This window comes from Polymorphum gilvum SL003B-26A1 (genome assembly GCF_000192745.1).
Classification (GTDB): Bacteria; Pseudomonadota; Alphaproteobacteria; order Rhizobiales; family Stappiaceae; genus Polymorphum; species Polymorphum gilvum.
In genome coordinates this window covers 3571407-3800044 of the sequence record NC_015259.1, presented here as the reverse complement: position 1 = coordinate 3800044, position 228638 = coordinate 3571407, and the positions used below count along the sequence as shown (strand labels likewise).

Here is a 228638-nt window from a genome sequence, read left to right as displayed (position 1 = left end):
CGATCCGTTCTTCCGCCGCCTTCAGCGCCGCCTCGCGCTCGCCCAGTTCGCTCGTCGGCCGCGCCTCGGGTGGCGTTTGGCGTTCGGTGACCGAGATCATCAGTCCGCGGCCGCCGTTCCACGGCACGGCATGCATGCGCGCGTCGACGCGCCGCAGCCCGCCGCCGGCAACGCGTACCTTCAGCGTCTCGTCGAGCGTGTCGTCGCCATCGGTGTCCGGCCAATGGTCGTCGGGCTCGACGAACACCGCCTCCAGTCCGCCGGCTTCGCTCAGCGCCTCGATCGAGCCGTAGCCAAGGAGGGCCAGTAGGGTCTCGTTGGCATAGAGCACTTCGCGGTCGCGCACGATGGCGATGCCGATCGGCAGCCGGTCGAGCAGGCGCGGGTCGATCGGCGCCGCCGGGGCCGGCGCCGGCCGGACGGGGGCCGTTGGCGCCGCCTCGGCAGCGGGCTCCTCGTCGCCGAAGTCGCCCTCCAGCCGCGCGCCGAGCGCCTCGGCGATCTTGCGGAACGCCTCGCGCTCCGGCTTGCTCAGCCGCGACGTGTCGACCGGCACCGTCGTCGACGGCCGGCCGGAGAACGGGATCACGCGACCGCCTTCCGCGGCCGGCGCGCCGCGCGTCGGTCCGGGTTCGGCGGCGGCTTCCCCGGCCGCGCCCTCCTTGCCGGCATCGGCCCTTGCGGCTCCCTCTGCCTCGGCCTCGTTCGCCTCGTCGGAGGGGACGTCCGGCTGCGCCACGGCAGCCGGCGGTTCCAGATCCTCGACTGGGCGGAGCCCGGGTTGGGTCTCCGTGGGTTTGCCTTCCCGGGTTTTGGTCTCGTCGGCTTCGGCCGCGGCCTCAACATCCTCGCACGGCGCTTCGGCGCTCGACCCCTCCGCCTCCGCAGGCAACTCCGCTTCCCGAGGCAGCTCTGTCTCTGCAAGGGCCGACCTCTCCTCTTCGGCCTCCGCCGGAGCATGCGGCGTGGCGCCGGTCAGGACCCGTTGGCGCGCGGCGTCGAATTCGCGGGCCAGACTCTTCACCGCCACCTCGATCTCTGCCGGCCGCAGCGGCGCGTCGCCGGAAATGCCGATCCGCGCCGCCTCGCCCTGCCGTTCGGCGCGCGCGAACAGGTCCTCCGCCTCGTCCCCCGCCTCCTCGGCGGACGCCGGTACTTCGGCCAGGATCCCGGCCGGAGAGGCCGCTGCCGGCGGTACGACCGGGGTTTCGGCTGTGGTTTCGGCCCAAGTCTCGGCCCAAGTCTCGGCCCAAGTCTCGGCTGGAGTCTCGGCTAACGGTCCTGCCGGGATATCGGCCGGCGCCTCGATGGGCTTCTCGGCAGGGGACACGGCTAGTGGTTCGGCCAGTGGTTCGGCCAGTGGTTCCGCCAGAGCCTCGGCCTGTGCGGCCTCCTCTGCCTTCGCGTCCGCTGCCTGCACCGCACCGCGCGCGGCCACGGCGGCCTGCGCGTCCGCGAACGCCTCACCGACACGCACGACGCCGAAGCCGCGATAGCCCTCGAACACTCGGCGCCGGTCGAAGGCGGGCAGGGCGGCCATGTCGACCGGCACCCGCAGCGCGGCGTCCGTCACCGGCCAGTCGACCGTCTTGCCGCTCCAGGTGTCGCGGCGCTGCAGGGCGCGCGCTATGCTGCCGCGCGGGTCGAGGCCGAAGCGGTCGGCCACCTCGCTCCAGGTCCTGCCGACGATGTCGGCAGTGGCCGGGCCGAGCACGTCGGCGAATTCGGGCGACAGGAATGTGAAGCGCTGGTCGATGTCCATTTTCCAGGCGAAGCGCACCGGTCGCCCGCGCGCCTCGAACACGAAACGCGGAGTGCGCTCGTCCGCCGTACCGGCAGCGCCCCCCTCCGGTGCAACTCGCCGCTCCGCCAGGGGCTCCGCCGCTTCGGCTCGCTCCGGCTCTGCTCCGCCTCCCTGTTCCGCGACGACCGCCGGGATCTCCGCTTCGGGCGCGACCGCCTCGGGCAGGGTCTCGTTGTCCACCACCGCCAGCAACCGGCCGTCGGCGAGCCGCACGGCAAGGGCGCGATGGCGGCGTCCGCCGGCCCTCGCCTCTCCGGCGGCCGTTCTGCCGGCCGCCTCCGGCAACGCCTCGACGGGGTCGGGGAGCGTGCCGGCATGCGCAACGATCTCGCCGCGAGCGCAGGCAAGCAGCGCGCTGCGCGGCCCGTTGCCGAGCAGCGCCAGGAAATCCGCTTCCGGCGCCCCCCCCGGTACCGCCGTGTCGGCCGTCGCCATGATCAGTGCCGCGTCGCTACCGTCGGCGAGCGTCACCCGCCGGCACAGGCAGGTCAGCAACAGGGCCTTGAGTCCGCGGTAGAAGCGCAACCGGTCTATGCTGGCCCGCTCAAGCGGGCCGCTGGCAGCGATGCGAGCGATGTGCGGGCGTGCCGGCGCGCGGTCCAGCCCCCGGAGACGGCCGAGCGCCGCGGCGTCGCGAGCGCCGAAGAAGGCCGCGCCGGCGGCGTTCGCCCACAGGATCCGGCTGCCGTCCGCCGACCACAGCCAGGCCGCCTGCGCTTCGTGGATCACCGCCGCCGTCTGCGGCAGCGCGCTGAGATCCATGAAGGTCTTCAGATGGTCGTCCATGGCTCAACTCCAACGCGCCGAAGGCTGATACCGGATCGTCTGTGCGGTCGCCTCCCGGTAACTCCTCGTTAATACCGTCAAAGCCGGGAGGCGTCCACGTTCGCGCCCCCCAATGCCGGACGGGGACTTGCTGTGTGGTTAACTCCGCCGTAGCCTCCGGCCGCAGCCGTGGATTGGTGTGTTCGGCCGGGACTCATTGCGGTTGTGACCCCGCCATGGTACCAAGATTTCGCCCGGAACGTCTGCGAGACCGGCTGCGGCGATGTCCCGGGACATCGGTCATGCGGCAGACCGCGGGCAGGGCCGGCAGGCGACAAGGGAGTGCACTGGATGACGGCGGACAAGAAGGGGTTCGAGATCCCCGATCAGATGCGGGACTTCGCGGAAAAGAGCGTGGACCAGGCGCGTAAGGCCTTCGACGACTTCATCGTCATGACTCAGAAGGCCGTTTCCAACGTCGAGGAATCGACCTCCGCCGTGCAGAGCGGTGCGGCGGACATGAACCGCAAGGCACTCGGCTATGCCGAGGAGCACGTCGACGCTGCTTTCCGCTTCGCCCAACAGATGGTGCGGGCGAAGGACGTCGAGGAGATGATGAAGCTGCAGCAGGACTACCTGCGCCGCCAGATGGAGCAGCTCGGCGAACAGGCGCGCGAGTTCTCCGACACGGCGACCCGCACCGCCCAGGAGGCGACGAAGGCGGCCAGGGACTAAGCCTGCCGGCGGGATCGTGGCGGGCAGTTGCTCGCCCCCGCTTGTGCTGTCTGACGCCTTTGGCGGGCACCTGATGCCCGCCCGACGCCTGTCCGATGCCCGTCCGGCGCCATGTCCCCGCGGCCGGCGGATCCTCTTTCATTGCCGTCTATTGTGCAATGCAAAAAAATATTGCAATGCAATATAAGTGTCCCTATATTGGCAGTGCGGATGACGGTAGGGCCTGCGCTCATGGATGGCGCGGGCGGAAGATTTGATGTGATCGCATCCGATGAATCAGGAGATGAGATCATGACTGACACCATTGCGCCGGCTGCGGACAAGGCTGTGACCAAGACCCGCGCCACCAAGACCGCCAAGACCGCGGTCAAGTCCCCCTTTGCCGATTTCGAGGCTTTTGCCATGCCGAAGATGGAAGTTCCCGCGATGGTCCGCGAGATGACCGAGAAGGGCATCGAACAGGCCCGTGACGCCTATGCCAAGGTCAAGACCGCGGCCGAGGAAGCCACCGACCTGCTCGAGGACACCTTCGAGACCTCCCGCCAGGGCGTCGTCGAGTTCAACATGAAGGCCGTCGACGCGGCCAAGGCCAACACCGATGCCACCTTCGCCTTCGTGAAGGACCTGATGTCGGTCAAGACGGTTGCCGAGGCGATCGAGTTGCAGTCGACCTTCGCCCGCCAGCAGTTCGACGCGCTGAGCTCCCAGGCCAGGGACATGCAGGAATTCGCGACCAAGTTCTCCACCGACGTCACCGCGCCGGTCAAGGAAGCGGTCGAGAAGACCTTCAAGGACCTCAAGGCCGCCTGAGGCCTTTCGTCCGGATGAGAATGCGGGACGCCCCGGGGCTTCACGGCCCCGGGGCGTCCTTTTTTTAAAGATCTGGCGGCGGTTACGGCAAACGGGCGTCGGCGCGCTCGGCGCACGCCGATCGCGCCATCTCATCTCCCAACTCGCCCCCAAGTCGCCCCCAACTCGCCCCTTGTCGGGGCCGGCGCGAGGCGCTAGAAGACCTCTTGCAAACGCGGCCCGTTCTCACTATGGTCCGCGCCACTTCCGCAAGGCCCTTCCGCCTTGCCGCCCGTGCAGACGTAGCTCAGTTGGTTAGAGCGTCGGATTGTGGCTCCGAAGGTCGGTGGTTCGAATCCACCCGTCTGTACCATCCTCTCTTCCCTCTCCGATGTTGACACACCCGCAGGACCGGAAGCTGTGATGGCCGCCGCTGCGGATGCCTGTGCCTCGCAACGGATCGTTCCAGCGCCGGTACCGCTGTGCGGCCCATGAAGAATTGACCCGCCCTGCCGCTCAGGCCACTATGTCGATCGGTTTCGGTGGGCCTGGGCCGGGTTGGGACGAGTAATTTCCGCCACACGCCAGAAGACCGGTGTCGGATGAAAGTCATGCCACGGGCGGAACGGCCCGGAAGCCATCGGTTTTCGGCGCTCGCTGCCGGACAGGAACTGGAATTGATCGGAAAATGATTTCGGGAAGACGTTGTTAGGATGCCGTTTCTTGATGCGATTTGCAGATGGATATTGATCGCGGCGCTCGCTGGCGTTGCGGCACTCCACGCCGCCGGCACGGCCGCCGCTCAATCCGTCGACGTCGAGCGCAGCGGCACGCTCTCGAACGTCGTCGTGCGCAAGGGCGCTGCCGGCATCGTGACCGGCGCGCACCTGACCTTCGACCTTGACTGGCTCTATCGCGCCGGCGTCCTGGTCGGCGAACCCTTGGTCAACTGCGGCATCAGGCTGCGCAACCTGCGCGGCACAGTGCGCTTCACGGACGCCGGCAAACCGGCGGAAATCGTCGTCGGCGACAGCAACCGGCACCTTCTCTCCGTGATCGACGTCGGTCTCGTCATGCAGACCGGCTTGCTCGGCAGTTACACCGCCCTGTCCTGCCCCAACGGACTGGTGGGAACCGAGAGCCAGCCCGTTTGGGGCATCCCGTCCGCCTATTCCCTGACAAGGACCTTCTGCTGGCACGGCCACAATCCGGCGTCGCGGCCGACCCTGCCCGAGCGCCTCGGCGCGGACTGGTGTACCGAGGGGCTGGGCGGCCGCTTCATGCCCGAGGATCGTGCGCGCAGCACCTTCGCCGGCTCCGCGGTAGGGACGGCGTTCCACGACCAGGCCTATCCGGTGGTCATGTCGGCGAGCTTCGGCTTTCACGGCCTGATCGGGGAATGGCGACGGCAGCAGGCCGAAAAGGCGCGGGCGGAGCAGGCGTCGGAAGCCGCGGAGACCGCTGAGTCCGCGGAGACCCCTGAGTCCGCTGAGACTGCAGAGCCGGCCGCGGGGCCGGCAAGCGCCCGCCAGGCGCGGCTTCGGTCGCTGCTGGACAGGGTGGCCTCCGGCAATGGCGCCGCAGACCCTTCGCCCGCCGACGGGCGGACCGGGGCGCCAACGACCCTCTCCGACAGGCTCGCTGCATCGCTCCAGCGCGGCGAGAACGAGCGTCGGCGCGCGCAGGCGGAAGTCCGCCTCGCCGCGCTGGACGACGAGCGCGCGCAACTGGACGCTGCGCTCGAGGACGCCCGCGCCGCCTGTGAGGCCGGCCGACCCGTGCTCCGCCTGGAGCGCGACGATCGCTGCGTTCCCTTCTGCCTGCAGGCGGTGCCCCCGCCCTGCAAGAGCCAGGCGGAATGCGATGCGCGGGCCGCGCGGGCGCGCGAGAACGCCCGCCGCGAGAAGGAACGGGAACAGGAGCGCGCCCGCATCAACGCCGATCGCCGCGCCGAACATGCGCGCGCCATGTCCAGATGGGAAGCGCAGGACCATCCAGCCTGCCTCGCCCGCGCCGAAGCCGAGCACCGGCGCTCGCGGCAGGAACTGGACGCCGAGGAGGCCGAGGCACGACGCGTGCTGGCAGGCCGGACCCTGTCCGAAAACTAGGATGCCCGTCATGAAGCTCTTGCCGATCGCCGGTTTGGCGCTCTTTTCAGTCCTCCTTTCGCCGGTCCAGCCGATGCCGGCGGCGGCCCAGACAGCCATCTCGCAGGATGTCGAGATCGACCTCGAGATGGCCGGTCTGGAACGGGCGATCTCCCGCAACGATCACGCCGCCGTCCTGGGCCACATCGAGGCGCTGCGGCGCCTCGATCCCTCGCTCGACGCCGGCGAGCTTCGCTTTTTCGAGGCCCGGGCGGCCTGGAGCCTCGACCAGGTCGACCGTGCCCACGACGCGCTGACGCGGTTTCTTGCCGGTGCCGATCGCGAGTCGGCGCTCTATCAGGAGGCCCTGCACCTCATGCTCGACGTTCGCCCGGCAAAGGCGGCGGCCGACGAGGAGGCCCGGCGGCGCGAAGCGGCCGCAAGGGAAGAGGCCCGCCGACGCGAAGAAGAAGCCCGGCGGCGCGAAGAGGAAGCCCGCCGCCGCGAAGAAGCCCTCCGCCGCGAGCAGGCCGCCCGGGAGGAAGCCCTCCGCCGCGACCAGGCCGCCCGGGAGGAGGCCCGCCTGCGCGCCGAGGAGGCGGAGAGACAGCGGGCGCTTGCCGCACAAGCCGCAGCGGCCGCCCGGCCCGACGTCCCGGACTGGATCGGTCTGGGACGCGACCGCTGCGTGCTCATGGTGGCCTCGCGCCGCACGGTCGGCGAGGCCAGGACCTTCGTGCGCGGGATGGCCGGCGAACTTGCCGACGCGGCGCGGATCTTCGAAAGCGGCAACGGCTGGTTCGCCGTCGCGGTCGCCGCCGTCCGGCGCGACGACGCGCCCGCCGAACTCGCGCGGCTGGGCAGGCAATACGGAATTCCCTCCGACAGCTTCTGCAGCGCAACCGACCGCTTCGTGCGCGAGGTCTTTCCCGACGAAGCCGCGCCCGTGCCCGCCGACTACGTCGCCACGCACCGGGTGTACTCGCAGCAGTCGGGATACCTGAACCTGAGAAGCGGCCCCGGCAACGACAGACCGGTCATCATGCGCATGGACAACGGCACCGAGGTGGTGATGGTCTCCGACAGCGTGCGGGGCTGGGTGCGCATCCTGACCGCCGATGGCCAGCAGGGCTGGGCCTATTCCCGCTATCTGGAGGAACTGTAGGGTTCGTCCCCCACGGCCCTGGCGCCGGTCCGGCGCACGCCACCGCTGGCGCCGGCGGGGCGGCGCGCCTATAGTCGCGCCCCAACCTGTACCGCCCGCCCGGGCGACGAGTGTCGAAGGTCTTCCCGCCCATGGGTGATTTCAGCCTGCTGTCCCTGGCGCTGCTCGCCGCCGCGCTGCTCGCCACCGGCGTCGTCGCCGGCCTCACCGCCGGCCTGCTCGGCGTCGGCGGCGGCATCGTGATCGTGCCGGTGCTCTACTACATGTTCACCGCCCTCGGCATCGAACAGGCCGTGCTCATGCATCTGGCCGTCGGCACCTCGCTCGCCACCATCGTCGCCACCGGCACCTCCTCTGCGCTCGCCCACCATCGCCGCGGCAGCGTCGACATGGCGCTGCTCAAGCGCTGGTGGCTGCCGATCGCCGCCGGCGTGCTGGCCGGCGCGACGCTCGCCGGCAACCTCAGCGGCGGTGCGCTGACGCTGGTGTTCGGCGTCGTTGCGCTGGCCGTCGCCGCCAACATGCTCCTGCGCCGCGAGGGCAGTGCGCTGGCCGAGCGCCTGCCCGGCACGCCTCTGCGCGAGGCGCTCGGCTTTTTCATCGGCTCGGTCTCGGTCATGATGGGCATCGGCGGCGGCACCCTCGGCGTGCCGATCCTGACCCTGTTCTCCTATCCGATCCGCATGGCGGTCGGCACCGCGGCCGCCATCGGCCTGATCATCGCCGTGCCCGGCACGCTGATGTCGGTCTGGTACGGTCTCGATGTGCCGAACCGGCCGCCCTTGTCCCTCGGCTACGTCAACTTGGTCGGCTTTTTCCTGATCATCCCGGCCTCGGTCTATGCCGCCCCGCTCGGCGCCCGCATCGCCCATGCCATCCCGCCGGCGCGCCTGCGGCTGGTGTTCGCCCTGTTCCTCGGCTTCACCGGTGCGCGCATGATCTACGGCGTGCTGACCTGACCGCTTCCGGTGCGGCGCCGCGCGCCGTGAATGGGTGCATCACAAGAATCGATTGGTCTTTGCCGTCGCCGCCGGCCATGCTCCGCTCCCGTCCCCGCATCCGCCTCCGGGCTCAGCGCCCCTTTGCGTTTCCGTTCTCCTCTCGTCCCGTTCCGCTGCGACCGTCATGACCGAACCCACCCGCATCACCCTCGCCGGCACGCTGCTGGGCGCCCGCCTCACCCTGCCGGTCCTGCCCGGCACGGTCGTCTTTGCCGCCGTGTTCGGCACGGTCGCCGCGCAGAAGGGTCTGAGCTTCCTCGAGACGCTGCTGATCAACTCGGTCGTCTTCGCCGGCGCCTCCCAGTTCGTCGCCATGGAGGTCTATGCGGCGCCGCTGACCCTTGCCGGCCTGCTGGCCATGGTCGGCGTCACTGCAGCGGTCAACCTGCGCATGCTCCTGATCGGCGCCAGCCTGCGCCCCTGGCTCGGCACCGTGCCGGGGCTGCACACCTATCCCGCGCTGTTCCTGCTCACCGACATCAACTGGCTCATCGCGCTGCGCCACTACAACGAGGGCGGTCGCGACTGGGGCGTCTATCTCGGCAGCGGCCTCGCCATCTGGGTCGTCTGGTCGGCAAGCGTCGTGCCCGGCTATTTTCTCGGCGCCCTGCTCGCCGATCCTGGCCGCTACGGACTCGACCTCGTCATGCCGGCCTTCTTCACGGCGCTGCTCGTGCCCTTGTGGAAGGGCCGGCGCCAGACTGTCAGCTGGGGCCTTGCCGGTGTCGTCGCCTGGGGTACCTGGGCGACCTTCGGCGGCTACTGGGGCATCCTGACCGGCGCGCTTGCCGGCGCGCTCGCGGGGGCCTTCGTCGATGACTGAGGGGCTGTTTTCCGCCGACGCTCTGTTCGTCGCCGCTGTGCTTGCCATGGCGGCGGTCACCTATTCCCTGCGCGCCGGCGGCTATTTCGTCATGGGTCGGGTGCCGCTGACCGACCGCGTCCGCCGCGGGCTGGAATCGCTGCCGGGCGCGATCATCGTCTCCACCATCCTGCCGATCGCGCTGAAGGGCGGCCTGCCCGCCGCCCTGTGCCTGGCCGCCACCGCACTGGTCATGGGGCTGGTGCGCAAGGACGTGCTAGCCGTTGCCGTCGGCATCGCCGTTGCCGCGGCTGCCCGCGCCGGCGGGCTCTGACAGCGCCGCCAGCGCCCGCTCCAGGGTCTTTTCGGGGCCGTCCGACGCGTCGATGCGAACCCAGTCGATCGGCCCGGGATCATAGCCGAGCTGGATCTCGACCACGGCCGCATTCGCGTCCGAGGCATCGCCGCGGCGGGTCTCGACGCGCGCCTTCAGCGTCGCCGCGCCCGCCTCCAGCCACAGGCCGAGGAAATCCGCCTCGCTGCGCGCCGCGGTCGCCCGTGCCGCCGCCCGTTCGGCCTGCTTGGCGTGGACGGCGTCGAGCACGACGCTATGGCCGCCCGCCAGCGCCCGGTCGGCAAGCTCGTGCAACACCTGGTAGACCGCGTCGGACGCCGTCTGACTGTAGGCCTCGGGCGGCGCCTTGTCCGTCTCGGCGAGATCGAGCCGCGCCTTGCGTTCGATGTCGGAGCGCAGCACGCGCGCCCCCGGCACGCGGCCGAGCGTCGGCGCCAGGCCGTTGGCGAGCGTGGTCTTGCCCGTTCCCGACAGCCCGCCGATGGCGACGAGTTGCGGCGTGTCGGGCTCCAGCGCCGCCAGCGCCAGGTCGAAATAGGCGCGCGCCTGCGCCTGTTCGGCCTGCCGGTGCGCTTCGTCCTGCTGCTGCGCCGCGCTCGCGGCGGCGATCTTGGCGCGGATCGTGGCGCGCATCGACAGGTAGAACGGCAGCGCGGCCAGCGCGTCGCCGTCCGCCTCGCGCCGGGCGAAGTCGAAGTAGCGGTTGAACAGGCGGTTGGCGGCGCGCTGCTGGCCGCGCTCCCACAGGTCCATGATCGGGAAGGCGAGATCGTAGAGCACGTCGCCGGTGGCGATGGCGTCGTCGAACTCGATCGCGTCGAACAGCACCGGCCTGCCGTCGATCAGCGCCACGTTGCGCAGATGCGCGTCGCCGTGGCAAAGCCGCACGAGGCCGAGCCGTCCGCGCGCCTCGATCAGGTCCTTGATCCGCGCCAGCCAGGCGCGTGCCGCTGCCGTCAGCTGGCGCACGCGCGCCGGCGCGAACAACTCCGCCGCACCGTGGAGTGCGGCATCGTTCTGCTCGACATAGGCGGCAAGGTCGGCGATCCACGGCCCGGACTCGCGCCGCGGGGCGGCCTCGTGGGCGGCGACCATCATGCGCGCCAGTGCGTCGGTCAGCGTGTCGTCGAAGGGGCCGGCCTCGGCGATCCGGTCGAGCGTGCGGGTCTCGTCGAAGCGGCGCATGCGCACCGCATACTCGATGGCCGGCCCGTCGCCGTCGAGCGCCAGACGCCCGTTCGCCGTCTCGGTGATGCCCACGACACCGAGATAGAGCCCGGGCGCGAAGCGGGCGTTGCAGGCGATCTCCCGCTCGCAGGCGTCCCGGCGTTTCTCCAGGGTGGAATAGTCGAGGAACGGGAACTTCACCGCGCGCTTGACCTTCAGCGCCGTGTCGCCGCTCAGGAACACCGCGTTGGCGTGGGTGTCGATGCGCACCGCCTTGCCGTCCGCGCCGCCCTCCGGCGCCGGTGTCTCGAGGAACGAGAACACCCGCTCCTGACTGTCGTTCATCGGCCTCTCCCATCGGTCTGGCGCCGCCCGTACGGGTGCGGCCGCGCGCGGGCCGTTCGCAACTGTTCCCCAGTTTCGTACGCTCCGGATTGATCTTGCTCAATGTTTCGTTGCCAGCCGGTGACAGTTTTGCCAAACCGTATGGACGGACCGCGATCGGCGGTCCGCCTGCGCCGAACGACAAGCGAACGCGACCCCGAGGAGACGCCCCTGATGACCACCGCTCCGGCACTCAAGAAGATACGGCTCAATCTGGCCCGGACGAAGGAGTTCCCGAACGGCTCCGCTCGCCATGGCTATGAATTTGTCGCCCCGCTGGACGCCGATGGCCACATCGATGCCGGCCTGTGGAAGAAGGAGCGCGACCGCTGCCGGGTGCGCCGCTTCTGGGGCGACGAGGAGTGGGAGATCGGCCACCTGGTCCATCGCCCAGGCGGCTCCTGGGCCTTTCATTACGACATCGAGGGCGAGGACGACGACGAGGCCGGCTACCGCTTCGGTGCCCATGCCTTCGCGCCGGGCGAATACGTCTCGATCAAGGACGAGGACGGCGAGTTGCACACCTTCACGGTCGTCACGGTGCAGGATGTGTGACGCACACGCCTCGATTGATCGGGATCAATGAAAACGGAGGCCGTCGGCGGCACCGTCCCTCTGTCGTTACTGCCGGCCCTGGCGGGCCGGCCATACGCAAGAGGAGAGTGAACCATGGCTCTGTTGCCGACGCTTTGGGACGACAAGCGCGATCCGTTCGCGGTGATGCGCAAGGAGATGAACCGTCTGTTCGGCGAGGTGCAGAAGAAGCTGCCGGACGTCGAATGGTTCGGCGCGGGCTTCCCGGCCATCGACGTCACGGAGACCGAGGCGGGACTGGAACTGACCGCTGAACTGCCGGGTGTCGCCGAGAAGGACATCGACATTTCCGTCTCCGACCGCCTGTTGACCATCAAGGGCGAGAAGCGTGCCGAGAAGGAGATCAAGGAGGAGGACCGGCACGTCACCGAACGCAGCTACGGCTCGTTCCGCCGCGCCATGACGCTGCCCTTCGCGCCGGATCCCGACAAGGTCGAGGCCCATATGGACAACGGCGTGCTGACCGTGCACCTGCCCAAGCCCGTCGAGGCGCAGGAGCAGACCCGCAAGATCGAGGTCAAGCGCAAGGGCTGAGCGGCCCGGCCGCTCTTTCAGGGACCGGGCGGTCGTGTCTGCCGATGCGGTCGCCTGCGTTTCATTCACCCGTCAAGCCGATCTTCCGTAAGGGAAAATGCGCGTTGCGCGGACCGCTTCGGCGCGGCTATCAAGGGGTGACTTGTGCCGCATCTGTTTCTTTAGGAAGGTAGGGAAGGGGGACGTCATGGGATTTTTCGATTTCGTCAAGGACGCCGGCAAGAAGCTGTTCGGCGGCGAGGATGCCGGGGCTGCCGGCGCCGCGGCCATCGAGAAGGAGGTCGCCGACCTCGGCCTCGAGGGCGACATCAAGGTCGAGGTGTCCGGCGACACGGTGAAGATCGCCGGCGCCGCGCCCACCCAGGAGGCGCGCGAGAAGCTGATTCTCGCCGCCGGCAACGTGCTCGGCATCGCCCGGGTCGAGGAGGACATCGCCGTCGCCGCCAGCGAGCCGGAGGCGACCTTCCACACCGTGAAGAAGGGCGATACCCTGTGGAAGGTGGCCGAGGCGGCCTATGGCGACGGTTCCAAGTACCAGAAGATCTTCGAGGCCAACCGGCCGATGCTCAGCCATCCCGACAAGATCTATCCCGGCCAGGTCCTGCGTATCCCGCCGCTGGCCTGAGCGCCGCCGCCACCGTTGGCGACGGCCGCGCCACGCGCGGCCGTCAGACTGCTGATACGCCGCCAAACGCGTCATCGCTCGCAGCTCACGCTTGGCCGGAATGACAGCGGAGAGGCCGCGGGTGTGTCGACACGCTGCAAGGCGCCGCGCCACGCGCGGCCGTTTTTCCTTTTGGCCGGCCGCCGGCTTTCGTATAACCGCGGCGCGAGCGGGCAAGCGGAGGACGGCATGACGACAGCGGCGAGGACGGGCGGCAGGCTTCTGGTGGAGGCGCTCGAGCGGCACGGCGCTGAACGCGTGTTCTGCGTGCCCGGCGAAAGCTATCTCGCCGTCCTCGACGCTCTGTGCGACGCGGCCGTCCCGGTCACCGTGTGCCGCCAGGAGGGCGGGGCTGCCATGATGGCCGAGGCCTGGGGCAAGCTCACCGGCCGGCCCGGCATCTGCATGGTCACCCGCGGCCCCGGCGCCGCCAACGCCGCCGCCGGCGTCCATGTCGCCCAGCAGGATTCCACCCCGATGATCCTGTTCGTCGGCCAGATCGAGCGGTCGATGCGCGGCCGCGACGCTTTCCAGGAGGTCGACTACCGCCAGATGTTCGCCGGCATGGCCAAGTGGGTCGCCGAGATCGACAGCGCCGAGCGCGTGCCCGAGCTTGTCTCCCGCGCCTTCCACGTCGCCACCTCCGGCCGCCCCGGCCCGGTCGTGCTCGCCCTGCCCGAGGACATGCTGGTCGAGACGGCCTCCGTCGCCCAGCCCGCCCCCTGGCGTCAGGTCGAGACCCATCCGGGCCTGACCCTGATGGCGGAGTTGCAGAAGCGCCTGTGGGCGGCCGAGCGGCCGATCGCCATCCTCGGCGGCAGCCGCTGGACCGCCGGGGCGGTCGCCGCCTTCACCCGCTTTTCCGAGCGCTTCGACCTGCCGGTCGCCTGCTCCTTCCGCCGCCAGGCGCTGTTCGACAACCTGCATCGCAACTACGCCGGCGACGTCGGCATCGGTATCAACCCGAAGCTCGCCGCCCGCATCAAGGCCGCCGACCTGGTCCTGCTCGTCGGCGGCCGCCTGTCGGAGATTGCAAGCCAGTCCTACACCCTGCTCGCGGTTCCCGAACCCGAGCAGGCCCTCGTCCATGTCCATGCCGATGCCGAGGAACTCGGTCGCGTCTACCGTCCGACGCTCGCCGTCCATGCCAGCCCTGCCGCCTTCTGCAAGGCGGCCGAGGGCCTGCAGCCGCCGGCCGAGATCCGCTGGGCCGGGGCTGCGGCCGATGCCCACGCCGACTATCTGGACTGGTCGGGCGCCCGCCCGCAGACGCCAGGCGCCCTGCAGATGGCCGGCGTGATGGACTGGATCGAGGCCAACCTGCCCGAGGACGCGATCTTCACCAACGGCGCCGGCAACTACGCCACCTGGCTGCACCGCTTCCGCCGCTTCCGCCGCTTCGCCACCCAGCTTGCGCCGACCTCCGGTTCAATGGGCTACGGCCTGCCCGCCGCCGTCGCCGCCAGGCTCGCCCGCCCCGACAGCCTCGTCGTCTGCTTCGCCGGCGACGGCTGCCTGCAAATGACTCTGCAGGAATTCGGCACCGCCTGCCAGGAGGGCGCGGCGATCGTCGTCGTCGTCGTCGACAACGGCATGTACGGCACCATCCGCATGCACCAGGAACGCACCTACCCCGGCCGCCCCTCGGCGACGACGCTGGTCAATCCGGATTTCGCCGCGCTCGCGCGCGCCTACGGCGGCCATGGCGAGACGGTCGAGACAACCGCTGACTTCGGCCCGGCCTTCGAGCGCGCCCGCGCCAGCGGTCGGCCGGCCATGCTGCATCTGAAGCTCGACCCGGAGGCGCTGACGCCGACGGCCTCGCTCAGCCAGATCCGCGCCGCCGCCCAGGCGCGTGCGGGCGCTGGCTAGTCGATCCCCTCGGGCAGTTCGGTCACCGGCAGGGTGACGAGCGCGACCGCCGGGTCGTCGGGCGAGGTCGCGATGGTGAAGCCGAGCGCCTCGCACATGGCGAGCATGCCGGTGTTCTCCTTCAGCACCTCGCCCTTGATGGTGCCGATGCCGTCGGCCCTTGCGTAGCGGATGATCAGCTTCATCAGCGCCCAGCCCAGGCCCCGGCCCTTCAGGTCGGAGCGAACCATGACGGCATATTCGCCGGTCTTGTGGTCGGGGTCGGCGTGCAGGCGCACCGCGCCGAGCATGGCGCCGCTCGCTGGCTCGATCGCCGCGAAGGCCATCGCGCGGGCATAGTCGAGCTGAGTCAGCCGGCTCAGGAACTTGTGGCTGAAGTCCTTCACCGGCGCGAAGAACCTGAGCCTGAGGTCCTGCGGCGACACCGCCTCGAAGAACGTCTTGAACAGCGCCTCGTCCTCCGGCCGCACCGGCCGCACGAACACCTTCCAGCCGTCCTTCAGCGTCAGCGTCTGCTCCCATTCCTTCGGATAGGGCGCGATCGCCAGCCGCGAGGTGCCGCTGCGGCCCGGATGCAGCTTCGGCACGCCGAGAACCACGCGCGCGTCGAGCGCGACAAGGCCGCTGTCCGTCGCCACCAGCGGGTTGATGTCCAGTTCCAGGATCTCGGGAATGTCGATGGCGATCTGCGACAGCTTGACCAGCGCCAGCGCCACCCCGGCCCGGTCCTTGGCGGGCCTTCCGCGGAAGGCGCCGAGCAGCCGCGCGATCCGGGTGCGCTCGATCAGCGCCCCGGCCAGGTGGAGGTCGAGCGGCGGCAGTTCCAGCGCGATGTCGGCGGTCACCTCTACGGCCGTGCCACCGTGGCCGAACACCACGACCGGCCCGAACACCGGGTTGTCGGCGAGGCCGAGGTAGAGTTCGACGCCGTGTGGATCCTCCAGCATCGGCTGCACGGTCAGCCCGGCGAGCGGCCGGTCCGGATGCGTCGCGCCGATGCGCGCCGTCAGGTCCTCGGCCGCCGCGCGCACCTCCTGCGGGCTGGCGAGGCCGAGCCGCACGCCGTCGATGTCGGACTTGAACGGCAGCGCCGGCGAATAGGCCTTGACCACGCAGTGCCGGTGGTCGGCGAAGAACGCCGCCGACGCCGCTTCTGCCGCCGCCGCATCGGCGACCAGCCGTGTCGGCGTCACCGGGATGTCGTAGGCGGCGAGCACGCGCGCGGTTTCCTCCGGATCCAGCGTCGTGCGTCCGGCGCCGAGGGCAGCCTCGACGATCGCCCGTGCCGCGTCCGCGTCCGGGGTGAAGTCCTCCGGCAGGCTCGGCGGCGCCGCCATCAGCATCTCCTGCGCGCCGGCGCTGCGCACCAGGTGCATGAAGCTGCGCACAGCCTCCGCCGGGCTGGCATGGACCGGCACGCGCGCGGCGTCGAGCGCGGCGCGCGGCAGCGGGTCGAGGCCGACCAGTCCGGCAATGATCGCCTTGCGCCGGCCGGTGCGTTTGCGGTCGGCCTCGGCTGCCGCGGCGATGGTGCGCGCGATGTCCTCCGCCGGGGTGAAGGCGGTCGGCGCCGCCAGCACCAGCAGCCCGTCGGTGGCGCCATCGGCCAGAAGCGCCTCGATCGCCTGCGTCATCGTCTCAGGGCCGTCCGTCTCGCCGAGCGTCAGCGGATTGCCGGGCGCGGATTGGCTGCGCGCCAGCGGCGCCAGCCGCTCCACCGTTTCCTCCGACAGCCGCGCCAGTTCCCCGCCGAGGTCGGCCAGCCGGTCGGTCGCTAGCGTCGCAAGGCTGCGCCCGTTGGAGACCACCGCCAGCCGCCGGCAGTGCGGGATGCGCAGCCGCGTCAGCGTCTCGACCGCCTCGAACATCTCGTCGAGGTCCTCGACGCGCAGGATGCCGGCACGCCTGAGCGCCGCCTCGTAGACCGCGTCGGCGGTGGTCATGCGCCCGGCATGGGTGCGCGTCGTGCCGGTGCGGTCGCGGCTGCGGCCCGAGCGAATCAGCACCACCGGCTTGCTGCGTGCCGCCGCGCGGGCCGCCGACAGGAACTTGCGTGGGCTCGACACCCCTTCCAGATGCACCAGGATCGCGCGCGTGCGAAAGTCGCCGGCGAAATGGTCGATCAGGTCGCCGACGTCGACGTCGGTACGCTGGCCGAGCGACACGACGCCGGAAAAGCCGACGTTGTGCGACGCCGCCCAGGCGAGCGTCGCGTTGAGCACGGCGCTCGAACGGGCGATCAGCGCGAGGTCTCCGGCCGCCGGTGCGGCGGCCGAAAGCAGCGCGTCGACGCCGTTGCCCGGCGCCGCGACGCCGAGGCTGCCCGGCCCGATCAGCCGCACCGCCTGCGGTCGCGAGGCGATCAGGCAGTCGGTGACCAGCGCCGTCGGCCAGGCGTCGAAGCCCGGCGCCGCCAGGACGACGGCGCGCGTGCCGATCGCGCCGGCCGCGGCGATCAGCGCTGGCGCCTGCTCCGGCGCGCCGAGATGGACGACGAGGTCCGCCGTGCCCTCGGCGAGGTCGGAGAACCGCGCCGCGCGCCGGAACCGGTCCGACGCTGCCGCAGGCACAGCGGGATCGATGTCGACGAGATGGATGGGGGAGCCGCTGGTGGCCGCGAGCCGGGCCAGCAGCGTTTCGGCCACCGCCGGGTGATGCCGGTCGGACCCGACCACGGCGATCGAGCGGGGGGAGAAGAAGCCGTCGAGGTTGCGGATGGTCACCGGATCGCCTCCGTGCGCTGTGGGCCGGGCTTTCCGTAGAAATGCCCGGTCCCTGAGTGCAGGCCTCCCGGAGAGGGCCGGCTCCCCCCGAAGCCGGCAGCCGTCGTGTGTGGTGTCAGTGCGCCATCAGCACCGGCACGGTCATCGACGCTAGGATCTCGCGCGTCGCGCCGCCGAACAGGAACTCGCGCACCCGGCTGTGGCCGTAGCCGCCCATCACCACCAGGTCGTTGCCGTTGTCGGAGACGTAGTTGAGCAGCGTGTCGGCGATGCCGGTCTGCGGGTTGGTCACCACGTCGACGGTCACCTTCAGGCCGTGGCGGGCGAGGTAGGTCGCCATGTCGGCGCCGGGCTCGCCGGCCATCTTCTGGCCCTTGTTGACGATCAGCACGGTCACCTTGTCGGCCAGCGCCAGGACGGGGAGCGCCGCGTGCACGGCGCGCGTCGCCGTTGGGCTGCCGTCCCAGGCGATCAGCACGTTCTTCATGGAGAACTTGGCGACGCCGATATAGGGCACCAGCAGCACCGGCACGCCGCTTTCGAACAGCGCCGTCTCGATGATCAGCTCGCGCATCGGCTCCGGGCTGTCCGGGTTTTCCTGGCCGATGACGACCAGGTCGGTCAGCCGGCAGTGGCGCAGCACCGGTTCCATCGGTCCGCCGGTCAGGATCTCGGCCGTCCGCTCTTCCGCCTTGACGCCCTCCTTGCGGGCCAGTTCGGCGAAGGCCTTCAGCGAGGCCTCGGCGGCCTCCAGGGCCTGGCGCCGGCTGGTCTCGATGAAGTCGGCCGGCAGCGGCGCGGCGGCGAAGGCCGGCACCACCGGCTCGAAGGCGACCGCCAGTCCGGTCACGTGCGCGTCGCAGCGCGCCGCCAGCTCCACGGCGCACTTGACTGCCGGCTGGTCGCCGGTCAGGTCGGTGAGCGCGAGAATGTCTTTCAAAGCCATGAGTCGATCCTCCGTCCGAAGCGCCGCCCCTCGCGAGCGCCGCCAATGATATCCGTCTGTCGTATCTGACAATAGGCAGCGCGCAAAGCCCCGACTTTGACGCGCATCAACCCCGGCCGAAGAAACCCGCTCCCCTAACCCCTCCTTCCGCAAGGAGATTTTTGCCGCTGGCCGCAAGTCCTTCTCCCGGGGGAGAAGGAGGTCCGAAGGGCCGGAGGAGGGGGGCGGGGCCGTGCCCTGCGCCGCCCGGGCGGCGGGGGTGGCAGGGCCGTGCCTTTCGCTCCTTCGGTCACCCCGGACGCAGCGCAGCGGAGATCCGGGGCCCCTCGCGGGCCGGTCTGCCGCAGCGGCGCAGGGGGACGTCGGCGCGGACTGACGCCTGCCCCGGGCGGCGGCGGAGCGGGCGGGCATTGATCTGCCTGTGGAATCCGGCGCCCCGCTACGCCGGTCTTGCGGAACGGATGATGACATCCCGGTCAAAAAACTGTGTCCGGCGGTCGCCAATCCGGTTGCCGGCGGACGCGTAAACCCCGTGCAGATCGCGGCCCGACCGGGTGGTCGGGGCCGCTTCTCGTAACCACAGGGAGTAGACAATGCGACGTATTGCATTCGGGTTGATCGGTACCGCCATGTTTGCGACGGCGGGGTCCGCAATGGCCGCGAACATCGTGCAGACCGCCGAGCAGGCAGGCAGCTTCACGACTCTTCTGGCTGCCGCGCAGGCGGCGGGGCTGGCCGACGCCCTGTCCGGCCCCGGCCCGCTGACAGTGTTCGCTCCGACCGACGAAGCCTTCGCCGCTCTGCCTGAGGGCACGGTTGAAAACCTGCTCAAGCCGGAAAACAAGGACCAGCTGGTCGCCGTGCTCAGCTACCACGTGGTCGGCAGCCAGATCACCTCCGACATGATCGCCGAAGGCACCACCGAAGTGGAGACCCTGAAGGCTTCCGGTGACCGCGCCATCATGGTGACAAGGACGGCCGCCGGCGTGACCGTCGACGGCGCCACCGTCGTGTCTGCGGATATCCGCGCCGACAACGGTGTCATCCACGTCATCGACAAGGTGATCCTGCCGAGCGACTGAGTCCGGCGGCGACGTCCGGCAAGCCGAGGGCGCTGCCCGCGCGGCGCCCTCGGACTGCTGACAATCCTGCCAACGCGTCATCCCGCACGCAGCGAAGCGCAGATGCGGGACCGGTGAGCCGGGGCCTCGCTGTCCTTCATTGACACCATCGACACGCTGCAGGGCGCGGCCCGTGCGGCGCTCTGTCGTGTCCTCACCTCTGCCGCCCGGCCGCTCACACCGCCTTCAGCACCTCGCGGGCGATGATCAGGCGCTGGATCTCGCTGGTGCCCTCGTAGATGGTGGTGATGCGCGCGTCGCGGGCGAAGCGTTCGAGCGGATAGTCGCGGATGTAGCCGGCGCCGCCGTGGATCTGCAGCGCGGTGTAGGTCGCCCGCTGCGCGGCTTCCGAGGCATAGAGCTTGGCCATCGACGCCTCCTTGGCGAAGGACCGGCCCTGGTCCTTCAGCCAGGCGGCCTGCAGCACCAGCAGCCGGGCGGCCTCCAGTTCCGTCTCGCGGTCGGCGATCATCCACTGCAGGCCCTGCATGTCGGCGAGCGCCGTGCCGAACTGGCGCCGCTCCTTCGCATAGGCCTTGGCCGCTTCCATCGCCGCCCGGGCGATGCCGAGCGACAGCGCGGCGATGCCGATGCGCCCGCCGGCGAGTTCGCCGACCGCAACCTTGAAGCCGGCGTTTTCCGGCCCCATCAGTGCGGTCGCCGGCACGCGGCAGTCCTGGAACAGCACCTCGTTGGTGGCCGAGCCGGTCTGGCCCATCTTGGTCTCCGCCTTGCCGATGACGAGCCCCGGCGTGCCGGTCTCGACCAGGAAGCACGAGATGCCCTTGCCTTTCGCCGCGTCCGGGTCGGTCACCGCCCAGACGACGAAGATGCCGGCGTATTCGGCCGAGGTGATGTAGAGCTTGGCGCCGTTCAGCACGTAGTGGTCGCCGTCGCGCACCGCGCGCGTCTTCATGCCGGCCGGGTCCGAGCCGGCGCCGGTCTCAGTCAGGCAGAAGCCGCCGGCCGGGTAGCGGCCGTCGGCGAGCTTCGGCAGATAGGCCGCCTTCTGCTCCTCGGAGCCGACTGCCTGGATCACCTCGCCGACCATGTTGGTCACCGACACGGTGACGCCGGTCGCAGCACAGCCGCGCCCGAGCGCCTCGACGGCGAGCGCGAAGGCGACGCTGCCGGCCTCCGTGCCGCCGTAGGCGGCCGACACGTTGAGCGCCATGAAGCCGGCGTCGGCGAGCTCCTTCAGGTTGGCGAGGAACGCCTGCCGGCCCTCGCCGCGGTCGAGCGTCGCCGCCAGCGGCGCCAGCCGGTCCTCGGCGAGCCGGCGGGCGGTCTCTGCCATCAGGCGGTGTTCTTCGGACAGGTTGAAATCCATCGGTTCCTCGGCCTCGCTGCGGTCTTCCTCGGCGCGCAGGCTAGCCCCGCCCCGCCGCCGCTGTCCATATCGGCAAAGAGGGGAGGTGCGGGAGGGAGGTGCGGGAGGGAGGTGCGGGAGGGATGGGGAGGGAGGGGAGGGAGGTGCGTTCGGCGAGGAAAGGCACTCGCCGACGCACGACGCCTGCGCTCCCCACCCCCTGTGCCGAGGGGTCGGGGGTGGGGCATGCGGACGCCGCCCCGTTCCGTCAGGTTTTGGCAGGTTTTGGCAGGTCTCCGGCAGCGTTTCGGCGGGTCTTCGGCCGGTTTCCGGAGCCGTGCCGGACAGTCTTCGGACACAGGCAGGAGGCGGTCGCGGCGGCGCGCGAGGCCTAGAACAGGCTGCCCTGCGAGGTCCCTCCCGGCGCCGGATTGTCCTTTGGTTTCCGGGACTTGCGCAGCTCCTCCGCAGGCGTGGCGGCGATCGCCTCGAAGCGGCCGTCGGCGACCTCGACGCTCAGCCGGTCGCCCGCAGAGACGTGAGCGGCGGAGCGCACCGGCTCGCCCGCCGCGTCGCGCACCAGCGCGTAACCGCGCGCCAGGACATCCTTGTAGGAGAGGGTTTTCAGAAGCTTTTCAAGGCCTTGCAGGCGCGCGCGCTGCTCGGCGAGGCGGGCCTGCTGCGCCCGCTCAAGCCGCCGCAGCAGGCCGTCGAGCCGTTCGGTGCCGAGCCGCAGCTGCTGCTCCAGCCGCCCCGACGTCAGCCGCCCGGCGGCTGCCTCGAGCCGCTGCCGGTGGCGGAAAATCGTTGTTTCCCAAGCCCTTGCCTGGCGCTGGCGGTGGCCGTCCAGGCGCTCGCGGCCCTGTCGCATCGCCCGAACCAGCGTCATCGGTGTCAGCAGGGCGGCGGCATGCTGCAGCCGGGAGCGGTGCGCGCGGGTGTTGACTGTCAGTCCGCGTTCGAGATTTCCGCCTGAAAAATCAAGCCTTTGGCGCGGCAGGGCGAGCAGGTCGCGCGGTGCCGGCAGGGCTGCGGCGGCGGCCCTCAGCTCGGTCCGCCGGCTCGCTACCAGCCGGTTCAGCCCCGACGCCAGCCGCCTCGACAGGTCGTCGACGCCCGCCATCAACTCCGCCTTGACCGGCACCGCGATCTCCGCCGCCCCGGTCGGCGTCGGCGCGCGCACGTCGGCGGCCAGGTCGATCAGCGTCCAGTCGGTCTCGTGGCCGACGGCGGAGATCAGCGGGATGGCGCTTTCCGCCGCCGCCCGCACCACCTGCTCGTCGTTGAAGCCCCACAGGTCCTCCAGGCTGCCGCCGCCGCGCGCGACGATGATCAGGTCCGGCCGGGGGATCGCCCCGCCCGCCTCCAGCGCGTTGAAGCCCCTGATTCCGTTGGCGACTTCCGCGCCGCAGCTGTCGCCCTGGACGCGCACCGGCCAGACCAGCACATGCAGCGGGAAGCGGTCGGAGAGCCGGTGCAGGATGTCGCGGATGACCGCGCCGGTCGGCGAGGTTACGACGCCGATCACCCGCGGCAGGGTCGGCAGCGGCCGCTTGCGTTCGGCGGCAAACAGGCCCTCGGCGGCCAGCTTCCTCTTGCGGTCCTCCAGCAGCGCCATCAGCGCGCCGGCGCCCGCCGGCTCCAGCGCGTCGATCACCATCTGGTATTTCGACTGGCCCGGGAAGGTGGTGATCTTGCCGGTCGCGATCACTTCGAGGCCCTGTTCGGGCTGGATCTTCAGCTTCGCCGCTGCCCCTTTCCAGATCACGGCCGACAGCACCGAACGGTCGTCCTTGAGGTCGAGATAGACATGTCCCGAGCCGGGCCGCGAGATGCGCCCCAGTTCCCCGCGCACGCGCACGTAGCCGAACGTGTCCTCCAGCGTGCGCTTGATCGAGAAGGAGATGTCCGAGACCGAATATTCGGCGATGTTGGTGGGTGTGTCCGCCACGCTGTCCGATTCCCTGGCTGTGGTCCCGAAGGTGGACGCCGACGCAGGCGGGGTCAAGAGAGCGCCGGCTTGCGCGACGAGCCTGCACGCCGGCGCTCAAATGCGGTTGCAGACCGTCGTGCCGTAGCGTCTATAGTCCGCGCATGCGATCCGTTCTGCCGTTCGTCTGCCTCGCGATTCTTCTTCTTGCCGGATGCGCCGCGCCACGTTCCGATCGGCCGGTCGTGACCGCGCCGGACGGGGTCGACTGCTGCGCCGACCCGGAGCGCTATCCGCGCCTGCTCGTCGCAGGCCTCGATCCCCTCGCGCCGCTGTTCGGGCGGGGCGTCGCCCATGTCCACCTGCGCCGTGGCCATCTCGCCGACCGCGCGGAAGCCCGCGATTTCGTCGTGTCGCGGCTGCGCCCGCTCGACCTGATCGCCTTCAGTTCCAAGGGACGCCTGTCGGGCAACCTCATTCCCGGCCATTTCGGCCATTTCGGCCTTTACCTCGGCTCGGAGAAGGAGTTGCGCGCGCTCGGCATCTGGGACACCGATGCCGTCCGGCCGCATCAGGCCCGGGTACGCGAGGGCGCCACGCTGGTCGAATCGGACTACAAGGGCGTTCACCTCGCCACGCCGGAGGAGATCTTCAACACCGACGCGGTCGCGGTGCTCCGGCCGCGCCTCTACACCACGGCGCAGCGCCGGCGGATCGCGCTCGCGCTGTTCGGCCATCTCGGCACCCGCTTCGATTACCGCTTCGATCTGCGCGAGGACGCCTGCCTGTTCTGCGCCGAGCTCATCCACCATGTCATGCCGGAACTGAGGCTGCCGGTACGCGAGGTCTACGGCCGGCCGATGATCCTGCCCGACGAAGTCGTCGACGCGGTCCGCACCGGCGACAACCGGCGCCTCTCCCTGGTTCTCTACGTGAAATCGGCGGGCAACGGCTGGCAGCGCGCCGACGCGCGAGACCTTGGTACCGACCTTGTCGCCGCCTGGTCGCGCGGCAAGGCGCGCGGCAACTCGCCGGCCGGGTTGAGGCAGTGACTAGCTCGGCTGTTCTTCGTCGCGCCGTGCTGGCGGATTGGCTGGCGGATTGGCCAGCAACTCGGTCAGCGCGTCGAACTGGCGCTTGAGGGCCGCATCGTCGAAGGGGCTGATGTCGAACAGCCTCATGTGCCAGCTTCCCTCGACCGCCAGCAAGGCAACCTGGGCGAGGTCGGGCGTTTCGCTTGCCGCCCTCAGTTCCGCGACCAGCCGCGTGTTGTGCGCGCGGACCGGTGCAAGCAGTTCCGGCTCTTCGGCGATGGCGGCCAGAAGCCCGGTGTGCGGCTTCTTCTTGGTGCAGATCTCGACGAACACGGCCTGCAGATACGCACGGATCAGTGCGTTGGGCTTGTTGTCCTTGGCGATTTCGGCATGGGCTGCGGCGACGGCGTCCTCCAGGATCGCGATGTGGCGCGCCACCATGCCCTTGAGCAGGTCAGACTTGCTCTTGAAATGATAGAGCAGCCCGCCCTTCGAAACCCCGGCGCGCTCGGCGACGGCATCCAGGGACAGTTTCCTCGCTCCATCCTCGAAGACGATCGCCATGGCGGCATCGATGATGCGTTCGCGGGCGTTGGTTCTTTTGGCATCCTTGCTGGGCACGTGTTGTCAATTACCCTCGTTCGTTTCCCCCGGCCGAGCGTCCGCACCCTCCGGACCGGGCCGGATCGGAAACGAACGCGTCGTGTCGCTCTTGACTTTACCGTCTGGACGGTAAAGTTATCAAGCGCAGCCTTGCCGCACCCCTCGTCCAGGCCGCCGGCTATACGGATTTACCGGTCGGCAGGGTTCTGGAGGATAGGGTGCGCGCGGGACCGGCAACGGTTCCGGGCTCCATTGGAACGACAAGAGCGGCCGTGCGGCCGCATGGCCGGGATTCATGATCAAGCGTTTCTTCTTCGCCATTGTGCTCATTGCCCTCGTCAGTGGCGGCCTCGTCGGCTTCAACCTGTTCAAGGAACAGAAGATTGCCGAGTTCTTCGCGAACCGCCCTCGCCCGACCGTCACGGTGTCAACCGTCACGGTCGAGCCGGAGACCTGGAAGCCCGGCATCGAAGCGATCGGTACGGTCGTCGCCCGTCAGGGCGTCGACGTTGCCGCGCGCGCGGCCGGCATCGTCAAGGAGATCACCTTCGTCTCCAATGAGGAGGTCGAGACCGGCCAGTTGCTGGTCCAGCTCGACGACGAAATGGAGCAGGCGGATCTGATCGCGGCCAAGGCCAACGTCGCCCGCGACACCCAGGCGCTGGCGCGCGCCTCGACGCTGACCGACCGGGGCTTCAGCTCGACCTCGACCCTGGACAACGCCACGGCCGCTCTCGACGCGTCGCGGTCGCAGATGGAGCGTGTCCAGGCGTCGATCAACCAGAAACGGATCGTCGCGCCCTTCTCCGGCACCATCGGCATTCCCAAGATCGACGTCGGCCAGTACCTGCCTGTCGGCACCGTCATCGCCACGCTCCAGGACCTCAAGGTCATGAAGGTCGACTTTTCCGTGCCGGAGCAGCGTCTGAGCGACCTGCGGATCGACCAACCCCTGCGCATGGGACTGGAAGAGGACGCCATGAGCTACCAGGGCAGGATCACCGGCATCGATCCCAAGATCGATCCCGAGTCGCGCCTCGTTTCCGTTCAGGCCGAGGTCGAGAACACCGACGGGGCGCTGAGGCCCGGTCAGTTCGCCTTCGTTCGCCTGGAACTGCCCGAGGAGGCGGACGTCATCGCGCTGCCCCAGACCGCCGTGGTGCAGAGCCTCTACGGCGCCTATGTCTATGTCGTCGCGGAGGACACTTCCGGCCAGGGGGCGGGTGACGACAAGCGCCTCGTGGCGCGGCAGGTGTTCGTCACGCCGGGCCGTCGGTTCGAAGGCAAGATTGAGGTCGTCGACGGTCTTTCGGGCGGCGACGTCGTCGTGACTGCCGGCCAGAACAAGCTCACGGTCGGCAGCCCGGTTGTCATCGACAACACGATCAATCCGGTCCCGGCATCGGCGAAGACGGGAGAGTGACGTGAACTTCTCCGAAATCTTCATCCGCCGCCCGGTTCTTTCGACCGTCGTCAGCCTCCTGATCCTGCTGCTCGGCGCGCAGGGCGTCATGAACATGTCCGTCCGCCAGTATCCGAAGATCGACGAGACGGTGATCACCGTCAGCACGATCTTCGTCGGCGCCAGTTCCGACCTCGTTCAGGGCTTCATCACCACGCCGATCGCCAAGGCCGTCGCCTCGGCAGAGGGCGTCGACTACGTCACGTCGAAAAGCTCGCTCGGCCTGTCGACCGTCTCGGTCCACATGCGCCTGAACACCGATCCGGACAAGGCGCTGACCGAGGTCATCTCCAAGGTCCAGCAGGTGCGCGGCCAGTTGCCGACGGAAGCCGAGGACCCGGTCATCCAGAAGGGCACCGGCCAGTCCTTCGCCATCATGTACCTGTCGGTCCTGTCCGACCACATGTCGCCGCAGCAGATCACCGAATTCGTGTCACGCGTGATCCAGCCGCAGCTCGCCATCGTCGACGGCGTCGCCGACGCCCAGATCCTCGGCGAGCAGACCTTCGCCATGCGCATCTGGATCGATCCGGTGCGCCTTGCGTCGCGCTCGGTGACGGCCGCCGAGGTGCTCGCCGCGATCCAGAGCGCCAACTTCCTGTCCGCGCCCGGCAAGACCGAGAACGAATACGTCGCCTACCAGATCGAGACCCGGACCACCCTGCAGTCGCCGGAGGCGTTCGGCGCCCTGCCGGTGCGCTCCAGCGGCGCCGAAGTCGTCCGTCTGCACGATGTCGCCCGCGTCGAGCTCGGCTCCGAGAGCACCGACACCCGCGTCTCGTTCGGCGGCAGGCAGGGCGTCTTCCTCGGCATCATGCCGACGCCCTCGGCCAACCCGCTGGACACTGCGGCCGGCGTTCGCGCCGAACTGCCCCGCCTGCAGGCGAACCTGCCGCAGGGCATGGACATGCAGGTAGTCTACGATTCGACCAAGTTCATCAGTGCGTCGATCGAGGAGGTGTTCAAGACCATCGCCGAAGCCGTGGTCATCGTGATCCTGGTGATCCTGCTGTTCCTCGGCTCGTTCCGTGCCGTGCTGATCCCGATCGTGACCATTCCGCTGTCGCTGATCGGCGTCTGCTTCTTCCTATGGAGCCTCGACTATTCGCTCAACACGCTGACCCTTCTGGCGATGGTGCTCGCAATTGGCCTGGTGGTCGACGACGCGATCGTGGTGGTGGAGAACATCCACCGCCATCTGGAGGAAGGTCTCAAGCCCATGCAGGCGGCCATCGTCGGCATGCGCGAGATCTTCGGTCCCGTCATCGCGATGACCATCACGCTCGGCGCGGTCTATGCGCCGATCGGCTTTGCCCAGGGCCTGACCGGCGCCCTGTTCAGGGAATTCGCCTTCACGCTCGCCGGTGCGGTGTTCATCTCCGGCTTCGTCGCGATCACCCTGTCGCCGATGATGTCGGCGCGCCTGCTGTCGGCCCATGCCAGCCGATTCCAGGTCTTCGTCGACCGCACCTTCACGGGCCTGGCCAACTGGTACGGCCGCCGGCTGGACTCCTCGCTCGACTACAAGCCGGTGACGCTGCTGATCGTCGTCGCCCTGCTCGCGACTACCGGCTTCCTGTTCCTGAAGACGTCCTCGGAACTTGCGCCGGAGGAGGACCAGGGCGGCCTGTTCGCCATGGTCACGGCACCGCAATACGCGACCTCCGACTACACCCAGCTCTACACCGACCAGTTCTACGAGATGACCGACGACGTCCCCGGCGTCGAGGCGCGGTTCCAGATCGTCGGCACCGGCTCGACCAACTCCGCCTTCGCCATCTGGGCGCTCAAGCCCTGGGGCGAGCGCGAGCAGTCGCAGAAGCAGATCCAGCAGATGATCCAGAGCCGGATCGAGAAGTCGGCTGGCGTCCAGGCCTTCGTCTTCTCGCCGCCGTCCCTGCCGGGCGCTGGCGGCGGCCTGCCGATCCAGTTTGTGCTGCAGACCACCGGCTCGGCCGAGCAGGTCTACGAGGTCGCCGAACGCGTCCGCCAGAAGGCGATGGCGTCGGGCCGCTTCATCATCGTCCAGAACTCCATGTCCTTCGACAAGCCGCGCGCGACGGTGCTCATCGACCGCGACCGCGCGGCGGCGCTGGGCGTGCCGATCTCGACCATCGGCCAGACCCTCAACATCCTGGTCGGCAACGCGTCGGTGTCCAAGTTCGACCGTGAGGGCCGCGCCTACGACATCATCCCGCAGGTCGAGCAGGAATACCGGATGAACCCGGAGCTCCTCGGCAGCCTCTACGTCCGCGCGGCGGGCGGCCAGATGGTGCCGCTGTCGGCCGTGGTGCGCATCTCCACCGACGCGACCGCGGTTGCCGTGGAGCAGTTCAACCAGCTCAACGCCGCCACGCTGTCGGCGCTGCCCCTGCCGACGGTGACCACCGGCGACGGCCTCGCCACGCTGCAGCAGATCGCCGCCGAGGAGATGCAGGAGGGCTTCTTCGAGGACTACGCCGGCCAGTCGCGCCTCGAGGTCAAGGAAGGCAACACCATCGTCATCGCCTTCGCCCTCGCCATCGTGGTGATCTATCTGGTGCTGGCGGCCCAGTTCGAGAGCTTCCGCGATCCGTTCATCATCATGATGACCGTGCCGCTGTCGATCTTCGGCGCCATCGTGCCGCTCAACCTCGGCCTCGGGACGCTGAACATCTACACCCAGGTCGGCCTGATCACGCTTGTCGGCCTTATCACCAAGCACGGCATCCTGATGGTGGAATTCGCCAACATGCAGCGCGAGCTGCACGGCAAGTCCAAGCGCGCGGCCATCGTCGAGGCGGCGCGCGAGCGCCTGCGGCCGATCCTGATGACCACCGGCGCAATGGTGCTCGGCGTCCTGCCGCTGGTCATGGCCGAGGGGGCCGGCGCCTCCGCGCGCTATTCCATCGGCCTGGTGATCTCCACCGGCCTGTCGGTCGGCACGATCTTCACCCTGTTCGTCGTGCCGATGTTCTACATGTACGTCGGTCACGCCGACCGCGTCCTCGATGCCGAGGAGACGGCGGAGCAACCCGCGCCGCACCGTCACGCCTGAGGCGTGCCGATGCCTGCCCGGCGGCGACCGCCGCCGGGACGCCGCGCCTGAAGAAGGCGGCGTGCGGGTGTTGAACGGGCGGGGGCGACCGTCCTACCTTGAGGCCATGACCCGATACGATTTCCGCACCCAGCGCCTGTTCCTGCGCCACGGCCTCGCCGACGGCGGCCAGGTCGAGGCCGACCGCGCCCAGGCCAACTACCTGCTCAACGTGCTGCGGCTCGCCGACGACGACCGCGTGCTCGTCTTCAACGGCCGCGACGGCGAGTGGCTGGCCGAGATCGCCGCCGCCGGCCGCAAGGCCTGCACGCTGCGCCTCGTCGAGCGGACCCGGCCGCAGACGCCGCAGCCCGACCTGCACTACCTGTTCGCCCCGCTCAAGCACGCCCGCCTCGACTACATGGTGCAGAAGGCGGTCGAGATGGGCGCCGGCGCCCTGCGCCCGGTGATGACCCGCCACACCCACGCGAGCCGCATCAACCTCGAGCGCATGGAGGCCAACGTCGTCGAGGCGGCTGAGCAGTGCGGCGTCATCAGCCTGCCGGACGTGCGCGCACCGGCGGCGCTCGACGCCGTGCTCGCCGCCTGGCCGCAGGCCGATGCCGGCCGCCGGCTGCTGTTCTGCGACGAGGGCGAGGAGAGCCACAGCCCGCTGCCGGTGCTGGCGCGCCTCGCCGGCGAGGGGCCTTCGCCGCTGGCGCTGCTGGTCGGCCCGGAGGGCGGCTTCTCGAAGGAGGAGCGGGCGCTGCTGCGTGGCCTACCCTTCGTTGTGCCGATCCCGCTCGGACCGCGCATCCTGAGGGCCGACACCGCCGCCGTGGCCGCGCTCGCCGTCGTCCAGGCTGCCCTCGGCGACTGGCGCTGACCGGCGCCGCGGCCGGGCATCGAAGACCGCTTGCGGCCATGACCAAAAGGTGTCACTAGCGTCGTCGAACGCCCCCGCCCTAAGATCCGGCCGGCGCCCTCAAGCGACTGTGACAAATCGTGTTTGTGTGCGGCAGGTAGCCTTTGTAAGGTGCGCGCCGATCAGAACCTGGGAAGACATGCATGGCCCGCGACACCGTCGATTCGACCCCCATCGAGGGGGTCTCGGAACTGGCCGCCACGCTGGACTCCGGCTGCAAGCCGGACGACCGGTTCCGCATCGGCACCGAGCATGAGAAGTTCGGCTTCTTCCGCGACAGCCTGAAGCCGATTCCCTATGGCGGCCCGCGCGGCATAGAGGCCGTGCTGAAGGGCATGGAGGGACTGCTCGGCTGGGAGCGCATCTCCGACAACGGCAACATCATCGGCCTCGCCGACCCGGTCGGCGGCGGCGCCATCTCGATCGAGCCAGGCGGCCAGTTCGAGTTGTCCGGCGCGCCGCTGGAAAACCTGCATCAGACCTGTCGCGAGACCAACAGCCACCTCGCCCAGGTGCGCCAGATCGCCGAACCGCTCGGCATCGGCTTCCTCGGCCTCGGCATGACGCCGACCTGGACGCGTGACGAGGTGCCGGTCATGCCCAAGTCGCGCTACGAGATCATGACCCGCTACATGCCGAAGGTCGGCAGCCTCGGCCTCGACATGATGTACCGGACCTCGACCATCCAGGTGAATCTCGACTTCTCGTCGGAAGCCGACATGGTCACCAAGCTGCGCGTCGGCCTGGCGCTGCAGCCGATCGCCACCGCCATCTTCGCCAATTCGCCCTTCACCGACGGCCGGCCCAACGGCTTCAAGTCGTTCCGCGCCGAGATCTGGAAGGACACCGATGCGGACCGCACCGGCCCGATGCCCTTCGCCTTCGAGCCCGGCTTCGGCTTCGAGGCCTATGTCGATTGGGCGATCGACGTGCCGATGTATTTCGTCAAGCGCGGCGACACCTATTACGACGTCACCGGCACCACCTTCCGCGCCTTCATGAACGGTGCGCTGAAGGACACCGTCCCCGATGGCCTGCCGACCATCGGCGACTGGAACAACCACCTGTCCACCCTGTTCCCCGACGTGCGGCTGAAGAAGTATCTGGAGATGCGCGGCGCCGACGGCGGGCCATGGCGGCGCATCTGCGCGCTGCCGGCGCTGTGGGTCGGCCTGCTCTACGACCGCGGCGTGCTCGACCAGGCCTGGCAGCTGGTCCGCGACTGGACCGCCGAGGAACGCGAGGCCCTGCGCAACGAGGTGCCGCGGCTCGCGCTGCAGACGCCGTTCCGCTCCGGCACCGTGCTCGACATCGCCCGCGAGACCGTCGCCCTGTCGCGCGAGGGCCTGAAGCGCCGCGCCCGGCTTAACGACGGCGGCCAGGACGAGCGCGTCCATCTGGCCACCGTCGAGGAGGGCGTCGCCGCCGGCCTGTCGCCGGCCGACCAGATGCTCAAGCGCTACGAGGGCGCCTGGAACCGCGACCTGTCCAGGGCGTTCGAGGACTACGCCTACTGATCTGTCGTCCCCGCCGGTGCCCTCGGCAGAACAGGCGGTTTGACCCGGAGCGGGCTTCGGCAGATCATGACGGGGCAACGCCAAGGCGAGTCGGGACATGAATGACACATCCGGGTTTCCATTCGCGCTCGATCCTGCCGCCGTCCTGGAGACGATGCGCAGCCGCTACGGCTGGGGCGAGACCGAGGTCGGCCGTGCCATGGCGGCGCTCCTGCCCGCCGCCTTCGCCGGCCTGAAGCACAACACCGCCACGCCGGACGCCTTCCGCGACTTCATGGCCGCCGTCGGCGGACGGGCGGAGACGGCCGGGGGGGACCGCCAGCCGCCGCTCGCCTTCTTCTTCGGTCCGCAGAACGTCCAGCGCGCCGTTGCCGATCATGTCGCGGCGATGACCGGTTTGCAGCGCGACGCCATTGCAGCACTCATGCCGGTCGCCGCGACGCTCGCCATGGGCAATGTCGCCCGCTCCTTCGTCCATGGCCCGGCGCGTGATCTGCTCGACGCCTTCCTTGCCGGTTACGCCCGAGGCCGGCCGAAGCCGGTGCCCAATCCGGCCGCCATGATGGCGTCCTATTCCGAGGCGATCCAGTCGTTCTGGTCGGGCTTCCTCGGCGCGCCGCAGGGCCGCAAGGCGGAGGCGCCGACGCCCCGGACGCGGGAAGAGGGGAAGGACAGGACCGGCGAACCGGCGGCGGCGAAGGCTGCGACCGCCCGTCCGCCGGGGCGCGCGCGCGCCGACGAGGCGACCCCGCCCGCGGAGGCTGCGCCCGCCGTAGAGACGCCCCTGCCGTCCGAACGCGACTTCTCGACGCTTCTGGACGACTGGATGGCCGCCGGTCGCAGCCTGCAGACCAGTCAGTGGAAGACCTTCGAGGCCCTGTTCGACCGCGCCGGCGATCCGCCGAGGCCGACGGACGCGGACTAAAAAAAGGCCCGCCGGGGGAGGCGGGCCAGGTGATGTCGGCAAGGCTTCGCCGACGGGGCTGCAAAGGGGTGGGCGGACCCGGCCGGGCGGTCGAGCCGGCAAGGTCAGGTGGCCCGGATCAGGCGGCCAGTTGCGGTCCGCGCCGGGTCGCCGGCCGGTCCGCCGCAGCGGGCAGGACGACAACGTTGAGGGCGGGCTCGTCGCGGGCCAGCCGGCGCTCGCCGACCGAATTCCTCAGAACCCGGGATGGATCGGAAAACAGCGGTTCGCGCAGCGCGCGTCGTACGTCGGCCCTTGTCAGGCCGATGTCGTCGAGCTGACTGTCCGTCCAGGTGGCGAGTTCGGCGATTTCCCGCCGGAAGCTCATCGCGCGCCACGTACGCGCGACAAAACCGGCAATCCGACCGATCAGCGGCGGCGAAACGGGGGCGGACATGGCGCAAATCTCCTGTAAGCCGGAAAGAGTCTTTCCGGATTGTCGAGTGAAGGAACCGGCGGCTCGTTGGCTGCTGGGAACGATTGCAGGATGCTGCATCGCAATCGATATATCCAACGAATGTTTTTTATGGATTCAATCGAAGTTTGTGATGATATTCGGATGGTCTTGGAAAAATCATTCCCCTCGTGGCGGCAAACCGGACGAATTTAATACCTTTGCCCGGGCGCGTACCGCTTGCGCATCGGTGCGGGCCGCCGAGGCGGAAAAATGCCGACCAGTACCGCCTAGGCTGTCGCGCGGCGTCTACCTCGCCCGCAAAAAGATCTCTCCGGCGAATGTGTTTGATGCTATTTATCGATCTGATTGATGGATGGGAACTTGCCGGCATGCTCGACCTGGACCAGTTGCGAACGTTCGTCGCCATCGCCGAATACGGCAGCTTCACCCGTGCCGCCGAAATGGTGCACAAGACCCAGTCCGCCGTTTCCATGCAGATGCGCCGGCTCGAGGAACGCATCGGGCGCCAGATCTTCATGCGCGACGGGCGCCTGTCGCGCTTGACGGAGGATGGCGAGCGGCTGCTGCATTATGCGCGCCGCCTCGTCCAGCTCGGCGACGAGACGCTGGCCGCCTTCGACGATTCGGAAGTCGCCGGCTTCGTGCGGCTCGGCACGCCGGACGACTATGCCGACCGCTTCCTGCCGGAGATTTTGGCGCGCTTCTCGCGCTCCAACCCGAAGGCCGAGGTCAGCGTGGTCTGCGCTCCGACGCCGAACCTGGTCGATCTGGTTGCCGCCAACGAGCTCGACGTCGCCATCGTCACCCACGTGCTCAGGCCCGGACGCGAGCGCGACGAGGTCATCCGCCGCGAACCGTTGCTGTGGGTCGCCTCGGCGCGCCATGCGGTGGAGAACGAGGACGTCCTGCCGCTGGCGCTCGGCCGGGCGACCTGCGACTGGCGCAAGGCTGCGCTCGCCGCCCTCAACGGCATTAAGCGCGAACACCGGCTGCTCTATTCGTCCTGGAACTCGACCGCGGTCGGCGCCGCCGTGCTTGCCGGTCTCGCCATCTCCGTGCTGCCCGAGTCGGCCCTGCGTTCCGGCATGCGCGTGCTGTGCGAGGCCGACGGGTTTCCCAAGCTGCCCGATTGCGAGATTGCGGTCATGCGCTCCTGGCACCAGCATTCGCGGGTGACCGAGGCGCTGGTCGAGCACATCATGTCGTCGCTGGACAACCTGTCGGTGCCCCAGGCGGCGCAATAGGCGGCGGTCCAGCGGGCCGGGCGCGCGCCCGGCGGCTCAGCGGCCGCGCAGCATCATCACGTTGCCGGCCAGCACGAAGGCAAGGCCGGCGAGCGCGCCGGCGGTCCACTGGTAGCCCTCGAACAGCGTCGAGACGGTCAGCGCCAGCACCGGGAAGATCACCGTCACGTAGCCGGCCCGCCCCGAGCCGATGCGCCCGAGCAGCGTCAGGTAGGAGGCGAAGGCGAGCACCGAGGCGATCACCGCCAGATAGACCAGGCTGCCGACATAGACGAGCGTTGGCTCGAAGGCGAAGGACTGGCCGCGCACTCCGGCGAACATGCCGAGGAACAGCGCGCCATAGGCCATGCCCCAGGTCGTCGCCGGCGTCACCGCGAGGCCCTTGCGCTGGTTGGACGCCGACAGCATGTTGCCGAAGCAGAAGGACAGCGTGCCGAGCGCGCACAGGGCGAGGCCCCAGGCCGCGTCGAGGTTGATCTGCGCCCCCATGATCTGCGGCTGGAACATCAGCGCGATCCCGGCAAAGCCGATCAGCCCGGCGACCAGCGTCATCGGCCGCGGCCGCTGGCGGAACAGCAGGAAGGCCAGGAACAGGTTCAGCACCGAGGCGAGCGAGAACACCACCGCCAGTAGCCCGGACGGCAGCAGGCGCGCGCCGTAGTAGAAGAAGGTGAAGTTGGTCGAGAACAGCAGCGCCCCGAGCCCGGCGAAGCGCAGGTGGTCGCGCCAGCCGAAACGCAGCGACAGCCGCCGCACCCCGCTCCAACCGAACATCACCAGGGCTGCCAGCACAAAGCGCCAGAACACCGACACCTCCGGCGCGACGCCGTCGACCTGTCCTTTCATGGCGATCCAGCTGAAGCCCCAGGCGAACACCGTCAGGCCGTAGAGGCCGAGGTCGGTCGCCGACAGGGCAGGGTCGCGGGTGTCGTCCATCGTCTGGGAAACGGCCATGAGGGTCTCGTCGGGCAAGGAAGGCAAAGATACCATGCCGGCTTTGACTCTTCACTTCCAATGATTGTTGGTGATCGACTCATTCGTTTGTGTGAAGTATGGTGGTCGCGCTCGACTGCCGCCGCGGCCGGTCCCGTGCCGCGCGCTCGGCCCCCGGGATGGCGGGCGTCGGGACGGTGGCGATTTCGGCAGACGACCGGCAGCTCATCGGCAGCTTTCCGGCGGCTTTCCTGCAGGAGATCAGGAGGCATATCGACACGGGGCGCAGCACCGGCAGCGTTCGCCGCCAGAGGACCAATAAGGCGCCTGCGAAGGGAGCCCGCCCGGCGGGGATATCCTGTGCTGCTGCGGCATCGCCGAGCCCTTCGCTGGTGGACAACCATCTCGCCAGAGTGCGCGAAGCGCATCAAAATAACGGGCCGCGAATCGTCCCTCTCTCACGCCCGCAGGCCGATCCGAATGCAGGTCCTTGTCATCGAGAATTACCCCGAAACCCCGCTCGGCCAGGTTGGACGTGCCCTTGACGAGGCCGGCATCGCCGCCCGGGTTGTCTCCGCCCATGCCGGTGCGCCGGTACCGGAAAGTCCCGGCGAGCATGCCGGTCTCGTCGTCTTCGGCGGTGCCCAGGATGCCCTCGACGACGCCGGCTATCCCTTCCTGCCGAAGGTCTGCGATCTCATCCGCGCCTTTCATGCCGCCGACCGTCCGGTGCTCGGCATCTGCCTCGGCGCGCAGCTCATCGCCCGCGCCTTCGGTGGTACGAACATCCTCGGCCGGCCAGTCGAGTTCGGCTGGCGGCCGGTGACGCCGACGCCGGCGGCCGTCGACGATCCCCTGTTCTCCGTCCTGGGCGACGGCGCACCGCTGTTTCACTGGCATTCGGACACCTTCACCCTGCCCGAGGGCGCGCTCCATCTGGCCGCCAGCGCGATGACCGAGAACCAGGGCTTCCGCCTCGGCCGCGCGACGTATGCCACCCAGTTCCACTTCGAGACGGGGCTTGCCGAGGCACGCTTCTGGAGCGAGCGCTTCGCCGACCTGATTGCCGAGCACACACCCGCCTGGGCGGATCGCTTCGAAGGCGAGGCGCGCATCCATGCTCCGGCGTCGGACGTGGCCGGGGCGGCGCTGGCGAGGGCCTGGGTCGGCCTGCTACGCCCCTGATTGCGTCCCTGACACGGCCGGTCCTACGACGAGGATATGCAACGCTCGCGGTCCGTGGGCGCCGAGCAGCAGGGTCTGCTCGATATCCGCCGATCGCGACGGGCCGGTGATGAAGTTCACCGTCCGCGGCATCGTGCCCTTTCCGTAGATCGTCCTCAGCCGGTCCCAGACCGATTCCAGGTCGCCGAGGATGTTGGCGGCGGGGATAACCACGATATGGTGCTCGGGCAGGAAGTTGAGCGTTGTCGGATTGTCCGTTCCCGACACCAGCGCCAGTGTACCCGTTTCGGCGACGCCGGCCAGGGCATGGGAGACCGTGACCAGATCCGACGCCCGCGCATGGCCACGGGTCACCTCCAGCCCCGCCGCAGCCGTCCAGTCGAGTTCGGCAAGGCGCGGATCCGCTCCGATACGGATCTGGTGCGGAAGGTTTTTTTGCCGCAGATAGGCGGATATCGCGGCCGGCACGGCCTCCGCTGAGGCCAACCGTTCGGTGCTCGCCTGGACGCTCTCGGCCATCCGGACGAACAGCTCGACCCGATCCTCCGGCGGCAACTGCCCCCGCGCCGGAACGAGCCCGCGCGGCGCGTCGGCGAGCCGCGCGGCGACGGCTGCCCTGCGATCCGGATCGCTTCCCTTGCGTCCCAGAGAGGCGCGGATCTTGGCTAGGATCGCCGTGCGCGCGGTCGTGGTCATTGCGGCATCCTCCCGCCATCTCGTTGTTTTTGCTTCCAAAGATCCTGGAAAGTGCGGCCCTCCGGCGCCGGCAGGTCGCGATGCCGGGTCCAGCCTCCGGCCAGCGGCAGCGCGCGGAAGCCGCCCTTGCCGCCGCCAAGCCACCCGAGCCCGCCCGCCGCGATCCTGGCCGCCAGCCGATACAGGGCGGGCCGCTTGGCAAGGAACGCCCACAGCGACAGGCCGTAGCGCGTCGTCGCCGGCGTCAGGTTGCGCTCGAATTCCCGTTCCCGCCAGTGCCGCATCATCTTCGGCAGCGGAATGCGCATCGGGCACACCGCTTCGCAGCGCCCGCAGAAGGTCGAGGCATTCGGCAGGTGGCCGGCTTGCTCGACGCCGATCAGCGACGGCGTCAGCACTGCGCCCATCGGTCCCGGATAGACCCAGCCGTAGGCGTGGCCGCCGATCGAGTGGTAGACGGGGCAGTGGTTCATGCAGGCGCCGCAGCGGATGCAGCGCAGCATCTCCTGATACTCCGAGCCGAGCATGGCCGAACGGCCGTTGTCGAGCAGGATGACGTGGTATTCGTCAGGGCCGTCCGGGTCGGCGGCGCGGCGCGGACCAGTCGACAGCGTCGTGTAGACCGACATGTCCTGTCCGGTCGCCGAACGGGCAAGTAGCCTCAGGATTTGCGCCGCGTCCTCCAGCGTCGGCGTGACCTTTTCCAGCGAGGCAAGCACAATGTGGACCCGGGGCAGGATCTGGGTCAGGTCGCCGTTGCCCTCGTTGGTGACGATGACCGACGTGCCGGTTTCCGCGATCAGGAAATTGGCGCCGGTGATGCCGACGTCAGCCTGGAAATACCTGTCGCGCAGCACGGCCCTGGCCTCACCGAGCAGGGTCGTCGGCTCGTCGAGGTTGCGTGCCGGATCGAGATGAGTGTGCACGCGGCGGAAGTCGGCCTCGACCTGGCGCTGGGTGACATGGACGGCTGGAGCGATGATGTGGCTCGGATGCTCGCCGCGCAGCTGGATGATGTATTCGCCGAGATCGGTTTCGACCGGGACGATCGCGTGCTCCTCCAGGAAGGCGTTGAGGCCGATCTCCTCGGAGACCATCGACTTGCCCTTGGTCACCGTCCGCGCGTTCACGCGTCGGCAGATGTCGAGAACGATCTGGCATGCGTCGGCGCCCGTTTCGGCCCAGTGGACATGGCCTCCCGCCGCCGTGACCTTGGCCTCGTATTCCTCCAGGTAGAGGTCGAGATGGGCGAGGGTATGATCCTTGATCTGTCGGCCGACGTCGCGCAGGGCGTCGAATTCCGGCAGCGCCGCGACCGCCTTGGCGCGCTTTTCGATGAAGTTGCTGCGCACGTGGCGCAGCGCGCTCTGCAATTCGCTGTCGGCCAGGGCTTCGACGGCGTTTTTCCTGAACCGCGGTGATGTGCTCTGCATGGCCGTTCCTCTCCCTCGCCGGAGCGCGTCAGCGCCGCTTTTCGCCGATTGCCGGCGTGTCGGTCATCCCGGCGAGCACCTCGGCCACGTGCCGTGCCTTGATCGGCGATCCCTCCCGCTTCAGCTTGCCCGACATGTTCATCAGGCAGCCGAGGTCGCCGGCGAGCAGCGTTTCGGCCTGTGTGGCCGCGATGTCCGCCGTTTTGCGCGACACGATGGAATTCGAAATGTCCGGGTACTTGACGCAGAAGGTGCCGCCGAAGCCGCAGCAGACCTCCGACTCCTTCATCTCGCGCAACTCCAGGCCTTTGACCGTGGCGAGCAGGGCGCGCGGCTGGGCCTTGATTCCGAGTTCCCGCAAGCCCGAGCAACTGTCGTGATAGGTCACCGTGCCGTCATGGCTGGCCGACACGCCGGTGACTTTCAGGACATCCGTCAGAAAACTGACGAGTTCGAACACCTTGGCGGAAAAGGCTTCGGCACGGCCGGCCCAGGGGTCGTTCGCATCGAACAGTTCGACATAGTGCTTCTTGAGCATGCCGCCGCAGGAGCCTGACGGGGCGACGACATAGTCGTAGCCCTCGAACGCCCGGATCACGCCCTCGGCGATGGCACGTGCGTCCGCTCGGTCGCCGGAGTTGAAGGCAGGCTGGCCGCAGCATGTCTGCGCCGCCGGCACTTCGACGCTGCAGCCGGCGTCCTCCAGCAACTTTACCGCGGCGAAGCCGACGCTCGGGCGGAACAGGTCGACGAGACAGGTGACGAAAAGGCCGACCCGGAGGCCGTCCGCTGGGGAAGCTGTCATTGCGGTGTCTCTGCCTTGCTCTTGTGCTGGGCCTCGGCTTTTCGCCGTTTGCCCTGGGTATCCAGTCTTTGCTGCAGACGCAGCTCGGCCACCTCGTCCCGAAAACCGGAACGTTCGGAGGCCTTCAGTGCTTCGCGTACGAAGTCGATGTGCGCTTCCGCCGCGCGCCGGGCTCCTGCGCCGTCTCCGGCACAGAGATGATCCAGGATCTCACGATGCTGGTCGAGCAGGCACCGGCGTGCGTCCGGACGACTGTAGAGTTTCGTCCGGTTGAAGAAGACGCCGTTCTCCAGCAGGCGATAGCAGGCCCTCAAGGTATGCAGCAGCACGATATTATGTGCCGCCTCGCCGACGGCCTGGTGGAAGTCGACGTCGAGCCGGGCTTCGCTCGGATAGTCATCGTCCGAAAAAGCGCGGTCCATGTCGGCGACGATCTGTGTCAGGATCTCGCGGTCGGCCGCGGTCATGCGTGCGGCGGCATGCTCGGCGGCGATCCCTTCGATGTCGCGCCGGAAGTCCAGGTAGTCTTCGATCGCCGAGCCGTGGCGGCCGATTAGGTCGACGATCGGCTCGGAAAAGACGGTGCCGATCACGTCGGCGACGAAGGTTCCGCCCCCCTGCCGGCTAACCACGAGTCCCCTGTCTTCGAGCGTTTTCAAGGCAGCCCGCAGGATTGGACGCGACACGTCGACCAGCGTCACCAGCTCGCGTTCCGGCGGCAGCCGGTCGCCCGGACGCAGGATCCCGTGCAGGATCAGTTCCTCGATCTGCTGCACGACCGCGTCTGCAGTGCGCATATGCCGGATCTTCTCGAACATGAACCCGTTCGCTCACTCTCGTACCCCGATCGGCGCCGCGGACCATGGCACGCACGGACACATGAGGGCATGAAGATAAATGGTCAAGAAAATTGTCCAGTTGCAAGCGAAATGACGTGTCATGCGCGCTTCGCCGCGCAGGCACACCACGGCCGGGTGCCCCGGAAACCGGGCAAGCTTGCGACGTTGGTGCTTGCGGCCTTTTTGCATGATGACAAGTCCGGGGTCTCGGGCAATGGTGAAGCCATGGACGCGAACGACAGCATTTCTCCACCAGCTACCGACGCCCCGGCCTTGCCGGACGGGCGCCTGCCGGCCTTCGAGCCGCACACGTTGCGGCCCTTCGTGCTGGGCGAAATTCACGCGCGGCCGTTTCGGCCGGTCGCGACACCGCGCATCGTCCTGCACTATGCGTTCACCTGCGATGCCGAACAGGCGCGGGCGGATCGGCTTTGGCTGGCCGAACGCTGCGCCAGCCAGGGCGGACCGAGTCCGGACGAGGGCATGCGCTCGCATGCGTTTGCGTTCGGCGCCGGCCTCCTGCGCTGGGAACAGCATGCGGAATTCATCACCTACACATGGGATGGGCCGGCGGCAGCCATGGCGCCTTTCGGCGGCGTTCCGGGCTCGCATCCGTTCGGCTCGGGGTTCCGGGCGCCCGGTCCGCTGCTGTCGGCGGTGCGTCTCGATCTTCTGCCCTCGGGCGCCGACGATCTTCAGGTCGTGGAACGCCATTTCGACCCGGCCAGCCTGTCGGCCTTCCAGGCGGATGGGGAGGCCGCGATCGCGGCGACCGACTTCCGCCAGGACGGCGACGGCATGACCCGCATCCTGGTGCTCAACCGTTCGATGAACGAGAACCAGGCGGGTGCCTTCGTGCAGCGCCTGCTCGAAATCGAGACCTACCGAACGCTTGCCTTGCTCGGGCTTCCGGTCGCCATCCGTCTTGCACCGGAGATCGGCAGGATCGAACGCGACCTGGTCGAGATCACGGCCCATATCCAGGATACCTCCGGCCTGGAGCCGAACCGGGCGCTGCTTGAGAAGCTGTCCAGTCTGGCCGCCGATCTGGAGGCCGGCGCGGCTGCCAGCGCCTACAGGTTCGGGGCGAGTCGGGCGTACTACGAAATCGTCAAGGCGAGGCTCCAGGCGATTGCTGAAAGTCCGTTGCCCGGCCACATGGGCATGTCTGCTTTCCTGACGCGCCGCCTCGCTCCGGCCATGCGCACGTGTCAGGCGATGGAGGACCGGCAGGCCAACCTGTCGCGCAAGCTTGCACGCGCGACGACGCTGCTGCGCACCCGCGTCGACGTCGACCTCGAACAGCAGAACCGCAATCTGCTGGAATCCATGAACCGGCGGGCGCGCCTGCAACTGCGCCTGCAACAGACGGTCGAGGGCCTCTCGGTCGCCGCGATCAGCTACTACATCGTCGGTCTGATCGGCTATCTTGCCAAGGCGGCGAAGGATGCTGGCCTGCCGATGCTCGAGCCTGCCGTGGCTACAGGGGTGTCCGTGCCGGTAGTTCTGCTGGTGATCTGGCATACCATCCGGCGCATCCGGGCCCATCATGCGGAAGGCGACGACGGGCACTGAACGGCAAGCCGTCTCACGCCCGTGTCTGGCTGCCCCGAAACGCCCGATTCGAACTCCGAAACGGGAAAGGCCGGGCACCATGTCCCGGCCTTTCATACGTCATGAGTCCGAGCCTTACTTCGCCGAACCGTCTTCGTTGAACTGGCTCAGGTAGGCGATGACGTCCGACAGGTCGTCGTCCTTCTTCAGACCGACGAAGGCCATCTTGTTCTTCGGGATCGCTTCCTTCGGGTTGTGCAGGTAGGTGGTGAGCGTCGCTTCGTCCCAGACCTTGTCGCCCGCGCCGAACTCGATCATGGCCGGGGAATACTTGAAGCCTTCAATCGACGCGATCTTGCGGCCGACGATGCCGTTCAATTCCGGTCCGACCTTGTTCTTCGCGTTGGCGCCGACATCGTGGCAGGCCTGGCACTTCTTGAAGACCTTTTCGCCCTTTGCCGCGTCGCCGTCGGCGAAGGCCGTCGCGGTCAGCGCAAGAAACGCCACGCTGGCAAGGACCGTGACATTCTTCATTTCTCTCTCCCTCCAAAAAAACGCTATCCGGCTAGCATGGGCGCAAATTGGCCCGACAAGGCCGATCCGACAAGACCGAGATGCAGATCCTACGACCTTTTTGCTGTGTCCGGGCACTATGTCGCAGCGTCCGGATGCGAGCAACCTGCGAATTCAACCGATCTCGACCACGTTTGGTTCCGCAAGCCAGGCGTCCAGGCCGGCGTCCCAGTAGGGCGACGGACCGTAGAGTTGCGCGAGGAAGTCGATGAACACGCGGACCTTCGCCGGCAGGAAGCGGCGGCTGGGATACACTGCGTGCAGACCAACGTCCTTGGAGGCGCGGTATTGCGGCAAAACGATGCGCAGCTTGCCGTCGCGCAGTTCCGGTCCGATGTCCCAGGTCGAGCGCAGGGCGACGCCGACACCGGCCAGCAGGGCCTCGCGGACGACCTCGCTGGAGTTGGTGCGCACCGGCGCTCCTGTGCGCACGATCTCGATGCCGCGCGGTCCCATCAGCCGCCACGGATCCTGCGCGGCGGCCGCGATGCAGACATGGTTCTCCTGCAGGTCCTCGATGGAGCGCGGCTCGCCGTAGCGCGAAAGATAGGATGGCGCGGCGCACAGGATGCGGTGCACCGGCGCGAGGCGCCGGGCCACCAGGCTGGAATCCGACAGTTCGGCGATCCGGATGGCGAGATCGTAGCCTTCCCCGACGATGTCGACGAAATCGTCGGCAAGGTCGAGGTTGACCGCGAGATCGGGGTTGTCCTCCAGGAAGCGTCCGAGGTAGGGCGCGATGTGCAGGCGTCCGAACGACGTCGGCGCGGTGACCTTCAAGGTGCCGCGCGCCTGGGCCGAGCCGCGGGTGACGAAGGATTCGGCTTCTTCGACGGAAGCTAGGATGGCAACCACCCGTTCGTAGAAGCCCTGCCCGGCCTCTGTCATCGCGATCTGGCGGGTCGTACGTTGCAGCAGGCGTGTTCCGAGCCGATCCTCCAGTCGGCGGATCCGTTTCGACACGACGGCCGGCGACAGAGCCATCTCCCGTCCCGCCGCGGACATGCTGCCGGCGCTGACGACACGGGCGAAAATTTCCATATCCGTGAGATTGCTCATTTTGTCCCGATCGGAAACAGTTCTAGTAGCAGCCCCAATGTTCCGTTTTGGTCGGCTTCTTGGCAGAGTGCTTGAAACCGGTCGCAGGCAAATCGATCAGCACGCTCGATTTACGCGATCGACGGCAAGAGTGGATCACATTTCTTGCTGAAATGGAAAGGGAGAGATCATGGCTGGGATTGCGATGCCCGTTCCGGATGCGACCGTGATCGCCCGGCGCGACGAGATCGTCACCGCCTTGAAGGCCATTGTTCCCGGAGAGGGCGTGATCGCCGACGAGATCGAGATGCGTCCCTACGAAACCGACGGGCTCACCGCCTATCGCCAGATGCCGCTTATCGTCGTTCTGCCCGAGACGGTCGACCAGGTCGCCCGCATCCTGCGCTACTGCTACGACAATGCAATCAAGGTGGTGCCGCGCGGGGCGGGAACGTCGCTGTCGGGCGGCGCCCTGCCTCTCGCCGACGGCGTGCTGATGTCGATGATGAAGTTCAACCGCGTTCTCGATATCGACTTCGCCAACCGTGCCGCCGTCGTGCAGCCGGGCGTGACCAACCTCGGCATCACCCGGGCGGTCGAGCACGAGGGCTTTTACTACGCGCCTGATCCGTCGTCGCAGATCGCCTGTTCCATCGGCGGCAACATCGCGGAAAACTCCGGCGGTGTGCACTGCCTCAAATACGGCCTGACCACGAACAACGTTCTCGGCCTGGAGATGGTGCTGATGACCGGCGAGGTCATTCGCCTGGGCGGCAAGCACCTCGACAGCGAGGGGTATGACCTGCTCGCCCTGATGACCGGTTCGGAAGGGCTGCTCGGCGTCGTTACCGAGGTCACTGTCCGTATCCTGCAGAAGCCTGAGACGGCACGCGCGGTGCTGATCGGCTTCCCGTCCAGCGAGGACGGTGGGCGGTGCGTGGCCGACATCATCGGCGCGGGCATCATTCCGGGCGGCATGGAAATGATGGACAAGCCCGCGATCCACGCCGCCGAGGATTTCGTCAACGCCGGCTATCCCCGCGACGCCGAAGCCCTGTTGATCGTCGAGCTGGACGGCCCGGAGGCCGAGGTCGACTATCTGCTCGCCCGCGTCGAGGAGATCGCACGCGCCAACAACGCCGGCTACTTGCGCACCTCGACCACCGAAGACGAACGGCTGGCCTTCTGGGCCGGCCGCAAGGCTGCGTTCCCGGCGGTCGGCCGCATTTCGCCCGACTACCTGTGCATGGATGGCACCATCCCGCGCCGGGAACTGCCGCGCGTGCTCGCGCGCATGCGCGACCTGTCCGAAAGACACGGCTTGCGGGTCGCGAATGTCTTCCATGCCGGCGACGGCAACCTGCACCCGCTGATCCTCTACGACGCCAACAGGCCTGGCGAACTGGAGGCGGCCGAAGCCTTCGGCGCCGATATCCTGCGCCTGTGCGTTGAAGTCGGCGGCGTGCTGACCGGCGAGCACGGCGTCGGCATCGAAAAGCGCGATCTGATGACGGAGATGTTCTCCGACGAGGATCTCAGGCAGCAGCAGCGGGTCAAGTGCGCCTTCGACGAAAAGCAGCTGCTCAACCCGGGCAAGGTCTTCCCGGTGCTGCATCGCTGCGCGGAGCTCGGCCGGATGCACGTGCACAAGGGCCAGTTGCCTTTCCCGGATATTCCGCGTTTTTGAGGCGCCCCATGAATTCGACCTTCAAGCCGCAGTCGACCGACGAGACGCGCGACGTCCTGCGCTGGGCGGCAGCCGAGGAGACGCCGCTCGAGATCCTTGGTCAAGGGTCCAAGCGTGCGCTCGGGCGCCCGGTGCAGGCCGCCCATGTTCTCGACCTGTCGGATCTCGCTGGCGTCGAGGTTTACGAGCCGGCCGAACTGGTTCTGACCGCCAGGGCCGGCACGCCGATCGCCGATGTCGAGGCGCTCGTCGCCGCGCACAACCAGGAACTGTCGTTCGAGCCGATGGACTACGGTCCGCTGCTCGGCCAGGAGCCGGGCCGGGGCACGATCGGAGGCGTTCTTGCCGGCAACCTCGCCGGGCCGCGCCGGATCAAGGCCGGCGCCGCGCGTGACCACATCCTCGGCATGGAAGCCGTGTCCGGCCGCGGCGAGATCTTCAAGGCGGGCGGACGGGTCGTGAAGAACGTCACCGGCTACGACCTGCCGCGCGTACTGTGCGGCTCTTGGGGCACGCTTGCCGTCGCGACCACGGTCACGCTCAAGGTCAATCCGCGCAGCGAAACCAGCGCCACATTCCTGCTTCCGGGCCTGTCCGACCGGGATGCCGTCAGGGCCATGTGCGCGGCGATGGGCTCTTCGGCGGAGGTTTCCGCCGCCGCTCATCTTCCCGAAGGCTTGTTCCAGCGGCTTGGACTTGCCGGGCAGGATCGCCCGGGACCGGTCACCCTGCTGCGTCTGGAAGGGTTCGGCCCGTCGGTCGACTATCGCTTCCGCGCGCTTGGCGGCCTGCTCGCCCCGTTCGGAATTGCCGAGCGCGTCGAGCACGACGCCTCCCGGGCGATCTGGAGCGCGGTGCGCGATTGTCTGCCGTTCGCGGGTGCGCGCACTCCGGTCTGGCGGCTGTCCGTGCCGCCGACGCGCGGTGCCGAAGTCGTCGACAGGCTCGAACGTGAGATGCCGGTCGAGGCGTTCTATGACTGGAGCGGCGGTCTGGTCTGGCTGCACAATCTGGACGGCGAACTGCACGACGTGCCGATCCGGGCGGCGATCGCCGATTGTGGCGGCGGCCATGCGACGCTGGTGCGCGCCAGCGCTTCCAGCCGTGTCTCCGCGCCGCCGTTACAGCCTCAGCCGGCGCCGCTGGCCGCTCTCGCGGCGCGCCTCAAGGCGCAGTTCGATCCCCATGGGGTCTTGAATCCGGGCCGCATGCGCGTTGATCTTTAGGGGCCTGCGTCGGTTGGCGCGCGTTTATTGGTTTAAAGCGAAGGATTTCTGCCATGAGCATGCACCAAGACACCGACATGGCCGGCTTCGTCGAGCCGGGCGGCCGGAACGTCACCCTCATTTACATCCTTTATCTGGTCGGCTTCGTGATCGGGTTCACCAGTCTGATCGGTCTCGTCTTCGCCTATCTGAACCGGGGTCGCAGCCAGGGCTGGACCACCAGCCACTATACGTTCCAGATCCGCACTTTCTGGATCGCGCTGCTCTACGGGCTCGTCTGTCTGGTACTCGCCTTCATCGGTATCGGCTTCGTGCTCATGATTCTGGTTGCGATCTGGGTCATCGTGCGCTGCGTGAAGGGGCTGCAGGCAGCCTCACGGCAGCAACCGATCGCCGATCCGCAAACCTGGCTGTTCTGATCCTCCCGAACCCGGACCTGTGGCCGCATGCAAACGAACTTCACACCCGAGCAACTGCGTGACGCCCATGTTGCGGAGTCGGAAAAGATCCTGCGCAAATGCGTCCACTGCGGCTTCTGCACGGCGACATGTCCCACCTTCGCGCTGCTTGGCGACGAACTCGACAGCCCGCGCGGCCGGATCTACCTGATCAAGGACATGCTGGAGAACGACAGGCCGGCCGATGCGCGCATCGTCAAGCACATCGACCGCTGCCTGTCTTGCCTGTCCTGCATGACAACGTGTCCCTCGGGCGTGCATTACATGCATCTGGTCGATCACGCCCGTGTCCATATCGAGAAAACCTATCGTCGGACGCTGGCGGACCGCCTGATCCGCGGCATGCTCGCCATGGTGCTGCCCTATCCCAGGCGCTTCCGCCTGGCGCTGGTCGGAGCGACCCTCGGCCGTCCCTTGGCAGGAGTGTTCAAGGCGATGGGCGGTCCCCTGGCCAGGCTCGGCGCGATGCTCGAACTCGCCCCGGCCAAGGCCCCGACGCGCTCGCGTTTCGAGGGGCCGGGCACGTTTGCCGCGCAAACGATGCACCGGAAAGGACGGGTTGCCCTGCTGTCCGGTTGCGCACAACCGGTTCTGGCGCCGTCGATCAACGAAGCAACCATCCGCCTGCTGCGGCGGGCGGGCTATGACGTGGTGCTACCGAAGGGCGAAGGCTGCTGCGGTGCGCTCGTGCACCATATGGGCCGCGAGGAGGCGGCGCTCGACAACGCCCGGCGCAACGTCGACGTCTGGACCCGCGAAGCGGACGGAGACGGACTGGACGCCATCCTGATCACGGCGTCGGGCTGCGGCACCACCATCAAGGATTACGGCTTCATGCTGCGTGAGGATCCTCTCTATGCGGAGAAGGCCGCAAGGGTTTCCGCGCTCGCCAGGGACGTCACCGAGTTCCTGGCCGGGGTCGAGCTTGGCACGCCGCAGCGCTCGGCCGCGCTGACCGTCGCCTACCACTCCGCCTGCTCGATGCAGCACGGCCAGAAGATCACCCGCCAGCCGAAGGACCTCCTCAAGGCCGCGGGTTTCGTCGTCAAGGATGTGCCGGAGGGGCATCTGTGCTGCGGTTCGGCCGGCACCTACAACATCCTCCAGCCGGAGATCGCGACACGGCTGCGCGACCGCAAGGTCGCCAACATCGAGAAGACCCGGCCGGATCTGATCGCCACCGGCAACATCGGCTGCATGACGCAGATCGGCCAGGGCACGCGAATCCCGATCGTGCACACCGCCGAACTGCTCGACTGGGCCTACGGCGGTCCGGTGCCGGAGGCTCTGGGCGAGAGCGCCATGGCCGCCGCGCAGGAATCCGCCGCAAACGGCTAGACCCGATCCCGGATTAAGGACAGGAGGGCTCAGAAGATCCCGTTCCGCCGTTGCTCGGCCCGGATGAAGTCGATGATCGCGGCGATCTCGCCGTCGCCGACATCCTCCACCGGCGGCATGTCGCCGAAGCCCCAGTGATGGGCCCGCACCCCGCGGCGGACGGCCAGAACGAAGGTACCGTCTGCGTGATGGGAAGGCTCGTAGATCTTGTGAACGAGAGGCGGCCCGTTCGCCGTCCCGGTTCCCTTGGTGCCGTGACATTCGGCGCAATAGGTGTCGAACGCCGCCTGTCCCGTTCCCGTCGTGTCGGTTCGGAGCGCGGAGACCTTCGGCGGTATTGGCACGTCGCCGGCCCTGCCGAGCCAGCCGTAGGCCCCGGCGCCGGCAACGCCGATGACGACGGCTGCGGCCAGGATCCGGACGGAGGGCTGTGGTTTCGGCATCATGATCGCTTCCGGGCACTGTCTTGCGGCAGACGGACTCTCATCCTTCCAGCAGGGGGAAGGTCAAGCCTCGGCCGCGACGACGCGTTCGGGATCAGATGACGTGCACCTTGGTGCCGACGCCGACCCGTTGATACAGGTCGGTCACGTCCTCGTTGCGCATGCGGATGCAGCCGGACGACACGGCATGTCCGATCGTCCAGGGCTCGTTGGAGCCGTGGATGCGGTACAGCGTCGAGCCGAGATAGAGCGCCCGCGCGCCGAGCGGGTTCTGCGGCCCGCCGGGCATGAATTCCGGCAGGTCGGGCTGGCGTTGGCGCATCTCCGACGGTGGGCGCCAGTCCGGCCATTCCGCCTTGCGGGTGACCGTGTGGGTTCCCGCCCATTCGAAGCCGGGGCGTCCGACGCCGATGCCGTAGCGGCGCGCCGTGCCCCCGCGCTGGACGAGGTAAAGGTAGCGGGCGTTCGTGTCGACCACGATCGTTCCGGGCGCGTGCGGCCCGTCGTAGTCGACGATCGTCGGCAGGTACTGCGGTGCGATCTGCCTGTGCCGCGGCGTCTGGGTGCGCGCCGGCTGGGCATGCGCGATCTGCGACTGGACCGGCTGGGACGGGCGGAACAGGCGCGGCATGACGGCGCCTTGCGCGGGCATTTCGGTTCCCCGCTGTCGACGCGGCTGCAACTGCAGCACCCACGGTTCGGCCAGATTGGGGCTCAGAACGAGCGGCGGCGGCGACGCCCTTCCGGAGGTGCCGGCATTCGCGCCGGCCGAAACGGCGCTCAGCACGGCGGCCAGGACAAGCGAGGCAATGCGTTTCATCGACGGTACCCTCTACCAATCGTCTTGAAACCGGGAACCGCCGCGGCCTGGTGCCCCGGTCAAGCACCGGGACCGGGAGCTGGCTGCGGCAGCGATCGATCCGATTTTAGGAAAATTGACGATGGGAATGGTGAATCGGACGGTAACCCGTCCAGCAATCTGCCGGCAGGGTTAGCAAGCCGTTTCCAAACAGGGTTACCGGTCGGCTGCAGCAGCACCGCGCGTCCGCGAACGGTCCGCCGAGCCGGTTGATCCGTCTTCGATTTCGTCGCTTTCGTGGTTAATTCAGCCGCCGTCGTACGTCGCGCACGATCACGGGCAGGATCTCTTCCATCTGCGGCCGGTTCATGCCCGGTTTCACGCGCGGATCGTAGAGCATGTTCAGCAGGAACTGGTCGAAGGCGGTGAACCGGCTGTGTCGCGAATAGTCGTTGAAGACGGAATGGGCCAGGCTGGGGTCGTCGTTCATGGGACCGAGCCCCTGCAGGATCTCTTCGACCAGGCAGCGGTTGAACAGAAATTCGCCCTCGTCGGAAACGATCACCGCCGACGAGCGGGTGATGCCCCGGCGCCCGGATTCCACCCGCACCAGGCATCGGCCGGGCGCCGTTGCGGTCATGTCGCGATAGATGTCCCGGCGCACGACATCGACATATTGGGACCGGTCGACGACGAAGACGTGGAAGTTGGCCTCCTCCGGCGTTGCCGCCATCGAGGCCGACAGTCCGTGGATCTTGCGGTCGATCTCGCGGACGAAGGCCTCCACCGTTGCCGTGCGGTTTCGGCGTGCCAGGTTATGGACCTGGAAGCGGACCGGCCGGGTGTATTTCTTCACCAGATACGGTTGCCAGCTCCATGAGCGGTATTCCAGACCGAAAACCGTGTTGACGAAACCGGCCATGAGTTCTTCCGTCGAGAACGTGTCCGATGCGGCCAGAGACCTGGCCGGCGCGACCGTGATCAGAAGCAATGCAAGGAGTAGCAGTCGGCGCATCGGGCGTTGGTCAACTCGGCATCGGATCCGCGAAGGAAGGCAGCCGTTGGGCCGCTGGACGGCGAGCGCGACTGTATCTCTTGAGGACGCTGAAATCACCCCAATATGCTGAAAACTGGCCGGAAATCGCTACAGGACGTCCTCAGGGAACATTTCTTTAAACTTCCGTCTCTAAAAAGAGGAGCGCGTTGGGGAACCACGACGGGCACTGGCTGAAGAGGACGGGAGTGGGTATGGCTGCGGTGAGGCGTGCATTTCGGGCTGAAAGCCTGTTCCGCGAAAGCTTGGGCGCTGGCGGACCTGTAGAAACCCGCGAAGAGCAACGGCACCGTGAGTTGATGGCGGAAATCGCCGCCCTGAGATCGATCGTTTCCGGCGGCCCCGACGCCAAGTCGATGAGCGATCAGGTTCTGCAGGAGTTCCGGCGCGAACTCAGTGAAGCCTCCAGGCTGAAGGCCGAACTCGATTCGATCTACGAGGCGATCAACCGGACCAAGAAGGAAATCGCCGCCCTCCATCACACGACCGGTTCGGAAGGCGAGGAGATGACCCGCGTCGCCAACGAACTCGACGCGGTCGTCGACGGCACCGAGGGCGCAACGGAAGCCATCCTGTCGGCTGCCGAGTTCATCGACGAGACGGCCAACACCCTGTCGGCGCGCATCAAGGGACAGGACCGCGAACTGGCCCAGGACATCCAGGAGCGCGTGATCCAGATTTTCGAAGCCTGCAACTTCCAGGATCTCACCGGTCAGCGCATCACCAAGGTCGTTGGCACGTTGCGGTTCATCGAGGAACGCATCATCGACATGATGGAGATCTGGGGCGGCATCGAGACCTTCACCGAAATCGAGGTCGAAATGCGCGCCCGTGCGGAGGGCGACGCGGCCCTGCTGAACGGTCCGTCGCTGAAGACCGACACCGACGTCGCCACCCAGGACGACATCGACGCCCTGTTCGCCTGACCGCACGGTAGGTATCCCGGCTCAGGGGCAACGCGCGTTTCCATCGCTGGCCGCCCTTCCGGGCGGCCTTTGTGCTGGCGGCAAGCGATAATATCTGATAGGAACAAAAAGAGAACACTTTCAGGAGGTGGTATGGACGACGCCGGCTTGATCGAAGGCGCCGATGGCAGGCGGCGCTGCTGGTGGCACGGTGGCCTGGAGGACTATCAGGCCTATCACGATCTTGAATGGGGCAGGCCGGTCTCCGACGACCGGCGCCTGTTCGAGAAGATTTGCCTCGAGGGGTTCCAGTCCGGCTTGTCGTGGCTGACCATCCTGCGCAAGCGCGAGAATTTCAGGGCGGCCTTTGCCGGTTTCGACTTCGAACAGATCGCCCGTTTCGGTGATGCGGAGGTCGGGCGCTGCCTTGCCGATCCCGGCATCGTGCGCCATCGGGGCAAGATCGTCTCGACCATCAACAACGCGCGCCGCGCGTGCGATCTCGCGGACGAATTCGGATCGCTTGCCGCTTACTTCTGGCGGTTCGAGCCCGATACCGGAGAGCGTCCGGACCGCTTTGACCGTGCCACCTTGCGTGCGATGTCGACCTCGCCCACCAGCGTCGCCTTATCGAAGGACCTGAAGAAGCGCGGCTGGAGCTTCGTCGGGCCGACGACGGTCTATGCCTTCATGCAGGCCATGGGGCTGGTCAACGACCATCTGGACGGTTGCTGCGTGCGGCCGGTGGTGGAGGCGGAGCGCCAGGCCTTCCGCCGTCCGTGATCCGCGGTGGCGGTGGATGCGTAAAGATGCTGTCGCACCATCGTCAAAGGATGGTCGGCTCTTGCTCGGTTGACGCCGGCTGCCCCACAAAGGCCGGGGTCGTCCGTAACTTCACGGCCGCCCTAGACCCCGGGGCGGTCTTTTTTTGCCTCAGGTCGGCCAACCGAGCCTGCTGATGCCTGGCGGCCGGTGCTACCGGCCGTCCACCTTCGCCGCGAGGGGATCGAAAAGGGGATTCGTCCGGCGGAAGATGTAGTCGGGCGTCTCGACGCTCGCGGTCTCCGCGCCGTGGGCGATCAGCAGGGAGGCGCAATCCGGCACCGCGTCCTTCGGGCACAACAGGCACAGGGCGGCGCCCGCCGCTGGTGTCCCATAGGGCAGCTCAGCGCCGAGGCGGGCCGCTTCCGCGAAGGCTTTTGCCGGATCGGCGACCACGGCGCGCACGAGCCGCATGCCGCGGGCGGTTTCCTCCGCGGCGACCCGGTCCAGGATCGTGCGTGCCGCGGCAAGGGCCGTGACGCTCCAGTCGGCGCTGAGCGAGGCAACCAGGTGCGCCTGGCTTTTCAGGATCACGCCGTCGCGGAGCACCTTGAGATTGTTGGCTTCCAGCGTGGAGCCGGTGGTTGTGATGTCGACGATGAGTTCGGCCGAACCGGCTGCCGGAGCGCCTTCCGTGGCTCCGGCGCTCTCGACGATGCGATAGTCGGCAATGCCGTGGCGGGCAAAGAACGCCCGCGTCAGATGGACGTATTTCGTCGCCACCCGCAGGCGCCGGCCGTGCCGGTTGCGGAAATCGGAGGCGACGTCGCCGAGGTCGGCCATGGTCTCGACGTCGATCCAGGCCTTGGGCAGCGCGACGACCACATCCGCCGGGCCGAAGCCGAGAGGCGTGACGATGTGCACGGAGCGGTCCGGATCGGCGATCGTCTCGTGGACAAGGTCCAGACCGGTGATGCCGAAATGGACGCTGCCTTCAGCCAGTTCCCGCGCGATCTCCGACGCCGACAGGAAGGCAATCTCGACGTCGTCGAGGCCCTTGATCGTGCCGCGGTAGTCGCGAGAGCCGCCCGGCTGCTGGATCTTCAGGCCGGCACGTCCGAAGAAATCGTGGGTGTTCTCCTGCAGTCGTCCCTTGGACGGAATGGCGATGGTCAGCCTGGTCATACGTGTGTCCCCGAAAGGGCGCCTATGCGGTCGAGCCACATGGAGAAACCGACGGCCGGCACTTCGGTCTCCGCTCCCAGCAGCTTGACGAGCCGGTCGTAGCGGCCCCCGCCGACGATCTGTCCCGGGACCGGACTGCGCGCAGCGTGGATCTCGAACACGAAGCCGGTGTAGTAGTCCAGCCTGCGGCCGAAGCTCGCCTCGAACGTCATCCGGGCGGTTGCGATTCCCTGCGCTTCGATCGCCTCGAGCCGCCTGCGGAAGGCATCGATCGGACCCGTCAGGTCGATGCCGCTGGCGCGGACAAACCCGTCGAGATCCGCGAGGGCCGCATCCGGAGCGCCGCTGATCGACAGATAGCGCCGGAGAATGTCGGCCGCATCGCGATGGGCGCCGGACCCGCTCGCCAGCGCCGCCTGCTCGAGGAACCGCTCGGCGATCTCGCTCGCCGTGCGGCCGCCGACCGCCGAGATGCCGGCGATCGACAACAGGTCTTCGACCACCGCCTGCGCCGCGTCGGGATCGGCGCCTTCGAGTGCGGCAAGGAAGCCGAGGCGAACGCCGCGGCCGTCGTCCTCGCTGCCGCCTTCGCCGGCCATGCGGGCGACTGCCGCAGCCAGCTTGTCGGTCTCGCCGAACAGGTCCCGCAGGCGTCGCTGCCATGCGAGCGGCAGGTCTAAGCCGGACAGAATGGCGGTGAACAGCGTCTCGTCGCCGATCCGGATCGTCACGTCGCCGATGCCGAAATCGTCGAGCGCTGCGACGGCCAGGGCGAGGATGCCGGCATCCGCGGCTTCGTGGTCGCTTCTCCCGATGCTTTCCGCCCCGATCTGCGGGATCTCGCCGAGGGCGCCGGGGCGCTGGCGGAACACGGGTCCGGCATAGCAATAGGCGGCCTGCCTGCCGGCCGGGCCGGTTTCCAGGTGTTGCCGGCACACGGGAATGGTGAAGTCCGGCCGCAGGCACAGGTCCGGTCCGTCCGAGCCGTTCGTCAGGAACAGGCGGCGGCGTATGTCCTCGCCGGTCAGATCGAGGAAGATGTCGGCCGGCTGGAGAATCGGGGGGGCGACCCGCGTATAGCCGGCGTCCTCGAACCGCCTCAAGGCCGCTTCGGCGAGCACGAACGGCGGCGTCGCAATGTCTGCCATCGCTGCTATCCCTCGATCTGGCGCCGGCGGTCTTCCGCCTGGCTCTCGAGCAGCCTGCCCACCGCGTCGACCAGATCGGCTTCAGCGACAGTCACCTGCGCCGGACGGCTCTCGCGCCAGGTGACGTTGTCGGCGATCTCGCCGGCCAACCGCTTGCCCTCGATCAGGTCCTTGATCTGGACTTCGCCGGCGGCCCTCTCGTCCGATCCCTGGATGATTGCCAGCGGGCAGCCGCGCTTGTCGGCGTATTTCAGCTGGTTGCCGAACTTCTTCCAGTTGCCCTGATACATTTCCGCGCGAATGCCGGCCGCGCGCAGCGTCTGCGTCATCTGCTGGTAACGCGCCAGCGCCTCGCCGTCGCCGTCCATGACGGTGACGAGCACCGGCTCCAGCACCTCCTCCTGACCGAGCTTGCCGAGGTTCTTCAGCGCAGTCATCAGCCGCGACACGCCGATGGAGAAGCCGGTCGCCGGCACGTCGCGCCCCGTGAAGCGCTTGACCAGCCCGTCATAGCGACCGCCGCCGCCGACCGATCCGAACTGGACGACCTCGCCCTTCTCGTTGGTGACGTCGAACAGCAGTTCGGCCTCGTAGACGGGCCCCGTGTAATACTCGAGACCGCGCACGACCGATGGATCGATCGAGATCCGGTCGGACATGTAGCCGGACGCCTTGACCAGGTCGGAAATCAGCTTCAGCTCGGCGAAGCCTTCCTGGAAGTGCTGGTTGATGGCGAATTTCGACAGCGCGGCGGTCTTGAAGGTGAAGTCGTTGCTGTAGTCGATCAGGTCGTCGATGGCCGAGGCGTCGAGGATCTCCAGGATCGCCTCGATGGCCGTTTCCGAAAGTCCGGCGCCCTTGGTGAAGTCGCCGCTTTCGTCCTTGCGTCCTTCGCCGAGCAGCAGGCGCACGCCTTCGGAGCCGAACTTGTCGTGCTTGTCCATCGCGCGCAGGACGGTCAGCCGCCGTTCGCCGTTGTCGTCCCCGGCAAGGCCGATCGCCTCCAGGACGCCGTCGAGAACCTTGCGGTTGTTGACGCGGATGAGGTAGTCGCCGCGCTGGATGCCGAGGGCTTCCATCGTGTCGGCCATCATCATGCACATCTCGGCGTCGGCCTGGACGCCGGGCGCGCCGACCGTGTCGGCGTCGAACTGCATGAACTGGCGAAAGCGTCCCGGCCCCGGCTTCTCGTTGCGGAACACCCAGCCGGCGCGATAGCTGCGGAACGGCAACTGGATGTCGTTGATGTGCTCCGCGACGTGGCGGGCCAGCGGCGCGGTCAGGTCGTAGCGCAGGCTCATCCACTGTTCGTCGTCGTCCTGCACGGAAAACACGCCGGCGTTCGGCCGGTCGGTGTCGGGCAGGAACTTGCCGAGGCAGTCGGTGTATTCGAACATCGGCGTCTCGACCGGATCGAAGCCGTAGAGTTCATAGACGGCCCTGATCCTGGCGACCATTTCCTCCGTGGCCCGGATGTCGGACGCGCTGCGGTCGACGAAACCACGCGGCAGGCGGGCCTTGAGTTTCTGCGTCTTCGGGTTGGCCATGCGGATCACGGGTCTTGCGGTGGAAAGCCGGGCGGTCGAGCCTGCCGCGCTCCGGCAGGCGCCCGTTTCCTAGACGAAAGCCGTGGGCGGGGCAAGGCGGCAGCCGCGCCTTGATTGAGCCGCGACTTGGTTTAGGCTACGTGCCGAGGGAGATGCTCGAACGCGATCGCCGCACGAGGATCGATGATGCACGTGGACCTGACCGCCACGGGCTGGCGTACTGCCGCTGCCCGCGCCCTGCTTTATGCCTTCCTGTCCGCCGCTCCGTTCGCCGTCGGCTCCGCGCCCGCCTCGGCCGGCGGGCCGGACCCGACCGGCCCGGTCGCTATCGACGATACAGCCGAATACATGATTGCCAGCAAGGTGCTAGGGTCGCCGGTCCGCGTCGCGGTCTGGACGCCGAAAGGCGAGCCCCCGGTGGGCGGCTTTCCGGTCGTCTACAGCTTTGATGCGGACTTCAGCTTCACGCTCTTCGCTGGTCTCGCCGAGAACCTCGCGATGACGGGCCGCTCAGTCGGCAAGGCGCCGCCCGTGATCGTCGCCGTCGGCTATCCGGACCGCCGGCTCGACACCGACCGTCGCCTCCTGGACATGACCCCGCCGAGCGACCATCCCGCCGGCCGCTTCGACATGCCCGAGCGCCCGCACGGCAAGCCCTGGTCGCCGCTTGGTGGCGGCGATGTCTATCTGGACATGCTGGTGCAGGAGGTCAAACCGTTCGTTTCGGCCCGCTTTCCGGTCGATCCGGAGCGTGAGACCCTTTACGGCCATTCGCTCGGGGGGCTGATGACCCTGCATGCCCTGTTCACGCGGCCGGACAGTTTCGATGCCTATGTGGCGAGCAGCGCGTCGCTGTGGGTCAACAACGGCCAGATGCTGCGCGAGGCGACCGCCTTCTTCGACCGGGCGGGGGAGGCGTTGGCCGTCCCGATTCCCTTGCGCTTGACCGTGGGATCGCAGGAGGAGGACCTCACCCGGTGGGAGCGGCAGCAGCCCGGCGACTTGGTACGGCGCAGGGCCTGGGTTGCCGGCAACCGCATGGTCGGCCGCGCCCGCGACCTCGCCGAACTGATTGCCGAGCGCGGCGCCGGTCAGATCGATCTGACCTTCGAAGTCCTTGACGGAGAAGGGCATTTGTCCGCCCATCCGGTCTCCGTCTACCGCGCTCTCGTGTTCGCGATGGAGCGGTGACCGGCACCGGTCAGCGGCCGGCTCCGGCCTCGCCGAACAGGAAGTTCGGCGCCTTGTCGAAGGGAGTCGCGAGCATGGCCATCCAGAGGCTGGTGGCGATTTTCTCGGCCTGGCGGATGACGATCGCGGCCGCCTCCGGGTCGTCGAACACCTCGAGGGCGGTCGCGCGGAACAAGTCCAGCCAGATGCGGAAGTCGTCGGTGACGACTTCCTTCATCCGGAAGTGCGCCGGAACCGGCTTTCCCTTGTATTCTCCAGTCTTGAGAAGGACGGAGGCCCAAAAACCCTTCATCTTGTCAAGATGAGGCCCCCAATCGCCAGCAATTCTGGCCTCGAATACGGGGCCGAGGCGATCGTTAGTCCGGATGTGCTGGTAGAATGTCTCGACAAGATCCGAGATCTGCTTTCGGTCGATGGACGGATGGGCGGGTTCCCGCTGCACGGCGGGGCGCACCTCGATGGTCTGCATGGGCTTTCCGGCACTCGAATGACACGTACTGATAGCTTAATCATAGCCTAAAAGGCTCCGGAGAGTGTCCGGAAACCTGCCGGAGTCCTGTCGCGCGGCAACAGGTCTCACCCTGCACGCCGGGAAGGGGCGCACCCGGGCCCCGGCGACCGGTCAGACCGGCTTGCAAATGCGGGCATTTTGTCTATGGTCCCGGCCACTGCGATGCGGCCCGCGCACGGCCGCCGGCGGCGGGAACGCCGGGTGCCAGGAATGGACGTTTCATGATCTCGACCGACGCACAGGAGCGCGAGGAGGCGGTTGCCGCGCTGCAGGTGCCGGACCTGACCGTGGTGCTGCCGACCTACAACGAGCGCGGCAACGTCGCGCCGATGGTCGAGGCGCTGCGCACGGCCCTCGACGGCATCGCCTGGGAAGTCATCTTCGTCGACGACAACTCCCCGGACGGCACGGCGGCGGCGGCGCGCGACATCGCCCGCAAGGATCCGCGCGTGCGGGTGATCCGCAGGGTCGGCCGACGCGGCCTGTCGGGTGCCTGCGTCGAGGGCATGCTGGCGAGTTCCGCCCCCTTCGTCGCGGTGATGGACGCCGACCTGCAGCACGACGAGACCCTGCTGCCGAGAATGCTGGCGATCCTGAAGACGGGCGAGACCGACCTCGTCGTCGCCAGCCGCAAGGCCGAGGGCGGCGCGATGGGCGAGGGCCTGTCGACGCTGCGCACCTGGGGCTCCAACCTGGCCAACGGCCTGGCGCAGAAGCTGCTCAAGGTCTCGCTCAGCGACCCGATGAGCGGCTTCTTCATGTTGCGCCGGGCGGTCGCCGACGAGTTGGCGCCGAAACTGTCCTCCCAGGGCTTCAAGATCCTGCTCGACATCGTTGCCACTGGCGGCGGCAAGCTGCGCATCCGCGAGCTCCCCTTCGTCTTCCGCGAACGCAGGCACGGCGACAGCAAGCTCGATACGCTCGTCACGCTCGATTATCTGGGGTTGCTCGTGTCCAAGTATTTCGGCGACCTGGTGTCGGTGCGCTTCCTCATGTTCAGCCTGGTCGGCGCCAGCGGCGTGCTGGTGCATCTGCTTGCCCTGCGCGCCGCCCTGGTCGCGCTCGACCTCGAGTTCAACGTCGCGCAGACGCTGGCGACCTTCGTCGCCATGACGTCCAACTTCCTGCTCAACAACCGGCTGACCTATCGCGACCGCCGGCTAACCGGCTTCGGCATGCTGCGCGGCCTGCTGACCTTCTATGCCGTATGCAGCGTCGGCGTGCTCGCCAACGTCGGCGTCGCCAGCCTGATCTACGACCAGCAGCCGGTCTGGTGGCTGGCCGGGACGGCGGGTGCTGCGATGGGCGCGGTCTGGAACTATGCGGCCAGTTCCGTGCTGACCTGGCGCAAGGCCTGAGGCGACGCGGTGAAGACCCCCTCCGGCAGCGAGACGCTTCCCTCCTGGCTGCGGCCTTCGGCACTGGCCCTCTTCGTCGGCGTGCTGATCGTTTTCCGGCTGTGGACCGCCTCCAACGCCCATCTGGTCGAGGACGAGGCCTATTACCGGATCTGGGGCCTGTATCCGGCCTTCGGCTACTACGACCATCCGCCGATGATCGCCTGGTGGATCTGGGCGGGGCAGCAGATCGCCGGCGACACGGCGCTCGGTGTGCGGCTTGTCGGCGTCCTGTCGGCGGCTGTCGGCTCGCTGGTGTTGTGGCGTACAGCCGCGATCCTGTTTGGCCGGCACGTCGCCGGCCTGGCCGTGCTGTTCTTCAACGCCTCGATCCTGATCGGCGTCGGCGGCATCATCGCCACGCCGGACACGCCCTCGGTGTTCTTCTGGGGCCTGACCCTGTGGGCGCTGGCGGAACTTCATGTCTCTGGCCGGGCGGACTGGTGGCTGGCGGTCGGGGTATTCGCCGGCCTCGGCCTGGTGTCCAAGTATTCCGTGCTGTTCCTGGGTGCCGGCATCGTGCTCTGGCTCCTGTGGGTGCCCGAGGCCCGGCGCTGGTTTGCCAGCTGGCAGCTTTGGGCCGGCGGCGGCCTCGCGCTGCTGTGCTTCGCGCCGGTACTGGTCTGGAATCACGGACACGAATGGGCCTCCTTCTACAAGCAGTTCGGCCGCGCCGGGCGCGGCGACTGGACGACGAAATACGTCTTCGAGTTCCTCGGCGCGCTCGTCGGCCTGCTCAATCCGCTCGTCGCCGTGCTCGCCGGGTTCGGCGTCGCGCGCCTGAGCCGGCGCACGCTGGCGCGGGACGGGGCGGCGAGCCTCATCGTCCTGACGCTGGTGCCGTTCCTGGCCTACATGCTGTTCCATTCCCTGCACGCGCGGGTCCAGGCCAACTGGCCGGCGCCGCTGTTTCCCGCCCTGGCGCTGACGGCGGCGGTATTTGCCGCCGCGCCGGGCCGCCGCGAGCGCCTCTGGCAGCTTTGGTCGGCTGCGGCCGTCGGGCTCGGCGTGCTGGTTGCCGTCGTCGTCCAGGTCCATGCGGTCGATCCTCTGACCGGCCGCTTCGCCCGCAAGGATCCGACCTTCCAGCTGCGCGGCTGGCCGCAGGTGACGGCCGGGATCCGCGCGCTCGCCGACAGCCGCGGTGCCGCCTATCTCGCCACCACCGGCTACGGGCTCACCAGCCAGTTGTCCTTCGCCTTTGCGCAGGAGCTTCCCGTCGTCCAGCTCAACGAGCGCATCCGCTACGTCATGATGCCGCCGGTCGCAGCCGGCCTGTTCGACCGGCCCGGGCTCTATGTTGCCGAGGCGCGCCGGGACAATTCGGCCCGGCTTGCCGAGGTGTTCGACCACGTCGAGCGGGTTGCCACCCTTGCGCGCACCGTCAACGGCGTGTTCCTGGAAGACCTGGTCGTCTACGAGATCGCGCGGCCCAACCGCGATCCCCTGCGCTCCGTCTTCGAGGATCCCGGAAACGGAGGACTGGACTGACGGACCGACGGCGGCGCGGGGCGAGCCCTGCAGCCGGCACTCTGGGACCGAGTAGGCCCCGGGTCTCGCGATGCTCGCCCGAGGTGACCATCGGGACGGTGTGGCGGCGCGGTGCCCTGCGCTCTTTCCGTCGTTCTTTTTGGACAGACCGCAGCGATTGTGTTCCCGGCCGGTTTTGCCGTAGGGAAGAGGGGGGGCTTGAGCCCCGGACGGGGATTTGGGGCGCGATGAAGAGGATCACCCTGGCGGCGGTGGACTACGGTCTGGCCTTCGGCGTCGACCGGGCGGTGCGGTCGCTGCTCGCCGCCCGTCGGCTGAGCGCCGTTGGCTGTCTTGTCTGTACCGACCTGTGGAGCCGCGAATACCTGCCGCTGCGCGAACTCGCCGAGCAGGAGGCCGGCCATGCGCTGATCGGCCTGACCGTGGCCCTGAGCGGTCGGACGGGCGAACCGTGCAGCCTGCGCTGGCGCGACACCTTCGGCGCCAGCTTCCGCACACCGGGCTGGATCTCGCGCCGGGCGACGCTGCGGCTGTTGCCCGACGAGATCGTCCGCAGCGAGATCGTGGCGCAGATCCGGCTGTTCGCCGACTACTTCGGGCGTGCGCCCGATTTCGTCACCCTGCGCGACGGCCTGATGCGCCATCGGGTGATCGCCGGCCTGCTCATGAAGGCCGTGGCCGATTGCGGTCTGAAGAAGCCGCCGCTCCTCATCTTTCCCCTCGCCGAAGGCTGGCGAGCTCGCCGCTTCGCCCGGTTCGCGGCCAAGCACGGCCTGAAGACCCTGCCTTGTGGTCCGTTGTTGCCGGCGCTCGAAGACCGCGCCGCCCTGCAGCAGGCGTTGCGCGGCCATTTCGACGGCCTCGCCGACATGACCTTCGTCGCATGCATGCCGGCGGTGCCGGACGACCGGCTGCGCCGGATCGAGTCCCGACACCAGGTGGCGGTGCGCGCATGCCAGTTCGACGTCCTGATGAGCGACGAATTCTTTCGCACGCTCGACGAGAAGGACGTCTTTCTCTACTGAAGCGGCCCGCCCTGCCGCGGCCAACGAAAAAACGGCTCCTGCGGGGGGGAGCCGTTTTTCGGGAGGTCGGGAAACGGGTTGGGGGCGACCCGCTTCCATGGTTGTAGATATGGGCGTAGATTGCGAAATTGCACGTGATGTGGGTCACACTTCTGCGCTTGGCGCCCGGTCGCCGTGCGACGGGAGCGGCCAAGCGGCAGCGGGGGCAGGGCATTGGCGGATCTGAAGGGCTTTCTCGACAACAGCTTTTCCCTGGAGGGGCTGTCTCACGACCTGGCCGAAGGGCTGTCGAAACTGGCAAGACCGATGAGTGTCACCCCCGGCGCGATCCTGTTCGAGGCCGGTGATCCGGGCAACGGCTGCTACGCCATCCTCGACGGCTCGATGAAGGTGTCGATGCTGTCGGTCGACGGCGACGAGCAGCTGCTGGCGGTTCTCGGGCCGGGCAACGTGGTCGGCGAACTGGCGTTGCTCGACGGCCGGCCGCGCTCGGCGACGGTGACGGCGCTCAAGGCGTCGCGGCTGGCCTTCATCGACAAGAGCGCCTTCGAGCGGTTCGCCGACGAGAACCCGGGCCTCTACCGCCACATGCTGTCGATCGTCGGCAAGCGGCTGCGGCAGTCGAACGACATTCTCGCCGCGCGCTCCTTCCTGCCGCTGCCCGGCCGGGTGGCCCAGACGCTGCTGCAGCTGTCGGAGACCTTCGGCAAGACGCTCGACGGCGACCGGATCCTGATCCACTACAAGCTCAGCCAGTCCGACATCGCCAACATGGCGGGCGCCGCGCGCGAGAACGTCAGCCGCGTGCTCAACGACTGGAAGCGCTCGGGCACGATCAGCCGGATCTCCGGCTACTACTGCCTCGAGCAGCCGCGTGTGCTCGAACAGGCCGCCACCCTTTGATCATTCGCCCTTGACCGGCCACCTTGCCTGGCCGGCCTTGAGTGCCCGCCCTTGAGTGCCCGCCCTTGAGCGCCGCCCTTAACCGCCCGACGAACCGACGGAGCCAGCCCAGTGACGCATGCCACGCCCGAAGACACCAACCAGCCGAGCGGCGAGCTGACGCTGCGCACCATGGCGATGCCGGCCGACACCAACGCGGCCGGCGACATCTTCGGCGGCTGGGTGTTGTCGCAGATGGACCTTGCCGGCGGCATCGCGGCCAGCCAGCGGGCCAACGGTCGCGTCGTCACCATCGCCATCGACCGGATGAAGTTCATCCGTCCGGTCCATGTCGGCGACGTTCTGTGCGTCTATGCCCGCGTCGGCCGGATCGGGCGCACCTCCATGGAGATCAACCTGGAGGCCTGGGCGCTGCGCCACCGCTTCGGTCACCGCGAGAAGGTGACCGAGGCTATGTTCACTTTCGTCGCCGTCGACGAGGACGGCCGGCCGCGCCCGGTCCCGGCGACCTGCCCGACCCCGGCCTGACCGGCCGTCAGCGGCTGCGCAGCCGCTTGCGCGATCCGTTCCTCTCGAGCAGGTCGGCGAACAGGCGTTCGTCGATCGCGCGCGGGCAGCCGCTCGCCCACAGCGCCACGAGCGCGTCGAGACGGGCCCTGCGCTCGTCGGGCGAAAGCGGGGGCAGATGCGTCGGCAGGCCGCCGAAAAAGGGCATGGCGCTGAGCCGGGCCAGCACAAGCCGCTCGCGGTTCTGAGGGATCGAGGCGGCATCGTCGGCCGCAGCCGGTCCGATAAGGCCGATATCGGCGAGGGTGGCGTCGGCGAGGGCGCAGGCGTCGGCGATGGTCGGGTGGGCAGACATGAAAAATCCTCCGTCGGTTGCCCGAGGAGGACTGGCGCAGGACAGCTTCCGGACCGCTTGGTTGTCCTTGCGCGGCGCGCGCGGACCACATCCCTTGGCGGAGACCACCTTGCCCGGCCGGGCAGGTTGGCGAGGGCGCCAGCCCTTCTCTTGATGATGGTCGGCTTATGCCATGCGCTGAGCGCGCCGTCAATCGCGCCGCCGGCCTTGCCTGCCGCTGCCCGCGACGGCCGGCCGACCCGGCCTCAGTAGTGCGGCGGCTTGTCGATCCGGTGACCGGCCAAGCCGGTCTCGATCAGGTCCTCGACCCGATCCGTCATGTCGGCCAGCCTGCGCGTCAGCCGGTCGATCTGGCGTGCCTGCTCGACCACCACGGCGTTGATCTCGTCGATGGTGTAGACGGCATGGGCCAGGTCGATCTCCAGCTTTTCGACGCGGGCGTCCAGGTCGTTGCTCATCGGGGCCTCGGCGTTGTCGGGTCAAGGGGGGCGTCTCCTTCACTTGGCGGCGAACGGCGGCGGCGTCAAGGGCCGCGGCGCAGGCGGTTGCGGAACCGGTTGCCGGATGATGGCGGCCGCCTTACTCTGGCCCTCGACCGGTGCGCGGCCTCCGCGCGCGCCGTGCAGGAAGGGCGGCCATGACGGCGCAGGGCGAGGCCAGCGACCAGATAAGCGACCAGATAAGCAACCAGGCGAGCGACGGGGCGAGCGACGGGGCGAGCGGCGCGGGCAGCCTTGCCGCCCTGCTCGCGCGCCAGCGCTCGGCGTTTCTCGCCGACGGCCCGCCGCCGCTCGAGCGCCGCCGGGCCGCCCTGCGCGCGCTCAAGGCGGCGCTCGTCGCGCGGCGACGGCAATTCGAGGCGGCCGCGCGCGCCGACTTCGGCCACCGGCCGGCGCAGATAACGGCGATCATGGACCTCGCGCCGGTGGTGCAGGCGATCAAGTACCAGCATCGCCACCTGCGCCGCTGGATGCGGCCGGAGCGCCGCCGCGTGGCGCTGACCTTCCAGCCCGGCCGCGCGCACGTCATCCGCCAGCCGCTCGGCGTCGTCGGCATCCTGTCGCCCTGGAACTATCCGGTGTCGCTGGCGCTGGTGCCGCTGGCGACCGCGCTTGCCGCCGGCAACCGCGCTATGGTCAAGCCGTCCGAACTCACGCCGGCGACGACCGAGCTGCTGGCCGCCATGCTGGGCGAGATCTTCCCGCAGGAGCAGGTCGCCGTCGTCACCGGCGGAGCCGACGTCGGCGCCGCCTTCTCCGCCCTGCCGTTCGACCATCTGGTCTTCACCGGCAGCACCGCCGTCGGCCGCAAGGTGATGCGCGCGGCCGCCGACACGCTCGTGCCGCTGACGCTGGAACTGGGCGGCAAGTCGCCGGTCATCGTCGAGCCCGGCCATCCGGTCGAGCGGGCGGCGGCGGACATCGCCTTCGGCAAGACCGCCAACGCCGGGCAGACCTGCATCGCGCCCGACTACGTGCTGGTACACGCGGCGGATCTCGACCGCTTCGTCGCCGCCTATGTCGCGGCGGTCCGGCACTATCATCCGGGCGGGACGGCGGATCCCGCCTACACCTCGATGATCACGGCGCGCCATGCCGAGCGGCAGCGGGCGCTGCTCGACGACGCCCGGGAAAAGGGCGCGCGCGTGATCGAGATCGAGGCCGAGCCGCCTCCGCAGCAGCCGCTGCCGAATGCCGTGGCGCCGGCCGTGCTGCTTGACGTGACGGACGAGATGACGGTCATGCAGGAGGAGATCTTCGGCCCGCTCCTGCCGGTCCTTGCCTACCGGAGCCTCGACGAGGCGATCGCCTTCGTGAACGCGCGGCCGCGCCCGCTAGCGCTGTATTTCTTCGGGGTCGGCCGCGCCAACCGGGACAAGGTCCTCGCCGGCACCACCAGCGGCAACGTCACCGTCAACGATGTGCTGCTGCACTACGCCCAGGACGACCTGCCGTTCGGCGGCGTCGGCCAAAGCGGCATGGGGGCCTATCACGGCGTCGAGGGCTTCCGCGCGCTGAGCCACGCCAAGGGCGTGTTCGAACAGGCGCGCTGGAACACCGGCGGCCTGATCCGCCCGCCGTTCGGCCGGATCGCCAGCTGGATCGCCGCCTACCTGATGCGCTGACGCCTCGGTCCTGATCCCGGGCAAGCAAAAAGGGCGGCCCGCAAGCCGCCCTTTCCGTATTCTAAAGCGTTTGGCCTTCCTGGAAGTCCATGCCGCCCCCGAACCCGCCCTGGCGGGTTCAGCATTCTCGCTGATGGGCGGCTTTATGGACTTCTTAGAAGTCCATGCCGCCCCCGAACCCGTCCTGGCGGGTTCAGCATTCTCGCTGATGGGCGGCTTTATGGACTTCTTAGAAGTCCATGCCGCCCATGCCGCCCATGCCGCCGGCCGGCATCGCCGGTGCTTCCTTCTTCGGCAGCTCGGCAACCATGGCGCCAGTGGTGATCAGCAGGCCGGCCACCGAGGCGGCGTCCTGCAGGGCCGTGCGCACGACCTTGGTCGGGTCGATGATGCCGGCCTGGATCATGTTGACGTAGGTCTCGGACTGGGCGTCGAAGCCGAACGACGGATCGTTGTTCTCCTGGATCTTGCCGACCACGATCGAGCCTTCCACGCCGGCGTTCTCGACGATCTGGCGGATCGGGGACTCAAGGGCGCGCAGGACGATCTTGATGCCGGCCTGGATGTCGGCGTTGTCGGAGGTCAGCTTCTCGACCGCCGACTTGGCGCGCAGCAACGCGGTGCCGCCACCCGGGACGATGCCTTCTTCCACGGCCGCGCGGGTCGCGTTCAGGGCGTCGTCGACGCGGTCCTTCTTTTCCTTCACCTCGATTTCGGTCGCGCCGCCGACGCGGATGACGGCCACGCCGCCCGCCAGCTTGGCCAGACGCTCCTGCAGCTTCTCGCGGTCGTAGTCCGAGGTGGTCTCCTCGATCTGCGCCTTGATCTGCGCGACGCGGCCCTGGATGTCCTCCTTGGCGCCGGCGCCGTCGACGATGGTGGTGTTCTCCTTGGAGATGGACACCTTCTCGGCCTTGCCGAGCATGTCGAGGGTGACGTTCTCGAGCTTGATGCCGAGATCTTCGGAGATCACCGTGCCGCCGGTCAGGATGGCGATGTCTTCCAGCATGGCCTTGCGGCGGTCGCCGAAGCCCGGAGCCTTGACGGCGGCGATCTTCAGGCCGCCACGCAGCTTGTTGACGACGAGCGTGGCGAGTGCCTCGCCTTCGACGTCTTCAGCGACGATCAGCAGCGGCCGGCCGGACTGCACGACGGATTCCAGGATCGGCAGCATGGCCTGCAGGTTGGACAGCTTCTTCTCGTGCAGGAGGATGTAGGGCTTCTCCAGCTCGGCGAGCATCTTCTCGGCGTTGGTCACGAAGTAGGGCGACAGGTAGCCGCGGTCGAACTGCATGCCCTCGACGACCTCGAGTTCGGTCTCGAGCGACTTGGCTTCCTCGACGGTGATCACGCCCTCGTTGCCGACCTTCTGCATCGCCTCGGCGATGTCCTTGCCGACCTGGGTGTCGCCGTTGGCCGAAATGGTGCCGACCTGGGCCACTTCTTCCGAGGTGGTGATGGTCTTGGAGTTGGCGACCAGGTACTTGACGGCCTCGGCGGCGGCGAGGTCGATGCCGCGCTTCAGGTCCATCGGGTTCATGCCGGCGGCAACCGCCTTGGCACCTTCCTTGACGATCGACTGGGCGAGAACGGTCGCGGTCGTGGTGCCGTCACCGGCGACGTCGTTGGTCTTCGACGCCACTTCGCGCACCATCTGGGCGCCCATGTTCTCGAACTTGTCTTCCAGCTCGATTTCCTTGGCGACCGACACGCCGTCCTTGGTGATGCGCGGAGCGCCGAAGGCCTTGTCGAGAACGACATTACGGCCCTTCGGGCCGAGGGTGACCTTCACGGCGTTGGCCAGAATGTCGACGCCGCGGAGCATCTTCTCGCGGGCGTCGGTGCCGAACTTTACGTCCTTAGCTGCCATGGTTTCGTCTCACTTGTCTGGATTGGAACTTGAAGGATCGGGTCGGACGCGGATTAGGCGATTACGCCCATGATGTCGGATTCCTTCATGATCAGCAGGTCTTCACCGTTGATCTTGACCTCGGTGCCGGACCACTTGCCGAACAGGACGCGGTCGCCGGCCTTGACGTCGAGGGCGATCAGGTCGCCGTTCTCCTTGCGGGCACCGGGGCCGACGGCGACGACTTCGCCTTCCTGCGGCTTTTCCTTGGCGGTGTCCGGGATGATGATGCCGCCGGCGGTCTTCTCTTCGGAATTCACGCGGCGGACAACGACACGGTCGTGCAGCGGACGAAATGTCATCTTGGCTCTTTCCTCTCATGCGGCGTGCCCCCATCCGAAGGCAGCACGCAATCCACAAAGTTGATGGCTCGAGAGATCGCGGGGGAGATCCCGCGTCCTGTTAGCACTCCCCTCAAGCGAGTGCTAACGCGCGAAGGATTTATGATCACCCTCTGGCGATGTCAATGGCGCGGATCGAGAAAATTCCTGCCGGCCGGAGTCCCGGTCCCGGTGCCGGCCGCTGCCCGGTCCCTTGCATCGCATTCGAGCAGCCTTGTAGCCAAACTTTAACGGTTTCCTAAATCGGCTGGAAAACCGGATCGGGTAGAAAGACCCCGAAATGGGGACTCTGGCCGTGAAGATCTTCCGCTTTCTCTCCGACAGGCGCGGCAACATCGCGATCGCCTTCGGCTCTTTCGCCTTCCTGCTGACCGCGGGCAGTGGCGTCGGCATCGACATGTCGCGCGTGGTGACGGAAAAGAGCCGCCTGCAGTCGGCGGCGGACGCCACCGCGCTGGCTGCAAACTACAAATCCGGCACATACACGGCGGAGCAGATCCGCCAGCATGCCGAGGCCTATTTCGACGGCCTCTATACGGCGCCCGAGCGCGGCAGCGTGTCGCGCAACGTGACCGTCGGCGACGGCACGATCAGCGTCGAGGCTGGCGTCACCATGCCGACCTTCTTCGCGCCGCTGCTCGGCGTCGAAGAGATCAGTTTCGCCGTGATGGCCGAATCCAAGGTCGGCACCGCCTCGTTCGACGTGGTGCTGGTGCTCGACAATTCCGGCTCGATGGCCGGGTCGCGCATGACGACGCTCAAGCAGGCCGCCTCCGATCTGATCCGAACGCTGATGTCGATCAACGAGATTAGCACGGAGGACGACCGGGTCATGGTCGGCCTAGTGCCGTTCACCGCCTTCGTCAACATCGGCGCCGACAAGGCGACGCAGCCCTGGATGGACCGCGAAGGCCGCTCGCCCGTGCACTGGACCAATTTCCAGACCGGCAGCGACGGCACGCCGGTCCCGTCCCTGTTCTCGTCGTCCGCCCTTGTCAACGGCCGGCCGAGCCGCTTCTCGCTCTACCAGCAACTCGGCGGCACGGACTGGCTCGGCTGCGTCGAGGCCCGGCCGATGCCCTATGACGTGACCGACGACGCGGCCGATCCGGACGTACCGGCGAGCCTGTACGTTCCCGCCTTCGCCCCCGACGAGCCCGACAGCTCCCCGGACAACCGCGACGGCTACCGTTATTCGAATAACTGGCTGGCCGATAACGCGGGCGCCTGCTCCCTGACCGCCAAGCAGGCGGCCCAGGTCAATATCTACGACCAGGGCGACAGCCCGATCCACGGCAGCCTCGCCACGCGCGAGGTCGCCCAGGGGCGCCTCTGCAAGTACCGCAACCAGCCCAAGTCCTACGGCACCTCGTCGTCGCAGGGACCGAACTTCCTGTGCAAGACCCAGCCGATCACCGATCTGACCAACGACAAGCAGGCCCTGCTTGATGCCGTCGCCGCCATGCGCGCGGACGGCTACACCAACATCCACCAAGGCGTCGTCTGGGGCTGGCGCGTGCTGACGCCGCAGGAACCTTTCTCGCGCGGGCGCTCGCCCGACCAGAAGCGGGAAAAGGACCACCGCAGGATCATGATCGTCATGACCGACGGCGCCAACACCTACCAGGACAAGTCGTCGAGCCACAACCGCACCGAATACAACGCCTACGGCTACGGCACCGAACAGCGGCTCGGCAGCGGCATCGACACGGCCGGGGAGATCGCCGCCAAGATGGACGAGCGGACGGCGCTCGCCTGCCGCAACGCCGCGACCTACGAGGCGACGCAGGTCTACACCATCGCGTTCCAGGTCGGCGACTACGCGACCCGCAAGCTGCTGCGCGACTGCGCGTCGTCGCCGGAGATGGCCTTCGACGCCGGCTCCAACAGCGAACTGGTCACCGCCTTCGAGCGGATCGGCAAGGAAATCAGCAGGCTGCGGCTGGCGCGTTGAGGCGGGCCGCAGGTCGGTCAGGCGTACCGGCCAGGCGCAACGGCGCCCGGGCAGGGGTCTCAATCGGCGATGGAGAAGGGCAGCTCGAAGCTGGCGGAGCTCGATCCGACAATGTCGGTCAGCGTCGTCGCGAGGACGTACGAGCCGGCCGGCAGGCCGTCGAACCGGAAGCTCAGCGTCGCGTGGAACTCCCGCGACCGCGTCCTGGTCGACCGGCCGAGCGTGGCGAACCCGTCGTCGCGCAGAAGCACCTGTCCGCCTGGCGTGCGCAGTTCGAACCCGGCCTTCAGCTCGATGCCGAAGCCGTCCTGACCGGCGGCGAAGCCGTAGCCGACCGGCTCGGCATAGACCACCAGCGTCTCGTCGCTCCTGAAGACCGAGCTCGCCAGCGGCTCGTACTGGCCGTAGCCGGAGGCCGGCTCGCGCACGAATGTCGCCGCCGTGAAGGCGAGCGGAGCGGCGTCCCAGGCGGCGTCCAGGGCCTCGTAGGCGCTGACGAGCGTTGCGGCAGGCGCGGGAACCCCCGTCTGGGCCCCCGTCTGGGCATGGGCGGCGCCGAACGCGGTCCAGCCCATCAGCAGGGCGCCAACGGTCGCGCTGCAAAGAACCTGCGCGGCAACAAACCTTCCAGACATCTCACGCCCCCCGGCCCACAAGTCTCAATTATTTCGTCGACTTAGCAGACGCCGATATAAACCGGCGCGGTCTCGTGCACAAGCGCATGCGTGCGGTGCGGTAAACGACCCGGCTCCCGTCGGTGCGCGTCGGCGGCCTATTGCAGCCGCTCTGACCAGGATTGGCGCTTGCGATAGATGGTCGACGGACTGATCTCCAGGGCGGCCGCCGCCATCGCGATGTTGCCGTCGAAGGCGTCGAGGGCATCCTCGATGATGCGCCGCTCCTGCGCCCAGAGCGGTTCGATGGTGGCGAAGGGCCGGCTCTGGCGCGCCATCCGGTGGCGATCGCGGGTGTCGTCCGCCGCCGCGCGCGCGCGTCCGCCGCCGTCGCGGATGAGCATCGGCAACATGTCGAGGGTGATCGCCGGACCGTCGTTCATCACCACGATCTGGCGGATGGTGTTTTCCAGCTGGCGGACGTTGCCCGGCCAGGAATAGGCCAGCAGGCGGGCCTGGGCGTCGGCGTCGAAGCCCTTGAACGACCGGCCCTCCTGGGCGGCGAAGCGGGCCAGGAAGGCCCGGGCCAGCGGCATGATGTCGTCGCGCCGCTCGCGCAGGGGGGGCAGATGGACCGGCAGCACGTGCAGACGGTAGAACAGGTCCTCGCGGAACCGCCCCGCGGCGACCTCGGCCGTCGGGTCGCGGTTGGTGGCGCAGATGATGCGCGCGTCGACGGTGCGGTCGCTGCTGTCGCCCAGCCGCTGGAACGTGCCTGTCTGAAGGAAGCGTAGCAGCTTGCTCTGCAAGGCGATTTCCATCTCGCCGATCTCGTCGAGGAACAGCGTGCCGCCGTCGGCCTGTTCGGCCGCCCCGGCGCGGGTGTCGACGGCGCCGGTGAAGGCGCCGCGCACGTGGCCGAAGATCTCGCTTTCCATCAGGTCGCGCGGAATGGCGGCGCAGTTGAGGGTCACGAAACGTCCGCCGCGCCGGTCCGAAAGGTCGTGGACCGCCTGCGCGCACAATTCCTTGCCGGTGCCCGATTCCCCCGTGATGAACACGGGCGCGCCGGACGGCGCCATACGCCTGATCTGATCGTAGACCGAGACCATGGCCGGCGACATGCCGACGAATCGGCCGAAGGCCTCCGTCGTGCCGGTCTGCAGCGTGCGCGCGTCCGCCGGTCCGCCCTCGGCCATCGGGGCCGGCCGCGGCTTTCGGCGCATGCCGAGTTGCGCCTGGACCTTGTCGCCGAGCGCGTCGAGGGAGAACGGCTTGGTCAGGAAATCGTGGGCGCCCGCGCGCATGGCGTTGACCGCGCGCGACACTGATCCCCTGGCGCTGACCGCAATGATCACCGCTCTGGGGCAGCGCACGGCGTAGCGCGCCAGCGCCTCGTCGCCGCCGATGGTTTCCAGGTCTAGGATCAGCACGTCGGTCGGCTGGTCGGCGAGCGCGTCGAGGCAGGCCTTCGGATCGGAATAGAGCACCGGATCGGCGCAGTCGGCGGACAGCTTCGCGCAGACGGTCGCGGCGCGTGTCGCGTCCGCCGGCGAGGCATCGAGAATGCGAACATGGACGGACCTGGCCTGGCCCTGCTGACTCCCCATTCCCGGGTGACTCCCGTTGTTCTCGGTTTTCCTGCGGCGGGATCACTGCGATCCGTCCTGCGAACTTTCTGCCAACAGGGTAAACAAAGCGTTGTCATGGCCCGCGGGCGCGGCGATTTCCGCCCCGGGGGGCGGCGTGCAATGCCCGCCGTTCGGCGCTATTGTCGGGGACAAGCGCAGTGCAGCGCTTGCCTCCGGCGCGAAGGGATTCGGAACGCCGGTCGCTTTCGGGCAAAATCCCGGGAGCGGACATTGATTCGAAGCAACAAAACCACAGGCGGCAATGGGGCGCGGCACGACCATATTCATCGTCACCTGCATGGGGATCATCGCCCTGTCGGTGGCTGCGGTGCTGGTCTATCGGTTCGGCCGTCCGGCCGGCGAAGCGCTGTCGCTGTCGCTGGCGATGATGTGCACCATGATCATGGTGCACGTCCTCCTGTCGCGCTCGCGCGACCGCGGCGCGGTCAGCGAGGCCGTCGATCGCCTGGAAGACCGGCTGGCCGAGATCGACGGCGACGTCGCCAACCTGGAAGGGCGGCTGTCCGGCGTCGAGCACACCATTCCGCGCCGCACGCGCGAGGAGATCGATCCCCTGTTCGCCGAAGTCGAGGTCCTCGGCACGCTGGTCAAGCAGATGGCCGAGGCCATGTCCGACATGGAGGGCCGGTTCGAGGAACAGCGCGCGCTGGCAGCGCCGCCGCCGCCGCCGGAACTGGCCTATCGTGGCGGCGGCGAGCCGGCCTATGCCGCGGCTGCCCGGCCTCACGATCCGGCGCCCGCCTACAGGGGCCAGCCGGTCTATGCGCCCATCCATGATGTGGGCCATCGCGAGTCCGCGCGCCACGCCGAAACGCCGCCGGCGGCGTATCTCCACGACCCTGCCACGGCTCAGCCGCCGCTGACGGCCGGCCGACGCGACAGGCCCGAGCTGGGCGACCCGATCCTGGAAGACCTGCCGCCGTTCGAGGCGCCGAAAGCGGATCCGGCGATGCGCGAGCTGATCCGCGGGGCGCTGAACGCCAACCGGGTCGATCTCTATCTTCAGCCCATCGTCACGTTGCCCCAGCGGCGGGTGAAATACTACGAGGCGTTGACCCGGCTGCGCGACGCCAACGGGCAGACGCTGGAGCCGCGCGTGTTCATGGCCGAGGCGATCCGGTCCGGTCTGGTGCCGCGGATCGACAACCTGCTGCTGTTCCGCTCCGTGCAGGTGATCCGCAAGCTGGCCAACCGTAATCGCGACGCGGCGCTGTTCTGCAATGTGTCGTCGCTGTCGCTGGTCGACGAGACCTTCTTCCCGGGCTTCCTGGAATTCGTCCGCGCCAACCGCAATTTCGGCGACCTGCTGATCTTCGAGTTCACGCAGGCCGACGTTGCCCAGATGGGGGTGATGGAGATGGAAAGCCTCGGCGCCCTGGCCGAAATCGGCTTCCGTTTCTCGATCGACCAGATCGTCGACCTGAAGATGGACTTCAAGGCGCTGGCCGACCGGGGTTTCCGCTTCGCCAAGCTGAACGCGGACTACCTGATCGGCCGCAAGGGGACCGATCACGGCCACATCCATCCGGCCGACTTCGGCGACCTGCTCAACCGCTACGGCATGGAACTGGTCGCCGACCACGTCGAGACCGAATCCCAGGTCCTCGAACTGCTCGATTTCGACGTCAAGCTGGCGCAGGGCTTCCTATTCTCGCCGCCGCGCCCGGTCAGGGCGGAGATTCTGCAGGGCGCTCCGGCGCCCGCGCCCCGCAAGCGGGCCGCGGGCTGAGGATCGGTCAGTTTGTCGCCGGTCCGACCGTCACCACGGTCGGCGTCTTGCCCGCAAGGTAGCGCTGTGCGACGCGCTTGACGTCCTCGAGCGTCACGGCCTCGATCTCGGCGTTGCGCCGGTCGAAGTAGTCGATGCCCAGCCCCGCATTCTGCAGCGCCACGAGCTGGCCCGCGATCTTGCCCGATGTGTCGAAACGCAGGGCATAGGAACCGGTCAGGAAGCTCTTCGCCTTGGCGAGGTCTTCGGGCGTCGGGCCGTCCGCAGCCATGCGCTCGAACTGTTGCAGGATGATGTCCAGCGTCTCCGAGGCCCGGTCTGCGCGCGTTGCGCCCGACGCGAACAGCACGCCGGAGCGGTCATACGGCGACAGGTCGGTGCCAACGCTGTAGGAGAGCCCGCGCTTTTCCCGAACCTCCCTGTAGAGCCAGGAGGTGAAGCTGCCGCCGCCCAGGATATGGTTCATCACGAAGGCGGACTGGTAGTCGGGATCGTCGCGTTTCGGACCTGGAAGGCCGAGCAGCACCGTCGTCTGCGGCACGTCCAGCGTCTCGTCGACGCGGATCCCGGTCTCCGGCTGCGTTTCGGCGACCGGGACCAGATCGCCCTGCTCGGGGAGCCCGGCGAAGGTCCTGTCGAGCAGGACGGAGAGCGTGTCGGCGTCAATCGCCCCGACCACGCCGATGGTCAGGCCCTTGCGCGCGACGAGGCGGCGATGTTGGGCGACGAGGTCGTCGCGGGTCAGCGCCGGCACGCTCGTCTCCGTGCCGTTCGACGGCCGCGCATAGGGATGGTCGGGGAAGGCCGCGCGCATGAAGGCCTTGGAGGCGATGGCGTCCGGATCCCGCGTCTCGCGCTTCAGACCGGACACGATCTGGGACTTCATCCGGTCGACGGCGTCCTCGTCGAAACGGGGGGCCGAAAGCGCCAGGTGCAGGAGGTCGAAGGCGTCCTCGCCGGTATCCGTCAGGCTTCTCAGGCTGCCGTAGAAGCGGTCCATGCCGGCATTGAAGCTGATGCTGACGGCAAGCTCCTCCAGCCGTGCCTGGAAGGCCTCGGACGTCAGTTCGCCGGCTCCTTCGTCCAGCGTCGCCGCGAGCAGGCGCGTGACGCCTTCCTTGCCGTCGGGGTCCTGCGTGGAGCCGCCCTCGAACGAGAAGTTCAGCGCGATCAGAGGCACCGTGTGATCCTCGACCAGCCAGGCCTCGATCCCACCGGGACTGACGATGCGTTGGATCGCGGTCGCCTGGGCCGCGAGCCCGGTGAGCGCAAGCAGCAGCAGGGCGGCAAGACCGGTCAGCGAGCCGGTCATCGACAGGCGCAGCAGGGCGCCGGGACGTGTCTGCATCGTCATGTCCGTCTCCGTGGAACGTGGCCCGTCAGGACCTGCTGTTCGGGTCGGCATCGTCGGCCGGCTTCAGGTAGCCGGTGACCGGCGGGGCGAGCAGCCGGCGTGCCGCCGTCTGGATGTCCTCGCGGGTTACCGCCTGGATCTGCGCGGGCCAGGTCTGCACGTCCTCGATCGCCTGCCCGCTGGTCAGGGCGCTGCCGAAGATGCGGGCGAGCCGCATCTGGCTGTCCTGGGCGTAGATCGCATCTGCGATCAGGCGGCGCTTCGCGCGGTCGAGCTCTGCCTCGCTGACGCCGGTCTCGGCGACGGCGCGAATGGTCTCGGCGATGATCGTGTCCATTTCCTCCAGCGTGTGACCGTCACGCGGCGTGGCGTAGACCAGGAAGCGGGTGTCGTCGAGCGACGTGTCCTGGTAGTAGCTGCCGATGGAGATCGCGCTCCCGGCTTCCAGGACCGCCGCCTTGTGCAGGCGGCTGGTGGCGCCGCCGCCAAGGATCTTTGCCAGCAGTTCCAGCGCTTCCGGCTCGCGATCCGCGCCGGTTGCCTGGCTGGGAACCAGCCAGGTCTGGGTCACCGACGGCTGGCGCACCCGGGGGTCTTCGAGCGTGACGGAGCGGGCGCCGGCCAGCGGTGGCTCGCTCGGCCGCAGCCGCTCGCCAGGCTCGGCCCTGCGCGGCACCTTGCCATAGGTGTCTTGCGCCAGGCGCCGGACCTCGTCCGCCTCGACGTCGCCGGCGACCACCAGAATGGCGTTGTTGGGCGTGTAGAAGCGGTCGTAGAAGGCGATCGCCGCCGCGCTGTTCAGCGCCTCGATCTCGCTTTCCCAGCCGATCACCGGCGAGCCGTAGGGATGGTTGACATAGGCGACGGCCGACAGCGTCTCCTGCAGGCGCGCGGCCGGGTCGCTGTCGACGCGCATGCGCCGTTCCTCCAGCACCACGTCGCGCTCCGGCGCGACGACCGCGTCTGTCAGAACCAGGTTCTGCATGCGGTCCGCCTCCAGCTCCATCATCAGCGGCAGGTGCTCCTTGGCGACGCGCTGGAAATAGGCGGTGTAGTCGTTGCTGGTGAAGGCATTTTCCTGGCCGCCCAGTTCGGCGACCATGGCCGAGAAGGCGCCGTCGGGATGGGTCGTCGTGCCCTTGAACATCAGGTGTTCGAGGAAATGCGCCACGCCGGACTGGCCGGGCGGCTCGTCCGCCGCGCCGACCTTGTACCAGATCATGTGGGTGGCGACCGGTGCCCGATGGTCCGGAATGACCACGACCTGCAGGCCGTTGTCGAGGCTGAAGTGGCTGAGGTTCGGCGCGATGGTGACCGTGTCGCCGGCCTGCGCCGGGGCACCGCCCAGGAGCGCCACCGGCGCCTGCAACAGAAGGGCGCAGGCAAGGGCGGCAAGCGGCTTGTGCGGCAGCCGAAGAGTCAGGGGCATGGACTGGATCTCCCGTTGCCGGTCCGGCCGCATGCGTGCGCGGTCCCGTCCCGGTGTCCCGCAATATAGGCGGCGTTCCGGAGCCGGCCCGTTAAATTTTGGTCATGTTGGCGAAGCGACGGGCGGCGTCCGCCCCGCGCGGCTCAGTCCATGATGCAGTCGTCGGTCGCCGACGGGACGCAGCCGGGCCGCAGCTTGCCGCCTTCCATCTCGCGGGCAACGCGCTCCTTGAGCTGCTTGTCGTCCGAGGGAGCGACCAGCGGCGCGTTGGCGGCGGGCGTGCTGTAGGCCACCGGCGGTTCGATCAGGAAGCGGCGCACGGGCCTGCCCTCGGGATCGAACAGCCGCGACGTGTCGACCTTGGTCGCGCCTTCGTGCTGGGCCTTCATTTCCGCCGGCGTCAGGCGCGCGCCCTCGCGGATCTCGGCGTCGCGGGCGTCGCGCACCGGGTCCGGGCGGCTGCCGTCGCCGATGCGGATGCCGCGCATCTGCTCGGGGGTCAGCAGGCTGGTGTTGGGGTCGCCGCCGGCGTAGATCGCCCGCAGTTCCTTCAGTTCCTTGTCGTCGTTCTGCGGCCAGTTGGCGGCGACCTGAGACTGCTTGTCGTCTTCGGGCGGCGGCAGGTCGTCTAGCTTGGCCGGCATCGCCAGTGGCGCCCGGGGCTTGTAGTCGATCGGCTTGGCCTGCGGGTCGACGGCGCCGAGCCCGGACATGATCTGGCGCACCGCGGCGCGGTCGACGCCTTCCTCGTAACCTTCGGAATTGCTCACGCAGCCGGCCAGCAGCAGGCTCGCGAAAGCCGCCGCAAGGGGCCCCGCCAGCGCCACGCCGCGCCGCATTCCGGAAGTGTTCTGAGAGCTCATCCACCGCACGTCGCCGGTTCCCGTCTTGCTGTGATGCCGTCGGCAACCCGTTGCGGAGCTACCTCACACGACTATCCGTCCGCGTTCGGGTCCTTAGACCCGGATTTTGCGGCATTATTTGGACCGCTTGCGAAACCGTCATACAGGAGACCGGCGACGCCGGCAACGATCCAGGCGTCGGCGAGGTTGAACACGTACCAGGAGAAGGTGCCGACATGGATGTGCACGAAGTCGGCGACCGCTCCGTAGGCGAAGCGGTCGACGCCGTTGCCGAGCGCTCCGCCGATGACCAGCGCAAGCGCCAGAGCGGCGAGGCGCGTCGTGGCGCGCACCGACCAGATCCACAGGCCGACCGCCGCCGCCAGCGTAAACAGCGCCAGCGCCCACCGCCCGACCGGGCCGTCCTGCTGGAACAGCCCGTAGGAGATGCCCCGGTTCCACACCATCACCAGGTCGAGCACCGGCAGCACAGCGACGGAGCCGCGTGCCGGCAGGTCGAACACGAACAGCACCCACAGCTTGGTCGCCTGGTCGAGCACGAAGCCGGCGAGCGCCACGGCGGCGACGAAGCCGCTCCTGGAGCCCCACAGCCAGCGCGCGGTCCAGCCGTCCACGTCACGCTGCCTTGTGCGCCGCGTCCCACTCGCGCAGCGCCGCCGCGTCGCGCGGGGTGACGTCCGGATAGTCCGGATCCGAGCCGACCTCGGGCAGAATCTTCCACGAGCGGGCGCACTTTCGGCCTTCGGCCAAGCCCGGCACCACGGCGACGCCGCGGGTATCGTCGAGCGCGAAGGCGCCCTCCGGCGCCGGTCGGTCGGTCAACGTCAGCTGGCTGGTGATGCAGATGTCGGCCATGTCGATGCCGGCGAGCGCGGCCACCAGCTCCGGATCGGTAACATGGACGACCGGATGCGCTTCCAGCGAGGAGCCGATGCGCTTGTCGCGCCGCTCGATCTCCAGCGCGCCGGTGACGACGCGCCGCACGGTGCGGATGCGCGCCCATTTCGCCGCCAGCGCGTCGTCGCGCCACGCGGCCGGCACCTGCGGGAACAGCTGCAGATGCACCGAGCCGTCCTCGGAGGGATGGCGCGCCAGCCAGCTCTCCTCCATGGTGAAGGGCAGCATCGGCGCCAGCCAGGTGACCAGGCAGTCGAACAGCCGGTCGATGACGTGGAGCGCGGCCTTGCGCCGCACCGACGACGCTGGATCGCAGTAGAGCGCGTCCTTGCGCACGTCGAAATAGAACGCCGACAACTCCACCGTCATGAAGGTGAACAGGTGGTGCGAGACCTTCTTGTAGTCGAACGCCCAGTAGGCCTCGCGCACCAGCGCGTCGAGCTCGGCCAGCCGGTGCAGCATGAGGCGCTCCAGCTCCGGCATGTCGGCGAGCGCCACCGTTTCGCCGCGGTAATGGGCGAGCGAGCCGAGCATCCAGCGGATAGTGTTGCGCAGCTTGCGGTAGCTGTCGACGTTGGTCTTGAGGATCTCCGGCCCGATGCGCTGGTCCTCGGCATAGTCCGACGAGGCCACCCACAGGCGCAGGATGTCGGCGCCGTACTGCTTGATGACGTCCTGCGGGAACACCTGGTTGCCGAGCGACTTGGACATCTTGCGCCCGTCCTCGGCCATGGTGAAGCCGTGGGTCAGCACCGCGTCGTAGGGCGCGTGGCGGCGTGTGCCGCAGCTTTCCAGCAGCGAGGAGTGGAACCAGCCGCGGTGCTGGTCGGAGCCCTCCAAGTAGAGCACGTAGTCCTCGCCGCCGAGACCGCGCCGCTTCGGCATCAGGTCGGCGCGCTTTTCCAGGCAGAAGGCGTGGGTCGAGCCGCTGTCGAACCAGACGTCGAGGATGTCGTCGACCTTGTCCCACTCCTCGGCCCGATAGGCGTCTCCGAGGAAGCGCTCCCTGGCGCCGGGGGCGAACCAGGCGTCGGCGCCCTCGGCGCGGAACGCCTCGACGATGCGAGCATTGACGGCCGGATCCTTCAGCACCTCGCCGGTGTCCCGGTTGACGAACACGGTGATCGGCACGCCCCAGGCCCGTTGCCGGGACAGCACCCAGTCGGGCCGGTTCTCGATCATCGAGCGCAGCCGGCGCTGGCCGCCGGCCGGCACGAAACGCGTGGCGTCGATGGCGGCCAGCGCGCGCGCGCGCAAGGTGTCGCCAGAACCGTCATTGGTGCCTTCGATCGCGCGGTCCATGTAGACGAACCACTGCGGCGTGTTGCGGAAGATGATCGGCTTCTTGGAGCGCCAGGAATGCGGATACTGGTGCTTGAGCCGGCCGAGGCCGATCAGCGCGCCGGCCTCCTTCAGCCTCTCGATGTTGGCCTTATTGGCCTTGCCCTTCTCGCCCTTGTGGTCGATCACCTGGATGCCGTCGAAGCCCGGCGCGTCCTTGGTGTAGAAGCCGTCGTCGGCGACGGTGAACGGGATCGCCGTGTCGATGCCGTGCGCCTCCAGCTCGCGCGCCTTCGCCGTCCAGATCTCGAAGTCGTCGGTGCCGTGGCCGGGCGCGGTGTGCACGAAGCCGGTGCCGGCGTCGTCGGTGACGTGCTCGCCGTCCAAGAGCGGCACGTCGAAGGCGTAGCCGCCGAGGCCGAGCTCGCGGTAGGGATGGGCGCAGGTAATCGCGCCGAGTTCGTCGGCGGTGACAGTGCGGAGCTTGCGGAACGCGCCGATGCGCGCGTTCTTGAACACGTCCTCGGCCAGCGCGTCGGCGAGGATCAGCCGGTCGCCCTTCTGCACCCAGTTTTCGTCCGGCAGCCCGTCCTGCGTCACCTCGTAGAGGCCGTAGGCGATCCTGGCGGAATAGGAGATCGCCCGGTTGCCCGGGATGGTCCACGGCGTGGTTGTCCAGATGACGACAGAGGCGTCAAGCAGGTCTTCGGCGGCGGCTTCGTCGGTGCCGCCCGCCTCGATCACCGGGAACTTCACCCAGATCATGTCCGACTGGTAGTCGTGGTACTCGATCTCGGCCTCGGCCAGCGCGGTCTTCTCGACCACCGACCACATCACCGGCTTGGAGCCGCGGTAGAGCTGGCCGGAGGTGGCGAACTTCATCAGTTCCTCGGCGATCACCGCCTCGCTGTCGAAGTTCATGGTCAGATAGGGGGTGTCCCAGTCGCCTTCGATGCCGAGCCGGCGGAACTCGTCGCGCTGCACGCCGATCCAGTGCTCGGCATAGGCGCGGCATTCCTGGCGGAAGGCGATCATCGCCTCCGGATCGGCGAGATCCGGCTTCTGCCGGCCCTTGGAGCGGTAGTTCTCCTCCTCGATCTTCCACTCGATCGGCAGTCCGTGGCAGTCCCAGCCGGGCACGTAGTTGCTGTCGTAGCCCAGCATCTGCATGGAGCGCGTGACGATGTCCTTCAGCGTCTTGTTCAGCGCATGGCCGATGTGGATGTGGCCGTTGGCGTAGGGCGGGCCGTCGTGCAGCAGGAACTTCGCCTTGCCCTTTGCCGCCGCGCGCAGGCGGCCGTAGAGGCCGAGCTTCTGCCAGCGCGCGAGGATCTCCGGCTCCTTCTGCGGCAGGCCGGCGCGCATGGGGAAGTCGGTGGTCGGCAGGTTCAGCGTTTCGGAATAGTCGCGGCTCGGGGTCTCGGTCATCGAATGGGATCCGCAGGTGGGGCGCTGGCATGCGCCGGAATTCGGACGGTCGGGTCGCGGAGCGGCACGCCCTTGCGGCGGCGGTCCGGCGGTCGTGGACGTGCTCCCGGTCCTTCGGCGCCGCGCGGGGCGTCAGCCGAAGGCCGGGCCGGTAATTCGCAGGCCGGCGGCAGCCTGGCTCCGGCGGAAGGGCGCATGACGGGTCATGCCGGCTCTACTACCAGCGTCGCGAAACGGAATAAAGCGCGAAATGGCATCGCGGCCGCGCCTCAATGGGCGGTTCGGGCGGCCCGGCGCGGCATGACCAGCGCCTCGCCGTCGAGCACGGTCCGCCCGTCCACCTCGGAGCGCACGGAGATGGTCGCGAAGCCGCGCTGCGGGTCGAGGCTGGTCACGGTCGCGGTCGAGACCACGGTGTCGCCCGGATAGACCGGGGCGCGGAAGTTGAACGACTGCGACACGTAGATGCCGCCGGCGCCGGGCAGCTTCATGCCCATCACCTTGGAAATCAGCGACGCGGTCAGAAGCCCGTGCGCGATCGGCCGCTTGAAGCGCGTGCCAGCGGCATAGTCGGCGTCGAAATGCACCGGATTGTAGTCGCCGCTCGCCGCGGCGAACTGCGCGATCATCGTCTCGGTCACAGTGTCGACGCTCTCGGCACGCATGCCGATCTCCAGATCCTCGAATGCGTAGCTGGTGTGGTCGGCGGGCGAGGACGTCATCGGGAGCCTTTCGGGAAACGGACGGGAATTCAGTGCAAGGACGCCTGCGGTCCGCAGTTTTTGCTGCGCTGCCGCAAAAATCAAGGACCTGCTCACTCGACCGCGCCGGTGCGGTCGGCGGTCCCGGCCGCCACGACGGTCGCGCGAACGCGCTCGCGGTGGGCGATGTAGAGCCCGCTGCCGACGATGAGCGCGATGCCGCCCCAGGTCGGCAGGTCGGGGAAGTCGCCGAACACCAGGAAGCCGAACAGGGTCGCGCTGACGATCTCCAGATAGTTGAACGGCGCGAGCACGGAGGCCGGAGCCAGCGCGAAGGCCCGCACGATGAGCCCGTGGGCGAAGAACGAGATGGCGCCGATGACGGCGAGCAGGCCGAGTTCGGGCACGCCGGGCAATACCAGCGGCTCGGCCGTCGCTCCGGTGGCGCCGACGACCAGCAGCGCTGCCCCGAGCACTGCGGCGCCGCCAAGCGCGGTGGTGAACTGGATCGACAGCATGCTGTCCTCGCCGGACAGGTGCCGCGTGATCAGCAGGTAGAGCGCGAACAGGAAGGCGGTGACCAGCGGCAGCACCGCCACCGGTCCGAACTCGGCGAAGCCCGGGCGGATGATCAGCAGCGCGCCGGCGAGGCCGACAGCGATCGCGATCCAGCGCCGGAAGCCGACTGTCTCGCGCAGGAAGACGGCCGACAGGCCGGTTAGGATCATCGGCTCGACGAAGAAGATGGCGATCGCGTCGGCGACCGGCATGACCTTCACGGCCGTGAAGAAGGCGAAGGTCGCTCCGGCCAGCAGGACGCCGCGCAGCAGGTTGGCGCGCCAGCGTCGCGTCCGAAGCGCCGCGAAGCCGGGTCCGATTGCCGCGGTCAGGACCGCGAAGGCGCCCTGGAACGCGAACCGCCCGAAGGCGATCTCGAGCGGCGGCAGCACGGCGGACAGATATTTGGCGACGATGTCCATCAAGGGCACGATCAGCATCGCCGCCGTCATCAGGACGATGCCGCGCAGGGTGTCGGCCGGGGTGGACGGGGCCGGCGTCATTCCACGCCTTGGGCGCCGAGGGCGAGGTCGAGCGCCGACAGCGGCCGCGCCGAGGCAAGGGCGGCCCGGGCCTCGTCGCTGTCCCTGTCCATCTGCGCGATCAGGGCCTCGATGCCGTCGAAGCGCGCCTCGGGGCGCAGGAACGACACGAAGCTCACCCGCATGGTTCGGCCGTAGAGATCACCGGCAAAGTCGAACAGGAACGTCTCCAGCAGCGGCGCGCCGTTGTCGAACATCGGCCGGCGGCCGAAGCTCGCGACGCCCTCGTGGCGCTGCCCGTCGACCTGGACCTGGACGGCGTAGATGCCGTGCCTGAGCGTGCATTCCGGCGCCAGACGGAGATTCGCAGTCGGATAGCCGAGATCGCGACCGCGCTTCTCACCGTGCTCGACCGTGCCCTCGACGAACCAGCGATAGCCGAGCAGGGCGTTGGCCAGCACGAGGTCGCCGTCCGCAAGCGCGGCACGGATGCGCGACGACGAGATGACCTCGCCGCCCTCGTCGTTCTCCGCCTCGACGATGTTGACGCCGAAGCCGTGGTCCCGGCCCGCGTTGCGCAGGTAGTCGGGCGTGCCGGCGCGCGCCTTGCCGAAATGGAAGTCGTAGCCGGTCACCGCGTGGCGGATCCGCAGCGTGTCGATCAGGATGCCGCGCACGAAGTCGGCGGCTTCCATGCCGGCGAAATCGTGGGTGAACGGCACCACCAGCAGGCCGTCGAGGCCAAAGGCCTCCATCACCGCCGCCTTGATCGGGGCCGGGGTCAGGCGGAAAACCGGCCGGGACGGGTTGAACACCGTGCGCGGATGCGGCTCGAAGGTCATCGCATAGACCGGCTCGCCGGTTGCGCGAGCGACCGCCGCGGCCTCGTCGAGCACGGCGCGGTGGCCGCGGTGGACGCCGTCGAAGTTGCCGATCGCCACGACGCCGCCGCGCAGATGCGCGGGAAAGGCGGCAAGGTCGTCGACCAGGGAAAAACGGACGGCGGACGTGTCGGGCATGCGCGGGAACCTGGCGGGCGACAGCGGGAACGGCGGGTGCGCCGGACCCTGCCGCCTTCGCGGCGAAAGGTCAAGCATCGCGCTGACGCGTGGCGCGCGGCGCGGAGCGCGATGGTGTAGACTGGACCCCGGCGGCCTCCAGGGGCTGTCCTTCGTCCTTTCGCGTGGAGGTCGCCCCATGTTCGAAGAGTTGCCGCTTGCCGAGGTCTACCGGCTGATCGAACCCGGTCCCGTCGTCCTGTTGACCACCGCAGACGAGGGGCGGGCCAATGTCATGGCCATGTCCTGGCACATGATGATGGAATTCACCCCGCCGCTGGTCGCCTGCCTGGTCAGTGGCTCCTACAGCTTCGCCGCCCTGCGCGCGACCGGCGAATGCGTGATCGCCATTCCCGACGTCGGCCTCGCGCCGAAGGTGGTCGCCGCCGGCAATTGCTCGGGGCGCACGGTCGACAAGTTCAGGGAGATCGGGCTCACGCCGCTGCCGGCGGCCGAGGTCGGCGCGCCGCTGGTCGCGGAGTGTTTCGCCAACCTGGAATGCCGGGTGGTCGACGACGGCTTCGTCAAGCGCTACAACCTGTTCGTCCTGGAGGTGGTACGGGCCTGGCGCGATCCTGCGCAGGCCGCGCCGAAGACGATCCACCACACCGGCTACGGTCATTTCGTCGTCGACGGCGAGACCATCGCCCTGCCGTCGAAGATGCCCTGAGCCCTGGCGCGTTCAGATGCGCAGCGCGTCGTCGTCTCGGCTGGGCACCTTCACCAGCGCCTCGCCTTCCAGCACCACGATGTCGCCGACCGCGCAGGTGCACTGCAGCCGCGCCCGGTTGCCGCGCTCCAGCAGGTCGACCACGGTGACCGTCACGGTGACGTCGTCGCCGATCTTCACCGGCGCCTTGAAATTCAGCGTCTGCGACAGGTAGATCGCCCCCGGTCCGGGCAGGCGGGTGCCGAGTACCGCGGAGATCAGGCTGGCCGTGTACAGGCCGTGGGCGATACGGGTGCGGAACGGCGTCTTGGCGGCGAAATGCTCGGACAGGTGGATCGGGTTGCGGTCGCCGGAGACCTCCGCGAAGCCGACCACGTCGGAGGAACTGACGTGCTTGACCAGGGTTTCCGTCATCCCGACTTCCAGGTCTTCAAAGCATAGCCGCCGCAGCTCGAGCATTTCGGTCAAACCTTTTCGCTGGTCCCAGTCGTTCTCTGGACGCCGAAGCTAGGCGCGCGGCGCCAGCCGTTCAATACGGCTTTCGGCCAAGAAAAAGCCGCTCGTTATTAACGGACTTTTCAGGGGCTTCACCTAAATTGACCGGAGTGTGGGGAGGCGAGGACACGAACCCGTGTCTCTCTCCTGTTTCGTCAGATCGCGTCTTTAGGCCCGAAGGGTGGGCCGCGTAGTTGACAGTATGGAGTAGACGATGGCCCTTGATCTTCAGATGCCGGTCCTCGTGGTTGATGATTACAAGACCATGATTCGGATTATCCGGAACTTGCTGAAGCAGCTCGGTTTTGAAGACATCGACGATGCGGCGGATGGTACCGAAGCCCTCGAGAAGATGAAGCAGCGCCGCTACGGCCTGGTCATCTCGGACTGGAACATGGAACCGATGACCGGCTACGAACTGCTGAAGCAGGTTCGCTCCGACTCCGGTCTCTGCAAGACGCCGTTCATCATGGTGACGGCGGAATCCAAGACGGAAAACGTCATCGCCGCCAAGAAGGCCGGCGTGAACAACTACATCGTGAAGCCGTTCAACGCGCAGACGCTGAAGGGCAAGATCGAGGCCGTGTTCGCCGACTGAGTGCTTTCGCGTCGCGGAGCGGACGGCGGCCAGCGCGCCTCGGTCCGCCCGTGTTGTTGCGAAAGGCGTGTTTCCGGTGGCGCGGCCGGCCCGGTTCCCGGACCGGCTCATGGAAGTACTTCCGTCCGAAACCGGAGCATGCGTTTCTCGTCCCCGCGCGGGACGGGGCTCGCGGCATCGCGGGCGACGCCCAAGGAGGGCTGGGAAATGACCACAATGACAAGAGAAAACGTAGTCCGCGTCATCGAATTCCTGGAAGGCAACCGCAACCGCGGCGGCGACGTCAGCCTGAACGACGTCATGCAGCTGGCGGAAGTCATGTCCGGTTCGATGCACGATTTCCTGCTCACCGTGCAGCCGGCCGTCACCGGCGAACTGACGGCGATCGCCTCCGAGATCTCCCGCATGAAGGAAGAGATCACGGCGCTGCGCGCCAACGACATGAAGCACAACAAGATCCCGGACGCCGGCCGCGAACTCGATGCCATCGTCGAGGCGACCGAATCCGCCACCCATACCATCATGACGGCGGCGGAGGAGATCATGGGCGCGGACACGTCCGACCCCGCCGCCTACCAGGATCTGGTCAACGCCAAGATGATCGAGATCTTCGAGGCCTGCGCCTTCCAGGACATCACCGGCCAGCGCATCTCCAAGGTCGTCGGCACGCTCAACTACATCGACCAGCGCGTCTCCGCCTTCGTCGAGAAGTTGCGCATTGTCGAGACCATGGAGACGACGCCCGAGGAGACCGACGCCGAGCGCCGCAAGCGGGAACTCATCCTGCACGGCCCGCAGCATGCCGGCGAGGGCGTGTCCCAGGACGACGTCGACGCCATGCTGAATGGCTCTCAGGCCGACATCGACAAGCTGTTCGGCTGAGTCGCTTCGCCATCCGCTTTTGAGAAGGCCGGCTTCGGGCGGCCTCAGCTTGTCGACAAACTTGCGGCCTCTCCAGTGTCATTCCGGCCAAGCGTGATCTGCAGCCGGAACCGGAGAGCCGCGGTGTCGATGGTCTCGATGAAGGAGACCGAGAGGCCGGCTCACCGATCCCGCATCTGCGCTTCGCTGCGTGCGGGATGACGCCTTTGGAGGGGTGTCAGCAGGTCTGAGGCCGCCGCCGGGCGGCCTTCTTGCGTTTACCAGCGCAGCCGCGGCACGGCGGCGCGCGCCGACAGGCCTTCTTCGGCCAGCCGGCGCCGGATCAGCGCCTCGTCGGGCGCCTCGCTCGGCCCGAAATCGGCGGCGTGGATGCCGGCGGTGATGAACAGCACGTCGAGATCCTGCGACACCGCCCCGCGAATGTCGGTCGGCAGGCCGTCGCCGATCGCCAGCACGCGATTGCGGTCGAAGGCCGCGCCCTGGATGTCCTGCAGACGCGCCAGCGCCGCGCTGTAGATCGGCTTATGCGGCTTGCCAAGGATGGTCACGGTGCCGCCGAGGTCCTCGTAGAGCCGTGCCAGCGCGCCGGCGCACCAGATCAGCCGCTCGCCGCGCTCCACGACGATGTCGGGATTGGCGCAGATCATCGGCAGGCCGCGGGCGGCGAGCCGGGTCAGCCGGTCGCGATAGTCGTCGGGCGTCTCGCGCTCGTCGTCGATCAGCCCGGTGCAGCTGATCAGTTCGGCCGCGTCGTCGCCGGTCAGGGCGATGTCCAGGCCCTCGTAGAGCGGCATGTCGCGCTCCGGTCCCATGTGCACGACCTTGCGGTCCAGGTTCTCGATCAGCAGATGGCGCGTCACGTCGCCGGAGGTGACGACGTCGTCATAGGCGGCACGCGTCACGCCGAAGCCGGCGAGCTGGTCATGGATCGGCGCGGCCGGACGCGGCGCGTTGGTGATCAGGATGACGGCGCCGCCGGCCTCTTCGCGGAAGCGCTGCAACGCTCCGTGGGCGTCCGGAAAGGCGGTGACGCCGTTGTGCAGCACGCCCCAGACGTCGCAGAGGATGCCCGAATAGTCGGGGGCGAGCGCCCCGAGACCGGAAACGAGGAGCGGAGCGGTGGCGTTCATGGGCGTCTCTTGCGGTCTGATCTGATATGCTTGACCCGGGAATCGGGCCCGCTGCCGGGAGGCGGGCGGACCATATACGAAGCGGACGCGGCGCGGAACCGCGAACGGACTCGAAACGCAATGGCAGTCAGGCAATTGGGCGAGGCGGTGATCAACCGCATCGCCGCGGGCGAGGTGATCGAGCGCCCGGCAAGCGTGGTCAAGGAACTGGTCGAGAACGCGGTCGACGCCGGGGCGGGCATGGTGGAGATCGTCACCGCCGCCGGCGGCAAGACCCTGCTGCGCGTCTCCGACGACGGCTCGGGCATGACTGCGGCGGATCTCGCCCTCGCCGTCCGCCGGCACTGCACCTCCAAGATCGCCGACGAGGACCTGTTCGACATCCGCACCCTCGGCTTCCGCGGCGAGGCGCTGCCCTCCATCGGGGCGGTCGGCCGGCTGTCGATCGTCACCCGCCACGTCGACGAGCCGCACGCCTGGCGCATCGCGGTCGAGGGCGGTCGGGAAACGCCGCTCGGGCCGGCCGCCCGCCACAGGGGCACCCAGGTCGAGGTGCGCGACCTCTTCTTCGCCACGCCCGCCCGGCTGAAGTTCCTGAAGTCCGACCGCGCCGAGGCTGCCGCCATAACCGAGGTGGTGCGTCGCATTGCGCTCGCCTATCCGCACATCGGCTTTTCCCTGTCCGGCGCCGACCGGCAGGCGCAGTCCTGGCCACCCGCCCGCGACGCCGATCCGCGCCTGGCCCGCATCGCCCAGATCCTCGGCCGCGACTTCGTCGACAACGCGCTGGAGCTCGACGCGGAGAGAGAAGGCGTGCGCCTGACCGGCTTCGCCGGCCTGCCGACCTTTCACCGCGGCACTGCGCAGCAGCAGTTCTTCTACGTCAACGGCCGGCCGGTGAAGGACAAGCTGCTCCTGTCCGCCCTGCGCGGTGCCTATGCCGACGTCCTGGCGCGCGACCGCCATCCGGTGGCGGTGCTGTTCCTCGAACTCGACCCGGCCCATGTCGACGTCAACGTCCATCCGGCCAAGGCCGACGTGCGTTTCCGCGACGGCCAGCTCGTGCGCGGGCTGCTGGTCGGCGCGATCAGGCAGGCGCTTGTCACGGCCGGTCATCGCGCGTCGACTGCCAACGCGGCCGCGGCGATGGACGCCATCCGCGCCGGCGGCTTCGGCGGGTGCGCCGCAGCCGCCGAAGCCCCGTATCGGTCCCCGGCGTCCGGCGCCGCCGGCTGGGACTGGCGGCGCTCCGCCTTCCGCCCCGGGCCCGCGCCGGCCGGCTTCAGCGAGCCGATGCAGGCCGGTCTCGGCGATGTCCTGCCCCTTTCCGCGGATGCGCGGGCGGGGGCCGTTCCTGTCGACGAGGAGGCCCTGCGCCGACCTCTCGGCGCCGCAAGGGCACAAGTGCACGGCACCTACATCATCGCCCAGACCGAGGACGGTCTGGTCATCGTCGACCAGCATGCCGCGCACGAGCGGCTGGTCTACGAGCGGCTCAAGGAGGCCCTGGCGGCCAGGGCCGTCGCGCGCCAGATGCTGCTCATTCCCGAGATCGTCGAGCTGCCGGAAGAAGACGTCGGGCGGCTGGCGGAACGCGCCGCCGAGCTGGAAAGCGTCGGCCTCGTGCTGGAGCCGTTCGGGCCCGGCGCCGTGGCGGTGCGCGAGACGCCGGCCCTGCTCGGCGAGATCGACATCCGCGGGCTCGTCCGGGATCTCGCCGACGAACTGGCGGAATGGGACACCGCGACGGGGCTGAAGGAGCGCCTCGATCACGTCGCCGCGACTATGGCGTGCCACGGTTCGGTGCGCGCCGGGCGACGGCTGCGGGCGGAGGAAATGGACGCGCTGCTGCGCGACATGGAGGCGACGCCGCTGTCGGGCCAGTGCAACCACGGCCGGCCGACCTGGATCGAGCTCAAGCTCGGCGACATCGAGCGTCTGTTCGGCCGCAAATAGCCGCGCGCCCCTTGCCAAATCCGGCAAGCGGCGCCGCCCAGACCGCTGACCCCCTCCAAACGCGTCATCACGCCCGCAGCGAAGCGCAGATGCGGGATCGGCGAGCCGGGGTCTCCCGGTCTCTTTCATCGACACCGCGGCTCTCCGGTTCCGGCTCGCAGCTCACGTTTGACCGGAATGACGCCCGCCGGAGAGGCTGCGGGTGTGTCGACACGCTAAAGGCGGCCCGAAGGCCGCCTTTTCCGTAGGTTCGTCCGCGATGCGGAGCGGGATCAGAATTCCCGCTCGATGCGCAGCGTGGTGTAGATCTCGTCCTTGTCGGCGAGACCGGTCGCGGTCTTGTAGTCGACCTGACGGTAGGCGACCTCCGCGCCGATGCCGAGGCCCTCGATCGGCTTCCAGACGACGTTGGCGTTCAGGCCCCACTGCGAGAAGTCGAAGGCCGAGCCGAGCGCATCGGCGATGTGGTAGCCGCCTTCGAGGTTGGCTTCCCACTTCTCATTGAAGTTGTGGTTGTAGCCGGCCGCGAAGTTGATGGTCTTGGTCGTCTTGGTGGAGACGCCGTTGAACACCGCGTCGGTGATCAGGCCGTCCCAGTCGTTCATCGGGAAATTGCTGGCGCCGTCGGAGTAGCCGACCTGGAAGGCGATCGCGTCGTCGGTGCCGAAGAACGGCACGTTGAACTCGACGCCTGCGGCGATCGCCCAGCCGACCTGGCCGCTGGCGGTCGCGTCGAGGAAGCGGACCTCATGCACCGCACCCATGATCTGGGCGGAGCCCCAGCCCTGGTCGACGCGCAGGTTGGCAACGAGATTCGGCCAGCGGTGTCCGGCGTAGCCGTTGACGACCGGCGAGATCAGGTCGGCCCGGCGAGTGGTCGCGTCCTCGATGGCGACGGTTGCCGAGAAGCCGTTGCCGAAGGCGGCGGTGTAGGCCGCGCTCCAGGTCTTGGCATCGGTGTAGTCGCTGATCGACGCGCCGTAGGAATAGCCGGTGTAGAAGTCGAAGAACGACTGGGTCTTGCCGAACGTGAAGTTGCCGAACTGGATGTAGCCCTCGTACAGCTCCACGGTCGCGTTGCCGTGCGGCGAGTCGCTGGTCACCCAGGTGTCCATGTAGGCGCGGACGAGGCCGTATTCCGAGTTGGTGCGCGCGTCGAGGCGCAGGTAGCCGCGGGCGCGCGTTTCGGTGGCGTTGGCCGTCCGGTCGCTCCAGTTGCTCGGAGCGTCGCCGTAGTTGTTGAAGTAGAAGTCGACACGGACCTTGCCGCCGACGCGCAGGCAGGTCTCGGTGCCGGGGATGTAATAGAAGCCGGTGCCGAACGCGTCGCAGACGCGCACGTAGTCGATCGGCTCCGGCGCTACGGGAAGATCCGCGGCCTGCGCCGCGGTAACGCCTGCGATCATCGCGGATCCAAGCGACAGGACGGAAAAAATGCGGCTAGAACGCATTGCGAACTCCAGAAATCATGACCCAGGTCATCGGTGCGGCTGTTGGTGGAGCATCGGCTTTGGGAGGTGCTCCGGACCGGCCGCATCGGGTGATCCCCCACAACCACAGGGAACACGATCTGAAGCCGTCTAGGGAAATGGAAATTTGGCGGTTTCGCAACAATCGGCAGCACTATTGCGCCGCTGCAACACTTGCTTTCAAGAACTGCCTATTTTTTGCCTGAATGGCTGAAAAACAGGCTAAAAATGAGCGAGTCTGCAAAAGTACAATGCAGCATCTGAAACCCGCTCTGACTGGCCCCACGATGGCGCACGCGGTCGCGTCGACTTATCCGGGCCGCTTGACCCGCGCCCCCGCACCGGCACGGACGGCCGCCTTCAGCTCCGCGTTCACGTCCTTGAGTTGTGCGACGTGGGCGTCCGGGGTCGTCCTGGTGGCGCCGTCCAGGCTGGCCAGGATCGCCCCGACGGGGGGCGGCACGCTGCGTTCGAGCGCGCCGATCGGCTTCGGCCGACCGACCAGGAAACCCTGGATCTCGTCGCAGCCCTTGTCGATCATGATCCGCAGTTCTTCCTCCCGCTCGATGCCTTCCGCGACCACCTCCATGCCGAGCGCATGGCCGAGCCGGGCGACCGTTTCCACGATCGCCAGCGCGTTCGCGTTGGTGTGGATGCCGACGACGAAGGACCGGTCGATCTTGATCGCGTCGAACGGGAAGCGGCTGAGGTAGCCGAGCGACGAATAGCCGACGCCGAAATCGTCGAGGGCGATGCGGATGCCCTTCGCCTTCAGCTTCCTGAGGATCGACAAGGCACGGGCGTCGTCCTCGATCAGCAGGTTCTCGGTAATCTCGAGTTCGAGCCGGCTCGGCGGCAGGCCTGACCGGTCGATCGCTTCCTCGACGGCGTCGGCGAAGCCGTTCTCGCGGAACTGCAGCGGGCTGACGTTGACGCTGATTCGGGCCTCGCCGAGGTGGCGTGCGGCGACCGTCAGCGCCTCGTCGAGCACCCACTTGCCGATGCCGAGGATCTGGCCGGAGCCCTCCGCGACCGGGATGAAGTCGGCGGGGTTGATCAGGCCCTTGTCCGGATGGTTCCAGCGGATCAGCGCCTCGTAGGAGGCGATGCGCGCGTCGCTGATCTGCAGCCGCGGCTGGAAATGCAGTTCGAACTGCCCCTTTTCCAGCGCGATGTCGAGATCGGCTTCCAACTCGCGCCGCCGGCGCATGAGGTCGCCCATGCCGTCCTTGAACAGGCAATAGGCGTTGCGCCCCCTGTGCTTGGCCTCGTAGAGCGCGATGTCGGCGTTCGAGACGATGGTCTCGGCGCCGCCGCCCTGCGCTGGGATGACCGAGATCCCGATGCTGGCGCCAGCCCGCAGGATCAGGCCGTTGCCGCAGTCGATCGGCGCCGACAGCCTGTCGAGCAGCCGGTGGGCCATGTCCTCGGCCTGGGTGACGAAGTCGATGTTGCGCTGGATGACGGCGAATTCGTCGCCGCCCAGGCGGGCGACCGTATCGGTGCGCCGGCTGCCCTGCCGCAGCCGCTCCGCGGTCACCCGAATCACCCGGTCGCCGACCAGGTGGCCGTGCAGGTCGTTGATGTCCTTGAACCTGTCGAGATCGATCAGCAGCAGCGCCGACGACGCGACCGCCGCCCTGGCCTCGTCGATCGCCGCCTCCAGTTCCTTGTTGAACACTGCCCGGTTCGGCAGGTCGGTCAGCGGGTCGTGCTGGGCGAGGTGCAGGATCTGCGCCTCCGCCTTCTTGCGTTCCCTGAGGTCGATGACCGCCGTCACCCGGGTAGGCACGCCGCGGTAGGAGATCATCCGCGTGCGCATCTCGACCGGGACCGGCGTGCCGTCCTGGTGCAGCACGGTGAGCTCGCGCGGGTGGCTCTCGGCTTCGTCCAGGTGCTTCAGCAACTCCTCGCGGTCGTCGAGGGAGAGGAAGTGGCTGAGATCGCGCCCCTTCAGCCTGGTGATCGGCAGCCCGAGCAGATCCTCCAGCGCGGCGTTGCCGTCGACGATGCGCCCGTCCACGGAGATCACGATCGCCTCGAAGGTCGCGTTGGCGAGCGCGCTCAGCCGCTCCGCCTCCTCGCGCGAGCGCGCCGCGTCCGCCGCCTGGATCTGCGCCAGTTCCTCGTTCTGGATCGAGTCCATCAGCGCGTTGAACATGCTGGTCAGGCGCTCGCTGTCGTCGCCGGGAATAACCGGAAGCCGAAGGTTGAGGTCGGCCTTGCCCTCGATCAGCCGGCCGAGCGCCTCCTCGACATGGCCGATGCCGAGGCGTGTGCCGTGCTCGGTCTCGTTCATGCCGCTCGCCTCGCGTTCGGGCGAGATGCGCAGTTCGACCACCCTGCCGAGCAGGGACAGGAACAGGAAGCCCATGCCGAACGCCCAGACGAAGTTCAGCCCGGCGCCGAGCGCCTGCACGCCCAGCTGCTCGAGCCGGCTCGCCAGCGGCAGGTTTGCCGCAGGAGCGAGGAGGGCGAGGCCGAGCGTGCCGGCGAGGCCGGCGATGCCGTGCACGCCGATCGCGCCGACGGCGTCGTCGATGCGCAGGTGCCTCTCGATCGCATGATTGACCCACACCGCCGCGCCGCCGCCGACGAGGCCGATCGCCACCGCACCGACCGTGTCGAGCACCTGGCAGCCCGCGGTCACCGCGACCAGGCCGCCGAGCAGGCCGGAGATCGACTTCTCCGGCAGGATGAAGCCGTTCTGCCGCACGCCGATGAAATAGCCCGCCGCCGTGCCGCTCGCCGCCGCCAGCACCGTGTTGGCGATGATCGAGCCGAGGTCAGCGGTCACGCCGAGCGCCGAGCCGCCGTTGAAGCCGATCCAGCCGACGAACAAGAGCAGCGCGCCGCTGGTCGCCAGCACCGCGCTGTGGCCCTGAATGCGCACCGGCCGGCGCTCGCGGTCGAACCGGCCGAGCCGCGGGCCGATGACCAGGCACGCCGCCAGCGCGATCCAGGCGCCGGTGCCATGCACCACGGTCGAGCCGGCGAAATCGACGAAGCCCATGTCGGCGAGGAAGGGGGCGTTGTCCTTGACGAACAGATTGCCCCAGGCCCAGTGGGTGAACACCGGATAGATCAGTCCGGCGGTGAACACCGAACTCCAGACATAGGCCGGCAGCTTCATGCGCTCGGCCACGGCGCCCGACACGATCGTCGCTGCGGTGCCGCAGAACATCACCTGGAAGGCGAATATCGCGTAGCCCCAGGCATCGAGCTCCGACAGCAGAAACAGGCTGGAATCGAGGCCGATGCCGAAGCCGCTGGCGGCGCCGAAGGCGAACATGAAACCGACGGCGGCGAAGGTGACCACCGAGAAGGCGAAGTCGAACAGGTTCTTCTGGGCGACGTTGATCGAGTTCTTCGAGCGCACCAGGCCGGCCTCGAGCAGCATGAAGCCGACCTGCATCAGCAGCACCAAGCCGGCTGCGACCAGCACCCACATCGTGTCCATCGAGTGCTGCAGTCGTTGCTCCAGCCCCGCTTCGACCAGGCTGTGGCCCGGAACTGGAAGAGCTGTCGCGGTCGTCGCCGCGTGGGACAGCGATGGAAAAAGGGACAAAGTCAGACCGGCGAGAAATCCGATAATCTTCGGCATCAGGCAACCACGACTTGAAACACACGCCGGCAAGGCTAGGGGAAGACCTGTTAATTTCCCGTATCCCGATAATCGGGCGGACAAGGCAATCCGGGCGCGTATATTGACCTAACGGCAATTTATCGCGGTGCACCATCTTTGTGTCTTCGTATCTGCCTGCATTGAATACTTGGTCGACGCGGCCGCATGGCCAAGCTCGTTGCCGAGCGCAGCTGTTCTGGGGGACGTGCAGCCCCCGTCACGGAGCCGTCACGGATCCGGTGTCATCTGGTTGGCGTTCCCATCCGATGGACGAGGCGGTGCGGCGATGCGGGTGCTGTTCTGGCTGCTGGCGGCGGTGCTGATCGTGCTCGGCCTGCTGACCGTGTGGACTCCGATCCCGACCGGCGTGCCGCTCCTGGCCGCGGGCCTGGTGGTGATCCTCGGCACCAGCCGCGGGGCGACGCGCTGGCTGCGCGGCCACCGCCGCCGCAAGCTGCGCCTCGACGGCCTGTTGCTGTGGCTGGAAGAGCGGGCGCCGGCATCCTTCTCGCGCGTCCTGCGCCGCACCCGGCCGCGCCGTCGCGTCGACCGGGGCTGAGCGCGATCAGCCGCCTGCGAGCCCGCCGACCAGCAGCGCGCCGCAGGCGAGGATCGCGCCCCAGGGCACCCAGCCCGGCACCACCACCGTGCCTTCAGGCGCCGGCACGCCGGACCGCTTGATGCGGATCAGCGCCGCCGCCGCCAGCATGAACACGACCAGGGTGATCGTCGACGTTCCCTCCGCCAGGCCCGTGATCGGGAAGGCGAGCGCCAGGACCAGGACCAGAGCCACGACGAGGACGGTCGCCCGCACCGGCGTGCCGGTCGCCGGATGCACCGCGCGAAGGGCCGTGCCGAGGCCGCCCGGCAGCGCCCCGCGGTCGGCCAGCCCGTACAGCACCCGCGAGGCCATGATCATCTGGACGATGATGCCGTTCACCGTGGCGACGACCGCGATCAGCGCGATCGTCACCGGCGACAGGCCGGTCGTGTGGGCGAATACCTCGGCAAGCGGTGCCGTGCTGTCGGTCAGGGCTTCCCGCGGCACGCTGGCCAGCGCCGCCAGCAGCACGGCGAAATAGATGACCAGCGTGAGCGCCAGCGTCAGGAAGATGCCGTGCGCCAGCGTCCGCTGCGGCGCGACCGTCTCCTCGGCGATGGAGGCGATGTCCTCGAAGCCGATGAAGGCGAAGAAGGCGATCAGGCTGGAGCCGAGGATCGCGCCCCACAGCGCGGGATCGGCGGACGGCGGAGGTGAAGCCAGCGCCTGCGCCGGCAGGTCCGCGCCCGCCCACAGCGCACCGGCGACCACGGCGGCGAGGCCGCCGACCTCGACGAGCGTCAGCACTCCGGCAATGGCAACCGATTCACGGATGCCGATCACGGCGACGCAGCCGGTCGTCAGGATCGCGGCCACGGCGAGCACCGGCGCCGGCAGGTCGACGAGTTCGCCGAGATACCCGGCCGCGCCGAGGGCGATCGCCGCCGAGGAGACCACGCCGACCGCCACCACCGCCAGCCCGACGAGCAGGAACAGGTGTCTGGAGCCGAAGCCCGCCTCGACGAAATGCGCTACGGCTGCCGCATAGGGCAGCCGCCCGGTCAGTTCGGCGAAACACGCTGCCGGCAGCAACATGACCAGCCCGGAGATCAGGAACGCCACCGGCGCGTGATCGCCGGCGCGCGCGATCACTTCGCCGATCAGGACGTAGATGCCTGCGCCGACGGTCACGCCGAGGCCGTAGAGCACCACATAGGGCAGCGTCAGCCTCCGCTTCAGGCCGCCGGGCGGCGGCGTTGTGGGCGGTGGCAAGGGGGATGGCTGCGTCGGGGCAGAGGGCACTGGCGTCATGGCCGTCAGACTAAACGCCGTCCGGCCGTCCGGCTCAAGCGAAACCGCGCGTTCCTCCGGGCCCCGTCCTGAGGAGCCTGCGCGAGCGGGCGCCTCGAAGGACACGCACCGAACCTTCCGCCCATGGCGCGAGAAGGCCGCGTGGCCCTCAGATCCCCTTGTACATCACAGTGGTAGCATCGAGGTGCGTGCGGTCGACGTCGAGGCAGTAGCCGGGGATGACGCCGGCGGTGCTGTAGCCCATCGAGGCGTAGAGCGGCTCGGCGGCGTCGCCGGTGCGCGTGTCGAGCGTGAGCAGGCTGCGGCCGAGCGCCCGCGCTTCCGCTTCGATGGCGGCCATCAGCGTGCGGGCAAGGCCTCGGCGGCGGGCGTCCGGATGCACCAGCAGCTTTCTCACCTCGGCCCGGTGCGGCTGGTTGGCCGGCGTGTCGGCGTCGAGCTGGACGGTGCCGACGAGGCGGCCCGCTTCGCGCGCGACCAGCAGCACCGTGCCGCCGCGGGCGACGCCCGGAAGCACCTTCGTGCGCCAGAAGGCGGCGGCGGCCTCCGGTGGGAACGGCAGCACGAAGCCGACGCTGGCGCCGGCGAGCACGCAGGCGTGCAGCAGGGTGCCGAGGTCGTCGACGGACGCCTCGAGCGCGTCGGCTGTCAGCCGCGACAGGGACCAGGAAAGACCGGAGGCCGTTTGCATGGCGGTCGAACCTTCAGACAAGGAACAGGAGATAGCGGGCGCCGGCGTCCTCTGGCGTCTCGAACAGGCTGGAACCGAACAGCTGGTAGCGCAGGCAGTCGCCTGCAGACAGCGTGTGGCGCGTGCCGTCCAGGCTGACCGCAAGCGCGCCGTCGAGCAGCACGAGATGGTGCTCCAGCCCCGGACGTGGCGGCCGTTCGTAGGAAATGCGCGTTGCCGGCGGCAGGCTGCCCTCCAGCACCTCGCCGGCGAGCGCCTGGGCCGGCGGTGACACGGCGCGGCGGCGAAAGCCGGTCTCCGGGTCCCGCCACAGCGGCTGGTCGCTGTATCGTATCAGCGGCGCAAAGCCCTCCTCGACCAGGTACATCAGCCGCGACAGCGGCATGCCGTGGGCGGCGCACAGGCGGCCGAGCGTCGCCGCACTGGCGCTGACCTCGGCATTCTCCAGCCGCGACAGGCTGGCCCGGCTGACGCCGCTGAGCCGGGCGAGGTCGTCGAGCGACCAGCCGCGCTGCAGGCGCAGCGCCTTCAGCCGGTCGGCGATCTGGCGATCGAGCTGGGCGGGATCGAGGGGCGAGGGTTCTGGCAAGGGATCTTTCATATTCGGAATAATTTCTCGAACATGAAAGATCGTCAAGAGGCCGTTCGTCCGGTCAGGCGACTTCCAGGAACAGGACCTGGCTGTCGCCGGCGGTGCGTCGGTCGCGTTCCGTGAAGCCCTCGGGGACCTCGATGGCGACGCCGGCGCGTTCCTCAAGCACGCAGACGGCGCCCGGTTTCAGCCAGCCTCCGGCGCGCGCCGAGGCGAGCGCCCTTTCGCCGAGCCCCTTGCCGTAGGGCGGGTCGGCGAACACGAGGTCGAACGGCTCGATGGTGCCGGCCGGGCCGAGCCGGGTCGCGTCGCGGCGCAGGATCTTGGCGACGCCGTTGAGGCCGAGCGTTTCCATGTTGCGGCGGATGACGCCGCGCGCCTCCACTCCTTCCTCGACGAAGGTGGCGTGGCGCGCGCCGCGGCTGATCGCCTCGAAGCCGAGCGCGCCGGTGCCGGCGAACAGGTCGAGCACTCGCGCGCTGTCCAGTTCGACGCCGAGGCCGTGGACCAGGATGTTGAACACGCTCTCGCGCAGCCGGTCGCTGGTCGGCCGCGTCGCCTCGCCCCTGGGCGCGGCAAGGGCGGCCCCCTTGAACCGGCCCGCGACGATCCTCATGCACCCGTCCTCATGAAATCGTCCCTCACCGCAGGTGCCTCACGGCCGCCCGCGCGGCTTGCCGCCGCCCCGGCCGGGACCGTGCCCACCGCCCCGACCCGAGCCCCCGCCTTCGCTTCGCATGCCGCTCCGCCCCGGGCCTTTGCCGGGTCCGGTGCGCGGGCCCTTGCCTGCCCCGCCCCGCCCGGGACCCTTCGGTCCGCCGCGCGGCGGACGCTCGTCGCCGCCGGCTCGGTCGCGGAACGGCCGCTCGCTCCGGGGCCGCTCACTCCGGGGCCGATCTTCCCGACGCCGCTCGTCGCGAGGCTCCGGTCGCTCGGTGCGCTCCGGCCTCGCCTTGCGGGCGAGCCGCGTGTCCTGCTGCTTGTCCTCGACCAGGCCCTCCTCGCTCCAGATCCGCCGTGCCGGCGGGCGCGGGGCCTCGTCGCGTTCGGGCGCGCGGGAGCGCGGGCGCGGTTCGCTGGTCAGGCGGAAGCGGCTGCGCGGCGACACCTTCTGAGGCCGGTCCTGGGGCCTGTCCTGGGATTTGCCGGAAGGTCGGCGGGTCTCAGGAGGGTTTCCGGCGCCTTTCCGGCGCCTTTCCGGCGCTTCGTCGGACGCGCTCCGGCGGCCGCCGGTGCGCGTCGCCGCCGCCCCCTCGCGGGCGCTCATCCACTCGCCTCCGGCGCGACTTTTCTGAATGTTCTCTTTCTTCTTCAAGGGCTTGTCTGGTTCTGCCTGGGTCAGGACCGGCGCCTCGAAATCCGCCCCCGCGGCCTCCGCCAGCTTGTCCCCCAGCTGGTCGCGCAGCACCCGGCCGCGGATCTCCCTGACCTCGCCCTCGCCGAGGTCGGCCAGCTGGAACGGACCGAAAGACAGTCGGATCAGGCGGTTGACGGACAGTCCGAGGTGCTCCAGGACGCGCTTGACCTCGCGGTTCTTGCCCTCCCTGAGGCCGACCGTCAGCCAGACGTTATCCCCCTGCTGCTTGTCCAGAACGGCCTCGATGGTGCCGTAGAGAATGCCGTCGATGGCGATCCCGTCGGCGAGGCTATCGAGTTGACTTTGCTCGATTTTTCCGTAGGCGCGGACCCGGTAGCGGCGCAGCCAGCCGGTGGCGGGCAATTCCAGCACCCGCGCCAGGCCGCCGTCGTTGGTCAGAAGCAGCAGGCCCTCGGTGTTGATGTCCAGCCGGCCGACCGCAAGAACCCGTGGCAAGTCCTTGGGAAGACTGTCGAAAACCGTCGGACGCCCCTCCGGGTCGCGGGCCGTGGTGACCAGCCCGCGCGGCTTGTGGTAAAGCCACAGCCGGGTGCGTTCCTTCTGCGGCAGCGGTTGCCCGTCGACCACGATCTCGTCGTCGTAAGTCACTGTAAGGGCAGGGCTTTCCAAGATCTTGCCGTTGACGGCGACGCGCCCGGCGAGGATCCAGGCCTCGGCGTCGCGGCGCGAGCAGAGCCCGGCGCGCGCCATCACCTTGGCTATGCGCTCGCCGTCGCGGGCGGGGATAGCGTCGGGCCCGGAAGGCGCGCCATCGGCTGCCGCCGTCGCCGGCGCGGGCTGCGGGCGGGGCTTGCGCGTGCCCGCCTCCGGCCGTGGCGGCTTTGCGCCAGATCCTTGTTTTTCCTTGCGATTCTTGGGCGCTCCGGCGCCTCTGGCGCCGCCCTTGGCGGCTGCCGAGCCGGATGCGGTACGGGGCCCGCGCGGGCTGTTGCCGCGGGACCGGGAGGGGGATTTCCTGTCGGTCATGTCCGCGTCATAGCAGAGCCGGAGCGGTTCGCAAATCGGCGTTTTTCCGGCGACCGCCCGGCCTCCGTTCTCGTGTCCCGCTTGTATCCGAAGACTGTCCGACATCCCACCGCAAACCGGCCGGAAAACCGCCGGAGACCCGCGGAGCCCCACCGGAGACCTGCCAGAGGACTGCCAGAGGACTGCCGAGGTTCCGCCAAGGGGTGCGCGGTCGCGGCTATCCGCGCTATAACCCCTCGCCCGATCACCCGGAGGGACCCGATGCCCGACCCCGCCCCGCCTTCAGGTCGCCCGGCCGCCGCCCCTGCCGGCCGCCCGGCCGATCATCCGGCCGAAACCGGCCCCGCCGGCGTCACCTCGTTCATGGACCTGGCGCTCGCCGAGGCCCGGAACGCGGCCGCGCGCGGCGAGGTGCCGGTCGGCGCGGTGCTCGTGTGCGACGGCCGGGTCGTCGCCGCCGACGGCAACCGCACGCTCGAGCTGAACGACCCGACCGCCCATGCCGAGATGCTAGTCATCCGCGCCGCCTGCGCCGCGCTCGGCTCCCAGCGGCTTTCCGGCTGCGACCTCTATGTCACGCTCGAGCCCTGTCCGATGTGCGCCGGCGCGATCTCCTTCGCCCGCATCCGCCGGCTCTACTATGGCGCAGGCGACGAGAAGGGCGGCGCCGTCGACCACGGCGTGCGCTTCTTCGCCAGCCCGACCTGCCACCACGCGCCGGAGGTCTATGCCGGCATCGGCGAGCGGCCGGCCGGGGAACTTCTGAAGGACTTCTTCCGCGACCGGCGCTGAGGACGAGGCGGACCGTTCCGCCTCAGCCGCCGCCGGGCATCATGACGGTGACGGTGGGTCGGTCCGGCAGGGTGGCGCGGCGCGCGATCAGGTCCGACCCGTCGGCCTGGACGATCTCGAAGCCCTCGGCGGACGCGCGGGCGAGGAAGTTGGCGAGGGCGCCGGAAAAGTGGAAATGCATCGGGATCACCATCGCCGGGCGGACGGCCTTGAGCACGTCCATCAGGCTGTCGAGGCGCAGCGTCGAGGCGTTGTCGACCGGAGCGAGGACGATGTCGATCTGGCCGAGGCGGGTGAGGTCTTCCTGCGTGAGACGATGGTGCAGGTGGCCGAGATGGGCGATGCACAGGTCTGCGACCTCGAACACGAAAATCGAGTTGCCGAGCCGGCGCGTCTCGCCGTCCCAGCCGCGGATGTTGGTCTGGATGTTGCGGATGCGCACGTCCTCGACGATGAGGTCGTGGTCGATCGGCCCGCCGGCCGGGTTCCAGCCGTAGAGCAGGTGCTCGATCGCCGGATCGGGGTTGACGCTGTAATGGGTCGAATGGGCGCCGTTCATGGTCGCCACCCTCGGCGCCAGCAGCGGACGGATGCTGTCGTTGTAGTCGGTGGCGATGCGCACGCCCCTGGGCGTCTCGATCTCGAAGGTGGAATGGCCGATGTAGCGGATGCCGACCTCGTCGGGCGCGAGGGCGGCACGGATCAGGTAGGGCGGCGCGCCGTTGGAGGCGATCAGCTGGCAGGCGGCCTGGGCCGGACCGACGGCGGCAAACGCGAGGACGCCGGCCAAGAGCGTCAGCAGGAGGGCGAAGGGACGGCGCATGCGGCATCTCCCGGAACGTGGGGCATGCTTCAAGGGTAGCGCGCGCGCCCGCGCCGGCAAGGCGCAAGACGTCCGCAGCCCGCAAGAGGCGCGACCGGGGATCGGTTCAGGGGATGAGGAAGAAAGAGGCGCCGCTCCGCGTGGTTTGATGAGGGACGAGGACGGAGCGGCGCCAGGAGGGGGTAGACGGGAGGAAGCTTTCTACCCCTTGTAGCTGCACAGGGTGACCGGCCGGCGGCCTTCGCGGGCGGTCAGATAGGTGTCGCTCGCCAGCGTCGCGGCCGGATCGCGCGACTGGCGGAAGATCAGTTCGCCGGCATGGCCGGCTTCCTCTACCAGGGCGCGGGCCGAGCAGGTCGCGGCGATCTCCAGGCCGAGGCGGCGCAGATGCGCCTTGCGGTAGCAGAACACGGCAAGCCGGCTGCGCTGGTCCTCGGGCAGGGCGCGGGCGGCGGCGCCGTTCTGGCGCATCAGGGCCTGAAGCATCTCGTGCGGGACCGGGCAGAGGTCCTCGTCTAGGGATCGTGGGGCCACGCGGTTCATCCGCTTGTCTCCTTGTCGATTTCTCCCAGTATTTACGGTGAAAGGTTAATCGCAGGTTAATATTCTGTATAAATCGAAAAACTTACGTAGTGGAATTATAGTGAAAAATCGCAATGAAACGAGTCTTCTTGAGTTAGGTCGAGGAAGATTACAATGGCGTCTCGCCCAGGTGTCTGTCGAGCAGGCGCTTGACCTTCTCGCGCAGGGGCTCGGCGGTGTCGAGCACGTGCCGGGTCTTGAGGAAGTCGAGGACGCGGATGTCGTCGACGTCGGGCCGCACCAGGATGTCGGGGCTGCGCTTCTTCAGCTTCTCGGCGGTGATCGAGCGCATCAGGATCTGCGAGGCGCCGAACAGGGAGTCGAGCGTGGTCGGCAGGTGCCGGTCGGCGCGCTTGACCGGCCCGCCGACGACGTCGACGGCGACCAGCACGTCGCACTCGGGCGGCAGGGCGTCGAAGGGCAGCGGATTGGCGACGCCGCCGTCGATGAGCACGCGGCCGTGCAGCCGGACCGGGCGGAACACGACGGGAATGGCGATCGAGGCGGCGATCGCCGGCAGCAGGGGGCCGCTGCGGATGTCGATCTCGGTGCAGCCGTAGAAGTCGGTGGCGAGCACGACCAGAGGGATCTTCAGGTCCTCGAAGTCGTGCACGAGCCGGTCGCCGGCGAACAGGCTGACCACCTTGAGCGGGTCGAACTGCACCAGGCTGCCGCCGACCAGGTCGGAGAAGCGGCGCGGGCGCAGCCGCCACAGGCGCGAGACGACGGCGTTGCGGTCGCGGAAGGTCTCCACCGCGATCTCGCGGATTTCCCGGCCCGACAGGCCGCCGGCATAGGCGGCGCCGATCAGCGCGCCGATCGAGGAGCCGGCGATGGCGTGCGGGCGGATGCCGAGGTCGTCGAAGGCCTCGAGCACGGGGATGTGGGTCATGCCGCGCGCGCCGCCGCCGCCGAGCGCGATGCCGATCCTGGGTGTCGCCATGGGGCGGAGGTCCTGGTGTTGCGGGTCCGTGCCGACGATGGGAGGGTCGGGCGCGCCCACTCCAAGCCTGAACTGACGGCAATTTCAAGGCATGCGCGCCCGAAAGCGCCCGAAAGCGCCCGAAAGCACCGGAAACCGGAGGCTCCGGTCAGACCGCGGCGCTGCGCCGTGCCTCGGTGCGTCGCTCCAGCCAGGCGGAGAAGATCTCGAACGGCGCCGGCCGGGCGATCAGGTAGCCCTGCACGCTGAAGTCGCCCATCATGCGCAGCCGCGCCACCTGGGCGTCGGTCTCGATGCCCTCGCAGACAATGCCGATGTCGAGCGCGCGGGCGAGGTGGATGATCGAGTTGACCACCACCTGGGCCTTGGAATCGGCGAGCAGTTGCGCCGTGAAGCTGCGGTCGATCTTCAGTCCGTCGATCGGCAGGTCGGCGAGATGCGACAGCGAGGCGTAGCCGGTGCCGAAGTCGTCGAGCTCGATGTGGACGCCGCGCCGGTGGAGGTCTTCCAGAACTTCGATCTTGCGGCAGCTGGCGTCGTTGAGGAAGATCGATTCCAGCACTTCCACGGTGATCCGGTCCGGGCTGACGTCGTGCTTGTCGATGGCGTTCAGCACGTCGGCGAGGAAGGTGCCGGCCTTCAGGTGCTGCGGCGACAGGTTGACGGCGACGCGGCCGAAGTCGAGGCCGCGGTCGCTCCAGATGCGTGCCGCGGCGAGCGCCTTGTCGAGCACGATGGCGCCGACCACCGGCGCCAGCCGCGATTTCTCCACCACGGGCAGGAATTCGGCCGGCGACAGGGCGCCGCGCAGCGGATGCTGCCAGCGCAGCAGCGCCTCGACGCCGGTGACCTCGCCGCTGCGGATGTTGACCTGCGGCTGATAGACCAGGAACAGTTCGTCGCGCTCGACGGCGCGGTAGAGGTCCGCCTCGACGCGCGCCTCCGCGTCGCTGTCGGCCTTCATGTCGGTGGTGAAGAAGGACCAGCGGTCCTTGCCGGCCTCCTTGGAGCGGTAGAGGGCAAGGTCGGCATTGACCATCAGCGCGCCGAAGTCCGTGCCGTCCTGGGGGTAGCGGGCGATCCCCATGCTGACGGTCGGCCAGATGGTGGCACCCTCGTAGTCGAGTGGTGCGCGCATGCAGGAGAACACCGCCTCGCAGGCGCCCCGTGCGGCGGCGTCGCCGTCGACCGGCACGACGATGACGAATTCGTCGCCGCCCCAGCGGTAGGCGCGCGCCGGCGCGGCGCAGGCAGCCCGCAGGCGTGCGCCGGTCGCGCGCAGGTAGACGTCGCCGGCGGTGTGGCCGAGGGTGTCGTTGATGAGCTTGAAGTTGTCGAGATCCATGTGGATGATCAGGTGCTCGACGTCCCCGTCGCCGAACAGGGGCTCGACGTCGCGCAGGCATGCGGCACGGTTGGGCAGCCCGGTCAGTTCGTCGAAGAACGCCAGGCGCTCGGCAGCCTCCTTGGCCCTGCGCACCTCGTCCTCGCGCAGCTTGCGCTCGGAGATGTCGTTGATGATGGCGACGAACAGCGGCGATCCGACATCCGTGTTGAGCTGCAGCTGGACCTCGACCGGATAGCGGGAGCCGTCCTTGCGCTCGTGCACGGTCTCGAAATGGAGCGAGTTGGTGGCGCCCTCCAGCAGCGGAACGACCAGGGCGCGGAAGCGGCTCTCGTCGAAATCGGGCTTAAGGTCCCAGGCCGAGCGCTGCTTGAGCTCGTCCATCGAGTAGCCGGTGTTCTCGCGCGCGCGCCGGTTGACGTGGGTGAAGCGGCAGGATTGCGCGTCGAACAGGTAGATCTCGTTGAGCGACGCCTCCAGGATGTTGGCGAGCCTCAGGCTGCGCTCTTCCGCGCGCCGGCGTTCGGTGATGTCGTGGGTGACGCCGACCGTGCGCACCGGTCGGCCGTCGGCGTCGAGCGCGAACCGGGCCTTCACGTGCAGCCAGCGGACTTCGCCGTCCGGCCGGATGATGCGGTGCTCGAATTCGTAGTCCGAGCAGGTCTCCAGCGCCTTGCGCAGCGTGTCCAGGATGATGGCGCGGTCGTCGGGATGGGTCTGGCTCAGGATCGAGCGGATCGACGGATTGGCCGTCTTCGGGTCGACGCCGTAGATGGCGTAGATCTCGTCCGACCAGTGGGCCTCGTCCGTGACCAGATCACGCTCCCAGTTGCCGATGGCGGCGATGTGCTGCGCCTCGCGCAGGCGGCTCTCGCTCTCCGCGAGCGCCCTCGTGCGCAGACCGACTTCGGCCTCCAGGCGCCGGCGCGTGGCCACAACGGTGTCCTGCAGGTGGCCTGCCAGGCGATGGACGAGGAGGCCGGCCAGGACGGCGAAGGCGGCCACGATCAGGATGGTCCCCAGCACGCCGGAGGCGAAATCGAGCAGCGCGGCGGTGATGTCCTCCAGCGTGACCAGGAAGCCGACCGGACGGCCGCCGACGTCGAGCAGCGGGATGCCGTAGGCGATCTTGATGCGCCATCCCGTCAGAAACACCTCTCGGAACGGCCGGTCGGCGTCCGCATGGGCGTCCAGCACGTCGCCGAGCCGGCCCGGGATCGCCATCGCGCCGGAACTCGACAGGGTGTAGCGCTCCGAGATCAGCCAGCGGCTCTGGGTCGGCCGCGCCGTATCGATCGAGGCCCAGCGGGACGGGTCGATGCTGCCGTTGAGATAGGCCTGGATCACCTGGACCCCGAGCGCGGAGGACAGGGAATCGAGCGGCTTGCCCATCTCCATGCCGATCGACAGGTAGCCGATCAGCTCGCCGCCGGCGAGCCAGGGCCGCACCACCTCCAGCGTCAGCAGCCCGGCGTCGCCGAGGTCGAGGCCGGTCGTCGGGCGCTGCGTCCGCTCCGCCTCCAGCAGCGCTTTGCGCGCGATCCCGGCGTCCTGCAGGGCCGGCCGGTGCACCGCCAGCACGGGGCGGCGCTGCGGGTCGACGAAGGTCATCTGGGTGATGCCGTAGCGGATGTTGAGTTCGGCGTACAGCGGGCGGGCGAGGGCGAGCAACGCGGCACGGTCGCCGGCGCGCATGGCATCCGCCAGACCGTGATGGCCCGACAGGCCGACCAGCGCCTTCTCCAGGCCGCTGCCGAGGTTTATCCGCTCCTGGACGAGCATGCGTTCCGCCGAGCGGCCGAGGGCGGCGACGTCGGCGGTGATTTCCGTGTAGCGGTGGACGACCGCACTGGTCGCGAAGACGACCGCCGAGAGGAGGAACAGCGACAGGAAGATCAGGTTGAGCGGCTGCGCGATGCGCATGCCGTCGCGGGTCCATTGCTGGACGATGGTGTCGAAGCCGGAAGGACGGGAGCGAAGGCGGGGGCGCGGACATGCGCCGGTCTCGACGGCATCGACGGGCTTTTCCCTGTCGTGCCCCTCTACATCGTCCTGGAACGATGTCGACCCTATTGCCATGCCCTCCGCTGCCTTTCCCCGCGCCGGCCCTGCTCATTTCGTGCTGTTCGGCCGTTGATCCCGAATTTTAACTAGCAGGCGCGGGTTAATTACTCTTGAACGGAATGGAAAAGCAGCAGGATAAGGCGGAAGGCCGAAAGTAATACACGCGGAGATAAGCTGACGCAGGTGCAAAATTATCACCGGATGCGTCATATTTATCCCCGAGAACCTCCGTCCGCCGCGCGTTCGGCATGGTGCCAGGCCGTCTCGGCGAGCGGCCGGATCTGGGCGATCATGCCGGCTGCGTTCTCGCTGGTCGCCGTGCCGTCGCGCACGCGCCCGGCGATGCCCTGCAGGATCGCGGCGAAGCGGAAGAAATTGTAGGCGAAGTAGAACGCCAGCCGGTCGGCGACGGCAAGGCCGGTGCGCGCCTCGTAGGCGGCGATGTAGGCGTCGAGGCCGGGGATGCCGAGGGCGTCGAGATCGAGCCCGAGCAGCGTGCCGATGCCCGTGCCCGCCGGTGCCGGCGGCATGCGCCACGGCATCAGGTGGTAGGTGAAGTCGGCGACCGGGTCGCCGAGCGTCGCCAGTTCCCAGTCGAGCACGGCGACGACCTCGGCGCGATCGGGATGCAGGATCAGGTTGTCGAGCCGGTAGTCGCCGTGGACGATGCGCGCCGGCTGTTCGGGCGGCAGGTTGTCCGGCAACCAGTCGATCAGCCGGTCCATCTCGGCGATGGTCTCGGTTTGCGACGCCCGGTACTGCTTCGACCAGCGCGCGACCTGGCGCGCCACATAGCCGTCGGGACGGCCGAAGTCGGCCAGGCCGAGGGCGGCCGGATCGAGCGCGTGCAGCCGGGCGAGCGTCGCGTTCATGGCGTCGTAGACGGCGGCGCGCTCCGCCGGCGCAAGCTCCGGCAGGCCGGGCTCCCAGAAGATCCGCCCCTCGACCCGGTCCATCAGGTAGAAGGCGGTGCCGGCGATGGTCGGATCCTCGCACAGCACGCGGGTGCGCGGCACCGGGTATCCGGCGGCGCCGAGTGCGGTCATGACCCGGTATTCGCGCTCGATCGCGTGGGCGGACGGCAGCAGCGGGCCCGGCGGCTTGCGGCGCAGCACGTAGGCGACACCGGCCGCCTCGACCAGGTAGGTCGGGTTGGACTGGCCGCCCCTGAACTGGCGGAAGCGCACGGGACCGCTGAAGCCCTCGACATGGGCTTCGAGCCAGGCCGCCAGGGTTTCCTCGGGCAGGGCGAGGGCCGCCGGCACGGGCTTGGTGCCGGAAAAGGCCGCCTGGCGGTCGGCGGGCGCGCTCACGATGCGGCCTCGAGGAACGGTACCAGCAGCGCCAGCAGGGCGGCGGGGTTCTCCTCGGCGACGAAATGGCCGCTGTCGATCGCCTCACCGCTCGCGTCGTCGGCCCATTGGCGCCACACGTCGAGCGGCGTGTCGGCGCCCTGGGCGATGCCGGTGCCGCCCCATAGGGCGAGGAGCGGCGCGGCGATCCGCCGCCCGGCCGCGCGGTCGGCGGCGTCGTGCTCGAAGTCGACGAAGGCGCCGGCCCGGTAGTCGTCGCACATGGCGCGGATGCGCTCCGGCTGGACATAGGCGGCGCGGTAGTGGGCGAGCGCTTCCGGCGCGAAGGTGGTCAGGTTCTTCGCCGCGGTCCAGCTTGCCAGCGTGTGCTCCAGATAGCCGACGGCGTCGCCGGCGATCAGCCGCTCGGGCATCGGCGCGGGCTGGGAAAGGAACGCCCAGTGGTAGACCCTGAGCGCGAAGGCGCGGTCCATCTTCCGCCAGTAGTCCCAGGTCGGCAGGATGTCGAGCACGGCGATGCGCGCGACGCGTTCGGGATGGTCGAGCGCCAGCCGGTAGCCGACGCGCGCGCCGCGGTCGTGGCCGCAGACCGCAAAGCGGCGATGGCCGAGCCGGTCCATGACCGCGACCATGTCCGCCGCCATGGCGCGCTTGGAATAGGACGCGTGGTCCGGCGAGGCGGCCGGCACCGAGCTCTGGCCGTAGCCGCGCAGGTCGGCGATCACCAGGGTGAAGCGGCGGGCGAGCTCGGGCGCGATCCGGTGCCACATGACATGGCTCTGCGGATAGCCGTGCAGCAGCAGCAGCGGCGGGCCGTTGCCGCCGATTCGGCAGTGGATGGTCGCGCCGTCGCCCTCCACGTCCGCGTTGCGGAAGCCGGGAAACAGGTCGGGCAGGTCTGGCGGCAGGCTCATGCGGATCCGATTCCCCCCTCGAACGGAACGGCAAGAATGGCCCCCAAGATGGGCGCGCCGCAAGCCCTGCCGGGCCATGCGGGCAGCTCATCGAGTGTCAGTCTTCGCGTGCGATCGCTCGCCAGCCGATGTCGGTGCGGCAGAAGCCTTCCGGCCAGTCGATCCGCTCGACGGCCGCATAGGCGCGCGCGCGCGCCTCGGCGACGGTGCGGCCGAGCGCCGTGACGTTGAGCACGCGTCCGCCGTTGGCGAGGATGCGGCCGCCCTCGGCGCGCGTGCCGGCGTGGAAGACCTGCACGTCCGGATCGGCGGCAGCCTCGGCCAGGCCGCGGATCTCGCTGCCCTTGGCATAGTCGCCCGGATAGCCCTTCGCCGCCATCACGACGGTCAGCGCGACCTCGTCGCGCCAGCGCGCCGAGACCGTGTCGAGGGTGCCGTCGATGCAGGCGAGCATCAGCGTGACGATGTCGTCCTTGAGCCGCATCATCAGCACCTGGCATTCCGGATCGCCGAAGCGCGTGTTGTATTCGATCAGCTTCGGGCCTTCGTCTCCGATCATCAGCCCGGCATAGAGTACGCCCTTGAACGGCGTGCCGCGGGCGGCCATGGCGTCGATGGTCGGCTGCACGATCTCGGCGAGGGTGCGCGCGATCATCCGTTCGGTCATCACGGGCGCCGGCGAATAGGCGCCCATGCCGCCGGTGTTCGGGCCGCTATCGGCATCGCCAACGCGTTTGTGATCCTGACTGGTGGCCATCGGCAGCACGTTCTCGCCGTCGACCATGACGATAAAGCTGGCTTCCTCGCCGTCGAGGAATTCCTCGATCACCACGCGCGAGCCGGCGTCACCGAAAGCGTTGCCATCGAAACAGGCCGCGCACGGCGTCTTCGGCCTCACTCAGGGTCATGGCGACGACGACGCCCTTGCCGGCCGCCAGGCCGTCCGCCTTGACGACGATCGGGGCGCCCTGCGCCCGCACGTAGGCGAGGGCGGCGTCGCGGTCGGAAAAGCGGCCATAGGCGGCGGTCGGGATGCCGGCCTCGCGGCACAGGTCCTTGGTGAACCCTTTGGAGCCCTCGAGCTGCGCGGCGGCCCGGCTCGGACCGAAGGCCTTGATGCCGGCCGCTGCGAGCGCGTCGACCAGGCCGGCGACCAGCGGACCCTCCGGACCGACCACGACGAGGTCGATCGCCCTGGCACGACAGAAGGCGATCACGGCGGCGGCATCCGAAACGTCCAGATCGACGAGCGTGGCAACCTCGGCGATGCCGGCGTTTCCCGGCGCGGCAAAGAGCCTGGTCAGCAGGGGGGAATTGGCGATGGCCCAGGCAAGGGCGTGTTCGCGGCCGCCGGATCCGATCAGGAGAATGTTCATGAGGGGCTCTCGCGGGGTCTGCACACAAGGGTCGCGCAAGCGACGGAGGATAGGCCGGGATCGGCCGGCCGGACAGCTGCGATCACAGCTACGATCTCGGGCACGGTCCGGGCGCGGTCTAGCATGCAGGGCAACCGGCGGCAATTGGAAGGCTGACGATGGTACGGCACATGGGATTCGGGCTGTTGCTCGGCGGACCCGCGACGGCGGACGACATCGTGGCGATGGCGCGGCGCTTCCACGCCGAGACCGGCTATCCGATGGATCGCGTGCAGGAGGACGCCTTGCGCACCCTGCTGGTCGACGCATCCCTCGGACGGGCCTGGCTGGCGACCTATCGCGGCGATCGGGTCGGCTATGCCATTGCGCTCTACCGCCATTCGATCGACCATGGCGGACGGGTCGCGCTGGTCGACGACCTCTACCTGCTCGAGGGCGCGCGCGGCCGCGGCCTCGGTCGGAGGTTCCTGCGCGCGATCTGCCGGGACCTGGCCGATTTCGGCATCCGCCAGGTGCATCTGTTCGCCGACGCGGGCGGTTCGGCGGCGATGCTCTACGAGAGCGAGGGCTTCGAGCCGAGCCCGCTCGTCCTGTTCGAACGCGACCTTCGGGAGGAGGACGACGACGACGTGCCCTGACGCGGCGCCGGGGTCTCGCATCCTGGCGTGAGGGCGGGCGGAAAAAAGCCGGCGGGACGGGTCCGGATGCCGCCAACTTGGGCTTGTATCCGGATACGAAGCGGGTAGGAGTATCGCCATGGCGATGACGAATACCCTCCTTCTGGTTGCGCAGGCGGCCCTCTACTTCACCGTGATGATGACGCTGCTGCAGCTGCGCAAGCGCATCGGGCTCGGCGTGTTCGTCTGCGCGCTGGGCGTGATGCACTTCCTGGAGACCTATCTCGCCAGCGTCTTCTACGTGGAACTGCCGTTCGGCATCATCTCGCCGGGATCGACGGTGCTCTTCTCCGGCAAGCTGCTGATGATCCTGCTGCTCTACATCAAGGAGGACGCCGCGCTGGTGCGTCAGCCGATCTACGGCCTGCTGATCGGCAACTTCCTGATCGTCGGCCTGGTGATGGTGCTGCGCAGCCACGAGACGGTGTCGGTGGTGCCCGGACGGCTGCCCGACATCGGCTTCGTCGACGAGATGGGCTGGCTGATGGTGTGGGGAACGGTGCTGCTGTTCCTCGACGCGATCGCCATCATCCTGCTTTACGAGCGCCTCGGCACCTGGCTCACCCGGCACGTCGGCCTGCGCTTCCTGATCTGCGGCGCGGCGGTGCTGACCTTCGACCAGGCCGGCTTCTTCCTCGCCCTGCACTATGTCTCCGGCGCGCCGATGGAGGTGCTGTTCGGCGGCTGGGCGGCCAAGATGTCGGCGACGGTGGTCTATACCGTGTTCTTCATGGCTTATCTCCGCCTGTTCAAGGACAAGGACCTGCATGCGGAGCCGCTGCCGTTCCGCGACGTGTTCCATGTGCTGACCTACCGGGAGCGCTACGAGGACCTGCTGAAGACGGCCAATACCGATTTCTTGACGGGCGTTTCCCACCGCCGCCAGTTCGACACCCAGGCGCCGGCGCTGCTCGAGCGCGCCCTCGACGCGCGCCATCCGGCCAGCCTGTTCGTGCTCGACATCGACCATTTCAAGAAGGTCAACGACAGCTACGGCCACCAGGCCGGCGACGAGGTGCTGGCGACCATCGCCCGCGTGCTGCGCGACAACCAGCGCTCCGACGATGCCATCTTCCGCTACGGCGGCGAGGAATTCGTCATCCTGAGCGCGCGGCTCGGTGCCGAGGCGGCGCTGTCGATCGCCGAGCGGTTGCGCCGGACGATCGCGGAGGTCACCCGCGACGCCTTCCTGGAGCCGGTCACGGTCAGCATCGGCGTCGCCATCGCTCCGCAGGAGGGGACGACGCTGGAAGGGCTGTTCGAACGCGCCGACAGCCGGCTCTACGAGGCCAAGGCGCGGGGGCGCAACTGCGTGGTCGGGCCGCAGCCGGAGACACTCTGCGGCTGACCGGCTGCGCGTCCGGAGCGGGGAATTCCCGCTCGCCTCGACCCGTCGCGCCGTGCTAACCAGCGGGCATGACATTCGGACTGTTCGGCACGAAGGACACCGGCCCCGTCTCCGACGCGGTCAAGCGGCACTGGGTCGACACCCGGCTGCCGGCCTGGGCGCGGCCCTATGCGCGGCTGGCGCGCTGGGAGCGGCCGATCGGCTGGTGGCTGCTGTTGTGGCCGTGCTGGTGGTCGGCGGCGCTGGCGGCGATCGCGGCAGAGGCGCCTTATCCCGATCCCTGGCACCTCGCCCTGTTCCTGATCGGCGCGGTCGCCATGCGCGGCGCCGGCTGCACCTACAACGACCTCGTCGACGAGGACATCGACGCCCAGGTCGAGCGCACGCGCTCGCGGCCGATCCCCGCGGGGCAGGTGACGCGCACCCAGGCCAAGGTCTTCCTCGTGCTGCAGGCGTTCGTCGGCTTCCTGGTGCTGATCCAGTTCAACGGCTTCGCCATTGCGCTCGGCATCGCGTCGCTGGCGACGGTGGCGGTCTATCCGTTCATGAAGCGGGTCACCGACTGGCCGCAGCTGTTCCTCGGCTTCGCCTTCTCCTGGGGCGCGCTGATGGGCTGGGCGGCCGCCTTCGGCCGGCTCGACTGGGCGCCGGTGGTGCTCTATCTCGGCGGCATCTGCTGGACCATCGGCTACGACACGATCTATGCCCACCAGGACAAGGAGGACGACGCGCTGGTCGGCGTGCGCTCCACCGCCCGCCTGTTCGGCGCGCGGACCAAGCCGGCGCTGATCGCCCTTTATGGCGCCGCAACGGGCCTGTTTGCGCTTGCAGCCGCGCTGGCCGATGCCGGTCCAGCGGCCTTCCTCGGCCTCGCCGCCGGTGCCGGACACCTCGTCTGGCAGATCCTGGTGCTCGACATCGACCACCCGGACCAGTGCCTGAAGCTGTTCCGCTCCAACACCACCTACGGCTGGGTCGTGTTTTCCGGCTATGTTGCCGACGCGCTGATCGGCTCGCTCTGACGAACGGATCGCCCGCTCAGGCCGAGGCGGCGAGGCCGCGGCGGACGGGTGCCAGCCCCGGCTCGCGGGCGGTTTCGGGCGGTTGCCCCGCATCGCTGCGCACCACCTGATTGCGGCCGGCCCGCTTGGCGGAATAGAGCGCGGCGTCGGCGACCGCCAGTACCCGGTCGAGATCGTCCTCGCCGCAGCGCCCGCCGTGAACGCCCGCGCTGGTGGTCGCCGCCAGGGTGCCGCCGGTGCGCGTCTCGGCCGCCTGCGCGAAGGCATGCCGCAGCCGGTCGGCCAGCACCAGCGCCGCATCGGCCGGGGTGTCGGGCAGAAACAGCACGAACTCCTCGCCGCCGAGGCGGCCGGCGAGGTCGCCCGGCCGCAGCCGCTCCCGGCAGACCTCGGCGAAGGTGGTCAGCATCTCGTCGCCGGCGGCATGGCCGAAGCGGTCGTTCACGGACTTGAAGTCGTCGAGATCGAACAGCGCCACCGAGAAGGTCTTCGGCGTTGCCGCATGGCGATCGAGCCAGTCCTGCGCCTGCTCGAAGAAGGCGCGGCGGTTGGCGAGGCCGGTGAGCGGATCGCGGCGCGCCTGGATGCGCAGGCGCCGCTCCTCGCGCTCGATTACCATGGCGAAGGCGAGGATCACCGAGGCGACCGCCGTGACGATCATGATCAGCATGTAGCCCTTGTAGATGTCGTTCTGCATCGCCTCGGCGTGGCTGGTGACCGGCGCGATGCGGAAGGCGACGAACAGCGACAGGTTGACGGCGAAGTCGATCAGCGCGCTGATGCCGAACCAGAAGCCGGAATAGAGGTTCTCCCGGTTGTGCGCGAAGCACATGTAGGCGATCCATGGCGGTATCAGGATCAGGTAGACCTGCACGAAAATAGCGCGTGCGGTGTAGGAGCCGAGGAACTCCGGCACCAGGCACAGGGCGAGCCAGACGACCGCCGGGGCGATGGCGGCGATATGGCGGCGCTTCAGGTGCCAGAACGCGGCGACCGCCATCCGCCTGAGGCCGATGCCGAGCATGATCAGGGCATTGCCCGCGACGATGCTGAAGGTTTCGGGCAGGTGGTTGCGCAGCCCGACGATCAGCGTGCCGCAGCCGATCAGCATGAACGCCGCCGCCCAGATCAGGATGCTGTCCCTGTGCGTGCTGCTGCTGCCCATGGAGAAGCGCCAGACGAGGAACAGCAGCACCGCTCCGACGAAGCCGATGACCGTGATGGCGGCGTTTAGGGTGGCGGTGTCGAGGGGCATGGACGCTCTGGACCGAAAGACGAAGGCACAAATCCGATGCCGACGTTTCATGCATGAAACATGTTAATTTTTCAGTAAGGCAAGCCGCCGGCCGGACGCCCGGGACCGAAGGGCGTCGGCAGGTCCTTGCCGGAACGCGCGGCGGTCCGGCGTCGGGGATAGGGCGCCACGGCCTAGTGGCGCGCGATGATCTCGCGTTCGCCGCGATGGACCGGCTGTCCGTGCGCGGGGCCGCCGGTCTTTCTGCGGTTGAGGAAGCGCGGCCTGCGGCCGGTGAGCGCCATGATCTTTCGGCGTGGCAGCGGCCGGCCGGCGGAACAGCCGGCCCGGCGGTCGACACGGGTCACGCTGCCGTCGGGTTCGCACACCAGCAGCGGCAGGGCGAGCGCCTCGGCCCAGTCGGCCCAGTCGCCGGCGAGCGCCTCGGCCGTGTCGGTCTCGCGCAGGGTCACCGACAGCGCCGGATCGGGATGGCGCAGGAACAGCCGTGCGCTGAGGGTTCCCGGCACGGCGCCGGGGACGATCTCGACCGCCACGCCCTCGAACACGCCGACCGGAACGACCAGCGTCAGCGGCAGCCCGGCCAGCGGGCGCTTGATGATGGCCATGTCGCGATCGAGGTAGACGCGGGCGGGCACCTGCGCCGCGCCGCCGTTCGGCGGCCCCGGCATCGCGGTGTCGAATTTGACCGGTAGCAGGCCGGGGTCGAGCCGCCTGTCGCTGCTCGCCCCGGCCCCCGGTGCTCCGTCAAGTGCTGTCTGACGTCCCAATTCGCCTCTCCATCGGGCCCAGGTTCTTGTGTCGGGCCTCGTGAATGACTTCACGATAGCCGGCAGCGGTGCCGTTCCGCTTAACAGGCACGGTTAAAAAACTCTGATTTCAAAGAGGGTTACGGAATCCTGACTCAAAACCGGCGCGTCCGGGCGCAGCGGCCGTCGGCACGCTGCGCTTGTCCGCCGGCCTGCGCCGTCCTAAACAGACGCGACAGGCAGGAGATGCGAGCAGCCATGACTGAAGGGATCGACCAGAGCGAACTGGAGGCGCGCGCGGCGCGGCTGGTGGAGGCGGCGCGCAAGGCCGGGGCGGATGCCTGCGACGCGGTGGCGATCACCGGCACGTCGCTCGCCGTCGAGGTGCGCGAGGGCAAGGTCGAGGAAACCGACCGCGCCGAGGGCGACGACGTCACGCTGCGGGTGTTCGTCGGCCGGCGCACCGCCAGCATCTCGTCGAACACGCTGGACGACATCCAGGGGCTTGCCGAACGCGCCGTGGCGATGGCGCGCGTCACTCCCGAGGATCCCTATGCCGGCCTCGCCGATGCGGACCAGCTGATCCGCGACATCCCCCGGCTCGACCTGCTCGACCCGACACCGATGACCGCCGCGCGCCTCGCGGACCTGGCCGGCGAGGCGGAAGCGGCCGGACTGGCGGTGCCCGGCGTCAGCAAGTCCGGCGGGGCGAGCGCCTCCTGGCGGCTGGCCGGCGTGGTGCTGGCGACCAGCCACGGCTTCACCGGCGCCTACATGACCTCCCGCCACGGCCTGTCGATGACGGCCGTCGCCGGCGAGGGCACCGCCATGGAGCGGGACTACGACTACGACTACCGGACCTTCCTCGAGGACATGGACGCAGCCGTTGACATCGGCCGGCGCGCCGGCGAGCGCGCGGTGCGCCGACTCAACCCGCGCAAGCTGACCACGCGCACCGCCGCCATCCTGTACGAATCGCGCGCCGCACGCAGCCTGCTCGGCCATTTCGCCGGCGCCATCAACGGCGCGGCGATCGCCCGCGGCACCAGTTTCCTCAAGGACCGGATGAACCAGCCGGTGTTCGCGCCCGGCATCACCGTGACCGACGATCCGCTCAAGCCGCGCGGTCCCGGCACGCGCCCCTTCGACGGCGAGGGCACCGCGTCGCAACCCCTGACCCTGATCGAGGACGGCGTGCTGAAGCACTGGTTCCTCGATACGGCGAGCGCGCGCGAACTGGGCCTGGCGCCGAACGGGCGCGCCCATCGCGGCGGCTCGGGCCCCGTGCCGGGCGCCACCAACCTGACGCTGGAGCCGGGAGGCCGGACGCCCGAGGAGATGATGCGCGAACTCGGCCAGGGACTGCTGGTGACCGACCTGATCGGCCACGGCGTCAATGGCGTCACCGGGGATTATTCGCGCGGCGCGGCCGGCTTCTGGTTCGAGAACGGCGAGCCGGTGCAGGCGGTCAGCGAGATCACCATCGCCGGCAACCTGAAGGACATGTTCGCCCGCCTGGTGCCCTGCAGCGACCTCGATGCGCGCTATTCGGTCGCCTGCCCGAGCGTTCTCATCGAGGGTCTGACGATTGCCGGCGACTGAGACAGGCGGCTCGGGCGAACTCGAGCTCATCGAGGAGGCGGCGCGTCGGGCCGGGGCCATCGCGCTGGAGTATTTCGGCGACGATCCGCGCACCTGGCTCAAGGAGGGCTCCTCGCCGGTGTCGGAGGCCGACATGGCCGTCGACGGCTTCCTGGCAGAGACGCTGCTGACCGCGCGTCCCGGCTACGGCTGGTTGTCAGAGGAGACCGCCGACGACCACGCGCGGCTGGACAAGCGGCGCGTCTTCATCGTCGACCCGATCGACGGCACCCGCGCCTTCCTGGCCGGCGCGGACGAATGGACCGTGGTGATCGCGGTGATCGAGGACGAACGACCGATCGCCAGCGCGGTGTATAACCCGGTGCGCGAGGAGATGTTCCTGGCCGCGGACGGGGCCGGCGCGTGGCTGAACGGCGAGCGGCTGGCCGTCTCCGCCCATGCCACGCTGAAGGGCGCGCGCCTGGTCGGTCCGCATTCGATCATCGACGACAGCAGGGCAGGGGCCGCCGGCTTCATCCCGTCGGGCGTCATCCGCTCGCTGGCCTATCGCCTCGCCTTCGTCGCGGCCGGGCGCGCGGAGGCGGCGGCGGCGCGCGCCCGCGCCCATGACTGGGATCTTGCGGCGGCCGATCTTTTGGTGCAGGAAGCGGGCGGCAGGCTGACCGACCTTGCCGGTCAGGGCCTGCGCTACAACCGGCGGGCGATCCGACATCCGGAACTGGCAGCCTCTTCCGAGGCGCTGATCGATCCGGTGTGCCGTGCGATCGCCGCGATCGTCGGCCCCAAGACTTGACAGTTCCAACGTTCCAGGAGCGTGACACCGACCATGATCAAGGACAAAGAGCCGAAACAGCTTCTGCATCTCGTGTTCGGCGGCGAACTGGTGAGCCCGGCCGGGCTGACCTTCCGCGATCTGGACCGGCTCGACATCGTTGGCATCTATCCGAACTATGCCGAAGCCTACAAGGTCTGGAAGGCGAAGGCACAGGCGACGGTCGACAACGCGCACATGCGCTATTTCATCGTTCACATGCATCGCCTGCTCGACCCGGAAACCGAGGAGTGAGACGGCGCCGACGGCGTCCGTCCGGACCCTGACACGATGATCAAGACCATCGGCCGGCATCCCCTGCTGCTCAAGGCTGTCGGTTCGGCGCTTGCCGCCTACCTGCGCTTCGTGCGCAGGACCAACAGCATGGTGATCGACCCGCCCGGCATCTACGAGCGGATCGGGAGCGAGATGCCGGCGATCGTCGCCATGTGGCACGGCCAGCACTTCATGATGCCCTTCACCAAGCCGGACGGCTGGACTACCCGCGTGATGATCTCGCGATCCGCCGACGGCGAGATCAACGCCGTTGCGGCGAAGAAGCTCGGCATCGAGCTGATCCGCGCCTCGGGCAGCCAGAAGGCGCACCAGATCGCCAAGCGCGGCGGCATGCGCGGCTTCATCGAGGCGCTGCGGGCGCTCAAGGACGGCGAGATCGTCGCGCTTACCGCCGACGTGCCGAAGGGACCGGCGCGGGTGGCCGGACCCGGCATCGTCCAACTGGCCAAGCATTCGGGACGGCCGATCGTGCCCGTCGCCGTTGCCACCAGCCGCAGCATCGAGCTCGACACCTGGGACCGCGCGAGCGTGAACCTGCCGTTCGGGCGGGCGGCGATCGCCATCGGCGACCTGATCCGCGTGCCGGCGGATGCGGACGACGAGGCCCTTGAACAGGCCCGCCTGGCCGTCGAGGCCGGATTGAACCGCGTCACGGCCCGCGCCTACGAACTGGTCGGCCGCAGCGATGGCTGAGCGGCGCTCGGCCGTCCTGACGGTTTACCGCGGGCTCGCCACGCTGGCCCTGCCGGCTGCCTGGATCGTGCACAAGCTGCGCTGCCGGGTCGGCAAGGACGATCCGGCGCGCGGCGGCGAACGGTTCGGCCGCACAGCTCTGGTGCGTCCCGACGGCCGTCTGGTGTGGGTGCACGCGGCGAGTGTCGGCGAGACCAACTCCGTGCTGCCGCTGGTCGAGCGGCTCGTCGACGGCGGCTCCAGCGTGCTGCTGACCACGGTCACCACGACCTCGGCCGAGGTGGCCGCGCAGCGGCTGCCGGCCGGCGCCGTGCATCAGTTTGTGCCCTACGATTCGCCGCCGGTGTTGCGCCGGTTCCTCGACCACTGGCGGCCGGAGCTGGCGCTGATGGTCGAATCCGAGGTCTGGCCGGCGACCTTTTCCCTGCTTGCCGAACGCGCCATTCCGCTGGTCGTCGTCAACGGTCGGCTGTCTGTGCGCTCCTTCGCGCGGTGGAAGCGCTTCGGACGCCTGGCGCGCGCCCTGTTTTCCACCGTCGACCTGTGCCTGGCGCAGAGCCGGTCGGATGCCGAGCGCTACCGCCGCCTGGGCGTCGCGGCTGTCCGCTCGCCGGGCAACCTGAAATACGATGTGGAACCGCCGGCCGCCGACGAGGCGGAACTGGCGCGCCTGCGCGCAGCACTCGGCGGGCGCAGGGTGTGGCTGGCGGCCTCCACCCATCCGGGCGAAGAGGACATCGCGCTTGCCGCCCACGCGCGCCTGCGCGAGCGCTTCCCGGATCTCCTGACCGTCCTGATGCCGCGCCATCCGGTGCGCGGCGACGACATCGCGCGCGATCTTGCCGGCCGCGGCCTCGCCTTCGCGTGCCGCTCGCAGGGCGGCGTGCCCGAGGCGCAGACCGAAGTCTATCTCGCCGACACGCTGGGTGAAATGGGCCTGTTCCTGCGTCTGGCCGAGGTCGTGTTCCTGGCCGGATCGTTCGCGCCGGTCGGCGGCCACAACCCGGTCGAGCCGGCCCAGCTCGGCGTGCCCATCGTCACCGGACCGGCGGTCGCCAACACGCGCGCCGTCTATCGCGACCTATGGGAGGCGCACGCGGCCGTGCGTGTCGAGGCGCCGGACGGCCTGGCCGGAGCGGTGGCGAAGCTGCTCGCCGATGGCGCGGAGCGGGCCGCGCTGGCCGAACGCGCCCGGGCGGTTGCCGGCGAGGGCACCGGCGCGCTGGAGCGCACGCTTGCCGAACTGGAGCCTTTCCTGCACCGTCTGCGGACGGAGGAGCAAGGATGAAGCGGACCGCGCCGGCATTCTGGTGGTGGCCGAGACGGGGACTGGCCGCCGCCCTGCTGGCGCCGGTGGGGTTCGTCTACGGCCGCATCGCCGGCCGGCGCATGCTGCAGGCGCCCGCCGGCCGCGCCTCCGTGCCGGTCGTCTGCATCGGCAACTTCGTTGTCGGGGGCTCAGGCAAGACGCCCTTCGCCCTGCGCCTCGGCGACAGGCTGAAGGCGGCAGGCCGGGCTCCGGTCTATCTGTTGCGCGGCTACGGCGGCCGCCTCACCGGACCGGTGGTAGTCAACCCCGATGTCCATACCTCCGAGGACGTCGGCGACGAGGCGTTCCTGCTCGCCCGCGTGGCACCGACGGTGGTCTCGGCGGACCGGGTCGCCGGTGCACGCCTGGCTACCGAGATCGGCGCCGGGCTGATCCTGATGGACGACGGCTTCCAGAACCCGGCCCTGCACAAGGATCTGTCGGTCGCGCTGGTCGACGCCGCGGTCGGCGTCGGCAACGGCCTGTGCCTGCCGGCCGGGCCGCTGCGCGCCCCGCTCAGGACCCAGATCGTGAAGGCCGACGTGCTGGTCGTCGTCGGCGAGGGCGGGCGGGCCGAACCGGTGGTGCACCTTGCCGCGCGCAGGGGCCTGCCGCTGTTCCATGCCCGGCTGGTGGCGCGCGACGGCGACCGGCTCGCCGGCGAGCGGGTGTTCGCCTATGCCGGCCTCGGCCGACCCGAGAAGTTCTTCAAGACCCTGGCCGATCTCGGCGCCGAGGTGGTCGAGCGGCGCGCCTATCCCGACCATCACGCCTTCACCGAGCACGAGGCGAGCGAGTTGATCACCGCCGCGGAGGCGCAGGGCCTGCAACTGGTCACCACCGCCAAGGACATGGCGCGCCTGCAGGCGACGGCCGGCGAGTACTACCGCTGGCTGGCGGCCAGGTCTCTGGTGCTGAAGGTGGACATGGCGATCGACGGCGAGGACCGGCTCCTGGACCTGATCGCCGAGGCGGCGCGCCGGCGCCTGTTCCGCGCCAGCGTCTGAGCCGCCCTCTGAGGCACGCGCCCAGCTCAGGCCGATGCGGCCTTGCGCAGGGCGGCGATCGTCCGGTTCATGGATGAAAGGAACTGCGCCCGTTCCGCGTCGCTCAACTCGGCGAGGGCCAGCGCGTTGACCGATCGCGCCGCTTCCGTCGCCGGCCCCTGCAGCGTTCGCGCATGTTCCGTGAGCCAGATCGACTGGGCCCGCTTATCGCGGACGTGGGGCCTGCGGACGACCAGCCCGTCGCGTTCCATGCGCGCCAGCGTGTTCGCCATCGTCGCCTGCTCGACGTCCAGGCGCGCGACCAGATCCTTTTGGGTCAGGCCGTCCTCGGCCCACAACTCCAGCAGCGTCATGAACTGCGCCGGCGCGAGGCCGAGCGGCTTGATGCGCTCCGCCAACGCGTTGAAGAACAGCCGCGCCATGTGGTTGGCGAGATAGCCCGCCGACATCGTCTTATCGAATCCCATGCCCGCAGAATGGACTTGAATAGTGTGCTATGCAATTTCTATATGAATAGCATGCTATGAAATGGAGCTGCGATCATGAAATCGAAACTGCATGCCGCCGCAGGCGGCCTCGCCCTCACCACCATCGCCCTGTTCTGGATCTCGACGGTCGTGGCCGAACTGTTCGGCACGCCCGCCGACATCGCGCTGGTCAAGACGCGCATCCTGACCGGCATGGCCGTGCTGATCCCGGCCATGATCGCCGCCGGCGCCTCCGGCTTCTCGCTCGGCGCCAGGTGGCGCGGGCCCCTCGTCGAGCGCAAGAAGCGCCGCATGAAGGCGGTAGCGGTGAATGGCCTGCTGGTGCTGCTGCCGTCGGCCGTGTTCCTCGCGTCGAAGGCGCAGGCCGAGGCCTTCGACGCCTGGTTCTTCGCCGTCCAGGGGCTCGAACTCGCCGCCGGTGCCGTCAACGTCGCCCTGCTCGGCCTGAACATGCGCGACGGGCTGGCCATGTCCGCCGGCCGGCGCCGGAGCGGGGCCTGACCGGTCTCGCCTCCGGGCAGGGTGTGACGAATTGGCCGCCGCCGACTGTGACTTGGTCACAGACGCCGGGGCCAGGCCCGGCTTAGCTGTCCGCGACACTCACGCGGACCACCCAACCTAAGGAGATGGACATGCGCACATGGTTGAAGGCGGCGGCGGTCTCGACCGCTCTGCTCGCGGCGCTGCCGGCGGCAGCGGCGGACAAGGTCTCGAACCTCGTCACCCTCCTCACCGCGGCCGAGGCCCAAACCCAGTTGATGGCGATGGTGTTGACGATGGAATCGGTCCAGCAGGGCGCGTCCGCGCACATCCTGCTGTGCGGCCCGGCCGCCGACATGGCGCTGAAGCAGGCGCCCGACAGCGCGACCGCGCCGCAGAAGCCCAAGGGCATGAGCCCGCAGGGCTTGATGAAGATGATCATGGACAAGGGCGGCACGGTGGAGGTCTGTGCCATCTACCTGCCCAACAGGGAATCCGACGCCAGCGTCCTGATCGACGGCGTCACCCCGGCCAAACCCGGCGAGATGGCGGCCCGCCTGCTCGCCGCAGACACGCGGCTGCTGTCGTTCTGATCTCCGTCCGAACGACTTAGCCCGGATGGCAGGCGGCTCCCGGGTGCCCCTCCAGGGAGCCGTCTGCAGTCCTTCGCCCGACCCTTCGGGCCGTCGGCCGCCGTCAGTTCCGGCGGCCTTCGCATTCCTGGTAGCGCTTCAGCGCCGCTGCGGCGTCGACATAGGCCTCCTGGCGCTCGACGCTCCAGTATTTCAGTTCGTCCAGGGGGATCACCTGTCCCGTCACCGCGCAGCGCACGAAAGTGCCCGGCGCCTCGATGTGGTAGTCGCCGTCCAGGTAGCGGATGCGCGCCTCGCCGGGGATGCGCGGGTTCTCGTAGCGGTTCATCATCGGCTTCGTGTCCGGTCCGGGTGTAGACGGGGCGGGTCCGGGATCGGCCGGAGAGGGCGCCCCCTGTCGTGCTCTGCCAACGGTTATGAGCAAGCCCGCCGCCGCGGTCAATCGCCGAAAGCCGGTGGGAGCGCGAACATTGCCGGGATGAAATCCGCGCCGGAACCGCTATGTTAGGCGCAACGACCGCCGCGTGGCGCCGTCCCGCCCGCCCGAACCGACGGACCAGAGCCCATGACCGACATCAACATTGACCTTCTGGAAGCCTCCGGCCTCGGCCTGGAGACCGCGCGACGGCTCACCGCCGACGCCCTGTCGGGCGCCGACGACGGCGAACTGTTCCTGGAGTACCGCCAGTCGGAGGGCCTCGTCTTCGACAACGGCCGGCTGAAGTCGGCGAGCTACGACACCGCCCAGGGCTTCGGCCTGCGCGCCGTTGTCGGCGAGGCCGCCGGCTACGCCCATTCTGGCGAGATTTCCGAAGGCGCGCTGAAGCGCGCCGCCGACGCCGTCGCCGCCGTCAGGACCGGCCATTCCGGTAGCTACGCGGCTGCGCCCGCCGGCACCAACCAGCGCCTCTACACCGACGAGAACCCGCTCGGCGCGCCGAGCTTCGAGGCGAAGGTGAAGCTGTTGCAGGAGATCGACGCCTACGCCCGGGCCAAGGATCCGCGCGTGCGCCAGGTGACGGCCTCGATCGCCGGCTCCTGGCAGGTGGTCGACATCCTGCGCGCCGACGGCCACCGGGTGCGCGACATCCGCCCGATGGTGCGCCTGTCGATCAACGTCGTCGCCGGCTCCGGCGAGCGCATGGAATCGGGCTCCTACGGCTGCGGCGGCCGCGAGGGCTTCGCTCGCTTCGTCACGCCCGAGCGCTGGCAGGCCGGCGTCGACGAGGCGCTGCGCCAGGCGCTGGTGAACCTCGAGGCGGTGCCCGCGCCCGCCGGCACCTTCGATGTCGTGCTCGGCCCCGGCTGGCCGGGCATCCTGCTGCACGAGGCGGTCGGCCACGGCCTGGAGGGCGACTTCAACCGCAAGAAGACCTCCGCCTTCGCCGGCCTGATGGGCCAGCGCGTCGCCGCCCCCGGCGTCACCATCGTCGACGACGGCACCATCGCCGACCGGCGCGGGTCGCTCACCGTCGACGACGAGGGCACGCCGACCAGCCGCACGACACTGATCGAGGACGGCATCCTGGTCGGCTACATGCAGGATCGCCAGAACGCCCGGCTGATGGGCATGGCCCCGACGGGCAACGGCCGCCGCCAGTCCTATGCCCATATCCCCATGCCGCGCATGACCAACACCATCATGCTCGGCGGCGACAAGGACCCGGCCGAGATCCTGGCCTCGGTCCGCGACGGCATCTACGCCGTGTCCTTCGGCGGCGGCCAGGTCGACATCACCTCGGGCAAGTTCGTGTTCTCCTGCACCGAGGCCTACCGGATCGAGAACGGCAGGGTCGGCGCCCCGGTGAAGGGCGCCATGCTGATCGGCAACGGTCCGGACGCGCTGACCCGTGTCGCCATGATCGGCAACGACATGGCGCTCGACCCCGGCCTCGGCACCTGCGGCAAGCAGGGCCAGGGCGTTCCGGTCGGCGTCGGCCAGCCGTCCATGCGCATCAACGCGCTGACCGTCGGCGGCACGGCGGTCTGATCGAGCCCCGTCGCGTTCCGACGCAGCTGCGGCAGAGGCCGCGCCGCAGCTACGTAACCTTGCGTGTATCCCCGTTGCCGCTTTGCCTGTAGGATAAGTAAGCGGTCGTCCTGCAGGAACCCGCATGTGCCGGGTTCCGTCAGCCGCCTTGGACGGGGGAGGAACCATGTACCGGTCCTGGAAAAGTGTCAGTTTCGCCGCATCCCTCGCTTTCGGGATGGTCGTTTCCCTCTCCGGCCTTCGCGCCCAGGACGTGCCGCCCGGCTACGAGCCGATGGCGCCGGGCGAGGCCTATCACACCAAATTCTCCGGAACGACCGACGTCACCGCCGCCGACGGCAGCGTGACGACGGTGATCGATTCGGCCGGCACGGTCGGCGAGATCGTCGACGTGCGCGCGCCCGGCCATGCGCCGGACGGCAGCCACTGGATCGAGCCGCTCAAGCGCGCGCCCGTCTCGGCCGCCGAGGTCGGCCAGGTGTTCGGCATCGCCCTCGACGAGGCCGCCAACGTCTACCTGGCCGCCACCTCGGCCTTCGGCCTGCATCTGGAGCCCGGCGGTTCGGGCTGGATGACCGGCATGTGGGGCGAGGGCGGCGGTCCTGGAACCGTCTACCGGCTCGACGCGGCCAACGGCTACGAACCCTCGGCGTTCGCCGAGATCGCGCTCGACGGGCGCGCCAATTCGGGCGCGGCGCTCGGCAACATCGCCTTCGATCCCGCCCACGGGCAATTCTTCGTCTCCGACCTGGAGACCGGCATGATCCACCGGATCGCGCTTGAGGACGGCCGCGATCTCGACCACTTCGACCACGGGCTGGACGGCCGCGTCGGCTTCCTCGACGCGACGACCGGCGCGCGGCTGGCGCTGCCGCCGATCGCCTTCGATCCGCTGCGCACGGCGACCATCGACGCCTGCCCATCCGGCGACTTTGCCCATTCACCCGAATGCTGGAACTTCGCCGACTTCCGCCGCCGTGTCTGGGGTGTCGGCGTGCGCCACGACGAGGCCGGCGCGGTCCGGCTCTACTATGCCACCTGGGCCAACGAGGGTTTCGGCAATCCCGACTACGCGGTCGCCAGCGAGGACGAACGTACCAACGCGGTCTGGTCGGTGGCGCTGAGTGCCGATGGCGGCTTCGACCTCACGGACGTGCGGCGCGAGTTCCTGCTGCCCGACTTCCACATCGATGCCGAGACGATCGCAGAGCGCGGCTTCTCCAGCCCGGTGTCCGACATCGCCTTCCCGCGCTGCGGAGCGCAGGACGTGATGGTCGTCGCCGAACGCGGCGGCATCCGCAATCTCGGCCTCGATGTCGAGGCCCCCTTCGCCGTGGCGAGCGAGGCGCGTGCCTTGCTCTATCAGCTCGGCGAAACCGGGGTCTGGGCGCCGATCGGCCGCTACGACGTCGGCTACTATGATCGCAGCGCTGAGGGCCAGCCGTTCTTGCGCGCCAACTGCGCCGGCGGCGTTGACTTCGCGCCAGGCTACGACCCGGCCACTTGGACATCGGACCTCGGCGAACCGGACGACTTCGTCTGGATCTCCGGCGACTACCTGTGCTCGCCGGAGGCTCCGTGCCGGCTGCCCGGCGTCGACGAAGGCGACGATTCCCAGGTCCACGGCCTGCAGGGCATGCCGCAGGAAGCGTTCGACGAGATCGCGCCGGAAGCCGCCTATGGCGAGTATCCGGCACCCGGTCCCGCCTATCCGCCGACCGGCCCGTACCAGAGCTATCTGGTCGACAGCGACGTGCTGACCGACGCCACAGGCACGCTGATCGCCGAGGAATTCACCCGCAACGACGCGACGCGGATCGGCGACGTCGAGATCTACCAGGTCTGCGAGGCGCCCGCGCCGCCACCTGCCGGCGTCATCCCGACGCCGGTGCCGCGGCCGGTGCATACCCGTACCATGACGCATCGCCGCCACGGTTCGCCAGTCCACACCCGGGCGATGACCCATCACCGTCAGGGTTCCCCGGTGCACACGCGTGCCATGACCCACCGCCGCGAGGGCTCGCAGCCGCCGCATACGCGCACGGAGACGCACCGTCGCCAAGGTTCGGCACCGCCGCACACGCGCGTCGAGACGCACCGTCGCCAGGGCTCGGCGCCGCCGCACACGAAGGAGCAGACGCACCGGCGCCAAGGGTCGGCTCCGCCGCACTCCAAGGTGCTCAGCCATCAGCGCGAGGGCTCGGTGCAACCGCATACCAAGGCGCAGTCGCACCTGCGGTCCGGCTCGCAGCCGCCGCATGCGAAGGCGCTGAGCCATCAGCGCGAAGGCTCGGTGCAGGTGCACACCAGGGCGCAGACCCATATGCGCACCGGGTCCGACGGCCCCAAGATCCGGCCGCAGCAGACGCCGCCCGTGTTGCAGCAGCAGCCGGTCGTGCCGCAGTTGCAGGTCCGGTGAGGGCGCCGGCATGATCCAGGGACCGGAATCGTCCGCCGGCCGCGTGCGGCCGGCGGGAGGCGGGGCGCGTCTGCGCCGGGTGGCAAAGGGGCTGGCCGGCGCGGCCTTGATGCTGGCCGCGTCGGGAGCCGTCCTTGCGCAGGAAGCGGGGCGGCCGGCAATCCAGACCAACCAGGCCTACGTCGACAGCCTGCCCGGCGACGCGGCCGCGATCGATTTCGCCGATCCCGTCGCGGTGTTCCGGCACGTGTTCTCGGGTCTCGATGGAGAGGTGACGGTCTACCCGACTGAGAACTACTTCTACTACCGCTTCCTGCACCGCGGCGTGCGCTATGCCGGCAACATCCGGCTGGACGTGCTCGACCGCGACGACGGCTGGCTGCATTTCGCCTATTTCCGCGACTACACGGAATGGAGTTCGTCCGAGCCGGTCAGCTACCGGCGGCTCGGACCGCAGGACGGCATCGCCGTCACGCGGCTCGCGCCGTTGCGCTATGCCGTCGCCTTCGAGGGCAGGACCGTCGTGTTCCAGCTCAACGACCTGGCCGGCGTGCGCCCGCCCGAGGGGCTGATCCGCGCCGACGAGACCTACATCGGTCCGGTCCACGACGAATCCGGGATCCGCTTCTTCGCCCTCTACAACCGGACCATCAAGGCGTTCCAGTACCTGCTCGACGAGTCCGTCCCGGTCTTGGACGTACTGGAGCCCTCGGCCATCTCGCCGGACATCCTGATCGGCGTGCGCACCGGCTTCGCCTTTCATCGCGACAAGTACCGCGACCGCAAGATCCTGATCGGCGTGTTCGAGGGCAACGCCAACGTCAACAACTATTTCGACGGGCCCTTCGACCAGTTGCCGGACAATTTCCTCGCCGACGGACGGCTGCGCGAGGCGATCCTCGACATCGAGCCGGACCTGGCCGGCACGATCGACCGCTACGGCAACTCCAACGGCGGCGCCGAGCGCTACTTCATCGGCTCCTACCTCCATTACCGCTACCACGACGACCTCGCCGTCTTCAGCGACTGCGCGGCCGACACGAGCCTGCCCGAGGAGCTCTACTACGGTTGCTTCAGCATCGACGAGGGACCGGACGGCCTGACCGCCGGCGAAGTCGACCGGTAGCGCGGTTTCCGGCTGGACGGTTGGTCAAACTTAACCAATGCCTGCCAAGGATGGGTCGACGCAAATCGAACAGGCAGACAGATGGCCGCAGAAGCCGCTCCTCCGCTCTTTACCGAAGCCATCATCTTTCTCGCCGCGACAGTGGTCGCGGTACCTCTGGCCAAGCGTCTCGGCCTTGGTTCCGTCGTCGGCTATCTGGCCGCCGGCGTGACGGTCGGCCCGTTCGGTCTCGGCGTCTTCGGTTCCGCCGAACACATCCTGGCGGTCGCCGAACTCGGCGTCGTGCTGCTTCTCTTCGTCATCGGCCTCGAACTCGATGCCAAGCGGCTGTGGAGCATGCGGCGCGACATCTTCGGCCTCGGCACCAGCCAGGTCGTGCTGACCGGCGCTGCCCTGTTCACGGCCCTGCGGCTGGCCGGTCTGCCCTTCGAGGCTGCGCTGATCGCCGGCTTCGGCCTCGCCCTGTCGTCGACCGCCTTCGCCCTGCAGATCCTTCAGGAACGTGGCCAGCTGTCGTCGCCCTACGGCCAGCGGGCCTTCGGCATCCTGCTTTTGCAGGATATCGCCATCGTGCCGCTGCTTGCCCTGGTGTCGATCCTGGCACCCGGCGAGACGGCTGGCGGCGCGACGGAGGTTGCCGTCGAGATCGGCCTGACGGTGGGCGCCGTGCTCGCGGTGGTGCTGACCGGACGCTACCTGGTCTCGCCGCTGTTCCTGTTTCTGGCCGGCAGCCGGGCACGCGAGGTCATGCTGACGGCCGCCCTGCTGGTGGCACTGGGCAGCGCCGGCATCATGCATGCGGTCGGCCTGTCGATGGCGCTCGGCGCCTTCCTGGCCGGCGTGCTGCTGGCCGAATCGAGCTTCCGCCACACGCTGGAGGCTGACATCGAGCCGTTCCGCTCGCTCCTGATGGGCCTGTTCTTTGTCGCCGTCGGCATGTCGCTCGACCTGTCGATCGTGCTGTCGTCCTGGACCACGGTGCTCGTCGGTGTCGCGCTGGTGATGCTGTTCAAGGGCACCGCATTGTGGGCGCTCGCGCGCCTTTTCGGGTCCCCGAACGCCGACGCGTTGCGCATCGCGGTGACCTTGCCGCAGGGCGGCGAGTTCGCCTTCGTGCTGTTCACCGCCGCCGTCGGCCAGAAGATCCTCGCGCCGGAACTCTCCAACCTGCTGACCGCCATCGTCATCCTGACCATGCTGTTGACCCCGCTCGCTGGCATTGGACTCGACCGGGTCGCCGCCCGGTTGAAGGCCAGGGGCGTGGAGAATCCGGCGGTCGAGAGCTTCGGCGAGGCGATGCCGACCGTGCTGGTGATCGGCTTCGGTCGCTTCGGCATGATGGTCGCCCAGTTCCTGACCTCCGAGGGCCTGCCGATCACGGCCATCGACAACCGCCCGGACCGCATCGCCTATGCCCGCAAGCTCGGCTACAAGGTCTATTACGGCGATGCCACGCGCGCCGACGTGCTGGCGGCGGCCGGCGGCGGCAAGGCGGCGCTGATCGCGCTGTGCGTGGAAAACGACAAGGTGATGGAACGGGCGATCGCCATCATCCGCGACGGCTTTCCGCAAGCGAAGCTGTTCTGCCGCGCCACCGACCGTGCCCATGCGCTGGCGTTGACCCGTCAGGGCGTCGACTTCCAGATCCGCGAGACCTTCGAATCCTCGATCGCCTTCGGCCGCGCCGCGCTGTCGGCACTCGGCACGCCCTCGGATCGGATCGCCCAGATCGAGGAGGACGTGCGTCGGCGCGACCAGGAGCGGCTAGACCTGCAGATGAAGGAAGGCATGTTCGCCGGCGCCGACAAGCTGCACGGCGTCACGCCGCGCGACTCATCCGACACCGGGAACGGCTGAAGGCCCGGATCGGCATTGCCCCGCCGCCCGGCTTGCGGATCAGGGCAGGGCGTCGAAGCCGGCCGAAAAGCCGTTCAGGGAGATCGGGATGCCGATGCCCTCTTCCGGTGTCTGGAAGATGATGAAGGTCGCCTGGGAGCCTGCCTTGAGCTTGCCGATCAGCTCTTCTTGCAGGATCACCTCAGCGATGCAGCCGTTCGGCAGGCAGCGCACGAAGCCGGCGCGGCCGATGTCGGCATCGTCGACCCGCAGGCCGAGGCCCGAGGGCAGCAGCACGCCGAGCGGGGCGAGCACGCGCAGGATACGGGCCTGCTTGTCGGCGGTCTTCAGGAAGATGACGGACAGGCCGACGTTCTCGCGGTCCTCGGCGGTGACGTTCTGGATCAGCGCGCATTGCTCGCTTGAGGCGCCCGGAGGCGTGTCGCAGCGCATCTGCCAGTCGCCGTGAACGGCCTTGACCTCGCCCTGCGCGGCGGCCGGTCCGCTCAGCGCGGCACTCGCCGCGGCGGCCAGGGCGAACAGCAGGCCGAGGGAAGATCCGGGGCGGGTCTTTCGGATGGGCACGGGGAGTCCTCCAGGCGCGCGAGCGGCGGCGCAACCGCTTCGGCGAATCAGAACGCTGCGTTTCCACGGACATTGCCGCAAGCGTCCCCCGCTGGCCAGTCCGCAGTGACATTCAGGATCGGCCGAAGGGGCGTTTTCTGCAAATTTCACGATATCATTGACCAGGATCAAGGCGTGATGGCGGTACCCCTGCGGCGAATTCGTGACCGGGACGCGACTGGGGCATTGCGATCCGCAGGTTCTTGTGGTTTGTGTGCGCGAAATCCGGGTGGCCGACAGGCTGCGGCAGATCGCCGCTGTACCTAAGGCCACGTCGCGGTATATTCGGGTTTGTGCGTATTATGGCGCAAACAAGGGCAGTTGGGGCTTTCGGTTTGCCGATTCAGCGCGGTTTTCCGCCGGGTTCGGGACAGGGAGCGTCAATATGACCCACTCGGTTCTGAGGATGCGAGACCGGCCTGCGGGCGGTCCAGGGAAGGGAGCGCGGACGTGAAGGCAATCTTCAAGCGTCTCATGGGGGCCGCCACGGGCGCGGCGGCTCTGGCCGGTTCGGCCGGAGCGGTGATGGCGGAGACGTCGGGCGGCATGAGCCCGTGGCAGCTGGGCCTCCAGGGTTCGGTCACCGAGGTCATGGACGACATCCACTGGTTCAACGGCATGACCCTGGGCATCATCACGGTCATCACCCTCTTCGTCCTCGCGCTGCTGATCATCGTGATGACGCGCTTCAACTCCAAGGCCAATCCGAGCCCGTCGCGCACCTCCCACAACACGCTGATCGAGGTCGTGTGGACCGTGGCGCCGATTCTCATCCTCGTGGTGATCGCCGTGCCGTCGTTCCGCCTGCTCTACAAGCAGATCGAGCTTCCCGAATACGAGATGACGATCAAGGCGACCGGCTACCAGTGGTACTGGGGTTATGAATACACCGACGAGGCCCTGGACGGCATCTCCTTCGACTCAATCATGCTCAAGGACGACGAGCGCCAGGACGTTGCGACCGCCCGCGGCGTGTCGCTGAGCGAAGTGCCGCGCCTGCTCGCCGTCGACTATGACGTCGTCGTCCCGGTCGACACGACCATCCGCGTCCAGGTCACCGCCGCCGATGTCATCCATGCCTTCGCCATGCCGGCTTTCGGCGTAAAGGTCGATGCCGTTCCCGGCCGCCTGAACGAGACCTGGTTCCGCGCCCGCGAGACCGGCATCTACTACGGCCAGTGCTCGGAGCTGTGCGGCAAGGACCACGCCTTCATGCCGATCGCCGTGCGCGTCGTCAGCCGCGAGCAGTTCGATGCCTGGGCCGAGGCCGCCAAGGACGACGTCGACACCGCCAACGAGCAGCTGATGGCGGCCATCGCCGCCGAGCGAAAGACGGCCGCCGCCACCGACATCACGGTCGCCGCCCGGTAATCCGGACGGCCTTGGACCCAGCGCGCCGCGCCGCCGGACCGATCCGGCGCGCGGCCACAAGAGATCAACGAGGGAGCACGAATATGGCTTCGACCGCCGCACATGCCGCGCATGACCATCCGACCGGATGGCGCCGGTACGTCTACTCGACGAACCACAAGGACATCGGAACCATGTACCTGATCTTCGCCATCTGCGCGGGGATCATCGGCGGCGCGCTGAGCGTCGCCATGCGCATGGAACTCCAGGAACCGGGCATGCAGATCTTCGCCGATCCGCACATGTTCAACGTGTTCACGACCGCCCACGGCCTGATCATGATCTTCTTCATGGTCATGCCGGCGCTGATCGGCGGCTTCGCCAACTGGTTCGTGCCGATCATGATCGGCGCGCCGGACATGGCGTTCCCGCGCATGAACAACATTTCGTTCTGGCTGCTGCCGCCGGCCTTCCTGCTGCTGCTGCTGTCGCTGTTCGTCGAAGGTCCCCCTGGCGCCAACGGCGTCGGCGGTGGCTGGACCATCTACCCGCCGCTGTCGACCACCGGCCAGCCCGGCCCGGCGATGGATCTGGCCATCCTGTCGCTGCACGTGGCCGGCGCCTCGTCGATCCTCGGCGCTATCAACTTCATCACCACCATCTTCAACATGCGCGCGCCGGGCATGACCCTGCACAAGATGCCGCTGTTCGCCTGGTCGGTGCTGATCACCGCGTTCCTGCTGCTGCTGTCGCTGCCGGTGCTCGCCGGCGCCATCACCATGCTGCTGACCGACCGCAACTTCGACACCACCTTCTTCACCCCCGCGGGCGGCGGTGACCCGATCCTGTTCCAGCACCTGTTCTGGTTCTTCGGTCACCCGGAAGTGTACATCCTGATCCTGCCGGGCTTCGGCATCATCAGCCACATCATCTCGACCTTCTCGCGCAAGCCGATCTTCGGCTACCTCGGCATGGCCTATGCCATGGTCGCCATCGGCGTCGTCGGCTTCATCGTGTGGGCGCACCACATGTACACCGTCGGCATGTCGGTCGAGACCCAGGCCTATTTCGTCGCCGCGACCATGGTCATCGCGGTGCCGACCGGTGTGAAGATCTTCTCGTGGATCGCCACAATGTGGGGCGGCTCGATCGAGTTTCGCACCCCGATGGTGTGGGCGATCGGCTTCATCTTCCTGTTCACCGTCGGCGGCGTGACGGGCGTCCAGCTCGCCAACGCGGGCCTCGACCGCGCCCTGCACGACACCTACTACGTGGTCGCGCACTTCCACTACGTGCTGTCGCTGGGTGCGGTGTTCGCCATCTTCGCGGGCTGGTACTACTGGTTCCCGAAGATGTTCGGCTACATGTACAACGAGACCATCGGCAAGGCCCATTTCTGGATCACCTTCATCGGCGTCAACCTGATCTTCTTCCCGCAGCACTTCCTCGGCCTGAACGGCATGCCGCGCCGCTATGTCGACTACCCGGATGCGCTGGCGGGCTGGAACTACGTGTCGTCGATCGGCTCCTACATCTCGGCCTTCGCCGTGCTGGTGTTCATCTTCGGCATCGTCGAGGCCTTCTCCAAGAAGCGCGCCGTCGGCAACAACCCGTGGGGCGAGGGCGCCACGACGCTGGAGTGGACCCTGTCCTCGCCGCCGCCGTTCCACCAGTTCGAGACCCTGCCGCGCATCAAGTAGGCGCTGCGGGGCCGCACGGGGCAGGATCGACGCGACCTGTTCCCGTGGCGACGCGATTTCTGACGTCGCGGCCTTCCGGCCGCGGCGTCCCTTGCAGGCGAGACCCGCGCCGGATGCGTCCGGCGGGCAGGCCCACAAAGAACCAGAAGCACGAAGAACCAAAGGATTGAGCCGCATGTCGCTCGTCGAGCGCCACAACACGATCGCCGGGGAGAGCGCCGCCTGGGACGGCGGAATGGGATCGGTGGGCGACTATGTCGCGCTGCTGAAACCGCGCGTCATGTCGCTGGTGATCTTCACCGCCTTTGTCGGCATGATGCTTGCGCCGGGCGTCCTGCACCCGGTTCTGGCCGCCGTCGCCCTGCTGTGCATCGCCATCGGGGCGGGCGCCTCGGGCGCGCTCAACATGTGGTACGACGCCGACATCGACCGCGTCATGTCGCGCACTGCAAAGCGGCCGATCCCGGCCGGCAAGATCAGCCGTCAGGAGTGTTTCGCCTTCGGCATGACCTTGTCGATCGGCTCGGTGGTCACGCTCGGCCTGCTGGTCAACTGGTTCGCCGGCGCCTTCCTGGCTTTCACCATCTTCTTCTACGTCGTCGTCTACACCATGTGGCTGAAGCGCTCGACGCCACAGAACATCGTCATCGGCGGCGCAGCCGGCGCCTTCCCGCCGATGATCGGCTGGGCTGCCGTCACCGGCGACGTCAGCCTCGAGAGCCTGGTGCTGTTCCTGATCATCTTCATGTGGACGCCGCCGCATTTCTGGGCGCTGGCTCTGTTCAAGAGCGGCGACTATCGCGCCGCCGGCATCCCGATGCTGCCCGTGGTCGCCGGCGAGGACGCCACTCGAAACCAGATCCTGGCCTATTCGCTGATCCTGACGCCGATCGCGGTGTCTCCCTATCTGCTCGGCTTCGCCGGCCCGCTCTACGGCATCGCCTCGACCGTGCTCGGCGCGGTGTTCTTCGCCCTGGCGCTGCGCGTCTGGCGCCGGCGGTCCGGCGACGAGGCACGCAAGGCTGCCGTCCGGCTGTTCAGCTTCTCGATCCTGTACCTGTTCCTGCTCTTCGCGCTGCTGCTCGCGGAAAGCGTCATCGCCCGGACCCTGTGAGACCAGATGAGCGAGAACGGCATCAAGCTGACCGAGGAACAGATCAAGCGCCGGCGTTCGCGCTCCATCGCGATCGGGCTGGTGCTGGTCGGTCTGGTCGTGCTTTTCTACGTCGTGACGATCGTCAAGCTCGGTCCCGGCGTCCTGGACCGGCCTTTGTGAGGCAGAGTCATGGCTGACCCTCAGACCCCCGACACCGCACGAACGACGCGCAGCAACCGCACGGTGGCGCTCGTCTGTACCGGTGTGTTCGCACTGATGATCGGCGCTTCCTATGCGGCGGTGCCGCTCTATGAACTGTTCTGCCAGGTCACCGGCTTCGGCGGCACCACCCAGCGCGCCGAGGCAGCGTCGGAGACGGTGATCGACCGCATGATCACCATCCGCTTCGACGGCAACGTCAACGCCGCCCTGCCGTGGCAGTTCAGACCGGAACACCGCACGGTGACACTCGCCATGGGCGAGACCGGCCAGCTGGCCTATGTCGCCACCAACATCGCCGACGGCCCGACCGTCGGCACCTCGGTGTTCAACGTGACGCCTTTCGAGGCCGGCGTGTATTTCAACAAGATCCAGTGCTTCTGCTTTACCGAGCAGCGGCTCGAGGCCGGCGAAAGCGTCGAGATGCCGGTGGTCTTCTTCGTGGATCCGGACATGGACAAGGATCCGAACCTGAGGCACGTGAAGGAAATCACGCTGTCCTATACCTTCTTCCCGGCGGAAGCGCCGGTCAAACCCGTCGCGGCCCGGTCGGAGGACCGGACTGCGGCAGATAGGCTATAGTTCCGTGGCGGATGACGCGACGGCGAATTGGAACTTCGGGGAGCACGCCCATGGCTGAGGCACATACCAAGAATCACGACTATCATCTGGTCGACCCCAGTCCCTGGCCGTTCCTGGGCTCGGTCGGCGCCTTCGTCATGGCGCTCGGCGCCATCGGCCTGATGAAATACACCGGCGGCAAGGAGTTCGCGCTGTTCGGCGTCGACCTCACCGGCTGGGGCCTGTTCGTTGTCGGCCTGCTGATCGTGCTCTACACCATGTACGGCTGGTGGCGCGACACCGTGCGCGAATCGCTCGCCGGCCATCACACCCGCGTGGTCAGCCTGCACCTGCGCTACGGCATGATCCTGTTCATCGCCTCCGAGGTGATGTTCTTCGTCGCTTGGTTCTGGGCCTTCTTCGACGCCTCGCTGTTCACCGGCGAAGCGATCCAGTTCGACCGCGTGGCGGCGACCGGGGGCGTCTGGCCGCCGGAGGGCATCGTGACCTTCGACCCCTGGCACCTGCCGCTGCTCAACACCATCATCCTGCTGACCTCCGGCACGACCGTGACATGGGCGCATCACGCCCTGCTGCACAACGATCGCCAGGGTCTGAAGTGGGGTCTGACGCTGACCGTCATCCTCGGCGTGATCTTCACCATCTGCCAGGTCTATGAATACGGCCACGCCGCCTTCGATTTCAGCGGCAACATCTACGGCGCCACCTTCTACATGGCGACCGGCTTCCACGGCTTCCACGTCATCGTCGGCACCATCTTCCTGCTGGTGTGCCTGATCCGCGCCGCGGCCGGCCAGTTCACCCCGCAGAAGCACTTCGGCTTCGAGGCGGCGGCCTGGTACTGGCACTTCGTCGACGTGGTCTGGCTGTTCCTCTTCGCTGCCATCTACGTCTGGGGCAGCTGGGGTGCGGTCACCCACTGACCGGACCGGCCTTGGATACGCTCCGGGCCGAGTGACCACTGCCCGACCCGGTGCCGCCGGGTCGGGCTTTTCCGTTGCGGGGGGCGACGGGCCGACAAGGAGATTCCCAATGACGGACAAGGCGCTCTATCCCCCACAGAACCCGGTCAAGGCGGGGCTCGCCGGACGGTGCCCGCGCTGCGGCGAGGGCCGGCTGTTCACCGGCTTCCTGAAGACCGCGCCGCGGTGCACCAACTGCGGCCTCGATCTCGAGTTCGCCGACAGCGGCGACGGCCCGGCGGTGTTCGTGATCATGCTGGTCGGCTTCGTCATCGTCGGCCTGGTGCTGGCGGTCGAACTGGCCTACCAGCCGCCGATCTGGGTTCATCTCGTCGTCTGGCTGCCCCTCACCGCGATCCTGGCGCTGGCGATCCTGCGCCCGCTCAAGGGCCTGATGATCGCCCTGCAATACCGCCACAACGCCCAGGAGGGCCGGCTTGACGACGGTGCCTGAGACACGCCCGCGCGCGACCTTGCGCCGGCTCGCCGTGCCGGCCGCGGCGGCCCTCGTGGCGCTTGCGGTGCTGCTCCGCCTCGGCTTCTGGCAACTCGACCGGCTCGCCTGGAAGACCGACCTGATCGCCCGCGTCGAAGAGCGCGTGGCGCTGCCCCCGGTCGCTGCGCCGGAACCGTCCGACTGGCCGTCCCTCGAGCCCGATGCGGTCGACTATCGCCGCGTCGCCGTGACCGGCCGCTTCGCCCCGGGCGAGCTGTACTACTACATCGCGCTCGGCAACGCGCGCGGCCCCTACCAGGGGCCGGGCTATTTCGTCTACAGCCCCTTCATGACCGATGCCGGCTGGGCGGTGATGGTCAATCGCGGCTTCGTCCCCGATGCCCTGCGCGATCCTTCGACGCGCGCTGCAGGCGGGACGGAAGGCGAGACCCAGACAGTGACCGGACTGCTGCGCGTCGGCGAAAGGCCGAACGTCTTCACTCCGGCGCCGGATCCGGCCAAGGGCATCTGGTTCGCGCGCGAGCCGGAGAAGATGGCCGCAGCCCTTGGCGTGGCGGGCATGCCGGTCGCGCCCTTCTCGATCGACGCCGACGCCGCCTTCACGCCGCCGTCCGGCCTGCCGCAGGCGGGCGAGACCGTGGTCCGCTTCAAGAACGACCACCTGGGTTACGCGCTGACCTGGTTCGGCCTTGCTCTGACCCTGGTCGGCGTGTTTGCCGCCTATGCGCGCTCCGTGCTGAAGGCCGCCGGCAAATAGAAACGGGAGCCCGGAGGCTCCCGTCGCAAGCGTCCGGCTCCGCTCAGAGCGCTTCGAGCAGCGCCGCGGCGCCGGAGACGGTCGCCTGGCCGGGCACGTCCTCGATGTTCAGAGCGACGACCGTGCCGTCCTTCACCAGCATGGCGAAGCGCTTGCTGCGCACGCCCATGCCGAAACCCGAGGCGTCGAGGTCGAGGCCCATCGCCTTGACGAAATCCGCGCTGCCGTCGGCCAGGAACAGGATCTTGTCGCCGGCGTTGGTCGCCTTCTTCCAGGCGTCCATGACGAACATGTCGTTGACGGACACCACCGCGATGGTATCGACGCCCTTGGCCTTGAACGTGTCGTGATGCTCCAGGAAGCCGGGCAGGTGGTTCATGTGGCAGGTCGGCGTGAAGGCGCCCGGAACGCCGAACAGCACCACCGTCTTGCCGGCGAAAAGGTCGCCGCTCTTCAGCTCGACGGGACCGTCCGCCGTGATCGTCTTGAAAACTCCGTCCGGAAGACGGTCGCCAACCTTGATGCTCATGTCTGACACTCCCAGTGCAGCGATTGCCTCCGGCGCAGCCCCTCGCGCGCCGGTTCCAGAACGACATAGAGTGCCGGGCGGGTGCCGTCGAGGGCCTATTTCAGCGACGCGGCGTTGACGCGATGCACGCTTTCGCTCGCCCGGTCGCCGACGACTAGGACGAGACGAAGATCGGCACCGGTCCCATCGTGCCGGAGGCCGCGCGTCGACAGCGACCATACGGCCCGGCCGCCGTCGCGGGAGACGAGGTCCGGCAGCGCGATGGAGGAGCCGGGCGGGCCTTCGGCGAACAGGTCGATGGTCTGGTCGCTGGCCTCCGCCAGCTCGGCGGCGATGATCAGTTTCGGTGCGCGCTTGCCCGGCACGACGTCGACCGACACGACCCGTGGTCCGTCCGCGGCGGCGGGCGCGGGCACCGCCGCCTGGGCGGCGCGGATCGCCTTCAGCGACACCGTGTCCGTCCTGCCGTTCGGGTCCAGCGTCAATGCCAGTCGCGCCTCGGCCGGAATGCAGATGTCGTTGCACAGCCCGAAGAACACGGCCGCCGTCAGGTCGACCGGCGCCGCCGCGTCGCCGGCCTCGACCTCGATCGGCAGCACAACGCCGTCGTGATAGACGATCGAACTGGAAAAGCCGTCGAAAAAGCGCTCGGGCGCGGGATAGTGGATCCGGCTGGCGGCCATGTTGGCCGAGCCGGACAGGTCGATCTCCGGCGGAATGCCGGCCTCGCCGGGGAAACGCCAGTAGGTGTGCCAGCCCGGATCGAGCGCGAATTCGAGCCCGGCCAGATAGGTCCCGTCGGCGATCCTGCCGGCCGACACGAGCCGCACCGCGCCGCCCTGGACGGTCACCCAGTCGGACACGCCCGCCCCTGCGCCGCCAGTCGGTACGGCAAGCAGGACGAGGACGGCGAACAGGCGCTGCAGACGGATCATGCCCCGTCTCATAGCGCAAAACGACGCCGCGGTCAGCGCGCGCTCGATCACCTGGGCTCATATGTGCGTGACCGTGTTCCGACTTTGATGACGCTGCGTCAGATAAGCAAGTTGTGCGTTAACAAATCGGCCGATCGGGGATAATCTGCTTTGGGAGTTGGGACAGAACGAGGACATCATGCCGAGTCGTTTCGAAAGAGGGTCGCTGGAAGGTCAGTTCCTCATCGCCATGCCGAACATGGCGGACGGCCGCTTCGCACATACGGTGATCTACGTCTGCGCCCATTCCTCAGACGGGGCCATGGGCCTCGTGCTCAACCAGGTCGCCCGCCACCTGTCCGTCGCCGACCTGCTGGTTCAGCTCAACATCCTGCAGGAAGGGGACGCCATCAAGCTGCCCCCTCCGGTGCGCAGCATGAGTGTCCACCGCGGCGGGCCGGTCGAGACCGAACGCGGCTTCGTGCTGCATTCCGACGATTTCGTGCTCGACAGCGCAACGCTGCCGATCCACGGCGGCATTTGTCTGACCGCGACGCTGGAGATCCTCAGGGCCATCGCCGAGGGGCGCGGGCCGTCGCAGGCGCTGCTTGCGCTCGGCTATGCCGGCTGGGCGCCGGGGCAGCTCGAGAGCGAGATCCAGTCCAATGGTTGGCTGACCGGACCGGCCGACCCCGATATCGTCTTCGACGCCGACCTGAATACCAAGTGGGAGCGGGCGCTCTGGCGCCTCGGCATCGATCCGGCGATGCTGTCCGGCGAAGCTGGCCACGCCTGACCGGCATTCGCGGACCCGTTGCGCCATTTGTCGTTTGCGCCGGTTTCCAATCTATTTTAAGGGTCAGGGCCTTGAGCCAGACGAACGCTTTTGGCCCGCGACCCCGTCAGGGGCGCTGACCCAACGTGACAAGGGACCGGACGCGGTGAAATACATCAGTACGCGCGGCGAAGCCCCCGTCCTCGACTTTGCCGAGGTTCTCCTGCAGGGCCTGGCGCGCGACGGCGGCCTCTACCTTCCCGAAAGCTGGCCGCAAGTCTCGCCGGCGACCATTGCCGGCTTTGCCGGGCGTCCCTATGCCGAGGTCGCCTTCGAGGTGATCGCTCCGTTCGTCGGCGACAGCATCGCGCCGGAGGCGCTGCGGCGGATGATCGACGCCTCCTATGGCGCCTTCCGCCATCCGGCGGTGACGCCACTGATCCAGGTCGCGCCCAACCGCTTCGTGCTCGAGTTGTTCCATGGCCCGACGCTCGCCTTCAAGGACGTCGCCATGCAGCTGCTCGGACGGCTGATGGACCACGTCCTCGCCGAGCGCGGCCAGCGCGCCACCATTGTCGGCGCGACCTCCGGCGATACCGGCGGCGCCGCCATCGAGGCCTTCCGCGGTCGCGAGCGCACCGACGTGTTCATCCTGTTCCCGGACGGACGCGTCTCCGAGGTGCAGCGCCGCCAGATGACCACGCCATCGGAGGCCAACGTCCACGCGCTGGCGCTGACCGGCAACTTCGACGACTGCCAGGCGATCGTGAAGGGCCTGTTCAATCACTTTGCCTTCCGCGACCGGGTCGCCCTGTCCGGCGTCAACTCGATCAACTGGGCCCGCATCGTCGCCCAGATCGTCTATTACTTCGTTGCCGGAGCCGCCCTCGGCGCGCCGCACCGCCCCGTCTCCTTCACCGTGCCGACCGGCAATTTCGGCGACATCTTCGCCGGCTACGCGGCGATGAAGATGGGCCTGCCGGTCGAGCGGCTGGTGATCGCCACCAACGTCAACGACATTCTGGTTCGCACGCTGGAAACGGGGCGCTACGAGACGCGCGGCGTCACCGCCACCACGGCGCCGTCGATGGACATCCAGGTGTCGTCGAACTTCGAGCGTCTGCTCGCCGAGGCCTGCGGGCGCGATGGCTCGGCAGTGCGCGGTGCGATGAACCGCCTTGCCCAGTCCGGCAGCTTCGAAATCGCCGCCGGGCCGCTCGCCGACATCCGCCGGAGTTTTGCCGCCGGACGCTGCGACGAGGCCGAGACTGCGGCGACGATCGGCACGACCTGGCGCGAGGCGGGCTATCTGCTCGACCCGCACACCGCGATCGGCGAGCATGTCGCGCGTGCCCACGACCGCCCTGGCGCGCCGATGGTGGTGCTCGGCACCGCCCATCCGGCCAAGTTCCCGGACGCGGTCGAGGCCGCCGCCGGCGTTCGCCCGGACCTGCCGGAGCGGCTGCTGCCGATGATGTCTGCGGTCGAGCGCCAGACCGTGCTGCCGGCCGACCAGGCGGCGGTCGAGCGCCACATCGAGGCGCATGCCCGGGCGGTGCGCGGTACCGTTTGAGCGGGTCGCCGTGGCGGCGCCGACGACGGATGCGTGCGGCGGACCGGCCGTGCGCCGACAAGGAACAGGGGAGGACGCACGGCATGCCGCGTCGAGCAAGGGTACTTCGAGGACATCCGCGGGTCTTGGCCCGAAGGGCGGGGCCGGCATCGTACCAGGCCGGCCACGTGACCGGGAGGGCGGCATGGAGGTGAGGCGCACCACGCTCGACAACGGCCTGACGGTGATCACCGACCGGATGCCGCATCTCAAGACCGCCGCGCTCGGCGTCTGGGTCCGCACCGGCTCGCGCTCCGAGACCCCCGACGAGAACGGCATAACTCATCTGCTCGAGCATATGGCCTTCAAGGGCACGACGACGCGTACCGCCCGCGCGATCGCGGAGCAGATCGAGGCGGTGGGCGGCGAACTGAACGCTTCCACCAGCGTCGAGCACACCAACTACTATGCCCGTGTCCTGGCCGAGGACGTGCCGCTCGCCCTCGACCTCCTGTCCGACATCCTGCAGAACTCGGTTTTCGATCCCGAGGAGTTGGCGCGCGAGCAGCATGTCATCCTGCAGGAGATCGGCGCTGCCCAGGATTCGCCCGAGGACCGCGCCTTCGACCTGTTCCAGGAGGCCGCCTGGCCGGACCAAGCCATTGGCAGGCCGATCCTCGGCACCCCGGCGACCGTGTCGGGCTTCACCCGCGACGCGCTCGATACCTACTTGAAGAGCCGCTACCGCGGCCCGGACATGGTGCTTGCGGCCGCCGGTGCGGTCGACCACGACGACATCGTCCGGCGCGCCGAGGATAAGTTCAGCGGCTTCAGCGCCGAGCCGGCCGCGCCGTGCGTGCCCGGCTTCTACCGCGGCGGCGAGAGCCGGCTAGCCAAGGATCTGATGGAGGCGCAGATCCTGATCGGCTTCGAGGGCCGGCCCTACAAGTCCGACGACTACTACGCCATCCAGATCCTCGCCTCGGTGCTCGGCGGCGGCATGTCTTCGCGCCTGTTCCAGGAGGTTCGCGAGACGCGCGGCCTGTGCTACGCCATCTACAGCTTCCACTGGGCCTTCTCCGACACCGGCCTGTTCGGCCTGCATGCGGCGACCGGCGAGGAGGACATCGGCGAGCTGATGCCGGTCGTGCTCGGCGAACTGGAACGGACCGCCGCCGACATCACCGAGGAGGAGGTGGCGCGCGCCCGCGCGCAGATCCGCGCCGGTCTGATGATGGCGCTGGAAAGCCCGGCGGCGCGCGCCGGCCAGATCGCGCGCCAGATCCTGATCCACGGCCGCACGCTCAGCCTGGAGGAGATCTCACGCAAGATCGACGCCGTCTCGGCGGACATGGTGCGCCGCGTCGCGGCCGAGACCTTCGCCGGCTCCGCGCCGACCCTGACCGGCGTCGGTCCCGTCTCCGGGCTGGCGCCGGTCGGCGACATTGCCGCCCGGCTCGGAGCCCCGGTCCGCCGGGTCGCGACCGCCTGACCGCGCTCGGGAGGATCTGGGATGGCGTTTCTGCGTTCCTTCGGATCCCCGGACGCCGAGCCGCACCTCGCCGGCGGGACCGTCTACCTGCGCCCGCCGGTCATGGCCGACTACCGCGCCTGGGCGGAACTGCGCGAGGTGAGCCGCGCCTTCCTGACCCCCTGGGAGCCGCTTTGGCCGGCCGACGACCTCAGCCGCGGCGCCTTTCGTCGCCGGCTGCGCCGCTATGCCCGCGAACGGCGCGACGGCCGCAGCTATCCGTTCCTGCTGTTTTCGACCGCCGACGACCGGCTGATCGGCGGCGCCACCTTGTCCAACATCCGCCGCGGCGTCAGCCAGTCCTGTTCGCTCGGCTACTGGATGGGGGCGCCCTTCGCCGGACAGGGATACATGTCGCGGGCCGTCGCCCTGATCGTGCCGTTCTGCTTCGACGTGCTGCACCTGCACCGGATCGAGGCGGCCTGCCTGCCGCACAACGTGCCGTCGATCCGCCTGCTGCACAGATCCGGTTTCCTCCAGGAGGGCTGCGCCCGCGGCTACCTGTGCATCAACGGCGCCTGGCAGGATCACCTGCTGTTCGCCTGTCTGGCGGACGATCCGCGGCCCGGGGTGGGAGGCTCTCCACACCGGCCCGCCGGCCGGATGAAAGAAGTCTTGTGACATGGCGCCCAACCCGATACTTCTTCGCGCCATGTTGCCCACGATCCAGGATCCGTCGACGCGTATCGGCCGATGGCTCACCGCACTCCTGACGGCTGCTGTCGCGGTTCTTGCCGCCACCTGCGCCTATGCGCTCGAGCCGATCCAGGTGCCGCTCGATGTCGACGCGCTGGAACTGACCGACGTCGTCGAGTTCCACCGCGACGCCGGGTCGCGCCTGCAGGTGTCCACCGCGCCGGGCGCCGACGGCATCGTGCGCCGCATCGAGGTGATGTCGCGCGACGGCGAAAACACCAACTGGGCGGTGTTCGCCCTGACCAATTCCAGCGACGAGCAGATCGACCGGCTGATCGTTGCGCCGTTCTTCCAGCTCGTCGGCTCGCGGCTGATCTGGCCAGACCTCGGCTCCTCGCGCGTCGCCTCGATCACGCCGAGCCAGGGCATCGCGCCCGAACGCCAGAAGAGCCTGGAGGCGGACGTCTTCCTGATCACGCTGGATCCCGGCGCCATCGTCACCTTCGTCGCCGAACTGACGACGCCTGAACTGCCCCAACTGCGCGTCTGGGAGCCGGACGCCTACAAGGAGACCGTCAACGCCTACACCCTCTATCGGGGCATCATCCTCGGCATTTCGGGTCTGCTGGCGCTATTCCTGACCATCCTGTTCGTGGTCAAGGGCACGGCCATGTTCCCGGCTACCGCGGCGCTCGCCTGGGCGGTGCTCGCCTATCTGTGCATCGATTTCGGTTTCTGGAGTCGCGTCTTCAACTTGACCCAGGGCGAGGACCAGCTCTATCGCGCCAGCGCCGAGGTCATGCTGGCCGCCAGCCTGATCATCTTCCTCTACACCTATCTGAACCTGAATCGCTGGCACATCCGCTACAGCCATCTGGCGCTGGCGACCCTGACCATGCTTCTCGGGCTTCTCGGCGTCGCGGTCTGGGACCCGTCGATCGCCGCCGGCATCGCCCGTATCGCGCTTGGCATCATCGGTGTCCTCGGCTTCGTCACCGTCATCGTCCTCGCCCTTCAGGGCTACGACCGCGCGATCATGCTGATCCCGACCTGGTTCCTGCTGATGGTCTGGCTGGTCGGCGCCGCCATGACCGTGACCGGGGCGCTGGCCAACGACATCGTCCAGCCGGCGCTCGGCGGCGGCCTGGTGCTGATCGTGCTGCTCATCGGCTTCACCGTGATGCAGCACGCCTTCGCCGGCGGCGCCATCGTGCAGGGGCTGATCTCCGACGTCGAGCGGCGTGCTCTCGCGCTCACCGGCGCCGGCGACATCATCTGGGACTGGGACGTCGACCGCGACCGCATCTACACCGGCAACGAGGTCGAGGACCTGCTCAACCTGCGCCACGGCACGCTCGACGGCCCGGCGCGCGAGTGGCTCGACGTGCTGCATCCCCAGGACCGTGACCGGTTCCGCGCCACCCTCGACGCGGTCATCGACCAGCGTCGCGGCAAGGTTCAGCAGGATTTCCGCCTGCGCTCGGAAGACGGCCATTTCCGCTGGTTCCGCCTGCGCGCCCGCCCCATCCTCGGTTCGGATGCCGAAGTCATCCGCTGCGTGGGCACCCTGCTCGACATCACCGACCAGAAGACCGCCGAGGAACGCATGCTGCACGACGCCGTGCACGACAACCTCACCGGCCTGGCCAACCGCGAGCTGTTCATGGATCGGCTCAACGCGGCGCTCGCCCGCGCGCGGGTCGACGCGGCCGCGATCAAGCCGGCGGTCCTCATCCTCAACCTCGACCGGTTCAAGCAGGTCAACGACGGCATCGGCATTTCGGCCGGCGACTCGATCCTGCTCACCGTCGCCCGGCGTCTCGACCGCCTGCTGCAGCCGCAGGATTCGCTGGCGCGCCTGTCCGGCGACCAGTACGGCCTGATCCTCCTGTCCGAGCAGGAGGCCGACAGGATCGCCCAGGTCGCCGACAGCCTGCGCAAGGCGGTGCGCGCGCCGATCACCTTCGGCGACCGCGAGGTGTTCCTGACCTGCTCGATCGGCTTCGCCCTCCACGACGGCGGCCGCCAGTCGGCGGAGGAACTGGTCACCGACGCCGAAATCGCCCTCAACCACGCCAAGCGCCTGGGCGGCGACCGGCAGGAGGTGTTCCGCCCGATCCTGCGCCCGCTCGGCCGCAACGTCATCGACCTGGAAAGTGAGCTGCGCAAGTCGATCAAGGAGGAGACGCTCGGCGTGTTCTTCCAGCCGATCGTCCGCCTCGCCGACAAGTCGGTCGCCGGCTTCGAGGTGCTGGCGCGCTGGAAACATCCCAAGCGCGGCCAGATCTCGCCGAGCGAGTTCATCCCGATCGCCGAGCAGTCGGGGCTGATCAACGAACTCGGCCTCTACGTGCTGGAAAAGGGCGCGAAGCAGCTGGCCGAGTGGCAGCAGCGCCTGCCGATGCCGCAGCCGCTGTTCGTCAGCGTCAACATGTCGTCGCGGCAGCTGCTACGCCACGACCTGATCAACGACGTCAAGGCGATCCTGTCGCGCTCGTCGATCGTCCACGGCACGCTCAAGCTGGAGCTGACCGAGTCCGTGGTCATGGCCAACCCGGAATACTCCGCCAAGGTGCTCGAACGCCTGCGCGCGCTCGGCGCCGGCCTGTCGCTCGACGACTTCGGCACCGGCTATTCCTCGCTCGCCTACCTGCAGCGCTTCCCCTTCGACACCATCAAGATCGACCAGTCCTTCGTGCGCCCGAACGGGCGCGCGGCGCGCCCGGTGATCCTGCGCTCCATCGTGGCGCTCGGCCACGACCTCGGCATGGCCGTGGTCGCCGAGGGCGCGGAGGGCGAATCCGATGCCCTCGAACTGCTCCAGCTCGGCTGCGAATACGCCCAGGGCTATTATTTCGGCCAGGCCATGTCGGCGGAGGAGGCGACCGCGCTGATCCGCAAGACGGCGCTCGCCGAAAGCGCCTGAGCGCTCTGACCTGACCCGTTGCCCGCTCGCGACCCCGCTCAGGGTACCAGGATCGACAGCGCGTCGGGCGCGGCAGTGATTTCGACCGGAGTCCTTCCGAACGGGTCGCCGTCGACCTGGGCCGGCACGGCGTGGGTGCTGGCGATGCGCAGATGGGCGAAGGGACGCAGCCGCACGCCGCGCGCCTTGTGCACCCGCCCGAGCAGCAGCGCCAGGCCGAAGCGCAGCGCCGACAGCGGCCCGTCCTTCTCCAGCGCCAGCAGATGCAGTCCAGGCCGGCTGACCGACGCGTCCGGGCACACCGTGAACGGCCCGCCGTAGCAGCGCCCGTTGGTCGCCACCGCCAGGCGGCAGACGATCCGCTCGCCGTCGGCGGTTGCCTCCAGGTCGCGCCCCTTGCGGGTGAAGGCGAGCCTCAGCGCCGTGATCACATAGGCAAGCTTGCCCAGCCGGCGCTTCAGCGCCAGCGGCACCGCATGGACGACCTCGGCGTCGAAGCCGGCCGAGGCCATCAGCACGAACGGCCGCCCGTTGGCGAGGCCGTAGTGCAGCGGCGCCGTCTTCCGGCGCAGCATCATCCGCGCTAGGCCTTCCGCGCTGGTCGGCAGGCCGAGTTCGTGGGCGAGCACGTTGGCAGTGCCGAACGGGATCACGGCGAGGTCGGGCGGCATCGGGTTCGACTGGAAGCCGGTGATCGCCTCGTTGACCGAGCCGTCGCCGCCCGCCACGGCCAGGATGCCGACGGCCAGTCGCGGATCGGCACAGATCTCGCCGATCTCGCCCGCGCGCGTGGTCAGCCGCACCTCGACCTCGCAGCCGCCGGCGGCGAGATGCGCGCGCACGGCGTCGAGGAACCGCGGCCGGTAGCCGCCCGAGGTCGGGTTGGCGACGATCAGGACCTTACGCGCCTCCAGGGCGATCGGGTGATCGTCGCGCCGGTCCGTTCGGTCCGCCACTATGGCGGCGCGTTTGCGCAGCGCGCTCACGCCGGGCTCTCCGCCCCGTTCCGCCTGCCATTGCGCTGATAGGGCTTCATGCCCTCGCGGGCGAGTTCGTCGGCGCGCTCGTTCTCGGGATGGCCGGCATGGCCCTTGACCCAGTGCCAGGAGATCTTGTGGCGCTTCTGCGCCTCGTCCAGCGCCTGCCAAAGCTCGGCGTTCTTGACCGGCTTCCTGTCGGAGGTGCGCCAGTTGTTGCGCTTCCAGTTGAACATCCACTTGGTGATACCGTCGCGCACATAGACGCTGTCGGTATAGAGGTCGACCGTGCACGGCCGCTTGAGCGCGTTGAGCGCCTTGATCGCCGCGGTCAGCTCCATCCGGTTGTTGGTCGTCTGCGCCTCGCCGCCGGACAGTTCCCGCGTGTGTTCGCCGAACTGCAGGATGGCGCCCCAGCCGCCGGGGCCCGGGTTGCCCGAACAGGCGCCATCGGTGTGGATCGTCACCCGCGTCTCGCTGCTCATGCGTCCAGTCCGTAGGCGCTGGCGCTGGACACGCTGCGGTGGAAGCGCAGCTTCTTCAGGTATTCCAGCGGATCCTTCGGCGTCACCAGGGCGCCCGGCGGCACGCGCAGCCAGTCGTGCAGCCGGGTCAGCAGGAAGCGCAGCGCCGCACCGCGGGCGAGCAGCGGCAGGGCGCGGAATTCGGCCGGCGTGAACGGCCGCACCCGCCGGTAGGCATTCAGCAGCGCGCGCGCCTTGGTCACATTGAACGACAGGTCCGGCTCGAAGCACCAGGCGTTGAGACAGATCGCGACGTCGTAGGCGAACGCGTCCGTGCAGGCGAAATAGAAGTCGATCAGTCCGGACAGCTCGGTGCCGATGAAGAACACGTTGTCGGGAAACAGGTCGGCATGGATGACGCCGCTCGGCAGGCCGCCGGGCCAGGCCCGCTCCAGTGCGTCCAGTTCCTCGGCGATCTCCCGGGCGAGCCCGGCCGCCACCGTGTCGGCCTCGGCCGCGCTCTTGTCGAACAGCGGCCGCCAGTCGGTCACCGACAGCGCGTTGCGCCGGCTCATCGGGAAGTCGGCGCCGGCCAGGTGCAGGGCTGCGAGGCCTGCGCCGAGCGCTGCGCAATGCTCGGGACGCGGCCGGCGTACCCACATGCCGTCGAGAAAGGTCACCATCGCCGCCGGCCGGTCTGCCAGCGTGCCGAGCATCCTTCCATCGCCGGCGACCAGCGGCGTCGGGCAGGAGATGTCCCGGGCCGCCAGGTGCTGCATCAGGCCGAGGAAGAACGGCAGGTCGGCCGGGTCGACGCGCTTCTCGTAGAGCGTCAGGATGAAATGGCCGGCCTCGGTGTGGACCAGGAAGTTGGAATTCTCCACGCCCTCGGCGATGCCCTTGCAGGACAGCAGCCGGCCGATGTCGTATCTCTCGACGAAGGCGGCCAGATCCTCGTCGGCGACTTCCGTGTAGACGGCCATGGGGCTTACTCGGCTGCGGCGGCGCCCGGGGCGTCCGCGGTACCGCGCAGCTCGCGCGGCAGGTTGAAGGCGATGGTCTCGTCGGCGGTGCGCACCGTCTCGACGGTCACGTCGAAGCGATGCGCGAAGGCGGCGATGATCTCCTCCACCAGCGTCTCCGGCGCCGAGGCTCCCGCCGTCAGGCCGAGCGAGCCAATGCCGTCGAAATCGGTCCAGTCGATCTCGGCGGCGCGCTGCAGCAGCACTGCCTTCGGGCAGCCGGCGCGTTCGGCCACCTCGCGCAGGCGCTGCGAATTGGATGAGTTCGGCGCCCCAACCACGATCATCGCGTCGACCGACGGCGCCACCGCCTTGACCGCCTCCTGGCGGTTGGTGGTGGCATAGCAGATGTCTTCCTTGTGCGGTGCCACGATGTCGGGAAAGCGCTGCTTCAGGACGTCGACGATGCTCCGGGTGTCGTCCACCGACAGGGTCGTCTGGGTGATGAAGGCAAGCTGGCGTCCGCTCTTCGGCCGGTAGGCGCGGGCGTCCGCTTCCGTCTCGATCAGGGTCACCGAGCCCGCCGGCAGCTGGCCCATGGTGCCGATCACCTCCGGGTGGCCGGCATGGCCGATCAGCAGGATCTCGCGGTCGCGGCGGAAATGGATCTCCGCCTCCTTGTGCACCTTGGACACCAGCGGGCAGGTGGCGTCGAGATAGAACATGTTGCGCAGCCGCGCATCCTCGGGCACCGCCTTGGGAACGCCATGGGCGGAGAAGATCACCGGCCGGCCGCGGTCGGCGTCCGGGATCTCGTCCAGTTCCTCTACGAACACCGCGCCCTTGGCCTTCAGTCCGTCGACGACGAACCTGTTGTGCACGATCTCGTGGCGCACGTAGACCGGCCGGCCGTATTTCTCCAGCGCCAGTTCGACGATCTGGATCGCGCGGTCGACGCCGGCGCAGAAGCCGCGCGGCGCGCACAGCTTGACGGTCAGCGCCGGCAACGCGCCGCCGGAGGCGGGCAGGGTGGGGTCGGGAGCCTGGCTCATAGGCGCAATAGACGGATGCCCCCCAGGCCTGTCAAGGGGCGTGTCAACGGCCTGTCACATGTCCGCCAGGCCGTCATGGGGCCGGCAGGGAGTCCCTTCCGCGCCTAGGGTGCTCCGCACGGCGGTGCGTCTCGCCAAGCCGAGGTTCACCTGCTATAGACGTCGGCCGGACCTGTGTGACGAGGGAATGGGAATGCGCATGCTGCACGATCTGGGGAGAACGCGCCGCCTTCGGGCGCTGCGGACCGCGCTGGTCCTGGCCGGTGCCGGCCTGCTGGCGGCCTGCGGATCGGGCGTGGAGCTGCCGTCGCTCGGCGGCGGCTCGGACACCGGCGGCTCGCGCACCTCCGGCGTCATGAGCAGCATCACCACCTCGGGCAAGGGTCCGATCGAGGTCGACCGGGAGGCCTTCGCCAAGCAGCCCCACTGCCCGCGCCTGGAGCTGCGTCAGGACACGTTCCTGATCATGAAATACGAACGCGGCAAGGAGGACGACCCGCGCCACATGCTCTACCAGGCCAACTTGGAGAACTGGGCGCGCGAGTGCCGTCGCGAAGGCGAGCAGACCCGCGTCAAGGTCGGCCTGTCCGGCCGCGTCACGCCGGGCCCGGCCTGGCCGGGCGGCGAGATCGTCCTGCCGGTCCGCATCGCCGTGCTCGGCGCCTCGCCCGACGCGCCGCTGGTGTCGGAGGTCTTCTCCGTGCCGGTCACGGTCGGCGCCGGCTCGCCGGCGGAACTGTGGAGCCTGGTCGAGGACTCCTTCCTGCTGCCGCCCGATTCCGGCCTCAAGATCGTCTTCGGCTTCGACGAGGGGCCGCAGAAGAAGAGGCGCTGAGCGAGCGGCACGCACCGCGCGCGACGCGTGTTGACAAGGCCGTGACGGAATCCGACAATCGCGCTCGCCGGCTTGGGTCGTTGCGAGTCGGCGGATCGGTGTTGTCCCGACAGGGGGGTCCGGAAGGACATCCCATGAGGATAAGCCCGGTCGAAGAAGGCCTCAGCGGGAGAGGCCGGACGCGAACCGCAAGGGGCGCGATCCGGCGCCGAAGGAGCAACCGCCCCGGAAACTCTCAGGCAAAAGGACCGCTGGGCAAGCAACGCTCTGGAAAGCAGCGGACGTCCGGCCTGCCGGAGGCAACGCTCACCGAAGGAGTAACCGCACGCCGCCGCCGGCGCACCGCGGGAAATCTCTCAGGTTCTCGGACAGAGGGGGCGCGGATGGACCGCTACGGGTCCGTCCTGTCGCCACTGATGCCGAGGACCGGAACGAATGGCTGATGCCGATGTCTCCGCGGAGCTGATGCAGACTCCGCTTCACGACCTGCATGTCGAGCTTGGAGCGCGCATGGTGCCCTTCGCGGGCTATGCCATGCCGGTCCAGTATCCCGCCGGCATTCTCGCCGAACATCTCCACACCCGCGGCAAGGCCGGCCTGTTCGACGTGTCGCACATGGGCCAGGCCTGGCTGGTCGGGCCCGACCACGAGACGACCGCGCGCGCCCTGGAGGCCTTCGTGCCCTCCAACGTGGTCGAGCTCGGCCGCGGTCGCCAGCGCTACACGGTGCTGCTCAATGCCGAGGGCGGCATCGTCGACGACCTGATGGTGACGCGTCCGGTCGCCGAGGACGACGACGGCCGCCTGTTCCTGGTCGTCAACGCCTCCCGCAAGGACGTCGACTATGCGCTGCTGCGCGCCGGCCTGCCCGATGCCGTGCGTCTGGAAGTGATCGAGGACCGCGCGCTGATCGCCGTGCAGGGGCCTAAGGCCGTCGCCGCCGTCGCCGCCCACGCCCCGGACGCCGCCCGGCTCGCCTTCATGACCGCCGCGCCGATGGAGTTCGACGGCATCGCCTGCCACGTCTCGCGCTCCGGCTATACCGGCGAGGACGGCGTTGAGATGTCGGTGCCGGCCGGCGCCGCCGAGGCGATCGTGCGTGCGCTGCTCGCCGACGAGCGCGTGCGGCCCGTCGGCCTCGGCGCCCGCGACAGCCTGCGCCTGGAGGCGGGCCTGTGTCTCTATGGCCACGACCTCGACGAGACCACCTCGCCGGTCGAGGCCGACATCGCCTTCGTGCTGCAGAAGCGCCGGCGCGTCGAGGGCGGCTTTCCCGGCTCCGGGCGCATCCTGGGCGAACTGGCCGGCGGGACGGGGCGCAAGCGCGTCGGCCTCAGGCTCGACGGCCGGGCGCCGGCGCGCGAGGGGGCGGAGATCCGCCTGCCCGGTGGGCCGATCGTCGGGGTCGTCACCTCCGGGGGCTTCGCACCGAGCCTTGGCGCCCCCGTCGCCATGGGCTATGTCGCCGCCGGCCATGCCGTCCCGGGCACCGAACTCGCCCTCGTCGTGCGCGGCAAGGAACTGCCGGCGACCGTGGTCGCCATGCCCTTCGTGCCGCACCGCTATCACCGCTGATTTGAACCCGAACACCCCTTCCGGAGACCGAACCGAATGAGCACCTACTTTTCCAAGGACCACGAGTGGATCAAGGTCGACGGCGACATGGCCACCGTCGGCATCACCGACTACGCCCAGAGCCAGCTCGGCGACGTCGTCTATGTCGAGCTGCCCGAGGTCGGCAAGGCGCTGAAGCAGGGCGAGGAAGCCGCCGTGGTCGAATCCGTCAAGGCGGCCAGCGAGGTCTACGCGCCGATCGACGGCGAGGTGGCCGAGACCAACGGGGCGCTCGTCGACGAGCCGGGCAAGGTCAACGAGGATCCGGAAGGCGCGGCCTGGTTCGTCCGGCTCAAGGTCGTCGACGCCGGCCAGTTCGCCGCGCTCATGGACGAGGCCGCCTACAAGGCCTACGTCGAGACGCTGTGATCATGGCCGGGCACCTCTACACCGCCGAAGTCGTCTGGAGCCTCAAGGGCGAGCTCGACAAGGGCCGCTATTCCCGCGGGCATCTGTGGCGGTTCGACGGCGGCATCGAGGTGCCCGCGTCGGCGTCGCCCTCGGTCGTGCCGCTGCCGCATTCGGTGGCGGCTGCGGTCGATCCGGAAGAGGCCTTCGTCGCCGCCGTCTCCTCCTGCCACATGCTCACCTTCATCGACATCGCCCGCCGGGAAGGGGTGCGCGTAGTGGCCTACGAGGACAGGGCCGAAGCGCTGATGGAGCGGATCGCGCCGAAACGGATGGCGATCACCAAGGTGACGCTCAGGCCGGCCCTGACGCTCCAGGCGGACGCCGCCCCCGATCCGGCCCTTCTCGAGGCGCTGCACGAAAAGGCGCACGAGCTGTGCTTCATCGCCAATTCGGTGAAATGCGACATCGCGGTCGAGGCGGCGCCGGTGACGGTGGTGGCTCCTTAGTCCCGCGGGATGTCACACCGAGGAGCCGCGGAACGGCGTTTCGAAGGATGGCCAGGGGCCGGAGCGGATCGCCCATTCTTCGAGACGGATCTTCGATCCTCCTGAGGATGGGCGGGAAACGGAAGACGGAAGCGGCCTCGCCCCTCGACCGCCATCCCGGAGGAAGCGCAAGCGGAGATCCGGTGAAGACCGATAGGGCTACGGCCCGCCGATCCCGGGTCTCACGAAGCTCGCCCGGGATGACGAATTGAGGGGGTGGCGGTCTGCCAACCCCTCTTGGAACAAATGACAACGACCAGGAGCCGCGTCATGCGCTACCTACCGCTCACCGACACCGACCGCGCCGACATGCTGGCGCGCATCGGCGTCGGCTCGATCGACGAACTGTTCGCCGACATCCCCGAGGCCGCGCGCCTCAAGGGCCTGGTCGACCTGCCGCGCCGCAAGGGCGAGCTGGAGGTCGAGCGGCACCTGTCGCGTCTGGCAGCGAAGAACGTCGCCGCCGGCTCGGTACCGTTCTTCGTCGGCGCCGGCGCCTACCGCCACCACGTGCCGGCAACGGTCGACCACCTGATCCAGCGCTCCGAGTTCCTGACCTCCTACACGCCCTACCAGCCGGAGATCACGCAAGGCACGCTGCAGTACTTGTTCGAGTTCCAGACCCAGGTGGCGCGATTGACGGCGATGGACGTCGCCAACGCTTCCATGTACGACGGCTCGACCGGCACCGGCGAGGCGGTGCTGATGGCGCACCGGGTCACCCGGCGCACCAAGGCGGTGCTGTCCGGTGGCCTGCATCCCCAATACCGCGCCGTCGTCGAGGGCCTGTCGGGCATGGCCGACGACACGGTCGTCGCGCTGCCGGCCGACCCGACCGGCACCGAGGACATCCTGTCGCGCATCGACGACGACACCTCCTGCGTCGTCGTGCAGAGCCCGTCCTTCTACGGCCAGCTGATCGACCTCAAACCCATCGCCGAGAAGGCGCATGCCCACGGTGCGCTGCTGATCGCCGTCTTCACTGAGGTCGTCTCGCTCGGTCTGATCGAGCCGCCGGGCGCGCAGGGCGCCGACATCGTCGTCGGCGAGGGCCAGTCGCTCGGCAACGGCCTCACTTTCGGCGGGCCCTATGTCGGGCTGTTCGCCACGCGCCAGAAATACGTCCGCCAGATGCCCGGCCGCCTGTGCGGCGAGACGGTCGACGCGGAAGGCCGCCGCGGCTTCGTGCTGACGCTGTCGACCCGCGAGCAGCACATCCGCCGCGAGAAGGCGACGTCCAACATCTGCACCAATTCCGGCCTGTGCGCGCTCGCCTTCACCATCCACATGACACTGCTGGGCGAGGCCGGGCTGACCCGGCTCGCGCGCATCAACCACGCCAATGCGGTCAAGCTCAAGAAACTGCTTGCCGCCGTGCCTGGCGTCGAGGTGCTGAATTCCGCTTTCTTCAACGAGTTCGCCGTCGCCCTGCCGAAGGTCGCCGATCACGTCGTCGAGGCGCTCGCCGACCGCGGCATCCTCGCCGGCGTGCCGGTGTCGCGGCTGGAGCCGCGCAACAAGGACCTTGCGAACCTTCTCGTTGTCGCCTCGACCGAAATCAATACCGATGAAGACCGTGCCGCCTTCGCGGCGGCCCTCAGGGAGGTGCTGGCATGACCATGAACACCCAGGGCCGTCCGACCGCGCCCGGCGAACCCGAGACCTCGTTCCGCCCGAAGACCTTCACCGGCAACCGCGGCCTCGACATGGAGGAGCCGCTGATCTTCGAGATCGGCCGCACCGACACCACCGGCGTCGACCTCGACGAGCCGGCAGAGTTCGCCCCCGAGCTCGGCGCTCATGCCCGTAGCGCACCGATCGGTCTGCCCGGCCTCGCCGAACCGGAGGCGATGCGCCACTACGTGCGCCTGTCGCGCAACAACTACGCCATCGACTCGGGCCTCTATCCGCTAGGCTCCTGCACCATGAAGCACAACCCGCGCCTCAACGAGAAGATGGCGCGGCTGCCGGGCTTCGGCGACATCCATCCGCTGCAGCCGCTGTCCACCGTCAGGGGCGCGGTCGAGCTGCTCGCCGAACTCGGCGACTGGCTGATGGAACTGACCGGTACCGCCGCCATCGCCCTGAGCCCCAAGGCCGGCGCCCACGGCGAACTGTGCGGCATGATGGCGATCAAGGCCGCGCACACTGCCGCCGGCCGCGATCCGAAGATCGTGCTGGTGCCCGACAGCGCCCACGGCACCAACCCGGCGACCGCCGCCCTGCTCGGCTACCGGGTCGTCGCCGTCGACGCCCGCGACGACGGCACGGTCGACGTCGCGGCGGTGCGCGCGGCGATCGCCGCCCATGCCGGCGATGTCGCCGCGATCATGCTGACCAACCCCAACACCTGCGGCCTGTTCGAGCGCGACATCGTCGCGATCGCCGAGGCGATCCATGCGACGGACGCCTATTTCTACTGCGACGGCGCCAACTTCAACGCCATCGTCGGCAAGGCGCGCCCCGGCGATCTCGGCATCGACGCCATGCACATCAACCTGCACAAGACCTTCTCGACGCCGCACGGCGGCGGCGGCCCGGGCTCCGGCCCGGTGGTGCTGTCGCAGCGCCTGGCGCCGTTTTCGCCGCTGCCCTTCGTGCGCAAGACCGCGGACGGGCCGGTGCTGGTCGAGACCGAGGCGGGTCTTGAGCCCGGCGAACGTCCGTTCGGCCGCATGACCGCCTTTCACGGCCAGATGGGCATGTTCGTGCGCGCGCTCGCCTACATGCTCAGCCACGGCGCCGACGGCCTGAAGCAGGCGTCCGAGGACGCGGTGCTCAACGCCAACTACGTCCGCGTCGGCCTGCAGGACCTGATGAGCCTGCCGTTCGGCGAGCGGCCCTGCATGCACGAGGTGCTGTTCGACGACACGTTCCTGAAGGACACCGGCGTCACCACGCTCGATTTCGCCAAGGCGATGATCGACGAGGGCTACCACCCGATGACCATGTATTTCCCGCTGGTCGTCCACGGCGCCATGCTGATCGAGCCGACCGAGTCCGAGAGCCGCGCCGCGCTCGACCTGTTCGTCGCCACCCTGCGCGACCTGGTCATGTCGGCCAAGCGCGGCGAGACGGAGCGCTTCACCGGCGCGCCCTACCTCGCCCCCCGCCGGCGCCTCGACGAAACCCGTGCCGCCCGCGCCCCGGTGCTGACCTGGACGCCTCCGGCTCCGGCCGAGGTCTCGCCGCAGGCGGTCGAGTAGGAGAGGGCAGCGCGTCCTCCGGCGGACTTGCCGGCGCCTGCCGCACCCTCCGGCCCTCTCCCCCTTGGGGCGAGAGGGCGCGCAGCCGATGGAAGCCGGGCGTTCCGGCCGGTTCGGTACGGTCGCAAGCGCGGCCCGTTGCCGATCGGCGCCGTCGCGCTATGTCGCGACAAGGGACCGGCAGGTCTCCGGCGGATCTTCGGCACCTCTCCGGAGGGAAGTCGGAGGGAGGTCGGAGGGAAGTCGGAGTCGCTGACCGGCGGCGAGGAAGGGCCTGCATGACCGACAAGACGCATCTCGACAGCCGCGGCGGACTGCCCGCGGAATGGCTATTTCTTTTGGAAAATCATCCGCGTAGCGGCTGGCGCGGGCACCCGAATCTGGGTCCCATGGCCGACTTCTGGCTCGCCCGCCACCAGGGTTTCCGCGATCTCGGCACCGTCCTCGACGACGCCCTTGCCGGCTTCCGCGAGGGCCGCCTGGAGGCCCGCTCCTTCGCCACCTTCTTCGCCCCGAGGCTGCAACATTTCCTCACCGAGCTGCACCACCATCACATGATCGAGGACCACCACTATTTCCCGGTCTTCGCCGCCGCCGAGCGCCGGCTGGCGGCGGGCTTCGACCTTCTGGAAGCCGATCACGAGTTGATTCACGAGCGAATCCAGAGGGTTGTCGGACGGGCCAATGACCTGCTCGCAGCCCTCGGCGGCATCGATCGGGACCGCGTCCGGCGCGCTGCCGACGCCTATGCCGACGACGGCGGCCTGCTGCTGCGCGGACTTGTCCGACACCTCGACGACGAGGAGGACCTTATCGTGCCGTTGATTCTCGACCGCGGCGAGGGCGCGCTCGGCGTCGGCTGACGGACCGCTCTTGACAGCGCGCTCCCCCTGGCGCATCACTGCGCCCATGATCAGGATGTCCGCCCCCTCCGCCGGATTTTATTATTACGCGACGCACTCTTAGGCGGCCCGCGTTCGATCTTGTTCATCCCTGACAGTACCGAATGACCAAAAGCCGCCGCGTCAGGCGGCTTGTTCGTTTCAAGGCTCTCCTGTCGCGGCAAAGGAGATCCAGAAATGACCGTCCATGCCCGAAGCGCATCCGCCAGCCGTCTGAAATCCGAGGCACTTCAAGTGCTTGTGGATCGCGGTCTGGTCCACCAATGTACCGATCTGGAGGCGCTCGATGCCGCCTTCGCCGCAGGTCCTGTCACCGCCTACGCCGGTTTCGACGCCACCGCGGCAAGCCTCCACGTCGGCCACCTGGTGCCGCTGATGACCCTGCGCTGGCTGCAGAAGCTCGGCCACAGGCCGCTCGTCGTGCTCGGCGGAGGCACCTCGCTGGTCGGCGATCCGAGCTTCCGGAACGACGCGCGACCGCTGCTCACCGAGGCGCAGGTGACGGAAAACATTGCCGGAATCCGCCGCTCCATCGAGGGCGTGCTCGACCTCGACGACAGCGAGGGCGCGCGTCTGGTCGACAATGCCGAGTGGCTGACCGAGTTCCGCTTCCTGGAATTCCTGCGCGACTACGGCACCCAGTTCACCGTCAACCGGATGATCACCTTCGATAGCGTCCGCTCGCGCCTCGACGCCCAGCAGCCGTTGACCGTGCTCGAATTCTGCTACATGATGCTGCAGGCGGTTGATTTCCTTGAACTTTCACGTCGTCATGAGTGCCGGCTGCAGGTCGGCGGCTCGGACCAGTGGGGCAACATCGTCAACGGCGTCGAACTGGCCCGCAAGACCGATGGCCGGCGGCTGTTCGGGCTCACCGTGCCGCTGGTCACCACGGCCGGCGGCGCCAAGATGGGCAAGACCGCCGCCGGCGCCGTCTGGCTGCATCCCGACCACCTGTCGCCCTTTGCCTTCTGGCAGTTCTGGCGCAACACGGCCGACGCCGACGTCGGCAAGTGCCTGCGTCTGTTTACGGATTTGCCGATGAGCGAGGTCGGGCGGCTCGCCGTTCTGGAAGGCGTGGAGCTCAACGAGGCAAAGAAGATCCTCGCCACCCAGGCCACTGGAGTGGTCCATGGCCCGGCCGCTGCCGGCGCCGCGCTGGAACAGGGCGAGGCGCTGTTTGCCGGCGGCGAGGCCAGCGCCCGGCCGACCCACGAGGCGGACTGCGCCCGCCTTGCCGCCGGCCTCGGCCTGCTCGACCTTCTGGTCGAGGTCGGCCTTGCCGCCAGCAACGGCGCGGCCAGGCGGCTGATCGAGGGCGGCGGATTGCGGCTCAACGGCGAGACAGTCGCAGATCCGCGCCGGACGGTGACGGCCGCGGATCTGACCGACGGCCGGCTGACCCTGGCCGCCGGCAGGCGGCGCAAGGCTGTGGTGGCGTTCCGCTGAACGGCCCTGTCGACACAAAGACGCCCCCGGCCGGTGTGGTCGGGGGCGCAGGGTGCTCGCGGGGAAACGCGAAGGTCCGTCCTGCTTATGGCCGCAGGCGGGATCGGATGATCTGTCGAAGCGCATCGATCGGCGCGCGTGTGCCGTCTTCCTCGATGTGCCAGAAGGTCCAGCCGTTGCAGGCGTCCGCCCCCTGCACCAGCGCGCCGACCTTGTGGATCGAGCCGGTATGATCGGCGCTCGCCAGCGAGCCGTCGGCGCGTACGATCGCCTTGTGGCGTCCTTTTGAACAGGTCAGCGTTGCGCCGGGCTGGAGCAGTCCTGCTTCGAGCAGCGAGCCGAACGGGATGCGCGGCTCGGCGCGCTTGCCCTTCTGCATGTCCAGGCAGGCGCCGCTCGCCGGCTCGACGGCTGCGATGCGCGCCGTCGCGGCGTCGATATAGGCCTGTTCACGTTCGACGCCGACGAAGTTGCGACCGAGCTTGCGGGCGACGGCCCCGGTCGTGCCGGTACCGAAGAAGGGGTCGAGCACGATGTCGTCGGGCTTGGAGGAGGCGGTAAGCACGCGGTAGAGCAGGGCCTCAGGCTTCTGCGTCGGATGGACCTTCTGGCCGCCGCCGTCTTTCAGACGCTCGGCGCCGGTGCACAGCGGCAGGTGCCAGTCGGAGCGCATCTGCAGGTCGTCGTTGAACGCCTTGAGGGCGTCATAGTTGAAGGTGTAGCGGGCGTCCTTCGAGGGCGCGGCCCAGATCATCGTCTCATGGGCGTTGGTCAGCCGCTTGCCGCGGAAGTTCGGCATCGGGTTCGACTTCACCCAGACGACGTCGTTGAGGATCCAGAAGCCGAGATCCTGCAGGATCGCTCCGACGCGGAAGATGTTGTGATAGGAGCCGATGACCCAGATCGAGCCGTCCTTCTTCAGCACCCGCCTGACCGCCAGCAGCCAGGCGCGGGTAAAGGCGTCATAGGCCTCGAAGCTGTCGAACTGGTCCCAGGCGTCGTCGCAGGCGTCGACCCGCGACTGGTCTGGCCGGTGCAGGTCGCCGCCGAGCTGGAGATTATAGGGCGGATCGGCGAAAACCAGGTCGACGGACCTGGACGGCAGCTTCTCCAGGGCGGCCACGCAGTCGCCCTTGAGGATCGTGTTCAGCCAGGCCGGCCGGACGAGATCGTCTTGAGTCTTCTGGGGTGCCCCGAAAGGCACCCCGGTACGCAGAACAGTCATTGCGACGCAAAACCTCACGCAATTTCGAGGCTCATGGTTACCCGGTTTGGTAAATCAGCGGTTAAGTTCAGAGGGTAATTTTTTGTTCTGATTCAATAGTTTGTTTACTGTAGTAAATGCTTTACGAGAAGTTAATCGGGGTCGCTATGGGAAAAGGCCAGAATTCTGCTGATCTCGGTCAGGCTGGCGCCGGATTCGGCCTTCCATTGGTTAAAGGCTCCCTGGATGGCGGCGAGCGACTTTTTCGACAAGGACGTCCCGTCGACGATGCCCTCGCGCCGGAGCGCCGCCAGGACCGAGGCGGAGAGGATGAAACTCTCCTTGCCCATGAAGCGCAGGGCATACTGGCCAGTGTTGCCGCCCAGCCGGCTGCCCCTGGTCTTGAGAAGGTCCATCAGGCCGATCTGGTCGCTTGCGGGCCAGGCGGCGAGCACGGCCGACGCGCTGCCGCCGTTCCGGGCGAGGTCGCGCAGGAACAGGGCGTTGTCGCGCACCGAATGGATCTTGGCGGCGTTGCGCACGACGCGGGCGTCAGACGCGAGCGCATCCAGCCGCTCGTCGGGCCAATGTGCGATGCGCGCCGGGTCGAAGCCCTCGAACGCCTCTTCGAAGCCCGGCCACTTCGCGTCGATCACCTTCCAGTTGAAGCCGGCCTGGAAGATGCAGCGGGTGAACATGGCCAGCCAGCGGTCGTCGCCGATGGCGGCAAGTTCCGCTTCGGTTCTGGGCTGCGTCTCGCCGAGCAGCGCCGAAAGCGCGGCCTCGCCGCCCTTGTTGGCCGCCGCCATGGCGCGGATGTCGTGAAATGACCGCATGGCATCCCCCGTCCTGCCGCCACACTAGTCCACTGTGCCCGGCGGCCGCAATGGTCCGACGGTGGCGGTGCCACGCCACAGTACGTTGAAAATTTACGCGGACGATGAAAATAATTTCACAAATGGCGGCCATCATCCTTGACGTCCGGTCCCCGCGTCAGGATTCTGTCCGGTTAATTACAAGAACAAGGAGAACCGATTTGATCGACTATTCCCGCCCGAATCCCTTTGCCGCCCCACGCGCCGTTACCCTGGCTCCCGCCGCTTCGCTCGAGCCGTTCCGCGATGCCGACAAGGCGGTGGAGCGCCTGATCGGCTTGTTTGAGCGCAACACCGCATTCATCCGCGAGGCATTCCAGAACCTGGTCGACGGCCGTCCTCCAGAGGGCCGGATCAGGGCCTTCTATCCCCAGATCCGGCTGGTGACCGAAAGCCACGCCCGGCTCGACAGCCGCCTTGCCTACGGTTTCGTCTCCGGCCCTGGCATTCATGCCGCGACGGTCACGAGGCCGGACCTGTTCCGTCGCTACTACACCGAGCAGCTGTCGCTTCTGATGCGCAACCACGACGTACCGGTCCTGATCGGCGACAGCGACACGCCGATCCCGCTGCATTTCGCCTTTTACGACGGCACCCATGTGGAAGGGGCGGCGGCGGCGAGCCTCGACCGTCCGCTCGCCGATACGTTCGACCTTCCAGACCTGACGCTCATGGACGATGCCATCGCCAACGGCACCTACGAGCCGGTCGACGGCATCATGCCGCTGGCGCCGTTCACCGCACCCAGGGTCGACTATTCGCTGCACCGCCTGCAGCATTACACGGCGACCGCCGCCGAGCATTTCCAGAACTACGTGCTGTTCACCAATTATCAGTTCTACATCGACGAGTTCTGCCGCTTGGCCGAATCCGTGCTGGCCGGCCCGGCGATCGGCTACGAGGCCTTCGTCACGCCCGGCAACGTCGTCACGCCGGCAGGTGCGGCGGCGCCCATCTCGGGTACGGCGCCGGCCAAGCTGCCGCAGATGCCGGCCTACCATCTCAAGCGTGCGGACAGCAGCGGCATTACGCTGGTCAACATCGGTGTCGGACCGTCGAACGCCAAGACCATCACCGACCACATCGCGGTCCTGCGCCCGCATGCCTGGCTGATGCTCGGCCATTGCGCGGGGCTGAGGAACAGCCAGACGCTCGGCGACTACGTGCTCGCCCATGGCTACGTGCGCGAGGACAACGTGCTGAACCAGGACCTGCCGACCTGGGTGCCGATCCCGCCGCTGGCCGAAGTCCAGGTGGCGCTGGAGGACGCGGTCGCGGAAGTGACCGGCCTGGACGGCTACGATCTCAAGCGGGTCATGCGCACCGGAACGGTCGCCTCGATCGACAACCGCAACTGGGAACTGTGGGACCAGCGCGGCCTGGTGCAGCGATTCTCGCAGTCGCGCGCCATCGCGCTCGACATGGAATCGGCAACGATCGCTGCTAACGGCTTCCGCTTCCGCGTGCCCTACGGCACCCTGCTGTGCGTCTCTGACAAGCCGCTGCACGGCGAACTCAAGCTGCCCGGCATGGCGACCGACTTCTACAAGCGGCAGGTCGGCCAGCACCTGGAGATCGGTATCAGGGCGATGGAGAAGCTGCGCGCCATGCCGCACGAGCGGCTGCATTCGCGCAAGCTGAGGAGTTTCGCCGAAACGGCGTTCCAGTGAGTGGGGCCGCCGGAGCAGGCAGGAAAACGCACGGTCCTGGCCGCCGTCAGACTGCTGACCCCCCCTCTAAACGCGTCATCCCGTACGCAGAGAAGCGCAGATGCGGGATCGGTGAGCCGGGGCCTCCCGGTCACTTTATTGAAATCGTTGACCGTGACTCTCCGGTTCTGGCTCGCGCTCCGCTTGGCCGGAGGGACACCGGAGAGGCTGCAAGTTTGTCAACAAGCTGACGCGCGGCTTGCGACCGCGCGTTTCGATGGTGGGATGGGGTTCGTGCTTGTCTGATTATTCGACTTCGTTGGCGGGCGCGGCCTGAAGTAGGCCGTAGCGTTCGACGCCGATCTTGTCCAGCAGTTCGAGCTGGGTTTCGAGGAAGTCGATGTGGCCTTCCTCGTCCTCCAGCAGCTCCTCGAACAGGTGCATGGAGACGTAGTCGCCTTCCTCGCGGCAGATCTCGCGCGACTTGGAATAGGACGCGCGCGCGTCATATTCGCCCGCCAGGTCGCATTCCAGCACTTCCTTGATGTTCTGGCCGATCCGCAGCGGGGCGAGCTTCTGCATGTTCGGGTGACCTTCCAGGAAGATGATGCGCGACGTGATCTTGTCGGCGTGCTCCATCTCCTCGATCGATTCGGCACGCTCCTTCTTGGCCAGGCGCGTATAACCCCAGTCGTCCAGAAGGCGGTAGTGCAGCCAGTACTGGTTGATCGCCCCGAGTTCGAGGAACAGGGCTTCGTTGAGCCGGTCGATGACCTTCTGATTGCCTTTCATTGCGCGTCTCGCTCACTGCTTGGGATGGGTTTTTGATGAGCCCAGGATGGAAACTTTGATAGTAGTTTAGAATGATTCTACGTTCTTCGTCCAGAGGCAGATCGGCGAAGGCGTGGATATCCGCGCCTTTTCTCGGTGTCGGAGATGTCCCCTGCACGGCTGCGGCGTCGCACCGCACCAAGCTTGATCGATATCATTTGGCGGCGGCTCCGCGTCTATTATATTCAATAAAATGAAATCAATGAGGTGTTGTCATGCCGTTTCGATTGCCCGCAATGAGCGAGCGTTACACGCCGCTCTATTTCCTCGCCGCGCTGGGCGCCGGCGGACTTGCAGTGACCTTCTTTCTCTACCTGATGTTCTGGATACCGCATCCGGGACAGAGCGTGCCGGTGTTCGAGGACATCGCGGCTGCCTTTGCGGCCGGCGGCCTGGGCGTGAAGGCGATGATCGGCCTGGCCTATGCCGGCATCGCGTTCTTCGCCGTCCTGCACATCCGGCTGCTGATCTGGAATCTGCGCGAATATGCCGGGTTCCGCCGCACGGTCGCCTACTCGGCATTGCGCTCCGGCAACGCCGAGACCCAACTGCTTGCCGTTCCGCTGACGCTGGCCATGGCCATCAACGTCGGCTTCATCCTCGGTCTCGTGTTCGTGCCGCGCCTGTGGAGCGTCGTCGAATACCTGTTCCCGCTGGCAATGGTCGCCTTCCTTGCGGTCGGGGGCTACGCCTTCCTCCTGCTCGGTGACTTCTTTGGCCGCGTGCTGACCAAGGGCGGCTTCGACTGCGCGCGCAACAACAGTTTCTCCCAAATGCTGCCGGCCTTCGCGCTGTCGATGGTCGCCGTCGGCCTGTCGGCCCCTGCCTCGATGAGCGTCACGCCGCTGACCGCCGGCATAAGCTACATCGCCTCCAGCTTCTTCATGGTGTCGGCGGTCATCCTCGGCGCGGTCGCCCTGTTCCTGGGCTTCCGCTCGATGATGGAACACGGCGCCAACGAGGAGGCCGCGCCGACGCTGTGGGTCGCCATCCCGATCATGACCGTGCTGTCGATCGCCATGCTGCGCCAGTCGCACGGCTTGCATGTCCATTTCGCCGATCATGCCGGCGCCGCGGAGAGCTTCACGATGCTGACCAATATGGTCGCGGTCCAGGTTCTGTTCGGCCTGTTCGGCTATGTGGTGCTGCGCCGACTGGGCTACTTCGCCCGCTACGTCTGGGGCGACCTGCGGTCCCCAGGCTCCTATGCCCTGGTCTGCCCGGGCGTCGCGCTGTCCGTGCTGCTGCAGTTCTACCTCAACAAGGGCCTGGTCGAGGTCGGGCTGCTGGCCAAGTTCTCGCCCGCCTACTGGGCGATCACCGCGGTTGCGCTCGTCCTCCAGGCCGCCTCGGTCTGGCTGGTGCTGCGGCTGAACGCCAAGCACTTCGCGGCTCGGGAAACCGCGCCCCGGGTCGCGGCCGCCGAATAGTCTCCCTCCCCCAGGAGACCTTGGCGGGGGAACCGGTCCGGTTCCCCCGTCTTTTTCCTCGCCACGGGCAGGCTCCCGTCGGCGACGATCAGCGGAATCGGGGTCCGTGGCACCAGCAGGTCAGCGAGATCCGCCGCCCCCTGGTCACCGGCGTGACCCGGTGCGGCATGAAACTGGCGAACAGCGTCGCGCTGCCGACGCCGCGCGGCGCTGGCTGGATGGCGCTGCCGAGATTGATCTCAAGGGCGCCGCCTTCATAGCTCTCTGGTTCGGACAGTTGCACGACGATCGTCAGCTTCCGCTGCCGCGCGATCGGACCGTCACCGATGTCGGAATGCCAGTCGTAGTGACCCTCGTCGCTTTCGTCGTAGCTGGCGACCTGCAGGCGTTCCCTGAACTCGGTTATGTCGAATTGGAACGCCTCCCGGTTGGCGTCTGCGATGCCGCGCACGATGCGCTCCATGACCCAGGAAGCCGGGCCCTGGTCGTCCAGCCAGGTGATGCCGGCACGACGGATGGCGTGATGCTGGACCCCGCCGACCAGTCCGCCGTGGTTCTGGCGGCCCTGTTCGGCGAGCCGGACGATGTCGGCGGCTTCGGCGCTGGTGAAAAGCCTGGGGACGAAATGGGTGAACATGCCAATCACTCACCGATCGACAGGATGCGAGGATCGGCATCAGCACCGGCGCGCGGCAAAAAGCAACAGGATTCTTGTCGCCCCGAACGCGTCAGCGAAAACCGCGCGCTGCGGCGGAACCCGCAGCGCTCAGCCGGTGCCCGCCGCGACCACCTTGCGCATGACCGTGGGCAGCGCCTCGCCGGCCAACTCGCCCGGCGCCGACCACCAGTGCGCATCGGGCAGGGGAAGCGGTTCGGCCAGGTCGGCGACCAGCACCGACAGTTCCAGGTGGAAGTGGGTGAAAATATGCCGCACCGGAGCCGGCTGTACCCGCCATCCAGCGGGAAAGGGCGCGAGGCCGGCAGCGGATGAGGGGTCGAACGTCTCCGACCACGGCGTTCCGGGCACTTCCGCCATGCCACCGAGCAGCCCCTTTGCGGGCCGCTTGCGCAGCAGGATGGCGCCGTCAGCGCTCCGCCGCGCAACGAAGGCCGCCCCCCTGCGGGTCGGCTTGGCCTTTTTCGGCGCCTTCAGAGGCAGCGTTTCGGCGACGCCTGCGTGTCGTCCGGCGCAGGCCTGCGACCACGGACACAGCGCACAGGCCGGACGCCTGGGCGTGCAGAGCGTTGCGCCGAGGTCCATCACGGCTTGGGCGAAATCTCCGGGTCGGTCGGCCGGAGTGAGCCGGTCCATCGCCGCCCGGATCTCGGGCTTGGCGTCCGGCAGCGGCGTTTCGATCCGGAACAGGCGCGCCATGACCCGCTCGACATTGCCGTCGACCACGGCGGCTCGCGCGTCGAAGGCGATGGCGGCGATGGCGGCTGCGGTGTAGGCGCCGATACCAGGCAGGGCGCGCAGCGCGTCCTCGCTGTCGGGAAACCGGCCGCCGTGGTCGCGCGCCACCATTTCGGCGCAGGCTTTCAGGTTGCGGGCGCGGGAATAGTAGCCGAGACCGGCCCAGGCCCTGAGCACGTCGTCGAGATCGGCGGCGGCAAGAGCCTCCACGTTCGGCCATCGCGCCAGGAAGGCCCGGTAGTAGTCCCTGACCGCCGCGACCGTAGTCTGCTGCAGCATGATTTCCGACAGCCAGACGTGATAGGGATCCGGCACGATGCCGGCGCGCCGGTCGTCCGGCGCGATCCGCCACGGCAGGTCCCGGGCGTGGCGGTCGTACCAGTCGAGCAGATCAGCGGCGGAAGGGAGAGCAATCATCGGCAGGAGGTCGCGGCAGAGCACGGTGGGAACGAAGGAGCGAACCAGGGGAAAGCGTGGGCCGAGGTCGCCATTACATGGGTTCCTGAACCTGCCGTCTTCATTTGGTCGCAAATCGGTTTAACGGTATGGGTCGAGGTACCGCAAGATGATCGGCTGTCCGAGGGTCGGAAACAACGCATGAGCAGCGAACGGACGTCCCGCCCGGCATTCGTGCCCCAGTCGCAACCGCTTGCCGACCTGATCGGCAAGGCGATGGAGCCCGCTTGCCGCAAGCGTGGCTTCGCGACCGCAGACCTGATCGCCTGCTGGCCCGATATCGTCGGCGATCGCTACGGCGAGCGGGTTCAGCCCGACCGGATGATCTGGCCGCGGCCTCAGGAGCGTTACGGCAGTCTGGTGCCGGAGCCCGCGACACTGGTCGTTCACACCGACGGGGCGACCGCCCTCCTGCTCAGCCACGAGATCGCGCAGGTCATCGAACGCATCAACACCTATTTCGGCTGGGCGGCGGTTGCACGCATCCGCATCGTTCAAAAGCCCGTTATCGTCCGGCGGCGCAAGGGTCCGGCGCCGCTGCGCGCGCTGACCGACTCGGAGCGGCGCCGGCTGCAGGGGCGGCTGGAGGGCGTGGAGCACGACGGACTGCGCCAGGCCCTAGAAAACCTCGGTACGCAGGTAATCGCGCGATGTGGGGCCGGCCCCAGGAAAGATTGACGCGGCCTCCTGCCTGACGCCGTCCGGAGGCGCTCCGCGCCGGGGCTCCGCAGATCCCACTGCCGCCACAATTGCCGGAGACTGCTATGGTCGGTTGACGCGATGGGCCGGACCGGGCACATCAGATCGAACGATAGACAGACAACAGGAAAACGCCGTGACCTTTTCCCGTAGACAGTTCCTCCAGGCCGCGTCCTTCACAGCGTTGGGCGCCGCGCTCGCCACCGTCCCGCTGGCGGCCCTCGCCGAGACCTACGGCATGGACAAGCTGATGGAGGCGGGGCCGCTCGGCGACAAGATCCTCGGCGCCGATGATGCGCCTGTGACGATCGTGGAATACGCATCGATGACCTGCGGCCACTGTGCGACCTTCCACAAGACGACCTATCCGGTGCTGAAGAAGGACTACGTCGACACCGGTAAGGTACGTTTCATCTTTCGCGAATTTCCGCTCGACCCGGTGGCCACGGCGGCCTTCATGCTCGCCCGCTGCGCGCCGGAGGAAAAGTATTTCGACATCATCGACGCGCTGTTCGAGGACCAGCGATCCTGGGCCTATTCGAACGATCCGTACAATTCCCTGCTGAATTTCGCCAAGCAGGTCGGCTTTACACAGGAAGCCTTCGAGGCATGCTTGACAAACCAGGACGTGCTGGACGGAGTCAATGCCGTGCGGGATCGCGCGGCGAGCGAGTTCAAGGTGAACTCGACTCCGACGTTCTTTGTCAACGGCGAGAAGAAAAGCGGAGCTCTGACGGTTGAGCAGATGGCCGAGCTCATCGACAAGCACCTCTGACGCCGCCCGGCGCGACAAGCGTGCGCGCGGCCTGCGCCCGCATGCTGTCTCGGCCGTGATCGCCCGCTCCCGGAGGGCCGGCCCGTGAAGTTCAACAAGCTGCGCGTGGTCGGCTTCAAGTCCTTCGTCGAGCCGATGGAATTCATCATCGGCGACGGACTGACCGGCGTCGTCGGCCCGAACGGCTGTGGCAAGTCGAACCTCGTCGAGGCCCTGCGCTGGGTCATGGGCGAGAACTCCTACAAAAACATGCGCGCGTCCGGCATGGACGACGTGATCTTTTCCGGCAGCCTGAACCGGCCGGCCCGCAATACCGCCGAGGTGACGCTCTACCTCGACAATTCCGAACGCCGCGCCCCGAGTGGGTTCAACGAGACCGACCTTCTCGAGGTCAGCCGCCGGATCGAGCGCGAGGCCGGTTCGATCTACAGGATCAATGCCAAAGAGGTGCGGGCGCGCGACGTCCAGCTCCTCTTCGCCGACGCCTCCACCGGCGCCCGCTCGCCCGCGATGGTGCGCCAGGGCCAGATCGGTGAATTGATTTCCGCCAAGCCGACGTCCCGGCGCCAGATCCTGGAAGAGGCGGCGGGCATTTCGGGTCTGCATAGCCGTCGCCACGAGGCCGAGATCCGGCTGCGTGCCGCCGAGCAGAACCTGGATCGTCTCGAGGACGTGCTGGTCCAGATCGACGCCCAGCTTGACAGTCTGCGGCGCCAGTCGCGCCAGGCCGCGCGCTACCGCAATCTGTCTGCCGAGATCCGCTCCGCGGAAGCCGCCATCCTCTACCTGCGCTGGACCGATGCGCGTGCCGCCCTGGCCGATGCCGAACGGCAGTACGAGCAGGCGCAGAAGGATGTCGCTGCGGCCGCCGCCGCGCAGGCCGAGGCGGCCAGGACCCAGGCGATCACGGCCCACAAACTGCCGGAAATTCGCGATGCGGCCGCACGCGCGGGGGCGCTCCTGCAGCGGCTGGTGATCGCCCGCAACGAGCTCGATGCCGAAGACCGGCGCATCCGCGAACGCCTGCTCGATCTCGACCGCCGGCTCGGCCAGCTCGCCGAGGACATCGCCCGCGAGGACCGCATGGTGGCGGAAAACGACGAGGTACTGGAGCGCCTTGCCGAGGAGCGCGCGGAACTCGTCGAGGAGAACGAGACCGTCGCCGAGCGCGCGGAACTCGCGCGCGAGCGGGTCGAGGACGCCCAGTCGAAGGTTGACGCACTTGAGGAGGCCCTGGGCGAACGCACCCGGGCCCAGGCCCGTGCCGCTGCCCTGCGCCAGCAGATGGAGCGCGCCGTCGCGGAAGCTCGCCTGCGCGCCGAGCGCCTGACCGTCCAGGCCGGCGAGGCTGCGGCCGTTCATGCCGCCCTGCGGGCCGAAATGGATGCCGCCGACGGCATTGCGCAGCGGGTGGAGTCGGTCGAACTGGCCGAGGCCACGCTGCTGGAGGCCGAGGAGGCTGGGGAAGGCGCCGAAGAGGTGACGCGAAGCGCTCGGGAGGCCGAGCAGGCCGCGCGCGTTCCGCTTGCCGAAGCCGAACGCGTCCTGTCGAGCCTGGAGACCGAGGCGCGTACCCTGGAACAGGTCCTCAACGTCTCCAGCGCCGGGGAATGGCCGCCGGTGGTCGATGCGGTAACCGTGGCGCCTGGCTTCGAAACGGCCCTCGGCGCGGCCCTCGGCGAGGACCTGGACGCGTCCCTCGATCCGGGCGCGCCGGTGCGCTGGGGCGGGACTGCCGAGGCGTCCGGAGATCCCGCCTTGCCGGCCGGTGCAGTGCCGATGGCGGCCAAGGTCGGCGCGCCGCCGGCCCTCGCGCGCCGGCTGGCGCAGATCGGCCTCGTCGAGCGCGCCGAAGGCCCGCGTCTGCAGGCGCTGCTGAAACCCGGCCAGCGCCTGGTGTCGCGCGATGGCGACCTTTGGCGCTGGGACGGCTTCGTCGTGGCTGCGGATGCGCCGACGCCGGCCGCCCAGCGGCTCGCCCAGAAGAACCGCCTGGCCGAACTTGCCGATCGCATCGAAGGCGCGCGCCGCGAGGTCGACCTGCGCCAGGCCGGCCTGCAGGCCGCTGCCGACGCGGTCCGGCAGGCCGTCGAGCGGGAACAGGCGGCGCGCCAGCGGCTGCGTGACCGCCAGAAGGCGCTCGCCGACGCCCGTGACGCGCTCGCCGCCGCCGAGCGGGCGCTGTCGCAACTGTCCGCGCGCCTCGCCGCCGCCGAACAGCAGGCATCGCATCTTGCCGAGGAGGCCGGCGAGGCGTGCGAAGCACTGATGGAGGCGGAGGCGCGCCTGGAAGAGGCGCCCGATGCCGCCGGCCTCGGCGAGGACATCGCCCGGCTGCAGGACGAGGTCGCGGTCGCGCGTACCGCACTTGCGGAAGCCCGGGCCCTGTCTGAGGGGCTGTCTCGGGAAAGGCAGATGCGCGACCGCCGGCTGGAGGCGATCGCGCGCGAATATGACAGCTGGCGCACGCGCGCCGCCAATGCGGCTCGACAGATCGAGATCCTGAGGCAGCGCCGGCAGGAGGCCGAGGACGAGCGCCTGGAGCTTGTCGAGGCGCCTGAGGACATCGAGGCGAGGCGCCGCAGCCTGTTTTCCGAGATTGCCCGCGCGGAGGAGGCGCGCAAGGCCGCCGACGACGAACTGCTGAAGGCCGAATCGGCGCTGTCGGGGGTCGATCGCATCGCCCGCGAGGCGCAGGACGCCCTGGCGCAGGCTCGCGAGGCGCGCATCCGCGCCGAGGAGCGGGTCGAGGGCGCACGGCAGCGGGTGAAGGAGGTCGAGGCGCGCATCGGCGAGACGCTCGAGGTGCCTCTCGCCGAACTGACCGTACTGGCAGGCCTCAAGGACGGCGCGCCGCTGCCGGATCCCGATGGCATGGAACGCAAGCTTGAGCGGCTGAAGGCCGAGCGCGAGCGCCTCGGCGGCGTCAACCTGCGCGCCGACGACGAATTGCGCGACATCGACGAGCAGCGCACGACGCTTGTGCGCGAGCGGGACGACCTCGTCGAGGCGATCCGGCGCCTGCGCACCGGAATCTCCAACCTGAACCGAGAGGCCCGCGAGCGCCTGCTCAGTTCCTTCGTGGTCGTCAACGACCATTTCCAGCGCCTGTTCACCCACCTGTTCGGCGGCGGCACCGCCGAATTGCAGCTGGTCGATTCCGACGACCCGCTCGATGCCGGGCTCGAGATCATCGCCCGGCCGCCGGGCAAGAAACCTCAGACCATGACGCTTCTGTCCGGTGGCGAGCAGGCACTGACGGCCATGGCGCTGATCTTCGCCGTGTTTCTCACCAATCCGGCGCCGATCTGCGTGCTCGACGAGGTCGACGCGCCGCTCGATGACGCCAATGTCGAGCGCTACTGCGACCTGCTCGACGAAATGGCCCGGCGTACCGACACGCGTTTCGTCGTCATCACGCACAATCCGATCACCATGGCGCGGATGAACCGTCTGTTCGGCGTGACAATGGCCGAGCGGGGGGTGTCGCAGCTCGTTTCGGTCGATCTGGAGACGGCTGAGCGATTCCGCGAGGCGGTGTGATTGGCCGCGGTTCATGCTGCGATGCGCTCGCGACAATGCGACCAAGGTTGTGGGTTGCCGCGTCGATCAAAGTAATAGTCATTTGAAATCAATTGCTTGAGTTGAAATCTCCCGTTCTTGACAGGCCATCTGGTGCCGACTATTGTGCGCGCGGCTCAAGGGGGCGCTGGCTGCTTGATCGGCCGCCCGGCTGCATGCGAGGGAACATCATGAACGGTTCTTCGCAACAGGGCGGACCTGGCGATCGAAGCCCGGAACTCTCCGAAGCCGACCTGTCAGCGCGACGGGACCGGCTGAACCGGGAACTGGACGAAAGGCGCCGCAGCGAACTGCTGGCGGAGGCCAAACGTTCGGCCCGGCCGGCATCGGGATACGGCCAGGCAATGAAGCTCTCGTCGGAGTTCATAGCCGGGATCCTGGTGGGCGGAGGCATCGGCTGGGTCCTTGATGAGTGGCTCGGGACATCGCCGTTCGGCTTGATCGTCTTCCTGCTGCTCGGGTTTGCTGCCGGTGTTCTGAATGTCCTGAGGGCGACCGGCAAGGTTGCCGAACAGGGGTCAGAAACCCGTGCGCGGATGGATCGCGACGACGCCCGGTGACGAGCCGGTCGAGAGGAATGTGCCCGCGCCTTGCGCGCCCTTGAACGATAGAACGACGAAGGTTGACCGGTGGCGAACGATCCGATCCATCAGTTCCAGATCCAGAAGATCTTCCCGATCGAGGTCGGCGGTGTCGACTTTTCCTTCACCAACTCGTCGCTGTTCATGGTGGCGACGGTTGCGGCGGCGTCCGCCTTTCTGATCCATTCCAGCAGCAACCGCGGCCTCGTGCCGAACCGTCTGCAGTCGATCTCGGAAATGGCCTACGAATTCGTGGCCGGCATGCTGCGCAGTTCCGCAGGAACGGAAGGAATGCGCTTCTTCCCGATGGTCTTCTCTCTGTTCATGTTCGTTCTGGTGGCGAACCTGTTCGGCATGTTCCCGTACTTCTTTACGGTGACCAGCCACATCATCGTGACCTTCGCGCTGGCCATGCTCGTGATCCTGACGGTGACGATCTACGGCTTCATGCGCCATGGCATGCATTTCCTGCATCTCTTCGTGCCGTCGGGCGTGCCCGCGGCCCTGATCCCGATCGTTGCCCCGATCGAGGTGATCTCGTTCCTGTCTCGCCCGATCAGCCTGTCGGTTCGTCTGTTTGCGAACATGCTGGCTGGTCACATCACCTTGAAGGTGTTCGCCGGCTTCGTGGTAAGCATGAGCGCCATGGGCGCGGTCGGCATCTTCGGGGCCGTCCTTCCTCTTGGAATGACGGTGGCGCTCACGGCGCTGGAGTTCCTCGTTGCGTTCCTGCAGGCCTATGTCTTCACGGTCCTGACCTGCATGTATCTCAACGACGCCATCCATCCGTCCCACTAAGTTCACCGATCACGTGGCCGCAGCGGCCGCCTGAACCAAACTGACAAACGTCAATTAGGAGCACGTGTCATGGAAGCAGAAGCTGCAAAGTACATCGGCGCCGGTATCGCCTGCCTCGGCATGGGCGGCGCTGCGATCGCCCTCGGCACCATCTTCGGCAACTACTTGTCGGGCGCCCTGCGCAACCCGTCGGCTGCCGACGGCCAGTTCGGCCGCCTCGTGTTCGGCTTCGCCGTGACCGAAGCTCTGGGCATCTTCTCCCTGCTGATCGCCCTTCTGCTCCTCTTCGCCTGATCGCCTTCTTCCTGAAGCGATCCACAAGGTGATACCGGCGGCGGCGCAATCGCGCCGCCTGTCCGGCATTTGGAGGCGAATATGGCAGGCGAAGCCCAAAATCAGGCGGGTGCGCACACGGAAGTCATAGAAGTGCCGCAAGCGGAGCATGGCGTCGGCTTTCCGCCGTTTGACGCCTCGACCTTTGCCTCGCAGCTTCTATGGCTGGCGATCACGTTCGGTCTGTTCTACTGGATCATGAAGAACGTGGCCCTGCCGCGCATTGCCGGAATCCTCGAGGACCGCCGCGACCGCATCGCCGGCGATCTGGCCGAAGCCGATCGGCTGAAGCGGGACACCGACGAGGCGATTGCTGCTTACGAGCAGGCGCTTGCCGAAGCCCGCGCCAAGGCGCGCGGCATCGCGCATGACACCCGCGAAAAGCTGAAGGCCGAAAACGACGCGCGGCGCGAAAAGGCGGAAGCCGGCATCGCGACCAAGCTGTCTGAGGCCGAAGCGCGCATCGCGTCGATCAAGACCGAGGCGCTTGCCCAGGTCGGCGAGATTGCCACGGAAACCTCGTCGGCCCTCGTCGAGGCGCTGATCGGCAAGACTCCGACCAAGACCGACCTGAACAAGGCGGTCAAGGCTGCGATGGAATAGGGGACGGCAATGGACGCAACATTCTGGGCATTCGTTGGCCTCGTCCTGTTCTTCGTGGTGATGTTCTGGGTCAAGGTCCCGGGCAAGATCGGCGCCGCGCTCGACAAGCGGGCGGATACCATCCGCAACGAACTGGATGAAGCCCGCAAGCTCCGCGAGGAAGCTCAGGCGCTTCTCTCCGAGTATCAGCGCAAGCGCCATGAGGCCGAATCCGAGGCCGAAGCCATCGTCGCGGAGGCCCGCGCCGAGGCAGAGCGGCTGACGGTCGAGACCAACAAGGCGCTCGAGGACATGATCGCCCGCCGCACCAGAGCGGCGGAAGACAAGATCGCGCAGGCCGAAACCGCGGCGATCGCCGAGGTCAGGGCCAGGGCTGCCGACATCGCGGTCGCTGCAGCCGAGCAGATCCTCAAGGCCAAGGTCCAGGACAAGGTCGCCGACGACATCATGGCCAGGAGCATCGACCAGGTGAAGGCAAGCCTGAACTGACGGTTCGGATGTCCGCAAGAAACGAGAAAGCGGCCCCCAAGGGCCGCTTTGTCGTTTTCAAGGCAGGGGTTTGCGGGCGTCACTCCGGCCGTCCGGCGGCGGCGACCGGTTTGAAGCTCAACCGGTGGTGCGGCGAGGGCCCGAGACGCAGGAGCGCCTGTGCGTGCGCCGGGACGCCGTAGCCCTTGTGTGCGGAAAAGCCATAACCGGGGCAGCAGCCGTCGAGCAGCCGCATCATCCTGTCGCGGGTGACCTTGGCGACGATCGAGGCGGCGGCCACCGCGAGGCAGCGCTGGTCGCCCTTGACGAGCGCCTGACCCCGGCCGGCCAGGCCCGGCGGTACGTCTCTTCCGTCGATCAGCACAATCCCGGCCGTGAGCGCCAGGGCGTCGACCGCACGGGTCATCGCCGCAAGCGTTGCGGTGCGGATGTTGTCCCGGTCGATCGACGTCGGGCAGGCACTGGCGACCGCGACGCAGGCGGACGCGCAGATCTCCTCGTAGAGCGCTTCGCGCTGCACCTCTGACAGTCTCTTGGAATCGTCGAGCCCCGCGGGCAGACGCCGGTAGTCGAGGACGACGGCTGCCGTGACAACGGGCCCAGCCCAGGGGCCACGGCCCGCCTCGTCGACCCCGGCCAGGCGACCGCCGAACAGGGCCGCGTGCCGTTCCTCGAGCGTGGCGTCGAAGCTCGGTCCGAAGGGCAGGTCGAACAGGGAATCGGTCTGGCGGCACGGCATGGAGCCGAGTGTGGCCACGGCCGCCGGTGGTGGCAAGCGGATAGCCCGATCAGAACAGCGACAGCTGCACGTCGCCGATCAGGGGAGGTCGGAAGGAGTCGCAGTCCAGTTTCCGCCGTCTCTGGTTGAGACCGAACCGTCTGGCGGCAAGCGCAAAGCGCTTGCCGATCTGGTCGGCATAGGGCCCCTTGCCCTTCATGCGCGTGCCCCATTCGGGGTCATAGTCCTTGCCGCCGCGCATCGATCGCAGCACATTCATGACATGCCGGTAGCGGTCCGGCCGGTTGCGCAGCAGCCAGTCGCGGAACAGGTCCGACACCTCGAGCGGCAGCCGCAGCAGGATGTAACCGGCCTCGCTCGCACCGTGGTCGGCCGCCGTTTCGACAATGGTCTCGATCTCGCAGTCGGTCAGCGCGGGAATGACCGGCGCCATCATCACCGCGACCGGGATGCCGGCTGCAGCCAAGGTCTTCACGGCGCCTAGGCGCTTGTGCGGCGCCGAGGCGCGCGGCTCCATCATCCGCGCCAGCGACTTGTCGAGCGTGGTGACGGACAGCGCGACCTTGGCCAGGCCGCGCGCCGCCATGCGCTCCAGGATGTCCGCGTCGCGCAGGATGAGCGCGGATTTGGTCACGATGCCGACCGGATGGTTACAGCGGTCGAGCACCTCAAGAATCTCCCGCATCAGCGCGTAGCGGCGCTCGATCGGCTGATAGGGATCGGTGTTGGTGCCGATGGCGATGGTCCGGGGCACGTAGCCCGGACGGGCCAGTTCGCGCTCGAGCAGTTCGGCGGCATTCGGCTTGGCGAACAGGCGCGTTTCGAAATCGAGGCCGGGCGACAGGCCCATGTAGGCATGGGTCGGCCGGGCGAAACAGTAGATGCAGCCGTGCTCGCAGCCGCGGTAGGGATTGATCGAGCGGTCGAAACTGATGTCGGGCGAACTGTTGCGCGTGATGATCGTGCGCGCCTTTTCCTCCTGCACCGTCGTTTTCAGCGGCGGCAGGTCTTCCAGCGTGTCCCAGCCGTCGTCGAAGGAGGTCCGGCTCTGGCACTCGTAGCGGCCCGACCGATTGAGCGCCGCGCCGCGCCCGCGCCGGCGGTCGGCGGCGACGAGATCGCTGTCCGTGACAGCCGGAACCTCGAGGCAGTCGTCGGAATCGGTCGGGGCCATGCGCTCTCTGTCCGGTTCGAGCATGAACATAACGGGAACATTAGCCAATTTCCGACCCGATACAACCCGCCTCTCTCGCATTGCACAAAAAAAGCCGCTACAAGATCGTTTCATGATCAGCGTCATCATTCCGACATTGAACTGCGAAGACAGCCTCGCCCACGCTCTGGCAGCGCTGGTACCGGCGGCTGCCGAAGGCATCGTGCGGGAGGTGATCGTCGTCGACGGCGGCTCGACCGATGCCACCGCACGCGTCGCCGATGCGGCCGGATGCGACTGGCTGCCGGTTTCCGGCGACCGCGGCAAGCGGATGGCGGCGGGGGCGGAGCAGGCGAAAAGGGGGCCCTGGCTGATGTTCCTGGCCGCCGACACGGTGCTGGAGACGGGCTGGCACCACGAGGTGGCGGCCTTCATCGAGCGCGCCGAGCGCGCCGGGCAGGGCGACCGCAGCGCCGCCGCGTTCCGTCTCAAGCTCGATGCCTTCGGCTGGGGCGCGCGGCTGTCGGAACTCACCGCGATGCTGCGCAGCCAGGCATTGGCGATGCCCTACGGCAACCAGGGTCTTCTGATTTCGCGCAGGTTCTACAAGGAGTTGGGCGGCCACAAGCCGCTGCCGGAAATGGAGGATATCGACCTCGTCCGGCGCATCGGGCGCAGCCGCCTGGTGTTCCTGCGCGCCTCGGCGATCTGCTCCGGCAGGCCCGAGGAACCGAGCATGGTGACGGCGTTCCGCCGTGCGCTGGCGCGCTTCTGCGTCGCCATGCTGCGCCTGCCGCCGCGCGTCGTACTGCGCCTCCACGGCTGAAAAAGCGGGTCCGGAAACCGTCCGGACTCCCGCCGACATCCTGCCGGAAACCCTCCGGAAACCCTCCGGCGTCCTGCGCTCACGCTTCCCTGAGCTTGCCGCGCTTCAGGTGCTCGTCCAGCCGGGGCAGGATCTCGACGAAGTTGCACGGCATGTGCCGGTAGTCGAGCTGCCATTTCAGGATGCCGTCCCAGGCGTCCCTGCAGGCGCCCGGCGAGCCCGGCAGGACGAAGATGTAGGTCGCTTGCGCCACGCCGCCGGTGGCGCGCGACTGGATCGTCGAGGTGCCGATCTTGTCGTAGGAGAGGCGGTGGAACACCTCCGAGAAACCGTCCATGCGCTTCTCGAACAGCGGCTCGATCGCCTCCGGCGTGACGTCGCGGCCGGTGAAGCCGGTGCCGCCGGTGGTGATGACCACGTCGATGCCGGGATCGGCGATCCAGGTCCGGACCACGACGCGGATCTCCTCGATCTCGTCGCGCACGATCCTACGGTCGGCGAGCCGGTGGCCGGCCTGCTCGATCCGCTCGGCGAGCGTCGAGCCGGAACGATCCTCCTCCAGCGAGCGGGTGTCCGACACGGTCAGCACCGCGATGCGCATCGGAATGAAGGGGCGACTTTCGTCCAGTCTGATCATGGGCGTCTCCTCAGTCTCTGACATAGACCCTAAACGGAGCGCGTTCCAGAGGCGTGGAGCCGCAGGGCTGGACCGTCGCCGGGCCGGCGATCCGTCCTCGGCGACGCATTGTTGCGGAGAGGGGTGCCGGGAAGAATTTTTGCTGCATATAGGTCAGCATTATTGACGCATCATTGCGCCTGTGGTTCTGTCAGGCAAAATGTGAGGGACGGAAATCGCCATGCTGGACTGGGAGCATATCTTCGCCACGCGCTCCGCGCGGATGCGCGCTTCGGAAATCCGCGAGTTGCTCAAGCTCCTCGACCGGCCGGACATCATTTCCTTCGCTGGCGGCATACCCGATCCGGCGCTGTTTCCCGACGCCGAGTTCGCCGCCGCCTATGCGGCCCTGTTCGCCGAGGGGGCCGGCCGGAGCGCGCTGCAATATTCGGTCAGCGAGGGCTACGCCCCGCTGCGCGCCTGGATCGCCGGCCAGATGGCCGCGATCGGCATTCCCTGCACGATCGACAACATCATCGTCACGTCGGGCTCCCAGCAAGCGCTCGACTATCTCGGCAAGCTGTTCCTGTCGCCGGGCGACACCGCCCTGGTCGGCTGGCCGACCTATCTGGGCGCGCTGCAGGCCTTCAACGCCTACGAGCCCGTTTACGACCGGCTGATTCCCTTCGCCAACCGCCCGGCGGCCGACTTCGCGACAACCGCCCGGGAGCGGGGCGGAGCGGTGAAGTTCGCCTATGTCTCAGCCGACTTCGCCAATCCGACCGGCGAGACGCTCGACCGGACGACGCGCGAGCGCATCCTCGACCTCGCCGAGGAACTCGACATCGCGGTGATCGAGGACGCCGCCTACCAGTCGCTGCGCTACGACGGCGAGCCGGTGCCCCCGCTGCTCGCGCTCGACATCGCCCGCACCGGCCACATCGACCGCACGCGCACGCTCTATTGCGGCAGCTTCTCCAAGACCCTGTCGCCGGGCCTGCGGCTCGGCTGGATCTGCGCCGCCGCGCCGGTCGTCTCCAAGTTGGTGCTGATGAAACAGGCGGCCGATCTCAACTCCTCGACCATCAACCAGATGGCGATCGCGCGCGTCGCCGAGACCGGCTTTGCCGCTCAGGTCGACAGGATCCGCAAGGTCTACCGCGCCCGCCGCGACCGCATGCTGGCCGCGCTCGAGGCGCACATGCCGGCGGGCTGCCGCTGGTCGAAGCCGGACGGCGGCATGTTCATCTGGGTCGAACTGCCCGAGGGCATGGACGGCGCCGAGTTGCTCGCCCGCTCGCTGCAGAGCGCCAAGGTCGCCTTCGTGCCCGGCGGCGCCTTCTTCGCCGACGGCACGGGGCGCAACACGCTGCGCTTGAGCTTCTCCTGCGCCAGCGAGGCGATGATCGACGACGGCATCGCCCGCCTCGGCCGGCTGATCGGCGAGGTCGCTGCGGCGGCGTGAGCGATCTTCGGTCAGATTCTCAGGCCGCCGGCCGGCGGATGTGCCATTCGACGGTCAGGCTGCGCAACAGGTCGTTCATGCGCGGCTGCATCACGCCGACACGCCGGGCCATCTCGCTCTCGCAGACGTGATGCGGGCACAGCCGGCCAGTGTCGCACGATGGCGCCAATCACGGCATCAATGCGAGCGGACGGAGAAACACGCCAACCATGAACTGGACCGAACAGCTCAACCACTATTGCGAACGGCTTGGCCCCGGCTTCTGGGCGGAGCCGGCCAATGCGGTGACCAACCTGGCCTTCATCGTTGCCGCCTTCGTCGGCTTCAGCCTGTGGCGCCGGCACGCGCCGGACGACCGCATGGCGCTGGCGCTGATCGTCATCGTGTTCCTGACCGGCGTCGGGTCGTTCCTGTTCCACACCTTCGCCAACCGCTGGTCGATGCTCGCCGACGTGATTCCGATCGCGCTGTTCATCCATGTCTACCTGTTTGTCGCACTGAACCGCTTCCTAGCCCTGCACTGGGCCGTCGCGCTGGCCGCGACCGTCGCCTTCTTCGTTGCCACGCCGCCGCTCGGCGGCCTGGCGGCGCCTTTCGTCGGCTCCTCGGCCGGCTACGTGCCGGCGCTGGCGGCGATCTTCGTCGTCGGCGCGCTGGTCCTGCGCCGGGACGCGGGCCTCGCCAGGGGCATCTTCGCCGCCGGCGTCGTCTTCGCCGTGTCGCTGACCTTCCGCACCCTCGACGGGCCTGTCTGCGAGGCCTTCGCGCCGGGCACGCATTTCCTGTGGCATCTCCTCAACGGCACAGTTCTGTTTCTGCTGCTGCGGGTTCTCATCCGCCACCGGGCCGGGTTACATAGGGCGTGATTTGAACCCGCCCGATTCAGTCAGGACGGAAGAAGAGCCGCAGGCCGGCTGGCCGCCGCGGCGACGAGGGGACAGATGAGCGACAAGAAGACGGCCGGGAGCGACCTCACCGAAGCGGCGCTGTACTATCACAGCCATCCGAGGCCCGGAAAGCTGGAGATCCAGGCGACCAAGCCGCTCGGCAACCAGCGCGACCTGGCGCTGGCCTATTCGCCCGGCGTCGCGGCTCCCTGCCTCGAGATCGCCCGCGATCCGGCGACCGCCGCCGACTACACGGCGCGCGCCAACCTGGTCGCGGTCATCTCCAACGGCACCGCCGTGCTCGGCCTAGGCGCCATCGGCCCGCTCGCCTCCAAGCCGGTGATGGAGGGCAAGGCGGTCCTGTTCAAGAAGTTCGCCGGCATCGACGTGTTCGACATCGAGGTCGACGAGACTGACGTCGACCGCTTCGTTGACGCGGTGGCGGCGCTGGAGCCGACCTTTGGCGGCATCAACCTTGAGGACATCAAGGGGCCGGAGTGTTTCCAGATCGAGGCCCGGCTGCGCGCGCGGATGAACATTCCGGTGTTCCACGACGACCAGCACGGCACGGCGATCATTGTCGGCGCGGCGGTGACCAACGCCTTGGAACTGGCGAGGAAACCGATCGGCGAGGTCAAGATCGTCGCCTCCGGCGCCGGCGCGGCCGCGCTCGCCTGCCTCAACCTGCTGGTCTCGCTCGGCGCCCGGCGCGAGAACATCTGGATCACCGACATCGAGGGCGTCGTCTACGAGGGCCGCGAGGCCCTGATGGACGAATGGAAGGCGGTGTTCGCCCAGCCGACCGACAAGCGCACGCTCGCCGAGGTGATCGACGGCGCCGACGTCTTCCTCGGGCTGTCGGCCGGCGGCGTGCTGAAGCCGGACATGGTCGCGCGCATGGCGGAGCGTCCGCTGATCCTGGCGCTCGCCAACCCGACGCCGGAGATCATGCCGGAGGAGGCCCTGGCGGTGCGCTCCGACGTTCTGATGTGCACCGGGCGCTCCGACTATCCCAACCAGGTCAACAACGTCCTGTGCTTCCCCTACATCTTCCGCGGCGCGCTTGACGTCGGCGCGACGACGATCAACGAGGAGATGAAGCACGCCGCGGTGCAGGCCATCGCCGGTCTGGCCAAGGAGGAGCCCTCGGACGTCGCCGCGCGCGCCTATGGCGGGGCGAGCGAGACCTTCGGGCCGAAATACCTGATCCCGTCGCCCTTCGACCAGCGGCTGATCCTGAGGATCGCGCCGGCTGTGGCGCGCGCGGCGATGGAGACCGGCGTCGCGACCCGGCCGATCGAGGATTTCGACGCCTACCTGGACCGTCTGAACCGCTTCGTGTTCCGCTCCGGCCTGGTCATGAAGCCGATCATCCAGGCAGCCGGCCGCGAACCCAAGCGCATCATCTATGCCGAGGGCGAGGACGAGCGCGTGCTGCGCGCCGCCCAGGTGCTGATCGAGGACAAGCTCGCCGTGCCGATCCTGGTCGGACGGCCCGAGGTGCTGAAGGCGCGCTGCGAACGCTTCGGCCTGAGGATCCGCCCCGGCGTCGACTTCGAGTTCACCAACCCGCAGGACGACCCGCGCTACCGCGACTATGTCGACGAATATTTCACCTGCGTCGGCCGCAAGGGCATGCCGCCGGATGCCGCGCGTACCATCGTGCGCACCAACACGACGGTCATTTCCGCACTCGCAGTGCGGCGCGGCGAGGCGGATGCGGTGATCTGCGGCCTGGAGGGCCGTTTCATCCGCCACCTGCGCGACATCCGCCAGATCATCGGCCTGCGCGCGGGCGTGCGCGACCTGTCCGCCCTGTCGCTGCTGATCAACAGCCGCGGCGCGCTGTTCTTGACCGACACCTTCGTGACCGTCGATCCGGGCGCGGAGGAACTGGCCGAGATGGCACATCTGGCGGCGCAGGAGATCCAGCGCTTCGGCATCACGCCCAAGGTGGCGCTTTTGTCGGCGTCCAACTTCGGCTCGCGCGACATGCCGTCCTCCGACAAGATGCGCCAGGCGCTGGAGATCCTGTGGCGCGACTGCCCCGACCTGGAGGTCGACGGCGAGATGCACGGCGACGCGGCGCTGTCGGAAGCGTTGCGCCAGAGGGTCATGCCGGACACGCGGCTGAAGGGGGAGGCGAACCTGCTACTGTTCCCCAACCTCGACGCCGCCAACATCGCGCTCAACCTGCTCAAGGTCGCCACCGACGCGCTGCATGTCGGCCCGATCCTGCTCGGCACCGCCAAGCCGGCGCATATCCTGACGCCGTCGGTCACCTCGCGCGGCGTTGTCAACATGTCCGCGCTCGCCTGCGTCGAGGCGCAGAAGCGCGACGCGGAGGGCTGAAAGCGGTCTGCCGCCGGACTTGGGCCTGTCCGGGACGCCCCGGACAGGCAGGCGACCCGGCTGAGGCGCGCTTGACTTTGTGCCGCACAAGGCCGATATACGGACCAGACGCGATCCGGTCGCCGCGTGAGCGACCAGCACGATCCGCGGACCCCGCCCACAGGCGCGGTCGTTCCGTGCAAGGCCCCGTCCTCGCCCCTTCGGTCCCGAAGCGGGCGTCCTTCTCCCAGGTTCCCAATTCACGCGGGGTGCTGACGGTCGACGCGACCCGAGGGCAATCCGGTCCCGGGCCAGCGCGCAGGCCCAACCGCTCACGACTCGTTCCGTCGGTGCCGGCTTGCCGCGCCGCGGGCGGATATCCACGTGCCGGCGCCCGGCCGATCCCGGCTGGCGCGGCACCCATGCGAAGGCAATTTCTTGACCCAATTCGAAGCCCTCGGGCTCTCTTCCCCGCTGCTGAAGTCCATCGCCGCGCTCGGCTACGAAGCGCCGACGCCGATCCAGACCGACGCCATTCCCCACATTCTCGCCGGCCATGACCTGATGGGCCTCGCCCAGACCGGCACCGGCAAGACGGCGGCCTTCGGCCTGCCGCTCGCCAACCGCATGCTGGCCAGCGCCGACACGGCCGCGCCGCGCACGACCCGGGCGCTGATCCTCGCGCCGACCCGCGAACTGGTCACCCAGATCGCACAGAACCTCGTCGCCTTCGTCAAGGGCTCGCCGCTGCAGGTGGCGGTCGTGATGGGCGGCGTCTCCATCGGCGGCCAGATCAAGCGGCTCGCACGCGGCACCGACATCCTGGTCGCCACGCCGGGCCGGCTGCTCGACCTGGTCGACCGCAACGCCCTGCGCCTCGACGAGGTCGGCTATCTCGTCCTCGACGAGGCCGACCAGATGCTCGACCTCGGCTTCATCCACGCGCTGCGCAAGATTGCCGCGCTGGTGCCCAAGAAGCGCCAGACGCTGCTGTTCTCGGCGACCATGCCGAAGCAGATCGAGGATCTCGCCCGCGCCTACCTGAAGGATCCGGTGCGGGTCGAGGTCGCCCCGGCCGGCCGTACCGCCGACAAGGTCGACCAGTGCGTCCATTTCGTCGCCCAGGCCGACAAGACCGACCTGCTGATCTCCTGCCTGAGCGAGCGGGCGCAGGACCTGTCGCTGGTGTTCGCGCGCACCAAGCACGGCGCCGACAAGGTCGTGCGCAAGCTGGTCGCGGCCGGCCTGAAGGCCAATGCCATCCACGGCAACAAGAGCCAGAACCAGCGCGACCGGGCGATCAAGGAACTGAAGACCGGCGAGACCCGCATCCTGGTGGCGACCGACGTCGCCGCACGCGGCATCGACATTCCCGGCGTTAGCCACGTCTACAACTTCGACCTGCCGGACGTGCCGGAGAGCTACGTCCACCGCATCGGCCGCACGGCGCGCGCGGGCGCCGACGGCGATGCCGTCGCCTTCTGTGCGCCCGAGGAGATCGGGCTGTTGCGCGACATCGAGAAGCTGACCGGCCTCAAGGTGCGCGTCGCAAGCGGCGAGGTCCCGGCCGAGGGCAGGGCGGCGCCGGCCCGCAAGGGCCGCGGCGGCCAGCGCGGCAACGACCGTTCGGGTGGCCAGGCAGCGAGCCGCAAGCCGGGCAACGCGCAGGGTCACAGGGACGGCCAGAAGAGCGGCCAGAAGAACGGCCAGAAGTTTGGCAAGCCGGCCGCGCACCGGGGCGAGGCGTCCGGCGCCAGGCCGCTGCGCGAGGGCAGCCCGGCACAGCTCGCCGCGCTGGTCCAGGCCCAGGGCGCGCGCAAGCCCGACCGGGCCGAGGAGACCCGCGGCAACGGCGACCGGCGCCGGTCCAGGCCGGCCAGGCGCTCGGCGGCCTGAGCGGTTGCGCCGGACCTCCGGCAGGGACAGCAAGGGACGGCCGCCACGGGCGGCCGTTTTCCGTTCCGGCGCCGGGAGGACCTAAATTCGTGCCAGACGGAATGATAAAACACTGATAATGCTGAATAATTATTTCAATGAAAAAATTTTCAAGGATTGAAGGAATTTTCTTGATTTATTTCTCGTGGCGAATTAAATAACGCGCATCGAACGAGACGCGCTGCCGCGATGACGGCAACGGTCGCGGCCAAAGGCGGTCGCGCCGTCCGGAGCGGGCGCGACGACGTGGGGCCTCGGCGCGGTTTGCGTAGACGTCGAAGCCGAAGCGACAGCAGGATCACAGCAATCGCATGAGCGCCCGTCGGCAACGGACGGCGCCGGCATGCGCACACCCTATCGCCTTGTGGCAGCGGACGAGGAACGCGACCCTCCAGGCAGACGGGCGGCAAGCCCGCGCGGAGAGGACTGCCCCTTGAAACGCCGCACCCAGCGGAACTGGTCCCATCGACCGCTGGACCGAAAAAGCCGGCCACAAGGCAAAGGCGCCGCGACGGAGACGTCGCGGCGCCTTTTGCTTGTTTGCTGCTTGCCTCGGCCGGGCGGAGGCGAGCGAGGCGCCGCTACATGTTCGGGTAGTTCGGTCCGCCGGCGCCTTCCGGCACCGTCCAGGTGATGTTGCCGTTCGGGTCCTTGATGTCGCAGGTCTTGCAGTGGACGCAGTTCTGCGCGTTGATCTGGAAACGCGGCGCACCCTCGCCCTCCTCGATCCACTCGTAGACGCCCGCCGGGCAGTAGCGGTTGGACGGTCCGGCATAGACGTCGTGTTCGGACGCCTTCTGCAGCGCCATGTCCTTGACCTTGAGATGGACCGGCTGGTCCTCCTCGTGGTTGGTGCTGGACAGGAACACCGACGACAGTTTGTCGAAGGAGATCACGCCATCCGGCCTGGGGTAGTCGATCGGCGTGCAGTCCTTCGCCGGCTTGAGGCTCTGCGCGTCGCTCTTGCCATGGTTCAGCGTCCCGAAGAAGGAGAAGCCGAACAGCTCGTTGGTCCACATGTCGAGGCCGCCGAGCGCGATGCCGGCGACCGTGCCGAAGCGCGACCACAGCGGCTTGACGTTGCGCACCGTCTTGAGATCCTTGCCGATCTCGCTTGCCCGCCAGGCGGCGTCATAGGCGGTCAGCTCTGCATGAGCCTTGCCCTCGGCCAGTGCCGCCATGATGTGCTCGGCGGCGAGCATGCCCGACAGCATGGCGTTGTGGGACCCCTTGATGCGCGGCACGTTGACGAAGCCGGCGGAGCAGCCGATCAGCAGACCGCCGGGGAAGGACAGTTTCGGCACCGACTGGAAGCCGCCCTCGGTGATCGCGCGCGCGCCGTAGGCGATGCGCTTGCCGCCCTCGAACGTGTCGCGGATGGCCGGATGGGTCTTGAAGCGCTGGAATTCCTCGAACGGCGACAGGTAGGGGTTCTGGTAGTTGAGGTGCAGCACGAAGCCGACCGCGACCTGGTTGTTCTCCAGGTGGTACAGGAACGAGCCGCCGCCGGTCCGGTTGTCCAGCGGCCAGCCGAACGAGTGCTGGACCAGCCCGAGGCGGTGCTTCTCCGGGGCGATCTGCCACAGTTCCTTGAGTCCGATGCCGAATTTCGGCACGTCGCTGTCCTTGTCCAGCCGGTACTGCGCGATCAGTTGCTTGGCCAGCGAGCCGCGCACGCCTTCGGCGATCAGCACGTACTTGCCGCGCAGTTCCATGCCGCGGGTGAAATTGGCGTTCGGCTTGCCGTCGCGCCCGATGCCCATGTCGCCGGTGGCGACGCCGACGACCTTGCCGTCCTCGTAGAGGACCTCCGCGGCGGCGAAGCCCGGATAGATCTCGACGCCCAGTTCCTCCGCCTTGCCGGCGAGCCAGCGGCAGACGTTGCCCAGCGAGACGATGAAGTTGCCGTGGTTGTTCATGAGCCTGGGCATGAACATGTTGGGCAGGCGGAGCGACCCGGCCGGACCGAGCACAAGGAAGTGGTCTTCCTTCACCTCGGTCTTGATCGGCGTGTCTTCCTGGCGCCAGTCGGGCAGGAGCTTGTCGAGGGCGATCGGGTCGATGACGGCGCCGGAGAGGATGTGCGCGCCGACTTCCGAGCCCTTTTCGAGAACGACGACGCTGAGATCCTCACCCTTGTCGTTGGCGATCTGCTTCAGCCGGATCGCCGCGGCAAGGCCGGCAGGGCCCGCGCCGACGATCACGACATCGAATTCCATGCTCTCGCGTTCCGGCAGCGCCTCTTCCTGCGTCATCAATCCTTCTCCCTCAGCGATCGTGTCCCTCGGCCGACGTGTCCGCTTCCCCGCCCGGCATGGCCATGGTCCGCGACCGCTGCCGCGGCAGCCGAACCGGCTCGGGCTCTCGCGGCCCATGTTTAGTGCACCGCCACAGGAGCCGCAATCAATGCCTTGCCGTCAAGGTGCTTTTTTGACGCTTACGTCAACGTAATCAGACTGGCGGACGGACGACAGGTCAAGTGGTTCGAAAGGCGGAGCCGGCGGTCTCCGGTCTCCTTGGTCTCCGGTTTCTTTGTATTCGGCGGGGCGAGTCGCTAGATTGGCGCCATGGACATGACCCAGGGCCCCGCAGCCCCGTCCCTGCGGGATTTGGAAGCGCTGCTCGACTTCCTTCAGGCGGCCGGCGTCGACGGCCTGCTGGAGGAGGCGCCGGTCGACCGTTTCGCCCTCCCAGCAGAAGCGGAGGCAAGCCGCAGTGCGCCTGCGCAGCGCCCGGAAATGCGTCCCGACCTGCGGCCGGCAGCTCCGGCGACGCCTGGGCCCGGCGTCACGGCCCCCACCCGTGCCGCACCCGTGCCCGCTCCACTGCCGGGGGGAGGCGGATACGACGGGGCGGTCATCCCGGGCGAGGAAACGGTGGTTTCCGCCCGGGAGGCAGCACGTTCCGCGGAGACGCTGGAGGCGCTGCGGGCGTGCCTGGCAGCATTCAAGGGCTGCAACCTGCACCTGACCGCCAAGAATCTGGTGTTCGACGACGGCAATCCGCAGGCGCGCGTCATGCTGGTCGGAGAGGCGCCGGGCCGCGACGAGGACCTGCAGGGCCTGCCCTTCGTCGGACGCTCCGGGCAACTGCTCGACCGCATGCTGAAGGCGATCGGCCTCGACCGCAGCCAGGTCTATATCGCCAATGTCGTGCCGTGGCGCCCGCCCGGCAACCGCACGCCGACGCCGCAAGAGACCGAGATCTGCAAGCCGTTCATCGCGCGCCAGATCGAACTCGCCGATCCCGATATCCTGGTGTTTCTCGGCGCCGCCTCGGCCAAGGTGCTGCTCGGCGTTCAGGACGGCATCCGCAAGATGCGCGGTCGCTGGATGACCTACGACACCGGGCGCCGGCAGATCCGCTGCATCGCCACCTTCCACCCGGCCTATCTGCTCCGCAGCCCGCTGGAGAAACGGCTCGCCTGGCGCGACTTCCTGGCATTGCGGCAAGCCCTGCTGGAGGGTTAGAGCCGCACCGTCGCGAACCGGGCGCATTACACGGATTTGAAAGGAATTTTCATTAATCTGAACATCTGTGCCATCGGATGACAGAGGTCAGCCTTTGCAGACTGCCGCGCCCCTCGACAGCCTTCGCGAGAGTTCCGCCGAACAACCGGTGTCCGTCGTGGACCTGGATCGTCTGACCTTCATCGAAGCGACGGTGTCAAACCTGACCGATTGGGGCTGCCGGCTGACATCGCCGGAAATCGCGCATCTGCACAGGTCGATCGGCATCCACTTCGCCGGGTCGGCGAAGATGACCCGCGGCACGATCACCTCGATCCGCGGCACCGCCGCCACAGTGGTATTTCCGAAAGCCCGCGAGGCGGTACAGAACAAGCGGCGGGAGCGACGCTACACCGTGTCCATCCCGGCTCGCCTGGCCGATCCGGCGACGGAGACGACGGTCGACTGTCGGATCACCGATGCCGGCCGCTCGGGCTGCCGCATCGAGGGACGGGGCATCGATGCACTGCCCGATTCCGTGCGCCTCTACATCCGCGGTCTCGGCGCCCCGGTTCAAGGCCAGATCGTCTGGCGCCACGACGGCATGGCCGGTGTCCGCCTCGACTGGGATTTCGCCGCTTCGCCGCAAGGTTGAGGGCAACCGGACCGGACGCGGCACATCGCTGCAAGCGGTCTTCCGCGGCCCCTTTGCATCCGACCGGTTTCCATTCGAAATTTATTAAAGCTTTCGCGCCGGTTTTCACCTGCCGTGCAGCGGTTTCGTGCCAAGGCATGGCACCTGGTCCGTGGGGAAAGCCTCATACTTAAATTTGACGAGGACCATAAACCAAATTGCAATCTTCAGTTTCAATAATGGCTGTGGATTCAAAAGGGGATGGGTGGATGAGCGAAGCCGCTATCGCGCACTTGCCGTCGACGGCGGTGGTGTCGGTGCTCGTGATCGATCTTGAACGGCTGAGATGCATCGAGGCATCTGCCTCCCGCTTCAGCGAAAGCGGTTGCCGCATCCAGTCCAACCGCATCGGCGAACTCCACGACACCATCGGCCTGCGCGTCGACGGCCTCGATCAGATGATCAAGGCTCGCATCACGTCCTTCTGCGGCCAGGAAGCCGACGTCGCCTTCGAATTCGGCGAGGGCAAGAACGTCGACAAGCGCAAGGAACGTCGGATCAAGGTGATCATCCCGGCGCGGGTCACCGACCGCTCGGGCGAAAAGCGGGTCTGCTGCGTTATCAGCGATGCCAGCAAGTCGGGCTGCCGCATCGAGGGCGAAGGCCTCCATGCCCTGCCTGACGACATCCTGATCACCATCGAGGCCTTCGACATCCCGATCCGGGGCCGCATCGTCTGGCGTAAGGTCGATTGCGCGGGCGTGCGGCTGATGTGGCAGTTCTCCAACCGCGTCCAGTTCCAGCCGTCGGCGATGACGCCGGCGGCCAAGGCGAAGAAGGCGAGCGCCGGCCCGTTCGGCCTGCGCCCGGCGCGATGACGGCGGTTCTCTCGCCCTTGCGGGTTTGAGCACGGGCCGTTTCGGCCTATATGCGGCACAGACACAGGTCCGATCAGGAGTCCGCTTGCCGTGTTCGACCGCATCCGCACGTATCTTCCGTTCCTGCCGGGCAGCCGGCGGACCGTCGTCCCGGTGGTCCGTCTGCAGGGACCCATCGGCCTGGTCACCCCGCTGCGGCCCGGCCTTTCGCTGGCTAGCGTCGCCCTGCCGCTCGAACGGGCCTTTTCGGTCCGCAAGGCGCCGGCGGTTGCACTCATCATCAATTCGCCCGGCGGCTCGCCGGTGCAGTCGCGCCTGATCTTCAGGCGTATCCGCGACCTGGCGGAAAAGCACAAGAAGGACGTGCTGGTCTTCATCGAGGACGTCGCCGCCTCGGGGGGCTACATGCTTGCGCTGGCCGGCGACGAGATCGTCGCCGATCCGGCCTCGATCGTCGGCTCGATCGGCGTGGTATCGGCCGGATTCGGTTTCACCGGCCTGATCGACAAGATCGGCGTCGAACGCCGCGTCTATACCGCGGGCGAGAAGAAGGCGATCCTCGATCCGTTCCGGCCGGAAAACCCCGAGGACGTCGCCCATCTGAAGGCGCTCCAGCACGAGATCCACGAGATCTTCATCGACATGGTGCGCGAACGGCGCGGCGACATCCTGGCCGACAACCCGGACCTGTTCAGCGGCCAGTTCTGGACCGGCCGGACGGCCCGCGACCTCGGTCTGGTGGATTCCCTCGGCGACCTGAGCGCGGTGCTGCGCCGGCGCTACGGCGAGGCGGTCGAGCCGCGGCTGATCAGCCTGCCGCGCGGGCTGTTCGGCCGGCGCACCGGCGTCGGTGTCGGCGCTGCCGCGCAGCCCTTGCCGGCGGGCCTCGGAGATGATCTTCTGTCGGCGGTCGAGGCGAGGGCGCTGTGGGCGCGGTTCGGCCTATAGCGGCGAAGTCGCCACGGCGGGATCTGCCCTTACGGCATGGCCCGCAGGATGGCCGGGTCACGGATTGAGGAGCGGATCGGATGCCGCATGTTCTGGGTTTTGCCCTGCTGGCCGCGGGCGGCCTGCTGATCGCCAGGGCCCTGCGCCGCGAGATGGCGCGGGTGGAAACGGCACTGTCCAAGGCGGCGCGCGGCGCACCGGGCGGCGAGCCCGTGCGGCTGGAACTGGATCCCGAGACCGGCCGCTACCGGCCCGAGCAGCCCTGAGCGGTCCTGCGGCGCAAGCCCGGACAGACGCCCGGGGCCGGCGCGACCGGCACCCGGGCAGCCGGACAGGATCAGCGGACCACCCGCTCCGGCCGGTAGCAGTCGCGGACCTGGATCACCGGGCCGTTGTCGAGGACCAGATAGTCCATCCGGCAGGTGTCGCGCTCGACCATGCGATAGCGGATCTTGCCGCGCGGCGGGGTGTTGTGCGTCGGGGGTGTGCCGGCGGCGGCGGCCGCCTGGCGGTCCATGCAGGCGCGCGAGGCGCATAGGATCGGGCCGCTGCCGCCGCCGGAGTCGCCGGAGGCGGACGAACTGCCGCCCCGGCCGCCGCCGTTGCCCTGACCGGCACCCTGACCGGCACTCTGGGCATGGGCGGTGCCGACCAGGGCGGCAAGCCCGGCGGTGGCAATCAGGGTCACGATGAAATTGCGGGTCATGGTCGTTCTCCTCGATGTGCGGGTTCCTCACCCGCGATATCTTCGGCGCTCCGGTCGTCCGCTTCGTTCCGCGGACGGCCGCGCCGATGGGGGAGACATTGCCCCGCGCAGCGCCGGGCGCAAGGCGGGGCCGGCCGGCAAGCCGCCACGATGTGATCCGCGCCACGTTTGTGCGGGCGGAATCGTGAAAATTTCCGCCGGATCCGCTGCTTGACCTTGCCGGTCGGGCGTGGCACCTGTCGCCCGAACCCGGACGGACGCCCGTCCGCAGCCTCAGACGAACCCTGGACTTCACCTCCATGTCGAGCGATGCCCTGCCGGCCCACATGCGCCCCGAGAACTCCTTCCAGGGGCTGATCCTGACCCTGCAGCGCTTCTGGGCCGACCAGGGCTGCGTGGTGCTGCAGCCCTACGACATGGAGGTTGGCGCCGGCACGTTCCATCCGGCCACGACGCTGCGCTCGCTCGGACCGCGGCCGTGGAAGGCGGCCTATGTTCAGCCCTCGCGCCGGCCGACCGACGGCCGCTACGGCGAGAATCCGAACCGCCTGCAGCACTACTACCAGTTCCAGGTGATCCTGAAGCCGTCGCCGGCCGACCTGCAGGACCTCTACCTGAGGAGCCTCTACGCCATCGGCCTCGATCCGGCCGTCCACGACATCCGCTTCGTCGAGGACGACTGGGAAAGCCCGACGCTGGGCGCCTGGGGGCTTGGCTGGGAATGCTGGTGCGACGGCATGGAAGTGTCGCAGTTCACCTACTTCCAGCAGGTCGCCGGCTTCGAATGCGCGCCTGTCTCCGGTGAGTTGACCTATGGCCTGGAGCGTCTGGCGATGTATATCCAGGGCGTCGACAACGTCTATGACCTCAATTACAACGGCCGCGAGGGCGTCGAGAAGGTCACCTACGGCGACGTCTTCCTGCAGGCCGAGCAGGAATATTCGCGCCACAATTTCGAGCACGCCGACACCGACATGCTGTTCCGCCACTTCAAGGACGCCGAGGACGAGTGCCGGCGCCTGCTGGAGGCGGGCGCGAATGCGCGCGCGGACAAGGGCGCGGCCGTGCACCAGCTCGTGCTGCCGGCCTACGACCAGTGCATCAAGGCCAGCCACGCCTTCAACCTGCTCGACGCGCGTGGCGTCATCTCGGTGACCGAGCGCCAGAGCTACATCCTGCGCGTGCGCGACCTGGCCAAGGCCTGCGGCGCAGCTTTCCTGGAAACCGAAGCCGGCGGCGTCGGCTACCAGGGCTGAGGCCGGGGAGGGGCGCGGGCGCCCCGGTGCATGCGCACCCCTGCGGATGACAAGCCTGCCGCGAGCGGCTAGGCTGCGCCAAAACCGGTTGCGGAGGCCTTGTTTCATGACCACCTGGATCATTCTGGCGGTGCTGATCGGCATCGTCGTCTATGTCATCGCCCTCTACAACCAGCTGGTCGGCAAGCGGCAGATGGTCCGCGAGGGCTGGAGCGGCATCGACGTCCAGCTCAAGCGCCGCGCCGACCTCATTCCCAACCTGGTCGAGACGGTGAAGGGCTACGCCGCCCACGAGCGCGAGGCGCTGGAGGCGGTGACCGAGATGCGCACCCGCGCGGCCGGCGTCGCCCCCGGCGACGTCGCCGGACGCGCCCAGGCGGAAGGCATGCTGTCGCAGGCGCTTGGCCGGCTGTTCGCGGTCGCCGAAAGCTATCCGGACCTCAAGGCGAGCCAGAACTTCTCCGACCTGCACGCCTCGATCGACAGGATCGAGCACGAGCTGCAGATGGCCCGGCGCTACTACAACGGTGCCGTGCGGGCGCTGAACGTCATGGTCGAGAGTTTCCCGTCCAACCTGGTCGCCCAGCAGTTCAAGTTCGAGAAGGCGGAGTATTTCGAGATCGAGGATGCGGCCGACCGGGCCGTGCCCAAGGTCGCGTTCTGAGCGCAGCGCGATGCCGATCCCCTCGCTCCGGCGCGCCCTCGGGCGCGCGCTCGCCGCGCTGCTGCTGACCGTCGCCGTCGCCGGTTCGATCGCCGCCGGCGCACGGGCCGACGAGCGCATCCTGAACTTCGCCGCGACGGTCGAGGTCGCCGCCGACGGCACGCTGACCGTCACCGAGGTGATCCGGGTGCGCGCGGAGGGCCGGCAGATCCGCCGGGGCATCTTCCGCGACATCCCGCTGGTCTTCGAGACCGCCACCGGCCGGCGCGCCACCGCCGGCTTCGAGCTCCTCGAGGTGCTTCGCGACGGCAGGGTGGAGCCCCATGCGGAGAACCGCGGCGGCGACGGCGTGCGCATCTACATCGGCCAGGAGGACGTGTTCCTCGATCCGGGCGAATACACCTACACGATCAAATACGAGACCACCCGCCAGATCCGCTTCTTCGACGACCACGACGAGGTCTACTGGAACGTCACCGGCAACGAATGGGCCTTCGCCATCGACCGCGCCGTCGCCCGCGTGGTCCTGCCCGAGGGCGTCGAGGCACTGGAATGGACGGCTTTCACAGGCCCATACGGCGCCACCGGCACCGACTACAGCGCCCGCGTCGAGGACGGCGGCGGCAGCGTGCTGTTCGCCACGACCCGTCCGCTTCGGCCGCAGGAGGGCCTGTCCGTCGCCGTGTCGATGCCCAAGGGGGCGGTCGAGCTGCCCGGCGACCTCGAGAAGCTCGGCTATTTCTATCTCGACTACCGGGCCGAACTGATCGTCGGCCTCGGCCTCCTGCTGGTCCTGCCCTACTACCTGTTCACCTGGTGGACGGTCGGCCGCGACCCGCCCCGCGGCGTCGTCTTCCCGCGCTTTGCGGCGCCCGATGGCATCTCGCCGGCGCTCGCCTATTACGTCCACATGCGCGGCTTCGCCGACGGCGGCTGGAAGGCTCTGTCGGCCGCCTGCCTGTCGCTGGCCGTCAAGGGCCACCTGCGTCTGGACGATCTCGCCGGCGACCTGAAACTGGTCGCCGCCCGCGACCGGCCCGCCGCCGCGCCGCTGCCGAAGGGCGAGGCCGCCGTGCGCAAGTGGCTCGACGGCCGCGGCGGCGAGGCGGCGATCAGCAAGGCCAACGGCTCGGCGGTGGTGACGCTGGGCAGCGCCTTCCGCAAGGCGATCGAGACCGAGAACCGTGGCCGCTACTACAAGGGCAATCTCGCCTACCTGATCCCCGGCATCGGTCTCAGCATCGCCACGATCGTCCTGCTGCTGGCCTTCGGCAACCTCCGCGAGGACGACATCGGCATGCTCGTCGTGCTGACCATCGGCTCGGTCTTCGTTGCCCTCGCCTCGACCCAGTTCGCCAAGCTGATCCGCCAGGGCGCGGGACTGGTGCCGGCGATCCTTGCCGGCATCATGACGATGGTTTTCGTCACCGTCGGTGCGGGCATGGCGCTGGTGGCCCTGCTGGCGGCCGACCTGTCCTTCCCGATTTTCGCCATCGCCCTGCTGATCGGCGCCAATGCCCTGTTCTATTTCCTCATCGGCGCGCCGACCGCCCTCGGCCGCACGGTCATGGACGAGATCGACGGGCTGAAGATGTACCTGTCGGTCGCCGAGAAGGACCGCATGAACATGGCCGGGGCGCCGCAGATGAGCCCGAGCCACTTCGAGACCCTGCTGCCCTATGCGGTGGCGCTCGGCGTCGAGAAACCCTGGTCGCAGGCGTTCCAGTCCTGGCTGCTGACCGCGGCCGGCGCGGCGGCCGCCGCGAGCTACGCCCCGGCCTGGTATTCCGGCCGGGCGTTCGACGCCCGCGACCTGTCGTCCTCGCTCGGGCGGACGGTCGGCGCCATGTCGGGTACCTTCACCTCCTCGCTGCCGGCCCCCAAGTCGTCGAGTTCCGGCTTTTCCGGCGGCGGCGGCTTTTCGGGTGGCGGCGGCGGTGGTGGTGGTGGCGGCGGCTGGTAGGGCAGGGGCGCGCCGCCTTCCCGACGGCGGGGGGTGACAACGCCCGTCCGACTTGGTAACGGACGTCGCCGGCCTGCCCGCGCGGCGCGCCGTTCCTCTAGCGAAGGCCCGAGACCCCGATGCCCGATCTCCTCCTTGAACTGTTCAGCGAGGAAATTCCCGCCCGCATGCAGCGCCGTGCGGCCGAAGACCTGAAGTCGCTCGTCACCAACGCGCTGGTCGAGGCCGGCCTGACCTACGAGGGTGCCAAGGCCTTCTCGACGCCGCGCCGTCTCGCCCTGCATGTCGCCGGCCTGCCGGTCGCCTCCAGCGCGACGCGCGAGGAGCGCAAGGGTCCGCGCGTCGGCGCGCCGGACAAGGCGCTGGAGGGCTTCCTGCGCGGCGCCGGCCTGTCGTCGATCGATGAGGCGACGATCCAGACCGATCCGAAGAAGGGCGACTTCTATGTCGCCGTCATCGAGAGGCCGGGCCGGCCGGCGATCGACATCATCGCCGAGGCGATGCCGGGCATCGTCCGCGCCTTCCCCTGGCCGAAATCGATGCGCTGGGGGGCGGGCCAGCTGCGCTGGGTGCGGCCGCTGCAGTCGATCCTCGCCACCTTCGGCCCCGAGACCGAGGAGCCGGAGATCGTCCGCTTCGAGGTCGACGGCATCGTGTCCGGCGACACCACGCGCGGCCACCGCTTCCTCGCCGACGCCGAGATCCGGGTGCGCCGCTTCGACGACTACATGCCCAAGCTGGAGAAGCACAAGGTCGTGCTCGACGCCGATCGGCGCAAGGACATGATCCTGCACGACGCCCGCGACCGGGCGCTGGCGCTCGGCCTGGAACTGGTCGAGGACGAGGGCCTGCTGGAGGAGGTCGCCGGCCTGGTCGAATGGCCGGTGGTGCTGACCGGCAGCTTCGAGGAGGCGTTCCTGGCGATCCCGGACGAGTGCATCCGCCTCACCATCCGCGCCAACCAGAAATGCTTCGTGCTCAGGGACCCGAAGACGGGCAGGCTCGCCAACCGCTTCGTGCTGACCTCCAACATCGTGCCCGCCGATGGCGGCAAGGTGGTCGTCGCCGGCAACGAGAAGGTCATCCGCGCGCGCCTGTCCGACGCCCGCTTCTTCTGGGAAACCGACCTGAAGACGAAGCTCGCCGACACCCTGCCCAAGCTCGATGGCATTGTCTTTCACGACAAGCTCGGCAGCCAGGGCGAGCGGGTGAAGCGGCTGGAGGCTTTGGCCGTCGAACTGGCTCCGCTGGTCGGCGCCGATACGGACAAGGCGCGGCGCGGCGCCGAACTCGCCAAGGCCGACCTCGTGTCGGCGATGGTCTACGAGTTCCCCGAGCTGCAGGGCCTGATGGGCCGCTACTACGCGACCGCGCAGGGCGAGGACGCTTCCGTCGCCACGGCCATCGAGGACCATTACAAGCCCCAGGGCCCGAGCGACCGCGTCCCGACCGATCCGGTGGCGATCGCCGTGGCGCTCTCCGACAAGCTCGACCTGCTGGCCGGCTTCTGGGCCATCGACGAGAAGCCGACCGGCTCCAAGGACCCTTACGCGCTGCGCCGCGCCGCGTTGGGCGTGATCCGCATCGTGCTGGAGAATGGGCTGCGGCTGCCGCTCGCCAGGCTGATTGGTGCGGCTCAAAGCAACCTGGGCATCGGATTGAGCGATCCGGATGCGCTCGTCGAAGATCTCCTCGCCTTCTTCGCCGACCGCCTCAAGGTGCACCTGAAGGACGAGGGTGCGCGCCACGATCTGATCGACGCCGTCTTCGCCCTCGGCGGCCAGGACGACCTGTTGATGATCGTCCGCCGCGTCGAGGCGCTCGGCACCTTCCTGTCGACCGACGACGGCGCCAACCTGCTCGCCGGCTACAGGCGCGCGGTCAACATCCTGCGCATCGAGGAGAAGAAGGACGGCGCGCCGGTCGAGGGCCGGCCGCACGCCGATCATCTGGTCGAGCCGGCCGAGATCCAACTCGCCGCCGCCATCGACGCCGCCCGCGCCGAGGTTGGCGAGGCGCTTGCCGGCGAGGATTTCGAGGCCGCCATGACGGCGCTGGCGCACCTGCGCGCGCCCGTCGACCGCTTCTTCGAGGAGATCCTAGTCAACGCCGAGGACGCGGGGGTGCGCGCGAACCGCCTGCGCCTGCTGGCCGAGATCCGCGACGTCGCCGGCACCGTCGCCGACTTCTCCAGGGTCGCCGGCTGACGGGCCTCGCTTCCGCACGTCCGCAGCGCCTCGTTCCCCTACGACGAGGTCATCCCCGCCTTGAGCGGGGATCCATCCGGCGGCGGACCAGAGCGCGGGCGGGGCCGGAGGCCAGGCGCTGCCGCTGCCGCCGTCAGCCGATCTCGATGTCGAGGCCGAGGTCGAGGACGGGGGCGGAATGGGTGATCCAGCCGGACGACAGCAGGTCGACGCCGGTCTCGGCGACGGCTGCCGCGGTGTCGAGTTCGATGCCGCCGGAGGCTTCCAGCACGGCGCGGCCGGCGGTCAGGGCGACGGCCCGGCGCATCGTCTCGGGGCTCATGTTGTCGAGCATGATCACGTCCGGCCCGGCTTCCAGCGCCTCGGCCAACTGGTCCAGCGTGTCGACCTCGACCTCGATTTTGACCAGGTGACCGGCAAAGGCCCGCGCCGCGGCGATCGCCGGGCGCACGCCGCCGGCGACCGCGACGTGGTTGTCCTTGATCAGGATCGCGTCGTCGAGGCCGAAGCGGTGGTTGGCGCCGCCGCCGCAGCGCACGGCGTATTTCTCGAGCGACCGCAGCCCTGGCGTCGTCTTGCGTGTGCAGACGATCTTCGCACGCGTGTGCGCGATGCGCTCGGCGAAGGCGGCCGTCGCCGTGGCGATGCCGGACAGGTGGCCGAGGAAATTGAGTGCGACGCGCTCGGCCGACAGGATCGCCCGTGCCGGGCCCTCGATGCGCGCGACGACGTCGCCGCGGCCAAGCCGCGCGCCATCGGTCAGCATGCGCTCGACGGAAACGGCTGGATCGGTCAGCGCGAAGGCGGCCACCGCAAGGTCGAGGCCGGCAAGCACGCCCGGCTTGCGGCCGGCGATGACGGCGCGCGCCTGCGCCGTCGCCGGGATCGTCGCCTGGCTGGTGATGTCGCCGGCGCGGCCCCAGTCTTCCAGGAGCGCCGCCTTGACGGCGTCCTCGACCAGCAGACGCGGCAGTTCGGGTAGCAGGGCCGTCATGCGCGCGCCTCCGAGCCGACGCTGTCGGCCGCCTTGCGGGCGATCGCCTCGACCTCCGGCAGGGTCGTGAAGGAGCGCACAGCCTGGGCCGGATCCTCGCGCGGGAAATCGGAGCGGAAGTGCGCGCCGCGGCTTTCGGTGCGCTTCAGCGCGGCGGCCGCGATGATCTTGCCGGCGGTCATCATGTTGCGGATCGAGCTGCGCTGGCAGCGCGCCTCCGCCGCGCAGATGCGCGCCAGCGCCAGCGCCAGGCCGTCGGCATCGCGCTCGACGCCGACCAGTTCGCTCATGGTCCGGCGCAGCACGTCGATGGCGTCGCGCTCCTCGGTGTTGCGCTGGCTCGGCAGGCTGGCCTCGTCGTCGAGCGCGTTCCAGTAGGCGGTGCGCGGCGTCGGCATCAGGCCCTGGATGTCCTCGGCGATGCGCGCGGCGAACACCACCGCCTCGAGCAGCGAGTTGGAGGCGAGCCGGTTGGCGCCGTGGGCGCCGGTCGAGGCGACCTCGCCGCAGGCCCACAGGCCGTCGAGCGAGGTGCGGCCGTTGGCGTCGGTGAGGATGCCGCCCATGTGGTAGTGCTCGGCCGGGGTGACCGGGATCGGCTGGGTGACGGGATCGATGCCGGCCGCCCGGCAGGCGGCATGGACGGTCGGGAACCGGTCGGGGAACGCGGCGCCGATCGCCTGCCGGCAGTCGAGGAAGGCGCCGCGGCCGGCGGCACGCTCGCGGAAGATGGCGCGCGCGACGATGTCGCGCGGGGCCAGTTCCTTGAGCGGATGAACGGCTTCCATGAAGCGTTCGCCGGCGGCGTTGACCAGGGTCGAGCCTTCGCCGCGCAGCGCCTCGGTGGCGAGCGGGGCAGGGTCCTTGCCGACGTCGAGCGCGGTCGGATGGAACTGGACGAATTCGGCGTCGGCGAGCACCGCGCCGGCGCGCGCCGCCATGCCGAGGCCGTGGCCGTTGGCTTCGCCCGGATTGGTGGTCACCGCATAGAGGTGGCCGATGCCGCCGGAGGCGATCACCACGGCATGGGCGGCGAAGGCGAGCCGCTCCAGCCCGCCGCGCTTGCGCGCCAGCACGCCGGTGACGTAGCGTCCCTCGGTCAGCAGGCTTTCGCCGAGATAGCCCTCGATGACGCGGATCGATGGCGTCTGGCGCACCGCGGCGACCAGCGCGTCCATGATCGCCCGGCCGGCCATGTCGCCGCGCACGCGCACGATCCGGTTTTCCGAATGCGCCGCTTCGCGCGACAGCTGCAGCCGGCCCTCGAGGTCACGGTCGAACGGCACGCCGTAGGACAGCAGGTCGCGGATGCGCTCGGGCGCCTCGGCGGTCATCATGGCGACGATCTTTTCCTGGCACAGTCCGCCGCCGACGGCGATCGTGTCGGCCTTGTGCTTGTCCACCGAGTCGTGTTCCGACACGGCCGCCGCGATGCCGCCCTGCGCCCAGGCCGAGGCGGCGCCCTCGCCGATCGGCGCGTTGGAGATCACGGTGACCGGCCGCGGCGCCAGCTTGAGGGCGCAGAACAGGCCGGCCAGCCCGCCGCCGAGGATGACCACGTCGTCGACCCCCTTCGTCGACAGGGACGGGGCAAGGAATTCCTGGGAAATGGCCATGGGAGGAGCTTTCGATCGGGGTGCGGCGGAAAGGACGCGACGCGAGTCTACACCGCACAACTGCGGCCGGACAACGCGCCCGTCTGACGCGCCGCCCGGCCGGGGCCGGTTCGGCTCAATTCAATTCAGCTCTTGAGGTTGATCATCCGTTCGACCGCGGTGCGTGCGCGGGCGGCGATGTCCGGATCGACCAGCACCTCCTCCTTCATCTCGACCAGCGCGTCGAGGATCTTCGACAGCGTGATGCGCTTCATGTGCGGGCACAGGTTGCACGGCCGGATGTATTCTACCTCCGGCGTCTCGCTGGCGACGTTGTCGGCCATCGAGCATTCGGTGATCATCATCACCTTGGCCGGCCGCCGGGTCTTGACCCAGTTGATCATGTGCGCGGTCGAGCCGGCGAAGTCGGCCTCCGCAACCACCTCCGGCGGGCATTCCGGATGGGCAATGATCTTCACGTCCGGGTCGATCCTGCGGTAGTCGCGCAGTTCCTGCGCGGTGAAGCGCTCGTGCACCTCGCAGGCGCCGTCCCAGGTCAGCACCTCCACGGAGGTCTGGCGCGCCACGTTGGCGGCGAGATACTTGTCCGGGATCAGGAACACCCGGTCGACGCCGAGGCTTTCCACCACCTGCACCGCGTTGGACGAGGTGCAGCAGATGTCGCACTCGGCCTTCACCGCCGCCGACGTGTTGACATAGGTGATGATCGGTACGCCCGGATTGCGCTCGCGCAGGCCGCGCACATCTGCGGCGGTCACCGATTCGGCCAGCGAGCAGCCGGCCCGCATGTCGGGAATCAGCACCGTCTTGGACGGGTTGAGGATCTTGGACGTCTCGGCCATGAAGTGCACGCCGCACTGGACGATCACCTCGGCATCCGTGCGCGTCGCCTCGATGGCGAGTTGCAGGCTGTCGCCAACCACGTCGGCAACGCCGTGGAAGATCTCCGGCGTCATGTAGTTGTGCGCCAGGATGACCGCGTTGCGCTCCTTCTTGAGCCTGTTGATGGCATGGATGGTCGGCGCCAGCGCCGGCCATTCGATCGGCGGGATGATGTGCCTGACCTTTTCGTAGACAGGCGCGGTCTCGCGGGCCACCTCGGGCGTATAGGCGAGTTCGGGCCGCTCGACGGCGCCGAAGCGGTCCAGAGCCAGCGCCGCGCCCCGGCGAGCATCGCAGCGCGCCTCGGCTCCGGCATGGGTGGAAATCAGTGTCGTGGCCATGGGACCTCTCCCTTTCCTGGGACCCGCCTTCCGGGATCTTCCTTTTATGCTCTGATTGAGCATATTAGAGGTAAAAGAAAACGGGACCTTGTCCCATTCCTTCTTTTGCTCTTTGTGAGCTTATATAGGCCCGTTTGCGCAGGAAATCCATAGGCCTAAAGTGCCGCACCCTGACCTTTTTCGAATGCCCATGAAAAACAATTCATTAGACTTCGGAGTCGCGTTCCGGTGCCGAGCTGGTGCTGAGACGGCAAAGGACCTGCGGACGCGTCCATCCGTTGTGCTGATGGGAGTTTCACAAACATTGATTTTGCCTGCGCGGCATTCCTGAGCATAGTACGGCCCTCCCGTCGCGCCGGTCCGGCCGCAAGGAATCGACCATGTCCCATACTTCCGCCGCCGCGTCCGCCAAGGCCGGTCCGAACGTTCCGCTGATCATCCTGTGCGGCTGCGCTATCGCGCTGCTGTCCTTCGGCCCGCGTTCGGCGATGGGCCTGTTCTTCCAGCCGATGACCGAGGCGCGCGACTGGAGCCGCGAAATCTTCGCTCTCGCCATCGCCATCCAGAACCTGCTTTGGGGCGCCGGCCAGCCGCTCGCCGGCATGATGGCCGACCGGTTCGGCACCTGGAAGACGCTGACGCTCGGCGCCGTCCTCTACGGCCTTGGCCTGCTGCTGATGGCTGAGGCCGAAGCGCCGGTCATGCTGCATGTCTCCGGCGGCATCCTGATCGGCCTCGGTGTCGCCTTTTCGTCCTTCTCGCTGGTGCTGGCCTCCTTCGCGCGCACGGTCACGCCCGAGAAGCGCTCGCTCGCCTTCGGCGTCGGCACCGCCTCCGGTTCACTCGGCCAGTTCCTGTTCGCCCCGCTCGGCATTGGCCTGATCGAGACCGTCGGCTGGCAGCAGACGCTCGTCGTCTTCGCCGTCCTGATGGTGGCGATCCCGCTGCTCGCCATCCCGCTACGCGGCAAGGCCGATGCCGCCGCCTTCCAGGGCACGGCGGCCGACCAGAAGCTCGGCGCGGCGATTGCCGAGGCCTTCGGCACCCGCGGCTACGTTCTGCTTACCCTCGGCTTCTTCGTCTGCGGCTTCCACGTCGCCTTCATCACCGTGCACCTGCCGCCCTACATCGCCGATCTCGGACTCGACGCGCGCTGGGGTGCCTGGGCGATCGGGTTGATCGGCCTGTGCAACATCGTCGGCTCGCTCGCCTCCGGCTATATCGGCGGGCGCTATTCCAAGCCGCACTTCCTGTCGCTGATCTATTTCGCCCGCGCGGTCGCGATCCTGGTCTTCATCCTGGTGCCGGCCTCGCCGCTGACGGTGATGGTGTTCGCCGCCGTCATGGGCCTGCTGTGGCTGTCTACCGTGCCACCGACTTCCGGCCTGGTCGCCGTCATGTTCGGCCCGCGCTACATGGCGACACTGTTCGGCTTCGTGTTCTTCTCCCACCAGATCGGCTCGTTCCTCGGCGTCTGGCTGGGCGGCCGGCTCTATGACGAGACCGGCTCCTACGACGCCATCTGGTGGATGGGCATCGCCCTCGGCCTCGCCGCTGCGGTGATCCACTGGCCGATCGCGGAAAAGCCGGTCGAGCGCCTGTCGGCGGCCGGGTGAGCGACCGCCGGACGGCTCAGTTCCAGCCGCCGGCGTGCGTCTTGTAGAAGATGTGCAGGCCGATCTTGCCGCGCTTGGACATCTGGTTGGCCCAACGCGGGCTGACGTAGGTGGCGTGGTAGTGGGTCGAGGCGTCGACCATCTTCAGATACTGCTTGCCGCCGACCACTTCCTTGGCGAGGCGCTGGGCGCGCGCCCAGGCGTCCTGGGACGCGATTCGGTCCGGGATGCCGTCGCAGGCGAAGGAGAACTGGCAGCGGTTGCGCTTGTGCCGGTTCTGGTAGACGACCTCGCAGATGCTGTTGGGATAGGACGGGTTCTTGACCCGGTTGAGCACCACCTGGGCGACGGCGACCTGGCCCTCCTCGGACTCGCCGCGCGCCTCGAAATAGATCGCCTCGGCGAGGCAGCGCTGTTCCTTCGGCTCGCTCACCGACAGCGGCAGCGGTCGCTGCGCCCACCAGTGCGGGTTGTTGGGATCTTCCGGCGGCGGCGGATCCTGCTCGTACTGGGCGCCGAACAGGGCGTTGAACGGCTCGCGGATGTCCTCCGCCGTCTCGGGCGCATAGGCGGAGACGAGCGAGAAGCTCGCCGCCGCGGCGTTGCGCGCCATCATCACCTTCTGCAGGTCGAGCGGTGCGCCGGTGCCGTCGCCGGTCCTGCCGGCCTTGGCCAGCATGGTCGACTGCGTGCGGGTCAGCGGTTCCGGCTTGACGAAGGCGACGCGCGGCAGGTCGGCCTCCGCGCCGTCGCCGATCAGGCTCGGCAGCGTGTAGACGGAACCGGCGGCGCGGTCGAGCATCTCCCGGTCCGGCGCCCTGGTGATGAAGCGGTCGCCCTTCCTGGCGCGATTGATGCGGATCTCGTCGGGAATTTCGGTCGGCAACACATCGCGGGCGACGCTTTCCAGGCCGCGGATGATCGCCTCCTGGGTGCCGGGGGCGGCCGAGGTCAGGGCGACCTGCGGACCGGCGAGGGGATTGCCCGGGTCGCCGGCGCTCGGCGTCATGGTCAGCGTCGGCGCGAACGACGACGCGTGCGGCGCGGCTTCGAGGGCTGCCATCCATTTCGGCGCCGCCGACTGGTTCGCCGCGATCAGGCCGTTGACGTCCTGGACGCCGATCGAGGCCGTGAGGCCGAAGAAGGCGAGCGGGCTGAGAAGCAGGGCGGCTCTGCGCCCGGACCGCCGGCGCGGCTGGCGCCGCTTCGGGCGGCGGTACTCGGAACCAGACATACGCTACGCGTCTCCAACTCGACACCGGGCCGCGCTACACCGACCCTGGTTCGTAAACGGACGGTTACCCGCAATGAACGAGACGAGTGTCGGCGCTTAACCTTGAAACTCCGTTAATGCCGCCGGAGGGCGCTGGAACGCTGCGTCGGGTTTGCCGGAATGCCCGGATCATGGTTAAGCGTGGCGGTGGTCGGGACGCCTCAGCGTCCGCCGACGCGCAGGCCGGGCGCCGGGCGTTCCTTCAGGATCTCGCGGCGGAAGCGGAACAGGGCCGCCGGCCGGCCGCCGGTCGCCGTCGACGTCGCCCCGGTCGGCTCGACCAGTTCGGCGTTCTCGACCAGACGGCGGAAGTTCTGCTTGTGCAAGTGGCGTCCGAAGATCGCTTCCACCGATTGCTGCAGCTCGGTCAGCGTGAAGGTCTCCGGCATCAGTTCGAACACCACCGGCCGGTACTTCAGCTTGGCGCGCAGGCGCGAGATCGCGGTCGCCAGCACCCGGCGGTGGTCGAAGCGCATCGGCCGGCCGAATTTCGGCAGGCCGGGACGCTCGGTCGCCGCCGGGCGGCCGTCGCGCAGCGCCTCCTCGACCAGGCCCGCTTCATAGAGGAGTTCGTAGCGGTCGAGCGCGCGTTCCTCGTCCCAGCCGACACCGTCCTGGCCGAAGGCGAGCAGCAGGCGCTCCTGGCGGCCGAGCGCGCGCAGCGGCGTGTCGGCCGGCGGGGTGTGCCGCGCCCAGTCGCGCAGCGCCGGCAGGATCTCGGCGTCGAGCATGTCGGGCCGGTCCTGGCGCCAGTCCTCCCACGGGAAATAGTCGTACCAGGATCGCCAGGACGAATGATGCCGTGACAACACCTCGTCGGAACCGCAGCTCTGCCGCGTCAGCGCCAGGTAGCCGACCGAGACGACATGCGGGCCGGTATCCCCGCGCGTCATGTGCCGGCCGCGATCGCCGAAGGTGTAGAGCTGTTCCACGTAACCGACCGAGAGCGCTGTCTGGTCATCGATCCAGGAGCGCAGTCCGATCTCGAAGGTGCGGTGGCGCAGAGGGTCGAACGGGCCGAAGGGCAGGCCGTCGGGTTCTCCCGGCCGGGTGCCCGCGACGGCGACGACCTGCGGCATGCCGCCCGAAACCGCGACGATGACGGCGTTGAGGCCGATTTCGATCGTCGCGGTGTCGAGGCTCATGAGCGTCTCCTCAGCCGATGGGCAGGACGAACGGCGTCCCCTCGAAGGCGGTGGCGCCGCGGCCGATGTCGCGCACCGAGTCGATCATGCGTCCGTCGCGCGCGAGCAGGCGGTCGGCCATGGCGATTAGCCGCCCGTTGGGCGTCGCCGACGGCGCCCGGGCGCGCAGCTCCGCCGCCAGCTCCGCCTCGTCGCGCTCCGGCTCCAGGGCGCAGGCGGCGATGAAGGCGCCTGCGGTCGACCGGCTGATGCCGGCCCAGCAGTGGATCACCATCGGCGCCGACCGATCCCAGTCGCGCACGAAGCGCAGCAGGCTGGCGACATGGGCCTCGCCCGGCGGAATCAGCCCCTCGACGGGGTCGACGATGTCGTTGAAGCCAAGAAACAGGTGCCGGTCCGGGCCGATCCGGTCGGGACGCTCCACATGCGTGTCGGCATTGATCAGGCTGACCAGATGCGAGGCGCCGGAGCGGTCGACGGTTTCCTTCAGGCGGGACAGGGGACAGACGTAAAGCATGGACAATCGATGACCGGTTTGGGGAAGCGTACCTGCGTCTTGCCGTCACGTCACCGTCCGTGGGCGCGGTTTCTGCACTTGTCCGCAAGTTCCCGGCGGGTTTCGATGTCGCGGAAGCGATCGAGGAAGGCGCCTTGCGCCTGGGCGGCGGGCAAGGGCACGAGGCCGAGCCGCGGCTGGCCGAAGGCATCGAGCGGAAATCCGCGCGGCCGGCCGAACAGGCGCCCAGCTTCCGCGTCGTCGAAACCGGCTAGTTCGACCGCCTCGAAATAGGCGGCGATGATGTCGGCGCGCTTGGTCAGCTTGCGGACCGTCTCGGGCAGCCGCGCCGGCAGGCCGAAACGGACGTGGATGGCTTCCTGCAGCCGGTGCTCGACTGCCTTGTAGTCGCCGCCCATAACCGCTTTGAACGGCGAGATCATGTCGCCGATGACATATTCGGGTGCGTCGTGCAGCAGCACCGCGAGTCGCCACTGCGGCGCCAGGTCCGGCCGCAGCCGCCGGGCGATGTCCTCCACCAGCAGGCAGTGCTCGGCGACCGAGAAGGCGTGGTCGCCCCGGGTCTGGCCGTTCCAGCGCGCGACGCGGGCGAGGCCGTGCGCGATATCGGCGATCTCGACGTCGAGGGGCGAGGGGTCGAGCAGGTCGAGCCGGCGTCCGGACAGCATCCTCTGCCAGGCGCGCGGGGGCAGGTCGGGTCGGTCGGCGGCCATGGCGTCGGGTCCGGGAGCGGCGTCGGTCAGGTGTCGGAAGCGGCCTCCGGCCAGCCGAACCGGGCCCACTCGGGCAGGGCGACGGCGAGCGGCACGGCTCCGCATTCCAGCGAGACGCCGTTGTCGAGGGCGGCCTTCACCTTGTCAAGGCGCACGAGGGCGAGCCCGTCGCCGCCTGTGGAGGAGCCGAGCGTGCCAACCGGCCTGCCGTCGGCGGTGATCGGCGTGCCCGCTTCGGGCAGCGGCTGCTGCCCGCTGACCTTGACGACGCGCCGGCGCGCGGTGCTGCGGTGCTCCATCCGCGACACCACCTCCTGGCCGACATAGCAGCCCTTGCGGAACGACACGCCCGACAGTTGGTCCATGTCGGCGTCGTGCGGGAAGGCGTCGCCGAGGGCGAAGTCCGCACCGGCCTCCGGCACGCCGAGACGGATGCGGTGCGCCTGCCAGCCGGCCTCGCCGGCGTCCTCGGCGCCGGCAGCGGCAAGCGTCCGCGCCAGTCCCTCGCGCGGGCCGACGAGGCGAAAACCGAGAACGGGCAGGCGCGGGTCGCGCACCGCGGAGCCGGCGCCCGAGGGGGCTTCGTCCGTGCCCCACAGCGCGGCGACGGCCAGGTCCTCGCTCCGGTCGGCGATCTCGACCCTGGCGCGCAACCGGTAGAAGACGAGCCGCTTGACCAGATCGGCGACGGCCGCACGCGGCGTGTCGAGCAGATAGCGCTCGCCGTCCTTCAGGATCAGGAAGTCGAACAGGATCTTGCCCTGCGGTGTCAACAGCGCGCCGTAGCCGGCGCCGGTCTCGGCGGCCTTGTCCATGTCGCAGGTGATCAGGTTCTGCAGGAAGTGATGCGCTTCCGGACCGCCGACCTCGACGACGCCGCGGCTGGCGAGAAGGGCGTATCGGGCTGCGGTCATCGGCGTGGCCTCCGGGAAAGCACGTATGTCACCCGCCGACATAGTCCGGCGGCGCAGCGTCGGCAAGGGTACGCGCGTCGCCACTGGTCCTTGCCGGGCCGGCCGGGTATAAGCCGCAGCGACACCGACATGCCGGCGAAGGAGGCCGATCCCGCGATGACCGAGACCTACGATCTGATCCTCAAGGGCGGCACCGTGGTCAACCAGGACGGCGCGGGCCTGCGCGACGTCGCCGTGCGCGGCGGGCGTATCGCAGGCCTTGGCAGCTTCGATCCGGGCCAGGCGGCCGAGACGGTCGACTGCACCGGCCTGCACGTCCTGCCCGGCGTGATCGACAGCCAGGTGCATTTCCGCGAGCCCGGCCTCGACCACAAGGAAGACCTCGAATCGGGCTCGCGCGCGGCGGTCATGGGCGGCGTCACCGCCGTGTTCGAGATGCCCAACACCAACCCGCTCACCGTCACCGAGGCGGCGCTTGCCGACAAGGTCCGCATGGGCCGCCACCGCATGCACTGCGACTTCGCCTTCTGGGTCGGCGGCACGCGCGACAACGTCGCCGACATTCCCGAGCTCGAACGGCTGCCGGGTGCGGCCGGCATCAAGGTGTTCATGGGTTCGTCGACCGGCGATCTCCTGGTCGAGGACGACAGCGGGGTGAGGGCGATCCTGTCGGCCGCGCGCCGGCGTGCGGCCTTCCATTCGGAGGACGAGTTCCGCCTGCGCGAGCGCCTCGGCGAGCGGCTGGCGGACGATCCGCGCTCGCATCCGGTCTGGCGCGACGAGATCGCCGCGCTCCAGTGCACGCAGCGCCTGGTGCGCATCGCCCGCGAGACCGGCGCCAGGATCCATATCCTGCACCTGTCGACGGCGAAGGAGGTCGACTTCCTCGTCGCCCACAAGGACGTGGCCTCCATCGAGGTCACTCCGCACCACCTGACGCTGACCGACGAGGCCTATGCCCGCCTGGGCACCCTGGTGCAGATGAACCCTCCGGTGCGCGCGCCGCACCACCGCGACCGCCTGTGGTGGGGCCTGTCCCAGGGCCTGCTCGACATCTTCGGCTCCGATCACGCGCCGCATCTGCTGGAAGAAAAGCAGAAGCCCTATCCCGCCTCGCCCTCGGGCATGACCGGCGTGCAGACCCTGGTGCCGATCATGCTCGACCACGTCAATGCCGGTCGCATGAGCCTTGCCCGCTTCGTCGACATGACCAGCGCCGGCCCGGCGCGGCTGTTCCAGATCGCCCGCAAGGGCCGCATCGCGATCGGCTATGACGCAGACTTCACGGTCGTCGACCTGAAACGGCGCGAGACCATCCGCAACGACTGGATCGCCTCCAAATGCGGCTGGACGCCCTACGACGGCGTCGCGGTCACCGGCTGGCCGGTCGGCACCGTCGTGCGCGGCCACAAGGTCATGTGGGAAGGGGCGCTCGAAACGCCGTCGCGCGGCGAACCGGTCGTCTTCCTCGAAGCCCTGCCGCGCGGCTGAGCGATCCTGCCCCGGATCCTGCCCCGCGTCTGCCGGCAGATCGTTCAAGACGCTGCGTCATCCGGGATTGCGGCCCGACTGTGATCTGAACTACAGTTCGGATCTGGTAAATCGACTATTGATGCAAATGCTCAAGCTCGAATGGTTTGGTAACCCTCTTCGCTAACGCTAATTATACGCGACTGTCCTAGGGTCGCATCCGGGCTTGCACTGGTATTTCGTAACGCGAGGCTCTGGGGATGGGTAATTTCGAAGTCTTCGGCGGGACCGCCGCCGCCGCCCGTTTGGGGCGCAGGATTGTTGTCGCCGGCTGTGCAGCCATGCTGTTCGCCGGCATTTCCGTTTCCGTCCAGGCCCGCGATGCCGGCACCGGCGAGGCCCCCGACGCCCCCGACCACACGCCGCTGCAGCTGCTCGTGTCGCTGAAGGACCAGAAGATCAAGGTCTATCGCGGCACCGAACTGCTGCGCACCTCGCCGATCTCCTCCGGCAAGCCCGGCCACGGCACGCCGACCGGCGTGTTCTCCATCCTGGAGAAGCGCCGCAAGCATTTCTCCAACCTCTACAACAACGCGCCGATGCCGTTCATGCAGCGCCTGACCTGGTCGGGCGTCGCCCTGCACCAGGGTCACCTGCCCGGCTATCCGGCCTCGCACGGCTGCATCCGACTGCCGAAGGCCTTCGCGCAGGACCTGTTCGGCATGACCGAGCGCGGCGCCCATGTCCTCGTCACCCGCGACGAGGCGGCGCCCGAGCCGATCCGCCACGCCGCGCTGCCGCAGCCCTTCGTGCCGGGCACCTCGGTGGCCAGCCTGTCGCATGACACCATCCGCAACGACCCGGCCCTGCGCGGCTCGATCGACACCACGGCGCTGGAGCCGGAAGTCGCCCCGGCCGCGGTCGAACGCCCCGACTTCGGCTCGCCGCTGCGCATGATCGTCACCCCGCGCGACGGCGGCGACACGGTGCGCACCGTGCAGCGCCTGCTCGACCGCATGGGCTTTGCGCCCGGCCCGGTCGACGGCGTGCTCGGCCGCAGGACGCGCGAGGCGATCCGCCTGTTCCAGGAAGGCGCCGAACTGCCGATCACCGGCAACCTCACCGCCGGCCTGGTCAGCGCCCTCTACCGCGAAGCCGGTATGGACCAGCCGTCGACCGGCGTGCTGCGCATCCGGCGCAACTTCAAGGACATCTACGAGGCGCCGGTCGAACTCGTCGATCCGCTGGCGCCGATCGGCACCCATGTCTTCACAGCGCTGTCGTTCCGTCCCGGCGACACCAGCGTCGACTGGATGGCGGTGTCGGCGGAGCAGGCCGATGGCGTCACGCCGGCGTCCGTGCTCGACCGCGTCCGCCTGTCGGACAAGGTTCGCCGCGAGGTCGGCGTCATGCTGACGCCCGGCTCGTCGCTGATCGTCACCGACCGCAGCTTCGCTCGTGGCACGGGGCTCGGCACCGACTTCGTGGTCATGACCCGCTGATCGACCCGCCGCAGGCTCGCAGACCGGAAAGCCTCCCCTCGCGGGAGGCTTTTTGCTGTTTGCCGCGAAAATCCGGCCTTCCGTCACCCAACTGTCGTCAAGCGCGCGTATCGCTCCGCTGTTTTCCTGACCGACCACGCGATTCGGGAGAGAGCGATGCCGTCGAGCACCCTTGAGGCCTCCAGGGCCAGACTTAAGAAGGCCGTCCACCGCTCCAGCGCGACATCGCGCGACGGCATCCTGGAACGGCTGTTCACCTTCGCCTTCAAGGGGCTGGTCTATCCGCAGATCTGGGAGGACCCGGACGTCGACATGCAGGCGCTCAGGCTCCAGCCGCAATCGCGCATGATTGCCATTGCCTCCGGCGGCTGCAACGTGATGTCCTACCTGACCGCCGACCCGGCCGAGATCGTCGCGGTCGACCTCAACCGCGCCCATGTCGCCCTCGGCCGGCTGAAGCTTGCCGCCGCGCGCTACCTGCCGAACTACGACGCCTTCTACCGCTTCTTCGGCGAGGCGGACGAGAAGGCCAACGTGGCCGCCTACGAGCGCTTCCTGCGCGACCGACTGGATCCCGAGACCCGCGCCTACTGGGAGGGCCGCGACCTGGCCGGCCTCGGCCGCAGGCGCATCACCTTGTTTTCGCGTGACCTCTATCACCATGGCCTGCTCGGCTACTTCATCGGCGTCGGCCATTTCGTCGCCCGGCTCTACGGCATCGATCCCAAGCACATGGTCCGCGCCCGCAGCCTCGAAGAGCAGCGCAGCTTCTTCGACACCGCGCTGGCGCCCCTGTTCGACAAGCGTCTCGTGCGCTGGGCGACGTCCAAGAAGATGTCGCTCTACGGCCTCGGCATCCCGCCGGCGCAATACGAGGCGCTGGTCTCGGCCAGCGCCACCGGCGACATGTCGGAGGTGCTCAAGCGCCGCCTGGAGAAGCTCGCCTGCGACTTCTCGCTGCAGGACAACTACTTCGCCTGGCAGGCCTTTACCCGCGGTTATGCCCCGCGCGACGGCGAAAGCACCGGCGAGTCCGGCCCCCTGCCGCCCTATCTCAAGCGCGCGCATTTCGAGGCGATCCGCGAGCGGGCTGACCGGGTGCGCGTGCTCAACCGCAGCTTCACCGAGCATCTGGAGAGCGAGTCCGACGCCAGCCTGGATGCCTACGTGCTGCTCGACGCCCAGGACTGGATGACCGATGCCCAGCTCAACGGCCTGTGGAGCGAGATCACCCGCACCGCTCGTCCGGGCGCGCGGGTCGTCTTCCGCACTGCTGCCGAGCCGAGCCTGCTGCCCGGTCACGTGCGCGACGAGATCCTCGACCGCTGGACCTACGAGGAAGAGGAGAGCCTGGTGCTCGGGCGCAAGGATCGCTCGTCGATCTACGGCGGCTTCCACCTCTACGTCTTCAACGGCTAGGGCGATGGCTGCCGACGCCGACGCCGGCGCGCTGATGGACGCCGTCTACCGGCACCAGCGCCATATCTACGACCTGACCCGCAAATACTACCTGCTCGGGCGCGACCGGCTGATCGCCCGCCTCGACCCGGGCGATGGCGACACGGTGCTGGAACTGGGCTGCGGTACCGGGCGCAACCTGATCGCCGCGGCGCGCCGCTATCCGCGCACCCTGTTCTACGGCATCGACATCTCCTCGGAGATGCTCGACACGGCGGCCGCCAACGTCGCTCGCGCCGGTCTGGCGGATCGCATCGCGCTCGGCCTCGGCGACGCGTCGCGCTACGATGCAGGGGACCTGTTCGGCCGTGGCCGCTTCGACCGGGTGTTCTTCTCCTATTCGCTGTCGATGATCCCGACCTGGCGCGAAGCGCTTGCCGCCGGCAGCGACAGTCTGGCACCCGGCGGCCGGCTGTCGCTGGTGGACTTCGGCAGGCAGGAGCGTCTGCCGCAGGCGTTCCGGGCGGTGTTGTTCGCCTGGCTGAGGCAGTTCCACGTGACGCCGCGCGCCGACATGGCGGCCGAACTGGACGCGCTCGCGCTCCGTTTGGGCGCGACCGCAACGCTGGAGTCCCTGTACAGGGGCTATGCCGTCTATGCCGAACTGGCGGTTCCCGTTCAGTCGCCGGCGACGAAATAGTGGAGCGTGCCGTCCGGCCCGATGCCGACGCGGTAGAACAGCCATGCCCCGTAGGCGTCCATCTCGGCGAAGTCGGCGGCGGTGATGACGCGGTACATTTCCACCTTCTGCTCCGGCGTCAGCTTGGCGAAGGGGAAGCGGGCGAAATACGGCCAGACATACATTTCCTGCGCCGTGCCCTGGTCGACATGAACCCAGCCGGCTTCCAGCACGTCGAGCAGGATGGCGAGGATCTCCGCTCCGTCCGGATCGCCCGAGCTGTTGCGCAGGAACTCGATCGGGTCGTCGATCTCGGTGAACGATAGCGTCGGCATCACCTCGTTGGCTTCGAGCACCATCCGAAGGCGTTCGAGGTCGCCCGAGCGTGCCGCCTCGATCAGTTGTTCGCGCATGCGCGCCACCGGCTTTGGCAGCCCGTCGGTATCGTACTGGACCTTCGGCACCGCCAGCAGGTTCTGCGGCGGCGACCGCAGGCCGGAATCGATCTCCTCGTCCCGCATCAGGGGCTCGATGTCTTCCGCCGGGATGCCGGGCGACGGCCTCTCGCCGCCGTTTTCGACGACCGGCGGCTCGATGCGAATCGTTTCCGTGCGCACGGTCGCCGCCGTGGCCGGGGCGATCGTCGCGGCAAACAGGAGCGCAAGGACAAGGCGGCAACGGGCCATGGCGACAGACTCGGGAGTTCGGGACGCGTCTGCGTATTCATACACGGGTCGCGCTGCCCGTGGCCACCGTTATCGGCCCTGCGGACGGCATCGACCGCTCCGGCCAGGAAATCCGCCTGCGCGGGCGAACGTGTTTGACGGGTGGTCCCGACGCCTTTTAAGAAGCCCCTGAGAGGAACGGGAGAGGCAGTGCGAATGGAGGTCAATCTCGCTTACCTGCTGATCGGGCTGGCCATCGGCGTCATCACCACGGCGCCCGTCGGTCCGGTCAACGTCATGGCGATCCAGCGGGCCTTCCATCGCGGCTTTCATCACGGCTTCGTCGTCGGCCTAGGTGCCGTCGCTGCCGACACGCTCTATGCCGCCGTCGCCGTGTTCGGCATTTCGGCGGTCGCCCATTTCGTCGAGGGCCACGACAACGCCATCCAGGCGGTCGGCGGGGTGCTGCTGATCGTCTTCGGCTACAAGGTGATGCAGGTCCATCCGCACCTGGACACCAAACCCTTGGGCCGCGGCGGCAGCGATTGGGGGGCGATGACCGGCGCCTTCCTGATGACCCTGACCAACCCGGGCGTGGTACTCGGCTTCGTTGCCATCTTCGGCAGCCTGGGCGAATGGGCCCCCGATCTTGGCGACCATGTCGGCGCCCTGTTCATGGTCGCCGGCGTCGCCGGCGGCGCCACCCTGTGGTGGGCCTTCGTCGCCGGTGCCGTGTCGCTGCTGCGCGACCGGCTGACGGACGCCTGGCTCGACGGCGTCAACCGCGTCGCCGGTCTGGCGCTGATCGGCTTCGCCGTTTTGATCTACCTGCGCCTGGCGCTGATCTATTTCGGCTGAGGCGGACCGGCGCCTACTGCAGCACGCGGTTGACGGAATAGTCGCCGCGCTGGATGCGTTCGGGTAGTCCCTCCGCCAGTTTGGCGACGGCATCCTCACCGTAGGTCGAGACGAGGTCCGCGAGTGCGGTGAACATGGCGGCGTGGGCGACCGCATCCGTGTCGACGCCGCAGGCGATGGCTTCGGCCCAGGCGTCGTGGATGAAGCCGAGCGCCGCGCGCCGGATATCCTCGTCCTCCGCATAGTGCCCGTCGGCGGCCATGTCGCTGAAATCGTCGTTGGTCATTCTATTCCTTAACAGTTTCCCGCCCGGATGTGCCGTCCCGGGGCGGAGGCCCTCTCGAATCTCGCCCGTGACACTAGCATGGCTAAAGTTCACGATAACCAAGTGTGAAGGCAATCTTAACCGCCGCCCACAAAATAAACGAAAATGGTTAAGCCTTTGGTAACGCTTGGGGCAGGGGTCAGCGGCTGTAGCGGCTGGTGACGTCGCGGGAAATGTCGGCGCCTTCCCCGATATAGCGGTTCATCGCGATGCGGGCCGACGGCGTGCAGGTCCGATAGACGGAGGCGAAGCCGCGGTAGCCCTGGTTGAAGCGCTCGACGAAGCGGCGTCGGCGCGCCTCGTCCAGGGCTTCGGCGTCCAGCAGGTCCTGCATGCGGTCGCGCCAGCTCGGGCTGTCCTGCGCCGCGCACAGCGGGCGCAGGTAGTGCAGGGCGCCGAGGATTTCCGACAGACGCATGAGCTGGGGCTCGTAGGGCGGCTCGTCCGCCGCCTGTTGAGCCGCGGCGGCGCCGCCGAGAAGCGCGCAAAGGCACAGGGTAGCCGCGACCCGCAGCGCGCGGCGCCGCGGGGGCAGGGGATCGGGAAGGAGCCGGTGACGCCGCATGCGGCGGATATTGCGCATTCCGCAGCGCCGCCGCAAGCCTTGCGCGGGGCGAGTTGGCGGGGAACCCACCCGGTCCGGTCGGACTGTTCCCCCGGATGGGCCTTCAGCCTGCGCCGAGCAGCCTGCGGATGCGTGCCGGCGTGCCCGGCGTCGTCTGCAGCGCGTCGAGGTCGTCCAGCGCTACGAAGGCGGTCGCGTCGGCGTCGTCGCCGGCCCTGGGCTCGCCGGCGCTGTGCGGTCCGGTGTAGACGGCGAGCACGAAATGCGCGTCGATTCGGCCGTCGGCGCCGCGCTCGATGAGGTCGACGACATCGACCGGTCCCTCGAGATGCGCGGTCACGCCGGTCTCCTCCAGCAGTTCGCGCTCCGCTGCCGCGCGCAGCGTCTCGCCCAGCTCGACGAGCCCGCCGGGCAGGCTCCAGTGGCCGAGGAAGGGCTGCTTGCCGCGCCGGACCAGCAGCACGCGGTCGCCGCGGTGGCACAGGATGCTGACGCCGAGCAGGGGCTGGGCGGGAAAACGGCGTGAGTCGGACATGGGACCTTGTCGCACAGCTCCCGGTCGGTGGCGATTCGCTTGTTCGTCCCGTCCAGCCCGATTGAACAGGGTCAGGCGAACAGGGCGTCGATCTCGGCCTGCGCCTCGTCGCCCTCGTGGGCGAGCGCCTTGGCGTCGACATGGCCATGGATGACGCCGCTCGCCATGGCGATCAGCGGCTTGATACGGTGCGTCGCCGTCTCGGCCACCTGCACGGACACGACGGCCGGATCCGGTGCCGCGCGGATCGCCTCCTGCGCGCTGAGAACGGCATCGTTGATCTGCTCGACCAGCCGCTCCAGGTGGCAGCGTAGCCGCACCGGCGCAGCCCTGTAGGCCTGCACCGCGAGCTGCTTTTCGGAAAAGGTGGAGTTCTCGAAATGGCTCTCGTAGTCGGCCGGCTCCCAGTCGAGCACGTCCTCGGCGCATTCCGGCATCGCCGGCAGCATTTCGAGCAGCATGACCACTTCGTTGAAATGATTCAGGTAGTCGGTCGCGAGGCCGGTCGCCGGATTGATGTTGGCGCGCTCCAGCTTGTCGGCAGCCAGCATACCGGCCCCCAAGACTGGATCCTCCTGCGTCATGCCTTGCCCCCGTGCACCCATCGTCGTGAAAGCCTACGCTGGCTTCGTTGCCAAACAGCTAACTTAGCGATATCAGCGCTTTCATGTGCGGACGCTACAGCCTGACGGCGACGCCGGAGGAGGGGCGGGAGCGGTTCGGCTATTCGGACAGTCCCGACTTTCCTCCGCGTTACAACATAGCCCCGACCCAGCCGGTCGCGATCGTGCGCCGCGAGCACGGCGCGCGCCGCTTCGCGCTCGCCCGCTGGGGACTGGTACCCTCCTGGGTCAAGGATCCGGCGAGCTTCACGCTGCTGATCAATGCCCGTGCCGAGACCGCCGCCGACAAGCCGTCGTTCCGCGCCGCCATGCGCCACCACCGCTGCCTGTTTCCCGCCAGCGGCTTCTACGAGTGGCGGCGTGGTCCGCAGGGCAGCCAACCCTGGTGGATCCGCCCGCGCGACGGCGGGGTCATGGCCTTCGCCGGCCTCTGGGACACATGGTCCGATCCTGATGGCGGCGACATCGACACCGCCGCGATCCTGACCGTCGAGGCCAATCGGACCATGGGCGCTATCCACCACCGCATGCCCGCCATCCTGATGCCCGACGCCTTCGACGCCTGGCTCGACACCGCCGCCGTACAGGTCGGGCAGGCGCGCGCCCTGCTACGGCCCGCCCCGGACGACTATCTGGAGGCGGTGCCCGTCTCCGCGCGGGTCAACTCCGTCGCCAACGACGATCCTGGCCTGCAGCAGCCCGCCGAACCGCTTTCTGCCGCGGAACCCGTGCCGAAGCGTGCGCGGGCGGTCCGGTGCGACGCGGCGGACGACCAGCTCGACCTGTTCTGAGCGCCGCCGCCGGGGGCGGCACGCAAATCCGCTGTGCTTTTGCCGGCGCCGGCGCTATGACCCGGCGCGAACGCATTGCTGGCGCAGCACGAGGGACGACCATGCAGGATTTCGACGAGGACGCCCTGGCGGAGGCCTACAACCGCGGCCTGGAACTGGAGAAGGCCGGCGACCGTGACGCCGCCGCCGAGGCCTACCGGCAGGCGCTGGCGATCGATCCGGCCGACCATTGCGGCGCCGCCGTGCGCCTCGCCGCCATGGGCCGTGCCGAGGCGCCTGCCAGGATGCCCGACGCCTATGTCGCCACCCTGTTCGACCAGCACGCCGACGTCTTCGACGAGATCCTGGTCGACCGGCTCGGCTATTGCGTGCCGCTGATGGCGCGCGAGCTGCTGCGCGCCCATGCCTCCGGCCGCTTCGCCCGCGTGCTCGATCTGGGCTGCGGCACCGGGCTGACCGGCGAGGCGCTGCGCGACGTTGCGGACCACATCACCGGCGTCGACCTGTCCGAGCGCATCGTCGAACTCGCCTACGATCGCGGCGTCTACGAGGATCTCTATGTCGGCGAGGCGGTCGAGTTCCTGGAGGAGTTCGAGGACGAGGACGGCAGCGTGCCGCGCTACGACCTGATCGCCGCCACCGACGTGTTCCCCTATCTCGGCGCCGCCGAGCGCATCGTCGCCGGTGCCGCCGCGCGCCTTGTCTCCGGCGGCCTGTTCGCCTTCTCCACCGAGACCCTGCCGGAGGCGGTGCTCGCCGGCCGGCCCTACATGGTCGGCGCCCGCCACCGCTTCGCCCATGCGCTCGACTACCTGCGCGGCCTCCTCGCTGCCCAGGGCTTCACCGTGCTTGCCGCCGACCCGATCACCGTCCGCCTGGAGGAGGGCGAGCCGGTCCCCGGCCATCTGGTGCTGGCGCGGCTCGGATAGGAGCGGGCCGGGCGGAACCGGGCTCGAGATCGACCTCGTCGCGTGACCGCAGCCGGATCGCGCCCTACAGCACCCGGCCCGGATTGAGCGTGTCGTTCGGGTCGAAGGCCGCCTTCACCCGCCGCATCAGGTCGAGTTCGAGCGGGCTCTTGACCTCGCGCAGCAGTTCGCGCTTCAGCCGGCCGATGCCGTGCTCGGCCGAGATCGAGCCGTTGAACGCGTGCACGATGCCGTGCACGAGCGCGTTCATCTCGTCCCAGCGCGCGAGATAGGCCTCCTTGTCGGCGCCGACCGGCTGGCTGACGTTGAAGTGGATGTTGCCGTCGCCAAGATGTCCGAACGGCACCGGCCGGCAGCCCGGCACCATGGCGCCGACCGCCACCATCGCCGCGTCCAGAAAGGCCGGAATCGAGGCCACCGGCACCGACACGTCGTGCTTGATCGAGCCGCCCTCGTAGCGCTGCACCTCCGACATGCCGTGGCGGATGTGCCAGAACGCCTGCGCCTGGGCGACGCTTTCTGCAAAGGCGGCGTCCTCGACCAGCCCCTTCTCGAACGCCTCGCCGAGGATCGCCTCCATCAGGTCGCGCACCGGGAAGGCGTCCGTGCCGCTCGACAGCTCCATCAGCACGTACCAGGCATGCTCGCCCGCCAGCGGGTCGCGCGCGCCGGCGAGGTGGCGCAGGCAGAATTCCAGCCCGACGCGCGGCATGACCTCGAAGCCGGTCAGGATTGGCCCGGCCTGCGCCTTGGCGGCCGAGAACAGGGCGAGTGCCGCATGCGGGTCGGCCAGGCCGACGAAGGCGACCTCGAGCTTCTTCGGCCTGGGGAAAAGCTTCAGCGTGGCGGCCGTGATCACCCCGAGCGTGCCCTCCGCGCCGATAAACAATTGTTTCAGATCGTATCCGGTGTTGTCCTTGCGCAGGGCCCTTAGCCCGTTCCAGACGTCGCCGTTGGCCAGCACCACCTCCAGCCCGAGCACCAGTTCGCGCGTGTTGCCGTAGGCGAGCACCGCCGTGCCGCCGGCGTTGGTCGACAGGTTGCCGCCGATCTGGCAGGAGCCCTGCGAGCCGAGCGCGAGCGGGAACAGCCGGTCGACCGCCTCGGCCTCCCGCTGCAGCGTCTCCAGCACCACGCCGGCCTCCACGGTGATGGTGAAGCCCTCCGGGTCGATGCCGCGCACCCTGTTCATCCGGCCGAGCGAGAGTACGATTTCCTCGCCGGATTCCACCGGAATCTGGCCGCCGACAAGACCGGTATTGCCGCCCTGCGGCACGATCTTGAGGCCGTTCGCGTCGGCGTGGGCGAGCACCGCGCTGACCTCCGCCGTCGAGCCGGGGCGCAGCACCATCGGCGTCACGCCCTGGTAGAGATCCCGCCACTCGACCAGATAGGGCGCCTTGTCGGCGGCTTCGGTCAGCACGTTGGCGGCGCCGATGAGGGAGGCGAACTGGGCGGCGTGGTCGTTTCGCGCCATGGCGGAAGGTCCTCGTGAAGGCAGGGTGAGGGGCGGGCGATCTGGACGCCGCGCGCTAGCATATTGCCGCGCCCCGGTCCAGTCGACGGCGCGTCGCGCTGCGCTGCGGTGACTTGATGGAATGGGGGGGCTGTGCCATAGGAAGCCGGCCCGCCGGGCGGACGGATGGAATGCTTCTGGAGATGAAGATGGCGGAAACGCGCGGACTGATGAACGGCAAACGCGGCCTGATCATGGGCGTGGCGAACAACCGGTCGATTGCCTGGGGAATCGGGAAGGCGCTTGCCGATGCCGGTGCCGAGCTGGCGCTCACCTATCAGGGCGATGCGCTGAAGAAGCGCGTCGAGCCGCTCGCCGACCAGCTCGGCGCCATCGTCGCCGGCCATTGCGACGTCACCGACGCCGCCTCGATCGACGCCGTGTTCAAGACCCTGGAGGACACCTGGGGCCGGATCGACTTCCTGGTCCATGCCGTCGCCTTCTCCGACAAGGACGAACTGACCGGCCGCTACGTCGACACCACGTCCGACAACTTCGACCGCACCATGAACATCTCCTGCTACTCGCTGACCGCCGTCACCCAGCGCGCCGAGAAGCTGATGACCCAGGGCGGCTCGATCCTGACGCTGACCTACTACGGTGCGGAGAAGGTCATGCCGCACTACAACGTCATGGGCGTCGCCAAGGCCGCGCTCGAGGCCAGTGTGAAGTATCTCGCCGCCGACCTCGGCCCGCAGAACATCCGCGTCAACGCCATTTCTGCCGGTCCGATCAAGACGCTGGCCGCCTCCGGCATCGGCGACTTCCGCTACATCCTGAAGTGGAACGAGTACAACGCCCCGCTGCGCCGCACCGTCACCATCGAGGAGGTCGGCGACGCGGCCCTGTTCCTCTTGTCCGACCTCGGTCGCGGCGTCACCGGCGAGATCCAGCACGTCGACTGCGGCTACAACATCGTCGGCATGAAGGCCGTCGACGCGCCGGACATCTCGGTCGTCAAGGACTGAGGCCGCATCCGATCCCGAATCCGGATGCTGTGCAGGAAGGGCCGGATCCCGGTCGTCCGCCGGCCCCGGATCGGGTGCCGGCGACATCCGCCGGCCCTCGCACCGCGTAAACGGAAGCAGATCGGTTCGCACCGGAGCGTTTCATGACCGCCGTGCCTCTGCCCGACGTCCTGATCTTCGTCCGCCACGGCCAGACCGACTGGAACGCGGAAGGCCGGATGCAGGGCCAGCAGGACATCCCGCTCAACGACACCGGCCGCGCCCAGGCGCGCCGCAATGGCGCCGCGCTTGCCGCGTTCCTGCGCGCCGAGGCGCTGTCCGTCGGCGATTTCCGCTTCCTTGCCTCGCCGCTCGGCCGCACGCGCGAGACGATGGAACTGCTGCGCGCCGAGATGGGCCTGCCGCCGCAGGACTACGGCCTCGACGATCGGCTCAAGGAGCTCACCTTCGGTGCCTGGGAGGGCTACACGCTGGAGGAACTGGCCGGCCGCACGCCCGACCTCGTCGCCGCGCGCAAGGCGGACAAGTGGGGCTTCGTCGCGCCCGGCGGCGAGAGCTACGGCATGCTGTCGGTGAGGATCGGCGGCTGGCTGCGGAGTGTCGACGGCCCCAGCGTCGTGGTCACCCACGGTGGCGTCATCCGCGTCCTGCACGGCCTGCTGCTCGCCGTTCCGCCCGCCGAGGTGCCGAAGCTCGACGTGCCCCAGGATACGGTCTGGATCTGGCGCCACGGCAGCCTGACCCGGATCTGATCGGGCTTTGCCCGCTCAGTTCTCGACCTGCAGGTCGTACAGCACCTTCTTGCCGTTCTCGACGTCGAAGAACACGCGCACGGTCATGCCGGGCTGAAGGTCGTCGATGTAGAAGTCGAGCGGAAAGGCATAATCGTTGCCGTCCGATAGCGAGATGGTCGCGGTTTCCGGATCGATCCGCACGATCTTGCCTTCCGACTCGTCGGCAAGCGCGGCGCTCGCGGCAAGGCCGGCGAACGCGACGGCGGCAAGGCGGGCAAACATCTGTCTCATGTCGAACTCCGAACAGGGTCGCGCCGCGCCATCCGGCCGGCGGCGGTCGTTCTCGGGCGGGGGCCGTTCCGGGTCGGACGGCCGGTCCGCGGAGATTAAACGCGACGATGGGGAAAACAGAAGGCGAATTCGCGGCAATTCAAAGATTTCCCGGTTCCCGGCCGCGGGTCCGTTGCCGTCATGGCATTTGACCCCCCGCCGTTTCCAACCTAGAAACCGGCGACAGACCCTGCCGTCACAGCCTGGATCCGCCCATGTCGCACAACACCTTCGGCCATCTGTTTCGCGTCACCACCTGGGGCGAAAGCCACGGTCCGGCGATCGGCTGCGTCGTCGACGGCTGCCCGCCGCTGATCCCGCTCACCGAGACCGACATCCAGGGCTACATGGACAAGCGCAAGCCGGGCCAGTCGAAGTTCACCACCCAGCGGCAGGAAGCGGATGCGGTCAGGATCCTCTCGGGGGTCATGGTCGACGCGGACGGCGTGCAGAAGACCACCGGCACGCCGATCTCGCTGCTGGTCGAGAACACCGACCAGCGGTCCAAGGACTATTCCGAGATCCGGGACCGCTACCGTCCGGGCCACGCCGACTACACCTACGACGCCAAGTACGGCATCCGCGACTACCGCGGCGGCGGCCGCTCCTCGGCGCGCGAGACCGCCATGCGCGTCGCTGCCGGCGCCGTCGCCCGCAAGGTCATTCCCGGCATTACCGTCCGCGGCGCCCTGGTCCAGATCGGCCCGCACCGGATCGACCGCGCCGCGTGGGACTGGGCCGAGGTCGACAACAATCCGTTCTTCTGTCCCGACAGGGCGGCCGCCGAGCGCTGGGCCGACTACCTGTCCGGCATCCGCAAGGCCGGCTCGTCGGTCGGGGCGGTGATCGAGGTGGTCGCCGAGGGCGTGCCGGCGGGCCTCGGCGCGCCGCTCTACGGCAAGCTCGACCAGGACATCGCCGCCGCGCTGATGTCGATCAACGCGGTCAAGGGCGTCGAGATCGGCAACGGCTTCGCCGCCGCCGAACTGACCGGCGAGGACAACGCCGACGAGATGCGCGCCGGCGCCGACGGCAGCCCGTCCTTCCTGTCCAACAACGCTGGCGGCATCCTCGGCGGCATTTCCTCCGGCCAGCCGGTGGTGGCGCGCTTCGCGGTCAAGCCGACGTCGTCGATCCTGACCCCGCGCCGGTCGGTGACGCGCCAGGGCGATGAGGTCGACGTCATGACCAGGGGTCGTCACGACCCCTGCGTCGGCATCCGCGCGGTGCCGGTCGGCGAGGCCATGCTCGCTTGCGTGCTCGCCGACCATGCCCTGCGCCACCGCGGCCAGATTGGCTGACCTGATCGGCTGACCGCGGCGGGCGTGCCGCGCCCTACATCAGGTATTGCTTGAAGAAGGCGATGGTGCGCTCCTCGGCCAGCTGCGCCGCAGCGGCGTCGTAGCGCGGCGTGGTGTCGTTGTGGAAGCCGTGGTTGACGCCCGGATACATGTACGCCGTGTAGGTCTTGCCGGCCGCCTTCAGCGCCGCCTCGAACGCCGGCCAGCCTTCGTTGATGCGTTCGTCCATTTCGGCAAAGTGCAGCAGCAGCGGCGCCTGGATCGCGGTGGCGTCCTCCGGCCTCGGCTGCCGGCCGTAGAACGGCACGCCGGCGGCCAGTTCCGGATAGGCGACGGCGATGGCGTTGACCACGCCGCCGCCGTAGCAGAAGCCGACCGCGCCGACCTTGCCGGTGCTGTCGTTGCGTCCCGTCAGGTACTCGAAGCCGGCGAAGAAGTCGTTCATCAGCTTGGTCGCATCGACGCTCTGCTGCAGTTCGCGGCCCCTGTCGTCGTTGCCCGGATAGCCGCCGACCGAGGTCAGCCCGTCCGGCGCCAGCGCCATGAAGCCGGCCTTGGCCATGCGCCGCGCCACGTCCTCGATATAGGGGTTGAGACCGCGGTTCTCGTGGATGACCAGCACCGCCGGCAGCGTGCCGGTCGCGCCCGCCGGGCGCACCAGATAGCCGTTCACCTCGCCGTGGCCGTTGGGCGAGGGATAGGTGATGCGGCTCGCCTCGATGCCGGCGTCGTCCGGCGCCACCTGCTGGGCGAGTGCGTAGTTCGGCGCCAGCTGGTCGAGCAGCATCGCCGCGGTGATGCCGCCGACGGCGAATTTCGCCGCCTTGTCCAGGAACTCGCGCTTGGTGATGCGCCCGTGGGCGTAGAAGTCGTAGAGATCCAGCAGTTCCTGCGGGAAATCCTTCGCCGTCTTGCGGCGGATCGGCGTCATCTCGTTCATCGGGTTCCTCCTCGGGTGTCTGCGCCGGTCGGGGTGGCGGATCCTTCGGAGGTCGCCACCTGGGTCCTGGGCTGTGTCTCGGCGATCTCCAGGATCAGCTTGCGCCGGACGGCCTCGGCGAAGGTCGCCGGGCTGTCGGCCGTCACCACGAAGGCGCCCGGCCCGCCGATGATCCAGCGCGCGAAGGCGTCCTCAAGGTCATAGGCGGCCGGCCGGCCCGAGCAGTTGCGGCACAGCACGGCGAGGCCGTTGATGACGATGCCCGCCGCGACGACCTCGGCGCGCGCCACCGGCAGCGGCACGCCGTGCCAGTTGTTGGCGCTGTCGGCCGACAGGTCGATCACCCGGCGGATGCCGGTGATGCCGTTGTCGTCGATCAGCCGCTTGCCGAATAGCAGGGCCGAGCCGATGGCGTTGCGGCCGAAGGCACGCCGCGGCGGTCCGGAAAGGGCCTGCGCGAAGCGCGCCGCGCTCTCCGGCCCGTCGATGATCGTCCAGTCGACGACGACGTCCTGCGACGTCGCCCCGCCCCATTCGACATAGGTGACCGCGATGCGGCCGATGAGGTTGTCCTGGATCGCGCCGATCACCGCCGGATCGGTGATCGCGGTGGCATAGCCCTGGCGCTGGAAGCGGATCTCGTCGTCGTCGATCGAGCCGGTCGCGTCGGCGAGCAGCACGAGTTCCAGGTCGACCTCCTCGGCCGCCGCCGGCACGGCAACCGCCAGCAGCCAGGCCAGCAACCAGACTGTCGGCGCGATCCGCCGCAGCGGGGAAACCGTCGTCATTCCGCCAGGTCCGGCCATGATCGTGTCCGTCGTTTCCGATCGGATCCAAGCCTAAGCGGTCGGGCCGGGACGTACCACTGCGCGGGCGCCCGCGCACGGCTTTGTGATCGGCCGTGATGCTAGCGGGCGGCGGCCGCGGCGGCGGCGAACAGCGTCTCGTCGTCGAGCGGGTAGGGCGCCAGCGGCGCGCCTTCCCCCGCCGTGATCCGCGTGTCGGCGACGGCGAAGACATAGACGCCGCCCTTGCCGCGCGGCGCGACGACATAGCGTTCCTCCAGGCTGCGCGCGTCGCCGACGCAGCGCGAGAAGCCGGTCAGCAGACTGGCGCCGTCGACGCTGCGCCGCTGCGAGCCGGACTGGAACGCGCCCTCGCAGGTCTTGGCCGAATCCGAGATCATCGCCGCCATCAGCTGCTGCTCGCTGGCGTAGTCGCCCTCCTCGAAGATATGCGCGGCGAGCAGGCGCGCCGCGTTGCCGGCGACCGCATGCACCCCCTGGTAGTCCTCCGTGCGGTCGTCCTCGTCGATGAACGACAGTCCCGACAGCCTGGCCTTGCCCATCAGGTTGAACAGCGCCTGGGTCGCCTCGATCTGCAGCTTCGGATCGGGCGCGGCCTCGCCGCCGTCGTCCTCCTGCGCCGGCTGCTCGGGCGGCGCCGCGCCGGCGATCGCCGGCCCGGCGCCGTAGCGCGCCGCGTTGACCCGCACGCAGTCGGCCAGCCGCGCCATCAGCCGCGACGTGCCGGTCAGGCGGAAGTCGTAGCTGCGCTGGCCGTCGTGGATGAACATCGCCTGACCGCGCCGGAAGCGGGTGATGATGTAGCCGTCGGCGGGCATCGGCATGCGCGCCAGCGTCGCGTCGATCACCGTCGCCGTGCCCTGGCGCCAGTCGCCGCGGTCGATGCGGTAGGACAGCGTGAAGCTGCTGCCGACCTTCAGCGTCCAGTTGGGCGACGAGAAGCCGAGGAACCAGTTGTAGCTGCCGTCGACCTGAACGCTCAGCGTGATGCCGTTGACGTAGCTGACGCTGGCGACGCAGGAGGCGAACTTGCCGGTCGCGTCGTCGACATAGGCGTTGCCGTTCCAGTTGCCGGTCTTGAAGCTGTCGACCTGGCGCGCCGCCGCCGGCGTCGCCGCCAGCGCCAGCCAGCCGCCGGCGAGCAGGGCCATGCCGAAGGCGGCTGTGCGAAGGGCTGTCATGTCCGCGTCTCTCTCCCCGTCCGATGCGCCGCCCGCCGCGGCGCCTGTCCAGCCCTGTCGGCTGCCTCGGACCATATTGGACCGGATCGGCGCGGCAAGGCGACTCCGGACTTTCCATTAGTCCTGCCGCCCCAGTCGCAACCCTAGTCGCAACCCCGGCCCCCTGGCGTCAGGGGTCGAGGATCTCGGTCGCTTCGATCTTGATGTCGAAGCCCTCGAGCCCGACGTAGTGCCGCTCGCGCGAGGCGAGCAGCCGGATCGAGCCGACGCCGAGGTCCTTCAGGATCTGCGCGCCGAGGCCGACCTCGCGCCACTGTTCCTGGCGCGCCTGCGCCGAGCCGTGGCCCTCGTTTTCGGCCGCCTCCAGGTCGGAGCGCGCGCGCCGCGACTGGCGCGCCACGCCGACCGAGCCCTCGCGCAGGTAGACGATCACGCCGCGCCCGCGCTCGGCGAAGGCGCGCATCACCTCGTCCAGCGGCTGGGTCGCGCCGAACACGTCGTCGAGCACCGATTCCAGCTGCAGCCGCACCGGCACGTTGCGCCCGTCCAGGATGTCGCCGAACACCACCGCGACATGGTGCATCGGGTCGTAGGGCGTCTCGTAGGTGACCGCATAGGCGGGGCCGGCCACCGTCTGTACCGGCTGCTCGTTGATGCGCTCGATCAGCCGCTCGGTGCGCTGGCGCCAGGCGATCAGGTCCGACACCGACACCATCTTCAGCCCGTGCTCGGCGGCGAAGGCCGCCACCTCGGCGCCGCGTTTGACCGTGCCGGTGTCGTTGACCAGCTCGGAGATGACGCCGACCTCCTCCAGCCCGGCGAGCCGGCACAGGTCCACCGCTGCCTCCGTGTGGCCGGAGCGCATCAGCACGCCGCCGTCCTTGGCGATCAGCGGGAAGATGTGCCCAGGGCGCACGAAGTCGCCCGCGCCCGCGTTCGGGTTGGCCAGCGCGCGCACCGTCGAGCAGCGCTCCTCTGCGGAAATGCCCGTCGTCAGCCCGTGCCGGTAGTCGACCGAGATGGTGAAGGCGGTCGCCAGCGGCGCGTCGTTGCTGGACACCATCGGGTCGAGCCTGAGCCGCCGGGCCGCCGCCGGTGTCATCGGCGCGCAGACGATGCCGGATGTGTGACGGACGATGAACGCCATCTGCTCCGGCGTCACCTTCGACGCCGCGACGATCAGGTCGCCCTCGTTCTCGCGGTCGTCGTCGTCGGTGACGACGACGATCTCGCCGCGCTCGAACGCACGGATCGCTTCGGCTACACGGGCCTGGGACACGGGATGCTCCTTGGTGGTTGAAAGGCCGAGAAAGTCGTTGGGGGTGACGGCGCCGCCGGTCGCCTCGCAGATGCGCCGCGCCATGTCGCGCGACACCCACGCTCCCGGATCGTTGCACAGGGCGGTGACGGAGGCCGCCGACAGGCCGGCGCGGCGCGCGAAGGCGCTGCGGGTCTCTCCCTTCTCGGCCAGCCAGTGATCCAGTCTCATGCCCCGCTTCTACCCCGCCGCCCCGACCCTGACAAGAAACTGGACGACGATTTTTCAGTGATACTGAAATTTCGTTCCTTGTGCGGGGTCGTCACCCCTCCCGCGTCGCCCGCCTGGCCTCGTCCTCCATGCGCGCCCGCACGGCCGCCAGGAACGCCTGGAACAGCCGCCGGTGCACGCGCCGGTAGATCAGGAACTCGGGATGCCACTGCACCCCGGCGAGGAAGCGGGCGGCCGGGCATTCGACCGCCTGCGGCACGCCGAACTCGTCGCGGGCGACGATCGCCAGCCCGTCGCCGAGCCGGTCGATCGCCTGGTTGTGCAGGCTGTTGACGCGCAGTCGCTCGCGCTCGTGGATCTCGCCGAGCCGGCTGCCGGGGGTGAAGCTGACGGTCTTGCGCGGCAGCGGCGTCCACATCTTCGGCACGCCGGTGAACACCGCGCGCACATCCTGGTGCAGCGAGCCGCCGAGGTGGACGTTGATCATCTGGGCGCCCCGGCAGATGCCGAGCACGGGGATGTCGCGTGGGCAGGCATGGGCCAGCACGGCGAGTTCCATCTGGTCGCGCGCCGGATCGATGCGCGCGTCGACCGGCGTGTCGGCCAGATAGAGGTCGGGCGCGATGTCGTCGCCGCCGCCGATGATGAAGCCGTCGAAGCCGGACAGGTCGTAGGGCCGGCGCGGCGCCACGAGGCGCACCGGCCGCGCGCCGGCGAGCCGCAGTGCCAGCCAGTAGAACCACCACATGTAGCGTCCGCCGCCGAGCGAGGTGGTTACGCCGATGACCGGCCGCCGTGTCACGACAGCAGCAGCCATTCGCTTGCCTTGATCGCCCAGCGGCCGTCCGTGCCGGCGGCGTGGTGGCGGCGGTAGGCCTCGCCCATGGCGGCCAGCAGCGCGCCGTTCTCGGCCAGCCGCTCGACCAGGCACCAGCGGTTCCATTCCAGCAGGATGCCCCAGTCCGGCTCGCCGAGGCGCGAATCCGGCAGCCGGTAATGGAAGGTCGGCCGCGCCTTGATCAGCGGATCGTGGACCGCCCGCTGCACCCGCTCCGCGTCCAGCCAGGCGAACAGCGGCATCAGGTCGAGCTCGCGGTTGCGCGTCGGATTGGCGGCGAGATAGTCGTCCATCAGCGTGCCGAGGTCGGGCTTGTAGTCCGGCGCGACCACCTTCATCGCGTAGGCGCGCGGGAACGGGTCGGCGAAGGGCGCGATGCGCCGCGTCGCATGCAGGTCGATCGCCGCCCTGAGCCAGTCCGACAGCAGCAGGTAGGCCTTCAGCATCGCGGTCAGGTAGTCCGCGTCCGCCGAGGCGATTTCCGGGTTGAGCTGGGCGGCGAAGGCATAAAGCGGGCTTGACCGCGTGCTTTCCGCCCCCGCGTCGCGCAGCGCCGCGACCAGCGTCTCGATCTCGGGCAGCCGGTCGAGCGACACCGGTGGACAGACGATCTCGCACGGCACCAGATAGGCCGACAGGTCGCCGAGCACCTTGCGGAATCCGGCGCGGAACCGGAACAGGAATTCCTTCGCCGGATCGCCTGCCGCCGCCGTCGCGTCGTTCTCGCCCGGCGCGGCATGGACATACTGGCTGTCGAGTTCGCACACGAAGGCGCCGAGCGCGGTGTCGCGCACGAAGAAGCGATGCGGGTCCTCCTCGGCGATCGAACCGCCGTAGAGCGCCTGCACCAGCCGCGCGCCGTCGCGGGCGCTGATCGCGGCGAATTCCAGTTCGACGCCGATCCGGCGCGGCTTTCCGTCCGGTCCGGCTGTTCGCGGCGGTTTCAGCATCGTCGTTGAAAGGCTCATCGGCATCCCGGGGTGGCAGGTCGGCGGGCGGCACGGCGGGTCCCGTCGTGCCAACGCGTCCGGCGTCGGAAGGTTCACGGAGTCGGAAGTCTAAAGCATATTCCGACCGGATCGAATCGATCCGGTCGATAAGACTATGCTCCGGTGAGCAAGCTGGAGCGATGTCTTGTCGATCAAGCGGTTCCGCTCGACCGGAAGGGCTCTCCGGGCGGGGGGCGCCATGCTCAAGCCTTCTCGTACACCGCCACCCGCGATACGAACGCCGGTTCGACCGAGACCCGCCGCAGCCCGCCGGCGCCGAACAGGGCGTCGAGGTCCTCCGTCAGGTAGGAGGCGTAGTAGGGCTCGTGGAAGAGCTGCGGGAACAGCGACAGCAGGCCGTCGTAGTCCGGCACGTCGCCGCGCTGCAGGCTGTCGACGAA

The 228638-nt window shown here is 68.5% G+C and carries 209 protein-coding genes, 1 tRNA gene, 1 pseudogene and 2 riboswitches (2 of these 213 cut by a window edge); of the genes and pseudogenes, 116 read left to right on the top strand and 95 right to left on the bottom strand.

Annotated elements, in window-relative coordinates:
• Positions 1-2590, bottom strand: the 5' portion of a protein-coding gene (locus SL003B_RS17720) for an ATP-binding protein (protein WP_013654243.1). 1106 nt of this gene lie to the left of the window's left edge; only the first 2590 of its 3696 coding nucleotides appear in the window; its start codon is at positions 2588-2590; the stop codon falls past the left edge of the window.
• 330 nt (positions 2591-2920) lie between these two features.
• Between SL003B_RS17720 and SL003B_RS17715 the strand changes: the two genes are divergently transcribed.
• The 8 genes from SL003B_RS17715 (at position 2921) to SL003B_RS17680 (ending at position 9482) form a co-directional block, all read left to right on the top strand.
• Positions 2921-3304, top strand: a complete 384-nt coding sequence (locus tag SL003B_RS17715) for a phasin (protein WP_013654242.1) — start codon at positions 2921-2923, stop codon at positions 3302-3304.
• Between the two features lie 291 nt (positions 3305-3595).
• On the top strand, positions 3596-4114 hold the full coding sequence (locus tag SL003B_RS17710) for a phasin (protein ID WP_049792610.1): 519 nt from the start codon (positions 3596-3598) through the stop codon (positions 4112-4114).
• Between the two features lie 275 nt (positions 4115-4389).
• Positions 4390-4466, top strand: a tRNA-His gene (locus tag SL003B_RS17705).
• Between the two features lie 340 nt (positions 4467-4806).
• Positions 4807-6201 (top strand): hypothetical protein, encoded by a 1395-nt coding sequence (locus SL003B_RS17700; RefSeq protein ID WP_013654240.1) that lies wholly within the window; start codon positions 4807-4809, stop codon positions 6199-6201.
• A gap of 10 nt (positions 6202-6211) precedes the next feature.
• Positions 6212-7345: an SH3 domain-containing protein gene (locus tag SL003B_RS23110; protein ID WP_148259339.1), complete on the top strand. Its 1134-nt coding sequence runs from the start codon at positions 6212-6214 to the stop codon at positions 7343-7345.
• 131 nt (positions 7346-7476) lie between these two features.
• Positions 7477-8304, top strand: coding sequence for a sulfite exporter TauE/SafE family protein (locus SL003B_RS17690; RefSeq protein ID WP_013654238.1), 828 nt, complete (start codon positions 7477-7479; stop codon positions 8302-8304).
• A gap of 166 nt (positions 8305-8470) precedes the next feature.
• Positions 8471-9169, top strand: coding sequence for an AzlC family ABC transporter permease (locus SL003B_RS17685; RefSeq protein ID WP_013654237.1), 699 nt, complete (start codon positions 8471-8473; stop codon positions 9167-9169).
• Positions 9162-9482, top strand: a complete 321-nt coding sequence (locus SL003B_RS17680; RefSeq protein ID WP_041375622.1) for an AzlD family protein — start codon at positions 9162-9164, stop codon at positions 9480-9482. Before SL003B_RS17685 ends, SL003B_RS17680 begins: the two co-directional genes overlap by 8 nt.
• Here the strand turns inward: SL003B_RS17680 and SL003B_RS17675 are convergent.
• Positions 9426-11015, bottom strand: a complete 1590-nt coding sequence (locus tag SL003B_RS17675) for a bifunctional aminoglycoside phosphotransferase/ATP-binding protein (protein ID WP_013654236.1) — start codon at positions 11013-11015, stop codon at positions 9426-9428. The two genes, SL003B_RS17680 and SL003B_RS17675, sit on opposite strands and share 57 nt — an antisense overlap.
• Before the next feature lie 213 nt (positions 11016-11228).
• On the opposite strand from SL003B_RS17675, the gene SL003B_RS17670 reads away from it, so the two are divergent.
• The 4 genes from SL003B_RS17670 (at position 11229) to SL003B_RS17655 (ending at position 14718) form a co-directional block, all read left to right on the top strand.
• On the top strand, positions 11229-11609 hold the full coding sequence (locus SL003B_RS17670) for a hypothetical protein (RefSeq protein ID WP_013654235.1): 381 nt from the start codon (positions 11229-11231) through the stop codon (positions 11607-11609).
• A 114-nt stretch (positions 11610-11723) separates the two neighbouring features.
• Positions 11724-12182, top strand: a complete 459-nt coding sequence (locus SL003B_RS17665; protein ID WP_013654234.1) for an Hsp20/alpha crystallin family protein — start codon at positions 11724-11726, stop codon at positions 12180-12182.
• A gap of 187 nt (positions 12183-12369) precedes the next feature.
• Positions 12370-12807, top strand: a complete 438-nt coding sequence (lysM, locus tag SL003B_RS17660) for a peptidoglycan-binding protein LysM (RefSeq protein ID WP_013654233.1) — start codon at positions 12370-12372, stop codon at positions 12805-12807.
• Positions 12808-13035: 228 nt separating this feature from the next.
• Entirely contained in the window at positions 13036-14718 is a 1683-nt protein-coding gene (locus SL003B_RS17655) for a thiamine pyrophosphate-binding protein (protein ID WP_013654232.1), read from the top strand.
• On the opposite strand, the gene SL003B_RS17650 is transcribed toward SL003B_RS17655, so the two are convergent.
• Positions 14715-17441: a bifunctional acetate--CoA ligase family protein/GNAT family N-acetyltransferase gene (locus SL003B_RS17650; protein ID WP_013654231.1), complete on the bottom strand. Its 2727-nt coding sequence runs from the start codon at positions 17439-17441 to the stop codon at positions 14715-14717. The genes SL003B_RS17655 and SL003B_RS17650 overlap by 4 nt on opposite strands.
• Before the next feature lie 115 nt (positions 17442-17556).
• Positions 17557-18387, bottom strand: a complete 831-nt coding sequence (locus SL003B_RS17645) for a universal stress protein (RefSeq protein WP_013654230.1) — start codon at positions 18385-18387, stop codon at positions 17557-17559.
• A 653-nt stretch (positions 18388-19040) separates the two neighbouring features.
• On the opposite strand from SL003B_RS17645, the gene SL003B_RS17640 reads away from it, so the two are divergent.
• A complete protein-coding gene (locus SL003B_RS17640; protein ID WP_339325430.1) occupies positions 19041-19469 on the top strand; it encodes a fasciclin domain-containing protein in 429 nt (142 codons plus the stop codon).
• Between the two features lie 214 nt (positions 19470-19683).
• On the opposite strand, the gene SL003B_RS17635 is transcribed toward SL003B_RS17640, so the two are convergent.
• A complete protein-coding gene (locus SL003B_RS17635) occupies positions 19684-20838 on the bottom strand; it encodes an acyl-CoA dehydrogenase family protein (RefSeq protein WP_013654228.1) in 1155 nt (384 codons plus the stop codon).
• Between the two features lie 370 nt (positions 20839-21208).
• Positions 21209-22768 (bottom strand): exodeoxyribonuclease VII large subunit, encoded by a 1560-nt coding sequence (xseA, locus tag SL003B_RS17630; RefSeq protein ID WP_013654227.1) that lies wholly within the window; start codon positions 22766-22768, stop codon positions 21209-21211.
• A 224-nt stretch (positions 22769-22992) separates the two neighbouring features.
• Here xseA and SL003B_RS17625 point away from each other — a divergent pair, with 224 nt between their 5' ends.
• Positions 22993-23799: a YiiX/YebB-like N1pC/P60 family cysteine hydrolase gene (locus SL003B_RS17625; RefSeq protein ID WP_158306643.1), complete on the top strand. Its 807-nt coding sequence runs from the start codon at positions 22993-22995 to the stop codon at positions 23797-23799.
• Here the strand turns inward: SL003B_RS17625 and SL003B_RS17620 are convergent, their stop codons facing one another.
• Positions 23800-24402: a TetR/AcrR family transcriptional regulator gene (locus SL003B_RS17620; protein WP_013654225.1), complete on the bottom strand. Its 603-nt coding sequence runs from the start codon at positions 24400-24402 to the stop codon at positions 23800-23802.
• A 277-nt stretch (positions 24403-24679) separates the two neighbouring features.
• On the opposite strand from SL003B_RS17620, the gene SL003B_RS17615 reads away from it, so the two are divergent.
• The 5 genes from SL003B_RS17615 (at position 24680) to SL003B_RS17595 (ending at position 32229) form a co-directional block, all read left to right on the top strand.
• On the top strand, positions 24680-25807 hold the full coding sequence (locus tag SL003B_RS17615) for an efflux RND transporter periplasmic adaptor subunit (protein ID WP_013654224.1): 1128 nt from the start codon (positions 24680-24682) through the stop codon (positions 25805-25807).
• A 1-nt stretch (position 25808) separates the two neighbouring features.
• Positions 25809-28883, top strand: a complete 3075-nt coding sequence (locus SL003B_RS17610; protein WP_013654223.1) for an efflux RND transporter permease subunit — start codon at positions 25809-25811, stop codon at positions 28881-28883.
• 106 nt (positions 28884-28989) lie between these two features.
• A complete protein-coding gene (locus SL003B_RS17605) occupies positions 28990-29748 on the top strand; it encodes a 16S rRNA (uracil(1498)-N(3))-methyltransferase (protein WP_013654222.1) in 759 nt (252 codons plus the stop codon).
• A gap of 182 nt (positions 29749-29930) precedes the next feature.
• The gene (locus tag SL003B_RS17600; protein ID WP_013654221.1) at positions 29931-31304 is read left to right on the top strand and encodes a glutamate--cysteine ligase; all 1374 of its coding nucleotides are present in this window, start codon (positions 29931-29933) and stop codon (positions 31302-31304) included.
• 97 nt (positions 31305-31401) lie between these two features.
• Entirely contained in the window at positions 31402-32229 is an 828-nt protein-coding gene (locus tag SL003B_RS17595) for a DUF937 domain-containing protein (RefSeq protein ID WP_013654220.1), read from the top strand.
• Positions 32230-32347: 118 nt separating this feature from the next.
• Here the strand turns inward: SL003B_RS17595 and SL003B_RS17590 are convergent, their stop codons facing one another.
• Positions 32348-32665, bottom strand: a complete 318-nt coding sequence (locus SL003B_RS17590; protein ID WP_013654219.1) for a DUF1127 domain-containing protein — start codon at positions 32663-32665, stop codon at positions 32348-32350.
• On the opposite strand from SL003B_RS17590, the gene SL003B_RS23575 reads away from it, so the two are divergent.
• Together SL003B_RS23575 and SL003B_RS17585 are read left to right on the top strand one after the other, a co-directional pair.
• Entirely contained in the window at positions 32664-33035 is a 372-nt protein-coding gene (locus tag SL003B_RS23575) for a hypothetical protein (RefSeq protein WP_158306642.1), read from the top strand. The two genes, SL003B_RS17590 and SL003B_RS23575, sit on opposite strands and share 2 nt — an antisense overlap.
• A complete protein-coding gene (locus tag SL003B_RS17585) occupies positions 33013-33930 on the top strand; it encodes a LysR substrate-binding domain-containing protein (RefSeq protein WP_013654218.1) in 918 nt (305 codons plus the stop codon). The genes SL003B_RS23575 and SL003B_RS17585 overlap by 23 nt, the downstream gene beginning before the upstream one ends.
• Positions 33931-33966: 36 nt before the next feature.
• On the opposite strand, the gene SL003B_RS17580 is transcribed toward SL003B_RS17585, so the two are convergent.
• Entirely contained in the window at positions 33967-34884 is a 918-nt protein-coding gene (locus tag SL003B_RS17580; RefSeq protein WP_049792609.1) for a DMT family transporter, read from the bottom strand.
• A 459-nt stretch (positions 34885-35343) separates the two neighbouring features.
• On the opposite strand from SL003B_RS17580, the gene SL003B_RS17575 reads away from it, so the two are divergent.
• On the top strand, positions 35344-36048 hold the full coding sequence (locus SL003B_RS17575) for a type 1 glutamine amidotransferase (RefSeq protein WP_013654216.1): 705 nt from the start codon (positions 35344-35346) through the stop codon (positions 36046-36048).
• Here SL003B_RS17575 and SL003B_RS17570 read toward each other — a convergent pair.
• From SL003B_RS17570 to SL003B_RS17555, 4 genes are read right to left on the bottom strand one after another with little or no spacing between them, the layout of a single operon-like run.
• The gene (locus SL003B_RS17570) at positions 36037-36744 is read right to left on the bottom strand and encodes a LutC/YkgG family protein (RefSeq protein WP_013654215.1); all 708 of its coding nucleotides are present in this window, start codon (positions 36742-36744) and stop codon (positions 36037-36039) included. The two genes, SL003B_RS17575 and SL003B_RS17570, sit on opposite strands and share 12 nt — an antisense overlap.
• Positions 36741-38177 (bottom strand): LutB/LldF family L-lactate oxidation iron-sulfur protein, encoded by a 1437-nt coding sequence (locus SL003B_RS17565; protein WP_013654214.1) that lies wholly within the window; start codon positions 38175-38177, stop codon positions 36741-36743. The genes SL003B_RS17570 and SL003B_RS17565 overlap by 4 nt, the downstream gene beginning before the upstream one ends.
• Positions 38178-38205: 28 nt before the next feature.
• Positions 38206-38982, bottom strand: a complete 777-nt coding sequence (locus tag SL003B_RS17560; protein ID WP_013654213.1) for a (Fe-S)-binding protein — start codon at positions 38980-38982, stop codon at positions 38206-38208.
• The gene (locus tag SL003B_RS17555) at positions 38979-39800 is read right to left on the bottom strand and encodes a FadR/GntR family transcriptional regulator (protein WP_013654212.1); all 822 of its coding nucleotides are present in this window, start codon (positions 39798-39800) and stop codon (positions 38979-38981) included. Before SL003B_RS17555 ends, SL003B_RS17560 begins: the two co-directional genes overlap by 4 nt.
• On the opposite strand from SL003B_RS17555, the gene SL003B_RS17550 reads away from it, so the two are divergent.
• On the top strand, positions 39780-41396 hold the full coding sequence (locus SL003B_RS17550) for a DUF3422 family protein (RefSeq protein ID WP_242390277.1): 1617 nt from the start codon (positions 39780-39782) through the stop codon (positions 41394-41396). The genes SL003B_RS17555 and SL003B_RS17550 overlap by 21 nt on opposite strands.
• 114 nt (positions 41397-41510) lie before the next feature.
• Here SL003B_RS17550 and SL003B_RS17545 read toward each other — a convergent pair whose 3' ends face one another.
• Positions 41511-41909 (bottom strand): c-type cytochrome, encoded by a 399-nt coding sequence (locus tag SL003B_RS17545; protein WP_013654210.1) that lies wholly within the window; start codon positions 41907-41909, stop codon positions 41511-41513.
• A gap of 153 nt (positions 41910-42062) precedes the next feature.
• A complete protein-coding gene (locus SL003B_RS17540; RefSeq protein ID WP_041375621.1) occupies positions 42063-43007 on the bottom strand; it encodes a LysR family transcriptional regulator in 945 nt (314 codons plus the stop codon).
• Positions 43008-43185: 178 nt separating this feature from the next.
• Between SL003B_RS17540 and SL003B_RS17535 the strand changes: the two genes are divergently transcribed.
• From SL003B_RS17535 to glcF, 4 genes are read left to right on the top strand one after another with little or no spacing between them, the layout of a single operon-like run.
• Complete coding sequence (locus SL003B_RS17535; RefSeq protein ID WP_242390406.1) at positions 43186-44673, top strand: FAD-linked oxidase C-terminal domain-containing protein; 1488 nt, start codon at positions 43186-43188, stop codon at positions 44671-44673.
• A gap of 8 nt (positions 44674-44681) precedes the next feature.
• Complete coding sequence (gene glcE / locus SL003B_RS17530; RefSeq protein WP_013654207.1) at positions 44682-45899, top strand: glycolate oxidase subunit GlcE; 1218 nt, start codon at positions 44682-44684, stop codon at positions 45897-45899.
• Between the two features lie 53 nt (positions 45900-45952).
• Positions 45953-46318 (top strand): DUF4870 family protein, encoded by a 366-nt coding sequence (locus SL003B_RS17525; protein WP_013654206.1) that lies wholly within the window; start codon positions 45953-45955, stop codon positions 46316-46318.
• Between the two features lie 27 nt (positions 46319-46345).
• A complete protein-coding gene (gene glcF / locus SL003B_RS17520) occupies positions 46346-47695 on the top strand; it encodes a glycolate oxidase subunit GlcF (protein WP_013654205.1) in 1350 nt (449 codons plus the stop codon).
• Positions 47696-47724: 29 nt separating this feature from the next.
• On the opposite strand, the gene SL003B_RS17515 is transcribed toward glcF, so the two are convergent.
• The 3 genes from SL003B_RS17515 to SL003B_RS17505 all read right to left on the bottom strand — a co-directional run bounded on the left by SL003B_RS17515 (position 47725) and on the right by SL003B_RS17505 (position 49859).
• A complete protein-coding gene (locus tag SL003B_RS17515; RefSeq protein ID WP_013654204.1) occupies positions 47725-48141 on the bottom strand; it encodes a c-type cytochrome in 417 nt (138 codons plus the stop codon).
• Between the two features lie 91 nt (positions 48142-48232).
• Positions 48233-48958 carry a L,D-transpeptidase gene (locus SL003B_RS17510; RefSeq protein WP_013654203.1) on the bottom strand — a complete coding sequence of 242 codons (726 nt, stop codon included), beginning with the start codon at positions 48956-48958 and terminating at the stop codon, positions 48233-48235.
• 280 nt (positions 48959-49238) lie between these two features.
• Positions 49239-49859: a DUF2927 domain-containing protein gene (locus SL003B_RS17505; RefSeq protein WP_242390276.1), complete on the bottom strand. Its 621-nt coding sequence runs from the start codon at positions 49857-49859 to the stop codon at positions 49239-49241.
• A 431-nt stretch (positions 49860-50290) separates the two neighbouring features.
• On the opposite strand from SL003B_RS17505, the gene SL003B_RS17500 reads away from it, so the two are divergent.
• Positions 50291-50917, top strand: a complete 627-nt coding sequence (locus SL003B_RS17500) for a protein phosphatase CheZ (protein ID WP_242390275.1) — start codon at positions 50291-50293, stop codon at positions 50915-50917.
• 132 nt (positions 50918-51049) lie between these two features.
• Entirely contained in the window at positions 51050-51679 is a 630-nt protein-coding gene (locus SL003B_RS17495; RefSeq protein WP_013654200.1) for a DNA-3-methyladenine glycosylase I, read from the top strand.
• 192 nt (positions 51680-51871) lie between these two features.
• On the opposite strand, the gene hisG is transcribed toward SL003B_RS17495, so the two are convergent.
• Genes hisG through hisS form a run of 3 tightly spaced genes read right to left on the bottom strand, consistent with a single transcriptional unit; the run spans position 51872 to position 55538 of the window.
• Positions 51872-52843, bottom strand: coding sequence for an ATP phosphoribosyltransferase (gene hisG, locus SL003B_RS17490; RefSeq protein WP_013654199.1), 972 nt, complete (start codon positions 52841-52843; stop codon positions 51872-51874).
• Positions 52840-53991, bottom strand: a complete 1152-nt coding sequence (locus SL003B_RS17485; protein WP_013654198.1) for an ATP phosphoribosyltransferase regulatory subunit — start codon at positions 53989-53991, stop codon at positions 52840-52842. Before SL003B_RS17485 ends, hisG begins: the two co-directional genes overlap by 4 nt.
• A gap of 5 nt (positions 53992-53996) precedes the next feature.
• Positions 53997-55538, bottom strand: coding sequence for a histidine--tRNA ligase (gene hisS, locus SL003B_RS17480; protein WP_041375620.1), 1542 nt, complete (start codon positions 55536-55538; stop codon positions 53997-53999).
• A 183-nt stretch (positions 55539-55721) separates the two neighbouring features.
• Here hisS and SL003B_RS22440 point away from each other — a divergent pair, with 183 nt between their 5' ends.
• A complete protein-coding gene (locus SL003B_RS22440) occupies positions 55722-56729 on the top strand; it encodes an alpha/beta hydrolase (protein ID WP_013654196.1) in 1008 nt (335 codons plus the stop codon).
• Positions 56730-56739: 10 nt separating this feature from the next.
• Here SL003B_RS22440 and SL003B_RS17470 read toward each other — a convergent pair whose 3' ends face one another.
• The gene (locus SL003B_RS17470) at positions 56740-57198 is read right to left on the bottom strand and encodes a group III truncated hemoglobin (protein WP_013654195.1); all 459 of its coding nucleotides are present in this window, start codon (positions 57196-57198) and stop codon (positions 56740-56742) included.
• 263 nt (positions 57199-57461) lie between these two features.
• On the opposite strand from SL003B_RS17470, the gene SL003B_RS17465 reads away from it, so the two are divergent.
• The 5 genes from SL003B_RS17465 (at position 57462) to yciA (ending at position 62584) form a co-directional block, all read left to right on the top strand.
• Positions 57462-58598, top strand: a complete 1137-nt coding sequence (locus SL003B_RS17465) for a glycosyltransferase (protein WP_013654194.1) — start codon at positions 57462-57464, stop codon at positions 58596-58598.
• 9 nt (positions 58599-58607) lie between these two features.
• Positions 58608-60128: a glycosyltransferase family 39 protein gene (locus SL003B_RS17460; protein ID WP_013654193.1), complete on the top strand. Its 1521-nt coding sequence runs from the start codon at positions 58608-58610 to the stop codon at positions 60126-60128.
• 227 nt (positions 60129-60355) lie between these two features.
• A complete protein-coding gene (locus SL003B_RS17455; protein WP_013654192.1) occupies positions 60356-61153 on the top strand; it encodes a ChbG/HpnK family deacetylase in 798 nt (265 codons plus the stop codon).
• A 213-nt stretch (positions 61154-61366) separates the two neighbouring features.
• Positions 61367-62056 (top strand): Crp/Fnr family transcriptional regulator, encoded by a 690-nt coding sequence (locus tag SL003B_RS17450; RefSeq protein ID WP_013654191.1) that lies wholly within the window; start codon positions 61367-61369, stop codon positions 62054-62056.
• A gap of 111 nt (positions 62057-62167) precedes the next feature.
• On the top strand, positions 62168-62584 hold the full coding sequence (gene yciA, locus SL003B_RS17445; protein WP_013654190.1) for an acyl-CoA thioester hydrolase YciA: 417 nt from the start codon (positions 62168-62170) through the stop codon (positions 62582-62584).
• Positions 62585-62591: 7 nt separating this feature from the next.
• Here yciA and SL003B_RS17440 read toward each other — a convergent pair whose 3' ends face one another.
• Positions 62592-62918, bottom strand: a complete 327-nt coding sequence (locus SL003B_RS17440; RefSeq protein WP_013654189.1) for a hypothetical protein — start codon at positions 62916-62918, stop codon at positions 62592-62594.
• A 47-nt stretch (positions 62919-62965) separates the two neighbouring features.
• Positions 62966-63080, bottom strand: a riboswitch (SAM-I-IV-variant riboswitch).
• An 83-nt stretch (positions 63081-63163) separates the two neighbouring features.
• The gene (locus SL003B_RS17435; RefSeq protein WP_013654188.1) at positions 63164-63376 is read right to left on the bottom strand and encodes a SlyX family protein; all 213 of its coding nucleotides are present in this window, start codon (positions 63374-63376) and stop codon (positions 63164-63166) included.
• Between the two features lie 179 nt (positions 63377-63555).
• Here SL003B_RS17435 and SL003B_RS17430 point away from each other — a divergent pair, with 179 nt between their 5' ends.
• Entirely contained in the window at positions 63556-65043 is a 1488-nt protein-coding gene (locus tag SL003B_RS17430) for a coniferyl aldehyde dehydrogenase (RefSeq protein WP_013654187.1), read from the top strand.
• A 229-nt stretch (positions 65044-65272) separates the two neighbouring features.
• On the opposite strand, the gene groL is transcribed toward SL003B_RS17430, so the two are convergent.
• Together groL and groES are read right to left on the bottom strand one after the other, a co-directional pair.
• Entirely contained in the window at positions 65273-66913 is a 1641-nt protein-coding gene (groL, locus tag SL003B_RS17425) for a chaperonin GroEL (protein ID WP_013654186.1), read from the bottom strand.
• Positions 66914-66966: 53 nt separating this feature from the next.
• A complete protein-coding gene (groES, locus tag SL003B_RS17420; RefSeq protein WP_013654185.1) occupies positions 66967-67254 on the bottom strand; it encodes a co-chaperone GroES in 288 nt (95 codons plus the stop codon).
• 319 nt (positions 67255-67573) lie between these two features.
• On the opposite strand from groES, the gene SL003B_RS17415 reads away from it, so the two are divergent.
• Entirely contained in the window at positions 67574-69247 is a 1674-nt protein-coding gene (locus tag SL003B_RS17415; protein ID WP_041375619.1) for a VWA domain-containing protein, read from the top strand.
• A 59-nt stretch (positions 69248-69306) separates the two neighbouring features.
• Here the strand turns inward: SL003B_RS17415 and SL003B_RS17410 are convergent, their stop codons facing one another.
• Entirely contained in the window at positions 69307-69882 is a 576-nt protein-coding gene (locus SL003B_RS17410; protein WP_013654183.1) for a hypothetical protein, read from the bottom strand.
• Between the two features lie 137 nt (positions 69883-70019).
• A complete protein-coding gene (locus tag SL003B_RS17405) occupies positions 70020-71471 on the bottom strand; it encodes a sigma-54-dependent transcriptional regulator (protein WP_013654182.1) in 1452 nt (483 codons plus the stop codon).
• Positions 71472-71754: 283 nt separating this feature from the next.
• Here SL003B_RS17405 and SL003B_RS17400 point away from each other — a divergent pair, with 283 nt between their 5' ends.
• Positions 71755-73242: an EAL domain-containing protein gene (locus tag SL003B_RS17400; protein WP_013654181.1), complete on the top strand. Its 1488-nt coding sequence runs from the start codon at positions 71755-71757 to the stop codon at positions 73240-73242.
• A gap of 7 nt (positions 73243-73249) precedes the next feature.
• On the opposite strand, the gene SL003B_RS17395 is transcribed toward SL003B_RS17400, so the two are convergent.
• The 8 genes from SL003B_RS17395 to SL003B_RS17360 form a co-directional block, all read right to left on the bottom strand.
• The gene (locus SL003B_RS17395; protein WP_013654180.1) at positions 73250-74596 is read right to left on the bottom strand and encodes a M16 family metallopeptidase; all 1347 of its coding nucleotides are present in this window, start codon (positions 74594-74596) and stop codon (positions 73250-73252) included.
• A gap of 25 nt (positions 74597-74621) precedes the next feature.
• On the bottom strand, positions 74622-76025 hold the full coding sequence (locus SL003B_RS17390; RefSeq protein ID WP_049792681.1) for a M16 family metallopeptidase: 1404 nt from the start codon (positions 76023-76025) through the stop codon (positions 74622-74624).
• A 143-nt stretch (positions 76026-76168) separates the two neighbouring features.
• Positions 76169-76888 (bottom strand): hypothetical protein, encoded by a 720-nt coding sequence (locus SL003B_RS17385; RefSeq protein ID WP_242390274.1) that lies wholly within the window; start codon positions 76886-76888, stop codon positions 76169-76171.
• A 71-nt stretch (positions 76889-76959) separates the two neighbouring features.
• Positions 76960-77502: a signal peptidase II gene (lspA, locus tag SL003B_RS17380; RefSeq protein WP_013654177.1), complete on the bottom strand. Its 543-nt coding sequence runs from the start codon at positions 77500-77502 to the stop codon at positions 76960-76962.
• 1 nt (position 77503) lies between these two features.
• Positions 77504-80494: an isoleucine--tRNA ligase gene (gene ileS, locus SL003B_RS17375; RefSeq protein ID WP_013654176.1), complete on the bottom strand. Its 2991-nt coding sequence runs from the start codon at positions 80492-80494 to the stop codon at positions 77504-77506.
• A gap of 269 nt (positions 80495-80763) precedes the next feature.
• On the bottom strand, positions 80764-81216 hold the full coding sequence (locus SL003B_RS17370; RefSeq protein WP_013654175.1) for a MaoC family dehydratase: 453 nt from the start codon (positions 81214-81216) through the stop codon (positions 80764-80766).
• A gap of 92 nt (positions 81217-81308) precedes the next feature.
• A complete protein-coding gene (locus SL003B_RS17365; protein WP_013654174.1) occupies positions 81309-82256 on the bottom strand; it encodes a DMT family transporter in 948 nt (315 codons plus the stop codon).
• Positions 82253-83254: a bifunctional riboflavin kinase/FAD synthetase gene (locus SL003B_RS17360; RefSeq protein ID WP_013654173.1), complete on the bottom strand. Its 1002-nt coding sequence runs from the start codon at positions 83252-83254 to the stop codon at positions 82253-82255. The genes SL003B_RS17365 and SL003B_RS17360 overlap by 4 nt, the downstream gene beginning before the upstream one ends.
• Positions 83255-83432: 178 nt before the next feature.
• Here SL003B_RS17360 and SL003B_RS17355 point away from each other — a divergent pair, with 178 nt between their 5' ends.
• Positions 83433-83963 carry a flavin reductase family protein gene (locus SL003B_RS17355; protein ID WP_013654172.1) on the top strand — a complete coding sequence of 177 codons (531 nt, stop codon included), beginning with the start codon at positions 83433-83435 and terminating at the stop codon, positions 83961-83963.
• Positions 83964-83975: 12 nt separating this feature from the next.
• Here SL003B_RS17355 and SL003B_RS17350 read toward each other — a convergent pair whose 3' ends face one another.
• On the bottom strand, positions 83976-84422 hold the full coding sequence (locus tag SL003B_RS17350; RefSeq protein WP_041375618.1) for a MaoC family dehydratase: 447 nt from the start codon (positions 84420-84422) through the stop codon (positions 83976-83978).
• A gap of 250 nt (positions 84423-84672) precedes the next feature.
• On the opposite strand from SL003B_RS17350, the gene SL003B_RS17345 reads away from it, so the two are divergent.
• Together SL003B_RS17345 and SL003B_RS17340 are read left to right on the top strand one after the other, a co-directional pair.
• The gene (locus SL003B_RS17345) at positions 84673-85056 is read left to right on the top strand and encodes a response regulator (RefSeq protein WP_013654170.1); all 384 of its coding nucleotides are present in this window, start codon (positions 84673-84675) and stop codon (positions 85054-85056) included.
• A gap of 207 nt (positions 85057-85263) precedes the next feature.
• Positions 85264-85938 (top strand): protein phosphatase CheZ, encoded by a 675-nt coding sequence (locus tag SL003B_RS17340; protein ID WP_242390273.1) that lies wholly within the window; start codon positions 85264-85266, stop codon positions 85936-85938.
• Between the two features lie 257 nt (positions 85939-86195).
• On the opposite strand, the gene SL003B_RS17335 is transcribed toward SL003B_RS17340, so the two are convergent.
• Complete coding sequence (locus tag SL003B_RS17335; protein WP_013654168.1) at positions 86196-87068, bottom strand: TIGR01459 family HAD-type hydrolase; 873 nt, start codon at positions 87066-87068, stop codon at positions 86196-86198.
• A gap of 120 nt (positions 87069-87188) precedes the next feature.
• Between SL003B_RS17335 and mutL the strand changes: the two genes are divergently transcribed.
• Positions 87189-89024 carry a DNA mismatch repair endonuclease MutL gene (gene mutL, locus SL003B_RS17330; protein ID WP_041375616.1) on the top strand — a complete coding sequence of 612 codons (1836 nt, stop codon included), beginning with the start codon at positions 87189-87191 and terminating at the stop codon, positions 89022-89024.
• Between the two features lie 272 nt (positions 89025-89296).
• On the opposite strand, the gene SL003B_RS17325 is transcribed toward mutL, so the two are convergent.
• Complete coding sequence (locus tag SL003B_RS17325; protein WP_242390272.1) at positions 89297-90430, bottom strand: porin; 1134 nt, start codon at positions 90428-90430, stop codon at positions 89297-89299.
• Between the two features lie 62 nt (positions 90431-90492).
• Between SL003B_RS17325 and SL003B_RS23420 the strand changes: the two genes are divergently transcribed.
• Positions 90493-90699 (top strand): hypothetical protein, encoded by a 207-nt coding sequence (locus SL003B_RS23420; RefSeq protein WP_148259338.1) that lies wholly within the window; start codon positions 90493-90495, stop codon positions 90697-90699.
• A 104-nt stretch (positions 90700-90803) separates the two neighbouring features.
• On the opposite strand, the gene amt is transcribed toward SL003B_RS23420, so the two are convergent.
• Positions 90804-94097: an ammonium transporter gene (gene amt / locus SL003B_RS17320; RefSeq protein WP_242390271.1), complete on the bottom strand. Its 3294-nt coding sequence runs from the start codon at positions 94095-94097 to the stop codon at positions 90804-90806.
• 307 nt (positions 94098-94404) lie between these two features.
• Here amt and SL003B_RS17315 point away from each other — a divergent pair, with 307 nt between their 5' ends.
• Positions 94405-94677, top strand: coding sequence for a hypothetical protein (locus SL003B_RS17315; RefSeq protein ID WP_013654164.1), 273 nt, complete (start codon positions 94405-94407; stop codon positions 94675-94677).
• Positions 94678-94683: 6 nt separating this feature from the next.
• Here SL003B_RS17315 and SL003B_RS17310 read toward each other — a convergent pair whose 3' ends face one another.
• The 5 genes from SL003B_RS17310 to SL003B_RS17290 form a co-directional block, all read right to left on the bottom strand.
• Positions 94684-95931 carry an APC family permease gene (locus tag SL003B_RS17310; protein WP_041375615.1) on the bottom strand — a complete coding sequence of 416 codons (1248 nt, stop codon included), beginning with the start codon at positions 95929-95931 and terminating at the stop codon, positions 94684-94686.
• Between the two features lie 187 nt (positions 95932-96118).
• Entirely contained in the window at positions 96119-96661 is a 543-nt protein-coding gene (locus SL003B_RS17305; protein ID WP_013654162.1) for a GNAT family N-acetyltransferase, read from the bottom strand.
• Positions 96662-96674: 13 nt separating this feature from the next.
• Positions 96675-97262 carry a helix-turn-helix domain-containing protein gene (locus tag SL003B_RS17300; RefSeq protein ID WP_041375614.1) on the bottom strand — a complete coding sequence of 196 codons (588 nt, stop codon included), beginning with the start codon at positions 97260-97262 and terminating at the stop codon, positions 96675-96677.
• 52 nt (positions 97263-97314) lie between these two features.
• Entirely contained in the window at positions 97315-97869 is a 555-nt protein-coding gene (gene rsmD, locus SL003B_RS17295; RefSeq protein WP_013654160.1) for a 16S rRNA (guanine(966)-N(2))-methyltransferase RsmD, read from the bottom strand.
• A 39-nt stretch (positions 97870-97908) separates the two neighbouring features.
• Positions 97909-99597: a pseudouridine synthase gene (locus SL003B_RS17290; RefSeq protein ID WP_013654159.1), complete on the bottom strand. Its 1689-nt coding sequence runs from the start codon at positions 99595-99597 to the stop codon at positions 97909-97911.
• A gap of 363 nt (positions 99598-99960) precedes the next feature.
• Between SL003B_RS17290 and SL003B_RS17285 the strand changes: the two genes are divergently transcribed.
• A complete protein-coding gene (locus SL003B_RS17285) occupies positions 99961-100389 on the top strand; it encodes a nucleoside deaminase (RefSeq protein WP_041376272.1) in 429 nt (142 codons plus the stop codon).
• A gap of 22 nt (positions 100390-100411) precedes the next feature.
• Here the strand turns inward: SL003B_RS17285 and SL003B_RS17280 are convergent, their stop codons facing one another.
• The 7 genes and pseudogenes from SL003B_RS17280 to purD form a co-directional block, all read right to left on the bottom strand.
• A complete protein-coding gene (locus SL003B_RS17280; protein WP_013654157.1) occupies positions 100412-101212 on the bottom strand; it encodes an MBL fold metallo-hydrolase in 801 nt (266 codons plus the stop codon).
• A 201-nt stretch (positions 101213-101413) separates the two neighbouring features.
• Positions 101414-101755, bottom strand: coding sequence for a hypothetical protein (locus tag SL003B_RS17275; RefSeq protein ID WP_041375613.1), 342 nt, complete (start codon positions 101753-101755; stop codon positions 101414-101416).
• 148 nt (positions 101756-101903) lie between these two features.
• The gene (locus SL003B_RS17270) at positions 101904-102737 is read right to left on the bottom strand and encodes a patatin-like phospholipase family protein (RefSeq protein WP_013654155.1); all 834 of its coding nucleotides are present in this window, start codon (positions 102735-102737) and stop codon (positions 101904-101906) included.
• Between the two features lie 148 nt (positions 102738-102885).
• Positions 102886-106161 carry a bifunctional diguanylate cyclase/phosphodiesterase gene (locus SL003B_RS17265; RefSeq protein ID WP_013654154.1) on the bottom strand — a complete coding sequence of 1092 codons (3276 nt, stop codon included), beginning with the start codon at positions 106159-106161 and terminating at the stop codon, positions 102886-102888.
• Positions 106162-106358: 197 nt separating this feature from the next.
• Complete coding sequence (locus SL003B_RS17260; protein WP_013654153.1) at positions 106359-107459, bottom strand: phosphotransferase family protein; 1101 nt, start codon at positions 107457-107459, stop codon at positions 106359-106361.
• Entirely contained in the window at positions 107456-108373 is a 918-nt protein-coding gene (locus SL003B_RS17255; RefSeq protein WP_013654152.1) for an alpha/beta fold hydrolase, read from the bottom strand. The genes SL003B_RS17260 and SL003B_RS17255 overlap by 4 nt, the downstream gene beginning before the upstream one ends.
• Positions 108374-108470: 97 nt before the next feature.
• Positions 108471-109749 (bottom strand): annotated as a pseudogene (gene purD, locus SL003B_RS17250) (phosphoribosylamine--glycine ligase).
• 170 nt (positions 109750-109919) lie between these two features.
• Here purD and SL003B_RS17245 point away from each other — a divergent pair.
• The 3 genes from SL003B_RS17245 to ubiA all read left to right on the top strand — a co-directional run bounded on the left by SL003B_RS17245 (position 109920) and on the right by ubiA (position 112796).
• A complete protein-coding gene (locus SL003B_RS17245) occupies positions 109920-110387 on the top strand; it encodes a GNAT family N-acetyltransferase (protein WP_242390270.1) in 468 nt (155 codons plus the stop codon).
• Positions 110388-110505: 118 nt separating this feature from the next.
• Positions 110506-111774: a GGDEF domain-containing protein gene (locus SL003B_RS17240; RefSeq protein WP_013654148.1), complete on the top strand. Its 1269-nt coding sequence runs from the start codon at positions 110506-110508 to the stop codon at positions 111772-111774.
• Positions 111775-111842: 68 nt separating this feature from the next.
• Positions 111843-112796: a 4-hydroxybenzoate octaprenyltransferase gene (gene ubiA, locus SL003B_RS17235; protein WP_013654147.1), complete on the top strand. Its 954-nt coding sequence runs from the start codon at positions 111843-111845 to the stop codon at positions 112794-112796.
• Positions 112797-112812: 16 nt separating this feature from the next.
• Here ubiA and SL003B_RS17230 read toward each other — a convergent pair whose 3' ends face one another.
• Both SL003B_RS17230 and SL003B_RS17225 read right to left on the bottom strand, forming a co-directional pair.
• The gene (locus SL003B_RS17230) at positions 112813-114051 is read right to left on the bottom strand and encodes a GGDEF domain-containing protein (protein WP_013654146.1); all 1239 of its coding nucleotides are present in this window, start codon (positions 114049-114051) and stop codon (positions 112813-112815) included.
• 173 nt (positions 114052-114224) lie between these two features.
• Positions 114225-114821, bottom strand: a complete 597-nt coding sequence (locus SL003B_RS17225; protein WP_242390269.1) for a DUF6101 family protein — start codon at positions 114819-114821, stop codon at positions 114225-114227.
• 237 nt (positions 114822-115058) lie between these two features.
• Here SL003B_RS17225 and SL003B_RS17220 point away from each other — a divergent pair, with 237 nt between their 5' ends.
• Genes SL003B_RS17220 through lpxK form a run of 6 tightly spaced genes read left to right on the top strand, consistent with a single transcriptional unit; the run spans position 115059 to position 120519 of the window.
• Complete coding sequence (locus SL003B_RS17220) at positions 115059-116402, top strand: TldD/PmbA family protein (protein WP_013654144.1); 1344 nt, start codon at positions 115059-115061, stop codon at positions 116400-116402.
• The gene (locus tag SL003B_RS17215; protein WP_013654143.1) at positions 116389-117195 is read left to right on the top strand and encodes a 3'(2'),5'-bisphosphate nucleotidase CysQ; all 807 of its coding nucleotides are present in this window, start codon (positions 116389-116391) and stop codon (positions 117193-117195) included. The genes SL003B_RS17220 and SL003B_RS17215 overlap by 14 nt, the downstream gene beginning before the upstream one ends.
• A 33-nt stretch (positions 117196-117228) precedes the next feature.
• Positions 117229-117468: a DUF4170 domain-containing protein gene (locus tag SL003B_RS17210; protein ID WP_013654142.1), complete on the top strand. Its 240-nt coding sequence runs from the start codon at positions 117229-117231 to the stop codon at positions 117466-117468.
• A 36-nt stretch (positions 117469-117504) separates the two neighbouring features.
• A complete protein-coding gene (locus SL003B_RS17205; RefSeq protein WP_013654141.1) occupies positions 117505-118203 on the top strand; it encodes a lysophospholipid acyltransferase family protein in 699 nt (232 codons plus the stop codon).
• Positions 118196-119491, top strand: coding sequence for a 3-deoxy-D-manno-octulosonic acid transferase (locus tag SL003B_RS17200; RefSeq protein WP_013654140.1), 1296 nt, complete (start codon positions 118196-118198; stop codon positions 119489-119491). The genes SL003B_RS17205 and SL003B_RS17200 overlap by 8 nt, the downstream gene beginning before the upstream one ends.
• Entirely contained in the window at positions 119488-120519 is a 1032-nt protein-coding gene (lpxK, locus tag SL003B_RS17195; RefSeq protein ID WP_013654139.1) for a tetraacyldisaccharide 4'-kinase, read from the top strand. The genes SL003B_RS17200 and lpxK overlap by 4 nt, the downstream gene beginning before the upstream one ends.
• Before the next feature lie 26 nt (positions 120520-120545).
• On the opposite strand, the gene SL003B_RS17190 is transcribed toward lpxK, so the two are convergent.
• On the bottom strand, positions 120546-120968 hold the full coding sequence (locus SL003B_RS17190; RefSeq protein ID WP_013654138.1) for a MarR family winged helix-turn-helix transcriptional regulator: 423 nt from the start codon (positions 120966-120968) through the stop codon (positions 120546-120548).
• A gap of 93 nt (positions 120969-121061) precedes the next feature.
• Between SL003B_RS17190 and SL003B_RS17185 the strand changes: the two genes are divergently transcribed.
• Together SL003B_RS17185 and SL003B_RS17180 are read left to right on the top strand one after the other, a co-directional pair.
• Positions 121062-121508 carry a hypothetical protein gene (locus tag SL003B_RS17185; protein ID WP_013654137.1) on the top strand — a complete coding sequence of 149 codons (447 nt, stop codon included), beginning with the start codon at positions 121062-121064 and terminating at the stop codon, positions 121506-121508.
• Between the two features lie 131 nt (positions 121509-121639).
• Complete coding sequence (locus SL003B_RS17180; RefSeq protein ID WP_013654136.1) at positions 121640-122080, top strand: DsrE family protein; 441 nt, start codon at positions 121640-121642, stop codon at positions 122078-122080.
• Positions 122081-122183: 103 nt separating this feature from the next.
• Here the strand turns inward: SL003B_RS17180 and SL003B_RS17175 are convergent, their stop codons facing one another.
• A complete protein-coding gene (locus SL003B_RS17175) occupies positions 122184-122411 on the bottom strand; it encodes a DUF2093 domain-containing protein (protein ID WP_013654135.1) in 228 nt (75 codons plus the stop codon).
• Positions 122412-122645: 234 nt separating this feature from the next.
• Here SL003B_RS17175 and tldD point away from each other — a divergent pair, with 234 nt between their 5' ends.
• The 4 genes from tldD (at position 122646) to SL003B_RS17155 (ending at position 129472) form a co-directional block, all read left to right on the top strand.
• Complete coding sequence (gene tldD / locus SL003B_RS17170; RefSeq protein ID WP_013654134.1) at positions 122646-124070, top strand: metalloprotease TldD; 1425 nt, start codon at positions 122646-122648, stop codon at positions 124068-124070.
• 166 nt (positions 124071-124236) lie between these two features.
• Positions 124237-126489, top strand: coding sequence for a hypothetical protein (locus SL003B_RS17165; protein WP_013654133.1), 2253 nt, complete (start codon positions 124237-124239; stop codon positions 126487-126489).
• A gap of 10 nt (positions 126490-126499) precedes the next feature.
• Positions 126500-127615, top strand: a complete 1116-nt coding sequence (locus tag SL003B_RS17160) for a hypothetical protein (RefSeq protein ID WP_013654132.1) — start codon at positions 126500-126502, stop codon at positions 127613-127615.
• A gap of 81 nt (positions 127616-127696) precedes the next feature.
• Entirely contained in the window at positions 127697-129472 is a 1776-nt protein-coding gene (locus SL003B_RS17155; RefSeq protein ID WP_013654131.1) for a monovalent cation:proton antiporter-2 (CPA2) family protein, read from the top strand.
• A 39-nt stretch (positions 129473-129511) separates the two neighbouring features.
• On the opposite strand, the gene SL003B_RS17150 is transcribed toward SL003B_RS17155, so the two are convergent.
• Positions 129512-130036 carry an invasion associated locus B family protein gene (locus tag SL003B_RS17150; RefSeq protein WP_013654130.1) on the bottom strand — a complete coding sequence of 175 codons (525 nt, stop codon included), beginning with the start codon at positions 130034-130036 and terminating at the stop codon, positions 129512-129514.
• Between the two features lie 489 nt (positions 130037-130525).
• Between SL003B_RS17150 and coxB the strand changes: the two genes are divergently transcribed.
• From coxB to SL003B_RS17115, 8 genes are all read left to right on the top strand, one after another.
• Positions 130526-131446: a cytochrome c oxidase subunit II gene (gene coxB / locus SL003B_RS17145; protein WP_013654129.1), complete on the top strand. Its 921-nt coding sequence runs from the start codon at positions 130526-130528 to the stop codon at positions 131444-131446.
• A gap of 83 nt (positions 131447-131529) precedes the next feature.
• Positions 131530-133125 (top strand): cytochrome c oxidase subunit I, encoded by a 1596-nt coding sequence (ctaD, locus tag SL003B_RS17140; protein ID WP_013654128.1) that lies wholly within the window; start codon positions 131530-131532, stop codon positions 133123-133125.
• Between the two features lie 175 nt (positions 133126-133300).
• On the top strand, positions 133301-134239 hold the full coding sequence (locus SL003B_RS17135; protein ID WP_013654127.1) for a heme o synthase: 939 nt from the start codon (positions 133301-133303) through the stop codon (positions 134237-134239).
• Positions 134240-134245: 6 nt separating this feature from the next.
• Positions 134246-134401 carry a hypothetical protein gene (locus SL003B_RS23640; protein WP_169313684.1) on the top strand — a complete coding sequence of 52 codons (156 nt, stop codon included), beginning with the start codon at positions 134246-134248 and terminating at the stop codon, positions 134399-134401.
• 9 nt (positions 134402-134410) lie between these two features.
• The gene (locus SL003B_RS17130) at positions 134411-135022 is read left to right on the top strand and encodes a cytochrome c oxidase assembly protein (protein ID WP_041375610.1); all 612 of its coding nucleotides are present in this window, start codon (positions 134411-134413) and stop codon (positions 135020-135022) included.
• Between the two features lie 50 nt (positions 135023-135072).
• Positions 135073-135945: a cytochrome c oxidase subunit 3 gene (locus SL003B_RS17125; RefSeq protein ID WP_013654125.1), complete on the top strand. Its 873-nt coding sequence runs from the start codon at positions 135073-135075 to the stop codon at positions 135943-135945.
• Positions 135946-136054: 109 nt separating this feature from the next.
• The gene (locus SL003B_RS17120) at positions 136055-136438 is read left to right on the top strand and encodes a DUF983 domain-containing protein (protein WP_013654124.1); all 384 of its coding nucleotides are present in this window, start codon (positions 136055-136057) and stop codon (positions 136436-136438) included.
• Complete coding sequence (locus tag SL003B_RS17115) at positions 136431-137198, top strand: SURF1 family protein (protein WP_242390405.1); 768 nt, start codon at positions 136431-136433, stop codon at positions 137196-137198. The genes SL003B_RS17120 and SL003B_RS17115 overlap by 8 nt, the downstream gene beginning before the upstream one ends.
• A gap of 43 nt (positions 137199-137241) precedes the next feature.
• Here the strand turns inward: SL003B_RS17115 and SL003B_RS17110 are convergent, their stop codons facing one another.
• Both SL003B_RS17110 and SL003B_RS17105 read right to left on the bottom strand, forming a co-directional pair.
• A complete protein-coding gene (locus SL003B_RS17110) occupies positions 137242-137727 on the bottom strand; it encodes a peroxiredoxin (RefSeq protein WP_013654122.1) in 486 nt (161 codons plus the stop codon).
• Between the two features lie 95 nt (positions 137728-137822).
• Complete coding sequence (locus SL003B_RS17105; RefSeq protein WP_013654121.1) at positions 137823-138662, bottom strand: protein-disulfide reductase DsbD domain-containing protein; 840 nt, start codon at positions 138660-138662, stop codon at positions 137823-137825.
• A gap of 178 nt (positions 138663-138840) precedes the next feature.
• On the opposite strand from SL003B_RS17105, the gene SL003B_RS17100 reads away from it, so the two are divergent.
• The 5 genes from SL003B_RS17100 (at position 138841) to SL003B_RS17080 (ending at position 146061) form a co-directional block, all read left to right on the top strand.
• Positions 138841-139437: a YqgE/AlgH family protein gene (locus SL003B_RS17100; RefSeq protein WP_041376268.1), complete on the top strand. Its 597-nt coding sequence runs from the start codon at positions 138841-138843 to the stop codon at positions 139435-139437.
• A 145-nt stretch (positions 139438-139582) separates the two neighbouring features.
• Positions 139583-140989, top strand: a complete 1407-nt coding sequence (thrC, locus tag SL003B_RS17095; RefSeq protein ID WP_013654119.1) for a threonine synthase — start codon at positions 139583-139585, stop codon at positions 140987-140989.
• Between the two features lie 184 nt (positions 140990-141173).
• Complete coding sequence (locus SL003B_RS17090; protein WP_013654118.1) at positions 141174-142460, top strand: M16 family metallopeptidase; 1287 nt, start codon at positions 141174-141176, stop codon at positions 142458-142460.
• Between the two features lie 21 nt (positions 142461-142481).
• Positions 142482-143120, top strand: a complete 639-nt coding sequence (locus SL003B_RS17085) for a GNAT family N-acetyltransferase (RefSeq protein WP_013654117.1) — start codon at positions 142482-142484, stop codon at positions 143118-143120.
• A 1-nt stretch (position 143121) separates the two neighbouring features.
• On the top strand, positions 143122-146061 hold the full coding sequence (locus SL003B_RS17080; RefSeq protein ID WP_013654116.1) for an EAL domain-containing protein: 2940 nt from the start codon (positions 143122-143124) through the stop codon (positions 146059-146061).
• A gap of 38 nt (positions 146062-146099) precedes the next feature.
• On the opposite strand, the gene SL003B_RS17075 is transcribed toward SL003B_RS17080, so the two are convergent.
• Genes SL003B_RS17075 through ispH form a run of 4 tightly spaced genes read right to left on the bottom strand, consistent with a single transcriptional unit; the run spans position 146100 to position 149516 of the window.
• Positions 146100-147047 carry a diacylglycerol/lipid kinase family protein gene (locus SL003B_RS17075; protein WP_013654115.1) on the bottom strand — a complete coding sequence of 316 codons (948 nt, stop codon included), beginning with the start codon at positions 147045-147047 and terminating at the stop codon, positions 146100-146102.
• Entirely contained in the window at positions 147044-147523 is a 480-nt protein-coding gene (gene rnhA, locus SL003B_RS17070) for a ribonuclease HI (protein WP_041375609.1), read from the bottom strand. The genes SL003B_RS17075 and rnhA overlap by 4 nt, the downstream gene beginning before the upstream one ends.
• On the bottom strand, positions 147520-148485 hold the full coding sequence (locus SL003B_RS17065) for a homoserine kinase (protein WP_013654113.1): 966 nt from the start codon (positions 148483-148485) through the stop codon (positions 147520-147522). Before SL003B_RS17065 ends, rnhA begins: the two co-directional genes overlap by 4 nt.
• Positions 148486-148490: 5 nt before the next feature.
• Positions 148491-149516, bottom strand: coding sequence for a 4-hydroxy-3-methylbut-2-enyl diphosphate reductase (gene ispH, locus SL003B_RS17060; RefSeq protein WP_013654112.1), 1026 nt, complete (start codon positions 149514-149516; stop codon positions 148491-148493).
• A 193-nt stretch (positions 149517-149709) separates the two neighbouring features.
• On the opposite strand from ispH, the gene SL003B_RS17055 reads away from it, so the two are divergent.
• The 8 genes from SL003B_RS17055 (at position 149710) to tyrS (ending at position 158418) form a co-directional block, all read left to right on the top strand.
• Entirely contained in the window at positions 149710-150351 is a 642-nt protein-coding gene (locus SL003B_RS17055; RefSeq protein WP_013654111.1) for a hypothetical protein, read from the top strand.
• Positions 150352-150507: 156 nt separating this feature from the next.
• A riboswitch (glycine riboswitch) is annotated at positions 150508-150612 on the top strand.
• A 174-nt stretch (positions 150613-150786) separates the two neighbouring features.
• Positions 150787-151926, top strand: coding sequence for a glycine cleavage system aminomethyltransferase GcvT (gene gcvT / locus SL003B_RS17050; protein WP_013654110.1), 1140 nt, complete (start codon positions 150787-150789; stop codon positions 151924-151926).
• 36 nt (positions 151927-151962) lie between these two features.
• A complete protein-coding gene (gene gcvH / locus SL003B_RS17045) occupies positions 151963-152334 on the top strand; it encodes a glycine cleavage system protein GcvH (protein ID WP_013654109.1) in 372 nt (123 codons plus the stop codon).
• Between the two features lie 2 nt (positions 152335-152336).
• A complete protein-coding gene (locus SL003B_RS17040) occupies positions 152337-152822 on the top strand; it encodes an OsmC family protein (protein ID WP_041375608.1) in 486 nt (161 codons plus the stop codon).
• Between the two features lie 309 nt (positions 152823-153131).
• A complete protein-coding gene (gcvPA, locus tag SL003B_RS17035) occupies positions 153132-154478 on the top strand; it encodes an aminomethyl-transferring glycine dehydrogenase subunit GcvPA (RefSeq protein ID WP_013654107.1) in 1347 nt (448 codons plus the stop codon).
• On the top strand, positions 154475-156067 hold the full coding sequence (gene gcvPB, locus SL003B_RS17030; protein WP_013654106.1) for an aminomethyl-transferring glycine dehydrogenase subunit GcvPB: 1593 nt from the start codon (positions 154475-154477) through the stop codon (positions 156065-156067). Before gcvPA ends, gcvPB begins: the two co-directional genes overlap by 4 nt.
• A 278-nt stretch (positions 156068-156345) precedes the next feature.
• The gene (locus SL003B_RS17025; RefSeq protein ID WP_013654105.1) at positions 156346-156930 is read left to right on the top strand and encodes a hemerythrin domain-containing protein; all 585 of its coding nucleotides are present in this window, start codon (positions 156346-156348) and stop codon (positions 156928-156930) included.
• Positions 156931-157146: 216 nt separating this feature from the next.
• A complete protein-coding gene (gene tyrS / locus SL003B_RS17020) occupies positions 157147-158418 on the top strand; it encodes a tyrosine--tRNA ligase (RefSeq protein WP_013654104.1) in 1272 nt (423 codons plus the stop codon).
• An 85-nt stretch (positions 158419-158503) separates the two neighbouring features.
• Here the strand turns inward: tyrS and SL003B_RS17015 are convergent, their stop codons facing one another.
• Both SL003B_RS17015 and SL003B_RS17010 read right to left on the bottom strand, forming a co-directional pair.
• Positions 158504-159643: a site-specific DNA-methyltransferase gene (locus SL003B_RS17015; RefSeq protein WP_013654103.1), complete on the bottom strand. Its 1140-nt coding sequence runs from the start codon at positions 159641-159643 to the stop codon at positions 158504-158506.
• 131 nt (positions 159644-159774) lie between these two features.
• The gene (locus SL003B_RS17010; RefSeq protein ID WP_013654102.1) at positions 159775-160458 is read right to left on the bottom strand and encodes a DNA-3-methyladenine glycosylase I; all 684 of its coding nucleotides are present in this window, start codon (positions 160456-160458) and stop codon (positions 159775-159777) included.
• A 200-nt stretch (positions 160459-160658) separates the two neighbouring features.
• On the opposite strand from SL003B_RS17010, the gene SL003B_RS17005 reads away from it, so the two are divergent.
• The gene (locus tag SL003B_RS17005) at positions 160659-162167 is read left to right on the top strand and encodes an AMP nucleosidase (protein ID WP_013654101.1); all 1509 of its coding nucleotides are present in this window, start codon (positions 160659-160661) and stop codon (positions 162165-162167) included.
• A gap of 285 nt (positions 162168-162452) precedes the next feature.
• On the opposite strand, the gene bfr is transcribed toward SL003B_RS17005, so the two are convergent.
• Positions 162453-162938, bottom strand: a complete 486-nt coding sequence (gene bfr, locus SL003B_RS17000) for a bacterioferritin (protein ID WP_013654100.1) — start codon at positions 162936-162938, stop codon at positions 162453-162455.
• A gap of 275 nt (positions 162939-163213) precedes the next feature.
• Here bfr and SL003B_RS16995 point away from each other — a divergent pair, with 275 nt between their 5' ends.
• Positions 163214-164407 carry a TsoY family (seleno)protein gene (locus tag SL003B_RS16995; RefSeq protein WP_242390268.1) on the top strand — a complete coding sequence of 398 codons (1194 nt, stop codon included), beginning with the start codon at positions 163214-163216 and terminating at the stop codon, positions 164405-164407.
• An 88-nt stretch (positions 164408-164495) separates the two neighbouring features.
• Here the strand turns inward: SL003B_RS16995 and SL003B_RS16990 are convergent, their stop codons facing one another.
• Positions 164496-165044, bottom strand: coding sequence for a 2OG-Fe(II) oxygenase (locus SL003B_RS16990; RefSeq protein WP_013654098.1), 549 nt, complete (start codon positions 165042-165044; stop codon positions 164496-164498).
• A gap of 129 nt (positions 165045-165173) precedes the next feature.
• Positions 165174-166238 carry an A/G-specific adenine glycosylase gene (gene mutY, locus SL003B_RS16985; RefSeq protein ID WP_041375607.1) on the bottom strand — a complete coding sequence of 355 codons (1065 nt, stop codon included), beginning with the start codon at positions 166236-166238 and terminating at the stop codon, positions 165174-165176.
• Positions 166239-166418: 180 nt separating this feature from the next.
• Between mutY and SL003B_RS16980 the strand changes: the two genes are divergently transcribed.
• The 8 genes from SL003B_RS16980 to SL003B_RS16945 all read left to right on the top strand — a co-directional run bounded on the left by SL003B_RS16980 (position 166419) and on the right by SL003B_RS16945 (position 174137).
• On the top strand, positions 166419-166955 hold the full coding sequence (locus tag SL003B_RS16980) for a DUF721 domain-containing protein (protein ID WP_013654096.1): 537 nt from the start codon (positions 166419-166421) through the stop codon (positions 166953-166955).
• 157 nt (positions 166956-167112) lie between these two features.
• Positions 167113-167751 (top strand): DsbA family protein, encoded by a 639-nt coding sequence (locus SL003B_RS16975; RefSeq protein WP_013654095.1) that lies wholly within the window; start codon positions 167113-167115, stop codon positions 167749-167751.
• Between the two features lie 84 nt (positions 167752-167835).
• A complete protein-coding gene (locus SL003B_RS16970) occupies positions 167836-171294 on the top strand; it encodes an AAA family ATPase (protein WP_013654094.1) in 3459 nt (1152 codons plus the stop codon).
• A gap of 209 nt (positions 171295-171503) precedes the next feature.
• Positions 171504-171893: an AtpZ/AtpI family protein gene (locus tag SL003B_RS16965; RefSeq protein ID WP_013654093.1), complete on the top strand. Its 390-nt coding sequence runs from the start codon at positions 171504-171506 to the stop codon at positions 171891-171893.
• 69 nt (positions 171894-171962) lie between these two features.
• Positions 171963-172712 carry a F0F1 ATP synthase subunit A gene (locus SL003B_RS16960; RefSeq protein WP_013654092.1) on the top strand — a complete coding sequence of 250 codons (750 nt, stop codon included), beginning with the start codon at positions 171963-171965 and terminating at the stop codon, positions 172710-172712.
• Positions 172713-172781: 69 nt separating this feature from the next.
• Positions 172782-173006 (top strand): F0F1 ATP synthase subunit C, encoded by a 225-nt coding sequence (locus SL003B_RS16955; RefSeq protein WP_013654091.1) that lies wholly within the window; start codon positions 172782-172784, stop codon positions 173004-173006.
• A gap of 81 nt (positions 173007-173087) precedes the next feature.
• On the top strand, positions 173088-173648 hold the full coding sequence (locus SL003B_RS16950; protein WP_041375605.1) for a F0F1 ATP synthase subunit B: 561 nt from the start codon (positions 173088-173090) through the stop codon (positions 173646-173648).
• A gap of 9 nt (positions 173649-173657) precedes the next feature.
• Complete coding sequence (locus SL003B_RS16945; RefSeq protein WP_013654089.1) at positions 173658-174137, top strand: F0F1 ATP synthase subunit B family protein; 480 nt, start codon at positions 173658-173660, stop codon at positions 174135-174137.
• A 79-nt stretch (positions 174138-174216) separates the two neighbouring features.
• Here the strand turns inward: SL003B_RS16945 and SL003B_RS16940 are convergent, their stop codons facing one another.
• Positions 174217-174894, bottom strand: coding sequence for a ribonuclease HII (locus tag SL003B_RS16940; protein WP_242390267.1), 678 nt, complete (start codon positions 174892-174894; stop codon positions 174217-174219).
• 31 nt (positions 174895-174925) lie between these two features.
• Positions 174926-176050 (bottom strand): PA0069 family radical SAM protein, encoded by a 1125-nt coding sequence (locus SL003B_RS16935; RefSeq protein WP_049792679.1) that lies wholly within the window; start codon positions 176048-176050, stop codon positions 174926-174928.
• Between the two features lie 112 nt (positions 176051-176162).
• Between SL003B_RS16935 and SL003B_RS16930 the strand changes: the two genes are divergently transcribed.
• Positions 176163-176855, top strand: coding sequence for a glycosyltransferase (locus SL003B_RS16930; protein ID WP_013654086.1), 693 nt, complete (start codon positions 176163-176165; stop codon positions 176853-176855).
• A 79-nt stretch (positions 176856-176934) separates the two neighbouring features.
• Here the strand turns inward: SL003B_RS16930 and moaB are convergent, their stop codons facing one another.
• Positions 176935-177492, bottom strand: a complete 558-nt coding sequence (gene moaB / locus SL003B_RS16925) for a molybdenum cofactor biosynthesis protein B (protein WP_013654085.1) — start codon at positions 177490-177492, stop codon at positions 176935-176937.
• A gap of 223 nt (positions 177493-177715) precedes the next feature.
• Between moaB and SL003B_RS16920 the strand changes: the two genes are divergently transcribed.
• The 4 genes from SL003B_RS16920 to SL003B_RS16905 all read left to right on the top strand — a co-directional run bounded on the left by SL003B_RS16920 (position 177716) and on the right by SL003B_RS16905 (position 184050).
• The gene (locus tag SL003B_RS16920; RefSeq protein WP_242390403.1) at positions 177716-178936 is read left to right on the top strand and encodes an aminotransferase-like domain-containing protein; all 1221 of its coding nucleotides are present in this window, start codon (positions 177716-177718) and stop codon (positions 178934-178936) included.
• Between the two features lie 209 nt (positions 178937-179145).
• Positions 179146-179802 (top strand): ceramidase domain-containing protein, encoded by a 657-nt coding sequence (locus tag SL003B_RS16915; RefSeq protein ID WP_013654083.1) that lies wholly within the window; start codon positions 179146-179148, stop codon positions 179800-179802.
• 75 nt (positions 179803-179877) lie between these two features.
• Complete coding sequence (locus SL003B_RS16910; RefSeq protein ID WP_013654082.1) at positions 179878-182175, top strand: NADP-dependent malic enzyme; 2298 nt, start codon at positions 179878-179880, stop codon at positions 182173-182175.
• Between the two features lie 417 nt (positions 182176-182592).
• On the top strand, positions 182593-184050 hold the full coding sequence (locus tag SL003B_RS16905; RefSeq protein ID WP_085997584.1) for a DEAD/DEAH box helicase: 1458 nt from the start codon (positions 182593-182595) through the stop codon (positions 184048-184050).
• A 620-nt stretch (positions 184051-184670) separates the two neighbouring features.
• On the opposite strand, the gene SL003B_RS16900 is transcribed toward SL003B_RS16905, so the two are convergent.
• Entirely contained in the window at positions 184671-186344 is a 1674-nt protein-coding gene (locus tag SL003B_RS16900; RefSeq protein ID WP_013654080.1) for an electron transfer flavoprotein-ubiquinone oxidoreductase, read from the bottom strand.
• Positions 186345-186656: 312 nt separating this feature from the next.
• Between SL003B_RS16900 and SL003B_RS16895 the strand changes: the two genes are divergently transcribed.
• The 5 genes from SL003B_RS16895 (at position 186657) to SL003B_RS16875 (ending at position 190264) form a co-directional block, all read left to right on the top strand.
• Entirely contained in the window at positions 186657-187559 is a 903-nt protein-coding gene (locus SL003B_RS16895; protein WP_013654079.1) for a uracil-DNA glycosylase, read from the top strand.
• Between the two features lie 157 nt (positions 187560-187716).
• On the top strand, positions 187717-188193 hold the full coding sequence (locus SL003B_RS16890) for a PilZ domain-containing protein (RefSeq protein ID WP_013654078.1): 477 nt from the start codon (positions 187717-187719) through the stop codon (positions 188191-188193).
• Between the two features lie 248 nt (positions 188194-188441).
• Entirely contained in the window at positions 188442-189050 is a 609-nt protein-coding gene (locus SL003B_RS16885) for a PilZ domain-containing protein (RefSeq protein ID WP_013654077.1), read from the top strand.
• Between the two features lie 90 nt (positions 189051-189140).
• On the top strand, positions 189141-189998 hold the full coding sequence (locus tag SL003B_RS16880; protein WP_013654076.1) for a S49 family peptidase: 858 nt from the start codon (positions 189141-189143) through the stop codon (positions 189996-189998).
• An 80-nt stretch (positions 189999-190078) separates the two neighbouring features.
• Positions 190079-190264: a hypothetical protein gene (locus SL003B_RS16875; RefSeq protein ID WP_041375604.1), complete on the top strand. Its 186-nt coding sequence runs from the start codon at positions 190079-190081 to the stop codon at positions 190262-190264.
• 71 nt (positions 190265-190335) lie between these two features.
• Here SL003B_RS16875 and SL003B_RS16870 read toward each other — a convergent pair whose 3' ends face one another.
• Complete coding sequence (locus SL003B_RS16870) at positions 190336-190704, bottom strand: hypothetical protein (RefSeq protein ID WP_013654075.1); 369 nt, start codon at positions 190702-190704, stop codon at positions 190336-190338.
• A gap of 299 nt (positions 190705-191003) precedes the next feature.
• On the opposite strand from SL003B_RS16870, the gene SL003B_RS16865 reads away from it, so the two are divergent.
• From SL003B_RS16865 to glyS, 4 genes are all read left to right on the top strand, one after another.
• Positions 191004-191960 carry a glycine--tRNA ligase subunit alpha gene (locus SL003B_RS16865; protein ID WP_013654074.1) on the top strand — a complete coding sequence of 319 codons (957 nt, stop codon included), beginning with the start codon at positions 191004-191006 and terminating at the stop codon, positions 191958-191960.
• Between the two features lie 106 nt (positions 191961-192066).
• Complete coding sequence (locus SL003B_RS16860) at positions 192067-192624, top strand: LemA family protein (RefSeq protein ID WP_013654073.1); 558 nt, start codon at positions 192067-192069, stop codon at positions 192622-192624.
• A 10-nt stretch (positions 192625-192634) separates the two neighbouring features.
• Positions 192635-194587: a DUF2207 domain-containing protein gene (locus tag SL003B_RS16855; RefSeq protein WP_013654072.1), complete on the top strand. Its 1953-nt coding sequence runs from the start codon at positions 192635-192637 to the stop codon at positions 194585-194587.
• 119 nt (positions 194588-194706) lie between these two features.
• A complete protein-coding gene (gene glyS / locus SL003B_RS16850; protein ID WP_013654071.1) occupies positions 194707-196794 on the top strand; it encodes a glycine--tRNA ligase subunit beta in 2088 nt (695 codons plus the stop codon).
• A gap of 133 nt (positions 196795-196927) precedes the next feature.
• Here glyS and nadC read toward each other — a convergent pair whose 3' ends face one another.
• The 3 genes from nadC to nadA form a co-directional block, all read right to left on the bottom strand.
• Positions 196928-197788 carry a carboxylating nicotinate-nucleotide diphosphorylase gene (gene nadC / locus SL003B_RS16845; RefSeq protein ID WP_013654070.1) on the bottom strand — a complete coding sequence of 287 codons (861 nt, stop codon included), beginning with the start codon at positions 197786-197788 and terminating at the stop codon, positions 196928-196930.
• A complete protein-coding gene (locus SL003B_RS16840; RefSeq protein ID WP_013654069.1) occupies positions 197785-199404 on the bottom strand; it encodes an L-aspartate oxidase in 1620 nt (539 codons plus the stop codon). The genes nadC and SL003B_RS16840 overlap by 4 nt, the downstream gene beginning before the upstream one ends.
• A gap of 125 nt (positions 199405-199529) precedes the next feature.
• On the bottom strand, positions 199530-200627 hold the full coding sequence (gene nadA, locus SL003B_RS16835) for a quinolinate synthase NadA (RefSeq protein WP_013654068.1): 1098 nt from the start codon (positions 200625-200627) through the stop codon (positions 199530-199532).
• 380 nt (positions 200628-201007) lie between these two features.
• On the opposite strand from nadA, the gene SL003B_RS16830 reads away from it, so the two are divergent.
• Positions 201008-202243, top strand: coding sequence for an MFS transporter (locus tag SL003B_RS16830; protein ID WP_013654067.1), 1236 nt, complete (start codon positions 201008-201010; stop codon positions 202241-202243).
• 16 nt (positions 202244-202259) lie between these two features.
• On the opposite strand, the gene SL003B_RS16825 is transcribed toward SL003B_RS16830, so the two are convergent.
• The 5 genes from SL003B_RS16825 to ygfZ all read right to left on the bottom strand — a co-directional run bounded on the left by SL003B_RS16825 (position 202260) and on the right by ygfZ (position 206805).
• Positions 202260-203477 carry a cell wall hydrolase gene (locus SL003B_RS16825; protein WP_013654066.1) on the bottom strand — a complete coding sequence of 406 codons (1218 nt, stop codon included), beginning with the start codon at positions 203475-203477 and terminating at the stop codon, positions 202260-202262.
• A gap of 200 nt (positions 203478-203677) precedes the next feature.
• Positions 203678-204661, bottom strand: coding sequence for an NUDIX hydrolase (locus SL003B_RS16820; protein ID WP_013654065.1), 984 nt, complete (start codon positions 204659-204661; stop codon positions 203678-203680).
• Between the two features lie 10 nt (positions 204662-204671).
• Entirely contained in the window at positions 204672-205178 is a 507-nt protein-coding gene (locus SL003B_RS16815) for a tyrosine phosphatase family protein (RefSeq protein WP_013654064.1), read from the bottom strand.
• A 50-nt stretch (positions 205179-205228) separates the two neighbouring features.
• Entirely contained in the window at positions 205229-205891 is a 663-nt protein-coding gene (locus SL003B_RS16810; protein WP_013654063.1) for an HD domain-containing protein, read from the bottom strand.
• Positions 205892-205917: 26 nt separating this feature from the next.
• Positions 205918-206805 carry a CAF17-like 4Fe-4S cluster assembly/insertion protein YgfZ gene (ygfZ, locus tag SL003B_RS16805; protein ID WP_013654062.1) on the bottom strand — a complete coding sequence of 296 codons (888 nt, stop codon included), beginning with the start codon at positions 206803-206805 and terminating at the stop codon, positions 205918-205920.
• A gap of 129 nt (positions 206806-206934) precedes the next feature.
• Between ygfZ and SL003B_RS16800 the strand changes: the two genes are divergently transcribed.
• From SL003B_RS16800 to SL003B_RS16785, 4 genes are all read left to right on the top strand, one after another.
• Positions 206935-208296 carry a dihydroorotase gene (locus SL003B_RS16800; protein WP_013654061.1) on the top strand — a complete coding sequence of 454 codons (1362 nt, stop codon included), beginning with the start codon at positions 206935-206937 and terminating at the stop codon, positions 208294-208296.
• A gap of 239 nt (positions 208297-208535) precedes the next feature.
• Positions 208536-209777, top strand: coding sequence for a L,D-transpeptidase family protein (locus SL003B_RS16795; RefSeq protein ID WP_013654060.1), 1242 nt, complete (start codon positions 208536-208538; stop codon positions 209775-209777).
• 156 nt (positions 209778-209933) lie between these two features.
• Positions 209934-211196, top strand: coding sequence for a BtaA family protein (locus SL003B_RS16790; RefSeq protein ID WP_013654059.1), 1263 nt, complete (start codon positions 209934-209936; stop codon positions 211194-211196).
• Positions 211197-211200: 4 nt separating this feature from the next.
• Complete coding sequence (locus SL003B_RS16785; protein ID WP_013654058.1) at positions 211201-211875, top strand: class I SAM-dependent methyltransferase; 675 nt, start codon at positions 211201-211203, stop codon at positions 211873-211875.
• On the opposite strand, the gene SL003B_RS16780 is transcribed toward SL003B_RS16785, so the two are convergent.
• The gene (locus SL003B_RS16780; RefSeq protein WP_013654057.1) at positions 211854-212540 is read right to left on the bottom strand and encodes a hypothetical protein; all 687 of its coding nucleotides are present in this window, start codon (positions 212538-212540) and stop codon (positions 211854-211856) included. The genes SL003B_RS16785 and SL003B_RS16780 overlap by 22 nt on opposite strands.
• Before the next feature lie 195 nt (positions 212541-212735).
• Here SL003B_RS16780 and SL003B_RS16775 point away from each other — a divergent pair, with 195 nt between their 5' ends.
• Entirely contained in the window at positions 212736-213377 is a 642-nt protein-coding gene (locus SL003B_RS16775) for a LysE family translocator (protein WP_013654056.1), read from the top strand.
• A gap of 13 nt (positions 213378-213390) precedes the next feature.
• Here SL003B_RS16775 and SL003B_RS16770 read toward each other — a convergent pair whose 3' ends face one another.
• From SL003B_RS16770 to SL003B_RS16755, 4 genes are all read right to left on the bottom strand, one after another.
• Complete coding sequence (locus SL003B_RS16770; protein WP_013654055.1) at positions 213391-213663, bottom strand: hypothetical protein; 273 nt, start codon at positions 213661-213663, stop codon at positions 213391-213393.
• Positions 213664-213841: 178 nt separating this feature from the next.
• On the bottom strand, positions 213842-214285 hold the full coding sequence (locus tag SL003B_RS16765; RefSeq protein WP_013654054.1) for a TIGR02301 family protein: 444 nt from the start codon (positions 214283-214285) through the stop codon (positions 213842-213844).
• 85 nt (positions 214286-214370) lie between these two features.
• Positions 214371-214802: an NUDIX hydrolase gene (locus SL003B_RS16760; protein WP_013654053.1), complete on the bottom strand. Its 432-nt coding sequence runs from the start codon at positions 214800-214802 to the stop codon at positions 214371-214373.
• Between the two features lie 71 nt (positions 214803-214873).
• On the bottom strand, positions 214874-215365 hold the full coding sequence (locus SL003B_RS16755; RefSeq protein ID WP_013654052.1) for a hypothetical protein: 492 nt from the start codon (positions 215363-215365) through the stop codon (positions 214874-214876).
• Positions 215366-215469: 104 nt separating this feature from the next.
• On the opposite strand from SL003B_RS16755, the gene SL003B_RS16750 reads away from it, so the two are divergent.
• Positions 215470-216216, top strand: a complete 747-nt coding sequence (locus tag SL003B_RS16750) for an SOS response-associated peptidase (protein ID WP_013654051.1) — start codon at positions 215470-215472, stop codon at positions 216214-216216.
• A 101-nt stretch (positions 216217-216317) separates the two neighbouring features.
• Positions 216318-217145, top strand: a complete 828-nt coding sequence (locus SL003B_RS16745) for a class I SAM-dependent methyltransferase (protein WP_013654050.1) — start codon at positions 216318-216320, stop codon at positions 217143-217145.
• A 64-nt stretch (positions 217146-217209) separates the two neighbouring features.
• On the opposite strand, the gene SL003B_RS16740 is transcribed toward SL003B_RS16745, so the two are convergent.
• On the bottom strand, positions 217210-218622 hold the full coding sequence (locus tag SL003B_RS16740) for an FAD-binding oxidoreductase (protein ID WP_013654049.1): 1413 nt from the start codon (positions 218620-218622) through the stop codon (positions 217210-217212).
• Positions 218623-218792: 170 nt separating this feature from the next.
• Between SL003B_RS16740 and fabI the strand changes: the two genes are divergently transcribed.
• The gene (fabI, locus tag SL003B_RS16735) at positions 218793-219629 is read left to right on the top strand and encodes an enoyl-ACP reductase FabI (protein WP_013654048.1); all 837 of its coding nucleotides are present in this window, start codon (positions 218793-218795) and stop codon (positions 219627-219629) included.
• Between the two features lie 143 nt (positions 219630-219772).
• Positions 219773-220381 (top strand): histidine phosphatase family protein, encoded by a 609-nt coding sequence (locus tag SL003B_RS16730; protein WP_013654047.1) that lies wholly within the window; start codon positions 219773-219775, stop codon positions 220379-220381.
• A gap of 15 nt (positions 220382-220396) precedes the next feature.
• Here the strand turns inward: SL003B_RS16730 and SL003B_RS16725 are convergent, their stop codons facing one another.
• Positions 220397-220654: a DUF1344 domain-containing protein gene (locus SL003B_RS16725; RefSeq protein WP_148259336.1), complete on the bottom strand. Its 258-nt coding sequence runs from the start codon at positions 220652-220654 to the stop codon at positions 220397-220399.
• Positions 220655-220908: 254 nt separating this feature from the next.
• Between SL003B_RS16725 and aroC the strand changes: the two genes are divergently transcribed.
• Positions 220909-221994, top strand: a complete 1086-nt coding sequence (gene aroC, locus SL003B_RS16720; RefSeq protein WP_013654045.1) for a chorismate synthase — start codon at positions 220909-220911, stop codon at positions 221992-221994.
• 34 nt (positions 221995-222028) lie between these two features.
• Here aroC and yghX read toward each other — a convergent pair whose 3' ends face one another.
• The 7 genes from yghX to SL003B_RS16685 all read right to left on the bottom strand — a co-directional run.
• Positions 222029-222934, bottom strand: coding sequence for a YghX family hydrolase (gene yghX / locus SL003B_RS16715; protein WP_013654044.1), 906 nt, complete (start codon positions 222932-222934; stop codon positions 222029-222031).
• Positions 222931-223722 carry a DUF1194 domain-containing protein gene (locus tag SL003B_RS16710; protein ID WP_049792607.1) on the bottom strand — a complete coding sequence of 264 codons (792 nt, stop codon included), beginning with the start codon at positions 223720-223722 and terminating at the stop codon, positions 222931-222933. Before SL003B_RS16710 ends, yghX begins: the two co-directional genes overlap by 4 nt.
• A 119-nt stretch (positions 223723-223841) precedes the next feature.
• Complete coding sequence (locus SL003B_RS16705) at positions 223842-224921, bottom strand: hypothetical protein (RefSeq protein ID WP_013654042.1); 1080 nt, start codon at positions 224919-224921, stop codon at positions 223842-223844.
• A gap of 169 nt (positions 224922-225090) precedes the next feature.
• Positions 225091-226410, bottom strand: coding sequence for a 3,4-dihydroxy-2-butanone-4-phosphate synthase (gene ribB / locus SL003B_RS16700; protein ID WP_013654041.1), 1320 nt, complete (start codon positions 226408-226410; stop codon positions 225091-225093).
• A 91-nt stretch (positions 226411-226501) separates the two neighbouring features.
• The gene (locus SL003B_RS16695; RefSeq protein ID WP_041375601.1) at positions 226502-227227 is read right to left on the bottom strand and encodes a gamma-glutamyl-gamma-aminobutyrate hydrolase family protein; all 726 of its coding nucleotides are present in this window, start codon (positions 227225-227227) and stop codon (positions 226502-226504) included.
• Positions 227209-228216, bottom strand: a complete 1008-nt coding sequence (locus SL003B_RS16690; RefSeq protein WP_049792606.1) for an amidoligase family protein — start codon at positions 228214-228216, stop codon at positions 227209-227211. The genes SL003B_RS16695 and SL003B_RS16690 overlap by 19 nt, the downstream gene beginning before the upstream one ends.
• Before the next feature lie 224 nt (positions 228217-228440).
• Positions 228441-228638, bottom strand: the 3' portion of a protein-coding gene (locus tag SL003B_RS16685) for a class I SAM-dependent methyltransferase (protein WP_013654038.1). The gene runs 897 nt beyond the window's last position; only the last 198 of its 1095 coding nucleotides appear in the window; the start codon falls outside the window, past its right edge — the gene reads right to left on this strand; its stop codon occupies positions 228441-228443.

Coding starts and splice junctions, on each gene's coding strand:
- SL003B_RS17395 (WP_013654180.1), bottom strand. CDS start 74,596: ATGACGATGCAGACACGTCCCGGCGCCCTGCTGCGCCTGTCGATGACC.
- SL003B_RS17410 (WP_013654183.1), bottom strand. CDS start 69,882: ATGTCTGGAAGGTTTGTTGCCGCGCAGGTTCTTTGCAGCGCGACCGTT.
- SL003B_RS17580 (WP_049792609.1), bottom strand. CDS start 34,884: ATGGCCGTTTCCCAGACGATGGACGACACCCGCGACCCTGCCCTGTCG.
- SL003B_RS16710 (WP_049792607.1), bottom strand. CDS start 223,722: ATGACGACGGTTTCCCCGCTGCGGCGGATCGCGCCGACAGTCTGGTTG.
- SL003B_RS17085 (WP_013654117.1), top strand. CDS start 142,482: ATGGCGTTTCTGCGTTCCTTCGGATCCCCGGACGCCGAGCCGCACCTC.
- SL003B_RS17125 (WP_013654125.1), top strand. CDS start 135,073: ATGGCTGAGGCACATACCAAGAATCACGACTATCATCTGGTCGACCCC.
- SL003B_RS17440 (WP_013654189.1), bottom strand. CDS start 62,918: ATGTCTGCCCACCCGACCATCGCCGACGCCTGCGCCCTCGCCGACGCC.
- SL003B_RS16980 (WP_013654096.1), top strand. CDS start 166,419: ATGAGCAGCGAACGGACGTCCCGCCCGGCATTCGTGCCCCAGTCGCAA.
- SL003B_RS17540 (WP_041375621.1), bottom strand. CDS start 43,007: ATGAGCAATCTCACGGATATGGAAATTTTCGCCCGTGTCGTCAGCGCC.
- SL003B_RS17165 (WP_013654133.1), top strand. CDS start 124,237: ATGTACCGGTCCTGGAAAAGTGTCAGTTTCGCCGCATCCCTCGCTTTC.
- SL003B_RS17500 (WP_242390275.1), top strand. CDS start 50,291: ATGGCGGAAATCGCCGCCCTGAGATCGATCGTTTCCGGCGGCCCCGAC.
- SL003B_RS17715 (WP_013654242.1), top strand. CDS start 2,921: ATGACGGCGGACAAGAAGGGGTTCGAGATCCCCGATCAGATGCGGGAC.
- SL003B_RS16955 (WP_013654091.1), top strand. CDS start 172,782: ATGGAAGCAGAAGCTGCAAAGTACATCGGCGCCGGTATCGCCTGCCTC.
- SL003B_RS17605 (WP_013654222.1), top strand. CDS start 28,990: ATGACCCGATACGATTTCCGCACCCAGCGCCTGTTCCTGCGCCACGGC.
- SL003B_RS17335 (WP_013654168.1), bottom strand. CDS start 87,068: ATGAACGCCACCGCTCCGCTCCTCGTTTCCGGTCTCGGGGCGCTCGCC.
- SL003B_RS16815 (WP_013654064.1), bottom strand. CDS start 205,178: ATGCTTTACGTCTGTCCCCTGTCCCGCCTGAAGGAAACCGTCGACCGC.
- SL003B_RS17385 (WP_242390274.1), bottom strand. CDS start 76,888: ATGAGCTCTCAGAACACTTCCGGAATGCGGCGCGGCGTGGCGCTGGCG.
- SL003B_RS16705 (WP_013654042.1), bottom strand. CDS start 224,921: ATGACAGCCCTTCGCACAGCCGCCTTCGGCATGGCCCTGCTCGCCGGC.
- SL003B_RS16885 (WP_013654077.1), top strand. CDS start 188,442: ATGAGCGAAGCCGCTATCGCGCACTTGCCGTCGACGGCGGTGGTGTCG.
- SL003B_RS17635 (WP_013654228.1), bottom strand. CDS start 20,838: ATGGATTTCAACCTGTCCGAAGAACACCGCCTGATGGCAGAGACCGCC.
- SL003B_RS17010 (WP_013654102.1), bottom strand. CDS start 160,458: ATGCGGTCATTTCACGACATCCGCGCCATGGCGGCGGCCAACAAGGGC.
- SL003B_RS17285 (WP_041376272.1), top strand. CDS start 99,961: ATGGACCTGGCGCTCGCCGAGGCCCGGAACGCGGCCGCGCGCGGCGAG.
- SL003B_RS16825 (WP_013654066.1), bottom strand. CDS start 203,477: ATGTCTGGTTCCGAGTACCGCCGCCCGAAGCGGCGCCAGCCGCGCCGG.
- SL003B_RS17300 (WP_041375614.1), bottom strand. CDS start 97,262: ATGAAAGATCCCTTGCCAGAACCCTCGCCCCTCGATCCCGCCCAGCTC.
- SL003B_RS16725 (WP_148259336.1), bottom strand. CDS start 220,654: ATGAGACAGATGTTTGCCCGCCTTGCCGCCGTCGCGTTCGCCGGCCTT.
- SL003B_RS17105 (WP_013654121.1), bottom strand. CDS start 138,662: ATGATCCGTCTGCAGCGCCTGTTCGCCGTCCTCGTCCTGCTTGCCGTA.
- SL003B_RS17155 (WP_013654131.1), top strand. CDS start 127,697: ATGGCCGCAGAAGCCGCTCCTCCGCTCTTTACCGAAGCCATCATCTTT.
- SL003B_RS17205 (WP_013654141.1), top strand. CDS start 117,505: ATGATCAAGACCATCGGCCGGCATCCCCTGCTGCTCAAGGCTGTCGGT.
- SL003B_RS17485 (WP_013654198.1), bottom strand. CDS start 53,991: ATGGCAGACATTGCGACGCCGCCGTTCGTGCTCGCCGAAGCGGCCTTG.
- SL003B_RS17525 (WP_013654206.1), top strand. CDS start 45,953: ATGAGCATGCACCAAGACACCGACATGGCCGGCTTCGTCGAGCCGGGC.
- SL003B_RS17680 (WP_041375622.1), top strand. CDS start 9,162: ATGACTGAGGGGCTGTTTTCCGCCGACGCTCTGTTCGTCGCCGCTGTG.
- SL003B_RS16830 (WP_013654067.1), top strand. CDS start 201,008: ATGTCCCATACTTCCGCCGCCGCGTCCGCCAAGGCCGGTCCGAACGTT.
- SL003B_RS17160 (WP_013654132.1), top strand. CDS start 126,500: ATGATCCAGGGACCGGAATCGTCCGCCGGCCGCGTGCGGCCGGCGGGA.
- glcF (WP_013654205.1), top strand. CDS start 46,346: ATGCAAACGAACTTCACACCCGAGCAACTGCGTGACGCCCATGTTGCG.
- SL003B_RS17360 (WP_013654173.1), bottom strand. CDS start 83,254: ATGCCCGACACGTCCGCCGTCCGTTTTTCCCTGGTCGACGACCTTGCC.
- SL003B_RS17290 (WP_013654159.1), bottom strand. CDS start 99,597: ATGACCGACAGGAAATCCCCCTCCCGGTCCCGCGGCAACAGCCCGCGC.
- SL003B_RS16935 (WP_049792679.1), bottom strand. CDS start 176,050: ATGGCCCCGACCGATTCCGACGACTGCCTCGAGGTTCCGGCTGTCACG.
- SL003B_RS16855 (WP_013654072.1), top strand. CDS start 192,635: ATGCCGATCCCCTCGCTCCGGCGCGCCCTCGGGCGCGCGCTCGCCGCG.
- SL003B_RS17560 (WP_013654213.1), bottom strand. CDS start 38,982: ATGACAGCTTCCCCAGCGGACGGCCTCCGGGTCGGCCTTTTCGTCACC.
- tyrS (WP_013654104.1), top strand. CDS start 157,147: ATGACCGTCCATGCCCGAAGCGCATCCGCCAGCCGTCTGAAATCCGAG.
- SL003B_RS17190 (WP_013654138.1), bottom strand. CDS start 120,968: ATGTCGGCGGGCTATCTCGCCAACCACATGGCGCGGCTGTTCTTCAAC.
- SL003B_RS17100 (WP_041376268.1), top strand. CDS start 138,841: ATGCCGAGTCGTTTCGAAAGAGGGTCGCTGGAAGGTCAGTTCCTCATC.
- SL003B_RS23420 (WP_148259338.1), top strand. CDS start 90,493: ATGACCCAGGTCATCGGTGCGGCTGTTGGTGGAGCATCGGCTTTGGGA.
- ispH (WP_013654112.1), bottom strand. CDS start 149,516: ATGAGCCAGGCTCCCGACCCCACCCTGCCCGCCTCCGGCGGCGCGTTG.
- rsmD (WP_013654160.1), bottom strand. CDS start 97,869: ATGAGGATCGTCGCGGGCCGGTTCAAGGGGGCCGCCCTTGCCGCGCCC.
- gcvPB (WP_013654106.1), top strand. CDS start 154,475: ATGACCATGAACACCCAGGGCCGTCCGACCGCGCCCGGCGAACCCGAG.
- SL003B_RS17120 (WP_013654124.1), top strand. CDS start 136,055: ATGACGGACAAGGCGCTCTATCCCCCACAGAACCCGGTCAAGGCGGGG.
- SL003B_RS16785 (WP_013654058.1), top strand. CDS start 211,201: ATGGCTGCCGACGCCGACGCCGGCGCGCTGATGGACGCCGTCTACCGG.
- SL003B_RS17405 (WP_013654182.1), bottom strand. CDS start 71,471: ATGGGGAGTCAGCAGGGCCAGGCCAGGTCCGTCCATGTTCGCATTCTC.
- SL003B_RS16930 (WP_013654086.1), top strand. CDS start 176,163: ATGATCAGCGTCATCATTCCGACATTGAACTGCGAAGACAGCCTCGCC.
- gcvPA (WP_013654107.1), top strand. CDS start 153,132: ATGCGCTACCTACCGCTCACCGACACCGACCGCGCCGACATGCTGGCG.
- SL003B_RS17675 (WP_013654236.1), bottom strand. CDS start 11,015: ATGAACGACAGTCAGGAGCGGGTGTTCTCGTTCCTCGAGACACCGGCG.
- SL003B_RS17315 (WP_013654164.1), top strand. CDS start 94,405: ATGCGGGTGCTGTTCTGGCTGCTGGCGGCGGTGCTGATCGTGCTCGGC.
- SL003B_RS17130 (WP_041375610.1), top strand. CDS start 134,411: ATGGCTGACCCTCAGACCCCCGACACCGCACGAACGACGCGCAGCAAC.
- lysM (WP_013654233.1), top strand. CDS start 12,370: ATGGGATTTTTCGATTTCGTCAAGGACGCCGGCAAGAAGCTGTTCGGC.
- gcvT (WP_013654110.1), top strand. CDS start 150,787: ATGGCTGATGCCGATGTCTCCGCGGAGCTGATGCAGACTCCGCTTCAC.
- SL003B_RS17665 (WP_013654234.1), top strand. CDS start 11,724: ATGGCTCTGTTGCCGACGCTTTGGGACGACAAGCGCGATCCGTTCGCG.
- SL003B_RS17065 (WP_013654113.1), bottom strand. CDS start 148,485: ATGGCCGTCTACACGGAAGTCGCCGACGAGGATCTGGCCGCCTTCGTC.
- SL003B_RS17670 (WP_013654235.1), top strand. CDS start 11,229: ATGACCACCGCTCCGGCACTCAAGAAGATACGGCTCAATCTGGCCCGG.
- SL003B_RS17640 (WP_339325430.1), top strand. CDS start 19,041: ATGGCCGCGAACATCGTGCAGACCGCCGAGCAGGCAGGCAGCTTCACG.
- SL003B_RS17515 (WP_013654204.1), bottom strand. CDS start 48,141: ATGATGCCGAAACCACAGCCCTCCGTCCGGATCCTGGCCGCAGCCGTC.
- SL003B_RS17400 (WP_013654181.1), top strand. CDS start 71,755: ATGGGGCGCGGCACGACCATATTCATCGTCACCTGCATGGGGATCATC.
- SL003B_RS17015 (WP_013654103.1), bottom strand. CDS start 159,643: ATGACTGTTCTGCGTACCGGGGTGCCTTTCGGGGCACCCCAGAAGACT.
- SL003B_RS17550 (WP_242390277.1), top strand. CDS start 39,780: ATGCCGGATCTTCTCGAACATGAACCCGTTCGCTCACTCTCGTACCCC.
- SL003B_RS17240 (WP_013654148.1), top strand. CDS start 110,506: ATGGCGATGACGAATACCCTCCTTCTGGTTGCGCAGGCGGCCCTCTAC.
- SL003B_RS16900 (WP_013654080.1), bottom strand. CDS start 186,344: ATGACGCAGGAAGAGGCGCTGCCGGAACGCGAGAGCATGGAATTCGAT.
- SL003B_RS16865 (WP_013654074.1), top strand. CDS start 191,004: ATGTCGAGCGATGCCCTGCCGGCCCACATGCGCCCCGAGAACTCCTTC.
- aroC (WP_013654045.1), top strand. CDS start 220,909: ATGTCGCACAACACCTTCGGCCATCTGTTTCGCGTCACCACCTGGGGC.
- SL003B_RS23575 (WP_158306642.1), top strand. CDS start 32,664: ATGGCGCAAATCTCCTGTAAGCCGGAAAGAGTCTTTCCGGATTGTCGA.
- SL003B_RS16995 (WP_242390268.1), top strand. CDS start 163,214: ATGAGCGAGCGTTACACGCCGCTCTATTTCCTCGCCGCGCTGGGCGCC.
- SL003B_RS17350 (WP_041375618.1), bottom strand. CDS start 84,422: ATGCTCGAGCTGCGGCGGCTATGCTTTGAAGACCTGGAAGTCGGGATG.
- SL003B_RS17415 (WP_041375619.1), top strand. CDS start 67,574: ATGGGGACTCTGGCCGTGAAGATCTTCCGCTTTCTCTCCGACAGGCGC.
- SL003B_RS16895 (WP_013654079.1), top strand. CDS start 186,657: ATGGACATGACCCAGGGCCCCGCAGCCCCGTCCCTGCGGGATTTGGAA.
- SL003B_RS17270 (WP_013654155.1), bottom strand. CDS start 102,737: ATGGCGACACCCAGGATCGGCATCGCGCTCGGCGGCGGCGGCGCGCGC.
- SL003B_RS17430 (WP_013654187.1), top strand. CDS start 63,556: ATGACGGCGCAGGGCGAGGCCAGCGACCAGATAAGCGACCAGATAAGC.
- SL003B_RS17055 (WP_013654111.1), top strand. CDS start 149,710: ATGCGCATGCTGCACGATCTGGGGAGAACGCGCCGCCTTCGGGCGCTG.
- SL003B_RS17575 (WP_013654216.1), top strand. CDS start 35,344: ATGCAGGTCCTTGTCATCGAGAATTACCCCGAAACCCCGCTCGGCCAG.
- SL003B_RS17435 (WP_013654188.1), bottom strand. CDS start 63,376: ATGAGCAACGACCTGGACGCCCGCGTCGAAAAGCTGGAGATCGACCTG.
- SL003B_RS17090 (WP_013654118.1), top strand. CDS start 141,174: ATGGAGGTGAGGCGCACCACGCTCGACAACGGCCTGACGGTGATCACC.
- ribB (WP_013654041.1), bottom strand. CDS start 226,410: ATGAGACTGGATCACTGGCTGGCCGAGAAGGGAGAGACCCGCAGCGCC.
- hisG (WP_013654199.1), bottom strand. CDS start 52,843: ATGACCAGGCTGACCATCGCCATTCCGTCCAAGGGACGACTGCAGGAG.
- SL003B_RS16690 (WP_049792606.1), bottom strand. CDS start 228,216: ATGAGCCTTTCAACGACGATGCTGAAACCGCCGCGAACAGCCGGACCG.
- SL003B_RS16760 (WP_013654053.1), bottom strand. CDS start 214,802: ATGTCCGACTCACGCCGTTTTCCCGCCCAGCCCCTGCTCGGCGTCAGC.
- SL003B_RS17210 (WP_013654142.1), top strand. CDS start 117,229: ATGATCAAGGACAAAGAGCCGAAACAGCTTCTGCATCTCGTGTTCGGC.
- nadC (WP_013654070.1), bottom strand. CDS start 197,788: ATGACGGCCCTGCTACCCGAACTGCCGCGTCTGCTGGTCGAGGACGCC.
- SL003B_RS16780 (WP_013654057.1), bottom strand. CDS start 212,540: ATGGCCCGTTGCCGCCTTGTCCTTGCGCTCCTGTTTGCCGCGACGATC.
- SL003B_RS16990 (WP_013654098.1), bottom strand. CDS start 165,044: ATGTTCACCCATTTCGTCCCCAGGCTTTTCACCAGCGCCGAAGCCGCC.
- ubiA (WP_013654147.1), top strand. CDS start 111,843: ATGACATTCGGACTGTTCGGCACGAAGGACACCGGCCCCGTCTCCGAC.
- nadA (WP_013654068.1), bottom strand. CDS start 200,627: ATGGCCACGACACTGATTTCCACCCATGCCGGAGCCGAGGCGCGCTGC.
- SL003B_RS17545 (WP_013654210.1), bottom strand. CDS start 41,909: ATGAAGAATGTCACGGTCCTTGCCAGCGTGGCGTTTCTTGCGCTGACC.
- SL003B_RS17275 (WP_041375613.1), bottom strand. CDS start 101,755: ATGAACCGCGTGGCCCCACGATCCCTAGACGAGGACCTCTGCCCGGTC.
- SL003B_RS17565 (WP_013654214.1), bottom strand. CDS start 38,177: ATGCAGAGCACATCACCGCGGTTCAGGAAAAACGCCGTCGAAGCCCTG.
- SL003B_RS17040 (WP_041375608.1), top strand. CDS start 152,337: ATGGCCGGGCACCTCTACACCGCCGAAGTCGTCTGGAGCCTCAAGGGC.
- SL003B_RS17265 (WP_013654154.1), bottom strand. CDS start 106,161: ATGGCAATAGGGTCGACATCGTTCCAGGACGATGTAGAGGGGCACGAC.
- tldD (WP_013654134.1), top strand. CDS start 122,646: ATGACCGACATCAACATTGACCTTCTGGAAGCCTCCGGCCTCGGCCTG.
- SL003B_RS17495 (WP_013654200.1), top strand. CDS start 51,050: ATGGACGACGCCGGCTTGATCGAAGGCGCCGATGGCAGGCGGCGCTGC.
- SL003B_RS17305 (WP_013654162.1), bottom strand. CDS start 96,661: ATGCAAACGGCCTCCGGTCTTTCCTGGTCCCTGTCGCGGCTGACAGCC.
- SL003B_RS16740 (WP_013654049.1), bottom strand. CDS start 218,622: ATGGCGCGAAACGACCACGCCGCCCAGTTCGCCTCCCTCATCGGCGCC.
- SL003B_RS17080 (WP_013654116.1), top strand. CDS start 143,122: ATGGCGCCCAACCCGATACTTCTTCGCGCCATGTTGCCCACGATCCAG.
- SL003B_RS17590 (WP_013654219.1), bottom strand. CDS start 32,665: ATGTCCGCCCCCGTTTCGCCGCCGCTGATCGGTCGGATTGCCGGTTTT.
- mutL (WP_041375616.1), top strand. CDS start 87,189: ATGGCAGTCAGGCAATTGGGCGAGGCGGTGATCAACCGCATCGCCGCG.
- SL003B_RS17340 (WP_242390273.1), top strand. CDS start 85,264: ATGACCACAATGACAAGAGAAAACGTAGTCCGCGTCATCGAATTCCTG.
- SL003B_RS16965 (WP_013654093.1), top strand. CDS start 171,504: ATGAACGGTTCTTCGCAACAGGGCGGACCTGGCGATCGAAGCCCGGAA.
- SL003B_RS17185 (WP_013654137.1), top strand. CDS start 121,062: ATGAAATCGAAACTGCATGCCGCCGCAGGCGGCCTCGCCCTCACCACC.
- SL003B_RS16915 (WP_013654083.1), top strand. CDS start 179,146: ATGAACTGGACCGAACAGCTCAACCACTATTGCGAACGGCTTGGCCCC.
- SL003B_RS17365 (WP_013654174.1), bottom strand. CDS start 82,256: ATGACGCCGGCCCCGTCCACCCCGGCCGACACCCTGCGCGGCATCGTC.
- SL003B_RS17230 (WP_013654146.1), bottom strand. CDS start 114,051: ATGCCCCTCGACACCGCCACCCTAAACGCCGCCATCACGGTCATCGGC.
- mutY (WP_041375607.1), bottom strand. CDS start 166,238: ATGATTGCTCTCCCTTCCGCCGCTGATCTGCTCGACTGGTACGACCGC.
- SL003B_RS17345 (WP_013654170.1), top strand. CDS start 84,673: ATGGCCCTTGATCTTCAGATGCCGGTCCTCGTGGTTGATGATTACAAG.
- SL003B_RS16730 (WP_013654047.1), top strand. CDS start 219,773: ATGACCGCCGTGCCTCTGCCCGACGTCCTGATCTTCGTCCGCCACGGC.
- hisS (WP_041375620.1), bottom strand. CDS start 55,538: ATGGCCAACCCGAAGACGCAGAAACTCAAGGCCCGCCTGCCGCGTGGT.
- groL (WP_013654186.1), bottom strand. CDS start 66,913: ATGGCAGCTAAGGACGTAAAGTTCGGCACCGACGCCCGCGAGAAGATG.
- SL003B_RS16765 (WP_013654054.1), bottom strand. CDS start 214,285: ATGCGCAATATCCGCCGCATGCGGCGTCACCGGCTCCTTCCCGATCCC.
- SL003B_RS17600 (WP_013654221.1), top strand. CDS start 29,931: ATGGCCCGCGACACCGTCGATTCGACCCCCATCGAGGGGGTCTCGGAA.
- SL003B_RS16745 (WP_013654050.1), top strand. CDS start 216,318: ATGCAGGATTTCGACGAGGACGCCCTGGCGGAGGCCTACAACCGCGGC.
- SL003B_RS17655 (WP_013654232.1), top strand. CDS start 13,036: ATGACGACAGCGGCGAGGACGGGCGGCAGGCTTCTGGTGGAGGCGCTC.
- ctaD (WP_013654128.1), top strand. CDS start 131,530: ATGGCTTCGACCGCCGCACATGCCGCGCATGACCATCCGACCGGATGG.
- SL003B_RS17370 (WP_013654175.1), bottom strand. CDS start 81,216: ATGACGTCCTCGCCCGCCGACCACACCAGCTACGCATTCGAGGATCTG.
- SL003B_RS17175 (WP_013654135.1), bottom strand. CDS start 122,411: ATGATGAACCGCTACGAGAACCCGCGCATCCCCGGCGAGGCGCGCATC.
- lpxK (WP_013654139.1), top strand. CDS start 119,488: ATGAAGCGGACCGCGCCGGCATTCTGGTGGTGGCCGAGACGGGGACTG.
- SL003B_RS17220 (WP_013654144.1), top strand. CDS start 115,059: ATGACTGAAGGGATCGACCAGAGCGAACTGGAGGCGCGCGCGGCGCGG.
- fabI (WP_013654048.1), top strand. CDS start 218,793: ATGCTTCTGGAGATGAAGATGGCGGAAACGCGCGGACTGATGAACGGC.
- SL003B_RS17685 (WP_013654237.1), top strand. CDS start 8,471: ATGACCGAACCCACCCGCATCACCCTCGCCGGCACGCTGCTGGGCGCC.
- SL003B_RS17280 (WP_013654157.1), bottom strand. CDS start 101,212: ATGCGCCGTCCCTTCGCCCTCCTGCTGACGCTCTTGGCCGGCGTCCTC.
- yghX (WP_013654044.1), bottom strand. CDS start 222,934: ATGAACGAGATGACGCCGATCCGCCGCAAGACGGCGAAGGATTTCCCG.
- SL003B_RS17505 (WP_242390276.1), bottom strand. CDS start 49,859: ATGGCCGGTTTCGTCAACACGGTTTTCGGTCTGGAATACCGCTCATGG.
- SL003B_RS17390 (WP_049792681.1), bottom strand. CDS start 76,025: ATGCCCCTGACTCTTCGGCTGCCGCACAAGCCGCTTGCCGCCCTTGCC.
- SL003B_RS16870 (WP_013654075.1), bottom strand. CDS start 190,704: ATGACCCGCAATTTCATCGTGACCCTGATTGCCACCGCCGGGCTTGCC.
- SL003B_RS17325 (WP_242390272.1), bottom strand. CDS start 90,430: ATGATCGCAGGCGTTACCGCGGCGCAGGCCGCGGATCTTCCCGTAGCG.
- SL003B_RS16750 (WP_013654051.1), top strand. CDS start 215,470: ATGTGCGGACGCTACAGCCTGACGGCGACGCCGGAGGAGGGGCGGGAG.
- SL003B_RS16810 (WP_013654063.1), bottom strand. CDS start 205,891: ATGGCCGCCGACCGACCCGACCTGCCCCCGCGCGCCTGGCAGAGGATG.
- SL003B_RS17615 (WP_013654224.1), top strand. CDS start 24,680: ATGATCAAGCGTTTCTTCTTCGCCATTGTGCTCATTGCCCTCGTCAGT.
- SL003B_RS16910 (WP_013654082.1), top strand. CDS start 179,878: ATGAGCGACAAGAAGACGGCCGGGAGCGACCTCACCGAAGCGGCGCTG.
- SL003B_RS23640 (WP_169313684.1), top strand. CDS start 134,246: ATGAGCGAGAACGGCATCAAGCTGACCGAGGAACAGATCAAGCGCCGG.
- SL003B_RS17555 (WP_013654212.1), bottom strand. CDS start 39,800: ATGTTCGAGAAGATCCGGCATATGCGCACTGCAGACGCGGTCGTGCAG.
- SL003B_RS17245 (WP_242390270.1), top strand. CDS start 109,920: ATGGGATTCGGGCTGTTGCTCGGCGGACCCGCGACGGCGGACGACATC.
- SL003B_RS17180 (WP_013654136.1), top strand. CDS start 121,640: ATGCGCACATGGTTGAAGGCGGCGGCGGTCTCGACCGCTCTGCTCGCG.
- SL003B_RS17645 (WP_013654230.1), bottom strand. CDS start 18,387: ATGGCTTTGAAAGACATTCTCGCGCTCACCGACCTGACCGGCGACCAG.
- SL003B_RS17470 (WP_013654195.1), bottom strand. CDS start 57,198: ATGCAGACCATCGAGGTGCGCCCCGCCGTGCAGCGGGAACCCGCCCAT.
- SL003B_RS17110 (WP_013654122.1), bottom strand. CDS start 137,727: ATGAGCATCAAGGTTGGCGACCGTCTTCCGGACGGAGTTTTCAAGACG.
- SL003B_RS17025 (WP_013654105.1), top strand. CDS start 156,346: ATGACCGACAAGACGCATCTCGACAGCCGCGGCGGACTGCCCGCGGAA.
- SL003B_RS16775 (WP_013654056.1), top strand. CDS start 212,736: ATGGAGGTCAATCTCGCTTACCTGCTGATCGGGCTGGCCATCGGCGTC.
- SL003B_RS17355 (WP_013654172.1), top strand. CDS start 83,433: ATGTTCGAAGAGTTGCCGCTTGCCGAGGTCTACCGGCTGATCGAACCC.
- SL003B_RS17465 (WP_013654194.1), top strand. CDS start 57,462: ATGATCTCGACCGACGCACAGGAGCGCGAGGAGGCGGTTGCCGCGCTG.
- glyS (WP_013654071.1), top strand. CDS start 194,707: ATGCCCGATCTCCTCCTTGAACTGTTCAGCGAGGAAATTCCCGCCCGC.
- SL003B_RS17255 (WP_013654152.1), bottom strand. CDS start 108,373: ATGAGCCTGCCGCCAGACCTGCCCGACCTGTTTCCCGGCTTCCGCAAC.
- SL003B_RS17700 (WP_013654240.1), top strand. CDS start 4,807: ATGCCGTTTCTTGATGCGATTTGCAGATGGATATTGATCGCGGCGCTC.
- SL003B_RS17510 (WP_013654203.1), bottom strand. CDS start 48,958: ATGAAACGCATTGCCTCGCTTGTCCTGGCCGCCGTGCTGAGCGCCGTT.
- SL003B_RS22440 (WP_013654196.1), top strand. CDS start 55,722: ATGATGCACGTGGACCTGACCGCCACGGGCTGGCGTACTGCCGCTGCC.
- SL003B_RS23110 (WP_148259339.1), top strand. CDS start 6,212: ATGAAGCTCTTGCCGATCGCCGGTTTGGCGCTCTTTTCAGTCCTCCTT.
- SL003B_RS17455 (WP_013654192.1), top strand. CDS start 60,356: ATGAAGAGGATCACCCTGGCGGCGGTGGACTACGGTCTGGCCTTCGGC.
- SL003B_RS16840 (WP_013654069.1), bottom strand. CDS start 199,404: ATGGCCATTTCCCAGGAATTCCTTGCCCCGTCCCTGTCGACGAAGGGG.
- moaB (WP_013654085.1), bottom strand. CDS start 177,492: ATGATCAGACTGGACGAAAGTCGCCCCTTCATTCCGATGCGCATCGCG.
- bfr (WP_013654100.1), bottom strand. CDS start 162,938: ATGAAAGGCAATCAGAAGGTCATCGACCGGCTCAACGAAGCCCTGTTC.
- SL003B_RS16790 (WP_013654059.1), top strand. CDS start 209,934: ATGCCGTCGAGCACCCTTGAGGCCTCCAGGGCCAGACTTAAGAAGGCC.
- SL003B_RS16875 (WP_041375604.1), top strand. CDS start 190,079: ATGCCGCATGTTCTGGGTTTTGCCCTGCTGGCCGCGGGCGGCCTGCTG.
- SL003B_RS17200 (WP_013654140.1), top strand. CDS start 118,196: ATGGCTGAGCGGCGCTCGGCCGTCCTGACGGTTTACCGCGGGCTCGCC.
- SL003B_RS16950 (WP_041375605.1), top strand. CDS start 173,088: ATGGCAGGCGAAGCCCAAAATCAGGCGGGTGCGCACACGGAAGTCATA.
- SL003B_RS17595 (WP_013654220.1), top strand. CDS start 31,402: ATGAATGACACATCCGGGTTTCCATTCGCGCTCGATCCTGCCGCCGTC.
- SL003B_RS16695 (WP_041375601.1), bottom strand. CDS start 227,227: ATGGCTGCTGCTGTCGTGACACGGCGGCCGGTCATCGGCGTAACCACC.
- groES (WP_013654185.1), bottom strand. CDS start 67,254: ATGACATTTCGTCCGCTGCACGACCGTGTCGTTGTCCGCCGCGTGAAT.
- SL003B_RS16795 (WP_013654060.1), top strand. CDS start 208,536: ATGGGTAATTTCGAAGTCTTCGGCGGGACCGCCGCCGCCGCCCGTTTG.
- ygfZ (WP_013654062.1), bottom strand. CDS start 206,805: ATGACCGCAGCCCGATACGCCCTTCTCGCCAGCCGCGGCGTCGTCGAG.
- rnhA (WP_041375609.1), bottom strand. CDS start 147,523: ATGAGCAGCGAGACGCGGGTGACGATCCACACCGATGGCGCCTGTTCG.
- ileS (WP_013654176.1), bottom strand. CDS start 80,494: ATGACCGAGACCCCGAGCCGCGACTATTCCGAAACGCTGAACCTGCCG.
- SL003B_RS16800 (WP_013654061.1), top strand. CDS start 206,935: ATGCCGGCGAAGGAGGCCGATCCCGCGATGACCGAGACCTACGATCTG.
- SL003B_RS17585 (WP_013654218.1), top strand. CDS start 33,013: ATGCTATTTATCGATCTGATTGATGGATGGGAACTTGCCGGCATGCTC.
- SL003B_RS17570 (WP_013654215.1), bottom strand. CDS start 36,744: ATGACCACGACCGCGCGCACGGCGATCCTAGCCAAGATCCGCGCCTCT.
- glcE (WP_013654207.1), top strand. CDS start 44,682: ATGAATTCGACCTTCAAGCCGCAGTCGACCGACGAGACGCGCGACGTC.
- SL003B_RS16820 (WP_013654065.1), bottom strand. CDS start 204,661: ATGAGCCTCGACACCGCGACGATCGAAATCGGCCTCAACGCCGTCATC.
- SL003B_RS16770 (WP_013654055.1), bottom strand. CDS start 213,663: ATGACCAACGACGATTTCAGCGACATGGCCGCCGACGGGCACTATGCG.
- SL003B_RS17135 (WP_013654127.1), top strand. CDS start 133,301: ATGTCGCTCGTCGAGCGCCACAACACGATCGCCGGGGAGAGCGCCGCC.
- amt (WP_242390271.1), bottom strand. CDS start 94,097: ATGCCGAAGATTATCGGATTTCTCGCCGGTCTGACTTTGTCCCTTTTT.
- SL003B_RS17690 (WP_013654238.1), top strand. CDS start 7,477: ATGGGTGATTTCAGCCTGCTGTCCCTGGCGCTGCTCGCCGCCGCGCTG.
- gcvH (WP_013654109.1), top strand. CDS start 151,963: ATGAGCACCTACTTTTCCAAGGACCACGAGTGGATCAAGGTCGACGGC.
- SL003B_RS16860 (WP_013654073.1), top strand. CDS start 192,067: ATGACCACCTGGATCATTCTGGCGGTGCTGATCGGCATCGTCGTCTAT.
- SL003B_RS16945 (WP_013654089.1), top strand. CDS start 173,658: ATGGACGCAACATTCTGGGCATTCGTTGGCCTCGTCCTGTTCTTCGTG.
- SL003B_RS17710 (WP_049792610.1), top strand. CDS start 3,596: ATGACTGACACCATTGCGCCGGCTGCGGACAAGGCTGTGACCAAGACC.